200 protein-coding genes, 22 pseudogenes and 1 riboswitch (2 of these 223 only partly in view) are annotated in these 230,686 nt (G+C 69.6%); of the genes and pseudogenes, 128 read left to right on the forward strand and 94 right to left on the reverse strand.

Annotated elements, in window-relative coordinates; genetic code table 11:
* Both ABT009_RS21760 and ABT009_RS21765 read right to left on the reverse strand, forming a co-directional pair.
* Positions 1-497: the 5' portion of a carbohydrate ABC transporter permease gene (locus ABT009_RS21760; protein ID WP_351297241.1), read on the reverse strand. It extends 325 nt beyond the left edge of the window; only the first 497 of its 822 coding nucleotides appear in the window; the start codon lies at positions 495-497; the stop codon falls past the left edge of the window.
* Positions 494-1,441 (reverse strand): carbohydrate ABC transporter permease, encoded by a 948-nt coding sequence (locus ABT009_RS21765; RefSeq protein ID WP_351297244.1) that lies wholly within the window; start codon positions 1,439-1,441, stop codon positions 494-496. Before ABT009_RS21765 ends, ABT009_RS21760 begins: the two co-directional genes overlap by 4 nt.
* Before the next feature lie 310 nt (positions 1,442-1,751).
* Here ABT009_RS21765 and ABT009_RS21770 point away from each other — a divergent pair, with 310 nt between their 5' ends.
* The gene (locus tag ABT009_RS21770; RefSeq protein WP_351297247.1) at positions 1,752-2,789 is read left to right on the forward strand and encodes a LacI family DNA-binding transcriptional regulator; all 1,038 of its coding nucleotides are present in this window, start codon (positions 1,752-1,754) and stop codon (positions 2,787-2,789) included.
* Between the two features lie 315 nt (positions 2,790-3,104).
* On the opposite strand, the gene ABT009_RS21775 is transcribed toward ABT009_RS21770, so the two are convergent.
* Complete coding sequence (locus ABT009_RS21775; protein WP_351297250.1) at positions 3,105-4,073, reverse strand: alpha/beta hydrolase fold domain-containing protein; 969 nt, start codon at positions 4,071-4,073, stop codon at positions 3,105-3,107.
* Between the two features lie 421 nt (positions 4,074-4,494).
* The gene (locus ABT009_RS21780; RefSeq protein WP_351297253.1) at positions 4,495-5,502 is read right to left on the reverse strand and encodes a LacI family DNA-binding transcriptional regulator; all 1,008 of its coding nucleotides are present in this window, start codon (positions 5,500-5,502) and stop codon (positions 4,495-4,497) included.
* Between the two features lie 215 nt (positions 5,503-5,717).
* Here ABT009_RS21780 and ABT009_RS21785 point away from each other — a divergent pair, with 215 nt between their 5' ends.
* From ABT009_RS21785 to ABT009_RS21805, 5 genes and pseudogenes are all read left to right on the forward strand, one after another.
* Positions 5,718-7,025, forward strand: coding sequence for an MFS transporter (locus ABT009_RS21785; RefSeq protein WP_351297256.1), 1,308 nt, complete (start codon positions 5,718-5,720; stop codon positions 7,023-7,025).
* Entirely contained in the window at positions 7,022-7,795 is a 774-nt protein-coding gene (locus ABT009_RS21790) for an alpha/beta hydrolase (protein WP_351297259.1), read from the forward strand. Before ABT009_RS21785 ends, ABT009_RS21790 begins: the two co-directional genes overlap by 4 nt.
* Positions 7,795-10,437: a family 78 glycoside hydrolase catalytic domain gene (locus ABT009_RS21795; RefSeq protein ID WP_351297262.1), complete on the forward strand. Its 2,643-nt coding sequence runs from the start codon at positions 7,795-7,797 to the stop codon at positions 10,435-10,437. Before ABT009_RS21790 ends, ABT009_RS21795 begins: the two co-directional genes overlap by 1 nt.
* A 99-nt stretch (positions 10,438-10,536) precedes the next feature.
* The gene (locus ABT009_RS21800) at positions 10,537-12,804 is read left to right on the forward strand and encodes a glycoside hydrolase family 3 C-terminal domain-containing protein (RefSeq protein ID WP_351297265.1); all 2,268 of its coding nucleotides are present in this window, start codon (positions 10,537-10,539) and stop codon (positions 12,802-12,804) included.
* Between the two features lie 244 nt (positions 12,805-13,048).
* Positions 13,049-13,701: pseudogene (locus ABT009_RS21805) on the forward strand (integrase); the annotation flags it as partial.
* On the opposite strand, the gene ABT009_RS21810 reads toward ABT009_RS21805, so the two are convergent.
* Positions 13,691-14,629, reverse strand: coding sequence for a helix-turn-helix transcriptional regulator (locus ABT009_RS21810; protein WP_351297268.1), 939 nt, complete (start codon positions 14,627-14,629; stop codon positions 13,691-13,693). The pseudogene ABT009_RS21805 and the gene ABT009_RS21810 sit on opposite strands and share 11 nt — an antisense overlap.
* Positions 14,630-14,834: 205 nt before the next feature.
* Between ABT009_RS21810 and ABT009_RS21815 the strand changes: the two genes are divergently transcribed.
* Positions 14,835-15,788: an FAD:protein FMN transferase gene (locus ABT009_RS21815; RefSeq protein WP_351297270.1), complete on the forward strand. Its 954-nt coding sequence runs from the start codon at positions 14,835-14,837 to the stop codon at positions 15,786-15,788.
* Here the strand turns inward: ABT009_RS21815 and ABT009_RS21820 are convergent.
* Positions 15,781-15,948, reverse strand: coding sequence for a hypothetical protein (locus ABT009_RS21820; RefSeq protein WP_351297273.1), 168 nt, complete (start codon positions 15,946-15,948; stop codon positions 15,781-15,783). The genes ABT009_RS21815 and ABT009_RS21820 overlap by 8 nt on opposite strands.
* Positions 15,949-16,048: 100 nt before the next feature.
* On the opposite strand from ABT009_RS21820, the gene ABT009_RS21825 reads away from it, so the two are divergent.
* The 5 genes from ABT009_RS21825 to ABT009_RS21845 all read left to right on the forward strand — a co-directional run bounded on the left by ABT009_RS21825 (position 16,049) and on the right by ABT009_RS21845 (position 19,235).
* Entirely contained in the window at positions 16,049-16,276 is a 228-nt protein-coding gene (locus tag ABT009_RS21825) for a hypothetical protein (RefSeq protein ID WP_351297276.1), read from the forward strand.
* Positions 16,277-16,537: 261 nt separating this feature from the next.
* Positions 16,538-17,908 (forward strand): metallophosphoesterase, encoded by a 1,371-nt coding sequence (locus tag ABT009_RS21830; protein WP_351297279.1) that lies wholly within the window; start codon positions 16,538-16,540, stop codon positions 17,906-17,908.
* Positions 17,909-18,311: 403 nt separating this feature from the next.
* Positions 18,312-18,638 (forward strand): carboxymuconolactone decarboxylase family protein, encoded by a 327-nt coding sequence (locus ABT009_RS21835; protein WP_351297282.1) that lies wholly within the window; start codon positions 18,312-18,314, stop codon positions 18,636-18,638.
* A 19-nt stretch (positions 18,639-18,657) separates the two neighbouring features.
* Positions 18,658-19,065, forward strand: a complete 408-nt coding sequence (locus tag ABT009_RS21840) for a (R)-mandelonitrile lyase (RefSeq protein ID WP_351297285.1) — start codon at positions 18,658-18,660, stop codon at positions 19,063-19,065.
* On the forward strand, positions 19,062-19,235 hold the full coding sequence (locus tag ABT009_RS21845) for an SDR family oxidoreductase (protein WP_351297288.1): 174 nt from the start codon (positions 19,062-19,064) through the stop codon (positions 19,233-19,235). Before ABT009_RS21840 ends, ABT009_RS21845 begins: the two co-directional genes overlap by 4 nt.
* Positions 19,236-19,333: 98 nt before the next feature.
* On the opposite strand, the gene ABT009_RS21850 is transcribed toward ABT009_RS21845, so the two are convergent.
* On the reverse strand, positions 19,334-20,251 hold the full coding sequence (locus tag ABT009_RS21850) for a helix-turn-helix transcriptional regulator (protein ID WP_351297291.1): 918 nt from the start codon (positions 20,249-20,251) through the stop codon (positions 19,334-19,336).
* Between the two features lie 165 nt (positions 20,252-20,416).
* Here ABT009_RS21850 and ABT009_RS21855 point away from each other — a divergent pair, with 165 nt between their 5' ends.
* The 8 genes from ABT009_RS21855 (at position 20,417) to ABT009_RS21890 (ending at position 29,653) form a co-directional block, all read left to right on the forward strand.
* The gene (locus tag ABT009_RS21855; protein WP_351297294.1) at positions 20,417-21,865 is read left to right on the forward strand and encodes an MFS transporter; all 1,449 of its coding nucleotides are present in this window, start codon (positions 20,417-20,419) and stop codon (positions 21,863-21,865) included.
* 43 nt (positions 21,866-21,908) lie between these two features.
* Complete coding sequence (locus ABT009_RS21860; RefSeq protein WP_351297297.1) at positions 21,909-22,760, forward strand: aldo/keto reductase; 852 nt, start codon at positions 21,909-21,911, stop codon at positions 22,758-22,760.
* 136 nt (positions 22,761-22,896) lie between these two features.
* Positions 22,897-23,670, forward strand: a complete 774-nt coding sequence (locus ABT009_RS21865) for an SDR family oxidoreductase (protein ID WP_351297300.1) — start codon at positions 22,897-22,899, stop codon at positions 23,668-23,670.
* A gap of 92 nt (positions 23,671-23,762) precedes the next feature.
* Positions 23,763-24,383 (forward strand): flavodoxin, encoded by a 621-nt coding sequence (locus ABT009_RS21870; RefSeq protein ID WP_351297303.1) that lies wholly within the window; start codon positions 23,763-23,765, stop codon positions 24,381-24,383.
* A 232-nt stretch (positions 24,384-24,615) separates the two neighbouring features.
* A complete protein-coding gene (locus tag ABT009_RS21875) occupies positions 24,616-25,254 on the forward strand; it encodes a (2Fe-2S)-binding protein (protein WP_351297306.1) in 639 nt (212 codons plus the stop codon).
* Positions 25,255-25,260: 6 nt separating this feature from the next.
* The gene (locus ABT009_RS21880) at positions 25,261-26,241 is read left to right on the forward strand and encodes an FAD binding domain-containing protein (RefSeq protein ID WP_351297309.1); all 981 of its coding nucleotides are present in this window, start codon (positions 25,261-25,263) and stop codon (positions 26,239-26,241) included.
* Positions 26,238-28,433 (forward strand): xanthine dehydrogenase family protein molybdopterin-binding subunit, encoded by a 2,196-nt coding sequence (locus tag ABT009_RS21885; protein ID WP_351297312.1) that lies wholly within the window; start codon positions 26,238-26,240, stop codon positions 28,431-28,433. Before ABT009_RS21880 ends, ABT009_RS21885 begins: the two co-directional genes overlap by 4 nt.
* An 80-nt stretch (positions 28,434-28,513) precedes the next feature.
* Entirely contained in the window at positions 28,514-29,653 is a 1,140-nt protein-coding gene (locus tag ABT009_RS21890) for an XdhC family protein (protein WP_351297315.1), read from the forward strand.
* Positions 29,654-29,836: 183 nt separating this feature from the next.
* Here the strand turns inward: ABT009_RS21890 and ABT009_RS21895 are convergent, their stop codons facing one another.
* On the reverse strand, positions 29,837-30,799 hold the full coding sequence (locus ABT009_RS21895) for an NADP-dependent oxidoreductase (protein WP_351297318.1): 963 nt from the start codon (positions 30,797-30,799) through the stop codon (positions 29,837-29,839).
* Between the two features lie 103 nt (positions 30,800-30,902).
* On the opposite strand from ABT009_RS21895, the gene ABT009_RS21900 reads away from it, so the two are divergent.
* The 6 genes and pseudogenes from ABT009_RS21900 to ABT009_RS21925 all read left to right on the forward strand — a co-directional run.
* Positions 30,903-31,358 carry a winged helix-turn-helix transcriptional regulator gene (locus ABT009_RS21900; RefSeq protein WP_351297321.1) on the forward strand — a complete coding sequence of 152 codons (456 nt, stop codon included), beginning with the start codon at positions 30,903-30,905 and terminating at the stop codon, positions 31,356-31,358.
* 414 nt (positions 31,359-31,772) lie between these two features.
* Complete coding sequence (locus ABT009_RS21905) at positions 31,773-32,915, forward strand: ABC transporter substrate-binding protein (protein WP_351297324.1); 1,143 nt, start codon at positions 31,773-31,775, stop codon at positions 32,913-32,915.
* Positions 32,916-33,020: 105 nt separating this feature from the next.
* Entirely contained in the window at positions 33,021-34,307 is a 1,287-nt protein-coding gene (locus ABT009_RS21910; protein WP_351297327.1) for a sensor histidine kinase, read from the forward strand.
* The gene (locus ABT009_RS21915) at positions 34,304-34,954 is read left to right on the forward strand and encodes a response regulator (RefSeq protein ID WP_351297330.1); all 651 of its coding nucleotides are present in this window, start codon (positions 34,304-34,306) and stop codon (positions 34,952-34,954) included. Before ABT009_RS21910 ends, ABT009_RS21915 begins: the two co-directional genes overlap by 4 nt.
* 194 nt (positions 34,955-35,148) lie before the next feature.
* Positions 35,149-35,529 (forward strand): annotated as a pseudogene (locus ABT009_RS21920) (Tn3 family transposase); the annotation flags it as partial.
* Between the two features lie 371 nt (positions 35,530-35,900).
* Positions 35,901-36,077, forward strand: a pseudogene (locus ABT009_RS21925) (SUMF1/EgtB/PvdO family nonheme iron enzyme); the annotation flags it as partial.
* Positions 36,078-36,137: 60 nt separating this feature from the next.
* Here ABT009_RS21925 and ABT009_RS21930 read toward each other — a convergent pair.
* Together ABT009_RS21930 and ygiD are read right to left on the reverse strand one after the other, a co-directional pair.
* Positions 36,138-36,911, reverse strand: a pseudogene (locus ABT009_RS21930) (glutamate-cysteine ligase family protein); the annotation flags it as partial.
* A gap of 177 nt (positions 36,912-37,088) precedes the next feature.
* Entirely contained in the window at positions 37,089-37,970 is an 882-nt protein-coding gene (ygiD, locus tag ABT009_RS21935; RefSeq protein ID WP_351297333.1) for a 4,5-DOPA-extradiol-dioxygenase, read from the reverse strand.
* Positions 37,971-38,409: 439 nt separating this feature from the next.
* Between ygiD and ABT009_RS21940 the strand changes: the two genes are divergently transcribed.
* On the forward strand, positions 38,410-39,171 hold the full coding sequence (locus tag ABT009_RS21940) for an isochorismatase family protein (RefSeq protein ID WP_351297336.1): 762 nt from the start codon (positions 38,410-38,412) through the stop codon (positions 39,169-39,171).
* Here ABT009_RS21940 and ABT009_RS21945 read toward each other — a convergent pair.
* On the reverse strand, positions 39,164-39,865 hold the full coding sequence (locus ABT009_RS21945; protein ID WP_351297339.1) for a TMEM175 family protein: 702 nt from the start codon (positions 39,863-39,865) through the stop codon (positions 39,164-39,166). The genes ABT009_RS21940 and ABT009_RS21945 overlap by 8 nt on opposite strands.
* A gap of 292 nt (positions 39,866-40,157) precedes the next feature.
* Here ABT009_RS21945 and ABT009_RS21950 point away from each other — a divergent pair, with 292 nt between their 5' ends.
* The 4 genes from ABT009_RS21950 to ABT009_RS21965 all read left to right on the forward strand — a co-directional run bounded on the left by ABT009_RS21950 (position 40,158) and on the right by ABT009_RS21965 (position 44,144).
* Positions 40,158-40,745 carry an antibiotic biosynthesis monooxygenase gene (locus ABT009_RS21950; protein WP_351297342.1) on the forward strand — a complete coding sequence of 196 codons (588 nt, stop codon included), beginning with the start codon at positions 40,158-40,160 and terminating at the stop codon, positions 40,743-40,745.
* A 127-nt stretch (positions 40,746-40,872) separates the two neighbouring features.
* Positions 40,873-42,474 carry an MFS transporter gene (locus ABT009_RS21955; RefSeq protein ID WP_351297345.1) on the forward strand — a complete coding sequence of 534 codons (1,602 nt, stop codon included), beginning with the start codon at positions 40,873-40,875 and terminating at the stop codon, positions 42,472-42,474.
* A 355-nt stretch (positions 42,475-42,829) separates the two neighbouring features.
* The gene (locus ABT009_RS21960) at positions 42,830-43,831 is read left to right on the forward strand and encodes an ABC transporter substrate-binding protein (RefSeq protein ID WP_351297348.1); all 1,002 of its coding nucleotides are present in this window, start codon (positions 42,830-42,832) and stop codon (positions 43,829-43,831) included.
* On the forward strand, positions 43,824-44,144 hold the full coding sequence (locus ABT009_RS21965; protein WP_351297351.1) for a hypothetical protein: 321 nt from the start codon (positions 43,824-43,826) through the stop codon (positions 44,142-44,144). Before ABT009_RS21960 ends, ABT009_RS21965 begins: the two co-directional genes overlap by 8 nt.
* Positions 44,145-44,631: 487 nt before the next feature.
* Here ABT009_RS21965 and hpaD read toward each other — a convergent pair whose 3' ends face one another.
* The 8 genes from hpaD to ABT009_RS22005 form a co-directional block, all read right to left on the reverse strand.
* The gene (gene hpaD, locus ABT009_RS21970) at positions 44,632-45,633 is read right to left on the reverse strand and encodes a 3,4-dihydroxyphenylacetate 2,3-dioxygenase (RefSeq protein ID WP_351297354.1); all 1,002 of its coding nucleotides are present in this window, start codon (positions 45,631-45,633) and stop codon (positions 44,632-44,634) included.
* Positions 45,630-47,111, reverse strand: a complete 1,482-nt coding sequence (gene hpaE / locus ABT009_RS21975; RefSeq protein ID WP_351297357.1) for a 5-carboxymethyl-2-hydroxymuconate semialdehyde dehydrogenase — start codon at positions 47,109-47,111, stop codon at positions 45,630-45,632. The genes hpaD and hpaE overlap by 4 nt, the downstream gene beginning before the upstream one ends.
* Entirely contained in the window at positions 47,108-48,040 is a 933-nt protein-coding gene (gene dapA / locus ABT009_RS21980; protein WP_351297360.1) for a 4-hydroxy-tetrahydrodipicolinate synthase, read from the reverse strand. Before dapA ends, hpaE begins: the two co-directional genes overlap by 4 nt.
* On the reverse strand, positions 48,037-49,464 hold the full coding sequence (locus tag ABT009_RS21985; protein ID WP_351297363.1) for a fumarylacetoacetate hydrolase family protein: 1,428 nt from the start codon (positions 49,462-49,464) through the stop codon (positions 48,037-48,039). Before ABT009_RS21985 ends, dapA begins: the two co-directional genes overlap by 4 nt.
* Before the next feature lie 19 nt (positions 49,465-49,483).
* The gene (locus tag ABT009_RS21990; RefSeq protein WP_351297366.1) at positions 49,484-50,719 is read right to left on the reverse strand and encodes an NAD(P)/FAD-dependent oxidoreductase; all 1,236 of its coding nucleotides are present in this window, start codon (positions 50,717-50,719) and stop codon (positions 49,484-49,486) included.
* Positions 50,716-51,045 (reverse strand): 2Fe-2S iron-sulfur cluster-binding protein, encoded by a 330-nt coding sequence (locus tag ABT009_RS21995; protein WP_351297369.1) that lies wholly within the window; start codon positions 51,043-51,045, stop codon positions 50,716-50,718. Before ABT009_RS21995 ends, ABT009_RS21990 begins: the two co-directional genes overlap by 4 nt.
* Positions 51,046-51,112: 67 nt before the next feature.
* Positions 51,113-52,324, reverse strand: a complete 1,212-nt coding sequence (locus tag ABT009_RS22000) for a cytochrome P450 (protein ID WP_351297372.1) — start codon at positions 52,322-52,324, stop codon at positions 51,113-51,115.
* Between the two features lie 130 nt (positions 52,325-52,454).
* Positions 52,455-53,405: a LysR substrate-binding domain-containing protein gene (locus ABT009_RS22005; RefSeq protein WP_351297375.1), complete on the reverse strand. Its 951-nt coding sequence runs from the start codon at positions 53,403-53,405 to the stop codon at positions 52,455-52,457.
* 800 nt (positions 53,406-54,205) lie between these two features.
* On the opposite strand from ABT009_RS22005, the gene ABT009_RS22010 reads away from it, so the two are divergent.
* The 3 genes from ABT009_RS22010 (at position 54,206) to ABT009_RS22020 (ending at position 58,923) form a co-directional block, all read left to right on the forward strand.
* Entirely contained in the window at positions 54,206-55,636 is a 1,431-nt protein-coding gene (locus tag ABT009_RS22010) for an MFS transporter (RefSeq protein ID WP_351297378.1), read from the forward strand.
* Positions 55,637-55,783: 147 nt separating this feature from the next.
* Complete coding sequence (locus ABT009_RS22015; RefSeq protein WP_351297381.1) at positions 55,784-57,436, forward strand: GMC family oxidoreductase; 1,653 nt, start codon at positions 55,784-55,786, stop codon at positions 57,434-57,436.
* Positions 57,433-58,923: an aldehyde dehydrogenase gene (locus ABT009_RS22020; protein ID WP_351297384.1), complete on the forward strand. Its 1,491-nt coding sequence runs from the start codon at positions 57,433-57,435 to the stop codon at positions 58,921-58,923. The genes ABT009_RS22015 and ABT009_RS22020 overlap by 4 nt, the downstream gene beginning before the upstream one ends.
* A gap of 26 nt (positions 58,924-58,949) precedes the next feature.
* Here ABT009_RS22020 and ABT009_RS22025 read toward each other — a convergent pair whose 3' ends face one another.
* Entirely contained in the window at positions 58,950-59,894 is a 945-nt protein-coding gene (locus tag ABT009_RS22025; RefSeq protein ID WP_351297387.1) for a LysR family transcriptional regulator, read from the reverse strand.
* Between the two features lie 26 nt (positions 59,895-59,920).
* Here ABT009_RS22025 and ABT009_RS22030 point away from each other — a divergent pair, with 26 nt between their 5' ends.
* From ABT009_RS22030 to ABT009_RS22050, 5 genes are all read left to right on the forward strand, one after another.
* Positions 59,921-60,583 carry a nuclear transport factor 2 family protein gene (locus ABT009_RS22030; protein WP_351297389.1) on the forward strand — a complete coding sequence of 221 codons (663 nt, stop codon included), beginning with the start codon at positions 59,921-59,923 and terminating at the stop codon, positions 60,581-60,583.
* A gap of 50 nt (positions 60,584-60,633) precedes the next feature.
* Positions 60,634-61,191: a 2,4'-dihydroxyacetophenone dioxygenase family protein gene (locus ABT009_RS22035; RefSeq protein WP_351297392.1), complete on the forward strand. Its 558-nt coding sequence runs from the start codon at positions 60,634-60,636 to the stop codon at positions 61,189-61,191.
* A 147-nt stretch (positions 61,192-61,338) separates the two neighbouring features.
* Positions 61,339-62,256, forward strand: a complete 918-nt coding sequence (locus ABT009_RS22040) for an SDR family oxidoreductase (RefSeq protein WP_351297395.1) — start codon at positions 61,339-61,341, stop codon at positions 62,254-62,256.
* Positions 62,257-62,459: 203 nt separating this feature from the next.
* Entirely contained in the window at positions 62,460-63,428 is a 969-nt protein-coding gene (locus ABT009_RS22045; RefSeq protein WP_351298018.1) for an alpha/beta hydrolase, read from the forward strand.
* 1,130 nt (positions 63,429-64,558) lie between these two features.
* Positions 64,559-64,891 (forward strand): hypothetical protein, encoded by a 333-nt coding sequence (locus tag ABT009_RS22050; protein WP_351298070.1) that lies wholly within the window; start codon positions 64,559-64,561, stop codon positions 64,889-64,891.
* Positions 64,892-65,164: 273 nt separating this feature from the next.
* Here the strand turns inward: ABT009_RS22050 and ABT009_RS22055 are convergent, their stop codons facing one another.
* Positions 65,165-66,124 (reverse strand): helix-turn-helix domain-containing protein, encoded by a 960-nt coding sequence (locus ABT009_RS22055; RefSeq protein ID WP_351297398.1) that lies wholly within the window; start codon positions 66,122-66,124, stop codon positions 65,165-65,167.
* Between the two features lie 217 nt (positions 66,125-66,341).
* On the opposite strand from ABT009_RS22055, the gene ABT009_RS22060 reads away from it, so the two are divergent.
* The 11 genes and pseudogenes from ABT009_RS22060 to ABT009_RS22110 all read left to right on the forward strand — a co-directional run bounded on the left by ABT009_RS22060 (position 66,342) and on the right by ABT009_RS22110 (position 76,861).
* Positions 66,342-66,905: an ester cyclase gene (locus tag ABT009_RS22060; protein WP_351297401.1), complete on the forward strand. Its 564-nt coding sequence runs from the start codon at positions 66,342-66,344 to the stop codon at positions 66,903-66,905.
* A gap of 195 nt (positions 66,906-67,100) precedes the next feature.
* The gene (locus ABT009_RS22065) at positions 67,101-67,865 is read left to right on the forward strand and encodes an SDR family NAD(P)-dependent oxidoreductase (protein ID WP_351297404.1); all 765 of its coding nucleotides are present in this window, start codon (positions 67,101-67,103) and stop codon (positions 67,863-67,865) included.
* A 160-nt stretch (positions 67,866-68,025) separates the two neighbouring features.
* Entirely contained in the window at positions 68,026-68,871 is an 846-nt protein-coding gene (locus ABT009_RS22070) for an SDR family oxidoreductase (protein WP_351297407.1), read from the forward strand.
* Between the two features lie 197 nt (positions 68,872-69,068).
* Positions 69,069-69,707 carry a (2Fe-2S)-binding protein gene (locus ABT009_RS22075; RefSeq protein WP_351297409.1) on the forward strand — a complete coding sequence of 213 codons (639 nt, stop codon included), beginning with the start codon at positions 69,069-69,071 and terminating at the stop codon, positions 69,705-69,707.
* Between the two features lie 11 nt (positions 69,708-69,718).
* Complete coding sequence (locus ABT009_RS22080) at positions 69,719-70,699, forward strand: FAD binding domain-containing protein (protein WP_351297412.1); 981 nt, start codon at positions 69,719-69,721, stop codon at positions 70,697-70,699.
* On the forward strand, positions 70,696-72,888 hold the full coding sequence (locus tag ABT009_RS22085) for a xanthine dehydrogenase family protein molybdopterin-binding subunit (protein WP_351297415.1): 2,193 nt from the start codon (positions 70,696-70,698) through the stop codon (positions 72,886-72,888). The genes ABT009_RS22080 and ABT009_RS22085 overlap by 4 nt, the downstream gene beginning before the upstream one ends.
* Positions 72,889-73,064: 176 nt before the next feature.
* The gene (locus ABT009_RS22090; protein WP_351297418.1) at positions 73,065-74,258 is read left to right on the forward strand and encodes an XdhC family protein; all 1,194 of its coding nucleotides are present in this window, start codon (positions 73,065-73,067) and stop codon (positions 74,256-74,258) included.
* Positions 74,259-74,335: 77 nt separating this feature from the next.
* Positions 74,336-74,526 (forward strand): annotated as a pseudogene (locus tag ABT009_RS22095) (transposase family protein); the annotation flags it as partial.
* 232 nt (positions 74,527-74,758) lie between these two features.
* Positions 74,759-76,000, forward strand: a complete 1,242-nt coding sequence (locus ABT009_RS22100; RefSeq protein ID WP_351297420.1) for an IS110 family RNA-guided transposase — start codon at positions 74,759-74,761, stop codon at positions 75,998-76,000.
* A gap of 56 nt (positions 76,001-76,056) precedes the next feature.
* Positions 76,057-76,139: pseudogene (locus ABT009_RS22105) on the forward strand (IS5/IS1182 family transposase); the annotation flags it as partial.
* A 137-nt stretch (positions 76,140-76,276) separates the two neighbouring features.
* Positions 76,277-76,861, forward strand: coding sequence for an enoyl-CoA hydratase-related protein (locus ABT009_RS22110; protein ID WP_351297423.1), 585 nt, complete (start codon positions 76,277-76,279; stop codon positions 76,859-76,861).
* A gap of 61 nt (positions 76,862-76,922) precedes the next feature.
* Here the strand turns inward: ABT009_RS22110 and ABT009_RS22115 are convergent.
* From ABT009_RS22115 to ABT009_RS22130, 4 genes and pseudogenes are all read right to left on the reverse strand, one after another.
* Positions 76,923-77,066: pseudogene (locus ABT009_RS22115) on the reverse strand (IS3-like element ISRhosp1 family transposase); the annotation flags it as partial.
* A 175-nt stretch (positions 77,067-77,241) separates the two neighbouring features.
* A pseudogene (locus tag ABT009_RS22120) lies at positions 77,242-77,574 on the reverse strand (hypothetical protein); the annotation flags it as partial.
* Between the two features lie 101 nt (positions 77,575-77,675).
* Positions 77,676-78,482, reverse strand: a complete 807-nt coding sequence (locus ABT009_RS22125; protein ID WP_351297426.1) for an alpha/beta fold hydrolase — start codon at positions 78,480-78,482, stop codon at positions 77,676-77,678.
* Positions 78,483-78,543: 61 nt separating this feature from the next.
* Positions 78,544-79,818, reverse strand: coding sequence for an MFS transporter (locus tag ABT009_RS22130; protein WP_351297429.1), 1,275 nt, complete (start codon positions 79,816-79,818; stop codon positions 78,544-78,546).
* A gap of 242 nt (positions 79,819-80,060) precedes the next feature.
* Between ABT009_RS22130 and ABT009_RS22135 the strand changes: the two genes are divergently transcribed.
* Positions 80,061-80,639 (forward strand): PadR family transcriptional regulator, encoded by a 579-nt coding sequence (locus ABT009_RS22135; protein WP_351297432.1) that lies wholly within the window; start codon positions 80,061-80,063, stop codon positions 80,637-80,639.
* 21 nt (positions 80,640-80,660) lie between these two features.
* Positions 80,661-81,641 carry an NADPH:quinone reductase gene (locus ABT009_RS22140; protein WP_351297435.1) on the forward strand — a complete coding sequence of 327 codons (981 nt, stop codon included), beginning with the start codon at positions 80,661-80,663 and terminating at the stop codon, positions 81,639-81,641.
* 83 nt (positions 81,642-81,724) lie between these two features.
* Here ABT009_RS22140 and ABT009_RS22145 read toward each other — a convergent pair.
* Together ABT009_RS22145 and ABT009_RS22150 are read right to left on the reverse strand one after the other, a co-directional pair.
* Positions 81,725-81,868 (reverse strand): annotated as a pseudogene (locus ABT009_RS22145) (SpoIIE family protein phosphatase); the annotation flags it as partial.
* Positions 81,869-81,872: 4 nt separating this feature from the next.
* Positions 81,873-82,220: pseudogene (locus ABT009_RS22150) on the reverse strand (MBL fold metallo-hydrolase); the annotation flags it as partial.
* Between the two features lie 86 nt (positions 82,221-82,306).
* Between ABT009_RS22150 and ABT009_RS22155 the strand changes: the two are divergent.
* The 15 genes and pseudogenes from ABT009_RS22155 to ABT009_RS22225 form a co-directional block, all read left to right on the forward strand.
* Positions 82,307-82,590: pseudogene (locus ABT009_RS22155) on the forward strand (recombinase family protein); the annotation flags it as partial.
* A gap of 191 nt (positions 82,591-82,781) precedes the next feature.
* Positions 82,782-82,925: a hypothetical protein gene (locus ABT009_RS22160; RefSeq protein WP_351298073.1), complete on the forward strand. Its 144-nt coding sequence runs from the start codon at positions 82,782-82,784 to the stop codon at positions 82,923-82,925.
* Positions 82,922-83,149 (forward strand): nuclear transport factor 2 family protein, encoded by a 228-nt coding sequence (locus ABT009_RS22165; RefSeq protein WP_351298020.1) that lies wholly within the window; start codon positions 82,922-82,924, stop codon positions 83,147-83,149. The genes ABT009_RS22160 and ABT009_RS22165 overlap by 4 nt, the downstream gene beginning before the upstream one ends.
* A gap of 319 nt (positions 83,150-83,468) precedes the next feature.
* Positions 83,469-84,428, forward strand: a complete 960-nt coding sequence (locus ABT009_RS22170) for a nuclear transport factor 2 family protein (protein WP_351297438.1) — start codon at positions 83,469-83,471, stop codon at positions 84,426-84,428.
* A gap of 247 nt (positions 84,429-84,675) precedes the next feature.
* Entirely contained in the window at positions 84,676-87,045 is a 2,370-nt protein-coding gene (locus ABT009_RS22175; RefSeq protein ID WP_351297441.1) for an ATP-binding SpoIIE family protein phosphatase, read from the forward strand.
* 680 nt (positions 87,046-87,725) lie between these two features.
* Entirely contained in the window at positions 87,726-87,917 is a 192-nt protein-coding gene (locus ABT009_RS22180; protein WP_351297444.1) for a ferredoxin, read from the forward strand.
* Positions 87,914-89,092 carry a cytochrome P450 gene (locus ABT009_RS22185; RefSeq protein ID WP_351297447.1) on the forward strand — a complete coding sequence of 393 codons (1,179 nt, stop codon included), beginning with the start codon at positions 87,914-87,916 and terminating at the stop codon, positions 89,090-89,092. The genes ABT009_RS22180 and ABT009_RS22185 overlap by 4 nt, the downstream gene beginning before the upstream one ends.
* 113 nt (positions 89,093-89,205) lie before the next feature.
* Positions 89,206-89,556 (forward strand): annotated as a pseudogene (locus ABT009_RS22190) (MmgE/PrpD family protein); the annotation flags it as partial.
* Positions 89,557-89,662: 106 nt separating this feature from the next.
* Positions 89,663-89,728 (forward strand): annotated as a pseudogene (locus ABT009_RS22195) (hypothetical protein); the annotation flags it as partial.
* A 25-nt stretch (positions 89,729-89,753) separates the two neighbouring features.
* Positions 89,754-90,488: an MmgE/PrpD family protein gene (locus ABT009_RS22200; RefSeq protein ID WP_351297450.1), complete on the forward strand. Its 735-nt coding sequence runs from the start codon at positions 89,754-89,756 to the stop codon at positions 90,486-90,488.
* Positions 90,489-90,492: 4 nt separating this feature from the next.
* Positions 90,493-91,311, forward strand: coding sequence for an HTD2 family dehydratase (locus tag ABT009_RS22205; RefSeq protein WP_351297453.1), 819 nt, complete (start codon positions 90,493-90,495; stop codon positions 91,309-91,311).
* A 4-nt stretch (positions 91,312-91,315) separates the two neighbouring features.
* Positions 91,316-92,515, forward strand: coding sequence for an NAD(P)/FAD-dependent oxidoreductase (locus ABT009_RS22210; RefSeq protein ID WP_351297456.1), 1,200 nt, complete (start codon positions 91,316-91,318; stop codon positions 92,513-92,515).
* 68 nt (positions 92,516-92,583) lie between these two features.
* Positions 92,584-93,378 (forward strand): SDR family NAD(P)-dependent oxidoreductase, encoded by a 795-nt coding sequence (locus ABT009_RS22215; RefSeq protein WP_351297459.1) that lies wholly within the window; start codon positions 92,584-92,586, stop codon positions 93,376-93,378.
* 59 nt (positions 93,379-93,437) lie between these two features.
* Positions 93,438-94,157: an alpha/beta fold hydrolase gene (locus ABT009_RS22220; RefSeq protein ID WP_351297462.1), complete on the forward strand. Its 720-nt coding sequence runs from the start codon at positions 93,438-93,440 to the stop codon at positions 94,155-94,157.
* A 169-nt stretch (positions 94,158-94,326) separates the two neighbouring features.
* Positions 94,327-94,953, forward strand: coding sequence for an iron-containing alcohol dehydrogenase (locus ABT009_RS22225; protein ID WP_351297465.1), 627 nt, complete (start codon positions 94,327-94,329; stop codon positions 94,951-94,953).
* Between the two features lie 263 nt (positions 94,954-95,216).
* On the opposite strand, the gene ABT009_RS22230 is transcribed toward ABT009_RS22225, so the two are convergent.
* The 11 genes from ABT009_RS22230 to ABT009_RS22280 form a co-directional block, all read right to left on the reverse strand.
* Entirely contained in the window at positions 95,217-96,083 is an 867-nt protein-coding gene (locus tag ABT009_RS22230; RefSeq protein ID WP_351297468.1) for a bifunctional 5,10-methylenetetrahydrofolate dehydrogenase/5,10-methenyltetrahydrofolate cyclohydrolase, read from the reverse strand.
* A 46-nt stretch (positions 96,084-96,129) separates the two neighbouring features.
* Positions 96,130-97,002 (reverse strand): formyltetrahydrofolate deformylase, encoded by an 873-nt coding sequence (gene purU / locus ABT009_RS22235; RefSeq protein WP_351297471.1) that lies wholly within the window; start codon positions 97,000-97,002, stop codon positions 96,130-96,132.
* A gap of 27 nt (positions 97,003-97,029) precedes the next feature.
* Entirely contained in the window at positions 97,030-98,415 is a 1,386-nt protein-coding gene (locus ABT009_RS22240; RefSeq protein WP_351297474.1) for an aminomethyl transferase family protein, read from the reverse strand.
* 84 nt (positions 98,416-98,499) lie between these two features.
* Entirely contained in the window at positions 98,500-99,441 is a 942-nt protein-coding gene (locus ABT009_RS22245; protein ID WP_351297475.1) for an SDR family oxidoreductase, read from the reverse strand.
* A gap of 36 nt (positions 99,442-99,477) precedes the next feature.
* Positions 99,478-100,683 (reverse strand): VOC family protein, encoded by a 1,206-nt coding sequence (locus tag ABT009_RS22250; protein WP_351297478.1) that lies wholly within the window; start codon positions 100,681-100,683, stop codon positions 99,478-99,480.
* Positions 100,684-100,694: 11 nt separating this feature from the next.
* Complete coding sequence (locus ABT009_RS22255; protein WP_351297481.1) at positions 100,695-101,705, reverse strand: fumarylacetoacetate hydrolase family protein; 1,011 nt, start codon at positions 101,703-101,705, stop codon at positions 100,695-100,697.
* Positions 101,706-101,761: 56 nt separating this feature from the next.
* The gene (locus ABT009_RS22260) at positions 101,762-102,139 is read right to left on the reverse strand and encodes a nuclear transport factor 2 family protein (protein ID WP_351297484.1); all 378 of its coding nucleotides are present in this window, start codon (positions 102,137-102,139) and stop codon (positions 101,762-101,764) included.
* Positions 102,140-102,185: 46 nt separating this feature from the next.
* Positions 102,186-103,664, reverse strand: coding sequence for an aldehyde dehydrogenase (locus ABT009_RS22265; protein WP_351297487.1), 1,479 nt, complete (start codon positions 103,662-103,664; stop codon positions 102,186-102,188).
* 59 nt (positions 103,665-103,723) lie between these two features.
* Positions 103,724-104,656, reverse strand: coding sequence for an HpcH/HpaI aldolase/citrate lyase family protein (locus tag ABT009_RS22270; RefSeq protein WP_351297490.1), 933 nt, complete (start codon positions 104,654-104,656; stop codon positions 103,724-103,726).
* The gene (locus ABT009_RS22275; RefSeq protein ID WP_351297493.1) at positions 104,653-105,828 is read right to left on the reverse strand and encodes a CaiB/BaiF CoA transferase family protein; all 1,176 of its coding nucleotides are present in this window, start codon (positions 105,826-105,828) and stop codon (positions 104,653-104,655) included. The genes ABT009_RS22270 and ABT009_RS22275 overlap by 4 nt, the downstream gene beginning before the upstream one ends.
* 31 nt (positions 105,829-105,859) lie before the next feature.
* Entirely contained in the window at positions 105,860-107,065 is a 1,206-nt protein-coding gene (locus ABT009_RS22280) for an FAD-dependent oxidoreductase (protein ID WP_351297496.1), read from the reverse strand.
* Between the two features lie 117 nt (positions 107,066-107,182).
* Between ABT009_RS22280 and ABT009_RS22285 the strand changes: the two genes are divergently transcribed.
* The 5 genes and pseudogenes from ABT009_RS22285 to ABT009_RS22305 all read left to right on the forward strand — a co-directional run.
* Positions 107,183-108,103, forward strand: a complete 921-nt coding sequence (locus ABT009_RS22285) for a LysR family transcriptional regulator (protein WP_351297499.1) — start codon at positions 107,183-107,185, stop codon at positions 108,101-108,103.
* Positions 108,104-108,437: 334 nt separating this feature from the next.
* On the forward strand, positions 108,438-108,605 hold the full coding sequence (locus ABT009_RS22290) for a hypothetical protein (protein WP_351297502.1): 168 nt from the start codon (positions 108,438-108,440) through the stop codon (positions 108,603-108,605).
* On the forward strand, positions 108,598-109,890 hold the full coding sequence (locus ABT009_RS22295) for an NAD(P)/FAD-dependent oxidoreductase (protein WP_351297505.1): 1,293 nt from the start codon (positions 108,598-108,600) through the stop codon (positions 109,888-109,890). Before ABT009_RS22290 ends, ABT009_RS22295 begins: the two co-directional genes overlap by 8 nt.
* Positions 109,887-110,780, forward strand: a pseudogene (locus ABT009_RS22300) (hydroxyquinol 1,2-dioxygenase). Before ABT009_RS22295 ends, ABT009_RS22300 begins: the two are co-directional and overlap by 4 nt.
* Before the next feature lie 44 nt (positions 110,781-110,824).
* A pseudogene (locus ABT009_RS22305) lies at positions 110,825-111,040 on the forward strand (3-oxoadipate CoA-transferase); the annotation flags it as partial.
* A gap of 110 nt (positions 111,041-111,150) precedes the next feature.
* On the opposite strand, the gene ABT009_RS22310 reads toward ABT009_RS22305, so the two are convergent.
* On the reverse strand, positions 111,151-113,472 hold the full coding sequence (locus ABT009_RS22310; RefSeq protein WP_351297508.1) for an ATP-binding protein: 2,322 nt from the start codon (positions 113,470-113,472) through the stop codon (positions 111,151-111,153).
* Between the two features lie 209 nt (positions 113,473-113,681).
* On the reverse strand, positions 113,682-114,626 hold the full coding sequence (locus tag ABT009_RS22315) for a LysR family transcriptional regulator (RefSeq protein WP_351297511.1): 945 nt from the start codon (positions 114,624-114,626) through the stop codon (positions 113,682-113,684).
* Between the two features lie 1,320 nt (positions 114,627-115,946).
* On the opposite strand from ABT009_RS22315, the gene ABT009_RS22320 reads away from it, so the two are divergent.
* Positions 115,947-116,150, forward strand: a complete 204-nt coding sequence (locus ABT009_RS22320; RefSeq protein ID WP_351297514.1) for a hypothetical protein — start codon at positions 115,947-115,949, stop codon at positions 116,148-116,150.
* A gap of 544 nt (positions 116,151-116,694) precedes the next feature.
* A complete protein-coding gene (locus ABT009_RS22325) occupies positions 116,695-117,510 on the forward strand; it encodes an NAD(P)-dependent oxidoreductase (RefSeq protein WP_351297517.1) in 816 nt (271 codons plus the stop codon).
* Between the two features lie 89 nt (positions 117,511-117,599).
* On the opposite strand, the pseudogene ABT009_RS22330 reads toward ABT009_RS22325, so the two are convergent.
* A pseudogene (locus ABT009_RS22330) lies at positions 117,600-117,883 on the reverse strand (IS630 family transposase); the annotation flags it as partial.
* Positions 117,884-117,944: 61 nt separating this feature from the next.
* Here ABT009_RS22330 and ABT009_RS22335 point away from each other — a divergent pair.
* The 3 genes from ABT009_RS22335 to ABT009_RS22345 are packed head-to-tail and all read left to right on the forward strand — an operon-like array spanning position 117,945 to position 119,894.
* Positions 117,945-118,166 (forward strand): hypothetical protein, encoded by a 222-nt coding sequence (locus tag ABT009_RS22335; protein ID WP_351297520.1) that lies wholly within the window; start codon positions 117,945-117,947, stop codon positions 118,164-118,166.
* Between the two features lie 13 nt (positions 118,167-118,179).
* Positions 118,180-119,265 (forward strand): S-(hydroxymethyl)mycothiol dehydrogenase, encoded by a 1,086-nt coding sequence (locus tag ABT009_RS22340; protein ID WP_351297523.1) that lies wholly within the window; start codon positions 118,180-118,182, stop codon positions 119,263-119,265.
* Positions 119,262-119,894 (forward strand): MBL fold metallo-hydrolase, encoded by a 633-nt coding sequence (locus ABT009_RS22345; RefSeq protein ID WP_351297526.1) that lies wholly within the window; start codon positions 119,262-119,264, stop codon positions 119,892-119,894. Before ABT009_RS22340 ends, ABT009_RS22345 begins: the two co-directional genes overlap by 4 nt.
* Before the next feature lie 373 nt (positions 119,895-120,267).
* Here ABT009_RS22345 and ABT009_RS22350 read toward each other — a convergent pair whose 3' ends face one another.
* Positions 120,268-122,088 (reverse strand): IS481 family transposase, encoded by a 1,821-nt coding sequence (locus tag ABT009_RS22350; protein ID WP_351297529.1) that lies wholly within the window; start codon positions 122,086-122,088, stop codon positions 120,268-120,270.
* Between the two features lie 72 nt (positions 122,089-122,160).
* Here ABT009_RS22350 and ABT009_RS22355 point away from each other — a divergent pair, with 72 nt between their 5' ends.
* The gene (locus tag ABT009_RS22355; protein ID WP_351297532.1) at positions 122,161-122,445 is read left to right on the forward strand and encodes a hypothetical protein; all 285 of its coding nucleotides are present in this window, start codon (positions 122,161-122,163) and stop codon (positions 122,443-122,445) included.
* Positions 122,406-122,498 (forward strand): annotated as a pseudogene (locus tag ABT009_RS47460) (DEAD/DEAH box helicase family protein); the annotation flags it as partial. The gene ABT009_RS22355 and the pseudogene ABT009_RS47460, both read left to right, overlap by 40 nt.
* 41 nt (positions 122,499-122,539) lie before the next feature.
* Here the strand turns inward: ABT009_RS47460 and ABT009_RS22360 are convergent.
* The 3 genes from ABT009_RS22360 to ABT009_RS22370 all read right to left on the reverse strand — a co-directional run bounded on the left by ABT009_RS22360 (position 122,540) and on the right by ABT009_RS22370 (position 125,613).
* Positions 122,540-123,475, reverse strand: a complete 936-nt coding sequence (locus ABT009_RS22360) for a LysR family transcriptional regulator (protein WP_351297534.1) — start codon at positions 123,473-123,475, stop codon at positions 122,540-122,542.
* Between the two features lie 400 nt (positions 123,476-123,875).
* Positions 123,876-124,400 (reverse strand): flavin reductase family protein, encoded by a 525-nt coding sequence (locus ABT009_RS22365; RefSeq protein WP_351297537.1) that lies wholly within the window; start codon positions 124,398-124,400, stop codon positions 123,876-123,878.
* A gap of 10 nt (positions 124,401-124,410) precedes the next feature.
* The gene (locus ABT009_RS22370) at positions 124,411-125,613 is read right to left on the reverse strand and encodes an acyl-CoA dehydrogenase family protein (protein WP_351297540.1); all 1,203 of its coding nucleotides are present in this window, start codon (positions 125,611-125,613) and stop codon (positions 124,411-124,413) included.
* 290 nt (positions 125,614-125,903) lie between these two features.
* Between ABT009_RS22370 and ABT009_RS22375 the strand changes: the two genes are divergently transcribed.
* From ABT009_RS22375 to ABT009_RS22430, 12 genes are all read left to right on the forward strand, one after another.
* Positions 125,904-126,701 (forward strand): SDR family NAD(P)-dependent oxidoreductase, encoded by a 798-nt coding sequence (locus ABT009_RS22375; protein ID WP_351297543.1) that lies wholly within the window; start codon positions 125,904-125,906, stop codon positions 126,699-126,701.
* Positions 126,702-126,717: 16 nt separating this feature from the next.
* Entirely contained in the window at positions 126,718-127,413 is a 696-nt protein-coding gene (locus ABT009_RS22380) for an alpha/beta fold hydrolase (RefSeq protein ID WP_351297546.1), read from the forward strand.
* Positions 127,414-127,420: 7 nt separating this feature from the next.
* Positions 127,421-128,476 (forward strand): maleylacetate reductase, encoded by a 1,056-nt coding sequence (locus tag ABT009_RS22385; protein ID WP_351297549.1) that lies wholly within the window; start codon positions 127,421-127,423, stop codon positions 128,474-128,476.
* Positions 128,473-129,384, forward strand: a complete 912-nt coding sequence (locus ABT009_RS22390) for a hydroxyquinol 1,2-dioxygenase (protein ID WP_351297552.1) — start codon at positions 128,473-128,475, stop codon at positions 129,382-129,384. Before ABT009_RS22385 ends, ABT009_RS22390 begins: the two co-directional genes overlap by 4 nt.
* Before the next feature lie 223 nt (positions 129,385-129,607).
* Positions 129,608-129,799 carry a ferredoxin gene (locus ABT009_RS22395; RefSeq protein WP_351297555.1) on the forward strand — a complete coding sequence of 64 codons (192 nt, stop codon included), beginning with the start codon at positions 129,608-129,610 and terminating at the stop codon, positions 129,797-129,799.
* Between the two features lie 5 nt (positions 129,800-129,804).
* Entirely contained in the window at positions 129,805-131,004 is a 1,200-nt protein-coding gene (locus ABT009_RS22400; RefSeq protein WP_351297557.1) for a cytochrome P450, read from the forward strand.
* Positions 130,994-132,373: an MmgE/PrpD family protein gene (locus tag ABT009_RS22405; RefSeq protein WP_351297560.1), complete on the forward strand. Its 1,380-nt coding sequence runs from the start codon at positions 130,994-130,996 to the stop codon at positions 132,371-132,373. Before ABT009_RS22400 ends, ABT009_RS22405 begins: the two co-directional genes overlap by 11 nt.
* Before the next feature lie 14 nt (positions 132,374-132,387).
* Entirely contained in the window at positions 132,388-133,200 is an 813-nt protein-coding gene (locus ABT009_RS22410; protein ID WP_351297563.1) for an HTD2 family dehydratase, read from the forward strand.
* Between the two features lie 4 nt (positions 133,201-133,204).
* Positions 133,205-134,425: an NAD(P)/FAD-dependent oxidoreductase gene (locus tag ABT009_RS22415; protein WP_351297566.1), complete on the forward strand. Its 1,221-nt coding sequence runs from the start codon at positions 133,205-133,207 to the stop codon at positions 134,423-134,425.
* Positions 134,426-134,680: 255 nt separating this feature from the next.
* Positions 134,681-135,886, forward strand: coding sequence for an FAD-dependent oxidoreductase (locus tag ABT009_RS22420; protein ID WP_351297569.1), 1,206 nt, complete (start codon positions 134,681-134,683; stop codon positions 135,884-135,886).
* A 28-nt stretch (positions 135,887-135,914) separates the two neighbouring features.
* Positions 135,915-137,078: a CaiB/BaiF CoA transferase family protein gene (locus ABT009_RS22425; protein WP_351297572.1), complete on the forward strand. Its 1,164-nt coding sequence runs from the start codon at positions 135,915-135,917 to the stop codon at positions 137,076-137,078.
* Positions 137,079-137,089: 11 nt separating this feature from the next.
* Positions 137,090-137,917 (forward strand): HpcH/HpaI aldolase/citrate lyase family protein, encoded by an 828-nt coding sequence (locus ABT009_RS22430; RefSeq protein WP_351297575.1) that lies wholly within the window; start codon positions 137,090-137,092, stop codon positions 137,915-137,917.
* 1 nt (position 137,918) lies between these two features.
* Here ABT009_RS22430 and ABT009_RS22435 read toward each other — a convergent pair whose 3' ends face one another.
* A complete protein-coding gene (locus ABT009_RS22435) occupies positions 137,919-138,077 on the reverse strand; it encodes a hypothetical protein (protein ID WP_351297578.1) in 159 nt (52 codons plus the stop codon).
* 293 nt (positions 138,078-138,370) lie between these two features.
* On the opposite strand from ABT009_RS22435, the gene ABT009_RS22440 reads away from it, so the two are divergent.
* From ABT009_RS22440 to ABT009_RS22450, 3 genes are read left to right on the forward strand one after another with little or no spacing between them, the layout of a single operon-like run.
* The gene (locus tag ABT009_RS22440) at positions 138,371-138,742 is read left to right on the forward strand and encodes a nuclear transport factor 2 family protein (RefSeq protein ID WP_351297581.1); all 372 of its coding nucleotides are present in this window, start codon (positions 138,371-138,373) and stop codon (positions 138,740-138,742) included.
* 43 nt (positions 138,743-138,785) lie between these two features.
* Positions 138,786-139,796 (forward strand): fumarylacetoacetate hydrolase family protein, encoded by a 1,011-nt coding sequence (locus ABT009_RS22445; RefSeq protein WP_351297584.1) that lies wholly within the window; start codon positions 138,786-138,788, stop codon positions 139,794-139,796.
* A 13-nt stretch (positions 139,797-139,809) separates the two neighbouring features.
* Complete coding sequence (locus ABT009_RS22450; protein WP_351297586.1) at positions 139,810-141,015, forward strand: VOC family protein; 1,206 nt, start codon at positions 139,810-139,812, stop codon at positions 141,013-141,015.
* Between the two features lie 148 nt (positions 141,016-141,163).
* On the opposite strand, the pseudogene ABT009_RS22455 reads toward ABT009_RS22450, so the two are convergent.
* Positions 141,164-141,730, reverse strand: a pseudogene (locus ABT009_RS22455) (aldehyde dehydrogenase family protein); the annotation flags it as partial.
* A gap of 857 nt (positions 141,731-142,587) precedes the next feature.
* On the opposite strand from ABT009_RS22455, the gene ABT009_RS22460 reads away from it, so the two are divergent.
* The 3 genes from ABT009_RS22460 to ABT009_RS22470 all read left to right on the forward strand — a co-directional run bounded on the left by ABT009_RS22460 (position 142,588) and on the right by ABT009_RS22470 (position 146,768).
* A complete protein-coding gene (locus ABT009_RS22460; RefSeq protein WP_351297589.1) occupies positions 142,588-144,195 on the forward strand; it encodes an MFS transporter in 1,608 nt (535 codons plus the stop codon).
* 279 nt (positions 144,196-144,474) lie between these two features.
* Entirely contained in the window at positions 144,475-145,830 is a 1,356-nt protein-coding gene (locus ABT009_RS22465; RefSeq protein ID WP_351297592.1) for an MFS transporter, read from the forward strand.
* Between the two features lie 467 nt (positions 145,831-146,297).
* Positions 146,298-146,768, forward strand: a complete 471-nt coding sequence (locus tag ABT009_RS22470; RefSeq protein ID WP_351297595.1) for a TetR family transcriptional regulator — start codon at positions 146,298-146,300, stop codon at positions 146,766-146,768.
* Here ABT009_RS22470 and ABT009_RS22475 read toward each other — a convergent pair.
* Both ABT009_RS22475 and ABT009_RS22480 read right to left on the reverse strand, forming a co-directional pair.
* Positions 146,759-147,664 carry a hydroxyquinol 1,2-dioxygenase gene (locus ABT009_RS22475; RefSeq protein ID WP_351298023.1) on the reverse strand — a complete coding sequence of 302 codons (906 nt, stop codon included), beginning with the start codon at positions 147,662-147,664 and terminating at the stop codon, positions 146,759-146,761. The two genes, ABT009_RS22470 and ABT009_RS22475, sit on opposite strands and share 10 nt — an antisense overlap.
* Positions 147,665-147,958: 294 nt before the next feature.
* Positions 147,959-148,270: pseudogene (locus tag ABT009_RS22480) on the reverse strand (hypothetical protein); the annotation flags it as partial.
* Between ABT009_RS22480 and ABT009_RS22485 the strand changes: the two are divergent.
* The 8 genes and pseudogenes from ABT009_RS22485 to ABT009_RS22520 all read left to right on the forward strand — a co-directional run.
* Positions 148,206-148,726, forward strand: a pseudogene (locus ABT009_RS22485) (thiolase family protein); the annotation flags it as partial. The pseudogenes ABT009_RS22480 and ABT009_RS22485 sit on opposite strands and share 65 nt — an antisense overlap.
* Entirely contained in the window at positions 148,723-149,391 is a 669-nt protein-coding gene (locus tag ABT009_RS22490; protein ID WP_351297598.1) for a 3-oxoacid CoA-transferase subunit A, read from the forward strand. The pseudogene ABT009_RS22485 and the gene ABT009_RS22490, both read left to right, overlap by 4 nt.
* Complete coding sequence (locus ABT009_RS22495; RefSeq protein ID WP_351297601.1) at positions 149,388-149,891, forward strand: sugar phosphate isomerase family; 504 nt, start codon at positions 149,388-149,390, stop codon at positions 149,889-149,891. Before ABT009_RS22490 ends, ABT009_RS22495 begins: the two co-directional genes overlap by 4 nt.
* Before the next feature lie 760 nt (positions 149,892-150,651).
* Positions 150,652-150,972, forward strand: coding sequence for a transcriptional regulator (locus ABT009_RS22500; RefSeq protein ID WP_351298026.1), 321 nt, complete (start codon positions 150,652-150,654; stop codon positions 150,970-150,972).
* Positions 150,973-151,148: 176 nt separating this feature from the next.
* On the forward strand, positions 151,149-151,625 hold the full coding sequence (locus ABT009_RS22505) for a MarR family winged helix-turn-helix transcriptional regulator (protein WP_351297604.1): 477 nt from the start codon (positions 151,149-151,151) through the stop codon (positions 151,623-151,625).
* A gap of 126 nt (positions 151,626-151,751) precedes the next feature.
* The gene (locus tag ABT009_RS22510; protein WP_351297607.1) at positions 151,752-153,479 is read left to right on the forward strand and encodes an MFS transporter; all 1,728 of its coding nucleotides are present in this window, start codon (positions 151,752-151,754) and stop codon (positions 153,477-153,479) included.
* Positions 153,480-153,875: 396 nt separating this feature from the next.
* Positions 153,876-154,001: a hypothetical protein gene (locus ABT009_RS22515; protein WP_502989936.1), complete on the forward strand. Its 126-nt coding sequence runs from the start codon at positions 153,876-153,878 to the stop codon at positions 153,999-154,001.
* A gap of 84 nt (positions 154,002-154,085) precedes the next feature.
* The gene (locus ABT009_RS22520) at positions 154,086-154,229 is read left to right on the forward strand and encodes an SDR family oxidoreductase (RefSeq protein ID WP_351297610.1); all 144 of its coding nucleotides are present in this window, start codon (positions 154,086-154,088) and stop codon (positions 154,227-154,229) included.
* A 95-nt stretch (positions 154,230-154,324) separates the two neighbouring features.
* Here the strand turns inward: ABT009_RS22520 and ABT009_RS22525 are convergent.
* Both ABT009_RS22525 and ABT009_RS22530 read right to left on the reverse strand, forming a co-directional pair.
* Positions 154,325-155,617 (reverse strand): annotated as a pseudogene (locus ABT009_RS22525) (ISKra4 family transposase); the annotation flags it as partial.
* A gap of 1,042 nt (positions 155,618-156,659) precedes the next feature.
* Complete coding sequence (locus ABT009_RS22530; protein ID WP_351297613.1) at positions 156,660-157,895, reverse strand: MBL fold metallo-hydrolase; 1,236 nt, start codon at positions 157,893-157,895, stop codon at positions 156,660-156,662.
* 326 nt (positions 157,896-158,221) lie between these two features.
* On the opposite strand from ABT009_RS22530, the gene ABT009_RS22535 reads away from it, so the two are divergent.
* From ABT009_RS22535 to ABT009_RS22545, 3 genes are all read left to right on the forward strand, one after another.
* Positions 158,222-158,809: a carboxymuconolactone decarboxylase family protein gene (locus ABT009_RS22535; protein ID WP_351297616.1), complete on the forward strand. Its 588-nt coding sequence runs from the start codon at positions 158,222-158,224 to the stop codon at positions 158,807-158,809.
* A 215-nt stretch (positions 158,810-159,024) separates the two neighbouring features.
* A complete protein-coding gene (locus ABT009_RS22540) occupies positions 159,025-160,257 on the forward strand; it encodes a glutamate dehydrogenase (protein ID WP_351297619.1) in 1,233 nt (410 codons plus the stop codon).
* Between the two features lie 91 nt (positions 160,258-160,348).
* Positions 160,349-160,969: a TetR/AcrR family transcriptional regulator gene (locus ABT009_RS22545; protein ID WP_351297622.1), complete on the forward strand. Its 621-nt coding sequence runs from the start codon at positions 160,349-160,351 to the stop codon at positions 160,967-160,969.
* 90 nt (positions 160,970-161,059) lie between these two features.
* Here the strand turns inward: ABT009_RS22545 and ABT009_RS22550 are convergent, their stop codons facing one another.
* The 3 genes from ABT009_RS22550 to ABT009_RS22560 form a co-directional block, all read right to left on the reverse strand.
* Positions 161,060-161,851: an SGNH/GDSL hydrolase family protein gene (locus ABT009_RS22550; RefSeq protein ID WP_351297625.1), complete on the reverse strand. Its 792-nt coding sequence runs from the start codon at positions 161,849-161,851 to the stop codon at positions 161,060-161,062.
* Positions 161,852-162,071: 220 nt separating this feature from the next.
* The gene (locus ABT009_RS22555) at positions 162,072-162,953 is read right to left on the reverse strand and encodes a peptidoglycan DD-metalloendopeptidase family protein (protein ID WP_351297628.1); all 882 of its coding nucleotides are present in this window, start codon (positions 162,951-162,953) and stop codon (positions 162,072-162,074) included.
* A gap of 4 nt (positions 162,954-162,957) precedes the next feature.
* Positions 162,958-163,135: riboswitch (cyclic di-AMP (ydaO/yuaA leader) on the reverse strand.
* Between the two features lie 286 nt (positions 163,136-163,421).
* Positions 163,422-165,515: an alpha-galactosidase gene (locus ABT009_RS22560; protein ID WP_351297630.1), complete on the reverse strand. Its 2,094-nt coding sequence runs from the start codon at positions 165,513-165,515 to the stop codon at positions 163,422-163,424.
* A gap of 268 nt (positions 165,516-165,783) precedes the next feature.
* On the opposite strand from ABT009_RS22560, the gene ABT009_RS22565 reads away from it, so the two are divergent.
* The gene (locus ABT009_RS22565; protein ID WP_351297633.1) at positions 165,784-166,581 is read left to right on the forward strand and encodes a tyrosine-protein phosphatase; all 798 of its coding nucleotides are present in this window, start codon (positions 165,784-165,786) and stop codon (positions 166,579-166,581) included.
* A gap of 50 nt (positions 166,582-166,631) precedes the next feature.
* Here the strand turns inward: ABT009_RS22565 and ABT009_RS22570 are convergent, their stop codons facing one another.
* The 20 genes from ABT009_RS22570 to ABT009_RS22665 form a co-directional block, all read right to left on the reverse strand.
* Positions 166,632-166,748, reverse strand: a complete 117-nt coding sequence (locus ABT009_RS22570; RefSeq protein WP_351298029.1) for a DUF6126 family protein — start codon at positions 166,746-166,748, stop codon at positions 166,632-166,634.
* Between the two features lie 71 nt (positions 166,749-166,819).
* Entirely contained in the window at positions 166,820-167,455 is a 636-nt protein-coding gene (locus ABT009_RS22575) for a helix-turn-helix domain-containing protein (RefSeq protein WP_351297636.1), read from the reverse strand.
* 75 nt (positions 167,456-167,530) lie between these two features.
* Positions 167,531-169,000 carry an aspartate aminotransferase family protein gene (locus ABT009_RS22580; protein WP_351297639.1) on the reverse strand — a complete coding sequence of 490 codons (1,470 nt, stop codon included), beginning with the start codon at positions 168,998-169,000 and terminating at the stop codon, positions 167,531-167,533.
* Positions 168,997-170,895 (reverse strand): 1-deoxy-D-xylulose-5-phosphate synthase, encoded by a 1,899-nt coding sequence (gene dxs, locus ABT009_RS22585; protein WP_351297642.1) that lies wholly within the window; start codon positions 170,893-170,895, stop codon positions 168,997-168,999. Before dxs ends, ABT009_RS22580 begins: the two co-directional genes overlap by 4 nt.
* A gap of 31 nt (positions 170,896-170,926) precedes the next feature.
* Positions 170,927-172,108 (reverse strand): flavodoxin-dependent (E)-4-hydroxy-3-methylbut-2-enyl-diphosphate synthase, encoded by a 1,182-nt coding sequence (ispG, locus tag ABT009_RS22590; protein WP_351298032.1) that lies wholly within the window; start codon positions 172,106-172,108, stop codon positions 170,927-170,929.
* A 5-nt stretch (positions 172,109-172,113) separates the two neighbouring features.
* Positions 172,114-173,148, reverse strand: a complete 1,035-nt coding sequence (hpnH, locus tag ABT009_RS22595; protein ID WP_351297644.1) for an adenosyl-hopene transferase HpnH — start codon at positions 173,146-173,148, stop codon at positions 172,114-172,116.
* A 5-nt stretch (positions 173,149-173,153) separates the two neighbouring features.
* Positions 173,154-173,828: a phosphorylase family protein gene (locus ABT009_RS22600; RefSeq protein WP_351297647.1), complete on the reverse strand. Its 675-nt coding sequence runs from the start codon at positions 173,826-173,828 to the stop codon at positions 173,154-173,156.
* Positions 173,828-175,825, reverse strand: coding sequence for a squalene--hopene cyclase (gene shc / locus ABT009_RS22605; protein ID WP_351297650.1), 1,998 nt, complete (start codon positions 175,823-175,825; stop codon positions 173,828-173,830). Before shc ends, ABT009_RS22600 begins: the two co-directional genes overlap by 1 nt.
* Before the next feature lie 127 nt (positions 175,826-175,952).
* Entirely contained in the window at positions 175,953-177,083 is a 1,131-nt protein-coding gene (locus ABT009_RS22610; RefSeq protein WP_351297652.1) for a polyprenyl synthetase family protein, read from the reverse strand.
* Positions 177,080-178,627, reverse strand: coding sequence for a hydroxysqualene dehydroxylase HpnE (gene hpnE, locus ABT009_RS22615; RefSeq protein WP_351298035.1), 1,548 nt, complete (start codon positions 178,625-178,627; stop codon positions 177,080-177,082). Before hpnE ends, ABT009_RS22610 begins: the two co-directional genes overlap by 4 nt.
* An 8-nt stretch (positions 178,628-178,635) precedes the next feature.
* On the reverse strand, positions 178,636-178,788 hold the full coding sequence (locus ABT009_RS22620) for a DUF6380 family protein (RefSeq protein ID WP_351297654.1): 153 nt from the start codon (positions 178,786-178,788) through the stop codon (positions 178,636-178,638).
* Complete coding sequence (hpnD, locus tag ABT009_RS22625; RefSeq protein ID WP_351297657.1) at positions 178,785-179,738, reverse strand: presqualene diphosphate synthase HpnD; 954 nt, start codon at positions 179,736-179,738, stop codon at positions 178,785-178,787. Before hpnD ends, ABT009_RS22620 begins: the two co-directional genes overlap by 4 nt.
* Positions 179,735-180,676, reverse strand: coding sequence for a squalene synthase HpnC (gene hpnC, locus ABT009_RS22630; RefSeq protein WP_351297660.1), 942 nt, complete (start codon positions 180,674-180,676; stop codon positions 179,735-179,737). Before hpnC ends, hpnD begins: the two co-directional genes overlap by 4 nt.
* Before the next feature lie 494 nt (positions 180,677-181,170).
* A complete protein-coding gene (locus ABT009_RS22635; protein ID WP_351297663.1) occupies positions 181,171-181,950 on the reverse strand; it encodes an ABC transporter ATP-binding protein in 780 nt (259 codons plus the stop codon).
* Complete coding sequence (locus ABT009_RS22640) at positions 181,943-182,872, reverse strand: ABC transporter permease (protein WP_351297666.1); 930 nt, start codon at positions 182,870-182,872, stop codon at positions 181,943-181,945. Before ABT009_RS22640 ends, ABT009_RS22635 begins: the two co-directional genes overlap by 8 nt.
* A 96-nt stretch (positions 182,873-182,968) precedes the next feature.
* Positions 182,969-183,853, reverse strand: a complete 885-nt coding sequence (locus ABT009_RS22645; RefSeq protein ID WP_351297669.1) for a glycosyltransferase family 2 protein — start codon at positions 183,851-183,853, stop codon at positions 182,969-182,971.
* Positions 183,850-184,629, reverse strand: a complete 780-nt coding sequence (locus tag ABT009_RS22650) for a CDP-alcohol phosphatidyltransferase family protein (RefSeq protein ID WP_351297672.1) — start codon at positions 184,627-184,629, stop codon at positions 183,850-183,852. Before ABT009_RS22650 ends, ABT009_RS22645 begins: the two co-directional genes overlap by 4 nt.
* Positions 184,607-185,671, reverse strand: a complete 1,065-nt coding sequence (locus ABT009_RS22655) for an iron-containing alcohol dehydrogenase family protein (RefSeq protein WP_351297675.1) — start codon at positions 185,669-185,671, stop codon at positions 184,607-184,609. Before ABT009_RS22655 ends, ABT009_RS22650 begins: the two co-directional genes overlap by 23 nt.
* Positions 185,659-186,411 (reverse strand): phosphocholine cytidylyltransferase family protein, encoded by a 753-nt coding sequence (locus tag ABT009_RS22660; protein WP_181660246.1) that lies wholly within the window; start codon positions 186,409-186,411, stop codon positions 185,659-185,661. Before ABT009_RS22660 ends, ABT009_RS22655 begins: the two co-directional genes overlap by 13 nt.
* Positions 186,408-188,207 (reverse strand): DUF5941 domain-containing protein, encoded by a 1,800-nt coding sequence (locus ABT009_RS22665; protein ID WP_351298038.1) that lies wholly within the window; start codon positions 188,205-188,207, stop codon positions 186,408-186,410. The genes ABT009_RS22660 and ABT009_RS22665 overlap by 4 nt, the downstream gene beginning before the upstream one ends.
* 340 nt (positions 188,208-188,547) lie before the next feature.
* Between ABT009_RS22665 and galE the strand changes: the two genes are divergently transcribed.
* The 5 genes and pseudogenes from galE (at position 188,548) to idi (ending at position 194,260) form a co-directional block, all read left to right on the forward strand.
* The gene (gene galE / locus ABT009_RS22670) at positions 188,548-189,528 is read left to right on the forward strand and encodes a UDP-glucose 4-epimerase GalE (RefSeq protein WP_351297678.1); all 981 of its coding nucleotides are present in this window, start codon (positions 188,548-188,550) and stop codon (positions 189,526-189,528) included.
* A 172-nt stretch (positions 189,529-189,700) separates the two neighbouring features.
* A complete protein-coding gene (locus ABT009_RS22675; RefSeq protein ID WP_351297681.1) occupies positions 189,701-190,639 on the forward strand; it encodes a cation diffusion facilitator family transporter in 939 nt (312 codons plus the stop codon).
* A 228-nt stretch (positions 190,640-190,867) separates the two neighbouring features.
* Positions 190,868-191,620: pseudogene (locus ABT009_RS22680) on the forward strand (class I SAM-dependent methyltransferase); the annotation flags it as partial.
* 385 nt (positions 191,621-192,005) lie between these two features.
* Positions 192,006-193,541: a nuclease/transposase family protein gene (locus ABT009_RS22685; RefSeq protein ID WP_502989937.1), complete on the forward strand. Its 1,536-nt coding sequence runs from the start codon at positions 192,006-192,008 to the stop codon at positions 193,539-193,541.
* Positions 193,542-193,633: 92 nt separating this feature from the next.
* Positions 193,634-194,260, forward strand: a complete 627-nt coding sequence (gene idi, locus ABT009_RS22690) for an isopentenyl-diphosphate Delta-isomerase (RefSeq protein WP_351297684.1) — start codon at positions 193,634-193,636, stop codon at positions 194,258-194,260.
* Positions 194,261-194,309: 49 nt separating this feature from the next.
* Here idi and ABT009_RS22695 read toward each other — a convergent pair whose 3' ends face one another.
* Complete coding sequence (locus ABT009_RS22695) at positions 194,310-194,837, reverse strand: ATP-binding protein (RefSeq protein WP_502989938.1); 528 nt, start codon at positions 194,835-194,837, stop codon at positions 194,310-194,312.
* A 292-nt stretch (positions 194,838-195,129) separates the two neighbouring features.
* On the opposite strand from ABT009_RS22695, the gene ABT009_RS22700 reads away from it, so the two are divergent.
* Positions 195,130-195,933 carry an enoyl-CoA hydratase/isomerase family protein gene (locus ABT009_RS22700; RefSeq protein ID WP_351297690.1) on the forward strand — a complete coding sequence of 268 codons (804 nt, stop codon included), beginning with the start codon at positions 195,130-195,132 and terminating at the stop codon, positions 195,931-195,933.
* Here the strand turns inward: ABT009_RS22700 and ABT009_RS22705 are convergent.
* Together ABT009_RS22705 and ABT009_RS22710 are read right to left on the reverse strand one after the other, a co-directional pair.
* A complete protein-coding gene (locus tag ABT009_RS22705; RefSeq protein ID WP_351297693.1) occupies positions 195,920-196,555 on the reverse strand; it encodes a DJ-1/PfpI family protein in 636 nt (211 codons plus the stop codon). The genes ABT009_RS22700 and ABT009_RS22705 overlap by 14 nt on opposite strands.
* A 27-nt stretch (positions 196,556-196,582) precedes the next feature.
* Complete coding sequence (locus ABT009_RS22710; RefSeq protein WP_351297696.1) at positions 196,583-197,551, reverse strand: GlxA family transcriptional regulator; 969 nt, start codon at positions 197,549-197,551, stop codon at positions 196,583-196,585.
* Positions 197,552-197,677: 126 nt separating this feature from the next.
* On the opposite strand from ABT009_RS22710, the gene ABT009_RS22715 reads away from it, so the two are divergent.
* The 3 genes from ABT009_RS22715 to ABT009_RS22725 all read left to right on the forward strand — a co-directional run bounded on the left by ABT009_RS22715 (position 197,678) and on the right by ABT009_RS22725 (position 201,456).
* Complete coding sequence (locus tag ABT009_RS22715; protein WP_351297699.1) at positions 197,678-198,544, forward strand: SCO6745 family protein; 867 nt, start codon at positions 197,678-197,680, stop codon at positions 198,542-198,544.
* A gap of 197 nt (positions 198,545-198,741) precedes the next feature.
* On the forward strand, positions 198,742-198,885 hold the full coding sequence (locus ABT009_RS22720) for an LPFR motif small protein (protein ID WP_351297702.1): 144 nt from the start codon (positions 198,742-198,744) through the stop codon (positions 198,883-198,885).
* A gap of 192 nt (positions 198,886-199,077) precedes the next feature.
* A complete protein-coding gene (locus ABT009_RS22725; protein ID WP_351297705.1) occupies positions 199,078-201,456 on the forward strand; it encodes a Tex family protein in 2,379 nt (792 codons plus the stop codon).
* Positions 201,457-201,615: 159 nt separating this feature from the next.
* Here ABT009_RS22725 and ABT009_RS22730 read toward each other — a convergent pair whose 3' ends face one another.
* The 3 genes from ABT009_RS22730 to ABT009_RS22740 all read right to left on the reverse strand — a co-directional run bounded on the left by ABT009_RS22730 (position 201,616) and on the right by ABT009_RS22740 (position 205,006).
* Positions 201,616-203,256: an ABC-F family ATP-binding cassette domain-containing protein gene (locus ABT009_RS22730; protein WP_351297708.1), complete on the reverse strand. Its 1,641-nt coding sequence runs from the start codon at positions 203,254-203,256 to the stop codon at positions 201,616-201,618.
* 100 nt (positions 203,257-203,356) lie between these two features.
* Complete coding sequence (locus ABT009_RS22735; protein ID WP_351297711.1) at positions 203,357-203,890, reverse strand: TrmH family RNA methyltransferase; 534 nt, start codon at positions 203,888-203,890, stop codon at positions 203,357-203,359.
* 87 nt (positions 203,891-203,977) lie between these two features.
* A complete protein-coding gene (locus tag ABT009_RS22740) occupies positions 203,978-205,006 on the reverse strand; it encodes an oxidoreductase (protein ID WP_351297714.1) in 1,029 nt (342 codons plus the stop codon).
* A gap of 66 nt (positions 205,007-205,072) precedes the next feature.
* Here ABT009_RS22740 and ABT009_RS22745 point away from each other — a divergent pair, with 66 nt between their 5' ends.
* A complete protein-coding gene (locus tag ABT009_RS22745) occupies positions 205,073-206,035 on the forward strand; it encodes an FAD-dependent oxidoreductase (protein WP_351297717.1) in 963 nt (320 codons plus the stop codon).
* 126 nt (positions 206,036-206,161) lie between these two features.
* On the opposite strand, the gene ABT009_RS22750 is transcribed toward ABT009_RS22745, so the two are convergent.
* The 5 genes from ABT009_RS22750 to ABT009_RS22770 all read right to left on the reverse strand — a co-directional run bounded on the left by ABT009_RS22750 (position 206,162) and on the right by ABT009_RS22770 (position 211,405).
* Positions 206,162-207,445 (reverse strand): M14 family metallopeptidase, encoded by a 1,284-nt coding sequence (locus tag ABT009_RS22750; protein WP_351298040.1) that lies wholly within the window; start codon positions 207,443-207,445, stop codon positions 206,162-206,164.
* A 53-nt stretch (positions 207,446-207,498) separates the two neighbouring features.
* On the reverse strand, positions 207,499-207,759 hold the full coding sequence (locus ABT009_RS22755; RefSeq protein ID WP_351297720.1) for a hypothetical protein: 261 nt from the start codon (positions 207,757-207,759) through the stop codon (positions 207,499-207,501).
* A gap of 298 nt (positions 207,760-208,057) precedes the next feature.
* The gene (locus ABT009_RS22760) at positions 208,058-209,047 is read right to left on the reverse strand and encodes an oxygenase MpaB family protein (RefSeq protein WP_351297723.1); all 990 of its coding nucleotides are present in this window, start codon (positions 209,045-209,047) and stop codon (positions 208,058-208,060) included.
* 274 nt (positions 209,048-209,321) lie between these two features.
* A complete protein-coding gene (locus ABT009_RS22765) occupies positions 209,322-209,804 on the reverse strand; it encodes a F0F1 ATP synthase subunit B family protein (protein WP_351297726.1) in 483 nt (160 codons plus the stop codon).
* Between the two features lie 134 nt (positions 209,805-209,938).
* Complete coding sequence (locus tag ABT009_RS22770; RefSeq protein WP_351297729.1) at positions 209,939-211,405, reverse strand: amino acid permease; 1,467 nt, start codon at positions 211,403-211,405, stop codon at positions 209,939-209,941.
* Positions 211,406-211,839: 434 nt separating this feature from the next.
* Between ABT009_RS22770 and ABT009_RS22775 the strand changes: the two genes are divergently transcribed.
* A complete protein-coding gene (locus tag ABT009_RS22775) occupies positions 211,840-212,661 on the forward strand; it encodes a MerR family transcriptional regulator (RefSeq protein ID WP_351297732.1) in 822 nt (273 codons plus the stop codon).
* Positions 212,662-213,039: 378 nt separating this feature from the next.
* Positions 213,040-213,450, forward strand: coding sequence for an ester cyclase (locus ABT009_RS22780; protein ID WP_351297735.1), 411 nt, complete (start codon positions 213,040-213,042; stop codon positions 213,448-213,450).
* A gap of 85 nt (positions 213,451-213,535) precedes the next feature.
* On the opposite strand, the gene ABT009_RS22785 is transcribed toward ABT009_RS22780, so the two are convergent.
* Entirely contained in the window at positions 213,536-214,261 is a 726-nt protein-coding gene (locus ABT009_RS22785) for an SDR family NAD(P)-dependent oxidoreductase (RefSeq protein ID WP_351297738.1), read from the reverse strand.
* Between the two features lie 133 nt (positions 214,262-214,394).
* Here ABT009_RS22785 and ABT009_RS22790 point away from each other — a divergent pair, with 133 nt between their 5' ends.
* From ABT009_RS22790 to ABT009_RS22800, 3 genes are all read left to right on the forward strand, one after another.
* Positions 214,395-215,414, forward strand: coding sequence for an ABC transporter permease (locus ABT009_RS22790; RefSeq protein ID WP_351297741.1), 1,020 nt, complete (start codon positions 214,395-214,397; stop codon positions 215,412-215,414).
* A 121-nt stretch (positions 215,415-215,535) separates the two neighbouring features.
* The gene (locus ABT009_RS22795) at positions 215,536-216,600 is read left to right on the forward strand and encodes a sugar ABC transporter substrate-binding protein (RefSeq protein ID WP_351297744.1); all 1,065 of its coding nucleotides are present in this window, start codon (positions 215,536-215,538) and stop codon (positions 216,598-216,600) included.
* Position 216,601: 1 nt separating this feature from the next.
* On the forward strand, positions 216,602-218,182 hold the full coding sequence (locus ABT009_RS22800) for a sugar ABC transporter ATP-binding protein (protein ID WP_351297747.1): 1,581 nt from the start codon (positions 216,602-216,604) through the stop codon (positions 218,180-218,182).
* A 20-nt stretch (positions 218,183-218,202) separates the two neighbouring features.
* Here the strand turns inward: ABT009_RS22800 and ABT009_RS22805 are convergent, their stop codons facing one another.
* The 5 genes from ABT009_RS22805 to ABT009_RS22825 form a co-directional block, all read right to left on the reverse strand.
* On the reverse strand, positions 218,203-218,940 hold the full coding sequence (locus ABT009_RS22805; RefSeq protein WP_351297749.1) for an IclR family transcriptional regulator: 738 nt from the start codon (positions 218,938-218,940) through the stop codon (positions 218,203-218,205).
* A 127-nt stretch (positions 218,941-219,067) separates the two neighbouring features.
* The gene (locus tag ABT009_RS22810) at positions 219,068-220,687 is read right to left on the reverse strand and encodes a thiamine pyrophosphate-binding protein (protein WP_351297752.1); all 1,620 of its coding nucleotides are present in this window, start codon (positions 220,685-220,687) and stop codon (positions 219,068-219,070) included.
* Positions 220,688-220,838: 151 nt separating this feature from the next.
* On the reverse strand, positions 220,839-223,013 hold the full coding sequence (locus ABT009_RS22815; RefSeq protein ID WP_351297755.1) for a 3-hydroxyacyl-CoA dehydrogenase NAD-binding domain-containing protein: 2,175 nt from the start codon (positions 223,011-223,013) through the stop codon (positions 220,839-220,841).
* Between the two features lie 53 nt (positions 223,014-223,066).
* The gene (locus tag ABT009_RS22820; protein WP_351297758.1) at positions 223,067-224,281 is read right to left on the reverse strand and encodes an acetyl-CoA C-acetyltransferase; all 1,215 of its coding nucleotides are present in this window, start codon (positions 224,279-224,281) and stop codon (positions 223,067-223,069) included.
* A gap of 3 nt (positions 224,282-224,284) precedes the next feature.
* Positions 224,285-225,481: a CaiB/BaiF CoA transferase family protein gene (locus ABT009_RS22825; RefSeq protein WP_351297761.1), complete on the reverse strand. Its 1,197-nt coding sequence runs from the start codon at positions 225,479-225,481 to the stop codon at positions 224,285-224,287.
* 196 nt (positions 225,482-225,677) lie between these two features.
* On the opposite strand from ABT009_RS22825, the gene ABT009_RS22830 reads away from it, so the two are divergent.
* Complete coding sequence (locus ABT009_RS22830) at positions 225,678-226,868, forward strand: saccharopine dehydrogenase family protein (protein ID WP_351297764.1); 1,191 nt, start codon at positions 225,678-225,680, stop codon at positions 226,866-226,868.
* A gap of 61 nt (positions 226,869-226,929) precedes the next feature.
* Here ABT009_RS22830 and mmpA read toward each other — a convergent pair whose 3' ends face one another.
* Entirely contained in the window at positions 226,930-227,070 is a 141-nt protein-coding gene (mmpA, locus tag ABT009_RS22835; RefSeq protein ID WP_351297767.1) for a morphogenic membrane protein MmpA, read from the reverse strand.
* 71 nt (positions 227,071-227,141) lie between these two features.
* Entirely contained in the window at positions 227,142-227,846 is a 705-nt protein-coding gene (locus ABT009_RS22840; RefSeq protein ID WP_351297770.1) for an endonuclease V, read from the reverse strand.
* Positions 227,847-227,888: 42 nt separating this feature from the next.
* Here ABT009_RS22840 and ABT009_RS22845 point away from each other — a divergent pair, with 42 nt between their 5' ends.
* Positions 227,889-228,188 carry a YciI family protein gene (locus tag ABT009_RS22845; protein WP_351297773.1) on the forward strand — a complete coding sequence of 100 codons (300 nt, stop codon included), beginning with the start codon at positions 227,889-227,891 and terminating at the stop codon, positions 228,186-228,188.
* A 49-nt stretch (positions 228,189-228,237) separates the two neighbouring features.
* Here the strand turns inward: ABT009_RS22845 and ABT009_RS22850 are convergent, their stop codons facing one another.
* On the reverse strand, positions 228,238-228,561 hold the full coding sequence (locus ABT009_RS22850) for a plasmid stabilization protein (RefSeq protein ID WP_351297776.1): 324 nt from the start codon (positions 228,559-228,561) through the stop codon (positions 228,238-228,240).
* 372 nt (positions 228,562-228,933) lie between these two features.
* On the opposite strand from ABT009_RS22850, the gene ssgD reads away from it, so the two are divergent.
* Together ssgD and ABT009_RS22860 are read left to right on the forward strand one after the other, a co-directional pair.
* Positions 228,934-229,350 (forward strand): spore wall synthesis regulator SsgD, encoded by a 417-nt coding sequence (gene ssgD, locus ABT009_RS22855; protein WP_351297779.1) that lies wholly within the window; start codon positions 228,934-228,936, stop codon positions 229,348-229,350.
* A gap of 481 nt (positions 229,351-229,831) precedes the next feature.
* Positions 229,832-230,686 carry the 5' portion of an ABC-F family ATP-binding cassette domain-containing protein gene (locus ABT009_RS22860; protein WP_351298043.1) on the forward strand. It continues 816 nt past the right edge of the window, so 855 of the gene's 1,671 nt are visible here — the first part of the coding sequence; the start codon lies at positions 229,832-229,834; the stop codon falls past the right edge of the window.

Raw genomic sequence — 230,686 nt, forward strand, 5'->3', positions numbered from 1 at the left:
AAGTCGCGGGGCAGGGCGCGCAGGAAGCCGACATAGAGGAAGACCGTGAACGGCACCTGCAGGCCTGAGTAGAAGAGGACCAGCGCCCACGGGGTGCCGAGCAGGCCCATGTCGCGCATGGTCTGGTACAGCGGCAGCGAGGCGAGCTGGAAGGGGAGGACGAGGCCGAGGAGGAAGGTCAGGTACGTTCCCCGGGACCAGCGAGCCGTGACACGGGCCAGCGGGTAGGCCGCGAGCGACGACACGGCCAGCACGATGACGACGCTGCACACCGTCACCAGCACGCTGTTGGTCAACGCCCCGCCCAGCGCGCCCTGCTGCCACGCCTGCGTGAAGTTGTCGAAGGTGGGCGAGGTGGTCGGGCTGATCGGCGACGAGGTGTCCGACGTCGGCCGCACGGCCAGGTTGACCAGGACGTACACCGGGAAGCCGACGAACAGAGCGGCGGCGACCATCACCAGCTCCAGCGCGAGGGTGCGGCGGCGGTAGCGGTTCACGACGTGGCCCTCTCGTTGCGGGACAGCACGACGTACTGTCCGGTCGAGACGACCGCCACGATGATCGTGAGGACGACCGCGAGCGCGATGCTGTAGCCGAACTCGCCGAGCGTGAAGGCGTCTTTGTAGATCAGCGTCGAGATGGTGTCGGTCGCGTGCCCCGGGCCCCCGCCCGTCAACGCGTACACCTGGTCGAAGAGTTTGATGCCGCCGATGATCGACAGCATCAGGTTGATGGTGAACGCCGGGGCCAGCAGCGGCCGGGTCACCGACCAGAAGCGCCGTATGGGACCTGCGCCGTCGATGGCTGCCGCCTCATGGACCTCTCTGGGCACCGACTGCAGCCCGGCGAGGAAGATGACCATGGAGTAGCCCGCGAACTGCCACACGATCACTCCGACGATCGCCCACAGCGCGAGGCGCGGACTGCCCAGCCAGTCCTGCTGCCAGCCGTCCAGACCCACCGCGCCCAGCAGACTGTTGACCGCGCCTTCCGGGCCGAGCAGGTTACGCCAGAGGTAGGCGGTCACGATCGGGGTGATCACAGCCGGGGCGAACAGAAAGACCCTGAGGACGTTGCGGGACTTGATGGCCGTATTGACCCCGAGGGCCAGCAACAGGCCCACCGCGTTCTGCACGACCGTGATCGACACGGCGATCAGCAGCGTGTGCCCGATGGCCTGCACGGCATCCGGATCGCTGACCATCTCGGAGAAATTGTCCAGGCCCACGAAGGAGAAGTGGGGATCCAGGCCGTCCCAGTCGGTGAAGGCGTAGTACACACCGCGGGCACTCGGCACCAGGACGACGAAGGCGAAAAACAGCAGTGCGGGCAGCGCGAACCACCACGGCGGGGCGGTGCGCGCCCGCCGGACTCCCGGAACCGGTGCCGCGTCGGGAGGCCGGTCATGGTCCGAAAGTTGCTCGTGCGGGGCGAGAGTCACCGGCGAACCTCCTTTCTTGAATCGTTTCAAAGCCCTGCGCTCAGGCCCCCAGGTCGGCGTGACGTGGGAGGCTCCTGCCGTCTTCTTCGTCTTGGGGCGGTGCGGTCCGATGCCGGGCCTGCGGCCCGCGATGGATTTGTGGGTAACGTTTCCCAAACCGTGTGGCCAGACCCTAGAGAGCACCCCGCGTGACGTCAAGATGCCGCGCACGCTGCGTCCTTGTTACGACAACGGCGCTGCGAGGCACCCCCTGAGCTGCGGGATCCGCTCTACACTCGGCGGCAACGTTTCCCGGAAAGGCAAGGACCGGATGGAGCCGCCAGCACCACGTCGCAGGGTCACGATCGTCGACGTCGCGCGTCACGCCCAGGTGTCCACCACCGCTGTATCGAAGGTGCTGCGCAACGCCTACGGGGCCAGCCCGGAGATGCGTGCCAAGGTGCGCCGCGCGATCGACGAGCTGGGCTACCGGCCGCACGCGGGCGCCAGAGGCCTCCGTGGGCAGACGTACACCATCGGCGTGATGCTGCCCGACATCCGCAACCCGTTCTTCCCCGAGATCCTCGACGGCATCACCGATTCGCTGGAGGACACCGAGTACCAGGTGTTCCTGGGTCCGGGCTGCAACGGAGAGAAGGCGGAGGCCCGCGTCACCGAGGCGATGATCGACCGCGGCATGGACGGCATCATCCTGGTCGCGCCTGTGTCGTCGCGAGCCCGCCTCGAACACGTCGCCTCCGCCGTGCCGACCGTCGTCGTCGGCCGGCACGGCTCCTCGCCGGTGTACGACTCGGTGGCCGACGACGACATCGAGGGCGCGGCCTTGATCGTCAGCCACCTCGCCGGCCTCGGGCATCACCGGATCGCCCACATCGAGCATCACGAAACCGACCCGACGCGCCTCGCGGAGATGCCCAACGCCCGGCGTGCCGACGGATATCGGCAGGCCATGCGGGCGCACGGCCTGGAGGAGTGGATCGACGTGGTCTCCACCAGCTACACCCAGGAAGGCGGCTACAAGGGCGCGAAGGAACTGCTGGCTCTTCCTCGCCGGCCCACGGCCGTCTTCGCCGGAGCGGACATCGTTGCCATGGGCGTACTCGAAGCTGTCACCGAAGCCGGGTTGTCCGTTCCCGGCGACGTCTCGGTGGCCGGATACGACAACACCACGTTCGCCGCGTTCGGTCCGATCTCGCTGACCAGCGTCGACCAGGCAGGCCACGAGATGGGCAGAAACGCTGTTCGTCTCCTCCTGGAACGGATCGCCGATCGTCACCGGCCATCGGTTCAGGTCACACTCTCCCCCACTCTCGTGCCGCGCCGGACCACGGCACGACCGCCGGCGTAGGAGGTCAACACCGGGCTGTACAGAGGGGGTTCAACCCACCGGTTGAACGCGGATTCAACCTTCAGCCCGCACTGTCCGTCCGTGCGGACGACGCGAGGCGCGAGGAAGCCGAACGACAATGACCGTGCCCAGGCGCCGGGCTCCGGTATGCCCCCATCAGAGAGGTCTCCTCAGCGTTTCCAGCATCAGCAGACGACATGTCCTGACCACCGGCGCCGCCCTGGGTATCGGTGCGCTCGACGCCGCGACGAGTCCGGCCGTGGCCTCCCCGGCAGGTTCCCGCAGTGCAGGCGGGCCCGAGGAGAAGAAGCCCCGTCAACCACCCAGCAGCCGACGCAGCCAGCGCAGCCGGGCGGCGCGGGCATCCACGGAAAGTGCGGCCTGCGGCACGAGACCGTCGAACCCGTGATAGCCGCCCGGCCATACGTGCAGTTCGGCGATGCCGCCCGCCTGCCATATCCGGGAGGCGTAGGCGACGTCCTCGTCGCGGAAGGTCTCCGCGGAGCCGACGTCGATGAAGGCCGGGGGCAGCCCGGAGAGGTCGTCCGCACGGGCCGGAGCAGCGTACGGCGGGACGTCGCCGGTGCCGCGCGCCTCACCCAGCAGGGCGTTCCAGCCGGTTTCGTTGGCGGTGCGGTCCCATACGCCCAGCCCGGCCATCTGGTGGGCGGACGGTGTGTCGTTGCGGTCGTCGAGCATCGGGCACATCAGCAGCTGGCCGATGGCGCGCGGACCCTGGCGGTCGCGTGCGAGGAGTGCGAGCGCCGCGGCGAGCCCGCCGCCCGCGCTGCCGCCCGCCAGGATGATGCGGTCCGGGTCACCGCCGATCTCCTTGGCGTGTTCCGCCGTCCACAGCAGTCCCGCGTAGCAGTCCTCCACCAGAGCCGGGTGCGGATGCTCCGGGGCGAGCCGGTACTCCACCGACACCACGACCAGGCCCAGTTCCTCGGCCCAGTCGAGGGGGAGTCCCAGCCGGTTGGTGCCCACGACCATGCCTCCGGGATGCGTGAAGTAGACGACCGGGCGTGGGTCCGGCGCGTCGGTGGGCCGGCAGATCAGCAGCGACACGTCCGGTGCACCCGGCGGGCCGGGCACCGACCGTTCCTGTACCTCGAAGAGCCCGCCGCGGCTCAGTTCTTCGTCCGTCATGAGCGCAAGCAGGCCATTGATCCGCTCTCGCGCTGCAGGGATGCCGTCCGGGGTCGCCGTGGTCGGCGCCTGGTCGCCGAGTTCCACGAGTGCGGCGGCCAACTCCGGGTCGAAGGGCGGAGGGGGCGTGGTCATCGGGACCTCCTTGCAGATCGGTCGTCGCACGTGCGCGCGGCCCGCTCACCAAACGCGGCGGCATCGCGGAACCGTGCAGCTGGGGACAGCTGCTCGTCGAGCACCGACCCCGGGAGGAGCACGGCGCCCGCCAAGACGAAGAGGGCTGGGAATGTGGATCGGGGCAGCGCTCCCGCGTACCCGCCGGACAGGCCACAACCTGAAGCGCCCGTGACACCACCGACCGTGGGTCCGCGTTTCCTCCGGCCGAGCAGCAGGATGCGCTTCTCGTTCACGCAGGCGCTCCCGGACGCCGTACCGAGGAAGCGAGCGGGACACTAGCCAGAGGCTCCGCTCGCCGTCCAGACTTCTCACGTATCGCCGAGGATTCCCGGAACGGTCCTCCGTGGGGCCCGCCTTGCGCGCGGCGGAAGAGAGCCGGTCAGGCGGACTCCCTGACGTGGACCCGAAGCAGGTCCTCGATGGGGTCGGCGGGGACCTCCTTCCCATCCAGCGTGTCGACGATGCGGCGGGCCAGGCCCCGCGCGATGGCGTCGGTGTCGCGGACGACCGTGGTCAGCGGTGGCTGGGCCAGAGCCGCGCCGGGAATGTCGTCGACGCCGATCACCGCGAGGTCCTGTGGGGCGCGCAGCCCGAGGGACCGCAGGGCGGCCAGCACGGCCATCGCGAGCTCGTCGTTGAACGCGCAGATGCCGGTGACCGGTGGGTCGGCGGCGAGCCATGCCTTCACCGCTGCCGCGGCACCGTTCGGCTCCAGGGGGACGGTTCGGACATCCGGCTCCGGAAGGCCGAGTTCGGTGCAGACCTTGCGGACCCCGTCCAGTCGTGGCTGGGCCAGGGCACCTAGTCTCGTCAGGTCCGGGTAGGCATAGCCGAGCCGTCGGTGCGAGGCGACGAGGTGGCGGGCCTGCACCGCGCCGATCGGTTCCTCGGACACCAAGGGTGACCGAAGCTCTCCCTGTACCGAGCCGTGCACCGCCATGACGACCTCGATGCCCACCGCCCGCATGGCGTCGGCCTCGGACTCGGGGAACTCGTCCAGGGCCAGCACCGCCGCGGGTGTCATGGCCTTCCAGATTTCCCGCAGAGGCCGAGCGGGAGGAGCCGACGAGTGCACGAGGAAAGTGAGCTCGTGCTCGGCGAAGGCGCTGGTCAACCGCTGGATGAGGCGTCCGAGGACGTGCTCGATGGGCCAGTCCGGCAGCAGGCCGAGCACGATGCTCGAGCGCCCCGTCCGCAACGTGCGCGCCGCGGCCGACGGCGCGTAGCCGAGCTTGGCGGCCGCCTCCCACACCCGACGGCGCGTACCCTCGGCGATCTTCTGGTGCGGGGACTCGTTGAGGACGTAACTCACGGTCGCGCGGGAGACTCCGGCCTCCCGCGCGACATCCCCGCTAGTCACCCGCCTACCGCTGGCCTTCCCGGTCATGCACCCCACCCTCTGACAGACCTCTTGTCAAAGCCCACGCAGACCTCTTGTCAAAGCCCACGACTGCGGGCTAGCTTACGCGCTCAGTCAACCTACACGTTTAAGTGGCGCGATTAAGTAACTATCCGTGACCAGGAGCCCGACGGCTCCGGCGGAGCGCCACCCCATCAGGTCCCCCCACCGTCCCCATCCCCGGTACTCGACGAAGAGGACCCATGTCAGACCTGAAAACCACCACGAGCAGTCCCTGGAAGACCGCGATCCTCGCCGGTATGGCCTCCTACCTGGACGCCGGAGCCCTGGTGACGTCCGGAATCGCCATCGGCGGTTACTACGCCGCTCCGCTCCAGCTCAGCGCCGGGACCATTGGATCCCTACTGGGGCTGCAGACCCTGGCGTTCGCAGCCGGTGCGCTGTTCGGTGGCCGGCTGGGCGACCGGTTCGGCCGCCGGATGATCTTCACCTTCTCGCTCATGCTCTACGCGGTCGGCATCGTTCTGCTCCTCGTGGCGGCGGGCCCCGCTCTGCTGTACGCCGGTGTCGTGGCGACCGGACTGGCCATCGGCGCGGACCTTCCTGTGTCGCTCGCGCTCGTCAACGAGGAAGCACCGGACGGCAAGAAGGGCACCATGGTGGTGTTCTCCGGCATGCTCTGGCTCGCCGGCATCGTGGCCGTGCTGGTGCTGAGCTCCTTCATGGGAGTGCAGGGCATACTCGGCGGCCGGATCCTCTTCGCCCATCTGCTGGTCGTGGCGGTCATCGTGCTGCTCCTGCGCCTCACCCTCAGCGAGTCGGCCGAATGGGCAGCCGCCCGCCGGGCCGCCGAAGCGCGCACGACCGCGGGCTTCGAGACCATCGAGTTCAGCCGCATCCGGGATCTCTTCCGGGCGCCGACCGTCTACGCCCTGATCGCGACGGGCCTGTACTACGCCACCTGGAACCTCGGCGCGAACACCATGGGCCAGTTCGGCACCTTCCTGTGGACCACTCTGGGCAAGGGAGAGGTCGCGCAGTTCTCGCAGCTGGCCCTCCTCGGACTGCCGGTCGGTTTCCTCGCCGGCCTGGTGTTCATGCGGGTGGTCGACCGGCCGGCCAGGCATGCCTGGTTCGCCGCCGGCACGGCGCTGATCGTCATCGCCTGGGCTCTGCCGGCGTTGCTGGGGCCGAGCAAGTTCACCCTGGTCGCCGCCTTGCTCCTCTCCGGTCTCGGCAACTCCTTCGCCGGCGAGTCCATCTACAAGGTTTGGTCCCAGGAACTGTTCCCCACTCTGCTGCGGGCCACCGCCGGCGGTGTGACCATGGCCTTCACCCGGGCCGTCGCCGGACTGGCCGCACTGGGCACGCCGGCCTTCGCCCTGGGCCACACCCGGCTGTTCTTCGGCCTGCTCTTCGGCTTCATGGTGGTCGCGGCGGTCATCGGCCTGGTCTGGGTGCCGCGACTGCCCAAAGCCTCCCAGCCCGAAGAGCCTGCCGACCTGAGCGGCGCTCCCGCCGCGGAGACGACCGGAAAGGCGGCCCTGTGATCCGCCATCACAACTTCCAGCACAACGGCGTGACGCTGCGCTCCACGCTGCACATCCCCGAAGGGCCGACCGGAACCCGCTGGCCGACCGCGGTGTTCGTCCACGGCTTCACCTCCAACCGGCTCGAACTGCCGAACTTCGTCGCCATGTCGAGGCTGCTGGAGGCCCACGGAATCGCCTCGGTCCGGTTCGATCTCTCGGGCCACGGCGAGAGCGACGGCGACTTCTTCGACGTGACCATCACCGGCGAGATCGCCGAAACCCGCGCCGTCGTCCAGGCGGTCCGGACCCTCGACTTCGTCGATCCAGACCGTATCGGCCTGGTCGGTATGAGCATGGGGGGTGTGGTCGCGGGCATCGTGGCCGCCGAGGAGCCCGGGATCGGCGCCCTGTGCCTGTGGTCACCGGCCGCCGTCGCCCCCTTCGAGATCGGCAGCGGTTACCTCAAGGGCCGCAGACTCGCACCGGAGATCGCGGAGAAGGGCTACGTCGACGCCGACGGGCACCGGATGAGCTCCGCTCTCGTCGCGGACATCGCCGGTCTCGACGTCTACGGACGGTCGAGCGGGTACGCGGGCCCGGTCCACATCCTGCACGGTGACAAGGACGACATCGCTCCCCTCGAGTACGTACGCCGCTACCTGGACTACTACGACGGCAACGCGCACCTCGAGATCGTCGAGGGCGCGGACCACGCCTGGGGATCCGTGCCGCACCGCACCGCGCTGCACCAGTCCACACTGCGATTCCTCCGGAGGCACCTCCGGTGATGAAGACGTCGAGCATCGAGGCACTCCACACGATGGACACCACAACAAGGGTCGTCGGGCTGCGCACCGCGGACGACTCCGGTCTCGTGGCCACCCCGTATCCCGAACCCCGTCTGTCGTGGTCACTGGCGAGCGAGAGGCCGGGCGTCCTACAGCACGCCTACGAGATCCAGGTGTCAGCCGACCGGTCCTTCGGCGACGCGGCGTCCACCGGAGAGGTCGAGTCCGACCTGGTGACCGATCACCCCTGGCCGACCCCACCGCTGCGCAGCCGCGAGGTCCGATACTGGCGCGTCCGTGTCCGCACGGACCTCGGGTGGACGGAATTCAGCGGACCCGCCCGCGTTGAGGCAGCGCTGCTCGACGACAGGGACTGGACGGCCCGTCCCGTCCATGTGCCCAGTGACCGGGGCCGCACCTCCCCCGGCCCGGTGCCGCTGCTCCGCCGGGAGTTCGACCTCCCGGCGGAGCCGGTATCCGCACGCCTGTACGCGACCTCGCTGGGCGTCCACCGCACCGCGATCAACGGCCGGCCCGTCTCCGACGAACTGCTGGAACCAGGCTGGACCAGCTACCCCAACCGACTCCTCTACGCCACCTACGACGTCACCGGACTGCTCGTCCCCGGCCGCAACGCCGTCTCCGCCGCGGTCGGCGACGGCTGGTACCGGGGCCATCTCACCTGGCACAAGAACCGGAACGTCTACGGCGACACAACGGCGCTGCTCGCCCAACTCGAAGTCACCCTGGCCGACGGCACCACCGTCACGGTCGCCACCGACGACCACTGGCGGGGCGGTTACGGCGGCCTGCTGGCGGCGGACCTGTACGACGGCTGCGAGCGCGACCTCCGCCTCGAGCCGCACGGCTGGCAGCTGCCGGGCTTCGACGACCGAGGCTGGGAGCAGGCCGCCACACTCCCCTTGCCTACCGGGCTGACTCAGCGGGCCCACCCACCCGTACGCGTCGTACAGATCATCCAGCCCGAGCGACGAACACTGCCCGACGGCACGATCGCCGTCGACGCGGGCGAGAACATCACCGGCTGGCTCAGGCTCCGCGCCGACGGCCCGCCAGGAAGCACGGTCACCGTCCGGCACGCCGAGGTCCTCGACGGCGACGGCCGCCTGCTGACCAGCATCCTGCGCGGCGCCCGCGCCACCGACCAGTACACCTTGGCCGGGGGCACCGTCGAACTGGAGCCGGAGTTCACCTTCCACGGCTTCCGGTACGCCGAGATCGACGCCTCCCCCGGCGTCACCATCGAGGCGGTGGAAGTCGACATCGTGGCCAGCGACCTGCGCCGCATCGGCGAGTTCCACTGCTCCGACGAGCGCGTGAACACGCTGTACGACAACGTCGTACGCTCCCAGCGCGGCAACTTCCTCGCCGTCCCCACCGACTGCCCGCAACGCGACGAACGGCTCGGCTGGACCGGCGACATCATGGCCTTCGCCCCCACGGCCTGCGCCACGTTCGACAGCCGTACCTTCCTCGACAGCTGGCTCACCGACCTCCGCATCGAGCAGCGACCGGACGGCGCGGTACCGATGGTGATTCCGGATGTGCCGCTCGGCGACCTGCCGCCGAGCGACCTGCCGTTCGCCGGCACCGCCGCGGGCTGGGGAGATGCCGCCACCGTCGTACCGGCCGCCCTCTTCGACGCCTACGGCCGGCGCAGCCTGCTGGGCCGCCACTATGCGGCGATGCGCGCGTGGGTCGAGTTCACCGTCGATCACCTGGACGACGACGGGACGTGGAGCGGAAACGCGCAGCTCGGTGACTGGCTCGACCCGGCCGCGCCACCGGAGGACCCGGCGCGCGCCACTACCGACTCCGCCTATGTCGCCACCGCCTTCGTCGCGCACAGCGCCCGCCTGCTCGCCGAAGCGGCCCGGGAATTGGGCCACGTCGACGACGCCGACCGGTACGCGGCCCTGCACCGGCGCACCGCCGAAGCCGCCTGGCGGAAGTGGGGCGACCACGCCCGTACCACCCAGACCGGATGCGCGCTCGCCCTCCAATTCGGCATCGCGCCCGCTGCCGAGCGCGCCGCGGTGGGCGAGGCCCTCGCCGCCCTGGTGCGCGCCAACGGCGGACGCATCGCAACCGGCTTCCTCGGCACGCCCTTCGTGCTGCCCGGCCTCACCAGCACCGGCCATGTGGCCGAGGCGTACCAACTCCTGCTCAACACCGAGTGTCCGGGCTGGCTCTATCAGGTAGCCCGCGGCGCCACCACCATGTGGGAGCGGTGGGACGCCATACGTCCCGACGGCACCATCGACGTCGAGAAGGCCGGGACGATGCTGTCGTTCAACCACTACGCCTACGGCGCCGTCGCCGCCTGGCTCTACCAGGCCGTCGCCGGACTGCGGGCCACCGCTCCGGGTTACCGCACCATCGAGATCGCTCCCCGCCCCGGAGGCACGCTCACCTCCGCCGGCGCGTCGATCGCCACCCCGTACGGCACGGCATCCGTCGCCTGGTCGATCAGCGGCACCACCCTCACGGTGGACGCCGTACTCCCACCCGGCACGACCGGACGGTTCCTGCCACCCGAGGGTTGGCGCTCCACGCAGGCCACCAGCCGGCTCGGGTCCGGAAGCCACCACATGGTCCTGCATCCGGGCACCAGTTCCTGAACTCACCGCGGCCGTCGCTCCCTGCCGGACGGCCTGAGCATCCGTCCGGTGCGCAGTAGCCGCTGCCCTTCACCCCTTACCCACCCAAGGATCCGCACCATGGCGACCAGCCACGATCACGGCGCAGCCGAGCTGGGCCTCGACGAGAAGACCGCACTGCTCTCGGGCCGGGACATGTGGACAAGCAAGCCCGCCGAAGGGGCAGGGATTCCCTCACTCGTACTGAGCGACGGTCCGCACGGCGTCCGGCGCCAGCGCCTGGACTCCGGGCTCGGCCTTTATGACAGTCATCCGGCGACCTGTTTCCCGCCCGCGGTCGCGCTGGCCTCCAGCTGGGACCCGGAACTGATCGGCCGTGTGGGAGAGGCGCTGGGCCGCGAGGCCCGGGCGCTCGGTGTGGACGTACTGCTGGGCCCCGGCGTCAACATCAAGCGCTCGCCGCTGTGCGGCCGCAACTTCGAGTACTTCTCCGAGGACCCGTTGCTCAGCGGCGTGCTGGGGACGGCGCATGTGGCCGGCGTGCAGAGCCGGGGCGTGGGCGCATCGGTCAAGCACTTCGCGGCCAACAACCAGGAAACCGAACGGATGCGGGTCAGCGCCGACGTGGACGCACGCACCCTGCGGGAGATCTACCTCCCGGCCTTCGAGCGGATCGTGTTCCAGGCCCGCCCTACGACCGTCATGTGCGCCTACAACAAGATCAACGGCACCTACGCCTCCGAGAGCCGATGGCTGCTCACCCAGGTGCTCCGCGAGGAATGGGGCTTCGACGGCCTGGTCGTCTCCGACTGGGGCGCCGTCAACAACCGCGTCGCCGCGCTGCTTGCCGGCACCGACCTGGAGATGCCCGGCACTCATCGCGGCACCGACGCGGAGGTCGCCACCGCGGTCCGCTCCAGCGAGCTGGACGAGACCGTCGTCGACACCGCCGTCGCCCGGCTGCGCGGTCTGGCCGAGCGGGTCCGCACCCAGGCAGACCCCGTGACGGTGGACTTCGACGCGCACCACCGGCTGGCCCGCGAGGTCGCCGCCGACTGCCTGGTGCTGCTGAAGAACCGCCACCAGGCTCTGCCGCTCGCTCCCACTGGCCGCATCGTCGCCATCGGCGAGTTCGCCGCGGCCCTGCGCTACCAGGGCGGCGGCAGCTCCCACGTCAACGCCACCCGCGTCGACAGCCCGCTGGAGGAGCTGCGTGCCCTGCTGCCCGAGGCCCACGTCGACTTCGCGCAAGGTTATGACACCAAGGGGGATGCGGACGCCGGGCAGCTCCGCGAGGAGGCTGTCGCCCTCGCGGACCGGGCAGACACCGCCGTACTCGTGATCGGCCTGCGCGAGGCCGACGAGTCCGAGGGATTCGATCGCGACCACATCCAACTTCCCACTGACCAGGTGGAGTTGGTGCGAGCTGTGGCTCAGGTGGCCCCACGTACGGTCGTCGTGCTCCTCAACGGTGGCGTGGTGAGCCTGGAGGGCTGGCACGACGAGGTGGACGCCGTGGTGGAGGCGTGGCTGCCCGGGCAGGCGGGCGGCGGCGCGATCGCCGACGTGCTGACCGGCCGGGTCAACCCGTCAGGGCGACTCGCCGAGACCATCCCGTTCCGGCTCAACGACACCCCTTCCTTCCTGAACTTCCCCGGCGAACAGGGCCACGTCCGTTACGGCGAGGGCGTCATGGTCGGCTACCGCTACTACGAGACCGCCGACGTCGCCGTCCGCTACCCCTTCGGCCACGGCCTGAGCTACACCTCTTTCGAGAAGACCGACTTCCAGGTCACCCCCACCGGCCGGGACACCGCCACGGCGAGCGTCACGGTCACCAACACCGGCGACCGCTCCGGCAAGCACGTGGTGCAGGTCTACGTCGCCGCGCCCAAGCGCCCGGTCAGCAGCCCGGCCCGGGAACTGCGCGGCTTCGCCAAGGTGGCGCTCGCCCCGGGCGAGAGCACCACCGTCGAGATCGACCTCGACCGCCGTGCCTTCGCCTACTGGGACAGCACCCGCGACGACTGGACCGTCGCCGCCGGGCTGTACGAGGTACAGCTCGCCGACAACGCCCACGACGTCGTCGCCACCGCCACCCTCGACCTGGCGGGCGACAACCTGCTGCAGCCGCTCACCCTCGACTCCACCGTCAGCGAGTGGTTCGGCCACCCGATCGTCGGCCCTGCGCTGACGGCGGCGATGACATCCGGGCTCCCCCAGGAGCAGGCCGACGCAGCCGTGGAGGGGAACGCTGACGCACTGCTCATCCTGTCGTCCATGGCGATGCGTCAGTTCGTCGGGTTCCTTCCCCGACCGATTCCGGATGAGGTGCTGGAGCGGCTCATGAAGATGAGCGAGGCGTCCCCAGAGTCTGTCGGCACCTGATCCCCTGCGCCCGGTCCTGGTAACCGTGCGGGTGCCGATAAATCATCCGGCCCGGTCACAACCTTGATCACTATCTAAGGCCGCCCACCGCTCGCCCCGCGATCTTCACGTGGACAGGGGTGCCTTTGCTACCTCGTCCGCGCTGGTGGGAGCGGGTGCGCCGGGGGTTTCGCGGATGGCGGCCACGGTCGCTGAAGTCGGCGCTCTCGCACGGCTGTCGCTCCACGCCGCAACATGATCGACTGTGTTGCTGCGACTGGCCTACCTGGGTGTCACGAACGCGTTCGCGCTGCTGCGCTTGCTACCGGTGAGCGATCGGGAGAAGGACGCAGAGATCCTCGCCCTGCGCCATCAGATCACGGTGCTGGAACGCCAACTCGGCAAGGAAAGGGTGCGGTTCACCCGGAGCGATCGGGCATTCCTGGCGGCGCTGCTGCACCGGCTGCCACGGAACGTACTGCGCAGACTGCGGCTGGTGGTGCAACCCGACACGGTGCTGCGCTGGCACCGCGACCTGCTCGCACGCCGGCATGCTGCCGCGTCCAGGCCGAAGCGCCCGGGCCAGCCGCGCACCGTCCGCTCCGTCCGCACCCTGGTGCTGCGCCTGGCACGAGAAAATACGTCTGGGAGATCCTCAAGGAGGCCGGCATCGACCTCGCGCCCGCACGCGCCTCCAGCACCTGGGCCAGCTTCCTGCGCTCCCAGGCAGAGGCCCTTCTGGCCTGCGACTTCTTCGAGACGGTCACCCTGTCCGCGGCGCGGATGTACGTATTCGCCGTCATCGAGCACGCCAACCGAAGGATCCGAATCCTGGGCGCGACAGCACACCCGACCGCATCCTGGGTGGCCGCAGGTCGCAAAGGCGTCTGTCGTTCGATGGTCCGCCTCAGGCCGAGGACGAGGATGCCTCCTCCGGCGTGATCGTGGAGGGGCTGCTCCGGCGCGCCGTGCCCTTCGAAGAGGGCTCGCGCGCGGTCATGTCGAGGAGCACCACTGCGTCGTGGTCGGGGGTGCCCGGTTCCGCGTAGTACGTGATCAGGCGGTGTCCGGGCGTGCCCTCCAACTGCATCCCCTGGTAGCCGAGGGTGAAGGTGCCGACCTCCGGATGGTGGTAGGTCTTGCGGCCGTAGGTGCGGGCCTTCACGTCGTAGCGCTCCCACAGGCGCGCGAACTCGGGGCTCTTCAGGAGGAGTTCGCCGACGAGGGGGCCCAGGTCGGGCGCGTCCGGTTCGGTTCCGGCAACGGCACGCAGCCGGGCCACGCAGCCGCGCAGCGAGTTCTCCCAGTCGGCGAAGACCTCACGAGCGGCGGGATGCAGGAATGTGTAGCGTGCGATGTTGCGCTGCTTGGCAGGCCATTCTTCGATCCCGGCGAACAGGCGCAGTCCGGCCGGATTCCATGCAAGGAGATCCTGCGTGCGACTGGCCACGTAGGACGGATTGGGGCGCAGGCTCTCCAACAGGATTTTGACGCCCGGCCGCACGGTCCGCGAGGGCGCTGCCGGAGGCTCCGGAGCAGTACGGGCGGCTAGGGCAGCGAGACTGCGCAGGTGCTCGTGCTCCGGTTCCTCCAGCAGCAGGGCGCGGGCCAGTGCGTCGACCACGGACGGGCTTGGCCGGGTCTCCTTGCCCCTCTCCAGGCGGGTGTAGTAGTCGATGCTGATCCCAGCAAGGGTCGCCAGTTCCTCACGGCGCAGCCCGGGCGTGCGGCGCAGCCCGGAGCCGACCGTGAGACCGGCCTGGGCGGGAGTCACCTGAGCGCGACGGGCACGTAGAAAGTGCCCGAGCTCGGTACCTCCGCCGGTGGTCTGATGCTCACGAGTCATACCACCCAGTCTGACTATTGCGTGACCTGCGCGGGAGGCCTGCGGGGGGCCCTGTCACACCCCTGAACACTGCTCCCCGGCACAGCACGGCCTGCCACGCAGCGCCCGAAGGCATGAAGCTGGGTGTTCGCAGAGGATCCCGCCGAGCCGACAAGCCACCTGCCGCAGCCCAGAGAGCTTGTCGACGAGCAGAAAAGCACCAGCCGTGAACCACATCAAGCCAGCCGCGAACGAGGCCTCGAGGCCCGCCGTCCTGAACGACCCGAAGGCCGAGAGGAGCCGTTTCGCCTTCGACGCCATCGGCACCCGCTGGCAGATCGAGACCGAAGAGCCGCTGCGTCGGCACGTACGCGAACAGATCCTCGCGCGGATCGAGCGTTTCGACGCCACGTACTCCCGCTTCCGTATGGACTCGCTGGTGTCCCGCTTGGCCGCCGCTCCCGAGGGGGGCCGAATCGAGTTCCCCGCCGACTCTCTCGCGCTCTTCGGCCTCTACGACCGCCTGGTCACGGCCACAGAAGGCGCTGTGGACCCGCTCGTCGGCCGTGAGCTGGAACTGCTCGGTTACGACGCGACATACTCGCTCACGCCCGCGCCCGACACGGTGCGAACCAAGGAGCGAGCCCTGGGGCGCGCGACCTGGGCGGCGGACGTCGTCCGGGACGGTACGACGCTCGTCACGCGGCGCCCACTGGTGATCGACGTCGGAGCAGTTGGAAAGGGTTACCTCGTCGACATCGTCTCGGCGATGCTCCAGGAGGCCGGCCTGTCCCGATTCGTGGTCGACGCCAGCGGCGACCTCCGTCATGCGGGCGAACGGATCATCCGGGTCGGCCTCGAGCACCCATTCGACCCCCGGCAGGTGATCGGTGTGGCGAACCTGCAAGGACGAGCGCTGTGTGCGTCCGGAGTCACCCGACGCGCCTGGGGCGACGGCCTGCACCATGTGCTCGACGCCAGGACCGGAGTGCCGGTGGGAGGCGTGGTCGCCACATGGGTCGTGGCCGACGAGGCCGCTGTCGCCGACGGGCTGGCGACGGCGCTCTTCTTCACCGAGGCACACCGGCTCGAGGAGACGTTCCAGTTCACCTACGTACGCATGCGCGCCGACGGCCGCGTCGAGTTCTCGCCGAATTTCTCGGGCGAGCTCTTCACCTGACGGCTTGTTGCCCAGATCCCAAAGGAAAGGCACGCAGACGCATGACACCCCTGACCAAAAAGATCACGACGGCACTGGTGGGGATATCCGTGTCCGCCACCATCGCCGGATGCACCGCTGCGGATACCGACAGCGCAAACTCACGGTCCGCCTCGACCACCAGCGCAGCCCCTTCCGGGTCATCTTCGAACCAGGGCCCCTACACGGATGGCGAGTACAACGCAGATGGCGAGTACGGAACTCGGGGCTCGAGCATCGGGGTGTCCATCACTCTGGACGACGACGCGATCACCGCCGTCGAGGTCACCCCCCACGCAACGGACGAGACCTCACTCGCGTTGCAGCGGCGGTTCGCCGAAGCTGTGCCGGCAGTCGTGGTCGGCAGGGACATCGACGACGTGGACCTTGACCACGTAGCGGGCAACAGCCACACCCCCGACGGGTTCAACGACGCACTGGAAAAGATCAAGGCCGAAGCCTCCCAGTGACGAGCTCCCAGACACCCGGACGCTCTTCCGCACAGAAGCGTCGACGGCGTTGTGGCGATGCCCGAACCGGATGCACCCGACTTGGCGTCGGGGTTCACAGCAGAGATGACGGGTGCGGACGGTTGTCACCCAATCCCATGACTCCGCGCCCTTCGAACACCGCGGAGCGGCGCAGGCATCCGCAGTGCGCAGCACAGCAGGTACGGGTCGTCGGGGCTCATTGGCCCCGGATACATCACACAGGAAGGACTGCGCTGGGCCGTGGCCATCATTTTTGTAGTCGTCATGGTCTCCGTGCTGGCCGTGTTCGGCGCGCTCCACTGGTACGCATGGCGCCGTCTCATACGCGACACCACGCCCCGGGGCTCGGTCCTTCGGCGAGCCGGAAGCTTCGTCTTCGCGGCTGGGCCCCTCCTCTCAGTGGGCGCCCTGGCGGCCGAGGTCACGGGCGCCCCGTTCCGACTCCAACAGATCGTGGCCTGGCCCGGATATCTGTGGATGGTCCTGTTCATGTACCTGCTGCTCGCGCTGCTGGCAGGCGAGGGAGTCCGTCCCCTGCTGAGGCGGTGGCTCACGCGGCAGAGTGCCGGAACTGAAACTGAACAGCGCATCCAGCGCCCGACGGAGTACGCGCCACCCCCCAGTGAGCTCCGTGAGAAGCGGGCTGAGGACGCCATCGCGGTCGGCGGCACCCGGTCCGTGACTGCGAATCGCCGCGATCCCGGCGCCGCGGGAACCACACGCGAGCTTGCCCCTGTGCTGGAGTTTCCGCACGCACCTGAGCCCGTGCGATCGCCTGACACTGGCCCCTCACGCCGCCTCTTCGTCTCCCGCGTCGTGGGCGGGGCCGCAGCGGCTGTGGCCGTCGGTACCGTTGGTCACGGCATGTACGGCGTACTCCGCGGCCCTCAGGTGAAACGCCTCACCATTCCGCTGGCCAAACTGCCTCGCAGCGCGCACGGGTTCCGAATCACCGTCGTCAGCGACATCCACCTCGGCCCGACCCTGGGCCGTGGCTTCTCCCAGCGAGTGGTCGACACCATCAACGCGACACAGCCCGACCTGATCGCGGTCGTCGGCGATCTGGTGGACGGCAGCGTCGAGGACCTCGGTCCCGCCGTCGAACCACTCGCCCAGCTGAGGGCACGCCACGGAGCGTTCTTCGTCACCGGCAACCACGAGTACATTTCCGGTGCCGAGGAGTGGGTCGAGAAGGTACGCGACCTGGGGATGCACCCGCTGGAGAACGCTCGCACCGAGATGCCCGGCTTCGACCTGGCGGGTGTCAACGACGTACGAGGCGAAAACGAGGGCCAAGGCCCCGACTTCGGCACGGCGCTCGGCGACCGCGATCGTTCTCGCGCCGCCGTCCTCCTCGCCCATCAACCCATCGTCATCCACGACGCCGTCCGCCACGGCGTCGACCTCCAGCTCTCCGGCCACACCCACGGCGGCCAGCTCTGGCCCGGCAACCTCATCGCCGAACTGGCCAACCCCACCGTCGCCGGACTGGAACGCTACGGCGACACCCAGCTGTTCGTGAGCCGCGGCGCCGGCGCCTGGGGCCCGCCAGTCCGCGTGGGCGCGCCATCCGACATCACCGTCGTCGAACTCGCCTCGAAACAGGCATAGCCGCCAGGACCCGCAATCGTGCGCCAGAGGCTTCCAGGGGTGGCGGCGTCCCTGCGCTGCTCGACCTCGCCCACAAGCCCCCTCACTGCGGCGGCCGGCGCTGCCATGCTGGCTGCGACGTCCGGCAACGCACGTACCGATTTTCGTCATGAACGCGCCAATAGCCTTTCAACAACCCTCTGACCTGCAGATCTGTCACCAAAGGGGCCCTGTCATACCCCGGAACAACACTCCCCGGCATAACACGGTCTGCCAGAGGTGCGAGTGGGGCCAGCAGGCTTAGCGGAGATGAAAATCCCGGCACAGCCGAGCGGGCAGCGCATTTAGAAAACCGGACATGTCACATTCTGCCGATACGCCATGCCACCGCGGCATGGAATCGACAACCGAGAAAGGCGCACACATGGCAAAAGAACCGACCCGAGCCCAACAGCTGCTCGGGGACTTCGCTCCGAAGCTTGTTGAGCTGACCGATGAGGTGCTGTTCGGCGACGTGTGGCAGCGCCCTGGCCTGTCCCCGCGCGACCGCAGCCTAGTAACCGTTGCCGCCCTGGTCGCCCTGCACCGTCCCGAGCAGTTGGAGAGCCACCTACGTCTGGCGCTCAATAACGGACTGAGCCAGGAAGAACTCGTCGAGGCCATCACCCATCTGGCCTTCTATGCCGGGTGGCCCAGCGGAATGGGCGCACTCACCCGATTCCGAGCAATCGTCGAGAACGACGCCAACTAGTTCGAACAAGGAGTCGCACGTGGAGGCCCTACCGAAGAAGCCCTCGACCAGAGGGCCGGCGGAACGGTTCACCGGTGATGTCTGGGTGGACATGATCGCGGTGGGTGAGGCGCCCTCGCGGCTCCGGGTCGGTGTCGTTCGCTTCGCGCCCTGCGCCCGAACGGCCTGGCACCGGCACGCGGTCGGCCAGACCCTGCACGTCACCGAGGGCATCGGCTTGGTCCAGGCCCGCGGCGGCGCGGTCATCGTGATGCGCCCGGGCGACACCGTCTACACCCCTCCTGGTGTGTGGCACTGGCACGGCGCCGCACCTGACCACTTCATGACCCATCTCGCCATGTCGGACAGCACCGGCGATCCCGCCGTACCCGACGTCGAGTGGGGCGAGCACGTCTCCGATAACGAGTACGAAGGAAACGGCAAGTGAAGCGCAGAGGCGTTGTGATAGGGCTCGCCGCGGCCGCCGCGGCACCAGCCGGCCGCCTGCTGGAACCGTCCGAGGTAGCCACGGCCGTCGCCTACCTCGCCTCACCGCTGGCGGCCAGCATGTCCGGCACAGACCTGCTGATCGACGGTGGATCCGTCAAGACTGCCTGACACGACGTTTAGGACGCAGCCCGGCCCGCGGCTTCCCAGCTCAAGCAGGTCCCTTCAGGAGGGCTACACCCACCTGAATTGGCCAGGAGGATCGTCGGTCAGGACTGTGTGCGCTGTTGCTGTTCGGCCTTCGTATCCCGGTGGCCGGCGGGCCGGGGCTCCGTCATGTCGAGAAGGAGCATGGCGTCGTGGTCAGGGGTGCCGGGTTCCGCGGTGTAGACGCCGAGGCGCTGGCTCGGGGTCCCCTCGAGCTGCATGCTCTGACCGCTGAGGGTGAGGATGCCGACCTGCGGATGGTGGAAGGTCTTCTCGATCTTCTTGCGCCCGATGACGTCGTAGCGCTCCCACAGCTTGGCGAAGTCGGGGCTCTTGAGCAGGAGCTCTCCCACCAGGCTCGTGAGATCGGGGGCGTCCGGGTCGGTACCGGCCAAGGCGCGCAGCCGGGCGACGCAGCCGCGGACCTGGTTGTCCCAGTCCGGGAAGAGAGTGCGCGCCGTGGGGTGGAGGAACAGGTAGCGGGCGAGGTTGCGCTGGGTGGCAGGCCAGTCGGCGAGCCCCGCGTACAGGGCGAGGCCGCAGGAGTTCCAAGCGAGCAGGTCCATGCTGCGGCTGACGATGTAGGCCGGGCTCGGCCGCATCGTCTCCAGGACCAGCTTCAGGTGCGGGCGCACGGTTCGACTGAGCGGCGGCGAGGTTTCGGGAGCATACCTAGCGGCCCGGGCAGCGAGCTCGCGCAGGTGCTGGTGCTCGGCGTCGTCGAGGTGCAGGGCGCGGGCGAGGGCGTCGAGCACGGAGGGACTGGGACGGGTCTCCTTGCCGCGCTCCAGGCGGACGTAGTAATCGATGCTGATGCCGGCGAGCGTGGCCAGCTCCTCACGGCGCAGGCCGGGGGTGCGGCGCATGCCTGCGCCCACGGTGAGGCCGACCTGGTCGGGGCTGGTCTGGGTGCGGCGCGCGCGCAGGAACCGGCCCAGTTCCATGTCGGCGCTCCTGCTGGTGCTCTGCTCGGATGCCATGTCGACAGTGTCACACCGCGCTGACCTGCGTGGCAGGCGTGTGGGGGGCCCTGTCACACCCCTGAACGTCGCTCCCCGGCACAGCCCGGCCTGCCACCTGGGCCGGAAAGGCGCGAGGCTCGATTTCTGTCAGCGCCCGACCTTCCCCGTGCAGGAGATCGTCCCTTGTCCACGTCCGCGTCGCCCACACCGCTCCAAGTAGGCGCGGCCGGTCCGCCGCCGCAGAGCAGGTCCGGCGCCCGTTCGGCGCTGGCCGCCGTACTGCTGGGCTTCTTCACGATCATGGTCGATGCGATGATCGTGAACGTGGCCCTGCCCGCGATCGGACGCGGCTTCGACAGCGGGATGGCCGGGCTGCAGTGGGTGGTAGACGGCTACACCCTCGCCTTCGCCGCGTTCCTGTTGTCCGCGGGCGCGGTCAGTGACCGTATCGGGGCCCGCCAGGCGTTCGCCGTCGGCCTGGGCCTGTTCCTGGCAGCGTCCGCAGTCTGCGCGATGGCCCCGAATCTGGGCGTTCTGGTGGCGGCGCGGCTGGTGCAGGGAGCCGGGGCCGCGGTCGCCGTTCCATCCTCCCTCGCCCTGCTGCGCGAGACCTTCCCCGACCCGGCGGCACGAGCGAAGGCGATCGCCCTGTGGGGCGTGGGCGGCTCTGTCGGCGCCGCTGCCGGGCCCGTGGCCGGCGGGCTGCTCACCCTCATCGACTGGCGGATGATCTTCTTCGTCAATCTGCCCGTCGGCGCGGTGGCCCTGGCGCTCCTCAAGCGCGCCCAGCCCTCCCCACGCCAGGAGATGCCCTTCGACTGGACCGGCCAGGTGGCCGCCGTCGCCTCCATGGGCGCGCTGACATACGCGGTCATCGAGGCCGGTGCCGACGGCTTCGGCACCGCGCGGGTCCTGATCGGCTTCGCCCTGGCGATCGTGGCGGCCGGCGTCTACCTGGTCGCCCAGGCCCGTGGACGGCATCCGATGACGCCGCTGCCATTGCTCCGCTCCCGCACGATGTCACTCTCGGTCGCCATCGGGTTCGCCCTGAACGTAGGCTTCTACGGGATGATCTTCCTGCTGGGGCTGTATCTCCAGCAAGTGCACGGGCTGAGCGCGCTCGCCACCGGCGTGGCCTTCCTGCCGATGACCGTGCTCACCTCCTTCATGGCCCCCGTCGCCGCGCGCCTGGCAACCCGGTTCGGTGCCCGGATGCCCGTGATCACCGGCCAGTGCCTGATGGCCGCGGGTCTGCTGGCGATGGTGGCCCTGCCCGCCGGCGTGCCGGTGTGGCTGTCGGTGGTGCTGATGGTGCCCGTCGGCGCCGGTGGCGCGATGGCCGTGACTGCGCTGACTGCTCTGCTGCTGGAGAACGTGCCCGCCAAACGGGCCGGCGTCGCCAGTGGCGTTCTGAACGCCGCCCGCCAGCTCGGCGGCGCCCTGGCCGTCGCCGTCTTCGGTGCGCTGGTCGCCGACCGGGCCGGGTTCGTCTCCGGTCTGCACACCAGTCTCCTGATCGCCGCGGCAACCGTGGCGGTGAGCGTCGTAGCCACCGTGCTGCTGCGTGCTCAAGTCCCTCATCAGATTCCGGCCACCGCCACCGACGCGGGCCCGCGCCTGCTCGAACGCTGACCGGTCGCCTGCCCCACCCCGTCCCGCACAGAAGGAAAATCCCATGCAGACCATCACCCTCAACAACGGCGTCGAGATGCCGATCCTCGGTTTCGGCGTCTACCAGATCCCGCCGGAGCAGACCGAGCAGGCCGTCACCGAAGCGCTCGCCGCCGGCTACCGGCTGCTCGACACCGCCGCCGCGTACCTGAACGAGGAGGCCGTCGGCCGCGCCATCAAGAACAGCGGCATCCCGCGTGAGGAGCTGTTCGTCACCACCAAGCTGTGGGTCCAGGACGCGCCCGCGCAGGAGAACACCAAGCGCGCCTTCGAGACGTCGCTGAACAAGCTCGGCCTGGACTACCTCGACCTGTACCTGATGCACCAGCCCTACGGCGACGTGTACGGCCAGTGGCGCGCCATGGAGAACTTGCACCGCGAGGGCCGCATCAAGGCGATCGGCGTCGCCAACTTCTACCCCGACCGGCTTCTCGACCTCGTCATCAACAACGAGGTCACGCCCGCGGTCAACCAGATCGAGACCCACCCGTTCTTCCAACGCACCGTCGACCAGGAGCTCATGCGCGAGCACGGGGTCCAGATCCAGTCGTGGGGCGGCTTCGCCGAAGGCAAGAACAACATCTTCTCTCACCCGGTCCTGAGCGAGATCGGTGAGAAGCACGGCAAGTCGGTGGCGCAGGTCGTGCTCCGCTGGCTGACCCAGCGCGGCGTCGTCGCGATCCCCAAGTCCGTGCGCCCCGAGCGCATGGCGGAGAACATCGACGTCTTCGACTTCGAGCTCACCGACGACCAGATGGCGGCCATCGCCACCCTGGACACCGGTGCCTCGCTGTTCTTCGACCATCACGACCCGAAGATGGTCAGCTGGCTCAGCGCCCGGCGTCTGGACGGCTGACCTGGCAGACGGCGACAGCCGCTCCAGAACTCTCGCGCGCGGGTGCCTTCACCCGCCCGGACCGAGGCACCCGCGCGAGAGACCTCCACCTCGCCGTCCTCACGGCGCCACCCACCTCACGGACCAGGGCCTGATCATGTCCCAGAACATCACCGACGTACTCATGGTCGGCGCGACCGGCAGCATCGGACGGCTCGCCGTGCGCGCCGCGCAGCGACACGGCCTGCGCCCGCGGGCACTCGTCCGCGACGTGCGGCGAGCCGAACAACTGCTCCCCGGCGTCGAACTGGTACAGGGCGACCTCGAGGATCCTGCCTCCCTGCGGCGCGCGGTCAGTGGAGCCGACGCGATCGTCCTCACCCACGGATCCGGTGGCGACCCCCGACCGGACGCCCGTGCGCACGTCGACTACGGCGGCGTACGCAACATCCTGCGAGCCCTAGACGGCGCCCAGCCGCGCGTGGCACTGATGACCTCCGTCTACGCCACGCGCAGCGACATCCCCGGCGCCACCCCATGGAAGCGGCGCTCCGAACGCCTCCTGCGAGCCAGCGGCCTGCCCTACACGATCGTCCGGCCCGGCTGGTTCGACCACGCCGGCCCTACCCAGCGGCGGCTCGTGCTGGAACAGGGCGGTACGGCCGACGGCGGGATCGCCCGCGACCAGATCGCCGAGACTCTGGTACGCAGCCTGCTGACCGGCACCGCACTGGGTAAGACGTTCGAGCTCATCGCCGCCGAGGGCGAAGAGCCGTCCGACTGGGCAGAGCTCTTCGGCGCCTTGAAGAGCGACGAGTCCGGCTCCGTGGACGGTGTGTTGGACCCGGCCGACCTTCCTGTCGAAGCCGAGCCGCAGGCAGTGCGCGCGGATCTTGATGCCGTCCGTTCCCTTCGTGGAATCAGCGGATGACAGCCGGCGGACTCGGCGCCAGGAAAGTCAGACCCGCCGCGCTGGGGCGACGTGCGCTCCTTCGTGGCGTACTTCTGGGAGGAGCCACCGTCATGACCGGTGTCGAGGTCACCGGCTGTTCCCCGTCGCCGTCAGGCGGGGCGGCGCCGGAGTCCACTGAGCGACCTGCCGCCACGGCCTCGCCCGGGAAGCGGGTCCTGCTGGCCTACTTCTCCCGGCCGGGCGAGAACTACTACTACGGCGGGCGTACCGACCTCAAGATCGGAAATACCGAAGTCCTCGCCCGAATGATCAGCGAGCGCGTCGAGTGCGACGTGCACCGCATCGAAGCCGTCGACCCCTACTCCGACGACTACGACGAGACGGTAGCGCGCAATGTCCGCGAACAGGACGCCGATGCGCGGCCGGCCATCGTCAACCCCCCGTCCTCGATCGACCGTTACGACGTGGTGCTGCTGGGCAGCCCCATCTGGAACGTCCGAGCACCCATGATCATGTCGACCTTCACCGAGAGGTACGACTTCCGCGGCAAGACGGTCCATCCGGTCACGACGTATGCGATGAGTGGACTGGGCACCACCGAGCGCGACTACGCGGCGTCCTGCCCGGGCGCGACCATCGGGGAAGGGCTCGCGGTGCGCGGCGAGGAAGTCCGGAAAGCCGATACCGAAGTGCAGTCGTGGCTGCAGCGCATCGGCGTTCTCACGGACTGATCCCATTCTCAAATGGCCCAGTCTGACAGTGCCGTGCCCTGTGAGACAGGTGGGAGAGGGGCCCTCTTACACCCTGGCTGGCCGCACCCCGGAACAACACGGCCTGCCACACGCCCAGTCGGCCCCGCAGGCTGGGGCGGAAGCCAAAGAGCCATGAGAGGCAAGGTGACCATCCGTCGAGGGCTCACACCGTTCAGGAAAACCCCCCTTAACCCGTGCTGAGAGAGTGGACATGTCTGCCCAACCTTCCGAGCCAGCTGTGTCTCCCCCTACCCCCCTGTCCGCACCGTCGCGTCGTACCTTCATCGCGACGACCTCCGCGGCCGGTGGTGTCATCGCAGCCAGCGGTCTGGTCGCAGGTCAGTCGCTGCTCGGCGTCGAGGAGGCCACTGCCGCTGAGGCGTCGCCCAGCAGCCGAGTCTCCCTGACCGTCAACGGCAAGCGGCACACCATCACGGTCGACAACCGCACCTCGCTGCTGGACCTGCTGCGCGAGCACCTGGGCCTGATCGGCTCGAAGAAGGGCTGCAACGCCGGTGCCTGCGGGGCGTGCACGGTCCTGGTCGACGGCCGCCGCGTCAACTCCTGCCTCACCTTGGCGGTGCGCCTGGACGGCGCCGAGGTCACCACCGTCGAGGGCTTGGCCAAAGGCGACGAACTCCACCCGTTGCAGCAGGCGTTCATAGACCAGGACGCCTTCCAGTGCGGTTACTGCACGCCGGGCCAGATCGTGTCCGGCGTCGGCTGCATCCAGGAGGGCCACACCGGATCGGCGGACGAGATCCGGGAGTGGATGAGCGGCAACATCTGCCGGTGCGGGTGTTACGTGAAGATCGTCCGCGCGGTCGAGCAGGCCTCGGGCCGGAAGTGAGTGCCGATGTATCCCTTCTCCTTCACCAAGGCGCCCGGCACGCGTGAGGCTCTCGAGGCCGGTCGGCGCGGCGGCCGTTACATCGCCGGCGGCACCACCCTCGTCGACCTGATGCGTGAGACCGTCGAACGCCCCGAAACCCTGGTCGACATCAGCGGCCTGCCGCTGAGAGAGGTCACCGTCACCGAGCGGGGCGGGCTGCGGATCGGCGCGCTGGTGACCATGACCGAGGCCGCCGCCCACCGCAAGGTGTGCACCACGTATCCGGTCATCTCGCAGGCGCTGGAGCTGAGCGCGTCCGCCCAGCTACGGAACATGGCCACCCTCGGCGGCAACATCATGCAACGCACCCGGTGCACATACTTCCGCGATGTGACTGCCACCTGCAACAAGCGTGAGCCCGGCTCCGGTTGTGCCGCGCGGGAGGGCTACAACCGCACCCACGCGATCCTGGGCACCTCCGACGCCTGCGTGGCCACCCACCCCTCCGACGTGGCCGTCGCCTTCGCCGCCCTGGAGGCACGGGTGCACCTGCTGGGCCCGGACGGGCAGCGCACCGTCCCCTTCGCCGACTTCCTGCTCCAGCCCGGCCGTACCCCGAACCACGAACAAGCCCTGAAGAAGGGCGAGTTGATTACCGCCGTGGAGATCCCGGCCTACCCGCGCCCGCTGAAGTCCGGCTACCTGAAGGTCCGGGACCGCCAGTCCTACGAGTTCGCCCTCACCTCCGCAGCCGTCGCCCTGCACGTCCGCGGCGGTCTGATCCGCGAGGCCAAGGTGGCCGCCGGTGGCGTGGGGACGGTGCCGTGGAAGCTGCCCGCCGTCGAGCAAGCACTCATCGGCGAACGCCCCTCGGAACGACTCTGGGCCGAGGCCGCCGCACACGCGGCAGACGGCGCCCGCCCGCTTCAGCACAACCGGTTCAAGGTCGAGCTGCTCAAACGCACCGTCGAACGCCAGCTGCGCATCGTAGGAGACAACGCATGAGCCCCCAGCCGCAGGCAGCCGTCGGCGCACCGCTCTCCCGGGTGGACGGGCGCCTGAAGGTGACTGGGCAGGCGAAGTACGCCGCCGATCACGAGCCCGAGGGGGTCGTGCACGCCGTCGTGGTCGACAGCAGCATCGGCCGGGGCCGGATCACCGGCATCGACACCCGCGCCGCCGAAGCCCAGCCGGGCGTCCTGAAGGTGATCCACCACCGCAACGCCCCCAAGCTCCCGTACGGGCCAAACCCCGGGTCGCTCAACCTCCCGGGTGAGCGGCTGCGCGTCTTCCAGGACGACCAGGTCCGCTTCCACGGCCAGCCGGTCGCCGTCGTCGTGGCCACCACCCTGGAGGCCGCCCAGCACGCGGCGAGCCTGGTGGAGATCGACTACGACACCGAGCGGCCCGCCACCGATCTGACCGATGCCCCGGCGGCGGGCGAACCGGTGACCTATGCGCGCGGCGACGCGGAGGCGGCCCTGCAATCCGCCCCCGTACGGCTGGAGATGACCTACCGGCCGGCCCGCAACCACCACAACGCGATGGAACTCCACGCCACCGTCGCCCAATGGGACGGCGACCGGCTCACACTGTGGGACAAGACCCAGTGGGTACAGAGCCCGCGGGACGAAATCGCCGCCAACTTCGGCATTCCGGCGGAGTCCATCCGCGTCATCTCCCCGTTCGTCGGCGGCGCGTTCGGCAACGCCGCGCGGGCCTGGCCGCACATCACCATCGCGGCCCTCGCCGCCCGCGAGACAGGCCGCCCGGTCAAGCTCGTCCTGACGCGCCGGCAGCTCTACTTCGGGGTGGGCTACCGGCCGGCATACGAGTACAAGGTGCGCCTGGGCAGCGACCGGCGCGGGCGGCTGACCGCGATGACCCACGACCTGCGCGCCGAGACGTCGAGGTACGAGACGTTCGCCGAGCGCGGCGTACTCGCCCCGGGGCAGATGCTCTACACCACCCCCAACGTCGCCCAGACGTACCGGACGGTGCCGCTGGACCTGAACACCCCGACCCCGATGCGCGGCCCGGGCTACTCCACCGCCGCCTTCCCCATCGAGAGCGCACTGGACGAACTCGCCCACGAGCTCGGCATCGACCCCATCGAGCTGCGGCGGCGCAACGAACCCGAGAACGACCAGTCCAGCGGGCGGCCGTTCTCCACCAGGCGGCTGCGCGAGTGCTACACCGTCGGCGCCCGTGAGTTCGGCTGGCACCGCCGCAACCCGCGGCCGCGCTCCACCCGCGACGGCGACTGGCTGATCGGCACCGGCATGGCGACCGCGGTCTACGACACCCTGCGAGCCCCGGGCCAGGCCCGGGTACAGCTGGACGCCGACGGCACCGCCCTGGTCGAGTCCTCGACCAGCGACATGGGCCCCGGCACCTACACGTCCATGACCCAGGTTGCCGCCGATGCCCTGGGCCTTGCGGTCCGCAACGTGACCTTCCGGCTCGGCGACACGAACATGCCCACGGCACCGCTCCACGGCGGCTCGCTGACCATGGCCAGCGTGGGTTCCACGGTCCAGGACGGCTGCGACAAACTACGACAGCAGGCGATCGAACTCGCCGTCAGGGACGAGGGCTCACCGCTGTACGGCGCCGACGCCGACGACATCGTCGTACGGGGCGGCCGGCTGCACGTGAGGAACAACCCGGCGCGCGGGGAGACGTACCGGCAACTCCTCACCCGCAACAACCGCACGCACCTCGAAGCACTCGGCTCCTGGACCCCGGGGCAGTCCCGGTCCTCGATGTACGCGTACGGGGCAGTCTTCGCCGAGGTCGGCGTGGACGCCCGCCTGGGCCTGGTCCGGGTGCGGCGGATGCTCGGCGTCTTCGACGCGGGCCGCATCATCAGCCCCAAGCTGGCGGACAGCCAGGCCATCGGCGCCATGGTCGGCGGTATCGGTATGGCCCTGCTGGAGCACACGGTCACCGACCACCGCGACGGCCGGATCGTCAACGCCAACCTGGCCGACTACCTGGTCCCGGTCAACGCCGACGCCCCCGACCTGAAGGCGATCTACGTCGACGGCAGGGACGACGAGGCCGACCCCCTCGGCGTCAAGGGCCTCGGTGAGGTCGTCCTGGTGGGCGTGGCACCCGCCATCGCCAACGCCGTCTTCCACGCCACGGGCCGACGAGTGCGCGATCTTCCCATCACCGCCGAGGCGCTGCTCTGAGCCTCGCCCTGGGCAGCGGTGAATACGCGCCGCTGCCCAGGCCATCCCTGCAGCCGCTGCCCTTCCTGGAGATCCCGCCCATGCTGAACATCGCGGACACGTTGCACACATGGTGCCGCGAGGCCCGACCCTTCGCCCTCGCCACCGTGATCCAGGTCAGCGGCAGTGCACCGCTGCCCGTCGGCACCGCGCTGGCCGCGGATGCCGACGGCAACGTGGTCGGCAGTGTGTCCGGAGGCTGCGTGGAGGGGGCCGTCTACGAGCTGTGCCAACAGGTACTCAAGTCAGGCGAACCACCGACTCGGGCACGGTTCGGCTACTCCGACGACGACGCCTTCGCCATCGGCCTGACCTGCGGCGGCGAACTGGACGTCCTGGTGCAGCGGATCGCCCCCACCGACCATCGCCACCTCACCGCGGCCCTCAACGAGGTGACGTCCGGCCGGCCCGCCGCAGTGGCCCAGATCATCGACGGTCCCGAAGAGCTCCTCGGCCGCATGCTGAGCGTCACCGGCGACGGCAGCACGCACGACGCAACCGTGGGCGGCGAGGAGTGGGAAGGTGCGGTGGCAGCACAGGCTCGCGCACTGCTGCGCGCGGGCCGCAGCGACCGGGTCGAGGTCGGCGGAGATGCGACGACCTGCCCGGAGAGGCTGACCATCCTCGTCCACACCCATGCGTCCCGCCCTCGGATGCTGATCTTCGGCGCCGTCGACTTCGCCGGCGCGCTGAGCGAAATCGGCCGCTTCCTCGGCTACCGGGTCACGGTGTGCGACGCCCGCCCCGTGTTCGCCACGCCCGCTCGCTTCCCGCACGCCGACGAAGTCGTGGTCGACTGGCCACACCGCTACCTGGCCGCCACGGAAGTGGACGCCCGTACCGCCGTCGGCGTCCTCACCCACGACGCCAAGTTCGACATCCCACTGCTACGCCTGGCACTGAGCCTCCGAGTGGGCTACGTGGGCGCGATGGGCTCACGCCGCACACACGAGCACCGCCTGGAACTACTTCGGGAGGCCGACGTCCCGGAAGAGCACCTCGCCCGCCTGCACTCCCCGATCGGCCTCGACCTCGGCGCCCGCACTCCCGAAGAGACGGCCATCTCCATCGCGGCGGAGATCGTCGCCCACACGCATCAGGGCTCGGGTACGCCCTTGATTTGGAGCACAGGGCCCATCCACCACAAGACGACACCGCCAATGGCTTCTTCTCAAGCATGAACTGCCAGTCGCCAAAGCAGGCGACCAGTCGGCCGCCACGCACGCAAGCCAGGGCGAATCCGGCGGCACCGTCCGCACGTTCTGCGCCCTACGCGCCCGGTGGCGTGCCGTCAGCCAGCCCGCAACGCCCGACCGCGGGCTCGCAACTGGTTACCCCGTCGGTCTGGAGCCGCCCGAGCCTGGTCAGAAGATGAGAACAAGACGGCCGCGGACGCCGCCGGCTTCCAGACGGCGGTGCGCTTCAGCGGCCTGAGCAGCGGGATATTCCGCAGCGACCCGCATGGTGAGCTCTCCCTTCTCGGCACGCACGCGGAGGGCTTCGAGCTTGTTCCGCTCGTAGACGTAATCCGGTACGAAGACCTCGTGAACCGTGATGTCCCCGTGATCACCCAGGGGAGTGACTCCAGGCATATCGGACCTCCGGCCCATGACCAGCTGCCCGCCCGCGCGGATCGCGGGAAGAACCTCGGGCCCCATGAGTGCGCCGTCCACCAGGCTGGACACACCGCCCGGGACGGCTTCGAGAATGCGCTCGGCCACGCCCGCCCCGCGGGCGACGACACGATCGGCGCCCAGGGACCGCACCAGTTCCTCATCGGCGGGAGCCGCGTCGGCCACCACCTGCAAACCGGCGGCCTTGGCCAATTGGATGGTGTAGCCGCCCACCGCGCCGGCGGCACCGGTGACGGCCAGCCAGTCCCCCGCAGTCGGCGACAAAAGATCCATGGCCTGCTGCACGGTCAGCCCATTCGCCGGAATGGTGGCGGCCTCGGCGTGACTACTACCGGCCGGCGCGATGGCCACCTGCCGCGGGTCCAGGACGAGGTACTGCGCGTAAGCGCCCCCGGAGGACATGAAGGGCACAACAAACGCCATCACACGGTCCCCGATCTTCAGATCGGTCTCGGCGCCCGGCCCGATTTCGTCCACAACCCCTGCTGCCTCATTGCCCGGCCTGAACGGCGGGACGAGGCGCCCGTCAAACATCGACGCCGCCTCCCCCCTCCGCACCACGGCGTCGGACGGATTCACCGTTGCGGCATGCACGCGCATCCGGATCTGGCCGGGACCTGCATGCGGATCGGGAAGGTCCACCAACCGCAGAACCTCCGGTCCGCCAAATTCCGCAACCACGACTGCCTTCACGCCACTCCCATCAGGTGCTGTCCAGCTGTACACGAACGCGGCTGCAGACAACCCGCTCAAGGTACCTAGTCAACACGTAGGTATACGAGGAATACTAACCCCCATGATCATCGACCCGGGTGCCGTACAACAGCAAGAAGGCAGTTCGAAGTGCGCTGGTTCCTCCGAGGGAACCGCTCAAGACCAGCCAGTGCCGGCGCACTCGGGCAACGAGGAGCGGGCAGCGCTCGTGCGCGGCATCCTGTCCCGGATCGGCGACAAGTGGACCGTGATAGTCATCTGCTCTCTCGGAGAGCGGTCACGGCGGTTCAACGAGCTGCGCCGCGACGTCAACGGCATCACGCAGCGCATGCTCACCTCCACGCTCAGGGCATTGGAACGGGACGGCATCGTGTCGCGCACGGTCTTCCCCACAACTCCCCCAGCCGTCGAGTACGCGCTCACCGAGGTCGGCCACGACCTGCAGCATGTCTTGCACACCCTCGCCACGTGGGCCGACGACCATGCCGACACGATCCGCACAGCCCGCGTTCTCTACGACGGGCAGACACAGGTCTGAACAGGGGCGTGCTCTGGCAGCCACCGCCGAGGCGGCTTCCAGCAGTTCGGGCCGGCCTCTCATCGGAGGGCGTTGCCGATCGACGCCTGCGTCCGCGGTACCCGGGTGACACCGCGGACGCGTCGCTTGTCCTTTCAGTACCTGCCCGTCACCGGAGCTTGGCGGTCATGCCGTATCGACCGGACATCAACCGGCAAACGTAAACACCATCGCTATAACCGAGGAAGCACGCGCCGGCCATTCCGGGGTCGGCAGCAGCGGCATTCAACCGTTCGGTTGAACGCCGTTTCCACCTCCAGCAGGACTCATCGCTCCGTACGGACGACGCGAAGATACTCTCGACCGCGCCAGAATGACGATCGCCCATGGCGCCTGGGCCCTGTAAGCCACCCCCCTGAGAGAGGTCTCCTCCGCATGCCCAGCTTCCCCAGCAGACGACGTGTCCTTGCCGTCGGTGCCGGTGCCGCCCTCGGTGCCGGTGCGTTCGGTGCCTCAGCGGTTCCGGCGTCGGCCTCTCCCGCCGCGTCACAGCGCTCGACCGGGCGCGAGGAGACCAGGACGCTCGACGAGCTCTACAAGGCCGCCCTCGCGGAGGGCGGGAAGCTCGTCGTCTACGCCGGTGGTGACACACCGACCCAGCAGGACGGCACCAAGGCCGCCTTCAAGGACCGCTTCCCGGACATCGACCTGACGCTGATCGTGGACTACAGCAAGTACCACGACGTGCGTGTCGACAACCAGTTCGCCACCGACACCCTCGTTCCCGACGTCGTGCAGTTCCAGACTCTTCAGGACTTCGACCGCTGGAAGCAGCTGGGGCGCCTGCTGCACTACAAGCCCGCCGGGTTCTCGAAGGTCTACGACAACTTCAAGGATCCCCAGGGCGCCTGGGTTGCCACGGGAGCGATCGCTTTCAGCTTCATGTACAGCACGGCAGCGGTCGGTTCGGGGCTGCAACTGACCCCGCGCGACCTGGTCGACCCGAAGTGGAAGGGCAAGATCGCCTCGTCCTACCCACACGACGACGACGCGGTCCTCTACCTCTACACGCTGTACGCCCGAAAGTACGGCTGGGACTGGGTGGCCAAGCTCGCCGCCCAGGACGTGCAGTTCGGGCGGGGCAGCAACTCCCCGGGCGACGCCGTCTTCGGCGGGCAGAAGACGATCGGCATCGGCACCGCGGGCTCGGCAGCCAGCGCGTCTCCTGTGACGTTCACGATCGACGCACGGCACCCGTTCATGGCCTGGGGCCAGCGCACTGCCATCCTCAAGCAGGCCAAGAACTCCACGGCCGCCAAGCTCTTCCTCAACTGGCAGCTGTCCACCGAGCACCAGCAGCAGTCCTTCAACGGCTGGTCGGTACGCACCGACGTCACTCCCCCGGCCGGCCTGAAGCAGATCTGGGAGTACCCCAACGCCCACGTGGACGGCTTCCCCCGCTTCATGGCCGACCGCGCCGAGGTGGAGCGCTGGAAGCAGACCTTCGCCCTGTACTTCGGCGAGGTCAAGGGCGACCCCACGCCGGGCTGGCTCGGACTGCACCCGGGCGCCTACTAGCCGTCGAGGGAGCTGCCGCTCCGCGCTCCCCCGCCCGCGGGAACGGCAGCACCGCTCTTCACATCAGTCATACAGGCGGCGGATAGACTCGGACACCCTGTCCCAGTGGATCATTCATCCAGGGGGTTCGTCGTGTCCGACCCCGGCCTCGCCCACGCCCCGGCGTCGGGCAACCGCAGCCGGTTCGGCCCGAGGCAGATACCACACCTGGTGTTCTTCCTCGTCGTCGGTGCCGCGCTGGTCCGTCTCGCCCGTCTGAACGTCTCGCTGTGCTGGGACGTAGTGACCGTCAGCGGGCTACTCGCCGTGACCTACGCGGCTGGACTGGCGCTGTGGAGCAGGCTCGGCCCGCTCGCCCGGCACCTGTGGGTCGCGGTCCTCCTCCTGCAGTGGGCGATCCTCGTCCTCCTGACCCCGCCGCCCCTGACCGGCTCCTACGTCTGGTGCGCCGTACCGCTGGCATGCGTGGCGCTGGGCGTGCTCGGGCACCGTGCCGCCATGGTGGCGGTGGCCGCAATCACCCTCCTGCTGGTCGGTCAACTCACCCGGACCGCGGGCGGATTCGACGCCGAGATGGTGCTGATCCCTGTGACGGCGGTGTGGAGCACCGTGGCCCTGTATCGGGCGCAGCAGCGGAACGTCGCCGAGCGCCAGCGCCTGGTCGAGGACCTGCGCAGCACGCGCGATGTACTGGCGGACGAGCGGCACCGGACCGGTGTGCTCGAGGAACGCGCGCGCCTCGCCCGTGACCTGCACGACACCCTCGCCCAGGAACTGTCCGGCAGCCTGATGCTGCTGCAGGCGGCCGAGCGGGACTGGGAGGAGCGGCCCGACGTGGCTCGTACCCGGGTGCGCGCGGTCACCGACGGACTGTCCGCGGGGCTCACCGAGACCCGGCGCATCATCCAGGACCTCGCGCCGTCCACCGTCGCCGAAGCCGGGTTGGAGGGTTCCCTCCGACTGCTGTGCGACCAGGCGCAGCAGGCCGAAGCCGCGGCGCGCGTACAGTTCCGCTCGGTCGGAACCCATCGCCCCGACCTGGACGAACACGCCGCCACCACCTTGTTCCGGGTGGCGCAGGGCATGCTGGCGAACGTCCGCGAACACGCGTACGCCACGAACCTGTTGGTGACGCTGCACCATCACACGGACCGCGTCGAACTGGACGTGCACGATGACGGTGTCGGCTTCGACCCCTCCCGTATCGGCTGGGCAGTCCAGTCGGGCCGGGGGTTCGGTCTGCCCTCGGCCCGGTCGCGGCTTCGTGAGGACGGTGGTGACCTGGATGTCGACAGCGTGCCGGGACGGGGCACGCGGATTCGGGCCACCGTTCCCGCCCGCGCGTGGAGGCCCGGTCCGGTGGTGCCCATGGCCTCGGCGACGGTCCGATGACGGCCTCAGCGCTGCGCCTGCTGATCGCCGATGACCACGCGGTCGTACGAGCCGGGCTGCGGGCCCTCCTGGAGGGCGCGGCGGATCTCGACGTGATCGCGGAGGCAGGCAGCGGCGAAGAGGCCGTTCGCCTCGCCGTCGAGCTGGCACCCGACGTCGCGTTGATGGACCTGCGGTTCGCCGGCACCGACCGTGGCATCGACGGTGTCGAAGCGGTCCGTCGGCTGACCGCCGAGGCTCCGGGCACGCCCGTGGTGATGCTGACCAGCTATGCCGGACGCGCCGACGTCGTGCGCGCGCTGGAGGCCGGCGCACGCGGCTACGTACTCAAGGCGGGACCGCCCGAGGATCTCTTCCGGGCCGTGCGCAGTGCCGCTGCCGGGGGCATGGGCCTGGCGCCGGAGATCGTCGGCGACCTTGTCGGTCAAGTGGTCCATCCGCGCAGCGAATTGACGCAACGGGAGAGAGACGTGGTCCGGTTGATGGCCGACGGGCACAGCAATCGCTCCATCGCCGAGTCCCTCTTCCTGAGCGAAGCGACGATCAAATCGCATCTGGTGCGCATCTACCGGAAACTCGGCGTCGACAACAGGGCCGCAGCCGTCTCCGAGGCCGCCCGCAGGGGCCTGCTCGATCTCACACCGTAAGGCTGGGCCGGCTGTATCCACTGCCACCAGGGCTTGAGGAACAGCGGCGCGAAGACCGGCGCTGAGCCCTCCCGGCGCTCGATGGGCGAGCGTGCGCTACGTGGGGAGTCTCCCGGACAACCCCACAGGCGGGCCGTGAGGGTCGTGGACTACCTCGCCGATGAGCTCGACATCGCGAATGCGTCTGTGGTGAAGGCGTACATCGGCTCAGTGTGATCACCGACCAGGCGGCGGGGCTCGGCGGCAAGGCGAAAGCCAGCAGCCCTGGCCTCTCGCTAGGGCGACATCGTGTTCGGGCGGCTCACCCGCGCTGGGTTCGCATACGCGCCGCAGTCGGCGGACCTGCCGGACATGCGGCCGACCCACCGCACCGCCGACTACGACACCCCGAGGACGCGGCCCGCGGCCGGATCTACCTGGACCGCGTCGAATAACAGGGAGGACGCCTGCGAATCGTCGGCTCCGTCCGCGCCGTCGCCGTTCGCGCCTACGACGTCATCCGCATGCTCTCGCGCGCGGACCGATCCACCCCGCTGGGCGACGCGATCGCCCCCTACGGCCGGATCGCCAAGACTCGCTGAGCTGAGGGACTCGAACCGTCAATGTAGCGGGCATTGAACAGAGCCAGGCGCTCAGGGCGAGGCCGAGGGCACCGATCCGGTCCCCCATGCCGTCCTGGGGGAACTGTCCGGCGCGGCCCTGGAAGATTTACCGGGCAAGCGCGTGACGGTCCTCGTGGAGGCTGGCTTGCACCTTGATATGGCGTGCCGGCCGCTGGCCACACTGCTCTCCTGGCAGGACATCGAGGCCGTTCAGGAGCGCGGAGTTCCAAGTCCGTTCCGGGTAGTCGCACTGAGCGTCGGCTCAGCTGTGGGAGCAGCGTTCGACGGCCGGGATGTCAGCCATTGTCACTGGTTCGCACTGCCTCGACATCGCGCTGAATCCGTTCGGTGTCACCGAGGAGGTCCCCGCCGACGAGCCCGTGTTGCACGTGTGCTGGTACGAGGCGGACGCGTACGCCCGCTGGGCGGGACAGCGGCTGCCGACCGAGGCCGAGTGGGAGAAGGCGGCACGGCATGACCCCGCGACGGGCCGCTCCCGACGCTACCCCTGGGGAGGAGACGGTGCGGGCCGCCCGCCACCAGATGTCGTCCGAGGGGACGGGCCGTGCGTTCTGGTAGAGCGGCTGGGTTGCCGCGTAGGCGGCGTCGGCGGCAGCGGGGTCGTTCAGCAGGGTCGCGGCCAGCACGGTCGGCACGATCCAGTCGTCGCCGTTCTGTGCGTCGGTCATCCGCAGTTCGAGCCAGCCGCGCGGTCTGACCGGTGGGAACAGGGTGCTGAGGTGGTAGTCCAGGTCGGCCAGCATGGGTGGCCGCAGTCCTGGTGTGCCGCGCAGCCAGTCGCGGAAGGGGAGGTCCGGGGGCGCGGGCCAGTCGCTGTTGTCGTCGCCCTGTATGCACATCACCTTCGCGTCGAGCGCGTAGCGCGTCCAGGAGACGCGGGGGTCGGCGTGGTAGCGGGGCTGATGGGTACGGTCGGCGTCCATCCGGGACCAGACGGCCTCCCGGGTCGACAGCCATCCGGTGGGCCGGCCGGCCTGTATCGGGGAGTTGGCGAAGGCGGCGACGAGGACGGGGCCGATACGGTGGGCGAGTTCCCAGCGGTAGCGATAGCCGGAGACACCGTTGGACTCATCCCCGCCATCCACGTTGACCTGCACGGACGCGGTACGTCGCATCATGACGCGGCCCCAAGGGCCCTCGCGGCCGAAGAAGCTCTCCATGGCCCGGTAACGGGGATGGTCGAGCACGCGGGGCGGTTCGCGGTACGGGGCGAGACCCTGGCCGACGAGTGTCAGGCCGGCCCGTCCGACGGCCTCGCGCAGTACGGCGAGATCCGCGGCCATCGCCTCGATGCACGCGGTAGGGGGCAGGGCCGGAGGGGAGCTCAGCTCCACCTGCCCACCCGGCTCACGGGGGATCCTGCTGCCCCCGGGAAGGGCGACCGCGACTTCGACCGGCGCGAGGGCCGCGTTCAACCGGTCGACGGCTCTTGGCAGCGGTCCGTGAAGATCGCCCCTGCCGCCACCGCGCGCCCATGGCAACCATGGTGGCCGTCCTGTCGCACCGCCGCCTCAGATGTTCGTGCCGTCTGCCGGCACACCTTCGGGAAGTTCGGCGGCCGACCCGGTGCCCTGCCCCGCACCGGGGCACTCGATGTCCAGCGTGTAGGAGGTCATCGAGAGCGAGCCATAGGAGTAACCGTCGACCAACAGCTCCGCGCCGCGCCCGGACGCGGCGGCCAGTCCGGCGAGATAGAGCAGCGGGATGAAGTGGTCAGGGGTCGGCGCGGCCGTGCGGTAGTCCCGGTGGCCCTGCAGTCGCACCGATGCGGCGGGCTCGTGGAGCATCACGCCCTGGGCGCTCTCGTCGAAGCGCTGGGCCCAGTCGAAGCCCCCGTCCCGGTACTGCGGGTCGACGCCGCGCAGGTTGTGCACCACGTTTCCGCTGCCCAGCACGAGCACTCCGCTCTCCCTCAGCGCCGCCAGCTTCGCCCCCAGAGCGAAGTGGTACTCCAGGTCCTGGTCCGCGTTGATGCTCAGCTGCACGACGGGGATATCTGCTTGGGGAAACGCGTGCCGCAGGACCGACCAGGAGCCGTGGTCGATGCCCCAGCTGTCGGCGTCGGCACCCACCCAGGTCGGCTTCACCGCTTCGCTGACCTCCTCCACCAGTTCGGGCATGCCGGGCGCCGGGTACTGCACCTCGAACAGCTCGCGCGGGAAGCCGTAGAAGTCGTGGATGGTCCGCGGGCGCGGCATCACGGTCACGGCGGTGGCATTGATGAACCAGTGCGCCGACACCACGAGGATCGCCCGCGGCCGGGGCACGGCCTGGCCGAAGGCGCGCCATGCGGCCGTGTAGCGGTTGTCCTCCAGGGCGTTCATGGGACTGCCATGGCCGATGAACGCCGCCGGCATCAGCCGGGTCCCGCTGGGTTCCGCGGTCGCCGTCATCTTGGTCTCCCGTGTCGTGGGGCGGAGCCTGTCCACGCTTTCCCGGGGTTGGCACAGGGCCTACGTAGGCGGGCCGGTCTCGCCGTGAGTTTCACCCGGCTGCCGCAATGCAAGCCGTCGGGCCGGTTCGGAAACCCCGCGTTGTCGCGAACCAGGACTTCATACTCCCTACCCGGGTCACAGCGCCCTGGGCATGGTCGTCCTTCCGCCGCTCCGTCGCCAAGAAGCGAGCGACCCGAACCGGGGAACAGGCTGCGGTACCACCCCCGGTCCCGGCCAGTGGGTCAGCCGTTGGCGGCACATGGCAGTAATGCGAAGGGGCCAAGTGTGTCGGATTGTCCTAACTTCTGCGTGAGGGTCGACACCAGTGGCCCCCGCCCCGCTCCGTGCCGGGCGGCACCAGGGCCGCCCTTGACCGCACTACCCAGGAGGAACCGCAATGCCCGACCGCATCGACGATATCGTCAGCCCGATCACCGACAGCGTCCTGCCGCTGCGCAGCACGGCGGAAGAGGCTCGCGCTGCTGGGCGCGTCCCCTACGTGAAGCCGACCCCGGAGAACTCCGTCGTCCTGCTGATCGACCACCAGATCGGCCTGATGGACAGCACTCGCGACTTCGCCTCGCTGGCGACTTTGAAGGCCAACGTCCTCGGTCTGGGGCAGATCGCCAAGGCGGCAGGCATCCCGGTGATGCTCTCCACCTCCAACGCCCAGTGGCAGAACGGCGACACCCTGCCCGAGCTCAAGGAGCTCTTCCCGGACGTGCCCATCCACCGGCGCACCGGCATCATCAACTGCTACGAGGACCCGACCTTCCGGACCGCGTTCGAGGAGCTGATGACCTCCACCGGCCGCACCCACGTAATCATCGCCGGGGTCACCATCGGGACCTGCACCGCCATGCCGACACTGGCGATGCTCCACGATGGCTACCAGGTCCTGCCGGTGGTCGACGCCTGCGGCGCGTGGAACCCCTACGAGGCCGACGCCGCGATCGCGCGCATGGTCCGCGCCGGGGCCGAACCTGTCAGCGTCTTCGCCCTCGGATGCGAACTCCAGGCTGACTGGAAGCTCCCCATCGGGGACGCCATGTTCGGCCCTTTCACCGACCAACTGCCCGAGTACGGCTTCGTCATCCAGAACTTCTGGAACAACGCGAACCAGCACGTCGTCCCCGACCCTTTCGGAAACGTCAAGTAGAACCCGGTGGCAGCCCCGCCTGTCCCAGCCGCCCGTCTCCGCGCTGAGCAGGGTGGGACGGGCCGAAGCCCTCGCTCGTCACCAGGTAGAAGGCGGGCAGTGCGAGGAAGATACCGAGCGCGACCAGCGGACTGAGGACCGTCCCGAGGACACCGGCCACGGCGTAGGCGCCGACACCGATCCAGGAGCGCAGGGTGCCGTGACGAAGGTAGCTCGGCTCCACCCCCTGCGCGAGGAGTTCGGTCCTGCGCCGCAGGTGGTGGTAGAGAGCCACCCAGCTCAGACACATCGCGGCGGCCACACATGCGTAGAGCGCGGCCGCGGTGCGCGCGTCCGCCCCGTCAGCGTCCTCGCGCAGCGCGTCGGAGACCACCCCCGTGGGGAAGGGCAGCGCCGCCGTCGTGAACAGCACCAGCAGGTTCGCGATCTGCAGTCCGCGGTCCATCGACCGGACGCGGGCGAAGGCCTGGTGGTGGTTCAGCCAGATCACCGCGACATAGCTGAAGGACGCGAGATAGCCGAGGTAGGCGGGCCACTGCTCGAGCAGGGCGTGTGCCAGGCCCCCGGGCCGGTGCGGCGGATCGGTCAGCTCCAGCACGAGGATGGTGACCGCGATGGCGAAGACGCCGTCGCTGAACGCCTCGGCACGTGTGGTGTCCGAACGCGTGAACCGCCGGCCGCGGCTGTCGCTCATACGGTCGCTCCTTCGAGACGGGGCGCACTGCGCGCGTCACCGCCACCAGCCGACCACAGCCGCCACAGGCGAGCGAACCGGAACACGGCCGCCCCCGGTGCCGTTGCCTGCGCCCGCCCCACGGCGGACACGCCTTCATCAGCGATCAGCTGGTGCCGCCAGGACCCGCGGCCGCACCCCCGGACCATCAACGGGAGGAACACCGTCCTACCGGCCCTGAAGGCCACAAGATTCGCCCTCCTACGGACCCGTTCAGCCAGCAGGTGTCGGCGATCCAGAGACGAGGTTCTCCATGTCCGCTCCAACGACCGAGGCTGTCACCTCCGTCATCACGCACGTGGTCAAGCCAGGGCGTCACGACGCGTACGAGGCGTGGCTGCGCCAGGTGATCCCGGCTGCCGCCGCCTACGACGGCCACCAGGGTGTCAACGTCCTGCGGCCGGCCCATGGCAGTCACCACTACACCGTCGCGCTGCGCTTCGACAGCGCCGACCACCTTATTGCCTGGTTGGAGTCCGGCACCCGCGGCCGCCTCATGGAGGCGGTCTCGCACCTGCTGGCCGAGGCCGAGAGCGTGGACGTGCACCGCGGCCTCGACTTCTGGTTCCCCGCCCCGGGCGCCCCGGCGGCCCCGCGCTGGAAGCAGTGGCTGGCCACCGTCGTCGCCCTGTACCCGCTGACGTTGGTGGTCCCCGATGTGGTGGCCCACCTCTGCGGCTGGCTCTCCGTCCCCGCCTGGCCGTCCCTGCGGGGCCTGCTCGTCGTGGCGGCCAACGTGGCCCTGCTGACCTTCGTCGTGATGCCGTACTGGACCCGCCTGCTTCGCCGCTGGCTCTACCGGCCCACGCACAGAACAGCCCCGGCCCCAGGACGGCGATGAGCGGAACCCCTCCGACGGGCCACCGTGCCACCGCTCTCGCCATGCCGGGGCGACGGCGGGATGGCAGGCTGCCGTCGGCAGGCCCAACCGATCCGCCTACTCCAGCGCGTCTCTCGGAGACCCCCGTATGACGACCACCGCCGCAACCGCAGCGCCGCGCAGTCCGCTGGCGCTGCCGCTGTTCCGTTCGCTGTGGCTGGCGCAGCTGGCCTCGGGGATCGGGGGGTGGATGCAGACCGTCGGCGGGCAGTGGATGCTGGTCAGCCGTCCCGGTGCGGCCACCTGGGTGTCCCTGGTGCAGGCCGCGAGTCTGCTGCCGGTGCTGTTCGTGTCGCTGCCCGCCGGCGTGCTCGCGGACGTGCTGGACCGGCGGCGGCTCCTGGTCGCGGTGCACGCGTCGATGGCCCTCGGGGCCGGTGTGCTCGCCGCGCTGACCGCGGCCGGGCTGACCACGCCCGCGCTGCTGATCGCGCTGACGTTCCTGCTGGGCTGTGGCCAGGCCGTGGGCAACCCCGCCTGGCAGGCGATCCAGCCGGAACTGGTGCCCCGCGAGCAGATCCCGGCGGCGGCCGCCCTCGGCAGTATGGGCGTCAACGTGGCCCGCGCGATCGGCCCAGCCCTGGCCGGAGTGCTGCTGACGGCGACCAGCACCTGGGTGCTGTTCACCCTCAACGCGGTCTCCTACCTCGCGGTGGTCGCGGCTCTGCTGGCATGGCGGCGCGAAGAGCCCGCCGACGCGCAGGCCGAAGCCGTCGCTCCCGCGCTGCACGCCGGCGCGCGCTACGTGCGCAACGCCCCCGGCGTGCGGCGGATCTTGCTGCGGGCCGCCCTGTTCGTCCTCCCCGCGGCGGCCCTGTGGGCCCTGCTGCCCGTCGTCGCCTCCGACCGCCTGCACCAGGGCTCCGGCGGCTACGGCCTGCTACTGGCCGCCCTCGGCCTCGGCGCGGTGCTCGGCGCCGCCCTGATGGGGCCCGTGCGGCAGATACTGACGCCAAGTCACCTGGTGGCGACGGCAAGCGTGCTGTTCGCGCTGGGCACGCTGGCCGCAGGACTCGTGGACAGCCTCGCCGCGGTCACCGTGCTGATGGTCCCCACCGGCCTGGGCTGGCTCCTGGCGCTGTCCGCGCTGAACACCACGATGCAACTGAGCCTGCCGGCCTGGGTCCGCGCGCGCGGCCTCGCGGTCTACCTGATGGTCTTCATGGGCGGCCAGGGAATCGGTTCCCTGCTGTGGGGACTGCTCGCCCGCCCGCTCACCACCACCGGCGCCCTGGTCCTGTCCGCCGCCCTGCTGCTGCTCACCGCCCTCGCCATGCCCGTGCTGCCGCTGCTGCCGCAGTCCGGCACCCTGGACCGCACTCTCGCCGCTGCCTGGCCGGAACCCGTGCTGTCCTTCACCCCCGACCCCGAGGGCGGACCGGTCCTCGTCGAGATCGAGTACCACGTCGGCAAGGCCGACGCCCCCGCGTTCCTGGCGGCGGCCCGCCGCCTGGGCACCTCCCGCCTCCGCACCGGAGCTACCCGGTGGGGGATGTTCCGCGATGCGGCCAGCCCGGGACACTACGTGGAGGTATTCGAACTCCCCAGCTGGGACGAGCATCTGAGACAGCATCACGGCCGGACAACCGGCTACGACCAGGAACTCCTGGACGCGATACGGGCACACGCCACCGGTGAGCCAGAGGTCCGCCACCTGCTGCCCGCCAACCCCAGCTCCCCCTCTCCGTGACCGGCAGCGCCGGCCCCCAGCCCCCACACCTCCCCTTGGATTGGAACCCCCGCCATGTCGCAATCCCTCCAGCCCGTGGTCCGCTGGCCCGCCGTCCCCCAGGAACGGGCAGGGACACCGCCGGTCGTCGCGCTCCACGGGCGGTGCGCTGATGAGAGCTCGTTTGCGGGCCTGGCCAGACGGTGAACAGCACGCGGTGGCTGCGCTGGCGGGAACGGCGGTGTCGTGCGAACAATCGGTTTCGACAGGGAGGGGTGGTCGCGTCCTTTCCGGCCGCGCCGTGAGAGACCGGCCGCGCCTCGTTTTCGACACGGCAACGCAGCTGCACTGCCAGCCTCCGAGAGGAACCGCACGCATGGTGGACGAAGAAGCCAGGACCCTGTCCGAGCTGTACGAGGAGGCTCGTACCGAGGGCGGCAGGCTGACCGTGTATGCCGGCGGGGACACACCCACCCAGCAGGACGGCGTGGTGGAGGCGTTCAGCGCCGCGTTCCCCGATGTCCGGCTCGACATGATCGTTGACTACAGCAAGTACCACGACGTGCGCATCGACCGGCAGATCGCCACCGGCACTCTCGTCCCCGACGTCACCCAGCTGCAGACCAGCTTCGACTTCACCCGCTGGAAAGAACGAGGCGTTCTCACGGACTACAAGCCCGCCGGCTTCGCCCAGGTCCATGACGGGTTCAAGGACCCGGACGGCTCGTGGGTGGCGGTGGCGGTGTACGCGTTCAGCTACATGACCGGGTCCGAGGGCGGTCCGGGCACTCCCGAGGAGCTGGTGGACCCGCAATGGCAGGGGAAGATCGCCTCCTCGCATCCGGGGGACGACGACGCGACGCTGTTTCTGTTCAAGAAGTACGTCGACGTCTACGGCTGGGACTGGCTCACGGCTCTCGCAGGCCAGGGCCTCGACTTCCACCGGGGCACGAACTCCCCGGGCGAGGCTGTCGCCGCCAAGGCCAGGCCGATCGGCCTGGCCGGCGCGGACGCCGGCCTCCCAGGGGTCACCTGGCACCTGCCCACAGGACACCACCCCTTCCTGGCCTGGGGCCAGCGCGCGGCCATCCTGCGCGACGCTCCCCACCCCGCGGCCGCCAGGCTTTACCTGAACTGGATGCTCTCCACCGACGTGCAGCGCACGGGCTTCCTCGGTTGGGGAGTGCGCACCGACGTCATCCCCGACGGCGGACCGGTCTGGGCCCACGCAAACGCGCACGTGGCTGAGTTCTACACGTTCATGGAGGACCGCGCCTCCGTCGAATGGTGGCGCCAGACCATGGTCCTGCTGTTCGGCGAGGTCCGAGGCGAGCCGACGCCCGGCTGGCTGGGCCTGCACCCCACCCGGCATGCTTGACGGCGCCTGCCAGCGAGCCACCGGCCACACCGCCAGGACCTCCTCGAACCGCTGGTACTGGGCGTCGAAGCCACCCAGGCGCTCGACCACCGTGGCGGCGCCGCCGATCCCGGCTGCCTGCACCATCAAGCCCTCGGCCAGCACCAGGAAGGGCACCGAGACCCGGCCGCCCAGCAGCTCGTCCTTGGCCGAGCACCACCGCATCGGGAACTTCATCGCCGGGATACTCCTCCCGCACCAGAACAAGACCCTAGGCGACCCCTACATCCGCACCGTTATGGCGCAGATGGGTGCGATCGAATCCACCCTTTAGCTCCTGGCCAACCTGGAATGACCCGAAGCAGGAGGAGGCGCAACGCGCTGCGACGGCATCGCAGTTGACCCCCTCACCCGGTAGTGGCCCGACGGTGTCGCCCTTCTCGACGCGGACGGTGTGGGCAGCGCCCCTTGATGTCGAACGCCCCCACGTCCGCGCGAACTCTGGGATCCCGAGCAGGAGTCCGCCGACGAGCTGGGTCAGGTCGGGGACGTCCAGATCGGTGCGTGCGCAGTCTCGCCACGCGCACCGCCCGGAGCGCACGCGAACCTCCGACGGTGCCCAGCCGCGCCGTGCGGCCCGGGGTAAAACTGCTGCTGGACACCGTGCGCCCCTCCCGCCTGCGTGATCAGTCGCACCAACGACCTGCTCGCGGCCGACCCCGCGGGGCTGAGACTGCTCGCCGGGATGGAGGACAGGCCGGTCAAGCAGCGCAACGCGTCGGCCCCGCCCGTACGGGCCGTACGCCCCGCCGCCCGCTGGTTCAGCCCAGACCGTCGGCGCCGACCTGTACGGCGGACTCGTCGAGCAGGGAGTCGGTGACGGGCTGCGGACGCCCGTCGAGGTCGAGGACTGGGGTGGCCTCCTTGTACCAGGACTCGATGACCGCGTTGCCCCAGAAGTCGCGGCGGCGGTCGTCGTGGACGTTCCAGCGGTACGTCTCGTGGTCGGGGTCCCCGGTGTAGTAGTCGCTGGTGTAGATCTCCACCCGGTGGCCGTCGGGATCGCGCAGGTACAGGTAGAAGGCGTTGGAGACGCCGTGACGGCCGGGGCCACGTTCGATGTGGTGTTCCTTGCGCAGGGAGCCGAAGATGTCGGCGCAGCGCAGGACCTGGTGGGATTCGTGGGTGGCAACCCCGAGGTGGTGCAGGCGCGGCCCTGCGCCGCCGGTGAAGGCGACGTCGTGGACGGTCTGCTTGCGGTACATCCAGGCCGCGTACAGCTCGTGCTCATCGCCCTCGATGGTCTCCGAGCAGCCGAAGCCGAGGGACTTGTAGTGGGCGTAGGCAGCCGGGATGTCCGGGGTGCAGATGTTGAAGTGGTCCAGGCGGGCGATCTCGGCGCCGTGGCGGATGTCGTAGCGCTGGATGAGGCGCTCCGCGCGCTCGATCTCGTGGAAGAACTCGACGGGGAAGCCGAGCGGGTCGATGACGCGCACGGCGTCGCCGACGCCGTGCGTGCCCTCGCCCTTCTTCAACCGCTTGACGGGGCGGCCGAGGTCGGTGAAGAACTTCTCCGCCTTGTCGACGTCCCCGGGGGTGCGGACGCGGTAGGAGATGTGGTCGAGGGCCGCGATCTCGCCCTTGCGCAGTACCAGGGAGTGGTGGGTGAGCTCGTCGGTGCCGCGCAGGTAGAGGGAGTCGGCGTCCTCGTGCTGCACGTAGAAGCCGAGCATGTCGACCCAGAACCAGCGGGCCGCGCCGAGGTCGGTGACGGCTAGCTGGGCGTAGGCGGACCGGATGACGTCGGGTGCCGGGGTATTCATGAGGTGGCTCCGAAGCGGGGGGTGTGGACGTCGCCGAGGGCGACGTGGACGATCTTCGCTTCGGTGTAGAAGTCGATGGAGTGGGCGCCGCCCTCGCGGCCGACGCCGGAGGCCTTCACCCCGCCGAAGGGGGTTCGCAGGTCACGGACGTTGTGGGAGTTGATCCAGATCATCCCGGACTCGACGGCGTGCGCGATGCGGTGGCCGCGCTTGAGGTTCGAGGTCCAGATGTAGGCGGCCAGGCCGAACTGGGTGGCGTTGGCCAGCTCGATCGCCTCTTCCTCGTTGTCGAAGGGGGCGACGGCGACGACCGGGCCGAAGATCTCCTCCTGGAAGATGCGGGCGTCGCGTTCGACGTCGGCGAAGACGGTCGGCTGGAGGTAGTTGCCCTCGGTCAGGTGCGCGGGCCGTTCGCCGCCGGCGACGAGGCGGGCTTCCTTCTTGCCGATCTCGACGTAGTTCAGGACGCGTTCGTAGTGCTCGGGGTGGACCAGAGCGCCGACCTCCGTGGCCGGGTCGGAAGGGAGACCGACGCGGACGTTGGCGGCGCGTTCAGCCAGGCGGCGCGTGAACTCCTCGTACAGCGGACGCTCGACCAGCACCCGCGAACCGGCCGTGCAGCGCTCGCCGTTGAGGGAGAACACGCCGAACACGACCGAGTCCAGGGCCGCTTCCAGGTCGGCGTCCGCGAAGACGACAACCGGGGACTTTCCACCCAACTCCATCGAGGTGGTCTTCAGGTGCTGCGCCGAAGAACGGATGATGTGGCGGCCGGTGTCGGTGGAGCCGGTGAAGGAGATCAGCGGTACGTCCGGGTGGTCGACGAGTGCCTGTCCGGCTTCCTCGCCGATGCCGTGGACGATGTTCACGACTCCGGCAGGAACCCCGGCCTCCGCGAAGATCTCCGGCCAAAGCGAGGCGGACAGCGGAGTCCACTCCGCGGGCTTCAATATGAGCGTGCAGCCAGAAGCGAGGGCCGGTCCGAGCTTCCAGCTCTCCAGCATGAACGGCGTGTTCCAGGGGGTGATCAGCCCGGCGACCCCGACCGGCTGCCGGACGACGTACGAGAACTGCTCCTCGCCCTGCCGGAACGCCTCCTCGCCGAGTGCGACGACGACGTCCGCGAAGTAGCGGAAGTTCTCGGCCGCGCGCCGGGCCTGGCCGCGTGCCTGGGTGATCGGCAGTCCGGAGTCGTACGACTCGAAGGCGGCGAGCCGGTCGTGGCGGGCCTCGACGGCGTCGGCGATGCGGTAGAGGACGTTCGCGCGTGCCCGGTTGGACAGGCCGGCCCACTCCGGGAAGGCGGCGCTGGCCACGGCCACCGCCCGGTCGACGTCGGCCGCCGCACCGCGCGCGGCCTGCGCGTACGTGGTGTTGGAGACCGGGTCGGAGACATCGAACGTACGCCCGTCGGCGGCGTCGACGAGCTCACCGCCGATCCAGTGCCGGATGGTCGAAGGCAGGTTCTCAGGGGTCACTTGTCGGCTCCGATTTGTGCGGTGAGGTCGCCGCCCTCGGCCAGCAGCGCTCGGATCTTCGTCAGGCCCTGGTCGGTGGGGGACACCAGCGGCGGGCGTACGAAGTCCGAGGCGATGCGGCCCTGTTGGGCGAGAACCCACTTGGCGGGGGCGGGGTTGGTCTCGACGAACAACAGGTCGACCAGCGGGTGCAGGCGGTAGTGCAGATCGCGGGCCGCGTCGAAGTCGCCCGCCTCCCACAGCTCGTACATCCGGGCCACAGCGCCCGGCGCCAGATTCGCCACCGCGCTGACGAACCCGGCTCCTCCCAGCGCCAGCAGCGGCAGACACAGCAGCTCGATGCCCGACCACACCAGCAGCGAACGCCCGCACGCGTGCAGCACGCGCGAGAAGTGCTCGAAGTCCTTCGTCGTCTCCTTCACCCCGACGAAGTTGTCGAAGTCGGAGAACAGCCGCTTCACCGTCTCCGGAGCGATGTCGACCGCCGTGCGCGAGGGCACGTTGTAGGCGACGATCGGCAGGTCCGGGAACTCCCGGGCCACCGTCGCGTACCACTGATACAGCGCCTCCTGGGTGGGCCGCGCGTAGTACGGGGTGATGACCAGCGCCGCGTCCGCGCCCAGCTCCTGGGCGGCAGCTGTGATTTCAAGGGTCTCGTCCAGCTTGTGGGAGCCGGTACCGGGCAGGAACGGCACCCGGTCGCCGATCTCCTCAACCGCCGTGCGCATGGCCACGATCCGCTCGGCGACGCTCTGCGCGCTGGGCTCGCCGGTCGAGCCGCCCAGCGAGATGCCGTGCGATCCGGACTCGATCTGGAAGCGGACCAGGCCGCGCAGGCTGTCGTGGTCGACGGCGCCGTCCGCGGTGAACGGTGTGACGACCGGGGCGATGGACCCGCGGATCGCCGACGGGTCGCTGCGGAACTTCACTGTGTCTCTCCCTTGCACCAGTTCTCGTACGCGTCCCGCCAGGCCGGACCCAGCGGATACAGACCGTCGACGCTCTCCCCCGCCGCGACCCTCTCGGTGATGAAGCGCTCCTGCCGCTCCTGCTCGCGGCAGTCGGCGACCAGCTCTTCGGCGAGGTCCGGCGGGACGACCAGCACGCCGTCGCCGTCTCCGACGATCAGGTCCCCGGGCTGCACCGTGGCCCCGCCGCAGGCGATCGGCACCCCGGTGTCCCAGGGCACGTGGCGCCGGCCGAGGACGGAGGGGTGGCTGCCCGCCGCGTACACCGGCAGTCCCAGATCCGCGATGGCGGCGCTGTCACGGACCGCGCCGTCGGTGACCACCCCGGCCGCGCCCCGCCGCTGGGCCCGCAGCGCGAGAATGTCGCCGAGCGTGCCGGCAGTGGGGTCCCGCCGGGCGTCCATCACCAGGACGTGGCCGGGGCGCAGTTCCTCGATGGCCCGCTTCTGGGCGTTCATGCCGGTGCCGTACCGCTTGAACAAGTCCTCGCGCAGCGGCAGATAGCGCAGCGTGTGCGCGACGCCCACCAGCGCTCCGCCGCTCACCGGCCGTACGCCGTCGATCGACATGTGCGGCAGACCGCGTGAGCGCAACTGGGAGCTCAGCGTCGCCACGGCGACCGAGCGCAGCCCGTCCGCCAACAGCGCATCGAGCACCGGCTCGGGTTCGTACGCCACCCCGTACGCGGCCTCACGTTCAGCCGAATCCGTCCTGGGCATCGCCCCGTACGGCGCGAGGGGATCACCTTCTGCGATCGGATTGCGCAGCCGCCCGGTGGACAGCTCACCGGCGGTGACCTCGACCTCGACGAGGTCACCGGGGCGCGCCACCGAGGCGCCCGCCGGGGTGCCGGTGAGGATCACGTCCCCAGGCTCCAGCGTGACCAGACGCGACAGGTCGGCGACCAACTGCCCGAAGGGGAACAGCAGGGTGTCGGTGGTGTCGTCCTGCGCCGGCTCGCCGTTCACCCAGGTGCGGAGCCGCAGTGCCGTCGGGTCGAGTCGGCGCGCGTCCAACAGCCGCGGGCCGACCGGGGTGAAGCCGTCCGCGCCCTTGGAACGGAGGTTGGAACCGCGGTCGGCGTACCGCAGGTCGTACACGCCCGCGTCGTTGGCAGCCGTCACCCAGCGGACGTACGACCAGCCGTCCTCGGGCGCCACGCGCTGCGCGCGCGAGCCGATGACGAGCGCGATTTCGCCCTCGTAGCCGAGGAGTTCACAGCCCTCGGGTCGGACGATGGCCTCGTCCGTCCCTGCAAGCGACGACGGCGGCTTGAGGAAGTACGACGGCTCGGACGGCGTACGGCCCCGCTCGCGAGCCCGGCTGCGGTAGTTGAGGTGGACCGCGATCACCTTGCCGGGCGTCCTGCCGAGTGGGTGTGACATGGTGTGATCGCTCCTTGGCTCAGGCGGTCAGACCGGCCGTGTCGGCGGTGAAGGTCTTGAGGTCGAAGTCCGGCGCGGCGGCCCGGACGGGGGTCAGCTCGCGGCCGGAGGACAGCAGGCGCCGGGCAGCCATGTGTTCGGCGGGGCGCCCCACGGACTCCACCGCCACCAGCCGTCCGGACCGGAACGCGAGGGTGGAGAACCGGCCGCCGGCGGGATCGCCGAGCAGTTGCACATGGTCGTAGCCGGTCGACAGTCCGGCGATCTGGAGCTTGATGCCTTTCTGGTCGCTCCAGAAACAGGGCAGTTCGCGGTAGGGGCGGGCCTCACCGGTGGCGATCCGGCGGCCGGCGTGGCCCGCCTGGTCCACGGCGTTCTGCACGGACTCGAGGCGCACGGGCACGGTCAGATGGGCGCTGAGGAATCGTGCGCAGTCCCCGATGGCGTGTATGCGCGGATCGGCGGTGCGCAGGCTCGTGTCGACCAGGATTCCATTGTTCACCGCCAGTCCGGCCTGGTCGGCGAGTTCACTGTTCGGAACGACGCCGACACCGGTCACCACCAGGTCGGCGGCATGGGTCTGCCCGTCAGTGGCTCGGACTCCCGTCACATCGCCTCGGCGTCCGAGGAATTCGACCACGCCGGTGCCGAGCCGTACCCGTACACCTCTGTCCACGTGGGCGTCGGCGAAGTACCTGGACACCTGCTCGGTGACCGAACGGCCCATGAGCCGCTCACCAACTTCCAGCAGCGTCACCTCCCGGCCTTCGGCGGCGGCGACGGCCGCGAACTCCAGCCCGATGAACCCGCCGCCGACGATGACGACGGACCGGGCGGACGCCATGCGTTCGCGCAGTTCCCGTGCGTCGGCCAGGCTGCGCAGCGGCAGGACACCGTCGAAGTCGGCACCCGGCACCGCGAGAGGACGGGGGCGGGCGCCCGTGGCGAGTACGAGATGCTCGTAGGCCAGGGTTGCGCCGACGAGCCGCACCTCCTTCGCGGAGCGGTCGATGCCGGTGACCCACGTGCCGAGTCTCAGCTCGATCGCGTTGTCCCGGTAGAACGACTCGTCACGCAGGTGCAGCGCTGTTTCGCCGGCCGAGCCAAGGAGGAACGCCTTCGACAACGGGGGCCGATGATAGGGCGGTTCGGGCTCGTTGCCGATCAGTGTGATCGGCTTGTCGTAGCCGTCCTTGCGCAGGGTGGCCGCCACCTGTGCGCCCGCCTGGCCGGCCCCGACGACGACGGTGCTCATCGCTGGTGCTCCGGCAGGCGGACGACGAGGCCGTCCAGGGCGGCGGTGACCACGAGCTGACAGCTCAGCCGGGAGCCCGGTTCGCGCGGGCAGGCGGTGCAGTCGAGCATCTCGTCCTCGTCCGCGCCGACCGGCGGCAGGTGCTGGGCGTGCGACGGTTCCGCATCGACGTACACGTGGCAGGTGGCACACATCGCCGAGCCGCCGCACTCGCCCGTGATGCCGTCGATGCCCCGGGCCACGGCGGCCTGCATGACGCTGGTGCCCTCGGGCACGTAGAGGAGGTCACGGGATCCGTCCGGGTGGACGTAGGCGACTTTCGGCATGGGGAGACTCCGTTCTCCGTTCGGTGAACCGGTGAGTGAGGGGGGCGGGGACGGGAACGGGAACGGTCTACGGTTCCCAGCGGACCGGAAGGTTGAGGGTCCCCCGGAAGACCCAGCCGCCGAGGCGGACGGGCTCGGCGTCGGCAAGCCGGAGGCCCTTCAGACGGCGGAAGAGCGTGGGCAGGGACACCTGGCCGACCTGGGCACGGGCCGCCCAGGAGCCGAGGCAGAAGTGCGGGCCGCCACCGAAGGCGACATGACCGCGTTCCCTGCGGTCGATGTCGAAGGCGTCGGGGTCGGCGAAGACGTCCTCGTCGCGGTTGGCCGAGCCGAGCACCACTCCCAGCCGGGCGCCGGCGGGCAGCAGGGTGCCGCCCAGTTCTACCTCTGTGGTGGTCTGCCGTGGGTACATGCCGATGGGCGCCACCCACCGGGCCGCCTCCTCGAAGACGTCCCTGAACCGCGCCGGGTCCGCCTCCGCGAGCGCGCGCTGCCCGGGATGGGACAGGAGGGCGTACGTCGCGACGCCGGTGACGTCTCGCGGTTCGTTGAGACCGCCGCCGATGAACATCTTGAGGTTGCTCCGGATCTCCTCCGGGGTCAGCGGGTCGGCCGCGTGCAGCATCGCGGAGATCACGGAGGCGTCGGGGTGGGCCTGCAGACGGCCGATCGCCGTGTCCACGGCCTCGTCGATGGCGCGGGCGGCGGCCTCGGAGCGCTGCCAGACGACGGGGTCGTCGGCGTAGTTGCCAGTGCCGTCCATCAGCGCCTGGGACCAGGTCTGAAGGTCCGCCGGGTCCACGTCCGGCAGGCCGAGCACCAGGGCCAGACAGCGGGCGGCCATCGGGCCGGCGAACTCGCTGAACAGATCCGCTTCACCGCGCTCGTGGAAACCGTCGATGAGTTCGTCGGCGATCCTCTGAAAGGCCGGCATCCAGTGCTGCTTGACGATCCTGGGGCGCAGCGCGGGCTCGGCCGCCTTGCGTTCCCGCTGGTGGGCGGGGCCGTCCTTGCGAAGCATGGTCAGGCCCATCACCCGGATCATCAACGACTCCTCTTCGGCGGCGCTGAAGATCTCCGGGTGCTGCTCCAGGTGGACGACGTCCCTGTGCCTGGTGACCAGGTACCGGTTCGCGGCGGGCACCCAGGCGACCGGCTGGTGACGGCGCAGCCGTCGGTAGATCGGGTACGGGTCCTCCCAGAGGTCCCGCAGCTGGATGCCGCTCGCGTAGTCCTCGGCGGCCTCGGCTGTGTCCGCGGTCTCGGCGGTCCGGGTCATGGCGGTGATCTGCCTTCCGTGGGGTGGTGCACGGTTGGCAATGACTGTGACGCGCGGCGCATCCCGTGAAAAGCACAGGTTGCCGCTGTATTACCGCAGGGAAACTCATAATCCCAGCCGGAGGGCACTTTCAGAGGGCGGGAGGCTCGCTGGTGGTCGGGCTTTGCAGGCAGAACCGTACGAACTCCGACGCCCGCCGGGTCCGGGCCACCTGGCGTGGCCAGCACAGCAGGACCGACACGGTGGCCTCGGGAAGCTCGGCGATCTCCTTGTGCACGACGGGCAAGCCCTCGTACGTACGGTCGTTGGCCGGCCGCTGGACCAGGATCGCGTAGCCGAGACCTCGCCCCACCAGGGCACGCGCCATCTCGAAGTTCCTGGTGCGGTGCCGCACGACCGGGGTGACGCCGGCGCTCTGGCAGAGCAGCAGGGTGTGGTGCGAGCTGGGCGGGGCGTCGAGCAGCACCATCGGCTCGGCGGCCAGATCGTGCAGGGCGACGACGGGCTCGTCCGCCAGCGGGTGCCCGGCCGGCAGCAGGATGTGCGGCCGCATGGTGGAGAGCAGCGCGCGGTCCATCTCCGGCAGCACGTCCGTGTCGTACAGCACGGCCACGTCGAGGTCGCCGTCGAGCAGCCTGCGCTGGAGGTGGTCCCCGGTGCCCTCCTCGAAGTCGATGGTCAGGGCAGGGTGCAGCGCGGAGAACCCTTGGAGTAGCGGTGGCAGCACGGTCGGCGCGAGCGTGACGTAGCAGCCGACCGACAACCGGCCGGACAGACCCTCTTGCGTCCCGGACACGTCCGCCGCCAGATCCTCGGCCTGCCGTAGCAGCGCCCTCATCTCGCGCAGCGCTTGCTTGCCGGCCGGGGTCAGCGTGATGCCGTGCGCCTTGCGCCGTACGCAGAGCTGCACTTTCAGCGCCCGTTCCAGCTCGCTGATCGCCAACGACACCGCCGATTGAGAGATGTGCAGCCGGGCGGCAGCCTCGCTCAGCGTGCCGCTCTCGGCAGCGGTGACGAAGTACAGCAGTTGCCGCAGCGAGTAACCGGGAAGTCTGGGCGGCCCGTCCAGTGGTTCGTCCATGTGCTCCCCGCAGGTGGTGGCATCGGTCCGGCCACTGTAGACGCGGACGTCGAAGGGCCTTCCCACGTCGGAGCGCCTACCAGGCGGAGCGGGGCGGGTGCCGAGGAAGCCGGGTGTAAGGCAAGGCCCTAACACCCATAAACCCAGCGCTTGCTTCCGTGCCCCAGGTCACCGGCCGTACGTTTCCGACGGACCGGTCGCAGGCAGTTTCCCTGCCTGTTACCGAAAGGCGCCTCGGTGTTGTCGAAGGCCGACTGGTCGGCTGCTTCCTCCCAGCCACCTGAGCCTCGGTGCCGGGCCCGCTCCCGCAGACGAAGGAGTCTGATTCATGGATACGACCATGAGGCACTTCAACGAACAGGCAACCCTGCCCCGGACCAGCAGCCTGCGACATCGCGCCGCGCCGGGATTGGGCGGCGGCTCAGCGTCTCGACGCCGGCTGTCCCGCTGAGCTCCTGTAGCACACCGCCCCTTCGTTGTGATGACGCGTCCATCTCCGCGTCGCTTCACTGAGATCCCCGAGGACGCGATGGACCTCCGCGGGGTGCGCACCCCAGGCAAATCCGGCTTACGTCTCTGACAGAGCGGGGCGGGAATTCCCCGGCTTTCCCTGGCGCCACTTCCCCATCGATCGAAAGCAACCCCCTCACCGCGCGAATTCATTCGCCAGTTGCTTTCCCTCATCGCTTCTCGTGCGCCAAAAACCGGTCTCTATCCCACCAGACAAGGGAGTCTGACTCATGGATACGACAATTCGGCCTGCCATCGCACAGAAACCCAGCGTATGGACACACGGCCGAATGAACGCGGCCGCCGCTCTGTTCGTGTGCACGGCACTGGCCTACGCGATCGCAACGAACATGCTCACCCCTCTGCTGCCGAGTCTCCAGCAGCAGTACGGGATCGGGCCGGTTGCCGCGCTCTGGCTGACTCTGAGCACACTGCTCGGCGGTGCCCTCTTCGTTCCCTCCCTGTGCCGACTCGGCGACCTGATGGGCTGGCGCAAGCAGATCATCGTGGTCGCACTGGGATGCCTGACGATCGGCGGCGCGCTCGCGGCGGTCAGCGACAGCCTGGAACTGCTGATCGTCGCCCGGGTGATCACGGGAGTGGGCGCGGCGTCCACACCGATGATGACCGGCATCTCTGCCCAGTACTTCACCGAGACACGTCGTAAGGCGTCGGTCGCGCTGATCTCGTCCGGGGTCTTCCTGGGCGCGGGCTTCGGCGGGACGCTCGCGAGTCTGCTGATCACCCGGCCGGACGGCTTCCGGATCCTGTTCTGGCTCACGGCGGCAGTCCCGTTCGCCGCCATGATCGCCGCGCTGCTGGTCGTCCCCAAGGACCCGCCCGCATCGGCCGAGACGGGCGGGGGCCGACGGCCCCGGGCACTCGATCTGCCGGGAGCCATCGGGTTCATCGTTCCGGTCGCCGCCCTGGTGGTCGCGTTCAGCTTCTCGGCCAGGTGGGGCTGGACCTCACTGCCCTTCTTCACGCTGGTCGTCGGCGGCCTGGTGGTATTCATGGTGTGGACGCGAGTCGAGCGGCGCACCCGTGACCCACTCGTGGACATCTCGGTGTTCTTCTCCCGGCCCGTGCTGATCGCGAACTCGGCATCCGTCCTCGGTGGATTCCTCATCTTCGCTTCCATCGCGTCCACCAGCACGATCATGCAACTCCCGCCGCTGCCGGGCGTGGGCGGCCTGGGCACGAGCGCGGTGAAGGCCACCATGCTGGTGCTGCCCGCCGAGCTGATGATCGTGTGGATGGCGCCGGTCGTGGCGATCCTCACCCGCCGCTACGGCAAGGGGATATTCCTCACCGTGGGCCCGCTCGTGCAAGCCGCCGGATATCTGCTGCTGCTCGTCGACCACAGCGGTGTCGGCGCGTTGTTCCTCGGCATCGTGGTCATCGGTGCCGGTACCGGCATCAGCTGCTCCGCCTGGGTGCTGGTGTACGTCGACGACATCGCACCCGAGCATGTCGGCCGGGTGTCGGCGATCGCCCCGATCCTTTCCCAGGGCGTGGGTGGCAGTATCTCGGGCGCCATCTTCGGGGCGATCGTGACGTCTTTCGCGATGCCGAAGACAGGTCTGCCGTCGGCCGAGGCATTCGAGGTGTTCTGGTGGGTTGCCGTCGGCGTGGGCATTGCGGGCTCCGCCGTCGGTCTCACCTACCTGCGCTCCTTCGGTCGCCGCTCTACGGCTCGCCCGGAACCGGTCCCCGCGTAACAGTTCCCGGCGACGGCGACCGGATGCCGGAATCGCCGTCCAGCTCTACCACTTTCCTCTCTCCGTGCCACGGCGTGTTCGGGAATTCCGTGCTCCGCAGAATTCCCGCCCGCCGACCATCAGCACACGTAATTCAGGAGAACCTCGATGGAGATGTTCGATTTCGTTGTCGTCGGCGGCGGCGCAGCCGGCTGCATAGTCGCCGCCCGGCTGTCCGAGGACCCGGCGCACCGGGTGCTACTGCTGGAAGCCGGCGGCGAGGCCAACCGCCCACTCGTCCGTATCCCCCTGGCCTGGCACAAGGTGTCCGAGACCGCCCGCTACGACTGGGGCTACCGTGCCGAACCCGAGGAGGCCACCGGCGGCCGGATCCTGCACCAGGCCCGCGGGCGGCTGCTCGGCGGCAGTTCCTCCGTCAACGGACTGATGTACGCCCGGGGAAACCGCGGCGACTACGACGGGTGGGCGGCCCTCGGTCTGCCGGGCTGGGGATACGACGACGTCCTTCCGTACTTCCGGGCGCTGGAGTCGAACTGGCGCGGCGAGGGCCCCTACCACGGTGCGGACGGTCCGGTCGCGGTCGTTGCCAACCCTAAGCACCCGGTGCTCTACCCCCGGATGATCGAGGCCGCCCGCGAACTCGGGTACGAAGAGGTACCGGACTTCAACGGGGAGGGCTGGCCGGGCTTCGGCATGCCTGACTTCACCGTGCGCGACGGCCGCCGGGAGAGCTCGGCGACCTCCCACCTCACCGCCGCCCGGCGCCGTCCCAACCTGCACGTACGAACCGGAGCACTGGCACTGCGGGTTCTGCTGCGCGACGGCGCCGCGGCCGGCGTGGAGTACCAGCACGCCGGGCGCACCGAACGCGTCTCAGCAGGCGAGGTGGTTCTCTGCGGCGGTGCGTACAACTCGCCACAGTTGCTTCAGCTGTCCGGGATCGGGCCTGCTGCCGCCCTGCGCGCCGTCGGGATTCCCGTCCGGTACGAGGCCCCGGCGGTCGGGGCGAACCTCCAGGACCATCCGCTGCTGCCGGCCGCCGTCCGGGTCGCCGACGAGCTCGCGTTGGACGGGCCGCTGCGCGCCGACCGGGTGGCGCTGTCCTACCTGGGCTGGCTGAGGAACGGCGGCGGGCCGCTGGGACAGGCGGCGCTCGCGGTGCAGGGCTTCGTACACACCCACTCCGACGACGACTGGCCGGACACCCAGTTCCAGATCAGCTACCGGGCGGTTTTCGACCGTCCCTGGATCCGCCCCTCGCGACGCCCGGGCAACCGCCTCACGGCCGCCGGAATGCGGCTGAGGCCCCTCTCTCGCGGCACGGTGACGCTGCGCTCGGCCGACCCCTCAGCCCCGCCACGGATCCAACTGAACCTGCTCACCGAGGAGGACGACCGCCGGGCTGCCCGCGAGATCCTGCGGTTCATGCGCCGGTTCTTCGCGGCTCCGGCACTGTCCGGGCTGGTCACCGGCGAACTCCTGCCCGGCCCGGACGTGGACGACAGCGATGCCGCCCTCGACGCCTGCATCCGCGACAACGTCATGACCGGCATGCATCCGGCGGGCACCTGTGCGATGGGCTCGGACCCGGCCACCTCGGTGGTCGACGGATCGTTGCGGGTGCACGGCGTCGGCGGCCTGCGCGTGGTCGACGCCTCCGTCATGCCCCGCCTGGTCAGCGGAAACACCGACGCCCCGACCCGCATGATCGCCGAGAAGGCCGCCGACCTCATCCTCGGGCGCGCACCCCTCGGCCTGCGCAACGCCCGTTCCCAGGAAGCAGAAGGAGTCCGCCAGTGAGCACCAGCACCGTTCCTCGTACCGTGGCCGTGGCCCCGGTACGGCTCGGCCACCCCGACGAGGTCTATCTCGGCGGTGAATGGGTCACCCCGACCGGTCCGAGTCGGATCGAGGTGGTATCCCCGAGCACCGAAGACGTGCTGATCACCGTTGCCGAGGCCACCGAGCCCGACATGGACGCCGCCGTCGCCGCTGCTCGCGCGGCTTTCGACCATGGCCCGTGGCCGAGGCTCAGCTACCCGGAACGCGCAGGGTACCTGCGGCGGCTCGCCGCCGCCCTGCGCGAGCGCGAGCCGCGGCTCGCCCGCGCATGGGTCGACCAGACCGGCGCCCTGGCCGTCGCAGCTCCGCTCGTCATCGGCGGAGGCACCGCGTGGTTCGACTACTACGCGGATCTCGCCGCGACCTTCCCCGCCGAGGAACCTGTCCACCCGGGCGCTACTGTCTTCCGCGAGCCGGTGGGTGTGGTGGCCGCGATCGCACCGTGGAACAACCCGTACGGCATCATGACCGGCAAGATCGCCCCGGCCCTGCTCGCCGGATGCACCGTGGTGATGAAACCCGCACCCGAAACCCCCATCGAGGCGCACCTGATCGCCGAGGCCGCCGACGAAATCGGTCTGCCGCCCGGCGTCCTCAACCTCGTCCCCGCGCACCGCGACGCCTCCGACCACCTGGTGCGCAACCCCGGTGTGGACAAGGTGAGTTTCACCGGCTCAGTGGCGGCAGGGCAGCACATCGCCTCGGTGTGCGGGGACCGGCTGGCCCGCTACACCCTGGAGCTCGGCGGTAAGTCCGCAGCCATCGTCCTGGACGACTACGACGTCGAGGACGCCGCCGACACCCTCGTCCGGACGATCATCGCGTCGACCGGGCAGGTCTGCGCCACGCTCAGTCGGGTCGTGGTCTCGAAGCACCGGCGAGACGCACTGGCCGACGCGGTGAGGGAGCGGTTCGCGGCGCTACGGGTCGGCGACCCCTTCGACCCGGCCACCGACATGGGTCCGCTGTCGATGGCCCGTCAGCGCGACCGCGTCGAGTCGTACATCGAGGCCGGCCGCGCCGAGGGCGCCACGCTCGCCTACGGCGGGGGGCGGCCGACGGACCTGGAGCGCGGCTTCTACGTCGAGCCGACGCTGTTCACCGATGTCGAGCCGGGGATGCGGATCGCCCAGGAGGAGATTTTCGGGCCGGTGCTGTCGATGCTGACCTGCACGAGCGTGGACGAGGCCGTCGAGATCGCCAACGACTCGGCGTACGGACTCTACGGCGCGGTGTTCACCCACGACGAGGCCCTCGCCCGCAGTGTCGCCCGGCGCGTACGAGCCGGAACCATCGCGCACAACGGCTTCCGCTTCGATCCGTCGGTGCCGTTCGGCGGGTTCAAGCACTCTGGCGTGGGCCGGGAGGGCGGCCCGGAGGGCCTTCTGGCGTACACCGAGGCCAAGTCGTTCCTCACCGCGGGCGAGACGGGCGGGTCAAGGTGACCACGCCGACCGGGGAGCCGGTGCTCTCACGCACTGACCGCCGGAGGCCCGGCGGCACCCGGCAGGTCCGGGGCGTCGAGCACGTCGAGCAGACCGCGCAGCGACGGATGGCGCCGTCCGGCGGGCGCGTACAGGCGCCTGACATCCAGCGACGGCAGCGGCACCTCCAGCGCCAGCCGGGCCAGACCGTAGGTCATCGGATCGGCCGGATGCCTGATGCCTTCCGTGCCACTGACGTCCTGCTGTGGGGCGAACATGCAAATGAACCCCCGTCCGCGGTGCACGGTGGCGAGCAGCAGCCCGAATTCGTCGGACTCGATCTCGACATCCGTGTCGCCGAGCCCGACCGACGCCAGCGCCCCGTCGACCAGGGTCCGCAGCGACCGCCCGCGCGTCAGGTGGATCGCCGGGAACTGCCGCAGCTCGCGCACGGTCACCCGGCTGCGTCCCGCCAGCGGATGCGTCGGTCCCACAACGATGGCCAGCGGCTCGCGGCCCACCCGCTCGCCCACCGCTCCCGTCACGCCCGAGGCACAGAACGCGTAGCCGGCGTCGAGGTCGCCGGCGTCCACGGCGCCCCGGACCTCTTCGAGGGTCCGGTCGGCCGTGTCTATGTGCACCTCGACCTCGGGTCGGGCCGCCTGGAACCCCTCCAGCCGCTTTTCAAGCCGGAACAGGACGAACGGCGGCACGGCAAGCGTCATCGACTGCCGCCCGGTGAGGCCGTCGGCCAAGCCCCGAACGCCGGCGAGGATCCCGGCGATCCGCCGGTTTGCCTCCTCCCCCGCATCGGTGAGCATCACCGCGGCACCGGCCCGACGTGTGAACAGCGCGGTACCCAGAGACTTCTCCAGGGCCCGCACGTGTTCGCTGACCGCGACCTGCGAGATGCCCAGCACCTCGGCAGTGCGGCGGAGACTGCCGTACCGGACGACCTCCGTGAAGATCTCCATCTGCCGGATCGTGATCATGAAGTGCCTCGTGGAAGGACGAGCCGATGACGAAACCGGGCTCACTGGACAGTACGGTTCGCATACTGGAGCGTCGGCTCGCCGCTGTCGAGGCCCGTGACGCGGTCGAACGCCTTCAGTACCAGTACGGCTTCTACCTCGACAACCGGATGTGGGACGAGGTGGCGGAGCTGTTCTGCGACGACGCGCACGGTCCGCCATCGATCGAAATCGGACGGCGTGGCTCGTACACGGGCCGCGAACGGGTCCGGGACTTCCTGGTCGAGATCCTCGGCGAGGGGCGCTGGGGACTGGTCACCGATGAGGTGATCGACCACATCCAGCTCCAACCGTTGATCACCGTGTCGGAGGACGGCCGGACCGCGCGTTGCCGGTCCCGGGCGCTGATCCTCGGCAACTCCCCGCCCGGCACCGGCCGCCTCCTGCTCGCCGAAGGCGTCTACGAGAACCGCTACGTCAAGCAGGGCGAACAGTGGCGGATCGAGCGGCTGCACTGGGTGCCGACCTTCTACACCACCGTCGGCGATTTCGACCGGGCCGTATTCGAGAGCGCCCCGCCGAGCGAACTCAACCCGCCGGATGTGGCATCCGCCCCTGCCGACAAACGGCTGGGACGCCAGTTCCTGCCCTTCCACTACCCCCACCCGGTCACCGGAGCCGAGTCACCGGTGCCAGCGGCCGACGCCTGAAGACCCTCACCAACCCCGTCAACCCCGTCACCAATGACTGGAGCAGATCAATGACGATCTCCGAAGCACCTCTCCCGGTTCCGACTTCCACAGCTCCCGTATCTCTTGCCGAGGCCCCCGAGGCCCTGCACGTCTCCGAGCCCGAAGTGCCCTGGGCCGAGGACTGGGGCGGGGAGGGCTCCGGCGTGCGGCTGAAGCTGCTGATGGCCGATGTCGAAGGCGCCGTGTTCACCGTCCGCATCCAGATGCGGCCGGGCACCCAGCTTCCGCCCCACCTGCACACCGGTGCGGTGCACGCCTTCACCCACGCCGGCGAGTGGTGCTACCTGGAATACCCCGACTCGCCGCACAGCCGGGCCGGCTCCTACCTCTACGAGCCCGCCGGATCCACCCACACCCTCAAGGTGAGCGACACCTGTCCCGAGGTGATGGACGCGACGTTCACCGTCCACGGCGCGATGATCCACTACGCCGAGGACGGCAGTGTCGCCGCGGTCGGTGACGCCGCGACGCACCTGCGCGACTACTTCGCCGCGCTGCGCGCCCTGGGCACCCCGTTGCCGAAGCTCATCCGGGGCGGTACGTCCGGCTACACCGACGAGGCGTAGCACCCCCCGTCCGACGCGGACCGGACGGCAACCGTCCGGTCCTCCCGGAGTACAGCCACCGACCTCTTGCCGCCGCCCGGTCAGGGTTAGTCCACTTGTCGACCAACCGACGTGGCGCGACGGGACACAGACGAAAAGAGCCGAGACATGGCCATCCTCCTCACCGGCGCATCGGGCGGATTCGGTCGCCGCGCCGTCGACCTGCTGCTCGAGCGCCTCCCGGCGAACGAACTCATCCTCATGACACGCACACCCGAGAAGCTCGCCGACTACGCGGCACGCGGAGCCGAAATCCGCTACGGCGACTTCGACGACTACGAGTCGCTGAAAAGCGCCTTCGCCGGCGCGGACAAGGTACTGCTGATCAGCGCCAGCAAAGTGGGCAGCCGCATCCCGCAGCACACCAATGCCATCAACGCGGCACGCGCCGCAGATGTCAGGCACGTCGTCTACACGTCCTACATCGGCAAGGGGCCGGACAACCCCTCGCTCGCCGTCGGAGATCACCGAGCCACCGAGGACCAACTGCGCGAATCGGGTATGACCTGGACCGTGTTGCGCAACGCCCAGTACACGGACGCGCTCGTCGAAGCCGGCGCACGCATGCCGCTGCGCACCGGACGCTGGCTCTCCAGCACGGGCTCGGGCCGTATGCCGCTGGTCACCCGCGACGACTGTGTCGACTCGGCGGTCGAGGTCCTGAGCACCCCCGGCCACGAAGACGTCGTCTACGAGATCACCGGGCCGGAACTCCTCACTTACCGCGAGGTCGCCGAGACCATTGCCGAAGTCGCCGAGCGGCCGATCGAATACCTCGACGTGGACGAGGAAGCGATGTACGCCCACTTCGACAGCATGGGAATTCCGCGGGTCGCCGTCGCCGATCAGTCGGTCGACGCCGTGCCGTGGTCGAGCGAGGACATGGTCACGGTGGAACGAGCGATCCGCCTGGGCTTCATGAAGGTCGAATCGCAGGACGTGGAGAAGCTCACCGGGAAGCGGCCGAAGTCGCTCCGCGAGTTCGCCCGGGAGCGCGAAGAGTATCTGAAGTCCCTCCGCGGCTGACCCTTGTGCCGGCGTCGGCGGTCGGCCCGACGGACCGACCGCCACTCCTTGCGCGGCACGCATCAATCTCGCCGGAACCGCTGGTTCCCTCTCCAACCCCGTTGCCGGGGTTGCGGGTACCGGAGCTGCCCATCACCCAGATCATCGAGCGGACCCGTCACCGCTACGAGGACATCCACCCCCAACGCACGATGGGAGACGCCATGACTCTGGTCCCACCCCCGTTCGACCCCGAGCTCGCCACCGTCCTCGCGGCGGTCGGCGAGGCACTGCCCTCGTCCTTCACCATCGCCGACATCCCCGAGATGCGCCGGGCCCTGGACGTCCTGGACCTCAGCGACGAAGAGCTGAGCCAGGGCGGGGCCTTCGAGATCCAGGAGCGGGCGGTGCCGGGTCCGCAGGGCGCCCCCGACATCTCGCTGCTGATCTGCCGTCCGCGTGCGTCCACCGGTGGACGACCCGTCATCTACCACACCCACGGCGGCGGGATGATCCTCGGCAACAACCGGTTCGCCGTGGCCATGGCCCTGGACTGGGCGCGGGAGCTGGACGCCGTCGTCGTGTCCGTGGAGTACCGGCTGGCGCCGGAGCACCCGCACCCTGCGCCGGTGGAGGACGTCTACGCCGGTCTGCTGTGGACGGCAGAACACGCCAAGGAGATCGGCGGGGATCCCGAGCGGATCGTCATCGAGGGAGTCAGCTCGGGCGGTGGTCTGACGGCCGCGCTGGCCCTGCTGACCCGCGACCGCGAGGGTCCGCAGCCGATCGGGCAGATGCTGCTGTGCCCGATGCTGGACGACCGCAACGACACCCCGTCCGCGCACCAGATGGCGGGCCTCGGCATCTGGGACCGCACGTCCAACGAGACGGGGTGGACCGCGCTGCTGGGCGACCGACGCGGCGGCCCGGACGTGCCCCCGTACGCGGCTCCGGCCCGCGCCGAGGACCTGTCCGGGCTGCCCCCGGCCTTCCTCGATGTCGGCTCCGCGGAGACGTTCCGGGACGAGACCGTCGCCTATGCCTCGCGGATCTGGCAGGCCGGCGGGGTGGCCGAACTGCACGTGTGGCCCGGGGGCTTCCACGGCTACGAGGGCTTCGCCCCGCAGGCCGCGCTCTCCCAGGCCACCGTGGCCGCCCGTTTGGCATGGCTGCGCAGGCTCCTCGGCGGGTGACGTCGCGCACCACGCCGGCATCGGGCGGACGACGGGAGGAGCCGCCGGACCAGGCACGTGGCCCGGTGGCTCACCCTCCGGCCATGCGGCTCGGTGTCGTCCGGCCGACCGCGGTTGCGCAGGCGTGCCACCACGACGAGTCTCACCTCCGTGCAGCTATCAGCCGCGCATGTCCGGTGCGTGTGACGGCGGAGCCTGAGAATCGGCATCCCCGCTTCAAGTCGCCAAGTGGCCGCATGACGGCCCTGGACGTCCCGAGGCCTGGCGGTCGGCATCTCGCATACTCAAGGACACCGGCAACGACCAGCACCACGTTAACCATCGTTAACATGCCCTGTCCAGCACCGATCGCCCGCGAGGGACGCCACCGGCTCAGCGTTGGAATCGAGGCGCGCGACACCCTCGCATTCCCGAATGAGAGCGCTGACGCGGCTGTCGTCGACATCAACCAGGCGGGAGCAGAGGAGACGTCTGACCCTCAAGGCCGGGGAACGCACCATCATCGTGCAGGTCGTCACATTCGTGACGAGGGAAAGTGAGGGCGGTCGCGGCATCCAACCGCTCGCCGCCTGCCGGCTCGTAGGGCAAGGTGCGGGGCTGAAGCCGCCAGTGCCTCCATTTCGCTGGCTGCACGGCGCTTCGCATCGCTGTGAGGTCGCGCATGTCAGGTGTCGTTCGTCACCACTCCGCCTGCTCTGGCGGGTGGCCGAGATCCTGCGCGCCCTGCCAGCGGCCTCGTACCTCCAGTCGGAGGGCTCCCGACAGAGGTCTCCACTTGGAGGTAGCGCTGGAGCTCGAGCAGGAATGACGATGAGCTGTAGAGCCGTGCTCGCGGTCTGAGCCGCAGAACTGTGATCACGGGCTTCAGCCCTGGTGGCTTGGCGGAAGGCCTCCTACCACAACTCCTGTGGCACTAAAGCGGCAAAGCCGCCGCAGCCAAACCTGCTGTCCGAACTCACCGAGGATTACAGCCAGATCCTGGCCCTTCTCGACGGTTCCGCAGCAATGCGACGGATCGTGGACGACGTCCCGGCCTCGAGCCGTGTCGATGTGGCGTGGCTCTGCGAACCGGATAGCAGCGGCCAGATCGGGCTGCGACACGGTGAACACCAGCGATAGGCGGAGTCGTCGTGTCCACGGACCGCGGGCTCGACGGGCAGGTAATCGAGCGCCACCGCCAGATTTGGGTAAGCGACTACCAGCGCGCCGAGAACATCACACCCCACTTCAAGTGGAAGGTGGAGTGGGAGGGGCTGGGCGGCGTAATCGCGGTTCCCCTCTTTCACCGCCGAGTCGTGCGGGCGTGCCGCGTCGGCAATCTCGCGCATTACAAGATCCCGCGCTATGTGCCCCTCACGGACGAGTTCCCGATGACCGTGACGGGCAAGATCCGGAAGGTCGCCATGCGTACAGCATCCCTCGATCTGCCTGGTCTCCAGCAGGATGCCGACACGGCGAAATAGCCGGATTCCTGGAGCGACGGCTCCGGCATCACGTCTGGGGGCGCTGGGCAGCATGACCCCGCGCCCCGCGGGCGACTTCGTCGATGCAGCCGCCCGGGCGGGCTTCAACGGCGTGTTTGCGGACCAGCTACGCCCGGTTGCCTGCACTGTGGGTGAGGGCTCGGGCCGAGGAAGTCACGGACCGACTCATTCGGAGGCGACGGATCGGGCGGCGACGCAGGAGACATTGACGACGCCCGCGAATCGACACGCTGTCACGCTATGGCCCGTCGATCAGTCGGACGTCTCGGCCGACGCGGCCTGTTCGGAGTCGTCAGTCGACGCGGACTGCTCGATAGCGCCGGTAGTCGCCGCCCAGCTGGCCAGCAGGTTCAAGGCGTCCTGCGAGGGTGATGCGGGCTCGGCGGTGTAGGTGAGGAGGAACTGGCTGGGATCGGCGCCCAGCGGGAAGGTCTCGAACGGCAGGTCGAGGTCTCCGACGACCGGGTGGTGGAGTCGCTTCATGCCGGTGGTGTGGATCCGGACGTTGTGGGCGGCCCAGCGGCGACGGAACTCCTCGCTGCGGGTGGACAGTTCTCCGATCATGTCCGTCAGCCGCCGGTCGTAGGGATCGCGTCCGGCCTCGGCGCGCAACATGGCGACCGTGTCGTTGGCCACCTCGTCCCAGTCACGGAAGAACTCGGCCGCATGAGGGTCGAGGAAGACGAATCGGGCGTTGCTGGGCGGCCTCAACGGGTCAGCGTAGAGCGGCGAGAACAGGGCGCGCCCAAGGTGGTTGGCGGCCAGGATGTCCAGGCGCCCGCTCAGTACGAACGCTGGCGTGCCCACCATCGAGTCGAGGACGCGCCACACCGCGGGCCGGACGCGCTGCTGTGCCGGTCGGCGTCGCGGCGGACGGGTCGTGCCGGCGCCGCGCAGAAGGTCGAGCAGGTGGGTTCGCTCGGCCTCGTCGAGTTGCAGCGCTTGAGCGATTCCGTCGATGACGCTCTCGGAGACGCCGGTGGCGTTGCCGCGCTCCAGCCGGGTGTAGTACTCGCTCGAGATGCCGGCGAGAAGGGCCACCTCCTCGCGGCGCAGCCCTGTGACCTTTCGGCGGTCTCCGCCGTACAGGGGCAGTCCGGCCTGCTCGGGGGTGACCCTGGCCCGTCGCGTGCCCAGGAATTCCCGGATCTCCGCACGGAAATCACCAGGCACATCACGGTTGGTGTCGTATGGGTCGTTTCTACCTGTCATGTCCTCCACTCTACGAGCGGTTCCGCAGGGCTGGGGGTCCCTGTCAGTGACCCCCTCATCAGGGTCTCCCGCCCGCTCGCGCCAACCGGTTCTCTAGGGGATGCACCGCCGATGGTGGTGTGAATGGCCCGACGGCGGCGGCGCACCTGGCGCCCGTCTCCAGTGCCTCTCCGCGGCGCCGTCGGCGCTGCGAATTTCTGAAGCAGAAGGAATAACCATGCGTCGATCCAACAAGGCTGCCCTCGTGGTCACAGCTGTGGCAGCACTCAGCGCCTCGGCCTACGGAGTGAGTGCTGCGGACATGGGCACGGCCACCGTCAACACGGGCTCCACCGTGGCCGCGGATTCCGTCTCGTGGAACCACGGGACCGCCCAGGCGAACAAGCGCATCATGGAGCGCTTCACCAGCGAGTTCCTCCCCACCGGCGACCCCGCGCTGGCGAAGCAGTTCCTCAGCCCGGACATCGTCATTCACTTCGCCGGAACGACACAGCAGGGCCGGGACACCTACCTCGGCATCGTCGCTGCGAACCAGAAGGCATTCCCCGACCTCAAGTGGACGGTGGAGGACATGCGCGCCGAAGGCGACACCGTGGCCATCCGCTACACCATGACCGGCACCCACGAGGGGCCCTTCGCCGGGTACGAGGGCACCGGCAAGAAGGTCCACGCGGAGAGCATGGCCTTCTACCGCCTCGCCCACGGCAAGATCGTCGAAGAGCGCGCCCAGCTCGACATGCTCACCATCCTCCAGCAGATCGGCGCCATACCGACCGCCTAGCAGCCGCTCTGCCTCACCCATAGTGACCGGTTCACCCCTGTGGCCAGCCCAGGTCGAGTGTCACACCGCTGGCCACAGGGCCCCGGCAACCCTCGCTTCCTGACCCGGGCTCTACGCATCCCGTCGGCCCAGGCGCCTGATGTGACACCCCGCCGTCTGCCCCCCATGTCGTACGTCCAGAAAGAGAACCACCCCATGGCAACGAATCTGACCGGTACCGTCGCGCTCGTCACCGGCGCGAGCAGCGGTATCGGCGCCGCCACCGCCCGCCAACTCGCCGAGGACGGCGCCTCCGTAGCGCTCGTGGCCCGCCGCAAGGACCGTCTGGAAGAGCTGGCCGCCGAGATCGAGAAGGCCGGCGGCACCGCCCTGGTGGTGGAGGCGGACATCACCGACCGCGCCCAGGCCGAGGTGACCGTGCAGCAGACCGTCGAGCACTTCGGACGACTGGACATCCTGGTCAACAACGCCGGTCTCATGCTCCTCGGGCCCGTCGTCGGCGCGGACGTCGAGGAGTGGGAGCGCATGCTCGCCGTCAACGTCCAGGGCCTCCTCTACACCACCCGCGCCGCCCTGCCGCACCTGCTCAAGGCCGCCGAGGACGGTCCGCGCCGGGTCGCCGACATCGTCAACATCAGCTCCATCGCCGGCCGCGTCGCCTGGAACGGATACGGCGTCTACAACCTCACCAAGTTCGGCGTGAACGGCTTCACCGAGTCCCTGCGCCAGGAAGTCACCCAGCGCCACGTACGCGTCGGCGTGCTCGAACCGGGCGGCGTCGACACCGAACTCGGCTCCCACAACAAGCCCGAGATCCGCGGCGAGATGATCGACCCCTTCTACGAGGCGACCGAGGTCCTCTCACCCGAGGACATCGCCGACGGCGTCGCCTACATGGTCACCCGCCCTCGCCACGCCTCCATCGGCGAACTGTGGATCATGCCCACCGACCAAGCCTGACCGCACCTGTCGCCCGGCCATCCGCAGGGGACCGCCACGGCGCGCCTCGGTAAGGGACGAGCGCGCGGTGGGCCGGGGCACTCGGCAACCTCCCGCGACTCGGAACATCATCACCCCATCACACACGGGTGCCGGATACGGCGCCTGAAAGGACCCCCTCATGAGCAAGGTCATTCTCGTCACCGGCGCCGGACGCGGTCTGGGCACCGACATCGCCCGCGAAGCCCTCGCCGCCGGCCACCAGGTCGTCGCCACCGGCCGCCGCCCCGAACAGGTCGAAAAGACCCTCGGCGGACCCCACGACAACCTGCTCGTCACCCGGCTCGACGTCACCAGCCTGGACGACGCCCAGGCCGCCGCGCAGGCCGCCGTCGACCGCTTCGGCCGCATCGACGTCCTCATCAACAACGCCGGAAACTTCTACGCCGGCTACTTCGAAGAGATCACACCCGACCAGATGCGCCAGCAGATCGAGACCAACCTCTTCGGCCCCATGAACGTCACCCGCGCCGTCCTGCCCATCATGCGCAAGCAGCGCGCCGGCCACATCATCACCCTCTCCTCCTCCGCCGGCATCATCGGCCAGGAGTTCTGCGTCGCCTACGCCGCCTCCAAGTTCGGCGTGGAGGGCTGGATGGAGTCGCTGCGCTACGACGTCGAGCCGTACAACATCCACACCACGGTCGTGGAGCCCGGTTTCTTCCGCACCGAGCTGCTCGTGGACGGCTCCACCATCTGGCCCGAGCCGACCATCGACGACTACGCCGAGCGCACCACCGCGACCATCGCGGCCTGGAAGAGCATGAACGGCCAGCAGACCGGCGACCCCGCCAAGCTCGCCCGCGCCCTGCTCACCATCGCCAACCAGGACAAGCCCCCGCAGCGCTTCATCGCCGGCGCCGACGCCATCGAAGGCGTCAAGGCCAAGGCCAACGAACTCCTCGCACAAGCCGAAGCCTCCCGCGAACTCGGCGCCAACCTCGCATACGACGACACCAACGCCTGAGCATCCCTGAAGCCGAGCCTCGAGCTCACACCGCAGAGGTGAGTTCGGGCCGCGCCGCAGCCAATCGCCGCGTCCGTCACCAGAACGGCCCAGTACAGCACCGCTGTTCGCCCCAGTGGTGACGGACGACGCGGATCTGCCTCCGGGCACACCGACGAGTAAGGCCATTGACCTTCCGCCGATCCGAAAGCGTACGCATGTCAATTGAACTCACCGAGTCAGCTGTTCCTCCCCCCACCGAGCCCACCTCCGCGCCGTCCCGGCGCACGTTCATCGCGACGACCACCGCTGTCGGGGGTGCCGTCGTGGCCGGCGGCCTGATTGCGGGTCCGGCCGCGCTCGGCACGGAGACGGGGGCCGCCGAGGCTCCGCCGAGCAGCGACGTCTCGCTGACGGTCAACGGGAAGCGTCACACCGTCACGGTCGACAACCGGACCTCGCTGCTGGACCTGCTGCGCGAACACCTGGCCCTGACCGGCTCGAAGAAGGGCTGCAACGCCGGTGCCTGCGGGGCCTGCACGGTCCTGGTCGACGGCCGCCGGGTCAACTCCTGCCTGACGCTGGCGGTGCGGCTGGAGGGTGCGGAGGTCACCACCATCGAGGGCCTGGCCGACGGCGACGAACTGCACCCGTTGCAGAAGGCGTTCGTCGAGCAGGACGCCTTCCAGTGCGGCTACTGCACCCCGGGGCAGATCATGTCCGGCGTCGGCTGCATCCAAGAAGGCCACACCGGATCGGCGGACGAGATCCGGGAATGGATGAGCGGCAACATCTGCCGCTGCGGCTGCTACGTCAAGATCGTGCGCGCGGTCGAACAGACCGCCCACAGGAAATGAGGCCCAGCCCCATGTATCCCTTCACCTTCACCAAAGCCTCCAACACCGCCGAGGCACTCAACGCAGGCCGCCGCGGCGGACGCTACATCGCCGGCGGCACCACCCTCGTCGACCTCATGCGCGAGACCGTCGAACGCCCCAAAACCCTCGTCGACATCAGCGACCTGCCGCTGCGCGAAGTCACCGTCACCGAACGCGGCGGCCTGCGGATCGGCGCGCTGGTGCGGATGGCGGAGGCAGCTGCCCACACCAAAGTGCGCACCACCTACCCGGTCATCTCCCAGGCACTGGAACTGAGCGCATCAGCCCAACTGCGGAACATGGCCACCATCGGCGGCAACATTATGCAGCGCACCCGCTGCACCTACTTCCGTGACGTGACTGCTGCCTGCAACAAACGCGATCCCGGATCCGGCTGCGCCGCGCTGGAGGGCGTCAACCGCACCCACGCGATCCTGGGCACCTCCGACGCCTGCGTGGCCACGCATCCCTCCGATGTTGCCGTGGCGTTCGCCTCACTGGAGGCGAACGTGCACCTGCTGGGCCCGGACGGCGAGCGCACCGTTCCGTTCGCTGACTTCCTGCTGCGGCCGGGCGGCACCCCGAACCGCGAACAGTCCCTCAGGCAGGGTGAGTTGATCATCGCGGTGGAGATCCCCGCCCTTCCGCGCCCGCTGAAGTCGGGCTATCTGAAGGTGCGCGACCGGCAGTCCTACGAGTTCGCCCTCACCTCGGCTGCCGTCGCCCTGCACATCCGCGGCGGAGTGATCCGCGAGGCGAAGGTCGCCGCCGGAGGCGTGGGCACCGTGCCCTGGAAGCTCCCCGCCGTCGAGGAACACCTGATCGGCGAGCGGCCGTCGCAGGCGCTGTGGGCCGAGGCGGCAGAACGGGCGGCGGACGGGGCCCGCCCGCTGGAGCACAACCGCTTCAAGGTCGAACTGCTCAAACGCACCGTCGAACGCCAGCTGCGCACCGTTGGAGGTACCAAGTGAGCCCGCAGCCCCAGGCAGCCGTCGGAGCGCCGCTCTCCCGGGTCGACGGCCGGCTCAAGGTCACCGGCAAGGCGACGTACGCCGCCGAGCACGACATCGAAGGCGTCGTCCACGCGGTCGTCGTGGACAGCAGCATCGGCCGCGGCCGGATCACCGGTATCGACACCCGGGCCGCCCTCGCTCAGCCCGGCGTCCTGAAGGTGATCAGTCACCTCAACGCGCCCAACCTGGCCTACCGCGGCAACCCGGAGTCGTACGATCCGCCGGGCAAGCAGCTGCGGGTCTTCCAGGACGACCGGGTCCTCTTCCACGGCCAGCCCATCGCCGTCGTGGTTGCCACCACGCTGGAGGTCGCCCAGCACGCCGCGGACCTGGTGAAGGTCCGCTACGCCGCCGAGCAGTCGTCGACCGACATGGCCTCCGCTCCGGCCGGCCCGCCTGTGGCCTATTCGCGGGGCGACGCGGACAAGGCGCTCGCCTCCGCCCCCGTCCGGCTGGACGCGACCTACCAACAAGCCCGCGCCCATCACAACGCGATGGAGTTGCACGCCACCATCGCCCGCTGGGACGGCGACAAGCTCACCCTGTGGGACAAGTCCCAGTGGCCGAAGGGTACGCAGAAGGACCTCGCCGCCGTGTTCGGCATCCCGCAGGACTCGGTGCACGTCATCTCACCGTTCGTCGGCGGCGCGTTCGGCAACGCGATGCGCGCCTGGCCGCACATCACCATCTCCGCCCTCGCCGCCCGCGAGACGGGCCGCCCGGTCAAGCTCATGCTGACCCGCAGGCAGCTGTACTTCGGGACCGGCTTCCGGCCCTCGTACGAGTACCGGGTGCGGCTGGGCAGCGACCGGCGCGGCCGGGTGAGCGCCATGGTCCAGAACCTGAAGGCCGAGACCTCCAGCTACGAGAACTTCACCGAGGGCGTCCAGCACGCCGGGCAGATGCTCTACAACGCGCCCAACGTCCGTCAGGATTACCGGACCGTGCCGCTGGACGTGAACACGCCGGTGTGGATGCGCGGTCCCGGCTTCGCCACCGCCGCCTTCGCCCTGGAGTCGGCGATGGACGAACTCGCCGACAAGCTGGGCATCGACCCGGTCGAGCTGCGCCTGCGCAATGAACCGGAGGAGGACCCGTCCAACGGACTGCCGTTCTCCACCCGGCGGCTGCGTGAGTGCTTGACCGTCGGTGCCCGCGAGTTCGGCTGGCACCGGCGCAACCCCAGGCCCCGCTCCACCCGTGACGGCGACTGGCTGATCGGCACCGGCATGGCGACCGGCACCTACGACGTCCTGCGCAGCCCCGCCCAGGCCCGGGTCAGGCTGGACGCCGACGGCACCGCCCTCGTCGAGGCCGCGACCAGCGACATGGGTCCCGGCACCTACACCTCCCAAACCCAGCTCGCCGCGGACGCCCTCGGCCTGACCATGCGCAACGTGACCTTCCGGCTCGGCGACTCGACCATGCCGCCGACCCCGCCGCACGGCGGCTCGCAGACCATGGCCAACGTCGGCTCCGCCGTCCTGGACGGCTGCGACAAACTCCGCACGCAGGCGATCAAGCTCGCCGTCGAGGACGAACGCTCGCCCCTGTACGGCGCCGACGCCGCCAACATCGTGGTCCGCGCCGGACGGCTGCACGTAAGAGACAACCCGACCCGAGGGGAGACCTACCGGCAGCTCCTGACCCGCAACAACCGCACCCACCTCGAAGTCCTCGGCTCCTTCACTCCCGGCGAGTCCCGGTTCTCCATGTACACCTACAGCGCGACGTTCGCCGAGGTCGCCGTCGACGCCCGCCTGGGCCTCGTACGGGTGCGGCGTATGCTCGGCGTCTACGACGTGGGCCGGATCATCAGCCCCAAGCTCGCCGACAGCCAGGCCCTCGGCGGCATGGTCGGCGGCATCGGCCAGGCTCTGCTGGAACACACGACCACGGACCACCGCGACGGCCGGATCGTCAACGCCGACCTCGCCAACTACCTCGTCCCCGTCAACGCCGACATCCCCGAACTGCGGGGGATCTACCTCGACGGCGGCGAGGACCTCAAGGCCGACCCCATCGGCGTCAAGGGTCTCGGCGAGGTCGTCTACATCGGCGTGGCTCCCGCCATCGCCAACGCGGTCTTCAACGCCACCGGCCGCCGCGTCCGCGAACTGCCCATCACCGTCGAAGCCCTGCTCTGAGGCACACGGGCGCTCACCCAGCCCGAGTCCCCGGATGCTCGCCCGACCGTCCGGCGGCCGACCATGCCCGGCCGCCGGACTCCCCAGGGCCGCCGCCATGTCGCTCCCCCCGACGACACGGCGGCGGCCCGCCACCCAAGTCGTCGTCCCACGTTGTCTCACCCGGAGACCCGCCCATGCTCAACATCGCGGACACGCTCTACAACTGGTGCCGCGAGGCGCGCCCCTTCGCCCTCGCCACCGTCATCCAGGTCAGCGGCAGCGCACCCCTGCCACCCGGCACCGCCCTCGCCGTCGACACCGACGGCCAGGTGGTCGGCAGCATCTCCGGCGGCTGCGTGGAAGGTGCCGTCTACGAGCTGTGCCAACAGGTGCTGGTAGACCACGGCACCCCCGCACGGGCCCGATTCGGCTACTCCGACGACGACGCCTTCGCCGTCGGCCTCACCTGCGGCGGCGAGATCGACGTCCTCGTACAGCGCGTAGAACCCACGGCCCAACCCCACCTCACCATGGCCCTGGAAGAGGCGGTGTCGGGACGGCCCATCGCCCTGGCCCAGATCGTCGACGGCCCCGAGCACCTCCTCGGCCGCACCCTCTCCTTGCTCGGCGACGGCAGCGCATACGACGGAACCCTGGGCGGCGAGAACGAGGACCGGGCGGTGGCGGCCCAGGCCCGCGCCCTGCTGCGAGCGGGGCGAACCGCCCGCGTCGAGGTCGGCGGGGACGCCGACACCTGCCCCGAGAAACTTTCCGTTCTCGTCCACACCCACGCGACCCGCCCCCGCATGCTGATCTTCGGCGCCATCGACTTCGCCGCCGCACTCAGCCAGGCCGGCCACTTCCTCGGCTACCGGGTCACCGTCTGCGACGCCCGCCCCGTCTTCGCCACCCCCGCCCGCTTCCCGCACGCCGACGAGATCGTCGTCGACTGGCCACACCGCTACCTGGAGCACACCGAAGTCGACGCCCGCACTGCGCTCTGCGTCCTCACGCACGACGCCAAGTTCGACATCCCGCTCCTGCGCCTGGCCCTCGGCCTCCCCCTCGGCTACATCGGCGCAATGGGCTCGCGCCGCACCCACGACCACCGCCTGGACGCGCTACGCGAGACCGGCGTACCGGAGGACCAACTGGCCCGCCTGCACTCCCCGATCGGACTCGACCTCGGCGCCCACACCCCCGAAGAAACAGCCCTCTCCATCACCGCCGAGATCATCGCCCACGCCAATCACGGCACCAGCCTGCCCCTGTCCCGCGGCACCGGCCCCATCCACCACCCCGCCCCCGACTCCCACACATCAGCCACACGAACAGCCGTGCAACGGCCGCCTGGCTCGCCGGACCAGCGACACCCTGGCTATCCTTGACTCCTGGTTCCGGCATGAAAGCGGTGTTGCCGATGGGGCAGCACGCGGCGGACGGGCTGTGTAACACAGACGCCGTAGGCGCAAAGGCCATGGTCGGCCGGGTAACCACCATCGCCGACGGCCGCTACCGGGGCACCGGACTCGTCATCCGCACCGGCATGAGCCAGGCGAGGAGCTCGCCGCATGGAAGCAGCAGCACAACGCCTCGCACCGCCGTGTCCGCGCTCGCATCGAGCACGCCTTCGCGCGGATGAAGAACTGGAAGCTGTCCGGGCCGCTTTGCGGCGTCCTTGACTGGGGAAAATTCTGACGGCGGCTCCGGCTTGGGTGACGTCGAAGGATCTTGGTGCGGTTGAGTCCGTGTGGAAGCTTGGCGCGAGGGCTGGGGAAGGCGCCCTGGACTGTTGCCTCTGAGCACGCGAGTCAGATTCTTAAGTTGGCTGTGCCCTCACCAGGCCGGGGCCGTTTGGCGATGACGGTCTCCGAGGTGGTGGTTCGCTATGGATGTGCTGGTCGAGAGAGTCGCTGGACTCGACGTTTCCAAGGGTGATGTGAAGGCCTGCGTCCGCGGGCCGGTCTCCCAGGGTTCACGACGCTACCGGGATGAGGTCCGCACCTTCTCCACGATGACCAGGTCACTGCTGTTGTTGTCGGACTGGCTGGCCGAGCAGGACGTTCAGCTGGTGGTCATGGAGGCAACAGCGGACTACTGGAAACCGGTGTTCTACCTGCTCGAGGAACGGTTTGAGGTCTGGCTGGTCAATGCCCGCGACATCAAGCGGGTGCCAGGCCACAAGACCGAAGTCTCCGACGCCCGTTGGATCGCCCAGGTGGCCCAGCACGGGCTGGTCTCCCCGTCTTTCGTGCCACCCCAGCGCATCCGACGGCTCCGTGACCTCACCCGGCAACGCACCAGCCTGGTCCGAGAGCGTTCCCGCGCGCTGAACCGGCTGGAGAAAGTGCTCGAGGACGCGGGCATCAAGACCTCGCTCGTACTGGCCAAGACGCTGAGTATGTCTTCCCGCGCCATGATCGAAGCACTCATCGCCGGTGAGCGTGACCCGGTAGTGCTGGCCGATCTGGCCGTCGGGAAGGCCCGCTCGAAGATGACGGATCTCCGCGAGGCCCTGACCGGCCGCTTCGAAGACCACCACGCCTTCTTGACATCCCAGGCCCTGGCCCACATAGATTCCATCGACTCGCAGATCGCCGCGTTCGATCAGCGCATCGATGCCGAGACCGCGCCCTTACGCCGGCAGCACGATCTCCTGGTCACCATCCCCGGCGTCTCAACCCGCCTTGCGCAGGTCGTGATCGCCGAGACGGGCGCCGACATGACGCGCTTCTCCACCGCGGCCGCTCTGGCAAGCTGGAGTGGCGTGGCTCCTGGGAACAACCAGTCAGCGGGCCGAAGTTACTCAGGCGCCACGACACACGGCAACGTCTGGCTGAAGGGCGCCCTCGGCGATGCGGCCGCCGCCGCGGCACGCACCAAGGGCACCTACCTCAACGCTCACTACCGACGGTTAATCAGACGCATGGGCAAGAAGCGCGCACTCGTCGCAATCATGCACAAGATCGTGATCGCCACCTGGCACATGCTCACCAACGACACCGACTACCGGGACCTTGGACCCAGCCACTGGCAACAGCAGCCGCACCAGGTCAAGCGACGGCAGCAACGGCTCATCGCCGAACTGAGCGCCCTCGGGGTCGACACCTCCGGCCTCGCACCCGCCTGATCTCCCACACCCCAGCCCTACAGCCGGGGCAATCAACCATGCCCTCGCGCGGCCACCGCGACTGCCGACTGAAGGCGATGGCGTTCACCACGCGATGCTCGGCATCGCCCATCTGCACAACCTCGCGCTCAGCACCTGACCGCACTCAACTGAAGCGACTGCCCGTTCAAGCATCGGCGGGCAGGATCTGGACCAAGCCGACCCAGTTTTCCTCGTTCGCCTTGGTATGGGTGGCTCGGACCCTCCAACGGCCGGCGGGCACCGGGACCGGTGCGTGTGCGGGCACCCCGCCACCGGGATACTCCACGTCTGCAGCAGGGCGCCGAGACGCTGCTGGGGCTGCTGCGGCGGATCGTCGAGACCCCGGTCCCCGTCATAGCCCATCTGCACGGCAATGCCCGGGCTGGCGGACTGGGCATTGTCGCGGCCGCCGACATCGCGGTGGCCCCCGCCGACACGACCTTCTCCTTCTCCGAGGTCCGGCTCGGTCTGGCCCCCGCGATCATCTCCCTCACCGTCCTGCCCCGCATCGACGAACGGGCAGCCGGCCGCTACTTCCTGACGGGCGAGGCGTTCGACGGCACCACGGCGCAGAGCGTGGGCCTGCTGACCGAGGCAACGCGCGACGCATCGGCTGCCGAGGACAGCGTCCGGCAACTCGTCAGCGCCCCGCGGCTGTGCTCCCGACAGGGTCTAACCGAGTCCAAGAAACTGACCACGGCGCGAGTGCGCCATGTGCTCACGCAGCAGGGTGACGCGATGGTCAAGCTCTCCGCCGACCTGTTCGCGTCCGAGGAGGCCGCGGAAGGCATGCGCGCCTTCCGCGAACACCGCCCGCCACGCTGGGCGCCTTCTCGCTGACCCGCGTGCGGCTGTCTCTCGACGCCCCACGACTTGCGAGGCATCGAGAGACAGTCGCGACTATGTACGTAATGTCGCCGCACCACTTCGCGTTCAGCGTTCTCACGGTGAAGTCCCTGTTCACCAGGTCCGGCGCGGGCGGCGCCGTCTTGTCGGTGATCGTGGTGCGCTTCCTGCACCGCAGGTGTCGGCCGATATCGGGGTGGCAGGTTGCCGGGTGGTGTGGTGGCGGCGCCAGCCGACACGGGCCTGGGGCAGGTAGCGGGCGTCGTGCGGGAGGAGGGCCCGCCAGGATGCGTATCAGGCGGCGGAAGACCGCGAAGCCCGCAGCATCGCGTGTGGTCCACGTCAGGCACATGCGGTCCCGGATGAGGGGGCAGCGTCGCGGCGGCTACCCAGACTTGGAGGCGGCCGAGTCGGCGGCCGACCGGCCCGCAGAGGCGGTCTGGCAGCCAACGTAGCGGGGAAGGCGTGTCGACCAGCAGGGAACGGATGGCCTGCGTGCCTGCTTCGACATGTGTGAGGCCCTCGTCGACGACACGTTTCAGGTAAGCGCTGAACTCGGTCCAGTCTTTTGGGACTTCACACAACCCCATGCCGTAGCGGCAGAACCAGCCCAACGACATCATGTCGAGCAAACTGTTGCCGATGCACACGCTTTCGCCGCAGAGGTCGCTACTCAGACCGAGGAGCGGCGAGGCTGTACCAGCCATTGGCCGTGTCAGCGAAGTCGACGAAGTGATTCATGACGTCTTGGAATGATTCAAGCAACATATCCCTATGCCTCTCTCCTGTTGACCGACCAGCGGGCTGATCACGTGCCGACGCTGGCAACGAAGGGGAGGATCTCCTCGGCCAGTGTTTCGGGGGCGGTCAGGTATGCCTCGTGCGCATGACCGGGGATCTGGACGAGACGGCTGATCGGCAGGACTTCCTGGAGGCGCCGGGAGATGTCGAGCAGAACAGGCGGGCTGAGCTCCCCAGTGACAAGGAGCGTAGGAATGGTGAGGCGGGCGAACCGGTCGAGGTCGTCGCCGAAGGTGTCGATGGCCCGGACTTCCCGCGCCCAGGTGGGCGTCATGGACGCCCGGGTGGCCCATACGGGGCTGCGCCGGAACTCCTCGATCGCCTCCTCCGGCATCCGAAGGAAGTTCCGCGTGCCGAAGGCAAGGGCATGCTCCAGGTCGCCTTCCGCCACGGCCTCTTCGAAGGGCGCGATGGCGTCGCCTCCGACGGGTCCGTGCAGCGGGACCGGGGGCTCGTAGAGGATGAAGGCGGCGGGAGGCCGCTGCAGCGCCAGGCCCAGCGCCACGATGCCGCCGTAGGAGTGGCCCAGCAGGACCGCGTCGGGGCCCGCGAGATCCAGGACGGCGGCGATGTCCTCCTGTTCGCGCTCGAGGCTGTGATCGGGGCTGTCTCCGCTGGCGCCGTGGCCGCGGCGGTCGACCGCGTAGGTGGTCAAGTGTGGAGCGAGGGCGTCGGCCAGCAGCTGCCAGTCCTGGGCTGCGTTCAGAGCGCCGGGGGAGATCACGAGCGGACGTCCCTGGCCGGTGACGGCGACGGCGATCTTCGTGCCGTCGGCAGAGGTGACGAAGGTCTGCCGGGACAGTGTGTTGGTCATGGTCATTTCCCTTCGGTGATGTGACGGGTGGGGTGCTGTCGGACGACGGCCTCGTGGCGGATCAGGCGGTGGACTCGGTCGTGGACGCCTCCGGTGTCCGACTGGCGAGGACGGGGAGGGGGGCGGTTTCCGGAAGGCGCCACAGGACCGGCACGGCGACGAGCGCGACGATGGCGACCATGAGGCCGGGGACGAGACTCCAGCCGGTGGTGTCGATCAGACCTTGGGACAGGTACGGCGTCAAGCCGCCGAAAAGGGTGGTGGCCACCGTCGCCACGGCCAGCCCGCTGAGCCGCGCCTCGACCGGAAACTGCTCCGGAGCGGCGGAGGCGCCCACCGCACTGACGCCGCCCGCGACCAGGGCCAGCACCACCGCGCCGACCAGAGCCTGGGTGTGGTGGCCGTCGACCATGAACGCGAACATCGCCACCGGCAAAACCAGAGACAGCCCGCCGAACAACAACAGCGTGGGCCGCCGTCCAATCCGGTCCGCCAGAAGACCGGCGACGGGCGTGACGGCGATGACCGCGGCGGAGGCGAGAGTTGCCAGCCACAGCGCGTCACCTTCGGCGGAACCGCCGACCGAGGTCAGATAGGTAGGGAGGTAGGTGATGCCGACGTAGTACGTGATTGAGCCGAGCGCGGAGATGGTGAACGTTCGATACAGGGCCGGACGTTGGGTTCGCAGCGTCTCGTGGAGCGGTCCGTGCTTCGTCGCGTGGGCCCTCTGGACCTGCTCGAAGGCCGGGGATTCGCGCATGGTCGAGCGAGCGATCAGGGTGCCCGCAGCAAGGAGGGCGCCGATGAAGAACGGAAGGCGCCAACCCCATGCCTCCAGCGACCGACTGCTCATCGTCGCTGTGGTCAGCGCGGCCACGCCGACGGCGAGCAAGGCGCCGACCTCGCTGGCGGCCGAGGCGAGGGACGCCACGAGGCCACGGCGCCGGGGCGGGGCTCCTTCGACCAGGTAGGTCATGACGCCGGTGTACTCGCCGCCCACCGAGAAGCCCATCACGCACCGCAGCAGCAACAGCAACGCTCCGGCCGTCGGACCGATCTGTTCCCGGGTGGGCAGCAGGGCCGTGACCACCATGGCGGCGGTCATCACCGTCATCGAGGCGAGCAGGACTTTGCGTCGGCCGAACCGGTCTCCGACGTGGCCGAAGACGAGGGCACCGAGTGGACGCATCAAGTAGGCGATGGCGAAGACGGCGAGCGTGGTGAGCACGGAGTCGGCGCCGGAGCCGAAGAAGACCCGGGATAGCACGGTGGTCATGAACAGATAGAGCGTGAAGTCGTACCACTCGACCACCGTGGAGAACGCTGCGACGACCATAGAGGATTGCGGCAGTACGTCGGTCGGGGCGCCTGCCGCAGCTGCGACCGGACCGAGGGGGACACCAGAGGTGCGGGGAAGGTTCATATCGCCACTCGCGGGAGATCTGCCGGGCCCGGGGACTGGCCAGTCGGCGTGGGGACGGGAGCGGAAGCGGGCCTCGACAGTGAGGCGGCCTGCAACAACCGTAACATCGAAACGATGTAAACATCGGTTCGATGTGAGTATGTGATGATGGAGAGATGCTGGAACTAGCGATCCTGGGCTTCCTCACGGAGGGCCCCCTGCCGGGACACGAGCTGCGCCGCCGCGTCGCCCAGCTGACCGGCTACACGCGGCCGGTCAGTGACGGCAGCCTGTACCCGGCGATCAACCGTCTCGCCAAGGCGGGCCTGCTGGAGCGGCGCGCGGACCCGGCCGCGGGTGCCGCGAGGTATGTGCTGCGCCTGACCGAGGCCGGGCGCACGGAGCTGCGCAAACGCCTGCGCAAGCCCGCCGACCACGAGATCACCGATTTCACCCGGTTCTTCACCATCCTGGCCTTCCTCTCCCACCTGCCCGACCTGGCCGAGCAGCACGCGGTGCTTCGCAGGCGGCTGGAGTTCCTGGAAGAGCCGGCGAGCTTCTTCTACGACGGCGAACGGCCGCTGCGCGCCGAGGAGGTCACCGATCCCTACCGGCGTGGCATGCTGCTCACCGCCCGCGCCATCAGCACCGCTGAACGCACCTGGCTGCGCGAGGTCCTCGGCAAGGAGCCGCCCGCGCCCGTCACCGCGCGCACCGAAAACGATCCCCCTCGGCTCGAAGAACCCGCGAGCTGACCGGCCCGGAGATACCCGCCCATGCTTGCTTCCTGGTACGACGAACAGGGCCCCGCCACCGACGTCCTGCACGTCGGCGAACTCCCCGACCCCACGCCCGGCCCCGGCGAGGTCCGCGTCCGCGTCACCGTCTCCGGCGTCAACCCCGGCGACACCAAGAAGCGGCGCGGCTGGCTCGGCTCATCCATGCCCTACCCGCAGGTGATCCCGCACAGCGACGCCGCCGGCGTCATCGACGCAGTCGGCGACGGGGGCGACGCCCGCCGACTGGGGCAGCGGGTCTGGGTGTACGGCGCCCAGTCGTACCGCCCCTTCGGCACCGCTGCCCAGTACACCGTCGTACCCGACCACCAGGCCGTCCCCCTGCCCGACCACCTCAGCGACGACCTCGGCGCGAGCCTCGGCATCCCCGGGATCACCGCCCACCGCACCGTCTTCGCCGACGGTCCCGTCGACGGAAAGCTCGTCCTCGTGCAGGGCGTCCTCGGTGGGGTCGGCTCCCTGGCCGCCCAACTCGCCTGCTGGGGCGGGGCCACCGTGCTCGCCACCGTCCGCCGCAGCTCGGACCTCAACCAGGTCGCCCCGGCCGTCGTCTCCCACGCCATCGCCCTGGACCAGGAGGATCCGGCGGCGGCGATCCGCTCGTACGCACCCCAGGGCGTCGACCGAATCATCGAGGTGGCCCTGTCCGACAACGCCGACCTCGACAACGCCGTCGCCGCCAACAACGCCGTCATCGCGGCCTACGCCACCCGCGCCGACCGCACCGAGATCCCCTTCTGGCCCCTGCTGTTCAACAACGTCACCCTGCGGCTGCTCGGCAGCGACGACTTCCCGGCCGAGGCCAGGAGGCAGGCCACCCGCGACCTGACCGCCGCAGCAGCCGTCGGCGCCCTCACCATCGACGTCGGTGACCGCTACCCGCTCGAAGACATCGCCGAGGCCCACGACCGCGTCGACGCCGGAGGCCATGGCCGCGTACTGCTCACCGTCCCTCAATAGCGCAGACTCGGAACACTGCCTCTTCACCAGCAGCTCTGGGAGGGAAGTGGGGGCCCTGGAGCGTTCGTATGGGCAACACGGGCGGCCTCTTCGGTGAGCTTCTGCACAAGATCGTCGGTGTGGGTGAGGAGTTCGTCGGGTGCCAATTCGAGGTCGGCGAGCGTCTGCGCCGCGGTACGCAGCTGTCCCATGGTCGCGGTGGCGAGCAGGCCGTGTCCGCCATCGCCGGCGTCACCGCTCGCCGGCAAAGTCGACATCGGCCCGCGTGACCTCCGGTGTGAAGTGTGGCCCCTTAGGGCGGCGCCACGGATGTGCGATGGGGACAGACACGGCCCGCCACCAAGGGTCGGTGGGGAGTGTCCCCGCAGGCTCGAAGGGCTCGCCAGGCCGCGGAGACGCAACCGCCTGCCCGGCCTCCTCAGCAGCGTCCTTCGTCCACTCCCCCGGCTCCGCCCACGGGTGCAGGGACAGGTTGAAGGTGCCCCAGTGGATCGGCAGCAGCACACCATGCGGCTTGTGTCCTTGCAGGTCAAGGTGTGCTTGGACTCCCTGAGCGGGCGACATGTGGATGTCCGGCCACGCCCCAGGCAGGGGCGTATGTTGTAGCCGCTGGTGCGGCCTGCGCCCAAAACCGTCAATCGGCAATCGACGGTTAGGTTCGGCCAGTGCACGACATAGAGTGGTCAGCTGCGGAACTGCGGGAGCTCGCGGATCTCCAAGTCAGAGAAGCAGACCTCCCGGCAAATGCGCCTCGTGCTCTCCTCTCCATCCGCCTCTCCGGCTCACGGAAGAGACCACCTCCCCCGTCCGTCAGGAGCTCGACCTCCGCCGCTTCGCGGTCAACCGGGGATGCCGCGTGGTCGGAGTCGCGCGCGACCTCAACGTCTCCGCGACCAAGGTGCCGCCTTGGAAGCGGGAACAGCTCGGCGACTGGATCAACAACCGTGCCGAGGCCAGCCGCTGGAGCGGCATACAGACCGCCGGCGAAATCCGCTGATCGCCACCCTCGGCCCACACGACTGAGCACGGCCACCAGGCGCGACCACACGCCATCCCCGGCATGCCGACGGAGACTGACGGCCCCCTGTTCGAGCAGTGCCTTTGAGCCATCACGACAAGCAGACGACACGAGGAGGACTCATGACGCACACGGAACGCAACAAGCAGGCGGTGGCGAGGGTTTTCGCCGCACTCCGGGCGAGAGACGTGAACGCCTTCGACGACCTGATGGTCGAAGACTACGTGCAGCACAACTCCCAGACCCCGACGGACGCCAGGCACTGAGGGCGCTCTTCGGCGAACTCGGCCCGGTCGGGGTCGAGGTCCACCGGGTCATCGCGGAGGGCGACTTCGTCGTAGCCCACTCGTACTACAAGCCGCTGAACTCGGCGGTCGTCGACATCTGGCGCTTCAACAGCGAAGGCAAGATCGTCGAGCACTGGGACGTGCTCCAGGAGGTCCCCGAGACGACTGCCAGCGGCCACGACATGTTCTCGCAACTGACGTAGCCCCCGGCTCGGGGCCTGACAGCACCGCCCGGTCGACGTGCGGGCGAGTCCTGCCGGCCCTGCGCAGGGCTGGGACCCGTGGCCCACCGGCACCCCAGCAGGAGGTCTGCGTACGGGTCCGCCGAACGTCCACCACCTCCCCGCCCCACCCCTCGCGATGCGATCAGGGGCGAGGGATCCCCGGAGCAGTCCGGACTGAAACATCACCCCCTCAAGAACTTGAACCTTCAACCATCTGGTGCTTACATAGAGGTCGAAGGTTCAAATTTGAACTTCCAGCGACTATGCCCTCCTCACCAGGTTCGGAGATTCGAGCGTCATGACTACCACCGCATCCGCCCGCAGGACTCTCGCCGCCACGCTCGTGGCCGCAGCCCTCACCGGCCTCACCGCCGTCGCCGCCGTGCCCGCCACCGCTGCCACCCCGTCGGCCGCCACCGCCTGGCACGCCAGTCACCACGTCGCCGCCGGCCACGGCGAGAGCGCCCGCCTCGCCTACCAGAAGTCCGTTGCCGTCGCGGTCCTCAAGGGGCTGTTCGAGCGCGGAGACACCGAGGTCGTCGACCGCTACGTGCTCCCGAACTACATCCAGCACAACCCGACGCTCCCCGACGGCACCGAGGCGTTCAAGAAGCTCGGCATCGCCATCCACCAGCAGTTCCCCGACGCCAAGGTCAACGTCAAGCGGGTCATCTCCGAGGGCGACCTGGTGGTCGTGCACTCCAACGTCATCGCGACGCCGGGTACCCTCGGCAGCGCCCAGTTCGACATCTACCGCTTCCAGGGCGGGAAGATCGCCGAGCACTGGGACAGCATCCAGGACGTGCCCGCGACCACGGCCAGCGGCAACGACATGTTCTCCATGAACAGCCAGCCCCCGACCCAGCAGCTCGGACCGCAGTCGCTCACCGCCTACAACAAGAAGCTGGTGACCGCGTTCTTCGACCAGCTAATGGTGCGCGAGGACCTGTCCGCCATCGACAAGTACGACTCTCCCAACTACATCCAGCACAACCCGATCACCCCCGACGGCCCTGACGGGCTGAAGGCCACGCTGAGCCCCTACTTCGAGGCGTTCCCGCAGTCGACGGCCCTCCCCAAGCGGATCATCGCCCAGGGAGACCTGGTCGCCGTCCACAGCAACTTCATCACCGGCCCCGGCGACCGCGGCCAGTCGGTTGTCGACCTCTTCCGCGTGCAGAACGGGAAGATCGTCGAGCACTGGGACGTAATGCAGGCCGTGCCGGCGACATCGGCGAACGACAACACGATCTTCTGAAGCGCACCCCGGCCCGGCCCGGACGGACACGCCACACGTCCGCCCGGGCCGGGCCTCGTTGGTGGCCGCGAACATCGTCACACCCCTGCGACTGGCCTACTGACCACACATCGGACGGCGGCATGCCGCAAGGGGCCGTCGGCGTCCTCGCCTCACTGTCCGACCACCGCCCGCCTTGCCATTCGTCACCTGCCAGACGATCGTGGAGCGTGCCTGTTCATGAGGCAGAAGGGCCAGGAACGCCACCATGGAGCACTTCGGCGAGCTGCCCGACCGTCGCACTCGCCAACCGGATGGGACAAGCCTCGACGCCTCCGTCACCGTCGCCGTGACGGACAGCCGCGGACTTGTGGCGTATTGGAGCCGCGAAGCACAGGACCTTCTGGGATATGCCCCAACAGAGATCATCGGCAGTCCCCTGGCCCGTCTCCTCTCCCCCGACGGCTCCACGTTCCGCCACCGTGACGGGCGCCTGCTGGACACCCGGGCCCACCTGTTCCCCCTGCTGGACGCGCGACAAGAGCAGGCCGCCCTGGTGACGGCCCTGCCGGCGTCGGAAGCACTGACGCCGAGGGACAACACGCTCAAACAGTGGATGTTCGAACTACAGCCCCGAGTCCTCACGATCTTTGATCCCAACGGGCGGACGCTCTCAGCGAACGCAGCCGCCGAGCGGGTGGCGGGCTTCCCCGATCACGAGGTCCGCGGCCAACGCGTCACCGAATTCTTCCTTGGGCCCCCCTTCGAGGAAGTCGAGCGGCGGATCCTACGGGTGGGCAAAACCGGCAACCCCGAGTCCACCGAACTGTTCGTACGGCTTCCAGAGGAGACCAGAGCACATGCCTGGGGCCTCGACATCTTCCCTCTCAAGGACGTGGACGGCCGTGTGTGCGCAGTGGGCCTGGCCGCAGAGGACTACTCCACGCAGTACAACACCCGCGAGCGACTCGCCCTGTTGAGCGAGGCCCGGACCCGCATCGGCATGACCCTCGACGTGGCGGGCACCGCGCAGGAGCTCGCGGACGTCGTGGTACCCCGGTTCGCCGACTTCGTCAGCGTCGATCTGCTGGACGTCGTCCTTCGCGGTGTGCTGCCTGCGCCCGGCCTTGCAGTACTGCGTCGGGCGGCACAAAGCTGCTCCCGCCCCCTTCCGCGCAGCGCCGTACTCGACTCCGGCGACGTCCACACACCACCACCTTCGTCCCCCCTCGCTCGCTGCCTGGCCGGCGGCCCTGCGGAACTGCATGATCTCAAGGCTCCCGACATCATCCGATGGCTGGCCGAGGACCCTCTCCACGCGGCCCACGCCGACGCCTTCGGGGCGCACTCCCTGATCGCGCTGCCCATCCGGGCCCACGGCGTGGTCCTCGGGACGGTCCTTCTCCTCAGGTACGCGACTTCACCGGATCCCTTCGGCCCCGACGACCTGACCATCACCGAGGACCTGGTCTCCAGAGCCGCGGTCTGTCTGGACAACGCCCGCCGCTTCACACACGAGCGTGGCATCGCACTGGCGCTCCAGCGCTCCCTGCTTCCCCGGGGGCCGACGGTCCATCCGGCCGTGGAAACGGCCTCCCGCTACGTGCCGGCAGGCGGCAGCGCCGGCACCGGCGGTGACTGGTTCGACGTGATCCCCCTGCCCGGAGCGCGGGTCGGCCTCGTCGTCGGCGATGTCGTGGGCCACGGCATCGGCGCCTCGGCCGCCATGGGCCGCCTCCGCATGGCGGTGCGCACCCTCGCCGACATCGACCTGCCGCCCGACGAACTCCTCACCCACCTCGACGACATCGTGACCCACTCCGTGCCTCCAGACGACGTCGCCGACGACGTCATCCCCGGTGACGTGGGCGCCACCTGCCTCTACGCCGTCTACAACCCCGTCTCCAGATCCTGCGCCCTGGCCCGGGCCGGCCATCCAGCTCCGATCCTGGTCCACCCGGACGGCACCACCCAGGTCGTCGACCTGCCCGCCGGCCCTCCCCTCGGACTGGGCAGCCTGCCCTTCGAGACGGCCGAGCCGCAGATAACTGAAGGCAGCCTGCTCGCCCTGTTCACCGACGGCCTGTGCAAGAGCCGCGACCACGACATCGACGAAGGGATCCGCGCCCTGCGCCAGGCACTCGCCAGGCCTGCGCCCTCACTCGAAGCCCTCTGCGACACCGTCCTGAACACGCTGCACCCGCAACCAGACGCCGACGACGTCGCCCTTCTCCTGATCCGCGCCCGGGGCCTCGGCCAGGACAATCTGGCCTCGTGGGACCTGCCCAGCGATCCCGCGATAGTGGCCGAGGCCCGTCGGCGCGTCTGTGACCGCCTCGCCGCCTGGGGACTGGAGGACGACGCTGCGTTCATCACCGAACTCGTCGTCAGCGAGCTGGTCACCAACGCCATCCGCTACGCCACCGGGCCGATCCGGCTGCGTCTGATCAAGGAGCAGACGCTCACCTGCGAAGTGTCCGACGGCAGCAGCATCAGCCCACATCTGCGCCGAGCCCGGCTGAGCGACGAGGGCGGCCGCGGGCTGCTGCTCGTCGCCCAGCTCACCGAGCGGTGGGGCACTCGCTACACCCGCACGGGCAAGACGATCTGGGCCGAGCAACTCATACACGCGGCCTGACCGAATGTGTTGCCGACGGGGGCCCGTCCCGCTGCAATTGTCCGGGGGCAGCTCGATGTCATGGGCGGAACCCGTCGGGGCGGTTGTCGCTCCAAGACAGGCCTCATATCGGGTCGGTGGCAGGTTCGCGTGACAGCCACGTAGGCGCGGCGAGCCTCGGCGTCGCCGATAGGCCTGGAGTCACGCTTCCGTTGGCGTTTGGCTCTCGGCTGCCGCTTCCAGATCTGGCAGGTCCTGGGGCACGTCGGGGGCGAGCGCCCGGCCGACGTCGGCCCGGGCGGCGGTGAGCGCGGCGAGCGCCCAGCAGCGCGTGCCAACTTCGAAGTTGCTGGTCGCCCGATGCCAGAGGGGCACGAACGCCGGGCCCCGGCGGATCGGACCTGAAGTGCCGGTCGCGTCGGGCAACCACTTGCGGCCGGCACGCAGGGCTCGACGTGGGAACCGAGGCTGAGCGTGCGTGCGCTCGACCGTCCGGCGCCAACGGGGCCTCCCCCGGCTGCCGTCAGCCACGGCCGCTCTCATCCCGGCAGCAAGTCATCTATTTTCCATATCCGAGATGCATACTTTTTATATTTGTGAGATGGCACCGACCGGCGCAGTGTTGAGGCAGCAGGAGCCCCCGACCGCTTGGCTCGACGCGCATCCACCGGGGAGGGCTCCGCAAGGAAGGAGTTCTCAAGATGGTCGAGGTCAAAGTGGATTTCGCCCGGTGCGATGCCAACGGCACCTGTGCGGCACTGATGCCGGACGTGTTCCGGATCGGCGGGGACGGGCTGCTGGAGCAGTTGAAGACCGACGTCGAAGACGATCGAGCGGATGAGCTTGAGGAAGCCATCCTCTGCTGTCCTCTGGGGGCGATCTCCCGGTCATGACCACCACACTGCCGCACTTCGAACCGTTTTCGCCCGATGCCGTCGCGCACCCGGGCGGTGCCCTGGCCGAGGGCGCTCTCGCACTGGGCTCCGACGGCTACACGGTCCTGAGCTACGAGCTCGCGACCGCCGTACTGCGTGACGGCCGGTTCAAGAACGCCGCCCTCACGCTGATGGAGGAATTCGGCATCACGGACGGCCCGGTGCACGAGTTCCGCGCGAACAGCATGCTCAGGGCCGAAGGCCCGCGCCATCTCAAGCTGCGTATGCCGCTGGCGCGCTTCATGGGGCCGGCGACCGTCGAGAACATCCGCGGCGTCCTGCGCGAGATCATCCAGGACCTCGCCGCCGACCTCGACCCGTCGGCGCCGGTCGACTTCCACGGTGCCGTCGACCAGCGCCTCCCCGCGCGGGTGTACTGCCACCTCGCCGGCGCGCCGGCCGAGGACGCCCCCAAGGTCGCGAGTCTCTCCGAGCGGACGCTGTCGCTGCTGAACCGCGACCCGAGCCAGACGCCGACCATCATCAGCGCGTACGCCGAACTGTTCGCCTATCTGAAAGCCCTCGTCGCAAGCAAGCGCGCACAGGGGCTGGGCGAGGACATGTTGTCGTTCCTCATCGGGCAGCACGACGCGGGCAAGCTCACCGAGGACGAGCTCTTCAACGAAGCCGCCGCCATGCTGGAGGCGAGCTCGGTCAACACCACCCACCAGACGGGTCTGGTGGTGTGGACGCTGCTGAGCGACCGCGAGATCTGGCAGCGACTCGTCAAGGATCCCTCGCTCATCCCGGATGCCGTCGTCGAGGTGCTCCGGCTCTATCCCCGGCCCGGGATCGTGAGCAAGATCGCGGGCGAGGACATCGAGCTGAACGGAACCGTCGTCCCGGCCGGCTCGGACGTGCACGTGGCGGTCTGGTCGGCCAACCGCGACCCGGCGCGCTTCGAGAACCCCTCGGAGTTCGTGCTCGGGCGTGAGCGCAACCAGCCGCTGACCTTCAGCACGGGCAGTCACAACTGCCTCGGGCAGGGTCTCGCGCGGGTCGAGATGGAAGAGGTCGTCGCGTACCTGGTCAAGCGCTTCCCGAACGCCGTCGTCCACGAGGACGACACCGAGATCGGGCAGCTCGGCGGCCGGTGGCTCGTGCAGTCACTCGCCGTCGACCTCAGGCCGTAGGCGGGGCGTGATGACCGACACGAAGAGTTCACTGACGGAACGTCTGCCTCGCACTGGCCGACCTGTCGTTCGACGAGATCCCGGCCGAAGAGGTCGAGCGGGTCAAGGACAACATCCTGGACACGCTGGCAGTGGCGCTCGCCGGGGTGAACACCGACGAGGCGCAGCAGGTCAGGACCGCTCTGACCAGCGTGCAGCAGACCACTTCAGGGAGCACCGTCTGGGGGACGCCGTTCCTGCTCCCGCCGTCCCACGCGGCACTCGCGAACGAGACGTCGGCCCACGCGCGCGACTTCGACGACGGAGGCGGGCCGGGGCACGCGGGGTCCACCGTGCTGCCGACAGCCATAGCCGTCGCCGAGGCGACCGGGGCCGACGGACGGGCGCTGATCGCCGCGACGATCGCCGGGTACGACATCGGCTATCGCGCCCTGCAGGCGCTCGGCGGCTTCGCCGCGCACACCGACCGGGGCTGGCACTCCAGCGGCACCATGGGCAGCCTCGCCGCTGCCGCCGCCGGCGCGAAAGGCCCTGGGACTGGACGCCGAACGCTTCGCCGACGCCCTGGGCATCGCAGGTTCCTTCACGGGCGGCGTCTGGGCGTTCATCGAGGACGGTGCGTGGACCAAGGGGATCCATCCCGGAAAAGCCGGGGAGACCGGTGTCGACGCCGCGCTGCTCGCGCGCCGGGGTCACCGGCCCACGGCGGATCTTCGAGGCCGAGTGGGGCGGCCTGTTCTCCCTCTACAACGGCGGACAGGGATTCCCGGAGAAGGCGCTGCACGAACTCGGCGTCGACTTCAACGTCGCGACCGCGTACCTCAAGCCCTACGCGTGCTGCCGGGGAAGCCACTCCACGATCGACACGTTGCTCTCGCTCATCCATACACGGGATCTCAAGCCCGAGGACGTACGTCGTATCGCGATCACGGCCGGGGAGACAGCGGTCAACATGCTGTCGGTCGACCCCATCGAGACGGTTTTCGACGCCCAGTTCAGCCTTCCGTACGCCGTGGCGGTCGCGCTGAACAACAGGAGCGTCGGGCTGGAGCAGTTCGACCCGCCGCGCGTCGACGATCCCGGCATCCGGGCGACGCTCCAGAAGATCTCGATGCACATCGACAGCGACATCCAGCTGGAGGACGGGCCGCGACTGGACGTGGAGCTCACGGACGGCGAGACGGTGACGCTCTTCGCCGGCAACCCCACCACCGCCAAGAGATCGGCGCAGAAGCCGCTTTCGCACGCGGAGGTCGTGGACAAGGCGCAGGCACTGCTCGCGCCCTACGGGCCCGGGGTCGCGCGCAACCTGGTGCGGGCGGTCGAGAACCTGGACACCGCTCCGGACCTGTCGGAGCTGCTGCGCGCTCTTCGCGCAGGAAGACGAGAGGAGTGACGTGGTGACGAGCGAGGTGACACAGACCGTCGAGCGGACCGAGGTCATCGCGTCCGAGCCGGCGGAGTCTCTGGCGGCCGCGCTGGACATCGAGATCCCGCACGCCGCGGGAGACCCCGTGCCCCCGCTGTGGCACTGGACGTATCTGCTGGAGCGCAGCCTGGGGCAGGACTTCGGCGAGGACGGGCACCCCGTGACGGGAATCCCCGCTCCTCCCGGCCCGGGACGCCGGCGGATGTTCGGCGGCGGGCGGGTGACGACGCTGGGCGGCCAGGTGATCGGGGAACCCGCGACAAAGGTGACCTCGATCAAGAGTTCCGTCGACAAGGTGGGCCGGACCGGGCCGCTGACGCTGACGACCGTGCTGCAGGAGATCTTCCAGGGCGGCGAACTGGTGATCCGGGAGGAGCAGGACATCGTCTACCGTGCGCCCGGCTCCGGGGCGCTGCCGACCCCGTCGGCGCCGCCGCCGGCGCCGGCCGGGCCGACGTTGGACCTCGCGGTCGACGAGCGGCTGCTGTTCCGGTTCTCGGCGTTGACCTACAACGGGCACCGCATCCACTACGACCTGGACTGGTGCAAGCAGGAGGGGTACGACGGTCTCGTCATCCACGGACCCCTGCTGGCGCTCATGGCGGGCGAGCATCTCCGCCGCCAGGGCATCGGCCTGCAGGGCAGGATCTTCGCCTACCGCTTCGTCTCACCGTTGACCAAGCCGCAGACCATCACCGTCGTCCCCGGCGCGGACGGGCTGGGGCGCGGCGCCGAGGCTCGCGGCACGGACGGCACCATCGCCGCCGTGTGCACTCTCACGGAGGCCTAAGACCGTGACCACATCCACTACCGACGTCGCTGTCGTCGGCGGGTCGACCGCCGGTCTTCGGGCCGCGGAGGCCGTCGCCCGACACGCCCCGGAGCTCAGCGTCACGGTCATCAGCGACGAGCCTCATCTGCCTTACGAGCTCCCGCCGCTGTCCAAGGTCGCTCTGGACGACCGACTCGACGTGGACGCGCTGGTCTATCCGTTCGCGGCGGGCCTGCGCGACAGCGGTGTCGACTTCAGGCTCAACACGCGTGCCCTGTCGCTCGACACGAAGTCGAACACCGTTGTCCTGCCCGACGGGACACTGACCTATCGCGCGCTCGTCATCGCGACCGGGTGCGAAGCGATCGTCCCGCCGTTGTTCGCCGGTCGTCCCCGTGTGCACGCGCTGCGCCGTTTCGAGGACGCGACCGCCCTGCGCGCGGCGGTCGCCGACCCGGAGGCCTCCGTCGCCGTCGTCGGAGCCGGCTTCATCGGCGGCGAGTTCGCCTCGACGCTCGTGAAGGCGAAGCGCACCGTCTCGCTCATCGACCTGGCGGCGAAGCCCCTGGACCGGTTCGGCGAACGGGTCGCCGACGCCTACGCGGCGCTGCACCGGGACGCGGGCGTCGGTCTGTTCCTCGGCAACGGCGTCGTCGACATCACCGAGGAGGACGGGCGCCGCCGGCTGGTGCTCGGCGACGGGACACTGGTTCCCGCCGACGTGATCGTCGTCGGCGTCGGCGTCCGTCCATCGATCGACTGGCTCCGGGGCTCCGGGCTGACGTTCGACAACGGGATCCTGGCCGACGCCACCCTCCGGGCGGCGGACAACGTGTTCGTCGCCGGCGACATCGTCCGCTGGCCCAACGCGCGGTTCGACACCGCGATGCGGATCGAGCACTGGACGAGCGCCGCCGAACAGGGGCGCGCCGCGGGAATGAACGCCGCGAAACTCATCTCCGGGGCCAAGGGCGACGACTTCGCGAACGTGCCCTACTTCTGGTCGGACCAGCACGGCGTCCGCATCCAGTTCGCCGGCCATCTGACCGGTGACGAGGAGATCGTGGAGAGCAGCACCGACGACGGCCTGCTCATCCTCTACCGCAGGGGCGAGGTGGTGGCCGGCGTGCTGGCCTTCGAACGGCGCGCTCAGTTCGTCAGGCTGCGGGCGCTGCTGCGACGGGAACTGCGCTGGCAGGCCGTCGACGAGTTCATGCGCTGAAGAACCCTCGCCGTGTCTCAGCGGCGAGGGACGAGTGGTGGTTGTGCGATCAACGAGGAGTGTCAGTAGTGAGTGACGTGGCGAACCGGCGGAGTGCCGTCATTACGGGTGCGGCCCAGGGGCTGGGGGCGGAGATCGCGTTCCGCCTGGCCGGTGAGGGATTCGCGATCGCCCTTCTCGACCTGCAGAAAGAAGGACTGGACCGCACCAAGGAGAAGATCGAGAGCCGCTTCGCCGAGACCCCGGTCAAGGCGATCCCGGTGGATCTCTCCGGTGAGGAACTCGTCGCGGACGCGTTCAGGGAGATTGACGCGGAGTTCGGGCGCGTCGACGTTCTCGTAAACACCGCGGGCGGCAGCGGGACGGTGCAGGTCCGGGACATCGAAGACCTGTCATCGCAGACATGGCAGACGGTGCTGGGCAACAACGTCACGAGCATGTTCCTGTGCTGCAAGTACGCCGTTCCGATCATGCGCCGGAACGGCCACGGCCGGATCGTCAACTTCTCGTCCGCGGTGTCGGGCGGTCTCTCCGGCCCGTCAGGGACGGTCGGCGCACTGCTTCCCTACGCGACGTCCAAGGCGGCGATCAACGGCTTCACCAAGCAGCTCGCCAAGGACCTCACCCGCAGCGGAATCACCGTGAACGCGGTCTCCCCCGGGCTCATTCTCCCCGAGCAGGGCCGGGTGAGGACGGTGTTCGAGTCTCTCCGCGAAACCGACCAGGCCGCCATTCGGGCGGCGATTCCGGCCGGACGGACCGGTACGGCGCACGAAATCGCGGCGTCCGTCGCGTACCTGGTCTCCGAGGACGCGGGCTTCACCTCCGGCACCATCCTGAGCGTCGACGGCGCCGCCTCCTAGTCCAAGCCCCGCACCCGCCGTATCCGGTGCCGCAGAGCGACAAGAAAGGGAGCCGGCCGTTGCTCCAGTATCCATTGGTCCTTGTGCGCGCGTTGGGTTCCGACGCCCGGCTGTGGCAGCCGGTCGTCGACCACGTCCACGAGCGCATCGCAGTCGAATGTGTGGTCGTTCGGGCCACCGGGGACTCGATCGAGTCCATGGCGGACGACGTGCTCGCCCAGGCACCGGACCGGTTCTACCTGGCCGGGATCTCGATGGGTGGCTACGTCTCCCTTGACGTCGTGCTCCGGGGGACCGGACGAGTCGCGGGGCTGGCGCTGCTGAACACGTCCGCGATCGCCGCACCGCCCGACCGCAGGAAAAGCTCCGTCGGTCTCATCGCGCTGGCCGAGTCCGGTCGGTTCGACGAGGCGGTGGACCGGATCAGTGGCACCGTCGCGCCGAACCGGCCCGATGTGACCGCCCTCGCGGCCTCCATGGCCCGTGACCTGGGGACCGAGGTCTTCAAGGCCCAGCAGCTCGCAGTGCTGGGCCGTCGTGACCGCACATCGGAGACTTCGAAGATCGCGGTGCCGACGTTGATCGTCGCTGGCGACGCGGACGCGATCACACCTCTCGGGCTGAGCGAGGAGATGGCGGGCTCGATCCCGGACGCGGAGCTGCACGTCCTGGAGGGGATCGGCCACCTCTCGCCCCTCGAAGCACCCGCCGCGGTCGCGTCGCACCTGGTGGACTGGCTGCTGCGCATCGACGGCCACGACTCAAGGACAACCACATGACGATCACCTTCGACCACACGACATAGGGCCAGCGGGTGCTCTTCGGCACCGGCGCCGCGGTCGCCAACACGGTCGAGGCGGTCGAAGGCCTCGGCGCGAAGCGGGTCCTCCTCATCGCGGACGTGTTCGCGTCGGCGCTGTCCGACGCGATCGCCGAACGGACCCCGTCGTGGCGCGAGTCCACGAGATCGTCCAGCACGTGCCGATCGAGAACGCGGCGCGGACCGTCGCACTCGCGCGGGCACAGGAGGCCGACGCGGTCATCACCATCGGCGGCGGGTCCTCCATCGGCCTGGCCAAGATCGTCGCCCGCGACGCCGGCCTGCCGATCGACGCGGTGCCGACCACCTTCGCGGGCTCCGAGGCGACGAGCGTGTGGGGCATCACCGAGGCCGGGCGCAAGACCACCGGCGTCGACGACAAGGTGCTGCCGAAGGTCGTCGTCTACGACGCGTCCCTGATGGCGAGCCTGCCCGGCCAACTGGCCGTCTCCAGCGGGCTCAACGCGGTGGCGCACGCCGTCGACGGGTTCTGGGCCCCCGGAGGAACCCGATCAACCAGGCGATGGGCACGGAGGGGCTGCGAGCCCTCTTCCCCGGTCTGCGTGCCCTGCACACGGCCTTCCTCCTGGCCCGAGCGGAGCTTGTCGTCTCCGGCGCCCACGCCGGCCCGGTCCGCTCGACAGGGGCGGACGACGAGACCGTCCTGCCCACCGAGTTCGCCGCGCGGCCGCCCGACAAAATCACCGCACGGCCCTCGTACACCACTCACGCGGACGTCGCCTTGGTCAACGTGACGGGCCACCACGCCCCACCCACTACGGAATCTCGGCACCCCGGCACTCGGCGAGGCTGCGCATGCCCGGGCCCTCGCACCCCGGACTCACGAACCGGCCTGGGGCCTGTTCTGAGTCGCCCCGTGGGAGAAGGAGCGGTGTTCGGTGCGTGCGATCGGCGTGCCGGCCGAATGACCTGGTAGCGGAGCCACTCGGACATTCGGCCGGTGCGGCGAGCGTGCGTGCCGGGCGTCGCGACACCGCGGGGCAACTCGGAACAGGCCCTAGACGTGCTGGCGGGCCGGTACGGCGGCGGCTGTCCGCCGCTGGGCTCCGCGAACGGTCTGTACGAGAAGGGTCGCGATCGTCATCGGCCCCACGCCGCCGGGGACCGGGGTGATGAAGGAAGCACGCTCCGCGGCCGTGTCGAACTCGACGTCGCCCCGGTTGTCGGCGTACCCCGCGTCGACCACCACCGCGCCCGGCTTGATCCACTCGCCCTTGATGAGTTCCGGCACTCCGACCGCCGCCACGACGATGTCGGCGCGCTCGACGTGCTCGCGCAGGTCCGCCGTCCGCGAATGGCAGTACGTCACTGTCGCGTCACGCCCCAGCAGGAGCATCCCCATGGGTTTGCCCAGGATGGCGCTACGGCCGACCACCACCGCGTGGCGGCCTGCGAGTGGCACGTCGTAGGCGTCCAGCAGCGCCAGGATCCCGCCCGGCGTCGCGGACGCGAACCCCTCCTCGGTGAAGGCCATGGCCGCGAACGACGTCCGGGTCACCCCGTCGACGTCCTTGGCGGGGTCGATCGCCTCGAACGCGGCGCGCTCGTCGATGTGGTCGGGCACCGGATGCTGCAGCAGGATGCCGTCGACCTCGGGATCGGCCGACAGGTCGCTGATGACACGGCGCAGTTCCTCGGTGTCGATGCCGGCGTCGAGATCGAGCCGGCGCGACTGGATCCCGACCTGACCACAGCGGTTGACCTTCATCCGTACATACGTGTGTGAGGCCGGGTCATCGCCCACGAGCACCGTCGCCAGTGCCGGCCGTCGGCCGTGCACCCGGCCGAACTCCACCACTTCCGCCCTCAGTTCGGCCAGTATCGCCGACGACACCGAACGGCCGTCCAGAAGTTGTGCCGCCACTTCCGCATCCTCGTTTCTTTCGAGCCTGAGACCGCGCACGGCCCGGTCAGAACACCACCGTCTGGTTGCCGTCCCGGATCACCCGGTCCTCGCAGTGCCAGGCCACGGCCCGGGACAGCACCTGACGCTCGACATCGGCGCCTCGCCGCTGGAGCTGCGCCGTCGTCTGCACATGGGAGACGCGCACGACGTCCTGCTCGATGATCGGGCCCTCGTCGAGGTCCTCGGTCACGTAGTGAGCGGTCGCTCCGATCAGCTTCACGCCGCGGTCCTTGGCCTTCTGGTAAGGCCCGGCGCCGATGAAGGCCGGCAGGAAGGAGTGGTGGATGTTGATGATCGGCACATCCAGCTCCTCGATGAACTCCCCCGAGATGATCTGCATGTACCGGGCCAGCACCAGCAGGTCGATGTTGCCCTTGAGCAGTTTCAGATGCTCCTGTTCCGCGACCGCCTTTCCGTCCTTGGCGACAGGCACGTGGAAGAACGGGATGCCGAAGCCGCGCACATCGTCGCCCAGGTCCGGGTGGTTGGAGATCACCATGGATATGTTCATGGGGATCTCGCCGTGGCGTTGCCGCCACAGCAGGTCGAGCAGGCAGTGGTCCGTCTTCGACACCATGATCGCGACACGCTTGGGTTTGCGCGCCTCCACCAGTCGGTAGCTCAGCCCCAGCGCGGACAGGTCTTTGTCCAGCTCCTCCTCCAGCTCGGTCAGCCGACCTGGCAGACCGTCGAGGTGGAACATGGTGCGCTGGAAGAAGCGGCCGCCGGCCGGATCGGTCGAGTGCTGATCGAGCGAAATGATGTTCGCGCCGACCCGCGCCAGCACAGACGAAACCGAAGCCACGATCCCGGGTCCGTCGGCGCCCTGGACGATCAGTCGTCCACGGTCAGCGGCGTCTTGAGCAGGCAGATTCATGAAAGTGGTTCCTTTACTGAGCCGCGCCTACTGGGGTGCTACTCCGGAGGGGATGGAGTTCAGGTCGATGTCCTTGTTGCTGGCCAGGTCCAGGTACGGGAACCGCTCGACCGTGGCGCGGATCGGCTTGATCCGTGAACCGTGGTCTCCCCAGTGAATGACCACCTCGGTGCCGATCTCGGCCAGGTCCACGTCGATCGTGCAGTGCGAGATCATCTCCCGGTAGTAGTAGGAGTAGGCCACCACGGAGGAGATCCCGACCTGCTTGCCGTCCTTGGTGACCAGATCGGCGTGACCCGCGGCCGGGGCCGCCGGCGTGAGGGGGAACTCGAAGTTCCTGTACTCCTCGCCCGGCTCGAACTGCGAGGCGAACACGTCGAGCACGTCCTCCTTGTTCCAGCGCAGCACGACCGTCTTGCGGCGCGGGTTCGCGGCCTCGGCCTCCAGTGCCTCGCGGCCGATGAAGTCGTGGTCGAACTTCGCCATCCAGCCCCAGTTCACCTCGAACGGAGTCCGCAGCCGGGCGCGCACGTCGCCCGGTTCGGCACTGCCCGTCAGCGGACTGCTCACGTGCGACGGCGGAAGGTTGGCCCCGAACACCGGGTGGTTGACGAACTCGGGGTCGGTGAACGCGGCCGGCAGGAAGGTGTTTCCCTGCTGCGGGAACCCTCCCTCGGTGTGGTTGACCACGTAGGTGCGCCATCCGAGCCGCTTGATGTCGTACTCCTTGCCGGCCTGGAACACCAGGTCGAACACGGCGGGTCCGTACTCCAGGGGCCCGCGCAGCTCGTAGGCCAGAGTGTTGGACATACCGATCCGGGACAGCTCGATGTCCGCCGCCGGGTCGATCCCCGGAACCTTGACCTTCTGGATGCCCAGGAACTTCAGATCGCGCAGCGGCTCACCGAGGAGCCGCTCCAGGACCTGCAGCGAGCTCGGACCCGCGACCTGGAACAGGAAGATGTCCCGCAGCGTGATCTCCACGTCCAGGCCCAGCGCCGGGGCCTTGAAGATCGGCCACGGCATCGCGGCGAGATGGCGGAAGGAGTCCTCGCTGTCACGCACCGCCAGACCGTGGTTGGCGATGTACCCGCGCTCGTCGAGCATCACCAGATGCTTCGAGCTGCCCACCGGCCACTTGTGGACGTTGTTGATGCTCACCCGCGACAGGAGCTCCTGCGCGTGCGGACCGCTGAACGTCATCTCGGGCAGCCCGCTCAGGTTCGACGCCAGGTAGACACCCGTCTTCCAGGCCATCGACTCCTGCTTCCAGCCGTCGCCCTCCCAGATGTGCAGACTGCCCAGGATGTTCCCGTAGGTCAGGATCTCCGGGTACACAGGAACGTCCTGGATGGTCACCGGCCCGGTCCCGCCCGGACCAACGGGTGCGGCAGCGCTTTCGTTAGCGTTCATGAACAAAGCTCCTTCTCTGACACTCAAAACTCTTCGGAACACCAAGTCCGCGCGGCACTGGAGGCACGGCGGACGGATCGGTTGTCACGCCGCCTCGTCGATCTGGTCGTAGCGCAGGGACTTGACGCGCTCCATCACCGTTCGCAGCGGCTCGGCCTCACGACCTGTGATCAGCTTCACGTTCTGGGACTGGAGCGCCTGATAGCCCTCGGCGACCGCGAGATCGGCCGAGACCAGCTCGTCGCTGGCCCACATGTGGCCTTCGGGGCTGGGGGGCATGTCGGGGTCGTAGGTGCGGGGCAGGCCGACGGAGTCGAAGTAGGCCAGCCGCTCCTCCTCGGTCACCGGTGCGTAGGTGATCGGCACCCCGTGCACCTCGGAGCCGATGCGGACGATGTCGTGCATGCTCAGCAGTTCGGGGCCGGAGATCTCGTAGACGGCACCCGCGTGCCGCTCGGGGTCGCGCAGCACCGCGGCAGCGCTCCGGGCCACGTCAGCCTTGGCCACCGGGGACAGGGAGCCCTGCCCCGTCGCCATCTCCAGCCGGCCGCTCGCCGCGGCGGGGGCGATCCAGATGTTGCTGACGATCTCGGCGTAGAGGTGATTGCGCAGGAACGTGAACGGGATCCCGGAGGCCCGCAGGTCGTGCTCGCTCCGGTAGTGGTCCTTGGCCGACATGGCGGGGTTCGTCGGGTGCTCACCACCGCCGACCGAGGTGTAGACGATGTGGCGGATGCCCGCTCGCTGAGCGGCGGCGATGGCGTTGCGGTGCTCTGCCACCCGCCGGCCGAGGTTGAGCCCGCTGATCAGGAAGAGCGTCCCGGCCCCGCGGTACGCCGCGTCCAGCGACTCCGGCTGCGTGTAGTCGCCCTTCAGGACGGAGATGGCTGCGGACGCGCGGTCGGCGAGCTTCTCCGGTGTGCGGGTCACCAGGGTCAGTTCCGAGCTCGGGTCCTGGTCGAGCAGCAACTTCGTGACGCGGCGCCCGAGGTCTCCCGAGGCTCCGCTGATGACTATTCGGCTCATGGTGCTTCTTCGCTTCCTCATAGATGGGACGGGACGTCAGCCGAGCGGTCCCCAGAAGGTCTCACCGTGATAGGTGTCGGAGAGTGGCGTCAGCGACTCGGGCCACACACCGGCCTGGACCTTCCGGCGCTCCTCCTTCGGCCGCACGCGACCGTCCCAGCCGACCTGCTCCATGTAGTAGTACAACTGGATCAACAGACCGTCGGGGGCGACCGCGTGGACCACGTAGTCGATCCCCGGGTGGATCTCCTGCGGCAGGTCGACGAGCTTGACGCCCTTCTCCTCCAGGAACTCCTTCGCCGCGCGGAGCTGCTCGTAGGAACCGACCTGCACGCCGAAGGCGAGCATGGTGCTGTCCTCCCGGACACCGAGCACACCGCGCAGTTCCAGGGGGAGCAGCGTCACGCTGTGGTGCTCGGTGTTCACTCGCAGGAAGAGGACGCGATGGCCGGCGATCTCGGCCTCCTCGCTCTTCTCCATGCCGAGACGCTCGGTGTAGAAACGCTCCGCTTCGTCGAGGTTCTCGACGAAGATGCTCACCGGTCCGATCCGCACCGGCCTGAACGGCCGGGCCAGCAGCACGCCTCCGACGTCGTACGTCTTCGGCAGCTCGTCCAGCCACTGGTGACCCGACGTCAGATCGATGCCCTTGGCGCGGGCTTCGGCGAGCTCGGTCGACTCCGCCTTGTACGGCAGTTCAGGGTGTTCGTTGAGCCACGGCCACAGCGCCTCCGGCTTGCTCAGGCCGTCCCAGCCGACCTGCTCGATGCCGTACTCCAGCTCGTTGATGTGGCCGGTCGGGTCCGGGAAGTAGGTGTGCCAGTTCGACCCGGGGTCTCGGCCGTAGCGCTCGATCTTCTGCCCGAGCTCGGCGAGCCAGATCCGCGCCTCGACGACCTCTCGGAGTGTGCCCACCTGCCAGGTGATCTGGTTGACCGTGATGTCGGCACGGGCCGACGGCTCCCTGTGCTCGATCCACGGGCGCGGCATGATCACGAAGGTGTGGTGGTCGCTGTTGTGCCGGAGGAAGAACAGGCGCGTGTCGGGGACGCCGTCGAGCCAGGGGCCCGGGTCGGTCTTCTGAACATCCACCACGTCTGCCACCGAGAACCCGAGCACGTCCCGGTAGAACGCGGCGGACTCGCCGGTGTTGTCGACGCTGATGCCGAAGTGGTTGAGGCGCCGGATCTTGAAGGGACGGTCGTAGAGGACACCGCCGACCGGGAACTGCTTCTTGGTCATGTGTTCTTTCCTCAGTCGGTCGGCTTGACGACTTCGTTGCGGATGGTGCCGATCAGGGCGGAGGAGACTTCCACGATGTCGCCGGGCTTGAGGAACAACGTGTCCGCGTGGGAACCGTCCGCCTCCTGTCGGGTCGAGTCGACAGCGGTGCCCTTGGGCGTGCCGCTGGCGATCAGATCGCCGGGCAGCAGGGTCGTGTCCCTGGAGAGGTGCTCGCCGAGCGCGGCGAAGCTGTGCACCATGGACCTCGTGTTGCCGCTCTGGCGCACTTCGCCGTTGACCCGGCATTCGATGGGGATGTCCTGCAGATCGGTTCCCTCGTTCACGATGATCCAGGGGCCGACCGTCGCGGAGGAGTCGAAGTTCTTCGCGTACGCGAAATCGGGACCGAAGGACACGTTGTCCCGGATCGACCAGTCGTTGAACAACGTGAAGCCCCACACGTGCGAAGCGAAATCATCGCTCTTGATGTCGCGACCGGCCTTGCCGATGACGACGGCGATCTCCGCCTCGTAGTCCAACCGCTCGGTACGTGCCGGATAGCGCAGCGGATCGCCACTTGCGGACACGGCGCGGTGGTCCTTGATGAAGAACTTCGGCCCGCCGGCGAGAAGACGGTTGATGGTGGCCTCGTTGTCCTCGCCGTGAGAGTTCTCAGCCGCGCTGAGCATGTGGTCGGCGAAGTTGGCGAGCGCGCAGAGGATCCGGGACTGACCTTCGACCGGGGCGTGCAGCCTGACCTCGTCGAGTCCGAACCGGAGCTGCTCCCCCGCCACCCCACGGTCGTCCTGCGCGTTGTCCGTCAAGTACGCCAGCGCTGCTCGGGCTCCGTCGAGGGCCCGCGCCCCCTCCTCGATGAACGCGTTGAGCCGAGCGGGGACGGCCACGGCTGCCTCGGCGAGGGGCCGGGCGGTATCCGTCGTTTCGGCCAGGTACTTCGCGTACGCGGCGTTGATGTCGACGACGGTGTCCTCGTGCACCACACCGACCCGACGATCCGGGCCGAAGACTGCGACCTTCATGGTTCTCCTTGTGAACTGGTGGGGGGCGGCGCGAAGTGACGCGACGGATCGCCGCGTCACTTCGCGTCGGGGTCGACGCCGACCTTGTCGAAAAGGCGTCCGTCGGTGGGGGTGAGGCTGTAGATGGCGAGACGCTCGATCTTCCCGTTGCGGATCGTGAAGAAGTCAGCGAGTGCCACGGCATTCCCGTTGGCGATCAGGTCGATCTCCACGGCGACGTGCTCGTCGTCCACGACGAACCGCTTGGGGGTCGGCTTCATCGCACCGGGCGTGAGGCCGTTCTCGTACATCCGCCTGATCGCGTGGGCACCGGTCAGTGTGCCCGCGGCGTTCTGGAGTACCGCGTCCGGCGCGAACAGGTCGGCCACGGCCTCCGGATCGGCCGCGGTGACGCCGTCGAAGTAGGCGGTGACGACCTCGACAGGGCTCGTCATGTCCCTTGTCCTTTCTCGTTGTTCCTCGTGATTCCTCGCGTTCGGATCACGCCGGGAGGTACTTCGTCGAGGCGTAGACCGACTTGTACTCGAGGTATGCGTTGATCCCCTCCGGCCCGAGTTCACGGCCGATGCCCGAGTCCTTGTATCCGCCGAACGGCGCGCCGAGGTCGAGGGTGTAGTAGTTGAGCCCGATCGTGCCGGTACGGACCCGACGTGCCACGGCGAGCGCCCGGTCCTCGTCGGCGCTCCAGACGGAGCCGCCGAGACCGTAGTTGCTGTCGTTGGCGATGCGGACCGCGTCATCGTCGTCGTCGAACGGGATGAGCGCCAGGACGGGGCCGAACACCTCCTCGCTGGCGAGCGGGTCGGCGTTGTCGACATCCGCGAAGACGGTGGGCTGGACGAACCATCCCCGGTCCAGGTGGTCCGGACGGCCCCCGCCGGTGATGAGCCGGGCGTTCGAGTTCTTGGCTGTCTCGATGTGGCCGAGGACGCGCTCCAGGTGGCCGCGGGTGGCCATCGGGCCCATCGTCACCGTCGGGTCGAGGGGGTCACCGAGCCGGTAGGCGTTCGCGAAGCCCGCGACGGCGTCGACGACCTCGTCGTAGCGGGAGCGGGCGATGAGGATGCGCGACTGTGTCGTACAGGTCTGGCTGTTGTTGAGGAAGGACGCGTTGTCCAGTCCCGCGAGCAGTGTCTCGACGTTCCCGTCGTCGAGGAAGATCGCGGCCGACTTCCCGCCCAGTTCGAGGGTGACGCGGCGAACCAGCCGGCCGCACTCCTGGCCGATGGCGCGGCCGGCCGCGGTGGACCCGGTGAAGGCGATCTTGTCGACCAGGGGGTGCGACACGAGCGCGGCGCCAGCGTCGCGGTCACCGAGCACGATGTTCAGCACGCCGTCGGGCAGCCCGGCCTCCTGTGCGGCATCGGCGAAGACGTACGAGTCGAGCGCGGTCTCCGGCGAGGGCTTCAGCACCACCGTGCAGCCGGCGGCGAGCGCGGGCGCGATCTTGAACATGGCGAGCGCCTGCGGGAAGTTCCACGGAGTGATCGCGCCGACCACGCCGACCGGTTCGCGGCGGACGATCGTCGACCCGGCCTGGCTGGGGCGCACCTCTTCCAGCGGGAGGTTCTCGATGACGTCGGCGTAGATCCGCAGGAGGACGGCAGGCGCCCCGCCGTTCAGCATCTGCGAGAGCCCGATCGGCATGCCGTTCTCACGGCTGACCAGGGTGGCGGTGTCCCCGGCGCGCTTTTCGAGCGCGTCCGCGAACCCGCGCAGCACCACGGCACGTTCGGCCGCGGTGGTACGACCCCAGGGGCCCTCGTCCAGCGCACGTCGGGCCGCGCGGACCGCGACGTCGATGTCCGCTTCCGTGCCGAGCGCGGCGACGCCGATGCGCTCTCCCGTGGCCGCCTCGATCTGGTCCTGCAGGCGGTCGCTGCTCGGGTCGACCCATGCGCCGTCGATGAAGAAGCGCTTCCGGTCGAGGTCACTGTGCCACTCGGCGGTGAGGGACATGTTTTCTCCTGCCTGTCATATGGCGGATATCACCCGTAAACAAAGGGTGTTACTTTGAGTCAGAATTGGCGAGGCCGGAAATGTTGGCCCAGCGATTCATCTGAAGCATGAGGGTGCGCGAAGACCGCGCGGCAGAAAGAGCAGCTCGCCTGTTGGTACGCCGGCCAAAGCGTCAGCCCGCGTTCCACAGAATCGCCCTCGCCCGGGCGACCACCGGCGCGTCGACCATTTCTCCGTCCACACGGGGGGGCATTGCTCCCGGTGACGGATTCGACAACGCGGCGGGCCCAGCGGACCGCCTCCTCGTCGGGCCGGAACGCGGCGTGGGTGAAGGGCACCTGCCTGGGATGTATGAGGAGTTTTGCCGTGAAGCCGATCTCCTTGGCCCGTCTCAGGTCCCGGCGAAGTACCTGGGCGTCGTCCCACGCCGTCGTGACACCGTCGACGGGGCCTGGCAGTCCAGCCGCCCTCGATGCGAGCACCAGTGACGAGCGGGCATGGAGCATCGCGCTCCAGCCGGTGTCGGCGCCCAGGTCGAGTGCGTAGTCGAGGTGCCCGAAGGCCAGGCGGGCGACTCCGGGAGTGGAGGCGATGTCATGGACTCGAACCATGCCGGTCGCCGACTCGATCAAGGCGATCACCGGCACGCCGGCGCGCTTGACGGCAACCGTCAACGACTCCGGCGAGTCGGCCTTCGGAAGCATCACTGCCATCAACCCGGGGGCGTCGGCCAGGGCGTCCAGATCCGCGCCGCACAGCGGGCTCGACGGGTCGTTGATCCGGACGCAGGCGCGACCACCACGCGACAGCCACTCGACGGCTGACGCGCGCGCGGTGTCCTTCCGGTTTTCCGCGACCGCGTCCTCAAGGTCGATCACGACCAGATCGGCGCCGGAGTCGACCGCCTTGTCGAAGCGCTCCGGGCGATCGCCGGGTACGAAGAGAAGCGACTTCGCCGTCTGTACGGTGTTCTCCCGATGCGGGTGCGTCATGCTCGTCGCCCCCACCTGACCGTGGCTGTCGGTGGCTCTGCCAACGGCACTGCTCCGAACTCGGCAAGCACGGCATCGGTATGCTCGCCGACTTCCGGAACCCGGCCCATGACCGGCTTGGCGCCCACGAAGGTTGCCGGCGGAATGAGCGCGCGCAGTGTCCCGGCCGGCGATTCGTAGTCCAGCCATCGGCCTCGGGCCTCCAGCTGCGGATGATCCTCCAAACCGGCCATGTCCCTCAGAAGGGCGTTCGCGATGCCCGCTGCCTCAAGCCGTTCCGCGACTTCCTCGGCCGTGCTTTCGCGGAACGCCCGCTCGATCTCGACCTGCAATTGCGCGCTGTGCTCCACTCGCGACGAGTTCCGTATGAATCTCGGGTCGAAGGCGAGCGTCGGCTCGCCGAGAATCCGCTCGCAGAACGTGACCCACTCGCGCTCGTTCTGGAGACCGAGGAAGACCTGTCGGCCGTCACCGCAGTGGAACGGCCCGTACGGAGCGATCGCCGCATGTCGCGCACCCGTCCGCGCCGGCGGTGTCCCGCCGTACATGGCGTAGTTGAGCGGATAGCCCATCCATTCTGCGAGAGCCTCCAGCATCGAGATCTCGATCTCGACCCCCTCACCGGTCCGGCCTCGCTGGATCAGTGCGGAGAGGATGCCGCTGTAGGCGTCGATGTCCGCTATGGATATGCCGACCTTCGAAGGCTCGTCCGGGGTCCCGGTGATGGAGACCAGGCCGGCCTCGCACTGAACGAGCAGGTCGTATGCCTTCTTGCCGGCATAGGGTCCGTCGCCGCCGTAGCCGGAGATCGAGACGTGGATGAGGCGGGGGTTCACCGCCCGGAGCGCTTCGGCGCCGAGGCCGAGCCGCTCGGCCGCACCCGGTGCGAGGTTCTGGACGAAGACGTCGGCCCGGCTCACCAGAGCCGCGACGGCCGACCTGCCGTGGTCACTTGTCAGGTCGAGCGCCACCGACTCCTTCGATCTGTTCAGCCAGACGAAGTGGCTCGCGAGCCCGCGGACCGTTTCGTCGTAGCCGCGGGCGAAGTCGCCGACACCGGGGCGCTCGATCTTGATCACGCGAGCTCCGAGATCAGCCAGTTGACGCGTCGCGAACGGCGCGGCGACGGCCTGGTCGAGGGAGACAACGACGAGTCCGTCGAGGGGGTTCATGCCGAATCCTTCGTTCATCGCCACACCGGGTTCAGACGGCGAGCAGGGACGGGGTCTCCAACGTCTTCGTGAAGTACAGGCGCTCCGCGGCGAACTCGCGGTCGCGGGACATGCGCCGGAAGACCTCGAGGTCCTGGTCGAGCTTGACCGGATCGGAGGAGTGGAAGAGCAATCGCTTGTTCGCGGCAGCCCGCGGACTCGCCTTTTCCAGAAAGGCGCGGCGGCGGGCCTCCGCGTAGACGTCGAGAACGGTCTCGTCGGCACGTCCCTGAACCACCGCGCCGAGGGCCTCGTTCAGGACGTACGAGTCGAACAGACCCATCGTCAGTCCGAGCCCGCCGGCCGGATTGGTGGCGTGCGCCGCGTCGCCGGCGAGCAGCACCCGCCCCGCGCGGTAGGAGGACGCACTGCGCTGATGCATCCGGTAGGGCGAGATCGCGACGAGTTCCGTGCCTTTCCCGGCGTCCTCCCCGAACACGTTGGCGAGGAATCCCGGAAGACGCTCGGCCGCGGACTCCGCGGGCAGCGCGTCGTCCTCCATGTAGGTGTAGCGCCAGAGCCCGTGTTCGCCCGACTCGTCGATCTTGGCGATGATCGCACCGTAGACGTCGTCGACGTAGAACGTCGACTGCGCCCAGCCCGGGCGGTTGTCGGGGAAGCGCACGTTCGTCGCGACGAACCGTTCGGGCCATGTCATGCCGTCGAAACCGAGCCTGGTTTCACCACGTATCTTGGACCCGGCACCATCCGCACCGACGAGCCACTCGGCACGCAGAACCTTGTCGCCGCCTGCCGCGCGGACCGTGACCACGACCCCTTCGGAGTCCTGGGCGACCGCGGTGACCTCGTGGTCCCAGAGGACGCGGACGTTCTCGAACGTCTCCAGCCGCCGCAGGATCACCTGGGCCAGCGCGCCCTGTCCGAGGTGCAGGTTGTAGGGATGCCGCACCTTGCCGTCAAGCGCCTTGAGCCCGTACTCGATGATCTCGCCGGTCTTGTGCACTCGGTAGGCGTAGTCCTGTTTCAGGAACCCTGCCCGGCTCGCGTCGTCGAGGAGGTCCAGCCGAGCCAGGCCATCGAGTGTCGCCCAGTGGTAGACGATCGCCCGCGGGGAGTCCTGCAGGCCCGGCGCCCGCTCGATCACGGTGACGACGACGCCCTGCTGAGCCAGCCCGAGTGCGTTGAGGAGCCCGGTGGGCCCCGCTCCCACCACGATCACCTGTTGTTCTTCTCCCACCAGTCCTCCAGCCTCGGAAACCGTCGGTCGACGCGGACCGCGAGCCTCAGGTCACGATGCTGGAGAGTGAGCCATTGGTCCAATGTTGTTGATTTGGCGCTCCTATACACTGGATGCATGGATCTCCGCAGCATCAGGTACTTCCTCGCCGTGGCGGACGCCGGGTCCATTACGGAGGCGGCGAAGATCCTGCATCTCTCCCAGCCGCCGCTCAGCATGTCCATGGCGAAGCTGGAGTCGGAGCTCGGCGTCACCCTGCTGAACCGGATGCCTCGCGGCGTCACCCTGACACCGGCCGGCCGCTATCTGCAGGTCGCCGGCCAGCGCCTCATCGCCGAGGAGCAGCGGCTGTCGGCGACCTTGCGGGCGATAGGCCAAGGGCTCGAGGGGGAGCTGCGCGTCGGAGCCGAGCCCATGGGGCTGTGGCAGGTCGTGAGCACACGGGTCGCATCGTTCCTGGCCGAGCATCCCCGGGTGTCCCTCGAACTGATGGACGCGACGCCACAGGTTCAGCTCGAGAACCTTGCCAATGGCTACCTGGACCTCGCCGTGGTTCCCGTTCTGCCCCAGGAGCCGTTGCCGCCCGTCAACGACGTCGCTTTCACGGTGGAGATCGTTGCCACGCTGCCCTTGACCCTGATCGTGCCGCAGAGCTGGAATCTCAGCGTCTCAGAGCCTCTTCCCCTCGCGTCCTTGAGGGACAGGACGTGGATCCTGCCCGGAAGGCTGCCAGGTGCGAGAAGCCTCTCCAGGCTCATCGACGACCTCTTCACCGCCGCGGGCGGAAGTCCCACGAAGATCATCCCCGTCCCCACGGTGCAGACCGCTGCCACGTTGGTCGCCGCTGGTCTGGGCGTATCGGTGATGAGCGACGAGATGGCCGCGCACCACCCCGGAGTGGACCGGGTCCCCGTCGCCGGCGGCTGGCCCGAACTGCCACTGGGCCTCGTGCGGAGGCAGGACGGGATCGTGACCCCCATCGCCGAGCGGTTTGCCGCGCTCTTCGCGGCGGACGGGGTCGGCGAGCCGACCGGCTGAGCCGTTCATGCCGCCTCGAACAGGCTGCGCCGACCAGGGCCGAGTCACGCCGGCAGGAACGCAGGTGGCCCCCCTCGACCGGGAAACGGGCACGGGCCGCGACGCTCTGTGATCGCTGAGAAGACCTGTGCCCGGTACGGAACCTCCGCTTCGCCTGACCATCCGCCACGAAGCGCCGGACCTCCGCCATCAGCGCCTTCGCCGACGCCGCCACACCTCTCCGCGCCATCTCCTATGCACCTGACGCATGAAGCGGCGGAAGATCCCGGCGGTTCACACCATGCGGTCGGCACCGCACGATGGACGCACCCGGATCACGCACCGGAGGAGACCCGTGCCCAACTCCCGCACCGCCGATGACGACCACCTCGACGATGTCGTCGTAGGCCCGTTCCGACCGGGCGCCGCCTCCAGGACAGCGATCGCGACGGGGCAGCCCGGGGAGGCGTCCACCCGGACCGGACTCCTCCCCACGCTGCGGGAGCGTGGGACGCATGGCTGAGGTGCGCGGGGCGCTGTCCCGGGACGTCGTCATCATCGGCGCCTCGGTGGCCGGGCTGCACGCGGCTCAAACCGTAGCGAAGGTCGCACGAGAGCTCTCGGTCATGGTGATCGGCGAAGAGGTGCGGCCGCGGTACGACCGGCCGCCATCGCCGTGGACGGCTCTCACCCGGCCGACGGACCTCGACGCGACGACCCTGCGCTCGTTCGGGAGGCTTCGGGACGAAGGCGTGGACCTGCGCCTGGGCACCCGAGCGGTCGGCCTCGACGTCGATCGCCGGGAACTTCACCTGGGGAAGGGCACCGTCTCGTACGGGGCGCTCGTTCTCGCCTGCGGCAGCGAGCCCGCTGTTCCGGCGCTCCTGGCCGGTCGGCCGAAAGTCGTCACACTCGGGCGGCGGGAGGACCTTCTGTCGCTTCGTGCCGCGCTGGCCGACACCTCGGCATCCGTCGCCGTCGTCGGAGCGGGCTTCGCCGGTGGTGAGGTGACGTCGGCTCTCGCACGGAGCGGCCGCGCCGTCTCACTGATCGATGTCTCTCCTCAGCCGCTGGGCCGGTTCGGTGCGTTCGTGGCGGAGTCGTACACCGCCCTGCACGAGGAGGCGGGGGTGGCACAGTACTTCGGCGACGGGGTCGTCGACGTCCTGGAGGCCGGGCGTAACCGGTTCCTGCGGCTGAGCAGCGGAGCGCTGGTGCCGGCCGACGTGATCGTCGTCGGTGACGGGGGCCGGCCCTCGACCGGATGGCTGACGTCGTCCGGGCTCACCCTCCGCAACGGCATCGTCTGCGACGCGGAGTTGAGGGCGCACGAAGGCGTCTTCGCGGCCGGCGACGTCGCCCGTTGGTCCAATCCGCGCTACGGCACCCACATGCGTGGGGAGCACTGGACGAACGCCGCCGAACAGGGCCGCATTGCCGGGCTGAACGCGGCGAGATCCGTCGGCGGTGGGAGCACCGAGAGCTGCGCCACCGTTCCCTACCTCTGCTCCGATCAACACGGTGTGCGGATACAGTTCGCCGGTTTCCTCAGCGGGGACGAGAGGACTCTCACCCGACGGACCGCCGACGGCTCGATCGTCCTTTACGGCCGCGAGGACCAACTGGTGGGTGTACTCGCGTTCGAGCACCGCTCCCTGTTCGTCGAGTTGCGCACGCTGCTGACGGACACGGTGACGTGGGACACGGCCATGGAACTCGTCGGAGCCGCGATCAGCACCAGCCAGGACGAACCACGCGACCCGCGTCTTCGACACACCTCGCCCACGCAAGGAAGCGAGAGCCGATGACGTTCACCCATGAGCTCCCCGTCGAGCAGCGCGCCCGCGAGGACGCCCTCGTCCAGCGCGTGCTGAGCTCCTTCGACAACTGCGAGAACCCCCGGCTCGACCAGATCATGCGCTCGCTCGTCGGGCATCTGCACGCCTTCGTGCGCGAGGTCCGGCTCACCGAAGCGGAGTGGTCGGCGGCCATCGAGTTCCTCAACGCCGCGGGCCACATCACCACCGACACACGCCAGGAGTTCATCCTGCTCTCCAACGTGCTGGGCGCCTCGATGCAGACCATCGCCATCAACAACGAGGCGTACGGCGACGCCACGGAGGCCATCGTCTTCGGACCCTTCTTCGTCTAGGACTCGCCGCGCATCGACAACGGCGGCGACATCGCGTTCGGTGCCAAGGGGCAGCCGTGCTGGGTCGAGGGAACCGTCACCGATTCCGAGGGCAATCCCTTGCCTCACGCGCGCGTCGAAGTGTGGGAGGCCGACGACGGCTTCTACGACGTGCAGTACGACGACGACCGCGTGGCCGGGCGTGCCCATCTGTTCACCGACGAGGACGGCGGCTACCGCTTCTGGGCGGTCACGCCCACGCCGTACCCGATCCCGCACGACGGGCCCGTCGGCCGGATGCTCGCCGCCGTCGGCCGGTCGCCCATGCGCGCCTCGCACCTGCACTTCATGGTGACCGCGCCGGGCACTCGCCGGCTGGTGACGCACATCTTCGTACGCGGTGACGAGCTGCTCGGATCGGACAGTGTCTTCGGGGTGAAGGAGTCGCTGGTCAAGGACTTCGTGCGGCAGCCCGCGGGCACCCCGACCCCTGACGGCCGTCCGATGGACGGCTACTGGACGCGGGTCAGGTTCGACATCGCCCTCGCCCCCGCCGACGCGTCATGAGCGCGTTCGTCTACTCGGCCGTGCGGACGCCCTTCGGGCGGCGGATGACGCCCTTCACGACGTCCGGCGCGCCGAAGCTGGTGCCCGCGTGCACCTACCCGCTCACCGGTGTCGGCTGCGTCAGCCGGGTCTACACCGACCTCGCCGTCTTCGAACTCGGCCCCTCCGGCGCCAGGGTGCGGGAGACGTACGGCATCACCACCGCCGAACTTCGCACCCGACTCGACCTACCGCTGATGCTGGACCAGCCCGACACTTGAGGGCGCCCTCGCCGTCTGATCGTACGAATCCAGTGACGGTCCAGGACCGATGGTCATCGGTGACAATCCAGACGGCCGACGCTGTCCTGAACGAACTCACGCCGGCGGCTTCACTTCTTGCCCTCGAGCGCCTGGGCCGCCCATACGCCCGCCTCGGTTCGCGAGCGGAATCCGAGCTTGGTCAGGATGTGTTGGACATGGACCTCGACTGTTCTCGGGGAGAGCACGAGCTTGGTGGCGATGGAACGATTGCTGAGGCCCTCCGCGAGGAGCGACGCGACCTCCCTCTCCCTCGGAGTAAGTAGATCGGACGCCGGCACCGCGCCCTCCTGATCACTGCAAGTGGCGGCAGCACCACCGAGTGCGAGGCTCCTACGCCGGCCGGGTTCCAGACGCCGCCCGCTCTCGTGCAGACGTTGGAACGTGCTCTCCCCGAGCCGGTCCTGGGCGGCGCGTGTGATCGCCTCGTAGCGCGCGCCCAGCAGAGGCCCGAGAGCCTCGGTCTCGAGCGAGGTCCACAGCGCGGAGGCGACTCCCAGCAGTTGAGCCGCCTTCTTGGGGTCGCCGTTGTCGAGGGCTATGGCGGCCATCAGGTTGACGACGAGTGCCGTGCCGAGGTCGTCCCGGAAGCCGAGTTTGAGTTCGAGGCTCTGCTCGGCCAACTCACCGGCGACGGCCAGGTCCTGACGTGTCCATGCGTCGAAGGCCAGCACCCACAAAGCGTAGGAGCGGCCCCACGTCTCGCCCAGGCTCTCACTCCGTACGACGGCTTCCAGACAGGCCTCCGACGTCCCCTGGTGGTCTCCCAGCGCGCTCCTGAGGAACCCGAGCAGGAACAGCGTCATCATCAGCCCCTCCGCGTCCGACAGAGCCGTATGCCCTGCGCGGGCCACGTCGAAGGCTTCCCGGGCAGCCTGGATATCCCCCGACGTCATGGCGTACTGGCCGGTCCACGTGGCAACGTGCGCGGCCAGTCTCGGGTCCCCGGTCTTGCGCGCGATCTCGTCGGCCTTCTTCAGGAAGCCCTCGGCACTGGGCAGTTCACCGAGGAGCGATGCAACGGACGCCGCGGCCCAGAGTGCGTTGCCGAGTTCGACGGAATCGGTCGGGTCCGTCGCCAGTGCCCTTTCCAGCCACTGTCGGCCTTCGCGGAGATGGCCGGTGATCCAGTAGAAGCGAAGGCTTGACGCGAGCTCCAGCGCGTCACGGGAGCGGTCGGGGTCCCGGAGGAGCCCGTTGAATGCCAGTTCGAGGTTCGTGAAATCGGACTCCAACCGCTGCAGGGAATCGGCCTGGCCGAGGCCGAAGAAGTTCTTCGCCGTCTGCGTCGCCCATGCCCGGTAGTGCTCCACATGCGCGTTTCGAGCGTGGACGTAGTCCTCGCTCCCGCGGGCGCGCTCCAGGGCGAACTCCCTCAGCGTCTCAAGGAGCCGGTAGCGCATTTCTCCCCGGGTGAGCTCAGGGAGGAGGACCGATTTGGACACCAGGCCGTCGAGCGCGTCGAGGAGTTCGGTGCCCTCCAGGGGCGGAAACCCGCACACGGCTTGGATCCCCGCGAGATCGGGGCTGCCGCTGAACGCGGCCAGCCTCGCCCAGAGCAGCTGCTCCTCCGGGGAGCAGAGGTCGTAGCTCCACCGCACCAGCGCGTCGAGCGAGTGGTGGTGTGGTGTCGCGGTCGGGTCGCCACGATTCAGGAGCGCGAATCGATCGTTGACGCGGTCCAGGAGCTCGTTGACCGGCAGGGACCTCAGTCTCGCCGCGGCCAGCTCGATGGCCAGCGGCATCCCGTCCAGGCGGGCGACCAGTTCCGCGACCGACGACATCTCGTGCTCGGTGATCTCGAACTGGTCGTTGACGGCCTTGGCTCGCGCTTCGAGCATGGCCACGGCCGGATAGTCACGCAGCTCGTCCACGGTGATGTCCCGGTCCTTCGGAGGTACCGGAAGAGGACGGACCACGATCACCCGCTCACCCCTGATCCCCAGCGGCTCTCTGCTGGTGGTCAGCACACGCAGCTCGCCGGAGGCGGTGAGCAATGCGGAGACGAGTCGTTGGCATCCGGGGAGTACGTGCTCGCAGTTGTCCAGGACCAGGAGCATCGAGCGGCCGGCCGTATGACGGCGGAGTTGTTCCTCGGCGTCCATGGTCGGTGCGGCACTTAGCCCGAGGTTCGTCGCCACCGTTTCCGCGATGGTGTCCGGGCTCCGCTGGGCGCCCAGCTCGACGAACCACACCCCGTCTCGGAACGCCCGTTCGAGGTTGGTCGCCATCGCGGCAGCCAACGAGGTCTTGCCCACACCACCGGGACCGGTGAGCGTCACGAGACGGCTGGAAGAGAACAGGTCACGGGCAGTGGCGAGCTCACGCTCGCGCCCGAACAGATCGGTTGGAGGGGACGCCGACGGTCGAGAGGGGACTGCGTGCCTGCTCATGGAGGCCATTCTCCGCCGACACGCCACGCGGGCAAACCCGTCTGCGCCTACCGGTGACCGCCGCCCTGCACCCCACCGGTCGCGCAGGACGCCGGCGCGCCGCCGATCACTCGCTTCGGCGGCGTCCGGCCCGACCGGATCAGGAGGCGAACCACCCCGGAGTCTCGCTCCGAACGGTGGATCCCAAGCTGATTTGCACGGATCAGGGGTTACCCGCTTGCTGCAAGCACTCCCCCCAGAGCTCGCTCGCCCGACGGCAGCCCCGCCTGCGGCGCATGCTGCGAGCCCTTTGCGACGAACCTCAGGAAGCGTCGCGCGGCCTGCCCGCTCGGGCCGCCCCGCCGGGTGACCGCCCCGTAGTACCGGAAGGCGGGGTCACTGAACGGAATGCTGGGGAGCGGGGATCCCGGGCTGTGCCCTGGCCTTGATGCGGGCACGACAGCCACGCCCATTCCCGCCGCCACCAGAGCGCGGAGGGTGGAGAGCTCTGTCACCTCGATCGCGACACGGGGACTGAACCCTGTCTCTCTGCACAGGCGGTCCGTTACTTGGCGCAGGCCGAACCCGGCCCCGAGTGCGACCATCGGCTCGTGCGCCAGGTCGGCGAGCGCCACATGGTCGCGGCCCTCGAACGCATGCCCCGGAGGAACATCGAGGCACAGTTGCTCACGCCCGAGCGGAATCCAGTCCAGATCGTCCGCGGCCGGCTCGGGAGCGACGAAGCCGATGTCGATGTTCCCTTGGCGTACGTCGTCGACGACGGTCTCACAGGCGCCGCCGCGCAGCTCGAAGGACGTACTGGGCGCACGCTTGCGGTAGCGGCTCAGGAGGTCAGGTATCAGCCAACCACCGAATGAGTGTATGAATCCGAGCGACACCGAGCCTCGCTCCGGATCGACCAGTGCGGCGATCCGCTCCTCGCCTCTGTCGATCTCGTTCATGGCCCGTAGAGCGTGGGCCCGAAAGATCTCCCCGTACTTGTTGAGCCGCAGCCCGTTCCGGTGGCGGTCGAAGAGTTTCACGCCCAGCTTGCGCTCAAGCCGGGCCAACGCTCGTGACAGCGTCGGCTGGCTGATGTTCAAACGCAATGAGGCTTCCGTCATGTGCTCCGCCTCGGCCAGGGTGGTGAACCATTCGAGTTCGCGCAGTTGCATGGTTACCCTCCATAACCAGACGTGGCGGCACCAGACATGACACTGCGCCCCTGCATGACCGCGAACGCGGTCTCGGCGGCCCGTCGGACTGCCCACGGCAGTCCCTCTCCACGGCTTTCGGAGTCCCAGCCGATCATCGTGGTCACATCATTTCCGCATGAGTGCTTGTAGATGCGCTCCACGCTCCGCCTTCCCGTCGACTTCCACATTCGGATGAACACGTATCCACTACGTAGTTCGAGGACCTACGTACTCCGGTCCGGTCCCGGGGTGCGAACCACCGATTACCGCTGGTGATCTCCGTGTCCAGCCCGCCTGCCACCTCGGTGAGGGCCAGGAGCACCTGCGGGCCAGGCCGGCAGCGCCGCCGTCGGCACCGCGAGGGAAGGCGGACACCACGACAGCCTGCCGGGAGTGCGTCGTCGCGCTGGTCGACCAGCAGGCACGGCTTCCTGCCGGCTCCGCCCCACGGGGCGGTGGGCGGATCGGTTCGGCGCGTATCGCGCCGGGCGCCCGCTGTCATGTCGACAGGGCCGGACGTGCCACGCGGCGCGGGGCCACGAGTTTCGGCGGCACTCCTGTCAGACCGCTGCCGTCGGCCCACGGGCGTGCCACCAGCGAAACCGCGGTGCCTCGGTTTCCGGCGCCCGCGCCGGCAGGAGCGGTCCACCTGTGGCTTCCGACCCGGTGTCCCAGGGGCATCGCCGACGGGGGTGTGAGGTGCACCGGTCCGGAAGGCTGTGTCAGCGCCAGGTGCGGGCTTCGGCCGGCACGTCACCGACGGTGAGCGGTCGATGACCGCTGCCCTCCACGCCCCGCGTTCGCCGCTAGGGGCTGCTGCTGCGGTGCGCAGTTCACCGTGCCCTGGACACTGCGGCACCAGTCGGCTGAGCGTCGACGAGGTTCGTCGATGAGCGCAGCAGCTCTGTCCACGCTCCGCCCTGCGGGGTCTGCAACGGGAAAGGGCGGGGCGAACTCCACCGGGGCCGTAGCCGCGCGACCGGGAAGCCCCTCCTCCGGTCGCGCGATGCAACGACTACTGGAACGGCTCCTTGAACGCCTCCAAATCATGGACGACTTCCGGCACGTGCGGGGCGGGAACACGTTCGGCGGGGCCACCGCGAATCCGATCCTCGACCCTGTCGGGAACGGGTTATGCGTTTACTGCATCACCGGCATGAAGTTCCTGGTGAAGTTCCTGGTCTTTACACGTCACCAGAGTAATCCGCATGCTGGCGTGGTTTGCATCGCTGGGCGATGTCGGGGACGACATTCATCGAGCCCCGAGGCGGTGATGGGAGAGGCATTATGACAAAGTCGATGAGCGCCGTAACGTCGGATATCGACAACCCGGATGCCGAGTTGGTGGGCCGTGCCACGAGTTTGGTTCCGCTGATCCGCGAGCACGCGGCGCAGGGATCCGAGGCCCGTCGAGTGGCGCCGGAGGTGGTCAAGGCTCTGGAGAATGCGGACCTGTTCCACCTGCTGCTGCCCAAGCGATACGGCGGCCATGAGACAACGTGAGCGGTTCGGCAGCACCCGGCGAAACAAGCCCCATGATCCACGAGCGCCCCGAACCCCACATGCTCCGGGGACCGGGACCCGACTCGAGACCCACTTCGCAGACGTCCGACACCTCCCGCCCGGGACACCCGACTGCCGGTCCGCCTGACGGACCCCCGGCGTCGAAGACCCCGGCGCCTGCCGGCTCCGCGCCGGCCGGGAACGACTCGAAAACCCCACCGAGATCATCCCCCTCCCCGGCCGGACACCACGGGCCAAAGCGCTCAGCGAAACGCACGCGCCGCACGCGCACCGCACCGCCGAGCCACAGGTCCTCCGTGGACCAGAACAGCGGCCACCGCCGCCAGCCTCCCCCGTCCCGGGCCGGCAGAGACTCGAACCCAGGACCAACGCAGAGCCGCCACACACTCCAGTTCTGCCCGCGGCACCAGCCTTGCCTGATGACGCAGGAGACGGGCGACGCCTCCTTGCGTCGATCCCGAAGCAGATGCGACCCGCAACTGCTGATTGCCCACCGCAAGATGACTGACTCTGAAGGAGCCGCATGAAAATCGCAGTGCTCGGCCACACCGGAATGGGCGGCAAAGCCATATCCGACGCCCTCGTCGAACGCGGCCATGAGGTGGTCGGGCTCTCCACCCACGGCGAAAAGATCGCGTCGCGCCCCGGCCTCACCAGCCGCACGCTCGACATCTGGGACACCGAGGCCTTGACCGAGGCGCTCCGAGGACAGGATGTCGTGGTGTCCGCGTTTGCCGGGGGCCACACGATGGACCCGGCTGTCTTCTACCGTCACACGGAAGGGACCCGTCGCGTCATCAAGGCGTTCAAGAACGCGGGGGCCGGCTACCTCCTGTACGTCGGCGGGGCGGCCAGCCTGTACGTCAAACCCGACGTGCAGATGTTCGACGACGAGCGTTTCCCACACTGGTATTTCGGCACGGCACCCGCGGTCTTCCTCCACTGGCTCGGGGACATCACCGGGCAGGAGTTCTTCCACGAGGCCGCGGCCCGACGTGAGCGAGGCGAACTCGGAGAGTACGAGCTCGACCCCGTCGTCGAGGAGTACGTAAAGGCCTGGGACAAGGTGCCACTTCTGGAGGCGTGCCGCATCTCCCTGGATCTGTTCGTGGGACGCACCGACTTCACGTGGAGCTTCCTGTCGCCGCCGTGGCTCTACCGCCCCGGAAAGGGCAGTGGCACCTACCGTCTCGGTGTCGACTACATGATCTTCCACGACGGCGGCAGGCCCGCGGGCATCAACGTGCCCGACCTGGCACTGGCAGTTGCCGACGAAGCCGAGAGCCGCGTACTCGTACACAAGCACTGGACTGTGGCCGGCGATCAGCACGACAGCTGAGCCCTGACCACTGTGTACCACTTCTCGATCAAGTGCTCGAGGCCGCCCGCGTAGCGGGCGGCCTGACACCCGAAAGAACTGCGTAGCGCCTACTGAGCTCTACGGGGTGTTGTCGGTCGGCGTGTGAGTGTGAGTCCGGTGCCGCCAAGACAGCCATCGATGAGGTCCGGGCGGAGCTGGATGTGGCGCAGGCCCCGGCGAACGACGCGTTCGAGGTGTTCATCATCGATGAAGGCGGTGTTGGCCGGCGGTCCACGCCGTAACAGCGATCAGACACCCTCCATCGGATTCAAGTCCGGTACGTAGGAGGGAAGTTGACGATGGTGAGCCAGTCGTGTTCGGCGGCATACTCGCGCATCCCGGCGGCCCGGTGGTTGGCACGACCCAGACCGCTTCGACCTCACCCGTGACCCCTCGGTTACGTCGGCTTCGGCATGGGTCTGCACCAGTGCATCGGCCGGCACGTGGCCCGTCTGGAGGCCGAGGCACTGCTGACCGCCCTGGCCCGCCGCGTCGAGCGGATAGAACTCACGGGCACACCGCACCGCCACCCAACAACACCCTGCGCTCGTGGGCGTCCCTACCCTGCGCGTCCAGCCGACTCCCTGACCGGCCGTCGACATCAGCTCCGTCGCAGTCATCTCCGCGGAAAGTGAGAGGAACCCAGCAATGTCCCAGCAGGTACGAGGCGTCGTCGCGCGGGCGAAGGGCGAGCCGGTCAGCATCGAGACGATCGTCATCCCCGACCCGGGGCCGGGGGAGGCGGTGGTACGGATCCAGGCGTGCGGGGTGTGTCACACCGATCTCCACTACCGCGAGGGCGGCATCAACGACGAGTTCCCCTTCTTGCTCGGCCATGAGGCGGCCGGCGTCGTGGAGTCGGTCGGCGAGGGCGTCACCGACGTCGAGCCCGGCGACTTCGTGATCCTCAACTGGCGTGCGGTGTGCGGCCAGTGCCGGGCGTGTCTGCGCGGCCGGCCCTGGTACTGCTTCAACACCCACAACGCACGGCAGAAGATGACCCTCACCGACGGCACCGAGCTGTCCCCGGCCCTGGGCATCGGCGCCTTCGCCGAGAAGACCCTGGTCGCAGCCGGGCAGTGCACGAAGGTCGACCCGGCCGCGTCACCGGCCGCCGCGGGCCTACTGGGCTGTGGCGTGATGGCGGGCATAGGTGCCGCGATCAACACGGGCAACGTCGGCCGCGGCGACTCGGTCGCCGTCATCGGCTGCGGCGGTGTGGGCGACGCGGCCATCGCCGGGTCCCATCTGGCCGGCGCGGCGAAGATCATCGCCGTGGACATCGACGACCGCAAGCTGGAGACCGCCCGCGGCCTGGGCGCCACGCACACGGTCAACTCACGCGAGACCGACCCCGTCGATGCGATCCGCGAGCTGACCGGCGGCTTCGGCGCCGATGTCGTCATCGAGGCGGTCGGCCGCCCGGAGACGTACAAGCAGGCCTTCTACGCCCGTGACCTGGCCGGGACGGTCGTCCTCGTCGGTGTGCCCACGCCCGAGTTGAAGCTCGAACTGCCGCTGCTCGACGTCTTCGGCCGCGGCGGCGCGCTCAAGTCGTCCTGGTACGGCGACTGCCTGCCCTCGCGCGACTTCCCCCTGCTGATCGACCTGTACCTCCAGGGCCGTCTGGGCCTCGACGCGTTCGTCAGCGAGACGATCGCCCTGGACGGGGTCGAGGACGCCTTCGCCCGGATGCACAAGGGCGAGGTGCTCCGCTCCGTGGTCGAACTGTGACGGCCGCCCGTATCGAGCACCTGGTCACGTCCGGCACCTTCAGCCTGGACGACGGCACCTGGGACGTCGACAACAACGTGTGGATCGTAGGCGACGACGAAGAGGTGATCGTCATCGACGCCCCCCACGACGCCGAGGCCATCGTGGCTGCCGTAGGCGATCGGCAGGTCAGGGCCATCGTGTGCACCCACGGCCACGACGACCACATAGACGCCGCACCCGCGCTCGCCGACGCGACCGGTGCACCGATCCTGATCCACCTCGACGACCGGCTGCTGTGGAGACACACCCACCCGGACCGGAACCCGGACGGGTACCTCTCCGACATGCGCCGGATCAGCGTGGCCGGTATCGAACTGATCGTGCTGCACACTCCCGGGCACGCGCCGGGAGCGATCTCCCTGCATGCCCCGGCCCTGGGCACCGTCTTCACGGGCGACACCCTGTTCGCCGGCGGAGCGGGGGCCACCGGGCGGTCGTACTCCGACTTCCCGACGATCATCCGTTCCATCCGCGGCCGCCTGCTCGTCCTACCGCCCGAGACGGTGGTCCGCACCGGCCACGGAGAGCCGACCACCATCGGCGCCGAGGCCCCGCATCTCGACGAGTGGATCGGCCGGGGGTACTGAGACCGGTGCACTGCTGATCTCCGCCCCGAACGCCCAACGAAGGCTCCGACCCCGCTGGCCTGGCCACATGTCCTGTTATGCGGCGTCGAAGAACTGCACTTACGGCGCGCGAACGCGTTCGGGGCGCCTGGCAGCCGCAACGTGGGGGAAGCCACGCGCAACAGTGTTGCCACCCGACGAACACCAGGAAGCGAGAGCGTCATGAAATGAGACAAGAGTGTGGTCCGGCATCGGGCGCGCACTGAGCCGCTTCATGGCATCGCGTGGCGCACAGGTCCTGGTCGTCGGCCAACGGACCTTTGCCGCGATCACGCTCGGCAGCGGCACGAGACGCCCATCGCCACTCTCGCGCCACTTCTGTCGGTGTGGGGTCTCAGGACTTCCTTGACGGTTTGTCGTCAGGAGATCCTTGACGCTCCTTCTCGGTGCCCATGCCTTTGACGTAGAGCCTGGTGATCGGTCCGAGGCTCTTGCGGGGCCTGACCGCAAGTTCGTCCTCCCCGTGCAGGATCCGGTAGTGGGTGTCCTCGATGACGACGGTGACGATCTTTCCGGCATGCCGCGGGCCGAGCTTGATGAACTGCCCGTTGATCATGAAGCGGCCGCTTGCGTGCACCTTGCGCTGGGCTCGGATGGCCCCGGCCGGCAGGGGCGGTGGCGGCAGCGGGGATGTCGCTGTCCGTGCCCCGGGGATCTGCCCCAGACGGTCAGCGGGAACGGGGCAGGGCCACGTGCCCGTCAGTGCCTTGTCGGCGATGGCGTGCATGAGGTGGCCATCGAGGCGGAGGGTGATCGTGCGGCCGGCGAGGGCGAATCCGACTGGGTAGCGGCCCCCGGCCAGGCAGACGATCCCGTCGCGTAGGACCTTGCGGTCAACCTCGACCGGTTCGCCGGCCGCGAGGATGGCCGTGCCGCTGCGGGCCCTGGGCAGGGCTGCCGGTGCGGGCTCGAGACCAGCCGGGCGGGCGCCGTAGCGCATGGTCAGGTAGGCGATGTCCTCGGGCCGCAACCGGGACGGGACGGTGGTGACCAGGTGCCCGTCGAGGAGGAAGTGGACGCTGCGGTGGTTGGCCCAGACCGTCAGCGTCCGGCCGGCCAGTGCCTGGTGGATGCCGACTCGCTGCCTGCCCGTCACCAGGGTGATCTCGCCGCTGGGAGGCACCCGCACTTCGAACTCGACGGCGGTCCCCTGCGACGGCTGAACCGGCGGCTCCACGACCTCGATGGACAACTCTGGCTCAGCCACTGCCTGTTCAGGGGGCCCGTCACCGCTGCGGACCGGAGAATGGGGGCGGAAAAGGCTGATGGGGGTGGCCATATTCAGGGCCTGGTGCGGGCGCTGGTGGTTGTAGGCGTGCACCCAGCCGTCGATCGCTTCCTGGGCCGCGGCCAGCGACTCGAACGGCATCACGTGATCAAGGAACTCCTCGCGCAGTGTGCGGTGAAGACGCTCGATCTTGCCCGTGGTGGTGGGCGAGCGCGGCTTGGTCAGCCGCTGCGTGATGCCGTTCTCCCGGCAGATGCGCTCGAAGAGCACCTCCACCGGCTGGGGGCGGGTGTGACGGCCGGTGAACTGCTTGCCGTTGTCGGTCAGAACCTCGAAGGGCACCCCGTAGCGGCGCATCGCGGCGGTGAAGGCCGAGCACACCGCGCGGGCGCTGGGCACGGCCACGACGGAGGCGATCACGACGAACCGGGAGTGGTCGTCGATGCCGGTGACCATCTTGCACTCCCGCCCGTCGGCCAGCGGAACCCCGCCGACCAGGTCCATCTGCCACAGGTGCATGGGCGCCTCGCGCTGCCACCGGCGGTACTTGCGCGGATGCTGCTGTTCCTGCGTGCGGACCAGGCCGTTGCGGGACAGCACCCGGTGCACCGTGGCCCGCGACGGCGCCGCCTGCAGCCCGCGGCCGGCCAGCTCGTGGGCGATCCGGCGGGCACCCCACCGGGGATGCCGGCGGCGCAGTTCGCAGATCTCGGCTTCCACCTCGGCAGACAGGCGGGTGGGGCTGTTCCGCGGGCGCCGGGAGCGGTCCAGTAGGCCGGGCATGCCTTCCTGCTCGAACCGCTTCCGCCAGTTGTGCAGGGTCTGACGCGAGGTGCCGTATCGGGCCGCGACCTCACCGATCGGAGACCCACCGAGCACCTCGCGGACCGCCCGGTAGCGGTACTCGGCCAACTGCTGTACATCCACGGCTACTTACGCAAGCACCCCTACCCCACCAAGGGACGCGAGATCACGAACGTTCAGCCGAACGTGTCAACCATGTCCAGAGCACAAACGGTCAAGCATCTCCTGAGACCTCACACCGAGAACTTCAGGTGCCGGATCCGATGCATCCGGCCCCGCCCCTTCACCGCAGCACCCCGATGTCTTCCCGACCTGGCCGTCTCGGCCGCACCGTCCTGCGTGATCTGCCGGTCCACGAGCGGCGGCCACCGGCGCATCCAAGCCCAGCTGCACCGCTGGGGCGTCACTGCCGGCCTGGAACTGGTCCGCCAGCTCATGCTCGCGAGCTGGACCGTCTTCGGCCGGACCACTTCGACGTGATCGTGATCGACGAGTTCCACCACGGGACTTCACCGGCGTATCGGCACGCGGTGACCCGCCCCTCGGGCATCTGCTCGATCGCCCGGTCGGCCGGTCAGCCGGCCTCCGTCGCGACAGCGGCGACCTGCGGGACGGCCTCCCGCGCGAGCCCCACGTCCTTCCACCGCGCCGTCACGAACCCGAGGAAGCGCCGCGCGGCCTGCCCGCCCGGCCCTCCCCTGCGCGTCAGCATTCCGTACGGCCGGACCGCGGAGGGGTCGTCGATGGGGATGACAGGGGTCGGTGTCTGCTGCCCCGGCTGCGGTTCGGGAACGACAGCGACGCCCCAGCCCGCCGAGACGAACGGCGGAAGGGTGTACAGCTCCGTGGCCTCGATGACGATCCGGGGTGTGAAGCCCGCCTGCCGGCACAGGCGTTCTGTGACATACCGCAGGCCGTATCCGACCTTGAGCGCCACCATCGGCTCATCCTCCAGGTCGGCGATCGTGACGTGGTCGCGCTCCGCGAACCGGTGGCCTTCCGGAACCCCGAGACACAGTCTCTGGCTGCCGAGCGGGACCCAGTCGAGATCCTCCGCGGTCGGTTCCGGGGCCACGAAGCCGATGTCGATGCGGCCCTGTCGTACGTCGTCCGTCACCGCGTCGGAGGCCCCGCCGCGCAACTCGAAAGAGGTACGGGGGGTCAGCTCACGGTAGGGGTTCACCAGGTCCGGGATCAGCCACTCCCCAAAGGAGTTCAGGAAACCGAGTGACACCTGGCCCTGGTCCGGGTCGACGAGCGTGGCGATCCGCTCCTCCCCCTTGGACAGTTCGTTCATGGCCCGCATGGCGTGTGCCTGGAAGATCGCACCGTACCGGTTGAGCCACAGACGGTTCTGACGGCGGTCGAAGAGTTTCACCCCCAGCTTGCGCTCGAGCCGGGCCAGGGCCCGTGACAGGGTCGGCTGGCTGATGTTCAGCCGTGCGGAGGCGGCCGTCATGTTCTCGGTCTCGGCAAGGGTGTTGAACCACTCCAGTTCGCGCAGCTCCATGGTTCCTCCAGGTCTTGCGGCTCCATGGTCGGGACCATACATGTGCTGCATAGTTCCCTCAACAAGCGCGTCACGCCGGATTCGGGAAATTACCGCAACACCCTGCTGAAACCGAAGGGGCCGGTCGAACGTCCACGGAATCCCGGCGCTCCACCATGCGTTCAGCGCATCGCCGGAGCGAAGTTTCTGAGCCTTTGCTCCCGCTCGGACGCATCCGCGTGTCGGCGGCGACCAAGCACTCGTCCGTCCTGCGAACACCCACCCTCCACCGCACCGGCGGGGAGAAGGACACGTCCGGACTCTCCCCAAAGCCGCTGATCCGGACCCTGGAACGCCAGAACCCCGCGAGGGGCTGCCGCCCGATCGGGCGGCAGCCCCTCGCGGGGTGGAGCGCCCCTCTTCAGGAGGCGGTGTGGTCGTCCATGTCCACGAACCCGCCTTGCAGGAAGATCAGCGGTGGGTTGGAGGCGCGCAGCTCCATCGACTCGACGCGGCCGACGACCTGGTAGTGATCGCCGATGAGGTCGATCTTGGCGCGGGTGCACTCCAGGGTCACGATGGCATCCGACAGCAGCGGGACACCCAGGTCGGACATGTTCCAGTCCACACCCTCGAAGCGGTCCTCGGAGCGGCGGGAGAAGGCCCGGCACAGCTCGCTCTGGGCATGCCCCAGGATGCTCACGCCGAAGTGGTCGGCCGCGTACAGGTGAGGCCAGGTCGACGATGCCTGATCGACGAAGAAGGCGACCAGCGGTGGGTCCAGGGAGACCGAGGTGAACGATCCGACGGTCATGCCCACCGGCCGTCCCGAGCGGCCGGTGGCGGTCACCACGGCCACGCTCGTGGGGACGTGCCCGAGGACACGCCGGTAGGCCGCCCCGTCGCTGATCGCTACGCGGCCCTCGGTGGGAGAAGTCTCAGTCATGGTTGGCATGTCACAGCTCGATCAGGTGGTCGTTGTTGCCCAGCAGTATGCGGCCGTAGGCCTCGCGGCCGATGCCCGAGGTGACGTGCGCGTGCCGGTTCGCGATCTCCGAGTCGCGCCAGATCTGGCTGATGACGTTGCTCTCCGCGAACGAGCCGGAGCCGTTGGCCGTCAGCAGGAGGCTGATGGCCTCCTTGCACAGGTCTGCCATGACGCCTGTGTTGTTGCGGATCCGGGCGCGGGTCTCCACATCCGGTCGCCGGCCCTCGGCGCTCGCCGTGTCGATGTCGTGCGCGACACGCTGCATGGCCAGTTCGGCGAGGTGGAGTTTCGTCGCGGCGTCGGCCACGTTGAGCTGGTGGGTGGGGGACAGGCGGGCCTGGCGGTAGGCCGTGTTCGTCACCGGCTTGTCACCCAGCTTGGCGCGGGTGATCTCGAGCGCGTGGCGGGCCATCCCGAGCTGAGGAGCAGCGAGGATGACTGACGCCACAGAGCTGAAGGGCCAGGTGGCAACCCGGTCCTCCTTGTGGGAGGTCAGCCACTCGCCGCCGAACATGTTGTGCATGGGCTGGATCCGGTGGTCAGGGACGAACTGGTTGTCGACGACCACGGTGTCGCTGCCCGTGCCCTTGAGGCCGGTGACGAACCAGGAGGGCTCGATCCGGCAGGCGTCATGCGGGAAGAGCGCCATGGAGACCGGGTTCTCGTTGGGATCCTCGCGCGGGATGAGGAGGCCCAGGGTGATCCAGTCCGCGGCGAAGGAACCCGAGGAGTATGGCCAGCGGCCGCTGACCAGGTAGCCGCCCTCCACACGCTCGACCTGCGTGGTGGGGGAAAACGTGCCCGAGACGCGAGCGCGCGGGTTCGCACCGAAGACGTCCTGCTGGGCCTGGTCGGAGAAGGTGGACGCATAGCCGGCAGCCGACGAGAGGAGAGTGGTCACCCAGCCGGTGGAACCGTCTCCGCGCGACACCTCGGCCAGCGTCTCGAAGATCGTCGCAGCCGAAGCCTCCAGACCGCCCAGGCGCGCCGACACGAACAGCCGGAAGAGATCGGCCTTGTCCAGCTCCTTGATCACCTCCGGCGCGATCCTTCGGCTCTCGGCGCCCTGGCCGGCGTACTCGCGGATCATCGGCACCAGCGCCGTAGCGCGGGAGACGACCTCCGGATCCGGCCCAGTGGTCGTACACGATCCGAGAATTGACTGTGTCACGGCTTCCTCCACAGTGTGTCCAGGTAATACCGGTCACCCAGCAGCATGCGGAATTACGGCGAGCCGGAAAATGGCCAGGAAGTTCGTGATGGCCATGCGATACGCGCATGGTGTGGTCCACCACCCGTAAATGCGGGGGGCATGGATGCCATACGGGAAACGCATTGCCGGGCGAATTTTTTCGTCATTGATGTGTGCGATCACCGTGCGACACGCTGTGTGCTGCGGGTCGCAAGGACCTGTGCGGCTGCTCATGGTTCGCAGCCGGTGGAACGTCCTGGAGGAGTCCGGTGCTGTCAGCGCAGGGGACGGAAAAGAAAGTAGCCGTGGTGACCGGCGGCGCCGAGGGCCTCGGCGCGGAGATCGCGCACCGTCTCGCGAGGGAGGGCTTCGAGATCGCGCTGCTCGACCTCAACGGCGAGGGCCTGGAGTCGACGGCCGCCGCGATCCGTGGCGCGTTCCCCGAGCTCCGGGTGCTGACCATCAAGGCGGACCTGGCGGACGCCGCACTCGTCTCGGACGCGTTCGCCGAGGTCGAGAGTCACTTCGGCCGGGTCGACGCGCTGATCAACACGGCGGGCGGCAGCGGAACCGAGCCCGTCCACGACATCGAGGACCTCGCGCCCGAGATGTGGTCGCAGGTCCTGAACGCCAACGTGACCAGCGCGTTCCTGTGCAGCAGGATGGCGGTGCCGCTGATGCGCCGAAACGGCTTCGGACGCATCGTCAACTTCTCCTCGGCGGTGGCCGACGGACTTGCCGGGCCGTCCGGCACGGTCGGCGCGCGCCTGCCGTACGCGGCGTCGAAGGCTGCGGTCATCGGGCTGACGAAGCAGCTCGCGAAGGATCTGGGCAGCAGCGGTATCACGGTCAACGCGGTCTCGCCCGGATTGATCCTGCCGGAGCACGGCCGCGTGCGACGCGTGTTCGAAGCGCTTCCGGAGGAGGCCCAGGCGGCCACCTGCGCGGCGATCCCGGCGGGGCGTACGGGCACCGGTGCCGAGATCGCCGCCGCCGTCGCCTACCTCGTTTCTCCGGAGGCGGGGTTCACCTCAGGTTGCGTTCTCAATGTCGACGGCGCTGCGTGAGCCGGGAGGAGAGGAGATGCTGACCCATCCGCTGGTACTGATCCCCGCGCTCGGAGCGGACGAGCGCCTGTGGCAGCCTGTCGTCGAGCGTCTGTCCGGACACGTCGAATGCCGGGTGATCCGGGGCGAAGGCGCCTCGATCAAGGCGATGGCCGACAGTGTGCTGGAGAAGGCGCCGGAGAAGTTCCACCTCGCCGGTATTTCGATGGGCGGGTACGTCTCGCTCGATGTCGTACTGCGCAACACCGGCCGGGTCCAGGGCCTCGCCCTGCTCAACTCCTCCGCGATCGCCGCGGAGCCGAAGCGTCGGGACAACTCATTGAAGGCCATCGCGCTGGCGGAGTCCGGCGGGTTCGAGAAGGCCGCCGACCTGATTGCGGGTGCTGTGGCGCCCGACCGGCCCGACATCACCACGCTGGCAGGGAAGATGGTTCGCTCCCTGGGCGTGGAGGTCTTCAAGGACCAGCAGCTGGCGGTTGCCGAGCGGCGCGACCGGCGTCAGGAGCTGTCGACGATCGCGGTGCCGACGATGGTTCTGGTGGGCGACAGTGACCCGATCACACCGCCGCACCTGGGCCAGGAGGTCGCCTCCGGGATTCCTGGCACACAGTTGGTGACGCTCGAGGGCGTGGGGCACTTCTCCGCCCTCGAGGATCCCGATGGGGTCGCCTCCGCGCTGCTCAGGTGGCTGCTGCGGATCGAGGGAGAGTGAGCCACTGATGAAGTTCATCCACGAGACGCTGCCGCAGCGCGTGGTCTTCGCCTCCGGCGAAGCCTCGTCGGCCGTGGCGGCCGAGGTCGAAGCGCTCGGTGGCGCGAAGGTGATGCTGATCGCCTCGGAGCGGGAGGCGGCCCTGGCCGACCCGATCGCCGCGGCGGTTCCGGTCGCGCTGCGCCACGAAGAGGTCGTGATGCATGTGCCGGTCGAGGTGGCCGCCCGCGCCCGTGAGGCCGCTGCCTCCTGTGGGGCGGATGTGATCGTCACGGTAGGGGGCGGCTCGACCACCGGATTGGGCAAGGCGGTCGCGCTGACCACGGGGCTGCGGATCATCGCCGTGCCGACGACGTACGCCGGCAGCGAGGCGACCGATGTGTGGGGTCTGACCGAGGGCGAGACCAAGCGCACCGGGGCCGATCCGAAGGTGCTGCCGCGCTCGATCGTCTACGACGCCGGCCTGCTGACGACGCTGCCCGGCGAGATGACCGTGTCCAGCGGCCTGAACGCGCTGGCCCATTGTGTGGACTCGATGTGGGGGCCGCGCGCGGATCCCATCGACCGGGCGCTGGCGCAGGAGGGCATCCACGGTTTGGCTGCGGGGCTGCCGCAGGTGGCGGGCGACTCGGCCTCGATCGAGGGGATTGAGAAGACGCTGTACGGCGCCTACCTGGCGGCGGTTGCGTTCGCCTCCGCCGGCTCGGGCATGCACCACAAGATCTGCCATGTGCTCGGCGGCATGTTCAACCTGCCGCACGCACAGACCCATGCGGTCGTGATTCCGTACGTACTGGCCTTCAACGCTCCCCACGCGCCCGAGGCCGAGGCCCGGATCGCGCAGGCGTTCGGCTCGGCAACGGCGTCGCAGGGGCTGGCCGCACTGCGCGACGCCCTAGGCGCGCCACGGGCGTTGAGGGACTACGGCATGCCCGCCGACGGCATCGCCAAGGCCGTCGACCCCATTCTGAAGGCCATCCCGGCCAACAACCCCGCGCCGGTGACTCCGGCGAACATCACCGCCCTGCTGCAGGCAGCATGGTCCGGAGAGGAGCCAGCATGACCGGCACCGGCGAGGCCTCGGCCACCGAGGGTGTCAGCGTGGAGCAGAGCCAGCGCGAGGAGGAGCTGATCCAGCGCGTGGTGCACTCCTTCGACACCTGTGCCGATCCGCGGCTCAAGGAACTCATGACCGCGCTCGTCGAACACGTCCACGCCTTCATCCGGGAGACGCGTCTGACCGAGGCCGAATGGAACAAGGCGATCGAGTTCCTCACCGCCACCGGCCACATCACCGACGACAAACGGCAGGAGTTCATCCTGCTCTCCGACGTGCTGGGCGCGTCGATGCAGACCATCGCGGTCAGCAACGAGGCCTACCGGAACGCCACCGAGGCGACGGTGTGGGGCCCGTTCTTCGTCGAGGGCTCACCGGAGATTCCGCTGGGGGGCGACATGTCCTTCGGCGCGGTCGGGCAGCCGTGCTGGGTCGAGGGCACCGTCACCGACACCGACGGCAAGCCGCTTCCCGGCGCGCTGGTCGAGGTGTGGGAGGCCGACGAGGACGGCCTGTACGACGTGCAGTACGGGGACGACCGCACTGCCGCACGCGCCCACTTCCACACCGACGATCAGGGCTCCTACCGTTTCTGGGGCATCACGCCGACCCCGTACCCGATCCCGCACGACGGCCCGGTCGGACGTCTGCTGCAGGCCGTCGGCCGATCCCCGATGCGTGCCTCCCACCTGCACTTCCTGGTGCGCGTACCCGGCTGCCGGCAGCTGGTCACGCATATCTTCGTGCGCGGTGACGAACTCCTCGACAAGGACAGCGTCTTCGGCGTGAAGGAGTCGCTGGTCAAGGATTTCGAGGAGCAGCCGGCCGGGACGCCCACACCGGACGGCCGGGTCGTCGACGGAGTTTGGTCGAAGGTGCGCTTCGACATCGTGCTCGCGCCGACGGAGGCCTGAGTTCTCCGGGCGTGCCCGGCGGACCGACAGGAGCAGGCCGGAGGCCTCCGGTTGCGGGAGCAGCGAGCCCGGAGATCCGCCCTGTGCGAAATGCATTGGTCAGCCGGAATTTTTTTCTTGTTTCTTCTATCGCTTGATTTCGAATCAGATTCGAAACAAGCAAGTGATCCGCCCGAGGACCACCATCCCGGGCGCGAACGCAGTGACAAAGGAGTCCCTTGCAATGATCAAAGTGACAGTTGATTTCGACCGGTGCGATGCCAACGGGACGTGTGCCGCACTGATGCCGGATGTGTTCCGCATCGGGGACGACGGCCGGCTCGAGCAGCTGACGACCGACGTGGACCCGGGGCGTGAGGCCGAGCTCGAAGAGGTCATCGTGTGTTGCCCGGTCGGCGCGATCGCCCGCGGATGACTGCCATGACTGCCAAGACGACGTTTGACCCGTTCTCGCCCGACGCAGGCACGCACCAGGGCGGCGCGCTCGACGGACGCGCCCTCCTCCAGGGGGCCTACGGCACCGCCGTGCTGGGCTACGACCTGGCCTCCAAGGTGTTGCGCGACAAGCGCTTCCAGAACTCCTCGCTGCGGCTGATGGAGGAGTTCGGCATCACTTCCGGCCCGATCCACGACTTCCGTGCACGCAGCATCATCATGCAGGAGGGCGACCCGCACCTTCGCCTGCGCATGCCGCTCGCCCGCTTCATGAGCCCGGTGACGGTCAAGAAGACGCGCGACGTGCTCCGCCGGATCGTGGAATCGATCAACGCCGATCTCGACGACTCCGCGCCCGTCGACTTCTACGGGGGCGTCACCCAGCGGATCCCGTCGCTGGTCTACTGCCATCTCGCGGGCGCGCCCGCGAGCGACGCCCCCCAGGTGCAGAGCCTGTCCGAGCGCACACTGTCGCTGCTCACCCGGGATCGCAGCATGACACCGGTGATCGTGGAGGCCTACGACGAGCTCTTCGCCTACCTCGCCGACCTCGTTGCCAGGAAGCGCGCCGAAGGGCTGGGCGACGACATGTTGTCGTACCTCATCCAGCTCGGCGACGAGGGCAAGCTGACCGAGCAGGAAGTCCTGGTCGAGGCGACCTCGATGCTCGAGGCGAGTTCCGTCAACACCGCGCACCAGCTAGGCCTGGTCGTCTGGACCCTGCTGCGCAACCGGGAGGCCTGGCAGCGGATCGTCGTCGACCCGACGCTGATCCCCGCGGCGGTCGTCGAGTGCCTGCGGCTCTTTCCGCGCACCGGCGTGGTGAGCAAGATCGCCGTCGAGGACGTCGAGATGGAGGGCACCGTCATCCCTGAGGGGAGCGACGTGCACGTAGCCGTCTGGTCCGCCAACCGCGACCCGGAGAAGTTCGAGCGCCCCGACGAGTTCGACCTCGACCGGGAGCGCAACCAGCCGCTCACCTTCAGCACTGGTTCCCACAACTGCTTGGGGCAGGGGCTGGCCAAGGCCGAGATGGAAGAGGTGGTGCGCCACCTGGCCGAGCACTACCCGGATGCCCGAGTGGTCGAGGACGCCACACGTATCGACCAGGCGGGCGGCCGGTGGCTCATCGACAAGCTCACCGTCGACCTGAAGTCGTCAGGAGGCCAGGCAAATGACCGGTGACACACCCTCGTTGACGGAGACGCTCGCCGCTCACTGGGCGGGCATCGCCTTCCACGAGCTTCCGGACGACGTGGTCGCGGGAGTCAAGGACCACATCCTCGACACGCTCGCCGTCGCGATGCTCGGCGCGACCACCGCCGAGGCGACAAGCGTGATCGACGCGCTGGCGGGGATCCAGGACACCACTTCGGGCTCTCTCGTGTGGGGCACCGGCATCAGGCTCACCCCTGCCCAGGCCGCCCTGGCCAACGGCACGTCGGCGCACGCCCGCGACTTCGACGACGGAGGCGGCCCCGGACACGCCGGCTCGACCGTGCTGCCGGCCGCGATCGCCACGGCCGCGGCGGCAGGCGCATCCGGGCGCGACCTCATCACGGCCACCGTCGCCGGGTACGACATCGGCTACCGGGCCCTGGGGGCCCTGGGCGGCTTCGCCGCGCACACCGACCGCGGCTGGCACTCCAGCGGCACGATGGGCAGTATCGCCGCGGCCGCCGCGGCCGCGAAGTCCCTCGGGCTGGACGCGCAACGGTTCGCCAATGCGCTCGGCATCGCCGGCTCCTTCACGGGCGGCGTGTGGGCCTTCAAGGACGACGGCGCGATGACCAAGCGCCTCCACCCCGGGAAGGCCGGCGAGACGGGCGTCGACGCGGCCGTCCTCGCACGTGCGGGGATCACTGGTCCGCGCCGACTCTTCGAGGCGGAGTGGGGCGGGCTGTTCGCCACGTACAACGGCGGGCAGGGGTTCGCCGAGGCGGCGCTGAAGGATCTCGGTGTCGACTTCAATGTCGCGAGCTCCTACCTCAAGCCCTACGCGTGCTGCCGAGGTTGCCACTCGGCCATCGACACGGTGATGGCCCTGCTCGCCTCGCGACCGATCCAGGCCGAAGACGTGCGGAGCCTGCGCATCACCGCTGGGGAGACGGCGATCAACATGCTCTCGGTCGACCCCGTGGAGACCGTGTTCGACGCCCAGTTCAGCCTCCCGTACTCGGTCGCCCTGGCGCTGTGCGGTGGCCGGCTGAGCCTGGACGAGTACGAGCCGCCCCGGGTCGATGAGCCGCGCGTCAAGGAGACGATGGGCAAGATCTCCATGCACGTCGACGCGCGTATCGAGCTCGAGGACGGTCCCCGCTTCGACATCGAGTTCATGGACGGCGAGGTGCTCACGCTCGAGGCGGGTAACCCGACCACGGCCAAGGGCTCGGCGCAGAACCCGATGTCGCACGAGGAAGTCGTCACCAAGGCGCGGGCCTTGGTCGAGCCGCTCGGCGCCAGGGCGGCCGCGGAACTCATCGACGCGGTGGAGCACCTCGAGGACGCGCCCGATCTCTCGCAGCTCCTGCACGCCCTGCGCGGACGGGCATGAACGGAATGGACGGTATGACGAATCAGGAAACGGTCGAGCGCGCCGAGGTGATCGCCGCCGAGCCGGCCGAGGCGCTGGCAGCGATGCTCGATCTCGACATTCCCCACAAGGCCGGGGACCGGGTGCCACCGCTGTGGCACTGGGTCTATCTGCTCGAGCGCAGCCGGGAGAGCGAGCTGGGAGAGGACGGGCACCCGGTCGTGAGTATCCCGGCGCCCCCGGGCCCGGGCCGTCGGCGCATGTTCGGCGGCGGACGGGTCACGACGCATGGGCTCCTCGAGATCGGCAAGCCGGCGACCAAGGTGACCTCCATCGCGCGGTCCGTCGACAAGCAGGGACGCACGGGCCCGCTGACTCTCACGACGGTCCTCCAGGAGATCTACCAGGACGGGCAGCTGGTGATCCGCGAGGAACAGGACATCGTCTACCGCGCCCCGGGCTCGAGCGCCCTGCCGACGCCCCCCGCGCCGCCCGAGCCCCCGGCCGGCCCGCAGCTGCGGCTCGCCGTCGACGAGCGGATGCTGTTCCGCTTCTCGGCACTGACATACAACGCCCACCGGATCCACTACGACCTGGACTGGTGCCTCAAGGAGGGCTACGACGGCCTGGTCATCCACGGCCCGCTCCTCGCCTTCATGATGGGCGAGCACATGCGGCGCGAGGGCATCGACCTGATCGGTAAGACCTTCGGCTACCGCCTGGTCTCGCCGATGACCAAGGCGCAGACCTTCTCGGTCGTGCCGGGTCCGGACGGCCTCGACAAGGGCGCCGAGGCACGCAGCGCCGCCGGGACGGTGTGCGCCGTGAGCACTGTGACGGAGGTGTGACGCCATGACCGCGCGTGCATTCGACGTCGTGGTCGTCGGCGGCTCCGTCGCGGCGGTCCGCGCCGCGGGGACCATCGCCCGCCAGGCACCGCACCTCAGTCTGACGGTGGTCAGTGACGAGGCCCATCCGCCGCACGAGCGTCCGCCGCTGTCGAAGGCGCGGCTCGAGGAGTCCTTCGACAGGGAGGCGCTGACCTACCCGTCCGCGGCGCGCCTGCGCGAGCAGGGCGTCGTCTTCTCGCTCAACACCCGGGCCGAAGGCCTCGATGTGGACAACCGCCGGCTGCTGACGACGGCCGGGTCCCTGGAATACGGCGCCCTCGTGGCGGCCACGGGGTGCGAGCCGTTCGTGCCGCCGGTGTTCGCCGGACAGCCCGACGTGTTCACACTGCGACGCTACGAAGATGCCGTAGGGCTGCGCGCGGCGGTGTCGAGGCCGGGTGTGTCCGTCGCTGTCGTCGGTGCGGGATTCATCGGCGGAGAGTTCGCAGCCACCTTGGCCAAGGCGGGCCGCCAGGTCGCCGTGATCGACCTGGCAAAGCAGCCACTGGGCCGGTTCGGCGATGCGGTCGCGCAGGAGTACCAGGCCCTGCACCGTGCCGCCGGCGTCCAGCTGCATTTCGGCGCGGCCGTGACCGGTCTCGGCGAGGCCGAGGGCCGGCGGTTTCTTCTGCTCGACGACGGTACGCAGGTACCGGCGGACGTCATCCTGGTCGGGGTCGGCGTACGGCCGTCGACGGCCTGGTTGGAGAACTCCGGGGTGCTTCTGGACAACGGCATCGTCTGCGATGCGACGCTCAAGGCCGCCGACCGGGTCTTCGCCGCCGGTGACGCCGTACGCTGGCCCAATCCGCGGTGGGGCGCCTCGATGCGGATCGAGCACTGGACCAACGCGGCCGAACAGGGGCGCGTGGCGGGCATCAACGCCGTCAACTCCCTCTTGGGCGAGGCCCCCGTCGTCTGTAGCAGTGTGCCCTACTTCTGGTCGGACCAGCACGGTGTCCGGATCCAGTTCGCCGGCTACCGCACCGGTGCGGAGGAGATCGCCGAAGACCGGAACACCGACGGGCTTCTCGTCGTCTACCGCACGGGCGATCTCGTCACGGGTGTGCTCGCCTTCGAACGCCGCCCTCAGTTCGTGAAGCTCCGCGCCATGCTCCGCAACGCGCTGCCGTGGCACCAGGCGCAGCAGATCCTGTCACCAGATCCGGCTCCGGTGGGCTGAGGAGGCTTCGACCGGACGCCCCCATCCGATGATCCTGGCTGTCAGATGAAGGTGGGGGCGTCCTCGGCGCCGACCTGGAACAGAATTCGATCCGGCATTTTTGGCGCCCACGAAATACCCGAGGCTCCGGATATCCATGCATGGAATGCATGGAAAGGGCGATTGAGCAGTATTGGCGCTCGATCAATTTCTCGTTCATCGTGATGTGCGGGCTTCCGAAGCCGAAGCCCCGAGGAATTCATGTGGAGGGTGACAGTGAGCGAAGAGCAACAAGTGGTGGTCGTCGGCGCGGGGCCGACGGGGCTCTTGACAGCACTCGGCCTCGCCCAGCAGGGAATCGAGGTCACTGTCGTCGAACGTGCCCCCGGTCTTCAGGACGCGCCCCGGGCGATCGTCTACCACTGGTCGACCCTGGACGGTCTCGAGCGACTCGGCCTCTTCGAGGCGGCCCGAGCGGCCGGCTTCCTCAAGCAGGACTACGCCTACCGCGTGCGCAAGACCGGCGAGATCATCGAGTACGGACTCCAGCCCCTCGCGGGCCGGGTCAAGCACCCGTACAACCTCCACCTCGGCCAGGGCGCACTCGCCCGCATCATCCTCGACGAGGTGGAGACCTTCGCCAACGTCCGTATCCTGTGGGGCCACGAGCTGGTCGGCATCTCCCAGGACGAGTCGGGCGCCGACCTGCGCCTGAGCTCGGACGCCGGCGAGACCTCGCTCCGCGCCGCCTGGGTGGTCGGCGCGGACGGCGCTCGCTCGACGGTCCGCGGTGCGGTGGAGCTCGGATTCGACGGCATGACATGGCCGGAGCGGTTCGTGGCCGCCAACATCCGCTTCCCCGACGACCGGGAGGGCTGGGCCCAGTCGACGTTCTACGTCGATGACGAGTACAGCGCCATCGTCGTCAAGATCGACGAGTCCGGTGAGCACGGCCTGTGGCGCTACACATACATGGAGGACGCCGCGCTCCCCGCCGAGACGGTGACCGAGCGCCTGCCGGGGTTCCTGGCGAAGGTCTTCGGCGAGGACATCGCGGACAAGGTCGAGCTGGACGCCATCTCGCCCTACCGGATGCACCAGCGCAGCGCGTCGGAGTACCGCGCCGGCCGGGTGCTGCTCGCCGGGGATGCGGCGCACGCCACGAACCCGTGCGGCGGACTGGGCCTCACCATGGGTCTCTTCGACGCGTATGCGCTGATCGAGACGCTCGGCGCGGTCGTCGTCCAGGGCGTCGACGACACCGTCCTCACCAGCTACGCCGATGCCCGTCGCACGGCCTTTGTCGACAAGGCGAGTCCGCGCGCCGCTGCCAACAAGCGGCTGATCTTCCACTCCGGCGATCCGGCCAAGCTCGACCAGGACCTGGAGGTCTTCCGCCGGATGGCCCGCGAGCCCGAACTCGCCGCCGATGCCCTGTACTTCACCAAGACGTTGGAAAGCCCCTCCCTCCTCGCCCGCTGAGCCCGCCCTCTTCTCCAGGAGCACACGCATGCATCCCCTCCAAGGCCTGACCGTCGTCGCGCTCGAGCAGGCGGTGGCCGCCCCGTTCGCCACGCGGCAGCTTGCCGATCTGGGCGCCCGGGTCATCAAGATCGAGCGGCCGGGAGTCGGTGACTTCGCCCGGGGCTACGACGAGACAGTGCGCGGTCTCGCCAGCCACTTCGTCTGGCTCAACCGCTCGAAGGAGTCGGTCTGCCTCGACCTCAAGAGCGAGGACGGCCAGGCGGCCATCCGCGAACTGGTCCGACAGGCCGACGTGTTCATCCAGAACCTCGCGCCTGGCGCGGCAGAGCGGCTGGGCCTGGGCGCCGACGAACTACGTGCCGAGAACCCGGGGCTCATTCACGTGTCGATCTCCGGATACGGCGCAGGGGGCCCGTACTCCAGCAAGAAGGCCTACGACCTCCTCGTGCAGTGCGAGGCGGGACTGGTCTCGATCACGGGCACCGAGGAGGAACCTTCGAAGGTCGGCATCTCCATCGCCGACATCGCGTCAGGCATGTACGCCTACACGGGGATCCTCACCTCGGTCATCCGCCGCCAGCAGACCGGGGAGGGCACGACCATCGAGATCTCCATGCTCGAGGCGCTCGCCGAATGGATGGGCTACCCGCTCAACTACGCCACCTACGGCGGCACGGCGCCTGCCCGTACCGGTGCCCGCCATGCCGCCATCTACCCGTACGGCCCGTTCCGCTGCGGGGACGGCAGCCTGATCTTCCTCGGTCTCCAGAACGAACGCGAATGGCGCGTGTTCTGCGAGGAGATCCTCGACAAGCCCGAGCTGGCCGAGGACCGGCGGTTCCTCCGTAACTCCCTGCGCGTGGAGAACGCGAGCGACCTGCGCGGCGAGATCGAGCGGGCCTTCCTCGGCAGCACGGCGGGCGACGTCGCCGTGAAGCTCGAGCAGGCGGGCATAGCCAACGCCCTGCTGCGGGACATGCACGGGCTCGCCGCCCACCCGCAGTTGGAGGCCCGCGACCGGTGGAAGACGTACGAGTCGCCGAAGGGAACCCTGCGGGCGCTGGTGCCGCCCGTCACCATGGACGGCCTCGACGCGGTCATGGGGCCCGTTCCCGACGTCGGTGAGCACACCACTGCCGTGCTGGCCGAGTTCGGGATCACGGCCGCCGTCGAGCCGGTCCAGGCGTGAGGAGGAGCGACATGACTGGACTGACGGCGCCGGAAGCGAGCGATGTGCTGCGATCGGCCGTCTCCTTCCTCTTCGTGCCGGGCGACCGCCCGGAGCGGTTCGCCAAGGCGGCCGCGGCCGGGGCAGACATCGTCGTCGTCGACCTGGAGGACGCCGTCGCCGAGGAACGCAGGGACAGCGCCCGCGAAGCCATCGCGGCGTACCTTGCGGCCGGCGGCCGCGCCTGCGTCCGGGTCAACGCGGTCACCAGCCCGCACCACCACCGCGACCTGGATGCGCTCACAGACCTGCCCGGCCTGCTCGCGGTGATGCTCGCCAAGGCGGACACCCGCTCCTCGGTGGCGTCGGTCGCGAGCCTCACGGACGTCCCCGTCATCCCGCTCATCGAGTCGGCGGAGGGAGTGGCGCATGCGTACGAGCTGGCGGCCACCGCCGGTGTCGCCCGGCTGGCCTTCGGACACCTCGACTACGCGCACGACATCGGAGCGGAGCCGACCTGGTCGGCGATGCTCCACGCCCGGTCGACGCTGGTGCACGCCTCACGGCTGGCGGGTCTCCCAGGGCCGGTCGACGGCGTGACCACCGCATTGGACGACGAGCTGGTCCTGGCCGACGACCTGAAGCGAGCGCAGGAAGTCGGCCTCGCGGGCAAGCTGTTGATCCACCCCTGCCAGGTGGCGCAGACCTACGCTGCGTTCCGGCCGAGCGCGGAGGCCGTCAGCTGGGCCCGGAGCGTGCTGGCGGCCGCTGGCGGGGGTGAGGCGGTTCGCGTCGACGGGCACATGGTCGACGCGCCGGTCCTCGCCCGTGCCGAGGCGATCCTGCGCAGGATCGAATGAGTCAGTAGGCCATGAGCAGTATCTGCTCGCGGTCGTACGTCAAGTGGGGGTGGGCCGCGCACAGGTGAGCCTGCACTGCGGCCACCAGGGTGTCGTCGTCGGTGCCCTCGAGCAGCTCGCCGCAGGGGCACTCGAGGTACTTTTTCCGCTGCTTTTCCATGGCATTCGACAGTAGCGGCGGAAGGACGTGCGCGGGTGGGCCCCGGACATGTTTTTCCATGCGTGTTCTGCATCGGTGTACGCAAATTCCCGGCATTGTGCGGGCCGCCGCCGGACAGCACGCTGAAGGCAGCGATGTGTTTTTCACGCGACCCCCGCATTCAGGAATTTTCCTGTCGTCACCACCAGGTCCCGGGAACAGGAATGCCCCCTCGAGGGCAGCGCCGCCAAGCCTCGGCGGAGTACCTCTCGGCCTGACCGGACAACCGTCGATCCCAGTACGGAGACAAGACCATGACCGATGCATCAGCCGTCGTCGACGCCTATTTCGCCGCCGTCACCGCGGGCGACCCGGAGGGTGTCGTGGACTTGTTCGCGCCTGATGCGGTCCTCCGGAACGCCGCCGGCACCCTTAACGGGAGGGAGGCGATCGCAGCGATGTACCGCGCTGGCGTCGCTCCGGGAGCGATGAAGCCGAGCCCTCGTCCGTACGTCGTCGACGGAGACACCGTGGCAGTGGAGATCGACCTCTCCGCCAACGGCAATGCCGTCACTCTGGCCGACTTCTTCACCGTCCGCGAGAGCAAGATCCAGCGCTTGGCCATCTACAGCCTGACGCCGGCGAACGCGCGCTTCTTCGACGACAAGACCGGCGAGCAGTCCTGACCGACATCACCCGAGACCACCCACACAACGACAAGGCGCAGACATGAAGGTTGCAGTTTTCGGGCCGGCCCACCGGGTCGGTGTAGTGCGAGACGACCACGTGGTCGACATCAGCGCCGCCTACGCGAAGTACCTGGCCGAGACCTCCGACAGCCCTCGGCCGAAGGCCAGGGCCGCGGCCGAGGTGCCGTCCGAGCTGGGCACGTTCATCGAGGAAGGCGACGGCGCCCTCGCGGGCGCCCGGGCCGCGCTCGACCACCTCCGCGACAACACCGTGGACCCGCGTGGTGTGGACGGCGAGCAGATCGTCTTCCTTCTGGAGGAGGTGCGACTGCACGCCCCCGTGACCGACCGCGCGCGTATCTTCTGCGCCCTCGCGAACTTCGCCGACCACATGCAGAGCGCGGCGCAGAACACCCAGGACGCCGACCGCGAGGCCACGATCCAGCGACTTGTGGCCGGCGGGCCGAAGTACTTCCTCAAGGACTCGCGCGCCGTATCCGCCCACGGCGAGAAGGTGCGCCATCCGGCTCGCACCCAGCGGCTCGACTACGAGGCCGAGATCGTCGCGGTCGTCGGCAAGCGCGGCCGTGACATCGCCGCCGGCGACTTCGAGCCGTACATCTGGGGCTACACCCTCTTCAACGACTGGTCCGTGCGCGACAACATCTCCTTCGGGCCGGACTTCGCCTACTCCAAGAACTTCGACACTTCCGCGACCGTCGGTCCGTGGATCGTCGTGGACGAGGGCCTCGAGCCGCAGGACATCCCGGTGGAGTGCCGCGTCAACGGAGAGGTGCGCCAGAGCGGCAACACCGGCTCGATGATCCACACCTTCGCGGCCCTGGGGGAGTACCTCTCACGCGACACCACTCTGTGGCCCGGTGACCTGATCGCCAGCGGCACGCCCAAGGGCACCGCCGTCGACTCCTCGAAGGAGCAGGCCGACGGCTCGCACCCCGACGCGCTGTTCATCAAGCCGGGTGACGTCGTCGAGGTGTCCTCCAGCGCGATCGGTGCGATCCGTAACGAAGTCGTCAAGCCGGAAAACTGAGCACAACGGGACCATGACCATGCAGAGATACAACGTCGGCGGCATCCTCTACGACCGCCCGTTCAAGATCCGCCGGCTCAACCACTTCGGCATCAGTGTCCAGGACACCGGCGCCGCCGTGACCTTCTACCGCGATCTGCTCGGCTTCAAGGTGTCGGACGTCATCGACCTCCAGGAGAGCGATCCCGGACCGTGGCTCGACGGACTTCCCGACACACGGGTGTACTTCCTGCGCCACAACAGCGACCACCACACGTTCGTCCTGATGCCCCGGCCCTGGGTCGACAAGAACGACAATCCGGCCCGCGACGACATCACGATCAATCAGATCACGTGGCAGGTCGGCACGTTGCGCGAGGTCGTCGAGGCACGCCTGTGGCTGGAGGAGCAGGGCAAGAAGATCAACCGGTACGGCCGCGACCCGGGTTCCAACTGGCACACCTACTTCCCAGACCCGACCGGCCACACCAACGAGCTGGAGTACGGCATCGAGCAGGTCGGCTGGGACGGCCTGAGCAAGCCGGCCGCGCTGTGGCCCTGGGTCCAGGAGCACCCGGAGCTCCCGGCCAAGGCGGAGGCCGACGAACTCATCGAGGCGGTCGCACAGGGGATCGACCTGAAATCCGGCCACCGGTGGCTCGACGACGCGGAGAAGACCTACGACCTCGGCGGCGTGCGCATGGCCCGGCCGTTCGCGCCGGTGCGCCTAGGTCCCGTCAGCCTCTTCGTCGAGGATGTGGTGGCCGCGGAGGCCTTCTACACCGGGACGCTCGGCCTGGTGAAGAGTGAGGAGACCGTGGTCGCGGGGCATCGTGCGGTGTTCCTGCGGGTCAACACCGAGCACCACAGCCTCGGCCTCTTCCCCCTGGAACTGCGCGAGACGCTCGGCCTCGGCGACCACAGCACGCTGCTCTCCTTCGGCATCCAGCTGGGCTCCTACGAGCAGCTGCGCGCGGCGAAGGCCTATCTGGAGGAGCACGGCGTCACGCTCACCGACCTGCCCCGGGAGATCCACCCGGGCATCGACTACGTCGTGCACGCCGTGGACCCCGAGGGCCATGTGATGCAGCTGTACTACTCCATGGAGCAGATCGGCTGGGACGGCGCCGTCCGGCCCGCCGCCGAACGGCGCCCCGTCGAGCCGGGGGTGTGGCCCGAGACGCTCGAGCCGCTCTCCGACACCTATCACGGAGAGACGTTCTGGGGGCCGATCGGCTGACCGGAACGAGCCCGGAACCGAAGCCGGGGCCCACCGACGCGGAACCGTCGATGGGCCCCGGCTTCTTCCTGTCCGGGCGCGCCACCCCACCGTCCGGCAGCCCCGCCTCCAGTGCGGCCTCGGCGAACACGTACGAGTCCAGTGCCGTCTCCGGCGAGGGCTTCAGCACCACCGTGCAGCCGGCCGCCAGCGCTGGGGCGATCTTGAACATGGCCAGGGCCTGCGGGAAGTTCCACGGAGTGATCGCGCCGACCACTCCGACCGGCTCCCGGCGCACGATGGTCGACCCTGCCGGGCTCGGCCGTACTTCCTCCAGTTCGAGGTTCTCCACCAAGTCCGCGTACATGCGCAGCAGGCCGGCCGGAGCACCGCCGTTGAGCATGTGGGACAGCCCGATGGGCATGCCGTTCTCCCTGCTGACCAGCACGGCGGTCGACTCGGCCCGCTTCTCCAGGGCGTCGGCCATACGACGCATGACCGCGGCGCGCTCGCCGGCGGTGGTACGTCCCCAGGGACCGTCGTCAAGGGCGTTGCGGGCGGCGCGCACGGCCGCGTCGACGTCCTGCTCGTCCGCCAGGGCAGCGCCGGCGAGAAGCTCGCCCGTGGCGGCCTCCAGGGCCTGGTGGGTGCGGGCACCGTGCGGGGTGGCCCACTGCCCGTCGATGAAGAACTGCTGACGGTCCTCGGGTGCTTCGGGTGCGGCGACAGAAGGCACAAGTCCTCCAACACGGACGACGATGGGAAGGGGAATACGACGAAGGCCGCCAGGGGCCTCGGGTTAGCCAGCATGCGGAGGGCCTCCGCTCGAGGTAAAGACTCAGAAACTTGCATCCGACCATGCGTGAGGCGGATGGTGATTCGACCGGCAGGAACCCCAGCACGCCCTGCCGCCGTTCGCGACCGCGGGCCGGGGAGTGACGGTCGTGCCAACGGGCATCTCGGCCGCGGAGCACAGAAGCACCGGGCCCGCTGCACATGCGGACGCGGCCGGCCGGGTCGGGTCCGCCGACCGGTCTGGCCACGCCGGTTGACACTGCGTCCGGGACCAGGCACGACCGCGGGCTGCCCCGGGCGCCATGCGCCACGCGCATCACGACCCCGAACATCGTGTGTGTATACAGGCGCCGGCTCCACGGTCAACATGAGCCCACAGCACATGAGATGACCGGACAAGGACGTTCGCCGCACTCCCGTCAGCCCTGCGCCGGCGCCGCGGAAAGGTTCGTGGCTGTGAACGCCCTTGCAACCCAAGGAGCTCACGCCGTGTCCGATGCCGTCAGCCACGTCCCCATGGGCCGCGAGCCGTGACACCGGACGCATCGCCGCCCCGGACGCCGTCCGCCTGGACCGTCCACGTTCCGCACTGCCTCCGGATGCCTCCGGCACAGGCCGGCACGCATCGCTGCTGACGACCGCGAAGTCGACCGGGGCATCCGCCCGCCGAGCGGAACGTTCGCAGCCTGATCGCCGACCCGCACGGTGACAACAACCACCGGCCGAACCGCCTGGAGACCTGGGCGGTCCGGTGGTAAGGCACCGCCACCCCATCCACCCCGCGACAGGGACACGCCTATGTCTGTTTCCCCAACTGCAACCGCTCACGACCGTGACAGCTCCGGCAAGGGCACACGTACTCGTAGTCTCCTCGGCACACTGATCGCCGGTTGCCTGGCCGTCTACGTGGCCCAGCTCGGCACCGCCATACCCGCCACCCTCAACGGCCTGTTCCAGTCCGACCTGCACCCTCTGGGATCCCAGCTCACCTGGATCACCGCGGCGTTCCTGCTCCCGATCTGCGTCCTGGAACTCACCTTCGGCGTTCTCGGCGACCTCTTCGGACGCCGCAGACTCCTGGTCGGCGGCGCAGTGGTCTTGGCCGCCGGCGAGGTCGTCGCCGCCTCCGCACCCGGCGTGTACGTCCTGTGCATCGGACAGGCCCTGTCCGGAATCGGCGCCGCCGCCGTCATCCCGACTTCGCTGACCGCGATCGCTGTTCGCACCGACAGCACCCCCCAGCGGGCACGCATCATCGCGATCTGGGTCACCAGCCTGGCCGTCGGTAACACGACCGCTCCCCTGCTCGGTGGTATCACCGCCAACTTCGGCAGCTGGCGCTGGTCGTTCATCGTCGTCGCCGCCCTCGCCGTTCTCAGCGCACTCGTCAGCGCACTGTTCTGCGCCGAGTCCAATGCTCCGGAGCACCGGAAACTGGACGTACGCGGTCAGATCACCGTCGCCGTCGCGCTCGTCGCGCTGCTCTACGCCGTCGTCCAGGGACCGGCCGACGGCTGGGGCTCGCCCGCCGTCGTCGTCGCGTTCGTGATCGCCGCCGTGTTCCTCGTGCTGTTCGTCCGGGCCGAGCGCACGGCCACGGCGCCGCTGCTGCGACTCGACATCTTCCGCAACCGCTCCTTCGCCATCGCTGCGATCGTCGCCGTCGTCGGCATGTTCGCGTTCCTCGGCGCCGGCTACGCCACGAGCATGCGCATGGGCCCCGTCCAGCACCAGGGCCCGATGCGCATCGCGGTCGCGTTCCTCGTGTCGAACTGTTGGGTGGCCGTGCTGACTCCGCTGACCGAACGCATGTTGACGCGACTGGCACCACGCTGGGTCCTCGGTTTCGGCTTCGCTCTCATCTCCGCCGGCAGCTTCTGGGCGGCCGCCCTGCCCATCGAAGACACCTCGCTGGTGTCGATCACGCTGCCGCTCGGGCTGATCGGCATCGGTTTCGGCTTCGCGGCCTCCTCCATCACCGCCACGGCCGTGAACACGGTGCCCGTGCACCTGGCAGGAATGGCCAGCGCCACCACCAGCCTCCTGCGTGACCTCGGATTCGCCCTCGGCCCCGCCGTCGTCGGCGCCATCGCGCTCAGCCGTGCCGACTCGCTCTTCCAGACAGGCCTCGCGCACGCCACGGACCTGAGCCCCGAGGCGCAGGCTGCCGCTGGGCAGGTCGCCGCATCGGGAGGTCCGCTGGCCGTCAACTCGGCTCCGGCCGGCTCGCCGCCTGCCCAGGCGGCGGACCTCGCCCTCCAGTCCCTCGGCAGCGGCTACGCCACCGGCTACGCCGTGTGCGGCATCGCTGCCCTTCTGTGCTGCCTTCTCGCCATCGGCGCGCTGCGCGGCAAGGGCCAGGACGATGAGGCAACCAGCGTCCCGGCCGAACCGGTGGCCGTCTGACCAGTCGTCCCGGCACGCCGGGACGACTGCGGGGTCTTGAACGACCCCTGGGCCGTTCCGGCGTCGGGGCCGGGCTCCTTCTCCCGCCCCGCACGCGGAGCGCTGCTCGCTGCTCACGCAGGAGCGGGCCTGGCCGGTCGGGAACAGCGCGAGCACGGCCCGAGTGGCTCTGACGCCTGACGCGGGCCGCGCGCCAAACCGACGCCGGGGAAGGCTCCCCGGCTCTTCAGCGCGCTCGCTCTCAACTCCCCTGTATCGATTCGAAAAGGAGTAACCAGCATGCCGGACAACGACGTCCGCCAGACACGACGCGTCGCCTTCTCCAGCTTCCTGGGCAGCGCGGTGGAGTTCTACGACTTCCTGCTGTACGGGGCGGCCGCCTCACTGGTGTTCAACCAGCTGTTCTTCACCCGCCTGACCCCCCTGGCGGGGACTCTGGCCTCCTTCGCCACACTGGCGATCGGGTATCTCGCCCGGCCGCTGGGCGGCATCGTCTTCGGCCACTTCGGCGACCGGCTGGGCCGGAAATCGATGTTGATGATCACTATGTCGCTGATGGGCCTGGCCAGCTTCTGCATCGGTCTGCTGCCCACCTACGACACCATTGGCCTCTGGGCGCCCACGCTGCTCGTCGTGCTGCGGCTGATCCAGGGTGTGGCGGTCGGCGGTGAGTGGGGCGGCGCCGCGCTGATGGCCTTCGAGCACGCTCCCGCACGCCGGCGCGGGCTCGCGGCGAGCTTCGCCAACATGGGCGGGCCCGCGGGCTCCGTCCTCGCCACCACCATGCTGGCGGCGTTCTCCGCGCTGCCGGAGGACGCGTTCCTTTCGTGGGGCTGGCGGGTGCCGTTCCTGTTCAGTGTCGTGCTTCTGGCGATCGGCCTGTTCGTACGCCTCCGGGTGGCCGAGAGCCCGGCCTTCCAGGAGGCCGCACGCAGGGCCGCCACGGCTCCCGAGAAGGAAGAGGTCCCACTGCTGGCGGTATTGCGGAGACACCCGAAGAACATCACGCTGGCGGCGCTGGGCGGTTCCGCACCGATTCTGGTGCAGTCGCTGCTGGCGACGTTCATGCTGACGTACGCCATGGATGCCGGATACGACCGCTCCACGGTGCTCGCCGCGCAGACCGCTTCGGCCGCCCTCCACATCCTGACCATCCCGGCCTACGCGGCCCTGTCGGACCGGGTCGGCCGCAAGCCCGTGATGATCGGTGGCGCGATCGGCTCGGCGATTGCCGCCTACCCGTTGTTCGCACTGGTCGACAGCGGATCGGTCACCGCGCTCTATGTCGCCTACGTGATCGGGAATCCGTTGCTCCAAGCCGCCATGTACGGGCCGATGGCCGCGTTCGTGAGCGAGATGTTCGGCACCCGCGCGCGATACACCGGCGCGTCCCTGGGGTACCAGCTCGCCACCACACTGGGTGGCGGCCTGGCGCCCCTGGCGGCGACCGCGCTCCTGGCAGGCGCGGGCGACGGCAAGGACGCCACTCCGGTTGTCCTCTTCCTCGCGGGTGCCTGCCTCCTCAGCGCCGTCGCTGTCGCGCTGACCCGGGAGACGAACCGGTCCGACCTTGAGGACGCCACGTTCCCGGCCCCGGTCGCGAGCGCCGAAGCCTCGCGAAGGCGAACGTCGTGAACCACCCCGGGATCGGTGGAGGGGCCATCGGGTTCGCACGGTCGCTACTGGCCCAGCCTCCGCGCCCTGCAGCCTTGAAGCCATTCCTGGCATCGACGGCGTCCACACCGTCGCCCTCGTCATCGACGAGGAGCAGCAGCGGAGACGGGCTGGCATGCGGTCCACGCTCCCGCCGCCTCGATCGCGGCGACCGCTGTGTGCACCGGTGCCCGGCAGCCAGGGGTCGGGTTCGTCGGTCTTGGCCAGGATCACCGCGTTGGCGCCCTGGCGGGCCGCCGCGGTGAGAATGGCGAGCCCGATGCCGCGGCTGCCGTCGGACATCACGATGGCCCGATCCTTCAGTGGTGTCCCATGCTGATGCTCCTGTCGCCGATCCGGCGTGTGTCGCGACGGCCGGTGAGCCATGGAGGCCGCCTCTCGTACGGACGCGAACGCGATGACCCGGTCCAGCGCTGCGCCCTTGCAGGTTGGCCGCTGGTCAGGATCGTCGGCTGAGGTCATCCCTGTGGGAGCGGAGGAGACCTCGTCCGGCGAGCCGACGCCGCGGGGCGATCCTGGAGGCGGCGGGCGAGGAGTCAGCGGTCCACGGTTTCGACGGGGCACGTGTGGTCCGTATCGCCTCCGCCGCGGGTGTGAGCCCCCAGCTGATCACGTACTACTTCGGAAGCAAGCAAGGGTCTACGAGCCCTCACCGAGCGGGGATGGACTGGATGACCACGTCGTCGAAGAGGCCGACGCCGGCGCACCAGGCCTCAACGGGGCGGGGACCGGTGGGGTTGCTGACGCCGCCTATTCGGTCCCCGCCGGTTCCGCCCGTGTGGATTCCTCCCGCACGCGGCTTTCGACATCGCTCACCGACGGGCGTGTGTACCGGCCGTGGGCCGGCAACTCTCTCCGACGGGAGTCCAGGCGGTATGAAGGCAGGAACTCACGACTGACGCTCCGGAACAAGGACGATGTCGAACTTCGTACGCGACCAGGGCCCTTCGAGGGCATGCCCGTCGGGTGTCGGCGTGCCGGCCTTCTGCGGCTCGAATCGCTTGACGAGGGATTCCTTGACGCCGAAGACCGAGTCGCCGGTCTCCAGCTGTGGGTCGCCCTCGACGAAGAGGTGCGTCACCAGTGTGCGATGTCCTGGGCGGGTGACCATGAAGTGCAGGTGGGCGGCGCGCATCGGACTGCGGCCCACCGCGGCAAGCAGGGCTCCGACCGGGCCGTCGTGCGGGATGGGGTACGGGGTCGGCTGCAGGGCCCAGAACCGGAACCGGGCCTGGTCGTCGGAGTAGAGGTGGGCCCGGCCGTAGACACGTCCGTCACTGTGCTGGACGTCGTAGAGGCCCTCGTCGTCGGCTTCCCATACCTCGATGCGCGCGCCGGGGAGCGGTGTGCCCATGGTGTCGCGGACCGTGCCTTCGACCCAGCAGGGTGTGCCGGGCGCGCCGCCGCCAATGTCGCCGCCCTGCTCGATGTGTGGGGCATCCTCGACGAAGAAGGGGCCGAAGACGGTTGCTTCGGTGGCGTCACCGACGGCTTCGTTGCTCACGGCGATGGTCTGCATGGAGATGCCGAGGACGTCGGAGAGGAGGATGAATTCCTGGCGCTTGTCGTCGGTGATGTGACCGGCGTCGGTGAGGAACCGGATCGCGGTCTCCCACTCATCCTGTGTGAGGCAGACTTCGCGGACGTAGGCGTGCAGGTGGCGGACGAGCGACTGGAGCAATTGCTTGAGGCGCGGGTTGGCGGCCTTCTCGAAGCTGGCGGCAACCTCGTCGACCAGGGCCTGCTCGCGGGCAGTCTGCTCGGCGGTGATCTCCGTGGATGTTCCGGTAGTCACAGGGCGGTTCCTTCCCACGCGGCGTGGAGCAGTGCCGTGAGGTTGTTCTTGTCTACGGGGGTGGGGTTGGTGGAGGGGACCGCCGGGAGGATTGTCTCGGCGGCCGAGGGGATGTCCTCTTCGCGGAAGCCGTAGTCGCGCAGGGCCCGGGGGCGTCGATTCGTTTGCGGAGCTGGTCGAGGCCCTGGACCGCGGTCGGTGCGCCGAAGACGCGGGCCAGCCGCCGCTCGGCCTCGGGGCATGGGAGGCGTTGAGGGCGAGGACATGGGGCAGCACGGTGGCATGGGTTTCGGCGTGCGGGAGGTCGAAGCGGCCGCCGAGAACATGGCAGATCTTGTGGTGCAGGCCCGAGCCGGCGGAGGCGAAGGCGACCGCGGCCAAGTAGCAGCCGTAGAGGGCTCGTTCCCGAGCCGCCAGGTCCGTGGGGTCGTCGACGATGCCGACCAGTGCCTCGGCCAGGGCGGTGGCGCCCTCGGTGGCGAGGGCCCGGTTGATGGGGTCCGCACGGGGAGCCCACAAGGAGTCGCTCTCGGCTGGCGCGCCCGGATCGACGGCCGACAAGCTCGCCGCGCTCAAGCCGGCGTTCCGCCCCGACGGTGTGATCACGGCGGGCAACGCCTCGCCGCTGAGCGACGGCGCCTCGGCCGTGCTCGGCTCGCAAGCCGCCGCGGCACCGACCCGCTGGCCCGCATCGCGGGGCGCGGCACATACGCCCTCGATCCGCAGATGTTCGGCTTCGCGCCGGTCGAGGCGGCGAACCGAGCCCTGAAGAGCGCGGGCATCACCTGGTCCGACGTCTCCGCGGTCGAGCTCAACGAGGCGTTCGCCGTGCAGTCACTGGCCTGTATGGACGCCTGGAAGATCGACCCGGAGACCGTCAACACCAAGGGCGGGGCCATCGCGCTCGGCCACCCGCTGGGCGCCTCCGACGGCAGGCTCCTCGGCACGCTCGCCCATCGGCTGAAGGAGTCCGGCGAGCGCTGGGGCGTCGCCGCGATCTGCATCGGCGTCGGCCAGGCACTCGCCGTCGTCCTGCAGAACGCCACGGAGGCGAAGCGATGACCACGCGGCTGTGTGCCGACGCCGACGAGGCGGTCGCCGGGATCGAGGACGGCTCCAGGGTCCTCGTCGGCGGCTTCGGGATGGCCGGTATGCCGGTCCAGTTGATCGACGCGCTCATCCGCCAGGGCGCCAAGAACCTGACCGTCGTGTCCAACAACGCCGGCAACGGCGCCACGGGCCTGGCAGCACTGCTGGCGAAGGGAAGGGTCCGCAAGGTCGTCTGCTCCTTCCCCCGGCAGGCCGACTCCTACGTCTTCGACGACCTGTACCGGTCCGGCAGGATCGAGCTGGAAGTGGTGCCGCAGGGCAACCTCGCCGAGCGGATGCGGGCGGCCGGAGCCGGTATCGGGGCCTTCTTCTGCCCCACCGGAGTCGGGACCTTGCTGGCCGAGGGCAAGGAGACCCGTGTCATCGACGGCCGAACCTATGTGCTGGAGTACCCGATCAAGGGAGATGTCGCGCTGATCGGCGCCCACCGGGCCGACCGCATGGGCAACCTCGTCTACCGCAAGACCGCCCGCAACTTCGGACCGGTCATGGCCACCGCCGCGACCAACGTGATCGCACAGGTCCGCGAGATCGTCGGCACCGGAGAAATCGATCCCGAGACCGTGGTCACACCGAGCATCTATGTCGACCGCGTGGTGCAGGAGACAACCACATGAACCCCGACCGGAACGCCGCCGACAGCGAGCGCGGCCCCTTGGACAAGCACGACATCGCCGCCCTCGTGGCGCGGGACATCCCCCACGGCGCCTTCGTCAACCTCGGCATCGGGCAGCCGACCCTTGTCGCGGATCACCTCCCGGCCGACTCCGGCGTGGTGCTCCACACCGAGAACGCCATGCTCAACATGGGCCCCGCCGCCCAGGGCGACGAAATCGACTGCGATCTCACCAACGCCGGCAAGGTCCCCATGGACCTGGCGATCGGAACCAAGAAGGTCTTCGTCGTGATGACGCTGTTCACCAAGACCGGCGCTCCCAAGCTGGTCCCCCGGTGCACCTACCCACTGACCGGGCTGGGCTGCGTCGACCGCATATACACCGACCTCGCGGTGTTCGACATCACCCCGCAAGGCGTCTCGGTCAGGCAGACCTGCGGCACCACCGTCGACGAACTCGCGGCCCGCCTGGACCTGCCGCTCCTGCCCGTCCCAACCTGACACCTGCATTCCGCGTAATTCGCTTCGCCTGATGGTCCAACAGGAATTCGCCCAGGCCGTCACCAACGGCATGCCGGCGAGGGCCGGTACGTCGGCATGCTTCCAGGTAGGCACGCGTAAAGGCCTCAGAGCCTGACGGACCATCAGTTTTAATAGGTCCTTGGGGCGGCCGATGCCCTGCGCAAACACAGAAGTCCGGCTGGAGTGCTAACCAAGATCCGGACCGTACCCGGACCAACCCATGCCGCAGGAACGCTGAACCGCACGTTTCCACTGGTCATCAGGGATGTCACCTGTGTACCACCAGCAGAGGGAGAACCTGCTGGGCGCTCCGCGCAAGTGGCTGAGCATGACCGCTTGTATCGCCCGTAACGCCCACACCGCACATAGTGCGCAGGCATAAAACCGCAGGTCATGAGCCCTTCGAGGCCCGTTCGAGGATCGCCACGCACTCCACATGGTGCGCCATCGGAAAGATGTCGGCCTGAGCGAGTCACGGAAAAGCCCAGGTCAGAGCCGCTTTCTCGGCTCATCACCCTGCGTGCGGGCGCCCAGAGCGTCAAACGAGCGCCATGACCAACAGTCCATTGTCCTGCTCGGGGCGGAACAGGCTGCCACGACCAGCTCCGCCTGCACGAGTCCGCCCCGCTCACTCCGGACGCCGGCTCGCGCAACATGACCCGCACCACTTCTCCGGCCGCCCACAGCACCCCGGACCGCGCCAAGGGACCTCTCGGGCGCGGACGCCGAGGACCTCGCGCTGCACCGGGAGAAGTTCCGGCGGCGCCTGCCGGAGTCGCTGGACGAGTTGGGCGGCCCTACCCAGGGGATCGCGGAGCTGCCGCTACATACGGCCTGGTCCGGGATGACCTCGTACGACATGGGCAAGCCTCGCCAGCGCATGGGCCTGTATCGCACCGTCCTACACGAGGGCCTGCGCGACGACCTGCCCCGCTACCTCGACCAGGACCAGCTCCTCCAGATGTGGCCGGTGCTGCGCACCCTCGCCGGACGCACCGTGCGCACCGTGCGGGAAGACGCCTTCCCCCAGCTCGCCTCCCGCACCCGGGCAGCCGCGTGACAAACATGCCGGAGCTGCACGCACGGCTCCTGGCGGATGTGATCGCGCTCGGCTCCCCATATCCCCTGGTCCTCACCGCCGGGCATGCCGTGCGGGCGCACCGCCTCGTGAACCGCCCCAGCCAGGACCTAAAAGGTACCTTGACATAGGTACCTTGTCATATATAACTTGGTGGCATGTCCGGAACCAGCGAGGCTCGCCAGAGCCAGAGCATCGACCACGTGGCCGTGGGCCTCGCGGCGTGCCTGCCCGCGCTGAATCAGTACCTCAAACAGGGCATCGCCCAACTGCCGTACCCCAAGCTCCCCGAGCGGCAGCTGGCGCTGCTTCAGTACGTCGCCGAGCACGACGGCGCCACCGTCCACAAGGCGGCCGGCGCGCTGCGGATGATGCCGAACAACGTCAGCGCCCTGGTCACCCACCTCACCGAAGCGGGCCTGCTCGAGCGGCGCCAGGACGACACCGACAAGCGCGTGGCGCACCTGTACGTCACCGCCAAGGCCCGTCAGCGCATCGGCGAGGCCGAGAGCATCACGGCGGGGCAGCTCGCGTCCGCGCTGCGCACCCTCACCGACGGCGACCTCGACGCCCTCGGCTCGGCGCTCGGGGCCCTCGAAGCTCTCGCCCGGCATCTGCACGACCACGTCGCCTGACCGGTCCCCGACTCCAGTACGCCTCCTGCCCTCGCCGCTGCTGCGGCGGGGCTGGGTGTGCTGCTCGCCCACGCATGTCCACGCGCCCCCAACTGCGCGCCACACGTCCCGAGGACACCTCAACCCATGTCTGTCACCGCTGTCTCCACAGCGCCCACTCCCGTATCCGACCCGCACCGCCGCGGTGTCCGCGCCAACCCGTGGCTGACGCTGGTCGCTGTCGCGTTCGGCCTGTTCATGGTCGGCCTCGACGGCTCCGTCGTCTCGATCGCCAACGCCGAGATCGCCCGCGACCTGAACGCCACCACCGCCGAACTGCAGTGGGTCACCAACTCCTACCTGCTCGCCCTCGCCGCCACCCTCATCCTCGGCGGCAAGCTCGGCGACCGCTTCGGACGCCGTACCCTCTTCCTCGTCGGCGTCGTCGGATTCACCGCCGCGTCCGTCGCGATCGGCCTCGCCGGCTCGATCGAGGGTGTCATCGCCTTCCGCGCCGTACAGGGCGCCTTCGGTGCGATGCTCATGCCCAACACCCTCGCGCTGCTGCGTGCCGTCTTCCCGCCGAAGAAGTTCGGCATGGCGGTCGGCATCTGGGCGATGATCTCGTCCGTCTCGACCGCACTCGGCCCGATCGTCGGCGGACTGCTCGTCGAGCACGTCAACTGGGAGTCCGTCTTCTACATCAACGCCCCCATCGGCGTCATCGCCCTCGTCTTCGGCCTCGTGGTTCTGCCGCAGTCCAGGAACGAGGCGGCCGCGAGCGAGAAGTTCGACGTGCCCGGCGTCGTGCTGCTCGCGTTCGGACTGCTCGCCGTCGTCTTCGGCGTCGTCAAGGGCGAGACGTGGGGCTGGACTTCGGCCGGCACGCTCGGCGCGATCGCCGGGGGCGTCGTCGTCCTGGTCCTCTTCGGCTGGTACGAGACCCGCGTCGCGCACCCGCTCCTCCCCATGCGGCTGTTCCGCAACCCGGCCCTGACCATCGGTACGATCGTCACCGCGCTGAACTTCTTCGTCCTGCTCGGCGTGATCTTCTTCGTGATGCTGTACCTGCAGAACGTACGAGGCTTCACGCCTGTCGAGGCCGGTGTGCGCACCCTGCCGCTCAGCCTGGCCTCCATGGTGGCCTCGCCGCTCGGCGCGAAGCTCACCGAGAAGTTCGGCCCGCGCCTGACCATGCCGCTGGGGATGGTGCTGCAGGCCGCAGCCGCGTTGACGATGCTCGCGTGGAGCGCCGACTCGTCGTACAACATCCTGTGGCCGCCGTTCGTGGCCCTCGGCCTCGGCGTCGGCATGGTGATGTCCGCATCCTCCGACGCGATCGTCGGCAACGCCCCCGTCCAGGACAGTGGCGTCGCGGGTGGCCTCCAGTCCACCTCGCTACAGGTTGGCGGAGCGCTCGGCACGTCGGTGCTCGTCTCCCTCATCAGCAGCCGCGTCGGCTCCACACTCACGGACTCACTGACCGACGCGGGTGTGCCCCACTCGGTCGCCGCTCGCCTCGAGGAGGCGAAGGACGCGGTCGCCATGGGCGTCGCCCCGGTCTCCGACGCGATGCCGGCACAGCTCAGGGCGGCCGTGGCGGAGGGCAGCCACACCGCCTTCATGAACGGCGTCCACACCGCCGTCCTGGTCACCGGCATCCTCGCCCTCGTCGGCGCCGCCCTCGCGGCGCTCGGCCTCCGCGGCCGGAAGGAAGAAAAGGCGCCGAGCCTGGTTGCCGCCTCGGCTCCGGCCGCCACTCCGAGCCAGCCGCTCACCACGGCCGTCCCGACGGCGACCGCGAGCGCCGCGGCCGAGGTCCCGTCCTCCGGCGGCATCCCGGTCAGCGGCCACGAGGGGATCCAGCGAGGCTGACCCGCCCGTACGCATCCGGCCCTCCGCCCTTCCGGGCGGGGGCCGTTTCCGTACAGTCGCCCAGTCTTGTCTGACCGTGCGTGCCGATAACCCATGTCACCCGTGCTGAGCAGCAGTTATCGTCACGATGTGATCACGTCGACGGTCTCCACGGCCGTCACGGTGCACGCTCGGATCCCGTGGCAGTACGTCTGATCTACCAGTTCTGCTGCCTGCTCCTAGGCTGGCTGCGCCTGCTGGCCCGCTCCTCCGCGGCGAAAGACGTCGAGATCTTGGTGCTGCGCCATCAGCTGAGCGTCCTGGAACGCGGCAGGCCAAAGCCCGCCTTCACCCTCGTCGACCGGGGCCACCGGCACCCCGTCCGGTGTCGGCTACGCCCGCACACCGCCCTGGCTGTTGCGGCCGGGCGACGTGGTGGAGGTCGAGGCCAAGCGTCTCGGGGTCCTGCGCAACACGATCGTCGGCGACGGGCACCGCCGGAATTCCGCGTTCGCGGGAACTGGACGGAAGGAACGTGCGTGAGCGGCCGTCGGACGCGGTCGACACGAGTGTCGGGATTCCAGGTTGTTGGCGTGGTGAAGAGGTGAGTACTCCAGGGAGGTGCCGTTGGCGCCGAAGTGGATGCCGAAGCGGGCCTCGTTCGGGCAGATGGCAGTCGCCTACGCGGGGCTGTACCTGGCCTCCGACGAGGCCGCATGGGTCACGGGGACGAACATCGTGGTCGACGGCGGGGCAAGCGCGATCATGTAGCGGTCGCATTGCTCACGCGCCGGCGGCTACCAATGCGCCTCGCCAAGTCCTGCGCAAGAAAGAAGCGTGCGGCTCTTCTTGAGGGAAGTTCCTGATCAGGCGGTGAGCTGGTAGCGGTGTTGGTCGGGTGTGGGGTAGAGACGCTGGTGCTCGCGTTCGAGGTGGTAGGCCCAGTAGGCGTCGAAGTCGCCGTTGTCGATGAGGGCGCGGAGCTTGAAGACGGCTTCGGCCCCGTCGAGGCCCCAGTGGGCGCCGGTGATGTCGAGACGGTCGCCGATCAAGTGCCGGCACGCTCCTTCGATCGCTCCGGTGGCGATCGGCCAGCCGGCTTCGAGAGCGGTGTCGTAGCGGAGGTGGTCGAGGTGGCCGGTGAGGTAGCGGACACAGACGTCGACGCCGGTGCGCTTGTTCTTCGACAGCTGTTGCCGGTCGGCCTGGGCGGCCATCTCGATGGCGGCGCAGGCGGCCTGACCATGCAGGATCGTGGTGAGGTGGCTGGCGACCCACGCCACGTCGGCCGTGCCGGGCTTGTGGAAGCAGTGCGCCGCGCCCCAGCAGTACTTCGCCACGTGCACGATATCGAGGAGCACGTGCGGGCTGATGCCGCGGTCGGCGGCCTACCGCTCGAGAAGGTCGAGTTGGTGGCGGGCGCCATCGACGAGTGCCAGCCGGGTGCGATAGTGAGCTGGGTCGCGGGCCCCTGCCTGGTCGAAGGCGTCGGTGATCACGTCTTCGGGCTGGTGGACCACAGAGGCGTTCAACCACTTCCGCTCGGCCTTCGGCCCTTTGCGTGGCGTGCGGTCCCCGCTGCGGCCCTCGGGCGGGGCGATCACATCGTGGGGGCGGCGCAGGGCCAGCTTCGCATCGTAGACACAGGCCAGGGTGGCCATCCGCTTGCGGTGGGGCATCTCGCCCGGAGCGAGCCGGCCGCGCGGTGAGTTCTTCTTGGCCAGATGGGCCTTGAGCGTGTCGGATCGGAGGGCTTCGGGGCGCATGACCACGCCCTTGGCATCGACCTGGAGGACAAGCAGCATCTCGGCGGTGGAGGGGGCGGGGATCTTCCACTCACGGTAGAAGCCGTCGATGTCCCGGGCGGCGGCGATCACGAGCTGTCCGAGCTGCCGCTTGCCGAGCACTCTTCCGCAGCGCCGCTCGACGGCGGGCTTGGCCTGGTCGAACGAGCCGCGTACTGCTTCCTCGACCGCAAGGCGCCGCAGCCCCATCGAGTGCCGTCCGGCAGACAGGGCGAGCCGTGCGTCGGCGACGTAGACGTTGTGCAGCCCCTTCTGCCGGAAGGCCACCCGCCTCACGCGCACCAGACCGAACTTGCAAGCCAGCCGCCTGGCGTGCGCGTACTCGCGGTACGGGCGAAGGTGTCCGTCCGCCCCACCGCCTTCGCCTTGGTGCGGCGGGCCTGCTCCTCCTCTCGTGACTAGCGTAAATACCTGCACATCGGGAGGGAACTGCCTTGATCTCCGCGCTAGCCAGGACGGCGTCAAAGGCATCGGAGAACTTCCCGTCCCGGTCCCGCAGGAAGAACCCGAACCGGTGCACCCGGCCCTCGATGTCCAGGCCCCACCAGTCCCTGCAACAGCGCCCTCCGCAGGCCGTGGAGACCGACCAGCCAGCCCAGGTCGTCCCCCTGACTGGCTCGATCCGCCGTACCCAACGGCTCGGCGGACTGATCAACGAATACCGGCAGACAGCGTGACCGCGCCGAACTCACGGCCAGAACCGGGAATTTCACGCGGTACAGGACTTCTACAACGGGCATCGACCTCACCGGACGCTCAGTCACGCCGCGCCGCTGCGCGCACTACCTGCACCGATCAATGATCAGGGCCGGATCACTCGCCTCGACGTCCGTCGACACGATCGACTCGGCGGAGTCCTCCATGAGTACCGCTATGCCGCATGACCAGCACGGATGCTTTATCGGCACCGCAGTGACGAGGGTTCTCGGTACCCACACGGTTACAGGCCGGGCCAGGACGGGACCGCCGGGGACGGGAACTAACAGGAACTGATGGAGAAAGCCGAGCCGATGGACGTCGACGACCGTGAACCCGGCACGTTCCCGAACCCCTTACGCATCGTGCTCGTGACCCTGATGGCGTGGCCCCGCTCGCCCTGAGCGGCCTGAACAATCGACAGCGCACCGGCCGCCAGGAGCAATCCCGTGCCGCGCCCGGCGGCCACAGCCGACACCCCGCCACCGACGTGCAGTTCCCCGACGCCCCGGGCAGACAGCGAAGTCAGCGAGGGCCATCAGGAATTGCTTCCGAAACGGGCAAGGGCCGGAATTGCTGCGGCATCGCCCGGCCTCTGTGCGAGGCGGCCCGTCAATAGTCTTCAGCATGCGCTCCCGCTCCTGCCGCGGCATGTCGCCCGGCATCCGCACCATCTCAGTGAGATCGTCCATCGCCGGCGTCACCGCTCGCTGGCAAAATCGACATCAGTCCGAGTGGCCTCCGGCGTGATCTGCGGCCTGTCAGGACGGCGCCAGGGATGCGCGATGGGCGCAGACACAGCCCGCCACCAGGGGTCGGTCGGGAGCGTGCCTGCAGGTTCGAAGGGCTCGCCGGGCCGCGGAGACGCAACCGCCTGCCCGACCTCCTCAGCAGCGTCCTTCGTCCACTCCCCCGGCTCCGCCCACGGGTGCAGGGACAGGTTGAAGGTGCCCCAGTGGATCGGCAGCAGCACACCATGCGGCTTGTGTCCTTGCAGGTCAAGGTGTGCTTGGACTCCCTGAGCGGGCGACATGTGGATGTCCGGCCACGCCCCAGGCAGGGGGGTATAGTCCTTGTGGTTCTTGGGCCAGTAGTCGCTGTACGCGCCGATCTGGATCATCGTGGCGTCGAAGGGGCCGTGCTCGGCGCCGATGTCCTTGAAGCCGGGGAAATACCCGGTGTCCCCGCTGTGGTAGATCCGGTGTTCGTCGCCCGCCACGGCCCAGGACGCCCAGAGTGTGTGCTGCTGGTTGCGCAGGCCGCGGCCGCAGAAGTGGCGGGCGGGGGTGGCGGTCAGGGAGAGGCCGGAGACCTTGGTGGACTCGTTCCAGTCGAGCTCGCGGAGCCGGTCTGCCGATATGCCCCAGCGCTCCAGATGGGCGCCGACGCCGAGCGGCACGGCGAACACGGTGTCCGTGCCGGCCAGCTCCTTGATCGTGGGCAGGTCGAGGTGGTCGTAGTGGTCGTGCGAGATGACGATCACGTCGACCGGGCCCAGCTCGGCCAGCGGCACGGGTACGGGGTGCAGCCGCTTGGGGCCCGCGAAGTCGAAGGGGGAACACCGCTCGCCCCAGACCGGGTCGAACAGCACGCGGCGGCCGTCGATCTCGGCGAGCACGCTCGAGTGCCCCATCCAGGTGAGCCGCAGCCCGCTCGCCGGGGGCCTGGCCAGGTCGGCGAGGGTCGTGGCGTGCACCGGCACCGGTTCGGCGGGCGCGCGCCTGGCGCGCTCCTCCTTGCGGAAATACATCTTCGCCAGCTCGAACGCTGAGCCTGAGGAAGGGCGGGTCCGGGCGCCCACCGGGTTCTGGAACGAACCGTTGGCGAAGTTCGGCGATCTGTGGATCCGCGCCAGCCGCTCGCCCTCCGGTTCCGCGCCGAAGGCGGCGGGCCGCAGCGAGCGCAGCCCCGAGCTCAGAGAACGGGAACCGGTCACGGCACCTCCTGTGGTCGTAGGTCATCCATTATGTGGGGCCCCTCTGACAGGACCGGGTCGGCGAGATGACGGCGCGATGACCGCGGCCGTTCGCTCTCCTCCGGCCTCCGGAGCCTCCAGGGATCTCCGGGGACTCCGGGTGGCCCTCGCCCTCCGGCGCCCCTCGTAAGGACGCCGCAATCGGCTCCGGGGATGCCTCGTCCTCGACGGGCGTGGTACTCGGGCTGTGGCACTCGGAAAAGTCAGCCCGCATGTCACATCCGCGGCGCCCCGGTCCGTCGTACCGGTGACAGCACACCGCATGCATCAGGACGGAAGGTGGCCCCATGGCCCGCATCTCTCTCGACCCGCCCCGGACTCTGTTCTTCCGCATCGTGGAGTGGTACTCGAAGCGCACGTACGGCAAGGTCTTGGACCCCGCGAAGGCGCTCGCCCACCATCCGCGAGTGCTGTGGGGCGATCTCCGCTTCGAGCAGTCCGTGGCGAAGTGGGACAGGCTCAACCCGGATCTTAAGGCGCTCGCGGAGATGGCCACGGCCGCGTCGATCGGCTGCTCGTGGTGCATGGACTTCGGGTACTGGAAGGAGCACGGCCGAGGCATGACGGAGCAGAAGCTGCGCGACGTCCCGGCCTGGCGCGACAGCGACGCGTACACACCCCTGGAGCGCGACGTCCTCGCCTACGCGGAGGCGATGACCGCGACTCCGCCGACCGTCGATGACGACCTGGCCGGCCGCCTGCGCAGGCGCCTGGGCGACGCAGCCTTCGTCGAGCTGACGGCCATGGTCGCGGTCGAGAACCTGCGCTCGCGCATGAACTCGGCGCTGGGCCTGACCAGCCAGGGATTCAAGGACTCGTGCGATCTCCGGGACGGCCCGGCGACGCGGGGTGCGGCGGCATCGTCGGGTGCCTGACCAGTCGCTTCCTGGCCAAGGGCGCTGTCCGGTCCGGGGACAGCGCCGCGGCGCCCTGATCTCGGGCGCTGCCCCCCACGCTCAGGGCACCCGCGTTGACAGCGATCTCGAGAGATCTCGATACTGACCGGCGATTCAGTAACGATGCGGCAAGCGCGTCAACGATGCAGTAAGCGCGTCGATGCGCAGATCGAGACCCGAGACCCTGGAGACCCATGTCCGGCACACCCGCCGAATCCGGCCCGCGACACACCGCGGAACGCAACGCCGCGGAGCCCCCGCTGGTATCGCTGACCTGGACCGATCACGTCACCGGCCGCCGCGGGTTCCTCGTCGTGGACCGGCTGGTGCGCGGTGTGTCCAGCGGCGGGCTGCGGATGCGCGCGGGCTGCACGCTCGACGAGGTCACCGGTCTCGCGCGCGGAATGACGATGAAGGAGGCCCTGCACTACAACCCGGAGGGCCGCTACATCCCGCTGGGTGGCGCCAAGGGCGGTATCGACTGCGATCCGCAGGATCCGGAGGCGTACGACGTCCTGGTGCGCTACCTGCGCGCCATGCGCCCGTACATCGAGGACTTCTGGACCACCGGGGAGGATCTCGGCCTCACCCAGGACCTGGTCGACAGGGCGGCCGCCGAGGCGGGGCTCGTCTCGTCCATCCAGGCCGTATACCCGCTGCTGGACGACGAGACGGCGGCCCGGCAGCGGCTCGCCGACGCGTTCGCGGTCGAGGTGGACGGCATCGGGCTCGACGAGCTCGTCGGAGGGTGCGGGGTCGCGGAGTCGGTGCTGGCCGCGCTGGACCGGGCGGGTGTGCCGCATGCGGGCGCCCGCGTCAGTGTGCAGGGCCTGGGGACCATGGGCGGCGCGACGGCCCGCTTCCTCGCGCGCGCCGGACTCACGGTCGTCTCCGTCGCCGACGTCAAGGGGACAATCGCCAACCCGGCCGGGCTCGAAGTCGAGGCGCTGCTCGCGGCCAGAGACGCGTACGGCACGGTGGATCGCGCCGCCCTGCGCGACGACGACCTGGAACTGCCGGGCGATGCCTGGCTGTCCGTCGACGCGGACGTCCTCGTACCCGCGGCGGTGTCGTATGCAATCGATGCCGGGAACCAGCGGCGGATCACGGCCCGCTGGGTTGTCGAGGCGGCGAACATGCCGGTGGTGCCGGAGGCGGAGACGCTGCTGACCGCGCGGGGGATCACCGTCCTGCCGGACGTCGTCGTCAACTCCGGTACGAATGCCTGGTGGTGGTGGACGCTGTTCGGCGACATCGGCGCGGACGCGGACGAGGCCTTCGCCCACACCCGCCGCTCCATGCGCGCCCTGGTCGACCAGATACTCACGCGTGCGGAGACCGACGGTTCGACGCCGCGGGCGGCCGCGCACGCCATCGTGTCGGACCGGCTGCCGGTGATCGCGGAACGGTTCGGGTGGTACAGGTGACTGTTCCGGCGCATGCCCACGCGCGCGTGCCGCACACGGTCGGACTGCACACCGTCGGGCTGCTGGTGTGCGGCGTGGACGGGGTTTCCGGATGACGCGGGTGCGGCTGGGCGTGGCCGAGCGGCGCGAAGAGCTGTTGCGGGCCGCCGTCGAGCAGATCGAGGCGCGAGGCGTCGCGGCCGTGCGCATCGCCGATGTGGCCTCCGCGCTGGGGGTCAGCAACGCTCTGGTGCTCTATCACTTCTCGACCAAGGAGCAGCTGGTCGCCGCCGCGTTCGCGCATGCCGCCGAGGGCGATCTCGCGCATCTGCGCAAGCTGCTGGGCAGGCGCACGACGGCGGTACGGCGCCTGCGTGCCGCGGTCCGCTGGTATGCGCCGACCGGGCAGGCCAAGGGATGGCGGCTGTGGATCGAGGGCTGGGCGGTGGCCCTGCGCGATCCGGCGCTGCGGGAGGTGACCCGCGGCCTCGACCAGCAGTGGAAGGCGGCGCTCGCCCAGGTGATCGCGGAGGGCGCGGCGGCCGGTGAGTTCCGCTGCCCGGACCCCATGGCCGCCGCACTGCGCCTGACCGCGCTGCTGGACGGGCTCGCGGTCCAGATGACGGCCTACGACGGCGCGTTGTCCCGTGCGCGGATGACTGAGTGGGTCGACGACGCGCTCGCCCGTGAACTGGGTCTGGAGCGGGAGGCGTTGACGGCGACGGCACGGTGAATCGGCGGGCGGGGCCCGGGTTCCGGACGGGCCCCCGGTCCCACCCGCAGACCGGCAAGCCCGGGTCCCGGACGCCCGCCCCAGACGCGCCTACAGCGGCAGCAGATCCGGCCTCTTCGCCTCCACGTTGTCCCCGGAGGACTCCCCCCGCAGCCGCCGTCCGATCCACGGCACGAGGTACTCGCGGGCCCAGTGGATCGTGTCGCGGCGCACCTCCAGGGAGCCGCGCGGCGGTTCCGGGGGCCAGGGCTGGTCAGGGTCGGCCGGTACCTCGAGTCCGAGTACCTGTGCGGCGCGCAGGGCGACGCGGGTGTGGCCCTCGGGCGACAGGTGAAGCCGGTCGGGGTCCCAGGCCCTGCGGTCCTGGATGGTCTTGAGGGACCACAGGTCGAGGACGGGGCAGTTGTACCGGTCGGCGATGGACCGCAGGTGCAGGTTGTACGTGGCGATCTTGCCGCGCAGGTGTTTGAGCACGGGTACGTCGCGGGTGTCGAAGCCCGTGGCGATCAGGACGGTGCCCGCGGCCGACGTGAGGTCGGCGACGGCCCGCTCGAAGCGCTCCGCGAGGTCGTCGGGGTCGGTGCCGGGCCGGATGACGTCGTTGCCGCCGGCGCAGAACGTCACCAGGTCGGGCGCGAGTCCCCTGGCCCGCGGTATCTGGTCCGCGACGATCTGGTCGAGGAGTTTGCCGCGTACGGCCAGGTTGGCGTAGCGGAAGGTGTGTTCAGGGACCCGGTCGTCGAGGAGGACGGCCAGCCGGTCGGCCCAGCCGACGAAGTGCCCACCGGGCCCGGGGTCTCCGACGCCTTCGGTGAAGCTGTCGCCGACCGCTGCGTAGGACCTGATCACGTCATTGGTGAGGAATCTCGACTCTGCTGCCACGTCGGCATATCTTTCACCTCCCTAAGTGACCTACGCCACCGTAGGAAGGGGTTGACGGCGGGTGAGAAATGCCACTCGTCAAGATTGGCCCAAGCCAGGAATAGAGGAAGTGCCTTGCGCGGCTCGCAGGCAGAACGACGTGAGCCCGGTCAGGCCGCACCACGCATGGGTACGGCCTGACCGGGCCTGGCCCCCGACTGTCGCCGGATGCGAACCGGCGTCAGATCGAGACGCCGTGCAGGCGCAGGTAGGCCAGCGGGTCGACGTCCGAGCCGTAGTTCGGCGTGGTGCGGATCTCGAAGTGCAGGTGCGGGCCGGTCACGTTGCCGGTGGCGCCGGAGAGACCGATCTGCTGGCCGGCCGTCACGGTCTGGCCGGCCGAGACGGAGAGGGCGGACAGGTGGGCGTACTGGGCGTACATGCCGTCGCTGAGCTTGATGACGACCTGGTTGCCGTACGCGCCGCCCCAGCCCGCAGAGACGACGGTGCCCGCACCGACGGCCTTGAGGCTGGTGCCGGTCGGGGCGACGAAGTCCACACCGGTGTGGTAGCCGCTCGACCACATGCTGCCCGACTGGTGATAGGGGGTGCCGACGGTCGCGCCGGTGATCGGCGCGGTGAAGGCGGAGGCAGTCGTGGCCGCCGAATCCGTGGCCGCGGTGTTGGTGGCCGTGGCGGCCGCCTTGGGGGCAGCGGTGGTCGCCGTGGAGGTCTTGGTGTCCTCGGTCTTGGAGGCGGAAGCCTTGGCATCGATGACGAGCTTGAGGCCCGCGCTGATCTTCGCGGGATCGGCGCCGATGGCCTTGCGGTTGTCCTGGTAGAGCTTCTTCCAGCCCCCGGCGACCTTCTGGTCCCTGGCGATGCCGGCGAGGCAGTCACCCTGCTTCACCGTGTAGGTCTTCGTCGCGGCCGACTTGGCGGCGGCAGCGGTGGCGGCCTTACCGGAAACGGACTGGACGGCGGAGGACGGCGCGGGGGCGGCGAATGCGCCGGTGGCGCCGATGAGCGGCAGTGCGAGTGCGGCACTGCCGGTGCCGAAAGCGGCTATGGAGCGGGTGAAGCGCTGGGACTTGCTGCGGCGGGGCTTACCGGTCGCGGGCATGGCGAATTCCTCTCCGGCGCCTGCGAGGTGAGCTGTCGGGTTCGGACTGGAGATGTCCGGCCGCGTTTTGGCGCGACTTCACCCCAAGCCGGTCCCGGGACCCGGAACCGGCGTACTACCTGTGGGGTCCCCCGCTCCTGCCATTCACGGGTGTGAGTGGGGATTCCGGGCGATGGCAGGATTCGGCGTCCGCCCGGATCGACCGCGACCGTAAGCGAGCCGGAATGGCGGAAACAAGCGACGAGTTAAGGGTCGGATTCCGGTTCTTGATCCTTCTTCGGAAATACCGGTCACCCTCCGTGGATTAACGATCTCCGCATTCCGGGCAACGCCCAGGAATTTCCCGGGAAGCCACGAAAGGGAGATCGCCACCCACCGTCACCAATATGATCCTGCTCACGGCATGCCAGTCATGCCGCCTTAATACAGGGCCAGTTGGGACGTAACCGCTAATAATGCACAAATCGGTCAGATGCGACGCAGACGGAAAACTGCCGCATCCAGGTCACCGTGCAGCCCGGTGCGCAGACCGTGGTGCAGCAGCACCGCACCCCGGTGCACCGCGCCGGTCTCGAGGCACTCGTACGACGCGGAGGAGTCCAGCCCGCGCAGCCTGACGGCCGGCGGCGCCTGGCCGTAGTGCTGGGCCTGCAGCCACGCCAGGACGACGGTCTCGTCGCCGAGGACGTACTGCACGGCGCTCAGGCCGCCCTCCGGCGGCCGCAGCCGGTAGAGGTCGCCGCGCTGCACGACGGGCCGGATCTCCTTGTAGAGATCCACCCACCGGCGGGCCTCGGCGAGCTCCTCGTCGCTCCATTCGGTGAGATCGCCGCCGACGCCGAGCACCCCGGCCATCGCGCTGATGAAGCGGAAGCGCAGCGAGCTCACCCGGTCGTTGAGCTGCACGTTCGGACTGTCGGTGACCCAGGCGGCCATGACCCGGGCGGGATGCACCTGGCTGAAGCCGTGCTGGATGGCCAGCCGGTCCAGCGGGTCGGTGTTGTCCGAGGTCCACACCTGGTCGGTGCGCGCCATGATCCCGAGGTCGATGCGGCCACCGCCGCCCGAGCAGGACTCGAAGGCCACCCCCGGGTGGGCGGCGCGCAGCCGGTCCAACAGCCCGTACAGCGCGTGCACATGGCCGTTCCAGAGCCTCTGCGGGTACGGCTCGCCCGGCCACCCGGCATCGGTGAAGCAGCGGTTGAAGTCCCACTTCACGTAGTCGATGGGGGCGCTGCCGAGCAGGGTGTCCAGCTGCTCCCACAGGTACTGCTGGACGTCCTCGCGCGCGAGGTTGAGGACCAGCTGGTTGCGGAACTCGGTCCGCGTACGACCGGGGAAGTGCTGGACCCAGTCGGGGTGGGCGCGGTACAGGTCGCTGTCCGGGTTGACCATCTCCGGCTCGACCCAGATGCCGAACTGCATGCCCAGGGCGTGCACGTCGTCGGCGAGCGGCTTCAGACCGTGCGGGAAGCGGTCCGGGTTGGGCGTCCAGTCGCCGAGGCCGGCCCGGTCGCTGGTCCGTGCCCCGAACCAGCCGTCGTCGACGACGAACAGCTCGACGCCCATGTCGGCGGCGCGCCGGGCGAGCGCCCGCTGCTGGTCCTCGGAGATGCCGAAGTTGGTGGCCTCCCAGGAGTTGTAGAGCACGGGCCGGTCCTGCTCGGCGTCCGGAATGACGTATTCGCGCTGATATGCGTGCCATGTCCGGCTCGCTCCGCCGAAGCCGCCGTCGCTCCAGAGCCCCGCGAAGACGGGTGTGACGATCGCCGTGCCGGGCTCGAGCAGCTCCTGCCCCGAATCGTCGTGCCCCGTCCCTCCGGTGATCTGCACGATGCCGTCCGGCAGCTGCTGCACGGCGATCCGCCAGGATCCCGACCAGGCGAGCGCGCAGCTGTAGACCTCGCCGGACTCCTCGGTCGCGGCGCCGTCCGCGTCAAGCGCGACCCACGGCAGGTGCTGGTGCCCGGTGTGACCGCGCCGGCTGCCGATGATCTTCTCGCCGTAGGTCAGCTCGGACCGTACGAGCCGGGACTCGGCCGCCCACCGGCCGTGCAGCTGTGACAGCCGCCAGCGGTCACGCACCGGCAGCGTCCAGGTCGCGGAATCGGCGCGCAGCACCTCCAGGGCGCGGGCGTCGGCCGGACCCTGGTGGATCAGGATGGCGTCGCGCTCGACGACGTCGCCGCGCATGCGGTACCGGAGGGTGAGCTGGAGGTGGTGCACCTCGTCGAAGAAGTGCAGCTGCAGCTCGTCGTCGTCCGCGGCCGCGTTCCGGTATCGCCACTCGGTCCCGCGCACCTCGTCGGTGCGCACGGACAGCGCGGGACGTACGAAACGGGGGCCGCCCTCGACCGGGTACTCCTCGTGTCCGTCGTGCGGCGACTCGAAGGGCCAGTAGGGCGCGGGAGGTTCGGCGGCGAGCGCCTCGGCGTCGGCAAGGGTGATCCGCGGTCCCCAGTGAAGGTGCAGCAACTCGTCGCGGTCCGTCAGCCGCAGCGCATAGCTGCTGCCGGGCCCGGAAAGGAGCCACGTCCGGCCGTCGCCACCGATCTCGATCATCAAGCCCCCACACATTCGCTCAACCACGCTCAGGTACCAACATCATCGGTGGTGGAAGGCGCTCTCGGCAATGACCTCATACCGGGCAGGCCGGACGCCGGGGCCGCGGGGCAAGGCACCAAATACGGCCGTATGTGACGGCCGTACGGGTTCACGAAGAGACCGAAATCCGCCGCGACAGCAGATGATTGGCCGTGACACCCATGTCGTATGGTCGACAGAGCGCCCTCCGGCGAGCAGCGTCGGTGGCGGACTGGGAGGAGCCCACGTGACGCAGCAGGTCCCGTCGACAGAACCTGAGCTGGCCCGTGTGCGCAACTTCCGCGACGTCGGGGGTCTGCCGACGGAGGACGGCCGGCGGACCCGGTGGGGGCAGCTGTTCCGGAGCGGGCACCTGGCGCACGCCACCGAGTCGGACGCGGCGTTCCTCGCCTCGCTGGGCCTGCACACGATCTTCGACTTCCGCAACTCCGCGGACCAGCGGCTCGAGGGCCCCGACGTGGAGCTGCCCGGCGTACGCAATGTGAACATCCCGATGAACGACCCGGCCGACGGGGCCGAGTTCTGGAGGATGGTCCGTGACGGCAGCGTGGACCAGCTGCGCACCATCCTCGCCGACGGCAAGGCCGCGGGCCGGATGATCGCCTCGTACCGCACGATCATCAAGCGGCGCACCGCCGAGCACAGCCGTGTGCTGCACTCCCTGGCGGACGACACTGTGCCCGCGCTGATGCACTGCGCCGCGGGCAAGGACCGCGCCGGCCTGTCGATTGCGATCACGCTGCTGGCGGTCGGTGTCGAGCGCGACGCCATCGAGACGGATTACCTTCAGTCGAACGCCGCGCACCGCCGCTACAAGGTGCGCCGGTCCGACACCTCCTCGAAGGGCATGTCGCCCGAGATCATGGAGCTGCTGAGCCCGCTCTTCGACGCCCGCGCCGAGTACCTCCACGCGGCCTTCGACACGATCGAGGAGACCTGGGGCACCACCGAGAACTACTTCGCCGAGGGCCTCAAGCTGACCCCCGAGGTACGGGAGCGGCTCCGCGCGCGGCTGCTCGACTAGAGAGCTGCTCGGCAAGAGAGCCGCCCGGCTCGGACGGCGCCCGTACCGGCTTACTGGCTCTTCGCACCGAGCTCGAAGAGCAGGAATATGAACGCCGCCAGGAGATGCCCCACGGCGATGTAGACGATGAGCCGCACCCAGAGCGCGCGCGGGAACCTGTCCTCGATCGAGCGGCGGGACGCGGCCGGCTCGGACGCCGCAGGCTGGGGCGTTATCGGTTCGGGCGTCGTCGGTTCGGTCATCGCGGGTCTCCCATGGTCCGGTGGCCGGCCGCCGGGCCGAGGCACGGCACGGCGGCGGGGCTCTGCAGCAGAGTGTGTACGAAGAGCAGCTCGGCCCTTTCACGGCCCTCGGCCGCGAGCCGGTGCGGGGTCAGCGAATCGAAGTGCGCACTGTCGCCGGGCCCGAGGGTGTGGGTTGCGTCTGCGAGCCGCAGCCGCAGCCGCCCCTCGAGCACGTACAGCCACTCCTCGCCCGGGTGCACGCGCACGATGTCGCCCTGCGTCCCGGGCGCCACGTGGACCCGCAGGGCCTGCATGGCGCGGCCGGGGGAGCCCGCCTGCCGGTAGGTCCAGCCGCCCGCCTCGGTGGGCTCCGTGTCCGCGCCGCGGAGTACGGCGTCGCGGCCGGCCACGGTCTCGCCGAGCAGCTCCGACACCGTCGTACCGTAGACACGCGCGAGCGTGAGCAGCATCGGCAGCGAGGGCTGGCGGCGTCCGGTCTCGAGGCGTGAGAGGTGGGCGGGCGAGAGCCCTGCGGCGCGGGCGGCGGCCTCGAGGGTCAGGGAGGCGCGTCGCCGCAGCTCGCGCAGGTGGGGTGCGACGGCGGGCAGCTCATCGGCCGCCGCCGGCCGCTCCGGCTCGGAAGGGCTCATGCCTCCGATTCAGCCAGACATCATGCCTCTCGGGCAAATTTATTGCCCGAGAGGCAAAACAGCCTGGGCAGCCGGCTACCGGTTGGCCACCGCCTGCTTCACCAGCGTCTTCCCGAAGTCCCACATGAGTCCGCCACCACTGTGCGCATCGTCCATGACGGCCGTGAAGGCCTCCACGAAGCGGTCCACGTCCCGCTCCCCCACCACCAGCGGCGGGATCAGCTTGATCACTTCGAGGTGGTCGCCGGAGACCTGGGTGAGGATGCGGTGCCTCTGCAGCAGCGGCACCACCACCATCTGCGCGAAGAGTCCCTTGCGGGCGGCCTGCAGCATCGTCCAGCGGCTGCGCAGCTTCAGCGAACGCGGCCTGCCGAACTCGATGCCGATCATCAGCCCACGGCCCCGTACGTCGCTCAGCAGCTCATAGCGGTCGACGAGCGCCGCCAGCCGGCTCTTCAGCAGCTCACCGGTCGCGCGCGCGTTCGCGACGATCTGCTCGTCCTCCATGACGGAGAGCACGGCGAGCCCGGCCGCCATGGCCTGCGCGTTGGAGCCGAAGCTCGCCGAGTGGACGAGCACGCGGTCGATCGACGAGTAGACCTTCTTGAAGATCCAGTCCTTGCCGATCGTGGCGCCGACCGGGACGTAGCCTCCTGAGAGCGCTTTCGCCACGCACACCAGGTCCGGTTCGACGCCCTCCTCGTGCTGATACGCGTAGAAGTCGCCGGTGCGGCCGAGACCGGTCTGCACCTCGTCGGCGATGAGCAGCGCCTTGTGCCGGTGCAGCAGGTCCTGGGCGGCGCGCAGATAGCCGGGCGGCGCCTCGTGCACGCCCTTGCCCTGGATCGGCTCGACGATCAGCGCGGCGACGTCGCCCTTCTTGAGCTCCTTGGCGAGTACGTCGAGGTCGCCGAGGGGAATCGCGGTGTCGGGCAGCAGCGGTGCGAAGCCGTCCCGGAAGCCCGACTCGCCGTTCACGGACAGCGAGCCGGTGGTCAGCCCGTGGAAAGCGTGCTCGCAATACAAGACGCGCGGCTTCCCCGTCGCGTACCGGGCGAACTTCAGCGCCGTCTCCACGGCCTCCGTGCCGCTGTTGCCGAAGAACACCCGGTCCAGATGCGGGCTGTGGGCCAGCAGCTTCTCGGCGAGCAGCCCCGGCAGAGGCTGGCAGTCGAAGCGCGTCAGATCGGCGAGCGAGGCGTCGAGGACGTCGTGCAGCGCCTTGCGTACGACGGGGTGGTGCCGGCCCAGGCCCATGACGCCGAACCCGGCGAGCATGTCCAGGTAGTCGTTGCCTTCCTCATCCCAGAAGTGCGCGCCCTCGGCCCGCTCGTAGACCTTGTCGAAGCCGATGGTGTGCAGCATGCGCGGCAACTGGTGGTTGAGGTATCTGGAGTGCAGGTCGTAGCGCTCGGCGCCGCGCTCCGCGAGGAGCCTGACCAGGTCGAATTCCTTGCGCCCGCCGGGCTGCGCACCTTCGCGCGTGCCCTGTTCCAAGGGGCCCTGCGCGCCTTCCTCGAACTCCTTGGGATCGGAGGTGGTCATTCCGGTTTCTCCTTGGCTGCCAGGGCGGCACCGATCCGTCCGGCGATCTCGACGGGCGTGAGCCCGATGTCGGCCAGTACCTCACCACGCTTGGCGTGCGCCAGGAACTGCTCCGGGATGCCGAACCGCCGTACGGGTACGTCGACTTCGGCATCGTTGAGCGCCAGCGCGACCGCCGCTCCGACGCCGGCCGCCCGGCTGTTGTCCTCGACGACCGCCACCAGGTCGTGCGCTGCGGCCAGCGGCGGCAGCGCGGGGTCGACGGGCTTGACCCAGCGCGGGTCGACGACGGTGCACCGGATGCCGCGCGCCTCGAGCAGCTCGGCGGCCTGGAGGCACACCGGCGCCATCACGCCGACGGCGACGAACAGCACCTGCCCGTCCGCGGGACCCCGCGCCGACGCCGTCCGATGCAGCACGTCCAGGCCGCCCATCCGGTCCACCGCAGGGATCGCGGGCCCCACCGACTCCTTGGGGAACCGCAGCAGCGTCGGCGCGTCATCGACGGCGACCGCCTCGCGCAGCTGTGCCCGCAGCTGGTCGGCGTCCCGCGGCGCGGCGATCCTGAGGCCCGGTACGACCTGCAGGATCGACATGTCCCACATGCCATTGTGCGAGGCCCCGTCGACCCCGGTCACACCCGCCCGGTCCAGCACGAACGTCACCCCGCACCGGTGCAGGGCGACATCCATCAGCAGCTGGTCGAAGGCGCGGTTGAGGAAGGTGGCGTAGACGGCGACCACCGGATGCACCCCGCCCGTCGCGAGGCCGGCCGCGGACACCGCGGCGTGCTGCTCGGCGATCCCCACGTCCCACACCCGGTCGGGGAACCGCTCGGCGAACTTGGTCAGACCCACCGGGTGCAGCATCGCCGCCGTGATCGCCACGACGTCCTCGCGCTCGGCCCCGATACGGGCGATCTCGTCGCCGAAAACTTCCGTCCACGAAGGCCCGTTGGAGGGTGTGAGCGGTTCACAGGTCAGCGGGTCCATGACGCCGACGGTGTGGAAACGGTCGGCCTCGTCCGCGAGAGCGGGCTCGTAGCCGCGCCCCTTCTCGGTGAGGCAGTGCACGAGCACCGGGCCGTGGAAGCGCTTCGCGCGGCGCAGCGCCGACTCGACGGCACGGGTGTCGTGCCCGTCGATCGGCCCCAGGTACTTCAGCCCCAGGTCCTCGAACATGCCCTGCGGTGCGAAGGCGTCCTTGAAGCCCTTCTTGGCGCCGTGCAGCGACTCGTACAGCGGCTGCCCGATGACGGGTGTGCGCTGCAGTACGTCCTTGCCCCAGGCCAGCATCTTCTCGTAGCCGTCGGTCGTGCGCAGCGTCGCCAGGTGGTTGGCGAGGCCGCCTATCGTCGGCGCGTAGGAGCGTTCGTTGTCGTTGACGACGATGATGAGCGGCCGGTCCTTGGCGGCCGCGATGTTGTTGAGCGCCTCCCACGCCATGCCGCCGGTGAGCGCGCCGTCCCCGATGACGGCGACGACATGGCCCTGCTCCCCCAGTACCTGCCGCGCCTTGGCGAGACCGTCCGCCCAGCCGAGGGCGGTGGAGGCGTGGCTGTTCTCGATGACGTCGTGCTCGGACTCCTCGCGCGACGGATAGCCGGACAGGCCTCCCTTGCCGCGCAGCTTGGAGAAGTCCTGACGTCCCGTCAGGAGCTTGTGTACGTAACTCTGGTGACCGGTGTCCCACAGGATGCGGTCGACGGGCGACTCGAAGACCCGGTGCAGGGCGATGGTGAGCTCCACCACCCCGAGGTTGGGCCCGAGGTGACCGCCGGTCCGGGCGACCGCATGCACCAGGAACTCGCGGATCTCCTCGGCCAGTACGCCGAGTTCGTCCTCGGACAGCGCCTTCAGATCACGCGGTCCCCGAACCGTTTCCAGAATCGTCACGCTCGGGCCTCCCCTCTTTGTTGGAGCGCGTTCAGCTCACGGCGACGCCGGACGCTCCCGGCGTGGTGACGGTCGGGGTGCCGGAGGCGACACCGTCGTTCTCCGTCTGCTCGGCCAGCTTCATGGCCTCCTCGATGAGGGTCTCCACGATCTTCGACTCGGGCACCGTCTTGATGACCTCGCCCTTCACGAAGATCTGCCCCTTGCCGTTGCCGGAAGCCACACCCAGATCCGCCTCGCGGGCCTCCCCCGGGCCGTTGACCACACAACCCATGACCGCCACCCGCAGCGGCACCTCCATGCCCGTCAGACCCGCCGTGACCTCCTCGGCCAGCTTGTACACATCCACCTGCGCACGCCCGCACGACGGACACGACACGATCTCCAGACCCCGCTGCCGCAGATTCAGCGACTCCAGGATCTGGATGCCGACCTTCACCTCCTCCACGGGCGGCGCGCTCAGCGAGACCCGGATGGTGTCGCCGATGCCCTGCGACAGCAGCGCACCGAACGCCACGGCCGACTTGATGGTGCCCTGGAAGGCCGGACCGGCCTCCGTCACACCGAGGTGCAGCGGGTAGTCGCACTGGGCGGCCAACTGCCGGTACGCCTCGATCATCACGACCGGGTCGTTGTGCTTCACCGAGATCTTGATGTCCCGGAAGTCGTGCTCCTCGAAGAGCGACGCCTCCCAGAGCGCCGACTCGACCAACGCCTCGGGCGTCGCCTTGCCGTACTTCTGCAGCAACCGACGGTCCAGAGAACCGGCGTTCACACCGATACGGATCGGCGTACCCGCGTCCTTCGCCGCCCTGGCGATCTCCCTGACCTTGTCGTCGAACTGCTTGATGTTCCCCGGGTTCACGCGCACCGCCGCACAGCCCGCCTCGATCGCAGCGAACACGTACTTCGGCTGGAAGTGGATGTCCGCGATTACCGGGATCTGCGACTTGCGCGCGATGGTCGCCAGCGCGTCAGCGTCGTCCTGCGTCGGGCACGCCACGCGCACGATCTGGCACCCGGACGCCGTCAGCTCCGCGATCTGCTGCAGCGTCGCACCGATGTCCGAGGTCCGCGTCGTCGTCATCGACTGCACCGACACCGGCGCGCCACCGCCCACCGCCACCGACCCGACCTGGATCCGCCTCGAGAGGCGGGGTTCGGCGATCGGCCGGGCCGGCATTGCCGGAAGCCCCAGTGGGACAGGCTCCACAGTCGTCACGGCGTCACCTGCGGCTTTCCATTGCCCAGGGTCTCGCGGGCCGCGCGCAGCGACTCCTTGAGCGAGCCCATGGTGGCCATGACGGCGGTGGGCTCGTAGCCGCAGTGCGCCATGCAGTTGGCACACCGCGGGTCCTTGCCGCGGCCGTACGCGTCCCAGTCGGTCTCCTCCAGGAGCTGCTGGTACGTCTGGACGTACCCGTCACTCATCAGATAGCAGGGCTTCTGCCAGCCGAAGAGCGAGTAGCTCGGAATGGCCCACGCGGTGCACGGGAAGTCGACCTTGCCCTCCAGGAAGTCCAGGAAGAGCGGGCTCTGATTGAGCCGCCAGTGCCTTCGGTTGCCGCCCGCGAAGGCCTTCTTGAACAGCTCGCGGGTCTGCTGGACGCCCAGGAAGTGCTCCTGGTCGGGTGCCTTCTCGTAGGCGTAAGCGGGCGAGAGCATCATCTCGTCCACATTCAGGTCGTCGTTGAGGTAGTTGAGAACCTCGATGACGGTCTGCGGGGTGTCGGTGTTGAAGAACGTCGAGTTGGTGGTGACCCGGAAGCCGCGGCGCTTGGCCTCCTTGATGGCCTCCACCGCCTCGTCGAAGACGCCTTCCTTGGCGACCGACTCGTCGTGCCGCTCCCGCAGGCCGTCGATGTGCACGGCCCAGGCGAAGTAAGGGGACGGCTTGAACTTGTCCATCTTCTTGCGCATCAGCAGCGCGTTGGTGCAGAGGAAGACGAACTTCTTCTTCGCCACCAACTGCCTTACGATCTCGTCGATCTGCGGATGCATCAGCGGCTCGCCGCCGGCGATCGACACCATCGGCGCGCCGGACTCGAGCACGGCGCCCACGGCCTGGGCCACCGGCATGCGCTGCTTGAGCACTCCAGCCGGGTGCTGGATCTTGCCGCAGCCCTCGCATTTGAGGTTGCAGGCGAAGAGCGGTTCCAGTTCCACGAGCAGAGCGAACTTGTCCCGCCTGCGCAGCTTCTGCTCAAACAGATACCTAGCGACCTTGATGGTCTGACGGAGCGGCATGGCCATCTTGCTCACCTCCTGGGGAGCAGCAAATTACGGTGCCATTCGAAGAACACAGGCAGCACGGAGCGAAGAACATGGAAAGCTGATATTCCACCGCGGACCGTGCCGATTCGGACGAGCTCATGCTCTGGAGCGTCCACGACCACCCGGACGGCCGCAACCGGGCGCGGACCCACCCGAACGGCCGAGCGGAGCGTCGCCGCGGACTCCATGTCCACGGCGATCGCGCCTTTGGCGAGCAGCTCGGAACGCTCTTGACCTCGGACGACGTGGTCGGAGCCGGTGAGCGGCCCGATGTGGACCGTCCGCCCGGGAACGGCCCGGACCAGCTCCCGTACGAGCAGTTCCGTGCCCACACACGGCGTAGTGCCGTCCGGGTCGCGGGTCTCCTCGGCGACCACCAGGTCGCCGGGGTGCATTCCCGGTGCGAGTCCGGCGCAGAAGCCGGTGGCCACGACGGCCGCTTCGCGCAACGCCTCATCGGCGAGGGCGCGCGTGACGGCGCGTTCGGCGGCCTTGGGGCCCATGCCCGTACGCAGTACGGTCACGGGTCCCGCGGCGCCGGTGCGCTCACCGGTACGCAGGGCGAAGCGCTCGATGCCGAGCGCGCAGGCGACCAGCAGGGGTGGGCTCTCCTTGGAGCCATCCGGGGAGTCCTCCGGGGACTCCGGGTCGCCGGCCATCAGCTCGCCTTGCCGAAGGAGGGTTCCCCGTGGACGTACCGGCCGAGCGCGGTGAGCGGGAAGACCTGCCGGTAGAGGTGGTAGTTGATGGAGAAGTCCCAGGGGAACCCGGTGCCGGTGAAGTACGGCTCGTCCCAGGAGCCGTCGTCTCCTTGCGTCTCGGCGAGCCAGGCGACGCCCCGCTCCACGGCCTTGGACTCCTGTTCGCCTGCCGCGAGCAGTGCAAGCAGCGCCCAGGCGGTCTGCGAGGCGGTGGAGGCGCCCCGGCCGCTCCACCCCGCGACGTCGCGGTAGGAGCGCAGGTCCTCGCCCCAGCCGCCGTCGTCGTTCTGCACGGACTCCAGCCAGGCGACGGCGCGGCGGATCGCGGGGTGCGAGCCGGGCAGTCCGGCGGCCGTCAGCGCGGGCACCACGGATCCGGTGCCGTAGACGTAGTTGACGCCCCAGCGGCCGAACCAGGAGCCGTTCGCCTCCTGCTCCGCGAGCAGCCACTCGATGCCGCGGCGCGTGGCCGGGTGGTGGGACTTTCCGTCGGCCGCCATCATCTCCACGACGTGCGCGGTGACGTCGGCGGACGGCGGGTCGATGACCTCGCCGAAGTCGCAGAACGGCAGCCGGTTGGGGAAGCTGCTGGTGTTGTCGACATCGAAGGCCCCCCAGGCGCCGTTCCTGGACTGCATGCCGACGTTCCAGTGCACGCCGCGGTCGACGGCCTTCTCGACGCGGTCGGGGTCCGGGTGCTTCACGCGCCGCAGGGCCAGGACGACCTCGGCGGTGTCGTCGATGTCCGGGTAGTTGTCGTTGTGGAACTCGAACGCCCATCCGCCCGGGGTGAGGTGCGGCCTGCGGACCGACCAGTCACCGGGACGCACGATCTGCTCGCCCAGCATCCAGTCGGCGGCCTTGACGAGCTGCGGGTGGTCGGCGGGCAGGCCCGCGTCGGCGAGCGCGATGGTCGCGAGGCAGGTGTCCCACACGGGCGACTGGCAGGCCTCGATCATCCGGGCCCCGTCCCCCCGCCATACGGCGTAACGGTCGAGCGACTCGAGGCCTGCGCGCATCACCGGGTGCTCGAGGTCGTATCCGAGCAGATGCAGCGCGATCAGCGAGTACACGGCGGGCGGCTGGATGCCTCCCCAGCAGCCGTCGTTCTCCTGGCGCTCGATGATCCAGCGGGCCGCGGAGTTCATCGCCGCCCTGCGCAGCCCCCGCGGCGCGACCTTGTGGTACGCGTGCAGGGCCTTGTCGAGGCGCTGGAAGACGCCGTCCCAGCTGGCCGCGGGCGCGAGAGGCCTGGGGGGACTGGGGTTGCCCGGGTCGGTGTGCAGCTCCTCGAGCGGGAACGGTGCGGGCCGCACCGGCCGCTTCGCGGAGACGACGGTGAGCGGCACGATGGTCTGCCGGGCCCAGCAGCCGAAGTCGTAGATGTTGAGCGGGAACCACTTCGGGAAGTAGATGAGCTCGGGCGGGAGTTCGGGCAGGTCGTCCCACTTCCACCAGCCGAAGAGGGCGAGCCAGATGCGGGTGAAGACCCGGCTTGCGGCGATGCCGCCCTGCTCGCGGACCCATTCCGCGGCCTTGGCCATGTGCGGGTCGTCGGGGCTGTCCCCGGCGAGGCGCAGCGCGACGTACGCCTCGATGGTGGCGGAGAGCTCGCCGGGCCCGCCGTAGAAGGTGGCCCAGGTGCCGTCGTCGCGCTGCTCGCCGCGGATGAAGAGGGCGGCGGCGTTGGTGGTCGCGTCGTCGCGGATGCCCAGGAACTGCCTCAGCAGCAGGTCTTCGGCGTCCATCGTGACGTTGGTCTCGAGGTCGCCCTTCCACCAGCCCTGGGCGTCCTGGCGGGTGAGAAGGAAGTCTGTGGCGCGCTGGAGGGCGCGGGTGGCGGCTTCGTGCGTCCCGGCCGCCGCGGGCGTCGATTCACTTGTTCCAGTTGTTCCGCTGGCCGAGGCAGCGCGGGGCGGAACCGCCCCGGTGCTTCCATCGGTCGTCGCTGTCATGGCTTCCCCTTCGTGCAGTGGTCGTTCTGCTGGGTCCGCCGTCGGCCGGTGCCTGGTGAGCACCGGCCGGCGACTGCGCTGGAGATCCGGGGACCACCCCGGAAGCACACCTATGGGCCGATAGTGATCATCTCTTCCGTACGACGACGAAGTCGGCGAGCGCAACGAGCTGCGCCCGCACCTGATCGGGCATGTCGACGGCGGCCAGCGCCTCGACGGCGATGGCGTGCTGCCGCCTGGCCTCCTCGGCGGTCCACTGGCGGCCGCCCGCCTCCTCGATGAGGCCGGCACGTGCGGCGAACTCCTCCTCGGAGAAGCTGTCGAAGTCGGTGCTCTTGGCGTCGGCGGCGAGCAGCTCGCCGAGACGCTCCGATGCCGGGCCGCCCGCCGCGAGCGCGGCCACGACCGGCAGGGACTTCTTGCGCTGGCGCAGATCGCTCCAGGTCTGCTTGCCGGTGGCCTCCGGGTCGCCCCAGATGCCCAGCAGATCGTCGACGGCCTGGAAGGCGAGGCCCAGGTGGTAGCCGTACTTCTCGAGGATGTCGGCGGTACGGTCGTCGGCGCCGCCGAGCACCGCGCCGATGGAGCAGGCGCAGGCGAGGAGGGCGCCCGTCTTGTTGCCCTCCATCTCCAGGCACTCCTCGACGGTGACGCGCTCGCGGTGCTCGTAGGCGATGTCCTGGGCCTGGCCGTCGATGAGGGCGCGGGTCGCGGCGGTGAGGCGGCGCGTGGCGCGGCCCGCCTCGACGGTGCCGATCTCGAGGAGGATCTCGTTGGCGAGGGCGAAGAGGGCGTCGCCGACGAGGATGGCCTGCGCCGGGCCGTGCACCTTCCACACCGTGTCGCGGTGGCGGCGCTGTTCGTCGCCGTCCATCAGGTCGTCGTGCAGCAGCGAGAAGTTGTGCACGAGCTCGACCGCGACCGCGCCGGGGATGCCGACCTCCGGGGCGGCACCGGCGGCCTGCGCGGACAGCAGAGCCAGCGCCGGGCGTACGGCCTTGCCGCCGTCGCCGTCGGAGGGGTTGCCCTCGGCGTCGATCCAGCCGAAGTGGTAGGCGGCGACGGTGTCCATGGGGGCTGCGAGACGCTCCACGGCGGCCCTCAGCACCGGTGTGGCCAGGGTCCGGCCGCGCTCGAGCAGCGCGGTCACGTCCACCGCGTCGGCAGCCGATTCGGCCGGGGGCACAGTGGGCACAGTCTCTCCTCTTGTTGCGGTACCGGGGGTGCGGGGACTCGCCCCGTGCAGTGCGGACTTCACCGGATGCCACCTCGCAGTGATGCGCCGGTTCCCTCGGGTGTTCGGCCGGGGGTCCGGCCCGCGGCGGAGCCGCTGCCGGTTGCCGCGTCCCCCGGGAGTACGCGGTGTTCTGCCTCCTCGACGAGGTCGAAGAGGTGGTCGCGCGGCCGGCCGAGAGCGCTCAGCGCAGAGCCCGCCGCACTGACGCCGCTACGGACCGCGCTCTCCATCGTCGCGGGCCACCCTGTGGCGGTCCACGCTCCGGCCAGATAGAGGCCGGGGGCCTTGGTACGGGCGCCGGGCCGCAGCCTGCCGACGCCGGGGGTGGGGGCGAACGTCGCGGTGCGCTCGCGGGTGACGAAGAAGTCGCGGACCTCGGCGCCGCGCGCGGCGGGCAGCAGCCGCTCGAGCTCCGGCAGATAGCGCTCGCGCAGGGTGGCGACGGGATCGTCGATCTCGTCCTGGGCGACAGACTGCGACAGCGCCAGGTACTGACCACTCGTCAGACCCGAGGCGTCGGTGCGGTCGAAGACCCACTGCACCGGGGAGCCGAGCGCCGCGAAGAACGGCCGCCTGAGGACCTTGCGGTCGTACACCACATGGATGTTGAGGATCGGCGCGGTGCCGATGGAGAGCAGCCGCTCGGGCTCGTCGAGGGCGCCGTCCGGGAGCAGGTCGTGCGCCTCGCGCTGCGGTACGGCGAGCACGACGGTGTCGGCCTCGATCCGCTCCCCGGGAACCTCCACGTGCCAACGCCCGTTTCCTGCACGGGAGATGGAGGTGACGCGTGTACGGAGTTCGGTGCGGACGCCCGCGGTGTCGAGCGCCTTGCGGGCGAGCGTGTCGTGGAGTTCACCGAGGGGCACCCGTGCCCAGCCGATGTCGGCGGCGCCCGGGTCGGACAGCAGTCCCGTCTTGAAGACCATCGCGGCCAGGCCCAGCGAGGCGTCGCCCGCGACGGCGTTCAGCGTGGCGACACCGACCAGGTCCCACAGCGCCTCGACGGCGCGCGGCGACTGGCCGTGCCGGGCCAGCCAGCTGCCGAAGTCCTGTGCGTCCAGCGCGGGATCGGCCGGGTCGAGCTTCTTCAGGGCCAGCGCGGCCCGCCCCACCTTGGCGCGTTCGGCGAGCGACAGGTGCGGATAGGTGGCGAGGCTGGACGCGAGATGCAGCGGTACGGGCAGGGCGGTGCGGCGAAGCCTGCCGAGCCGGAGGCCGTTGCCGGACCCGTTGGTGCCAGTGCTGCGGCCCGCGTCGAGTACGGGCACGTCGAGCCGTTCCTGCAGAGGCGCGAGCTGTGTGCCGTCGATGCGGTCCAGGAACCAGCGGTAGGCGGTGCAGCAGCGCAGATACACGTGCTGGCCGTTGTCGACGGTCAGGTCGCCCCGCTGGAAGGAGAAGGCGAGCCCGCCCAGGCGCGGACGCCCCTCGAGCAGGGTCACCTGCACTCCGGCGTCGGCGAGCGCCAGGGCAGCGGTGATGCCGGCGAGTCCCCCGCCGACCACCACGGCGGCGGCCGTCTCAGGGCCGCCCGCGGTGTGCGCATCCAGCTCGTCCGGCTGCATGTCGCCGCTCATCGCGTGCCCTCCCCACGGGCCCCGCCGTCGATGTCGGCGAAGTGCTCGACGATCGCACGAGGGGCCACCGCAGTGAGGGACGCCACGCCGAGGCGGAGGGTTGCGCACCGTTTGCCGCGAGTTGTCCCACGGCGGCCATGGAGGTTCACCGGGCGCGCCTCCTGACGGTCCCCCGGGAGACCTGCCGGGCGTCGAGACCTGACAGTCCGCGGACGGCGACATAGGCCTTCTCACGGCCGGGCAGGGAGACGCGCCCGCGCAGCACGGCCTCCGGGTCGCGCTCGATACGGTCGAGCAGGCGCCGGTAGATGCCGGCCATCGCGGCGACGCAGGCGCCGCTGCGCCGGTCCAGCATGGGCAGCAGCCGGTAGCCCTCGGCGAACAGTGCGCGGGCCCGGCGCACCTCGAAGTGCACCAGGCCGGGGAAGTCGGATCCGGCGGGCGGTCTGGGACCGCTGAACCCGGCCGAACAGCCGAACTTGGCGAGGTCGTCGGCGGGCAGATAGGTGCGGCCGCCCTCCGCGTCCTCGCGGATGTCCCGGAGGATGTTGGTGAGTTGCAGCGCGAGCCCCAGCGTGTCCGCGTACTCGGGGGCGCGGTCGGCGTTGCGCGCACCCGGCTCGGTGCCGAACACGCCGAGGGAGAGCCGCCCGATGGCGCCGGCAACGCAACGGCAATAGACCTTCAGGTCCTCCCAGGTCTCATAGGTCTCGCCGCGTACGTCCATGACGACGCCGTCGATCAGTTCGTCGAGCCCGCCGAGCGGGATCGGGAACTGCTGCGCGGCATGCCCGAGGGCCACGGCCACCGGGTCGGTGTCGTCCTCGGCGACCTTGCCTTCGCGGATCCTGTCCAGCACGGCGCGCGTCTCGTCCAGCCGGGCCGTCTTGACGTCCGGCGCGAGGTCGCCGTCGCCGATGTCGTCGACGCGCCGCGAAAACGCGTACAGCGCCGACATCGCACGCCGCTTGGGCACTGGCAGCAGTCTGATGCCGTAGGCGAAGTTACGGGCCTGCTGACCGGTGACGGCCTCGCAGTAGCTGTAGGCGGCGAGCACCGGTGCGGACACGTGCTGATCTTCCTCCACGGTCCGGATCACCCCTCTCCTCGCAGAGTCGCTCCCACCTCGCGCAGCAGCCGGAGCTTGGCGGGTCTCGGCGGTCCGGGAAGTACGTCGTATTCGGCGGCGGCAATCGCGTGGATCGCCGCCCTCCCCCCGGCCACGAACCCGGCGAGCAGCAGCTTCAGCCTGCCGTGGACGCTACCCACCAGGGGGGTGCCTTCATTCAGCAGGCTACGGGCGCGTTCTGCTTCGTATGCAACCAGAGCGCGCACCGATGCGCCTGCGGTCGGTGCGCGTAGGTCCTGCTCCTGGACATGGAATCTCTTCATGTCCTCGGCGGGCAGGTAGATGCGGTCCCGGCCGAGGTCCTCGGTGACGTCCTGGAGGTGTTCGACGATCTGCAGGGCCGTGCACACCGCGTCGGAGCGGCGGATCCGCTCCGGTGTCGCGGTGCCGGTGATGGCGAGGACGAGGCGTCCGACGGGGTTGGCCGACAGCTCGCAGTACGCGAGGAGGTCGTCGTAGGTCTCGTAGCGCGTGACGAGCTGGTCCTGGCGGTTGGCGGCGATCAGGCCGAGGAAGGGCTCGGGGGTGAGGCCGTGCCGGCGGACGGTGGGCTGGAGCCGCCGCAGCAGGGGGTGGCGAGGGGTCGAATCGAACACCTTGCGGAGGTCGGCCTCGAAGGCGTCGAGTACGGCGAGCCTGTCTCCCCCACTCTCGGCTGCGCTCGAGCGGGAGGTACCCCCATCCGCGTCCGGTGCGACACCCAGCAGGCGGGCGTCGGCGCCGCCGGGTGCGAGGTCTCCGTCGCCGATGTCGTCCACGAGGCGCGCGAAGCCGTACACGGCCATCAGGTCGTCACGCCACGCGCGCGGCAGGAAGAACGGCGCCACGGGAAAGTTCTCGTCCGCGGCCTTGTCGAGCGTGGCGCGGGCCGGGGATGCCTCGGACTTCGCCCGGGAGACGGCCTCCATACGCGCCCCTTCGGTTCCCGTCACCGCCGGCTGCCCGGCGCGTGGACGGCGGAAGCATCGCGGAGCCGGAGACCTTCCGTAGACATTGCCGTCACATCTCCCGTTCTACACTGCCGACCCAATACATCCTATTTCGGACACGCCGCCCAGCAGCCCACCGAGGAGTCCCCCCGGACCGGCCCGGGAGACACCCCGTCGGAGCCGGACGCTGCGCGTATCGCCCTACTTGCGGCGAATCAGCAACCGGTACAGCTTACGTTGTACAACGCGCCACGCTTCGGCGGGGTGTCCTGCGCATCACAACAACACACCGATTGCCGTCAAGATTCCCTGGCAGCAAGGGAATTGAGATCCAGAAGCGCGTCAGGGCCCCTCCGGCATCTGTGGCGGGGGCCCTGGCGGCTGGTCATGACAGCTGGTCACGGCGTTGGTCAGGGCCGAAGGTCCTCACTGACCGACGGTCCCGAGACGGCGATCCGGATACGGCGGCCGCGCTATTTGCCCGTGAACTTCTCGTACTCCTTGAGTACCTCTTCTGTCGGTCCATCCATGCGCAGCTCGCCGCGCTCCAGCCACAGCACGCGGTCGCAGGTGTCGCGGATGGACTTGTTGTTGTGGCTGACGAGGAAGACCGTGCCGGCGTGCTTGCGCAGCTCGCGGATGCGGGCCTCGGAGCGCTTCTGGAACTTGCGGTCGCCGGTGGCCAGCGCCTCGTCGATCATGAGTACGTCATGGTCCTTGGCGGCCGCGATGGAGAACCGGAGGCGGGCAGCCATACCCGAGGAGTACGTGCGCATGGGCAGCGTGATGAAGTCGCCCTTCTCGTTGATGCCCGAGAAGTCGACGATCTCCTGGTAGCGGTCCTTGATCTGCTCGCGGGACATGCCCATCGCGAGGCCGCCGAGGATGACGTTGCGCTCGCCGGTCAGGTCGTTCATCAGGGCCGCGTTCACGCCGAGCAGCGAGGGCTGGCCGTCCGTGTAGACCTTGCCCTTCTCGGCGGGCAGCAGGCCGGCGATGGCACGCAGCAGGGTGGACTTGCCGGAGCCGTTGGAGCCGATGAGGCCGATGGCCTCGCCGCGGTAGGCGGTGAAGCTGACGCCGCGCACCGCGTGCACCTTGCGCACGCCGCGCTCCTCGCCGCGCTTGACGATGCGGCTGAGGGCGGCGGTGGCGCTGCCCTTGCCGGTCTTGGCGCCGTTGACGCGGTAGACGATGTGCAGCTCGTCCGCGATGACGGTGGGGATGTGCGCCCCGGTGTTCTGCTCAGCCACGGCCGTACCGCTCCTCCGACTTCCAGAAGTACACGAAGCCACCGAGCGCGACGAGCACCGCCCAGCCCGCGGCGACGGCCCAGACGTGCGGCGGCAGGTTCTCGGACCCGTAGCCGTCGATGAGCGCGAAGCGCATCAGGTCCATGTAGACGGCCGCCGGGTTCCACTGCAGCACGTCCGCGATCCACGACGGCTTGCCCTCGAGCATGATCGGGATGGAGAACATGACACCCGACGCGTACATCCAGGTACGCATGATGAAGGGCATCAGCTGCGCGAGGTCGGGGATCTTGCTGCCCAGGCGCGCCATGATCAGCGCGAGACCGGCGTTGAACAGGTACTGCAGCGCGAGGACCGGGATGATCAGAACCCAGGACAGGCCCGGATAGCTGCCGAAGGCGACTGCCACGATGAACAGCACGACCATCGAGAACAGCAGCTGCTGGAACTGCTGCAGCGCGAAGGAGATGGGCAGCGAGGCGCGCGGGAAGTGCAGCGCGCGGACCAGTCCGAGGTTGCCGGAGATCGCGCGTACGCCCGCCATGACCGAGTTCTGCGTGAAGGTGAAGACGAACACGCCCGTGACCAGGAACGGGATGTACACGTCGTGTGACATGCCCCGGCTGGCGTTCAGGATCAGCCCGAAGATCAGGTAGTAGACGAGCGCGTTCAGCAGGGGGGTCACCACCTGCCACAGCTGGCCGAGCTTGGCCTGGCTGTACTGGGCGGTCAGCTTCGCCTGCGAGAAGGCAAGGATGAAGTGGCGCCGTCCCCAGAGCTGACGGACGTACTCGAAGAGGCCGGGCCTGGCGCCGCTGACGGCGAGGCCGTACTTGGCGGCCAGCTCGGCCGGAGAGAGCCCGTCGTCGGGGGACGGAGGGGCGCTCACCGCGACTCCGCCGTCATGCGTTGTCTCACTCACAAATGGAAACTTTCGTCCTCAAGATGCGCAGCCTGGTCGGGCATAGGCAGGAGCCAGGGACCGGGGTACGGCCCGAATGCTCTCAGACCGAGCTTGTCAGATGACAGGAGGGCGGCCCAGTCGGGTCAGCCGCCACACGGTACGCCACTTCATGGGCCGCCGGGGGCCGCACGCGGTGGTCCAGCCCTCTCTGAAGCCGCCGAACCACGCCTTCAGGGCGGGGCTCGAAGGGCGGCGCGCCAGGGTCAGCAGCAGCCAGACACCCAGGTAGACCGGGACCAGCAGGGCGGGCAGATTGCGGCGGGCGAGCCAGACGCGGTTGCGGGCCACCATCCGGTGGTAGACCGCGTGCCGGGACGGGGCGGTCGTCGGGTGGTACAGCACCATGTCGGAGCGGTAGTCGATCATCCAGCCCGCGTTCAGGGCCCGCCAGGCGAGATCCGTCTCCTCGTGCGCGTAGAAGAACTCGTCGGGCAGGCCGCCGACCTCGGCGAACACGCGCGTACGGACCGCGTTGGCACCGCCGAGGAAGGTGGTGACGCGCGAGGAGCGCATCGGGTCGGAGGCGCGCAGACGCGGCACGTGGCGGCGCTGGGTCTCGCCGGTGTCGGGGTCGGCGATACGGAAGCTGACGATGCCGAGCTTCGGGTCGGCCGCGAAGGCCTCGCGGCACAGCTCCGCCGTGTCGTGGTGGGCGAGCAGTCCGTCGTCGTCGAGGAACAGCAGGACGTCTACCTCGGAGCCGGACGGGCCGAACGCCTCGATGCCGACGTTGCGGCCGCCCGGGATGCCGAGGTTCTCCGGCAGTTCGACGGTGCGTACGCCCTCGGGGACGTCCGGCACCGGCGAGCCGTTGCCGACCACGACCACCTCGACCGGGTCGCCGTCCTGCTTGGCGACCGAGTCGAGGAGGGCACGGAGCTCGTCGGGGCGGTTGCCCATGGTGATGATGACCGCGCCGACCTTCATGCCGGTACTCACTTCAGCCTGCTCGAGGCGAGGATGGACACGAGGTGCAGCAGGGTCTGCAGGATCGCGATGCCGGCCAGCACGGCGACACCGAGCCGCGAGAAGAACAGGTCACCCCTGATCGTGTCCGCGATCGCGAGGACCAGGATCAGCAGGGACGCCTCGACGCCGAGCACGAGCCGGTGGAACTTCAGCGCAGCGGCGGCCCTGCGGGCCAGCGCCATACCGGATGACCGCGGCTCGGACGCCGCCTCCTTGACCGGCGGCAGCCCGCCCTGGTGACGGGCGACGCCGACGAGGTCGGTCTCGGCCTTGATCAGGATGGCGCCGAGGGCGGCGAGGGTGCCGAGGAACGCCCACAGCCAGTCGATCCGCCCGGAGCCCCACAGGTCGGCGGCGCGCAGGCCGAAGCCGACCAGCACCGCGGCGTCGCACAGGTAGGCGCCGACCCGGTCCAGGTACACCCCGCCGAGCGAGAACTGCTTCTTCCAGCGAGCGATCTCGCCGTCCACGCAGTCCAGGAGCAGGTAGAGCTGGACCATCAGCACGCCGAGCACGGCGCCCGGGATCCCCGGCACCAGCAGGGCCGGGGCGGCGAGGACGCCGAACACGGTCATCAGGTAGGTCAGCTGGTTGGGCGTGACCCGCGTGTTCACCAGGTGCCGGTCGATGCGCAGCGAGATCTCGCGCATGTAGAGCCGGCCGGCCCAGTGCTCACCGCTCCGCCGGTCCTTCACACCCGGGGGATGAACGACGGGGCGGAGTTCAGCTACCGATGGCCTTGGCATAGTCGGCGTATGCGTCCTTGATCTGGTCGGTGGTCAGGTCGAGGTGTTCCAGAATCGTGTAACGACCGGGGCGGGTTTTCGGAGCGAACTCCACGACCTGGACGAACTCGTCCACCGTGAAGCCGATCTCCTCCGGGAGGACGGGGAGTCCGTGCCGGTACAGGACGTCGGCCATCTGTCCGGCCATGTCCCGGTCACCACGCAGGTACGTGGCGAACGCACCGCCCAGGCCGCACTGCTCTCCGTGGAGGGCGTTGCGCTTGGGGAACTGCAGGTCGAACGCGTGGCTGATCTCGTGGCAGGCACCGGACGCGGGGCGGCTGTCACCGGCCACGGACATCGAGATGCCGCACAGGACCAAGGACTCCGACAGCGTCGTCAGGAAGTCGTCGGCGCCGATGCCGCTCGGATGACGCAGCACGGCCTCGGCAGCCTGGCGGGCCATTGCGGCGGCAAGGCCGTCGACCTGCTCGCCGGTCTCCCGGTGCGACAGCTCCCAGTCGGCCACGGCAGAGATCTTGCAGATCACGTCGCCGATGCCGGCCCGCACGAAACGCACCGGCGCCTCACGGATGACATCCAGGTCGATGACGATCGCGATCGGGTTGGGCACACCGTACGAGCCGCGGCCCGCGTCGTTGTCAAGCGTGGCCACCGGGGAGCACAGACCGTCGTTGGCGAGGTTCGTGGCCACCGCGACCAGAGGCAGGCCCACACGCGCGGCGGCGTACTTCGCGCAGTCGATGACCTTGCCGCCGCCGAGGCCGATCACCGCGTCGTAGTGGCCGCCCTTCTTGATCGAGTCGGCAAGGCGGACCGCGCCGTCGATGGTGCCGTCGGCGTCGTCGAACCAGTCCGCCTGGGGCAGCGTCGGCGCGAAGCGCTCGCGCAGCGCCTGGCCGGAGCCCCCGCTGATGGCGAAGGCCATCCGGCCGGACGGAGCGATGCGCTGGTCGGACAGAATCGTCGCCAGATCATCGAGCGCACCCGGCCGGATGTCGACGACGACCGGCGACGGAATGAGCCGCGTCAGTACTGGCACGCGATTTCACGTCCCTTGGCGAGGTCGTCGTGGTTGTCGATCTCGACCCACTTGACGTCGCCGATGGGCGCGACGTCGATCCGGAAGCCGCGGTTGACGAGCTCCTGGTAGCCGTGCTCGTAGAACTGCTGCGGGTCCGTCTCGAAAACAGTCTTCAGCGCGTCGGCGAGCTCGTCGGCCGCCTCGCCCTCGATGAGGGTGACGCCGATGTACTCACCGGTGGCCTCGGCCGGGTCCATCAGCTTGGTGATCTTCGTCATGCCCTTCTCGGGGTCGACGACGACCTTCATCTCCTCGTCGGCGAGGGACTTCACCGTGTCGAGGGCAAGGATGATCTTCTTGTCGCCACCGCGGGCGGCGAGCAGGGTCTTCTCGACGGAGACCGGGTGCACGGTGTCGCCGTTGGCGAGGATCACGCTGTGCTTGATCGCGTCACGGCCGCACCACAGGGAGTAGGCGTTGTTCCACTCCTCGGCCTTGTCGTTGTCGATCAGGGTGATCTTGAGGCCGTACTTGGCCTCCAGCGCCTCGCGGCGCTCGTACACGGCCTCCTTGCGGTACCCGACGATGATCGCGACCTCCGTCAGACCGATCTCGGCGAAGTTGCCGAGGGTCAGGTCCAGGACGGTGAGGCTGTCCTCGTTGCCTTCGGGGCCCACCGGCACCAGAGCCTTGGGCAGGGTGTCGGTGTAGGGGCGCAGACGCCGTCCGGCGCCGGCCGCCAGCACGAGGCCGATCATGCGGGTTCTCCTTCATCGTGTACGGCGGGTGCTCCGGAGGACACCCAGAAGCGGATGCTCTCGACGAGCACCACGAGTGCCACGGCCACGGCGAGGGCCGTGAGCGCGACGGTGAAATCTGTGTTGTTGAGCAGAGCCGCGACCACGGTGACCACCAGGACTCTGCCTTCGTGTCCGCCGATCGCCCGCACAAGCCAGTGCGGGGGCGCGCCGGTGTTGCCGCGGATGCGGTACACCGTGTCGTAGTGATGGTAGGCGACTGCGGCCACCAGTCCGAAAGCTGCGGGCAAGGCCCCGTTCACACCGGAGTTGGCCGCAAGGACCAGGAACGTGCCGTACTCGGCGGCCCGGAAGAACGGCGGAACAAGCCAGTCCAGGGCGCCTTTCAGGGGTCGGGAGACCGCGATCCCGGATGTGACGCAGTACACGAGCGCGGCGACGACGGGCCACGGTCCGCCGAAGTCCGTGAGAGCGCTCACAGTGACGACGACCACGCCGCCGACGAACGCGTAGACGGGCGGCGGCAGAAGCCGCGCGGCGCTCTTCAGCGCCCGGGCGAACACCTGCGCGAGCGGGCCGGAGTCGGTGAGATCGGCCAGCGCCTGAGCGGCCCGGTCGGTCCTGTGCGCCTTGCGGGTAAGGGACCTCAGTACGCGGCCTGCTGTGGTGTACGTCGCAGCTATCGCGCACCCGATGAGCAGCACGTAGAAGGTGATACGAGGGGTGGTCACCGCCGTGAGCACGGCGATCATCGCCCAGCGTTCGCCGATCGGCAGGACGATCATCCGGCGTACCCAGACCGTCCAGCCGACGCTGTCGAGCTTGTCGGAAAGGGCCGCAGTGGGGCTGGTGTTGGCGGTCGCGTCGTGGTTCGCCTCGTTGAAGGAGAAGTCCACGACGTGGCGGCAGGTCTGCAGCACCATCGCGCCGAGGGCCAGCGCCCAGACGTCGTCGCCGCCGCGGGCCGCACCGAGCGCGAGGCCCGCGTAGTAGGCGTACTCCTTGGCCCGGTCGAAGGTGGCATCCAGCCAGGCCCCGAGCGTCGAGTACTGCAGCGAGTACCGGGCGAGCTGCCCGTCGGTGCAGTCCAGGACGAAGGAGAAGAGGAGCAGCGCACCGGCTGCGACGAAGCCGCCGCGCGTGCCGGTGGCGGCGCAGCCGGCCGCGATCAGCGCGGTGAACAGCGAGGCAGTGGTGACCTGATTGGGCGTCAGGCCGCGACGGGCACACCAGCGGGCGATGTAGCGCGAGTACGGGCTGATGCAGAACGTCGTGAAGAAGCCGTCCCGGGACTTCACGGCGCTCCGCAGGCGTATGGCCTCTTCGTCGACGGCCGCGACGGCCTGCCGGGCTTCGTTGCCCGCCTGGGGATCGGCGGGGACGGCGGCGACGAGGGAGCCGAGCTCGGGCCGGTGCACCGCGACGTCGGTGTCCTCGAGGACCGCGGCCACGGTGTCGGCGACGCTGCCGACGGCGACGGCGCCGCGTGCGGTGCTCTCGGCGGCTCTGCGTACGGCGAGCGCCAGTGCCGGGCGGGCCGGCGGGCGGGCCGATACGGCGCCGGAAACGGCGGAGGCGTCGAAGCGGGGGTCGGTGAGGCCGAGGCGGAGGGCGTGGACGTGGCCCACGAACCGGGCGTCGACGATCGCGACCCGGTCATCGCCCGGGATCACAGCGAGCAGCGACCCGGCGTCGGCGGCGTCGGTAGCGATCCGCACGTCGAAGCCCAGCGACCGCAGATCGCCCTCGAGGGTCGATCCGGGGGCCGGCTGGCCGATGAGGATTGCGGTCGACAGACGAACTCACTCCTTGGTTGCCGGTGCGTCGCGGCGCCGGGCATGCGCATGGTGGGACGCCCCTGGCCCAGGCGGCCGGGCGGCGCATCGGCTGAGGTTATCGGATGAACGGAAGCAGGTGTTCATCACCCGTTTACGGCCCGATAAGCGCGGTCTGCGCGACCGCAGCCGTGACGATCATCATCGGGGATCGGCACCCCGGCCCACAAACCGTGGCCCCAGATGCCCACAAACCGTGGTCCCGGATGCCCGCATACATGGCCTCAGATCCCCGTATGAGCGGCATCGGGTCCGGCGCAGGGCATGCCCGTGCCGCCGGTCCAGCTTAGGGTTGGCCTTCATGACATGGCTGATCACAGGTGGAGCTGGATATATAGGGGCACACGTGGCGCGGGCCATGGCGGATGCCGGGGAGCGCCTGGTCGTGCTGGACGACATCTCGGCCGGTGTCCCCGACCGGCTGCCGCCTCAGATCCCGCTCGTCGAAGGCTCGGCGCACGATGCCGCGCTGCTGAAGCGGGTGCTCACCGAGCATGCGGTGACGGGTGTGGTGCATCTCGCAGCCCTCAAGCAGGTGGGCGAGTCCGTCGACCAGCCGACGCGCTACTACCGCGAAAACGTGGGCGGCCTGGCGGTGCTCCTCGAGGCGGTCGCCGAGGCCGGGATCAAACGGTTCCTCTTCTCCTCGTCCGCGGCCGTGTACGGCAACCCGGATGTGACCCTGATCACCGAGGACACGCCCTGCGTACCGCTCAGTCCGTACGGCGAGACGAAGCTCACCGGGGAGTGGCTGGTCCGGGCGGCGGGCCGGGCGCACGGCATCGCGACGGTGTGCCTGCGCTACTTCAACGTGGCGGGCGCCGCGGCGCCGGAGCTCGCGGACACGGGCGTGTTCAACGTCATCCCCATGGTCTTCGACCGGCTCACCCGTGACGAGGCCCCGCGGATCTTCGGCGACGACTATCCGACGCCGGACGGCACCTGCATCCGCGACTACATCCACGTCGCCGACCTGGCCGAGGCCCATCTCGCGGCCGCACGCCGGCTCTCGGCCGCCGACGTATCGGGCGATCTGACGGTGAACATCGGCCGCGGCGAGGGCGTCTCCGTACGGGAACTCATCACGACGATCGCCGAGGTGACCGGCGACCACCGGCCGCCCCTCATGGAGGCGCGCCGCCCCGGCGACGCTCCGCGCGCGGTCGCATCCGCCGGGCGGGCGGCCGAGGAACTGGGCTGGACGGCCCGGTACGGGGTCCGCGAGATGGTCGAGTCGGCGTGGCAGGGCTGGTGTCTGCGACACCCCGAGGCAGCCCGGTAAGCGATCTTGTCACCGCTCTGACCTGCACATCGTTTCCGCAGGTCAGAGCATATGACAACGGTGTTCAGTGCCGTGTTGCCCGATACCCCCCACCCGTAGTTCACTGGGCCGCGAGACGGTCGGCACGGCGGATACGCCGGACGGGGGCACGGCGATACGGAAGGCGGCTTCCATGGGAGCTGGGCACCACCACGGGCATACGCACGGCGCACCCGCGACGGGCACCGCGTCGGGCGCGTACCGCGGGCGGCTGCGCATCGCACTGATGATCACGCTCACGGTCATGGCGGTCGAGATCGTGGGAGGCATCGCCGCGGACTCGCTGGCCCTGATCGCGGACGCGACGCACATGGCCACGGACGCCCTCGGGCTCGGCATGGCGCTGCTGGCGATCCACTTCGCGAACCGTCCCGCGACCGCCAACCGCACCTTCGGGTTCGCACGCGCCGAGATCCTCGCCGCGCTCGCCAACTGTCTGCTGCTGCTGGGGGTGGGCGGCTATGTGCTGTTCGAGGCGATCGACCGGTTCATCACTCCGGCCGACACCCGGGGCGGGCTGACCATCGTCTTCGGCCTCGTCGGCCTGGTGGCCAACACGGTCTCGCTGGTCCTGCTGATGCGCGGCCAGAAAGAGAGCCTCAATGTGCGCGGCGCCTTCCTCGAGGTGATGGCGGACGCGCTGGGCTCGCTGGCCGTGCTGGTGTCGGCGGTCGTCGTCCTGACCACGGGCTGGCAGGCGGCCGACCCGATCGCCTCGCTCGTCATCGCTCTCATGATCGTGCCGCGGACGGTGAAGCTGCTGCGCGAGACGCTGAACGTCCTGCTGGAGGCGGCCCCGAAGAACGTCGACATGGCCGAGGTGCGGGCGCACATGCTGGCTCTGCCGAGCGTCGAGGACGTGCACGACCTGCACGCCTGGACGATCACGTCGGGCCTGCCGGTGCTCTCCGCGCACGTGGTCGTGAGCTCCGACGTCCTCAACACGATCGGGAACGAGAAGGTGCTGCACGAGTTGCAGGCGTGCCTGGGCGATCACTTCGACGTCGAGCACTGCACGTTCCAGCTGGAGCCGGGAGGCCACGCGGAGCACGAGGCGAGGCTCTGCCACTGAGACCGACGGCACCGGCAGGGGCGGCGCGGACCGGGGCGGCCGAAAAACCGCCCGCGCCATCACCGCCCGCTGCTAGCCTGCTCAGCGTCCCTTGAGGAGGTGGGTTGATGACCGTCGTCGCGGCGAGCGCTGCCTTGCGCAGCGACAGGTGCATCCCCATCTCCCGGGCTCACGGCTGAGCTGCCTCGCGCGCATCGGCCGGGCCCCTTCACTCTAGGGTTTCTCACGGTGACCGACCACGACACCGGCGCGTACAGCGCCTTCTTCGAGCTGCACCACGGCCTGCCCCGGCAGGGGCCTGGCTCCGACGCCACCACCCGACACCTCCTCTCCCTCGCCGGCCCGCTCCCGGACCGACCGCGCGCCCTCGACCTCGGCTGCGGCCCGGGCCGGTCCGCGCTGCTCCTCGCGGCGGAGGCAGGCGCGGAAGTGACCGCCGTCGATCTGCACGAACCGTTCCTGGACGAGCTGCGCGCGGCCGTCGAGGCGCGTGGGCTCACGCACCTGATCCATCCCGTCAACGGCGACATGGGAGAGCTCCCCTACCCGGACGGTTCCTTCGACCTCGTCTGGGCGGAGAGCTCGGCGTACAGCATCGGTTTCGACACGGCGCTGCGCGACTGGCGCCGGCTGCTCGCGCCGGGTGGTGCGCTCGTGCTCACCGAGTGCGTGTGGACCACCGACACGCCCAGTGCGGAGGCCCGCACCTACTGGGACAACGCGTACCGGCTGCGCACGGTCGAGGAGAACACGCTGGCGGCCATGGCCGCCGGATACACGGTGACCGGCGTGTACGTGCAGCCCGAGTCCGACTGGGACGAGTACTACGTACCGCTCGCCGCACACGCCGACGCAGCCGATCCGGCGGCGCCCGGAATGGCCGAAGCCGTCGCCGCGACGCGCACGGAGCTGGCGATGCGGCGCGAACACGGCAGCGAGTACGGCTACGCGGGCTTTGTGCTGCGCCCGGCGGAAATCCGCTGATCACATGTGCGATGTATGTCCCGCTGCCCTGCGGGGGTTGCCAACTGCTGCCGAGTGCCTGAGTTGTAGTGGGTCCTGGCGAGTACAAGTGAGCACCCGGCCGGGATGGGCTGGTCGTGTCAGTGCACTGGAGGTTGCCTTCCGTGGTGCGTGTCCCGCGGGCCTTCTGGAGGGGGAACAGAGTTTCTTGGGTCGAATGGGTGACCTTTGTGGGTGGTGGTCGTTGAGTTCCGTGATGGGATCTTCGGGTCGGGGGGTGAAGGAGTGGGCGGAGTCCGGGCGCTGGCGTCGCCCTTCGTGGTGCCGGGGCCTGCGGGGGTGGCCATCCGGGACCGCCTGCGCCTGTCCGGCAGGGATGCGGCTGTCCGGCAGGGATGCGGCTGTGCTGGGCGAGGTCGGCGCTTTCCTCGGCTCGCTCGCTGCCGGTGATCTCGCCGACCGCTGTCGTCAGGGCCTGGAACACGATGCCGCCGGCTGGGCGGTGCGCAAGCGGAAACTGACGGACCGGTCGTCATCGCGGTGGGCGGGCAGTATCACCAAGGCGACGCAGGACCAGTGGGCGCTGGCCCGGCGCGCACAGACCACGTATGTCTCCTGGCTGCGCGGGCAGATCGCACAGATCGAGGCCCGGCTGGCCAGGCCGCTGGGGGCCAAGGCCAACAAGCGTGAAGGGCTGCCACGCGGCTACGCCACCCGCGGCGAGTGGCACGCCAAGTCCCGCCGCCTGCACACCCTCCGAGACCGGCTGGCGGGGGTGGAGGCGGACTGGAGTGCGGGCCGGGTGCGTGTGGTGCGCGGTGGCCGTCGGCTCGCCACTACCCGTCACCACCTGGACGATGCCAGGCTGAGCAAGGAGGCGTGGCGGGAGCGGTGGGAGGCCGCGCGGATGTTTCTGGCCGCGGACGGGGAGTCGGGCAAGCGGTTAGGCAACGAGACCATCCGCATCACCGATACCGGACACATCTCCATCAAACTCCCAGCTGAGCTCGGCCACTTGGCCAATGCGGCGCACGACCGGTATGTGCTGGACGCGGTGGTGGCCTTCAAGTATCGGGGCGAGGAGTGGCGCGACCGGATCACCGCGAACCGTGCGGTGGCCTACCGGATCCACCACGACCCGGTACGGGGGCGCTGGTATGTGACGGCGTCCTGGCAGCGCGCCGCCGTGCCCGCCCTGCCGCTTCAGACGGCGCTGGCCCGGGGCACGGTCGGGGTGGACATGAACGACGACCACCTTGCGGCCTGGCGCCTCGATCGGCACGGCAACCCGATGGGTGAGCCGCAGCGCTTCTTCTACGATCTGTCGGGCAGCGCCGCTCACCGGGATGCGCAGATCCGGCATGCGCTGACCCGGCTACTGCACTACACGCGCCGCTGCGGGGTCACCGCGATCGCCGTCGAGGACCTCGACTTCGCCGACAGTAAAAGCCGGGAGAAGCACGGCCGCAACAAGCGGTTCCGACGGTTGATCTCCCGCTTTCCGACCGCGAAGCTCACGGCCCGGCTGGTGTCCATGGCCGCCGAGCAGGATGTGGCGATCGTCGCGGTCGACCCGGCCTACACCAGCCGGTGGGGTGCCCAGCACTGGCAGAAGCCGCTGGCCACCCCACGACGTGAGACGACCCGGCACGATGCCGCGAGCATCGCGATCGGGCGACGCGCCCTCGGGCACCCGATCAGGCGACGGGCGGCACCGCCCCACCGCGACCAGAGTGATCGCTGTGGGCATCGGACCGTCCAGGCCCGACCGGAGGCCCCGGGGTGTGAGGGAACCCGCCCCCACCTGCCCGGACCGCGCACAAGATGCGCGTCGCCGGTGATGGAGCGAAAGCGGGGGACCAGCCTGCCCAACACCGTTCGGGGCAGCGCCGCTGAGCAGCAGTCCTGGCAACAGGACTCACTCCCGCTCAGTGTCTAGGAACGGTAGCGGGACATGCGGGGCGCCGGGTCCCGGGGCTGTCGGACTCGTACGGCAGACTTGAGGTTCGAAGACCGATACGAAGGATGAGTATGCCGATCACACCTGCCACCACGGGGCACGGTTCATCATGGGGGCACCTCCCAGACCCTTCAGGCTCTGGGGGAGGCACCACAGAAGCGATCTTGCTGGAACTGGTCGACGAGGACGGCAACACGATCGGCACGGCGGAGAAGCTGGCCGCCCACCAGCCGCCGGGGCAGCTCCACAGGGCCTTCTCGGTCTTCCTCTTCGACGAGCAGGGACGGCTGCTGCTGCAGCAGCGCGCGCTCGGCAAGTACCACTCCCCCGGCGTGTGGTCGAACACATGCTGCGGGCACCCCTATCCGAGTGAGGCGCCGTTCGCCGCCGCGGCCCGCCGGACGTACGAGGAGCTGGGCGTCTCGCCCTCGCTGCTCGCCGAGGCCGGCACCGTCCGATACAACCACCCGGACCCGCACTCGGGCCTGGTGGAACAGGAGTACAACCACCTCTTCGTCGGGATGGTGCAGGCGCCGTTGCGGCCGGACCCGACGGAGGTCGGCCGGACCGCGTTCGTGACCCCCGCCGAGCTGGTGGAGCGGCACGCGAAGGATCCGTTCTCGGCCTGGTTCATGACGGTGCTGGATGCGGCGCGGCCCGCGATCAGGGAGCTCACGGGGGCTGCGGCAGGCTGGTGACGGCGCCGGGCGGGGGGCCTGGGGCTCCGCCCCTGACCCCGGCCGGCGGCTACACCAGACCCGGCTTGAGGGGCAGGGCCGCCCAGATGACCTTGCCCCCACTGGCGGTGTGCTCGACGTTGCACACCCCGCCCGCCTCCCGGGTGATCTCACGCACGAGAAGCAGACCGCGGCCGCCGGTCTGGCCGTAGTCGGCCTCCAGCGCCGTCGGGCGGTAGGGATGGTTGTCCTCGACGGAGACCCGGACCCATTCGGATCCGACGGCCACCTCCACCGCGAGCATGGGCGAGAGCAGGGCGGCATGCCGTACCGCGTTGGTGACCAGCTCGGAGACGATCACCAGCAGCCCCTGGAGCAGCTCGTCCGGTGCGGGCACGCCCTGCCGGGCGATCAGATCGCGGACCGCGTGCCGCGCCTGGGGCACGGATACGTCAACAGCGGCGGCGGTGAACCGCCAGACACCCTCGTACGACTGAGGGACCCCCTGGACTGAGTCCGGAGGAGCTACTGCGGGACTTCGCTCGGTACCCCCGCCAACCGGTGGGTGAAGGCCGGACCCCCACCCGCTGTCGTCCATGGTCCGGTCGCCACCCTTACGCTCGATTGTCGCCACGCAAAGAGTGTTGGGAATGTCCTGGTCCATGCCGGACCACTGACGCAAAGTCAGCAATTATCGACGGTTTCTGATCGTTGGCGTATGACAGCGTCAGTTGTGTGACTGCTCCTGCCCTTGTTGTGCTGCCTTCCGAGGGTCTTCGGTTTGTATGGGTCAGGTCGGTAAATTGCCCGGCTTGTTCCACCAGTGCACACGGGATTCATCCGCCCCCTTCTTGATCGTACGTTCGGGGCCTGCGGATAGCATCCGCCTCATGGAGCCGCAGCTGCTGCACAGCGTCGCCGACGGCGTCGCCACCGTCGTCATCCACCACCCGGCGAAACGAAACGCCATGACCGCGGACATGTGGCGGGCGCTGCCTCCGCTGCTGGACAGGCTGGCGACGGATCCGGCCGTACGGGCTCTCGTGCTGACCGGTGAGGGCGGGACGTTCTGTGCGGGCGCGGACATCTCGTCGTTGCGGGAGCCTTCGGAGGGCTCGGGAGCTGGGTCCGGAGGTTCCGCCGGGGCGCAGGTCCTGGCCGTGGAGGCCGAGGATGCGCTGGCGGCGTTCCCCAAGCCGACGCTCGCGGCGGTGCGGGGGCACTGCGTAGGCGGCGGATGCCAGCTCGCCGCCGCCTGCGATCTGCGCTTCGCCGACGAGGAGGCCCTGTTCGGGGTGACGCCGGCGAAGCTCGGGATCGTCTATCCGGCCTCGTCCACGCAGCGCCTGGTGTCGCTGGTGGGACCGGCCGCGGCGAAGTACCTGCTGTTCTCCGGCGAGTTGATCGACGCGGGCCGTGCGCTGCGCACCGGGCTGGTGGACGAGGTGCTGCCTGCCGGCGAACTCGGCAAGCGTGTCGCGGAGTTCGCACGCGTGCTGGTCTCGCGCTCGCAGCTGACGCAGGCGGCGGCCAAGGAGTTCGCCGATGGCCGCCTGGACCGGGCCGCGTACTGGGCGGAGCAGGCGCGCGGAAGTGGTGACAGGGCGGAGGGGGTGGCCGCGTTTCTGGAGGGCAGGCGGCCGCAGTTCGAGTGGACCTTCGATGGCGCTGCTGACGGGCCTACTGCAGGATGAACCGGCTCTTCGAGCGCCACTCCTCCACCAGGTCGGCCGGGGCCTTGTGCGGGGAGCCCGCGTCGTAGGGCGGCTGCGGGTCGTACTCGGTGAGCAGCTGCACGGACTGAGCGTGGCGGTCGCCCGCGATCATGCCGACGAGGGTGAGCCCCATGTCGATGCCCGATGAGACGCCGGCCGCGGTGACGTACTTGCCGTCGACCACCACACGCTCGCCGGTCGGCTCGACGCCGAACCGCTTGATGTAGTCGAGGGCCAGCCAGTGGGAGGTGGCCCGGCGGCCCTCGAGCAGGCCCGCGGCCGCCAGCAGCAGCGAGCCGGTGCACACGGACGTCGTCCAGGTGCTGGTCGCGTCGGCGGCGCGCAGCCAGTCGAGCAGCGTGTCGTTCTCCATCTGCGGGGTCTGGCCGGGGCCGCCCGGGACCACGACGATGTCGGGGCGGGTGACCTCGGCGAGGGTCTTGTCCGCGGTGATCGCGAGTGTTCCAAGGTCGGTGCGGACGGGGCCCGTCTGTTCGGCGACGAACACCAGCTCGGCGTCAGGGAGGCGGCCGAGGGTCTCGTACGGGCCGACTGCGTCGAGGGCGGTGAAGCGGTCGAAGAGCACGATGGCGATCTGCATGGTCCTGCCTTTCTCGGATGTGTGTTCTCAGCGGGGCACGGGTGCGTGGAAGCGGCGGCGGTACTCGGCGGGTGCCGAGCCGAGTGCCTTGAGGAAGGCGCGGCGCATCGCTTCGGGGGTGCCGTAGCCGCAGGCGTGTGAGATCTCCTCGATCCCGTCGGAGGTCTCCTCCAGGAGCCGGCGCGCGTTTTCGATGCGTACGTGCTCGACGTACCGGCCGGGTGTCACGCCGGTCTCGGCCTGGAAGGCGCGGGCGAAATGGCGCGGTGAGAGCCTGGCGCGCGCGGCGAGCGACTCGACGGAGAGGTCGCCGTCGGGGTGTTCGGTGATCCACTGCTGGACGTCGCGCAGCGGTTCGCGTTGCGCGGTCTGCGCGGCGAGCTGGGCGCTGAACTGGGCCTGGTTGCCGGGGCGGCGGAGGAAGACGACGAGGTGCCGAGCGACGGTGAGCGCCGCCTCGCGGCCCAGATCCTCCTCGACGAGCGCGAGGGCCAGGTCGATGCCGGAGGTGACGCCGGCGGATGTCGCCACGTTTCCGTCGCGTACGAAGATCGGGTCCGGGTCGACATCGACGGCCGGGTGGTCGCGGGCGAGCCTGTCGCACACGTTCCAGTGGGTGGTGGCCCGGCGGCCGTCCAGCAGCCCGGCCGCGGCCAGCAGCAGCGCCCCGCTGCACACGGAGACCAGGCGCTCGGCTCCCGGGGCCCTCTCGCGCAGCCAGTAGATCAGCCGCGGGTCGGGCCGCCTGGTGCCCCGGCCTCCGGGGACGACGAGGGTGTGCGGGTCGGCTGAGTCGTGAAGGGCGCCGTCGGGGACGAGGGTGAGTCCGCTGGAGGTGCGGACGGGCCCGCCGTCGAGCGACGCGGTGCGGATCCGGTACGTGTCCGGGTCTCCGGAGTATGTGGCGGCTCCCGCGAACACCTCCACGGGGCCGGTGACGTCGAGGCTCTGGACGTCGTCGAAGAGGACGACGAGGACGGTTCGGTGCTGCGCCATGACACCGATTCTTGAATCCTGGGGCGATGACCGCAATGACGAATTTCCCACCTATCCTGCCATCGCGGTCCGTCAGTGACTGGTTTCGCCTTCACGGCATACCAACCAGTCGGTAATCTGCGCGGCATGAACTCACCCCTGCCGGAGCGCGCCGCGCGCCGATGCCACAACGCGATCAATCCGCTGCACTCGGCCCACTACTTCTCGCCGGACCTCGGAACGGAGATGGCGGGGATCGGCATCGAGGACCGCAACGCCGCGTACTTCGGCGCCCGGGCGGCCGCCATGGGCGCGGTCGGTGCGGGCACGGTGACGGCCACGTTCTACAACTTCAATCACGAGCTCGTGGCGCGGCACGTCCCCGCGGTGTGGCGGATCGCCCCTCCGGAGACGGTCCTTGCGGCACGCGCGCGTGCCGTCGACGCGACGCTGCACCGGCTGCTCGGAAAGGAGGCGCTCGCCTCGAAGGAGATGACCGAGGCGGCGAGCCTCGCCCTACGCGCGACCGAGGCCTGCAGCAGGACGGCACGCCCGCTGTACGCCGCACACGCCGACCTGCCCGTACCGGAGGAGCCGCACCTCGCGTACTGGCATGCCGCGACCCTCCTGCGCGAACACCGCGGCGACGGGCACCTGGCTGTTCTGCTGAACGCGGAACTCGATCCGCTGGAGGCCCTGGTGACCCACACCGCCACCGGAAAGGGCATGTCACCGAGGTGGGTCCTGGGCACCCGCGGATGGTCCCGGCAGGACTGGGACGCGGCGACGGAGCGACTGCGCTCGCGCGGACTGCTCGACGGTGAGGGCGAGTTGACGGATGCCGGAACTGCGCTTCGGCGCGATCTCGAGACGGAGACGGACCGGCTCGACCGGGCGCCGTACGAGCACCTCGGCGCGGCGGGCGTCGAACGGCTCACCGAACTCGCGGCGGGCTTTCTCGGGGCGGCTGTGGCGGCGGGGGCGTTCCCCGCCGGAATGATCGGCAAGAACTGACTCCAGCGGATCGCGTCTCCTTGCAGCCGAGGTCGGCTGGTTGCAGCAGACCGCATGACCGCGGGCGCAGTTGACGTCAGCTGATCGCCGCCGGCTGCTTGGTCTGCGCGAGCCGAGGTACCCGTGTGTCTCCGGCCGATCCGGGCCGATCCGGGCCGTTCCGGGTCGTTCGCGGCCGGAAGACGAAAGGGGAAGACGTGTTCCGTGCCATTGCAGATGTGCTGCGCCAGATCGGGGCCGCTGGCGCCACCGTGGTGACGCTGCCCTTCCGGGCCCTGGCCCGGCTGTTCGGCGGCGCCGCGCACTCGACACGCCGCACGGGGCGGGCTCGCCGGGTGTGACCCGGTGGGCGCCGGCCCTGCGCGAGCGATGCGCCGTACCGACCGGCCGCGTCGGGCACCGGCGCCTCCTCCTTCCTCCCCTACCTTCTCGCTTTGACTGTCACCCTCGCCTCGTCGCGCCCACGTGCCCGCTTGTCGGTGGGGCCTGCCACAATTGCGGCGCAACCTCAGTGGAGAAGGCGGTACGGGATCGTGACGACACCCCTCGTAGGGTCCATCGAAGGCAGGATCGCCGAGGAGCTCGGCGTACGGGAGCGGCAGGTCAAGGCTGCCGTGGAGCTGCTCGACGGCGGTTCGACGGTGCCCTTCATCGCCCGCTACCGCAAGGAAGCGACCGAGATGCTCGACGACGCGCAGCTGCGCACGATCGAGGAGCGGCTGCGCTATCTGCGTGAGCTGGAGGAGCGGCGGACGGCGATCCTCGACTCGGTGCGCGAGCAGGGCAAGCTCACTGACGAGCTGGAGGCGCAGATCCGCGGCGCGGAGACCAAGGCCCGGCTCGAGGACATCTACCTGCCGTTCAAGCCGAAGCGCCGCACGAAGGCGCAGATCGCGCGCGAGGCCGGTCTGGAGCCGCTCGCCGAGGGGCTGCTCGGCGATCCGTCGGTCGATCCGCTGGCCGCCGCGGCGGCCTTCGTGGACGCCGACAAGGGCGTCGCCGACCCACAGGCAGCGCTGGACGGCGCCCGCGCCATCCTCACCGAGCGCTTCTCGGAGGACGCCGACCTCATCGGCGAGCTACGCGAGCGCATGTGGACGCGCGGGCGGCTGGCCGCCAAGGTGCGGGACGGCAAGGAGGAGGCGGGCGCCAAGTTCGCCGATTACTTCGACTTCGCCGAACCCTTCACCGAGCTGCCCTCGCACCGGATCCTCGCGATGCTGCGCGGCGAGAAGGAGGAGGTCCTCGACCTCGTCCTGGAGCCGGAGGAGCCCACGGACGAGCCCGGCCCCTCCTCGTACGAGGCGATCATCGCCTCGCGCTTCGGGCTGGCCGAGCGCGGCCGTCCCGCCGACAAGTGGCTGGTGGACACGGTGCGCTGGGCCTGGCGCACGCGCATCCTGGTGCACCTCGGCATCGACCTGAGGCTACGGCTGCGTACGGCAGCCGAGGACGAGGCCGTGCAGGTCTTCGCCGCGAACCTGCGCGACCTGCTGCTGGCCGCCCCGGCGGGCACGCGCGCGACGCTGGGGCTGGACCCCGGTTTCCGTACGGGCGTGAAGGTGGCCGTGGTCGACGCGACCGGCAAGGTCGTCGCGACGGACGTGATCTACCCGCACGTCCCGCAGAACAAGTGGGACGAGGCCATCGCCAAGCTCGCGCGGCTCGCCAAGGAGCACGCGGTCGAGCTGGTCGCCATCGGCAACGGCACGGCGTCGCGCGAGACGGACAAGCTGGCCGGTGAACTGATCACCAAGCACCCCGAGTTGAAGCTGACCAAGGTGATGGTGTCCGAGGCGGGCGCCTCGGTGTATTCGGCCTCGGCCTTCGCGTCGCAGGAGCTGCCCGAGATGGACGTGTCGCTGCGCGGCGCCGTCTCCATCGCCCGCCGCCTGCAGGACCCGCTCGCCGAGCTGGTCAAGATCGACCCGAAGTCGATCGGTGTCGGCCAGTACCAGCACGACCTCTCCGAGGTGAAGCTGTCGCGCTCGCTCGACGCGGTCGTCGAGGACTGTGTGAACGGCGTGGGCGTGGACGTCAACACGGCTTCCGCACCGCTCCTCGCCCGGGTCTCCGGCATCGGCGGCGGCCTCGCCGAGAACATCGTCGCCCACCGGGACTCCAACGGCCCGTTCCGGTCGCGGCAGGCGCTCAAGGACGTGGCACGCCTTGGCCCGAAGGCGTACGAGCAGTGCGCGGGCTTCCTGCGGATCCGCGGCGGCGACGACCCGCTGGACGCCTCCAGCGTGCACCCCGAGTCGTACCCGGTGGTGCGCCGCATGGTGAAGACCACGAGCAGCGACGTGGCCTCGCTGATCGGCAACACGGCGGTGCTGCGCTCGCTCCGCGCCGACAACTTCGTGGACGAGACCTTCGGTCTGCCGACCGTCACGGACATCCTGCGCGAGCTGGAGAAGCCCGGGCGGGACCCGCGTCCGGCGTTCAAGACGGCCACGTTCAAGGAAGGCGTCGAGAAGATCTCCGACCTGTCGTCCGGGATGGTGCTGGAGGGCGTCGTCACGAATGTCGCCGCGTTCGGCGCGTTCGTGGACGTCGGCGTCCACCAGGACGGGCTGGTGCACGTGTCCGCGATGTCCAAGACGTTCGTCAAGGACCCGCGTGATGTGGTGAAGCCGGGCGACATCGTCAAGGTGAAGGTGCTGGACGTCGACATTCCGCGTAAGCGGATCTCGCTGACGCTGCGGCTCGACGACGAGGCTGCGCCTGCCTCTTCCGGCGGGGGTGGGCGGGCCCAGCGAGGGGGGCGGCCGCCTCAGCAGCGGGGGCAGCAGCGGCAGGGCCGCGGAGGCGGGGGCGGTGCTGCTCGGCAGGCGCCGCCGCCTGCCAACAGTGCGATGGCAGATGCGCTTCGGCGGGCCGGGTTGGTTGACCCCAAGGGGGGTCGGAGCTGAGGTTGACCCCCGGCGTCGGGAGCGAGGCAGCACGCCAGGTGACCGCCGCCGGGGGCTGTGCCCACCCATTGCCTTAAAGACATGGGAGGCACCCCCATCGCCCTGCGGAACGATTGCCCACAACGGTCCAGGACGACTGCCCTTTGGCAGCCGTCCCGCTCAGCGCTCCGTCACCTTGCCCTCCGTCACCTCCAGCCGCCGCGTCGTGTGTACCGCGTCCAGCATGCGGCGGTCGTGGGTAACGAGGAGCAGGGTGCCCTTGTAGGAGTCGAGGGCGGACTCGAGTTGTTCGATGGCGGGCAGATCGAGGTGGTTGGTCGGCTCGTCGAGTACGAGGAGATTGACGCCGCGGCCCTGGAGGAGCGCCAAGGCCGCACGGGTGCGTTCGCCCGGGGAGAGGCTCGCCGCAGGGCGCAGGACATGGTCGGACTTCAGCCCGAACTTGGCCAGCAGAGTGCGGACCTCGACGGGCTCGGTGTCGGGGACGGCCGCGCAGAACGCGCCCAGCAGTGCCTCCGAGCCATGGAACAGCGCCCGGGCCTGGTCCACCTCGCCGACGACGACCCCCGACCCGAGCGCCGCGTGGCCCGCGTCGAGCGGTGCGCGGCCCAGGAGTGCGGCGAGGAGCGTGGACTTGCCCGCGCCGTTGGCACCGGTGACGGCGACCCGGTCGGCCCAGTCGATCTGCAGCGTCACCGGCCCCAGTACGAAGCCGTCGCGCCTTACCTCGGCGTCGCGCAGGGACGCGACGACCGCGCCGGAGCGCGGTGCCGCGGCGATCTCCATCCGCAGCTCCCACTCCTTGCGCGGCTCCTCGACGACATCGAGCCGCTCGATCATGCGCTGGGTCTGCCGGGCCTTCGCGGCCTGCTTCTCACTCGCCTCGCTTCGGAACTTGCGGCCGATCTTGTCGTTGTCGTTGCCCGCCTTGCGCCGGGCGTTCTTCACGCCCTTGTCCATCCACGACCGCTGCATCTGCGCGCGGTCCTGGAGGGCGGCCTTCTTGTCGGCGTACTCCTCGTAGTCGTCGCGGGCATGCCGGCGCGCGGTCTCGCGCTCCTCCAGGTACGCCTCGTATCCACCGCCGTAGAGATTGATCTCCCGCTGGGCGAGGTCGAGCTCGAGGACCTTGGTCACGGTGCGGGCGAGGAACTCCCGGTCGTGGCTGACGACGACGGTCCCGGCGCGCAGACCGGTGACGAACCGCTCCAGGCGTTCGAGTCCGTCGAGGTCCAGGTCGTTCGTCGGCTCGTCCAGCAGGAACACGTCGTAGCGGGACAGCAGCAGCGAGGCGAGCCCGGCACGTGCGGCCTGCCCGCCCGACAGCGACGTCATGGGCTGGTCGAGCCCGATGCGCAGCCCGAGCGACTCGGCGACCTCCTCGGCACGCTCGTCCAGGTCGGCACCGCCGAGGCCGAGCCACCTCTCCAGGCTGTTCGCATAGGCGTCGTCGGCGCCCGGCGCCCCGTCGACCAGCGCCTGGGTGGCCGCGTCCATGGCCCGCTGCGCCTCGGCCACCCCGGTGCGCCGGGCGAGGAACTCCCGTACGGTCTCGCCGGGGCGCCGTTCGGGCTCCTGCGGCAGATGCCCCACGGTCGCGGAGGGCGGCGAGAGGCGCAGTTCGCCCTGCTCGGGGGCGTCGAGCCCGGCGAGCAGGCGCAGCAGCGTGGACTTCCCGGCGCCGTTGGCACCGACGAGCCCGATCACGTCCCCCGGTGCGACGACGAGGTCGAGCCCGGAGAAGAGCGAGCGGTCGCCGTGGCCGGCGGCGAGGTTCTTGGCGACGAGAGTGGCAGTCATCAGGCCGTAGATCCTAACGAGGGACTCGAGGGGCGACAGGGAGGGGCTCCGAGCAGAGGGGCGTCAGTCGATGCGGCCCGGAATCAGCGCATCAGAGCCGTCACAGCAGACCCGCCAGCTTGTACAGCACCAGTGATCCCGCGACGGCCACGTTCAGGCTCGCACCCGTCCCGATCATCGGGATCTCCACGCACACGTCCAGCAGGTCCAGTGCCTCGGGCGGTATGCCCTGCTGCTCGTGTCCGAGCAGGATCACCGTCCGCTCCCGGGCGGGCGGGAGGTCGGCGAGCCGGATCGCCTCGTCGGCCAGTTCCACGCCGACGATGCGGGTCCCGCGCTCGCGCTGCCGCTCCAGCCAGCCCACCGGATCGCCCGTCCAGTGCACGCACGGGGGCTTGCGGAGGGTGTTCCCGCGGGCCAGCGCCTCCGGCACCCACGGGAAGCGCGGCACGGTCAGGCAAGCCCCGGTCGCGTCGCAGGTGCGGGCGAGAGTGCCGAGGTTCGCCCCGTGCAGCGGCCACAGGGGTGCCACGTAGAGATGGTCCCAGCAGGAGTGGGTACGCGGACGGCGCGCGCGGCGCAGTTCGCCGGGGGTACGCGTACGGACCGACGGTCCGCTCTTCCGGGCGCTCACCGCGCCACGGAGGCGTACCTCCAGCTCTTCGCAGAAGTCATCGTCTTCAAGGGGCGACGTACGGCTCGCCCAGGGCCGGTCGGTAGGTCATCGCGCCATCGGCACGACCAGCACGCTGTCCGTCGTGCGCGCCACGATGAAGGATTCCCCCTTGGTCGCCTTCGCGTCCAGTGCAATTCGATGCTTGCCGGCTTCGAGGATGTCGTCGAACACCTCGTGCGTGTGGGTGCGGTACAGCCGGTCCAGGCGGTACGCGGTGAGCCGGACCCGGCAGGTGGAGCTGACCTCGACACCGGCCTCGCCGTCGGCGGCGACGAGCCGCGTGAGCCGGCGCTGCTCCACTGGGCCCCGGTCCAGGGCGTGCTCTATCTGGGCGACGAGCAGCGGGATGATCGGCGCCAGCCCGTCGACGTACGAGACGTCCACACCGGCGCGCTCGAACGCGTCCCGTACGACTGCGCGTTGCTCTTCGCTGACGGCGCGACCGAAGGCGACCGCTCCGTATGTACGCAGTTCGTCCGCCGGGACGTCCGCCGCGTCCGTCGTGATCTCGGCACCGATACCGATCGTGCGCAGGGCCGCGGCGAGTTTGGCGAGGACGGCGACGCGGGCGCCGATCAGCAGGACACGGCGCGGCGCCGACTCCTGCCGGTCGAGCAGACTCTGCAACGCACTGCGGTACTCGGCGCCACGGAAGCGGAACGGCCCTATGCCGTGGTACCCGTTGAGTTCGAGATCCGCGTGTTCGTCTGTCTGCCAGGCGAAGTCCCGCCAGACGAAGTCGTCGCTGCCGTCCTCGGCCTTGTCGATGGCCGCGGTGACCGCGCCGCACTCGATGCCCTCGCACTCGGGGCAGCCGTAGATGACGTACCGCCCTCCGGGCAGCGGAGCCTCCGCCTCCAGCAGCAGCGAACGCACCTGGGCAGTGAAGATCGCGGGCGGGATGTCGGAAGCGAGCGGCGACACCGCGTCGAGATCGGAGAGCTGGAAGAGCAGCGGTCTGCCGTCGACGATGAAGTCGACGAAATCCCGGTGCAATTGGTAGTCACCATTGGCAAGGACCCCTCCGGCACGCACAGCCGGGGCCAGACCGAAGGTCGCGTACTCGGCACACATGTCCTGAGTATCCCCACCTTGAACCTGATGTGAGCACGGCATCGCCCATTCCGCTACGGTCCCGGCATGAACGACAACGTGATCGTGGTGGGCGGCGGCGTCATAGGTCTGACAACGGCCATCGTGCTGGCCGAGCAGGGACGCAGTGTGCGGGTCTGGACCCGGGAGCCCGCAGGGCGCACCACTTCGGCGGTTGCTGGTGGTCTGTGGTGGCCGTACCGCATCGAGCCGGAGGCTCAGGTCGGTGACTGGTCGCTGCGGTCGTTGCGGATTTACGAGGAGTTGGCGGCGCGGTCCGGCGAGACGGGCGTACGCATGGTGGAGGGCGTGCAGGCCGGGACGCAGCTGGACGAACTGGGCGACTGGGCCGCGCAGGTGCCAGGACTGCGGGCCGCCCGGGCCGGGGAGGCCGGCGCCTACGCCGGCGAGGGGCTGTGGGCGCGGCTGCCGTTGATCGACATGCCCACGTATCTGGGATGGCTGGGCGAGCGGCTGCTGGCGGCGGGCGGCTCCGTCGAAGAACGCGCTCTCGGGCAGCTTTCCGAGGCGGTCGACGAGGCATCCGTGGTGGTCAACTGCTCGGGTCTCGGCGCCCGGGAGCTCGTGGCGGATCCTGCCGTGCGTCCTGTACGGGGCCAGTTGGTCGTCGTGGAGAACCCGGGGATCACGACGTGGTTCACGGCCGCGGACCCGGCGTCGCACGCCACGACGTACTTCCTTCCGCAGCCGTACGGGCTCCTCCTCGGTGGCACCGCTGATGAGGACGACTGGTCTCTGGAGCCCGATCCGGCGGTGGCCGAGGAGATCGTGAAGCGGTGTGCGCAGATACGTCCCGAGATCGCCGGGGCGCGGGTGCTGGAGCACCGGGTGGGGCTGCGGCCGGCACGGGACGCTGTGCGCCTGGATCGGGAGATCCTGCCGGGAGGCGGAGTGCTGGTGCACAACTACGGACACGGCGGCGCGGGTGTCACCGTGGCGTGGGGATGCGCGGAGGAGGCGGCCCGGCTGGTAGGCGGGGCCGCCGCCTGACGGTCCTTGACGACGCATGGCCGGTCCCACGCCGGCCATGCGTCGTTGCGCTTCCTCGCTACGACACCTCGTCTGCCGTCTGCCGTCTGCTGCCTGCCGCCTGCCGCCTGCCGCCTGAGAACGCTCTCAGCAGGCCGTGTCCGGCTCGCCCACCGTCAGGTGGTACGGCGCGCGCTCGTCGAGCAGCAGGGGGACGAGTGCTCGCAGGGACTGCCGGAGCGGGACGTACGCCCCCTCGTCCGACTCCCGTCGAACCCGCACGCCGTGGAGGGCGAGTTCGTCCCCGACGTCCGCGTACTGGGCGGCCGTGAGCCGGTAGCCGCAGGGCGGGTCCTGGATGATCTCCGGCGGCTCCACGGGGTCGTTGTCCGCGCCGCCGAGGTAGACCGGCCCGCCGTCGCGGTATCCGGCGGCCCGGGCCGCGTCCGTGGCGGCCTCGATCCGGCCGAGCCGTTCTCCGGTGAACGTGAACAGGCCACCGAGCGCGCCGAGTTGGGACGAGACGCGGCGCCTGTTGTTCAGCGCTTCGTCGGCCTTCTCCGCGTCGGTCAGCGGATCGACACGGCTCTCGATGAGCAGCCCGACCGCGTGCTTGACGCCGGAGGCGTTGCGCAGGATGCGTTCCTGCCCGTCACCTGCCGTCTGTTTGATCGGCTCGCCGGTGACGGGATCAGTCCAGATACCGTACGTCCCGGTCGAGTACCCGGCGGCGCCGGCAGCGGGCCGGACATAGGACTGCGACAGGGTCTGCGCCTCGTCGTGCACCGCGCCGTACGTGTTGAGGTTGCGCGGCCACAGGTCGAACAGGTCCTTGTCGTAGTACCTCGGTGTCGCTCCGTACTCGTGCAGGTCGTAGATGACGTCGGGCTTGCGGTCGCGGATCACGGCGGCCATGGCCCGTGCCTCCGCGGTCTTGAGAGCGATGTGGTCGCGGTTGATGTCGATGCCGTCGGAGTTGCCTCGCGTGTCGGCGGCCCGGCCGTCGGGGTTGGCTGTGGGCACGACGAGCAGAGTCGTACGCGACAGGAAGCGCTGGGCGCGCGCGTCCTTCGCGTATGCGAGATCGCGGATCGTCGTCAGGCAGGCCTCGCGCCCCGACGGCTCGTCACCGTGCTGACTGCAGACCAGCAGCACGGTGTTGGCGGTGGAGTGCTCGCCGATGCGGACGAGTTGGAGCGGGCGGCCCTGCTTGGTGGTGCCGATCCGGGCCACGGACACCCGGTCGGAAGCGGCGTCGACCGCGGCGAGGAAGTCCTGCTCCTCGTCCTGGCCGGTCCAGCGTGCACCGTCGGTCTGCTCGAATCCGGTACGCGGCGGAGCGCTCGCCGCCTGCGCGGGTGCCGTCGTCAGGGTCCCGGTCACGGCGGCGGCGGTCACGGCCAGGGCAAGGACGCGCTTGCGAGGCCTCATCGGGCTGCGGGGGTTCAACGGGCTGGTGAGGTTCAACGGATTGCTGGGCTTCATCAGTCGGTGCCTCCCGGGATGCGGTGTGCGCCCGCCCGCGGCGGAGCCACGCGGGTGAGAGCGCTCTCGGACGAAGCGCTCGCGGACGTACGGGCCAGGTCGAGCGTCAGCGTCGGCGTACTGGTCGGAGGGGCGATGAGGCTCTCCCGGGGTACGGCCTGTGCGCTGGCCGGGCGGAGCAGTACTGCCGTCGGGGCAGCGGTAGCCGCCGTCGCGAGCGTTCTCCAGATGAGGTTCGTGCGTCTCGCAGTTATCGGCATGGGGCGGAAGCTACACGGGTCAACTCCCGTGCAAAAGTGGGCAGTAGGGATCGGCAAAAGGTCCGTGAGGCTGATTGGCTCATGTCGGCCGAATGGCGATCGTGTGACACGTGCGGCTGTCGACACCACCGGGAGAGAGGGCCTGAACAGGGTTAAACGACCTTATGTCCCCCACGACTTGGAGTTCCCGTGCGAGTCTCCGCACGCATTCCCGTGCACCGCCGAGACCGCCGTCGTCGCTGTGGAGTCCGGCGGCTGCGGCCTCCGGACTCTGTCCCACCTAACCGCCCTGGGTTGCTCACCGCCCTGTTCCAGTGGCGGCAGAAGCGGCCCGCTGGGCGGCTCGGGCCCGTCGGGCCAGGGGGAAGTAGCGGAGTCGTTCCGGCAGGAGCGGGACGACCGTACGGACCACACGGCCGAAGCGGCGCAGGCGGCGCTCCTGAACCGGCGTCCAGGGCAGGCCGATCGCCTCGCGGGCGCCCGGCGGCATCAGCCCGATGGTGACGAAGCGCCGGAAGCGGACGAACTGCGGCAGAAGTACGGGCCACAGCACGCGCAGGGTGAGGCGTATCGTGAGCGGGCCGCGGTCGGGGGGCGGGATGGGACGGTCCACCGCGACCAGTTCCTCCGCCACCGTCGTCAGCTCCAGTTCCTCGGCGAGCATCGCGCGGTAGTACGGCCAGAACTCCTCGACGGTCCGCGGCATGTCATGGTCGCGGATGCCCAGGATACGGCCTACCTGGAGCCACTCGGCGTACAGCTGCCGCTCCTCGGCGTCGGTGTACGGCCGCCGGTCGAGGTACTGCCGGGCATGTCGCATGACCGGGAAGCCTGTGGCGTGGACCCATGTGTAGGCCTCGGGCATGAGGGCGTGATACGGGCGGCCGTGCGCGTCCGTCCCCTGGATGGTGCGGTGCAGCCGCCGCAGCCGTCGTCCTTCTTCGGCGGCTGCCTGCCCTCCGTAGACCCACAGTTGCAGGGACCGCAGCGACCGCTCGCCGCGTCCCCACGGATCGGTACGGAACACCGAGTAGTCGTCGACGCCTGCGGCGACGGCGGGGTGCGCCACCTGCAGGGTGAGTGCGGGCGGGAGGGTGAGGAGGGTGCGGATCTCTCCGGTGATGTCCCACAGGAGGCCGCCGGGCGGGGGCGGCAGGGGGGCGCTGGGCGGGGGCTGCTGGATGCTGTCCGATGGGGGCGGTTCGGGGTTCTCCGCCGTACCGGCCCCGTGGGCCGCACGTGGCCGGTCCGCTCTCCCCCGGTTCCCGGGCCGAAGGTCTTCGGCCATGCGATGCGCTCCTCTGCCGGGCCCTGCGGTGCAGGGCTGGCAAGGCGGCCGGAGAGGTGGGGGACGGAGGGCTGCCGGGCACTCTCGCGACGCGGCTTCCGCCCGAGCTTCCGCCCGAGTCGGAGGTCCCCGGACCCGGATCCCGTATCCGGCCGGCTCCTACGCATCCAGTATGCGATCACCGCACGTCGACAGCGCGCCGTGGCAGGAAGGTCGAAGCCTCGGCCTCACGCCGGGAACGGGCGCACGCCGCCCGGGCAACCGGAGAGCGTTTTCAACTGCGGGGATCCGCCACCGTCCGGACAGGAAGCGGCTCCCCCACGATGCGGCTCGCCAGGTTGGACGCGAGCTCGGAGACGCTGATACGGAGTTCCGCCTCGGCCGCGGCGCGCTGGGCCTCGATCCTGGCGTGCCCGGTCTCGATGATCGCGTCGCGTTCGCGCATCCCGTCCTGGCGGGCGGCGGCGATCAGCGCGGCGCCTTCCTCGGCGGCCCGCTGCCGGGTGCGTGCCGCGTCATGCCGCGCCTCGGCCAGCACCTTCTCCGTCTTGGCGCGCTCGCTCTCCGCCCGGAGCCGCACCGCCTCCGCACGCTCGGCGGCACCGTCGATCGCGTCCTCACGCTCGGCGACGACGCGGTTGATCCGCGGCAGCACACGCGCGATGAGGAAGAACACCGCGGCGAACAGCGGGAGCGCGACCGCGAGTTCCTCGATCTTCGGATTGAGCGGGCCTATGTCCGTGGGAACGAGATACATAACCACGGCCTACCCGCTCATCCGTACGAAACAACGCGCGTCTACGCCAGAGTTGGCCGAAACGTACCGTTCTCAGGACATAAGGAGAGGGGCGAGCGTGCTCGTGCGCGCCCGCCCCTCGCCCGGCCAGGCGGCTATTCGGTGAGCTCGCCCATCTCCTGGTCCACCGTCCGGGAGATCCGCCGCCGCACCCCGTACCAGCCCGCGACGAGTGCGACTGCGACGATCGGGATGAGGTAGAGAGTCTTGCGGCCGATCTCGGGGTCCTTCCACATCAGGCCGAGCACGGCCAACAGGAAGACGATGGTGACGATCTCGGTGACCGGGCTGCCGGGGAGGCGGAACTTCGGACGCGTGAGCAGGCCTTCCTTGGCGCGGCGGACGAACGCCAGGTGGCAGATCATGATGATCACCCAGGTGCTGATGATGCCGAGCGACGCGACGTTGAGAACGATCTCAAAGGCCTGGCCGGGCAGCAGGAAGTTCAGGCCGACGCCGAGCACGCACACCGCGCCGGTGAGCATGATGCCGCCGTACGGGACCTGGCTGCGGTTCATCTTCGCGGTGAACCGGGGCGCGGAACCGGCCATCGCCATGGAGCGCAGGATGCGGCCCGTCGAGTAGAGGCCCGAGTTGAGGCTGGACATGGCGGCGGTCAGCACGACCAGGTTCATCACGTCGCCGGCCGCCGGGACGCCGATCTTGGACAGCACCGTCACGAACGGGCTCTGGTCCGCCGAGTACATGGCGCCGGGCAGCAGCAGCGCCAGCAGGACGACCGAGCCGACATAGAAGAGGCCGACGCGCCACATGATCGAGTTCACCGCGCGCGGCACGACCTTGTGGGGCTCGGCGGTCTCGCCTGCGGCAACGCCGACCAGCTCCAGGGAGGCGTACGCGAAGACGACACCCTGCATGACGATCACGACGGGCATCAGACCGTGCGGCATGAAGCCGCCGTTGTCGGTGATGACGCTCAGGCCCGGGGTCTGGCCGCCCACGTCGTGCTGCGTGACCAGCAGGGAGATGCCGACGAACATGAAGGCGACCAGCGCCGCGACCTTGATGATCGCGAACCAGAACTCCATCTCGCCGAAGATCTTCACGGAGATCAGGTTCACGACGAGGACGACAGCGAGCGCTATCAGCGCCAGCACCCACTGCGGGATGTCGGTGAAGAAGCTCCAGTAGTGCGTGTAGAGCGCGATCGCGGTGATGTCGGCGATACCGGTCGTCGACCAGTTGAGGAAATACATCCAGCCGGCGACGTAGGCGCCCTTCTCACCGAGGAACTCACGCGCATACGACACGAAGGATCCGGACGAGGGCCGGTAGAGGACGAGCTCGCCGAGAGCGCGTACGACGAAGAAGGCGAAGATGCCGCACACCAGGTAGGCGAGGGCAAGTGCGGGACCCGCGGACTGGAGGCGGCCTCCGGCACCGAGGAAGAGTCCGGTTCCGATCGCGCCGCCGATGGCGATCATGTTGACGTGGCGCGCCTTGAGGTCCTTGCTGTATCCGGCGTCGCCCGCGTCCGCGGGGGTCCGGGCCGCATCCGCGGGGGATGCCACCGCGGCCGTGTCTACGGCGTCCTTGCTCACAGGTGTTCTGCCTTCTGGTGCCCCGGATGTGGTCCGGTGTCGTCTTCGAGCTCCGGATGGTGTTCCGGTGTGGTTCTGGTCGTGCTCCGGATGGTGTCCGGTGTGGATGTGCTGCGGGCCCCGCCGTTCCCTGTAGGGCGGCTCGGGCCGACTCGACACCTTCCCGCACGGATCGGCGTCCACGCGGTGGCATAGATCACAGAGCGGCACTTCTCACATGCTGGTCAGGGGCTGTACAAGGCGACGCAGACGTGTAGTCGACCCACTGCCGGGTGCCCGGGAGTCGCGGATACGAGGAGCCGCGAAAGCGCTCTCAGCAGCACTTTCACAGGAGCGGTGAGACAGCAATACTGTTGCACCGAAGTGCTGCGTCAGAAGCCGCACCAGCAGCTGCCTGCACCATCCGCGCCGCTCCGTGGAAGCGAGGGGATCCCATGCCGACGGACACCGCCGAGCCGGCGCTGACGGTCGACGAGTTGGCCGCCCGCGCGGGCGTCACCGTTCGCACGATCCGCTTCTACGGCTCCAAGGGCCTGCTGCCGCCCCCGGTGCTCGGCCCGCGCCGGGTGGGACACTACGGACCGGAGCACCTGTCCCGGCTGGGGCTCATCGAAGAGCTGCAGCAGCAGGGGATGACGCTGGCGGCGATCGAGCGCTATCTCGAGCAGCTGCCGGCCGGACTGAGCGCCCAGGAGCTCGCCATCCACCGGGCCGTCGTGGCCACCTGGGCACCCGGTCCGGCGGATCAGGCCGACCGCGCCGACCTGGAGCGCCGAGCCGGGCGGAGGCTGTCCGACGAGGACGTGGACCGGCTGGCGGCGATGGGCGTGATCTCCCGGACCGGCTCCCCCACGACCGACTCCCCCGCGACCGGCTCCGGCTCCCCCGACGGCACCGCATCAGGCACCGACGCCCCCGACGCGGCCGTCGGCGCCGATGGTGCGCCGGGCACCTACCGCGTCGACCCGAGCCTGCTGCGGCTCGGCGTCCAGTTGCTGGACGTACCGATCGCGCAGGAGACGATCCTCGCCGCCCGGACGGTCCTGCTGGAGCATGCCCGTGCTGTGGCGCACGAGCTGGCACAGCTGTTCCGCGACGAGGTGTGGGACCCGGACCGCGAGCGGCGGTCGGACCCCGACCATGTCGCGGCGATGAAATCGCTCTCAGCCGATATGCAGCCGATCGTGGTGCAGGCGCTGGTGACGGCTTTCCAGCGGTCGCTCCGGGAGGAGCTGAGGGACGCGTTCCAGGACTAGGGCCTGTTCTCAGTTGTGATCAGTGGGGTGGTAGGAGGCTGGCGCTCCAGATCGTCGCGGCCCGGAGGTGGACTCTGGCGAGGTAGCTCTCGGGGGTCTTGTCCGTATGGAGCCACGATCATGCACGGCGGCAATGCCCCAAGCATCCCGCCGGCCGCGGCCCGACCGTTACACAGCGAGCGGGGGCGTAAGATGAAAAGTAGTGCAAATAGTGCCATTTAGGATCTCCATGCGACGGCGGGTCACGCCGCGCGCTGTACCCAGCTGACTGCACGACACCTGACGATGCGACCACTGTCCGTCGACCACGGATTGATCGATGCCTGGAGTGGCAGCGCCCCATGGGCGGCCCCATCCGCTTCCGATCCGAGGAGAACCATGTCCCGAGAGACCAATATCGCCGCCCAGACCGCGTTCGCTGAGGCCGTGGGTAAGGGAGATCTGGGCGCCTTCGAGCACTTCGTGGCACTCGACTCCGTCGACCACGACCCCGCTCCCGGTCAGGTCCCCGGCCCCGAGGGCTACAAGGCCATGTTCGCGCAGGTCAGGAGCGCCTTCCCGGATCTGCACGTAGAAGTCGAACATCTAGTGGCGACAGATGACGAGTTGGCCTTCGCCTACACCATCAGGGGGACGCATCTCGGTGAGCTCATGGGGCATGCGCCGACCGGCAAGGAAGTGAGCTACCGGGGAATGCAGATCAGCCGGTTCGTCGACGGGAAAATCGTCGAGCGTTGGGGCAGCAGCGACGAACTGGGCATGCTCCGTCAGCTGGGGTTCGTCGACTAGGGGCGCGCCTTACGAGGCCCCGTACCAGGCACGCCTTACGAGGCCCCGTCTCAAGGTTCTCCAAGGGCCCTGCCAGGTGCGCCCGCTAGATGTACGCCGACCCCCCGCCCACGTTCAGCGTCTGCCCCGTGAGGAACCCGCTCCCCTCGTCGACCACATAGAGCAGCGTGGACACCAGGTCGCGCGGCTCCTCGGTCCGCGGGACGATCTGCCGCGCCCGCACCCGCTCGAAGCCGCCGTCCGCGCCGACGGTGCGTTCGGCGGTGTCCGTGCGCGTCATGCCGGGTGCGATGGCGTTGACGGTGATGTCGTACGGGCCGAGCGCCGCGGCCAAGGCCCGCGTGAGGCCGATGAGCCCAGACTTGGACGCGGTGTACGCGACCATGGTGGGCGGCGCCGTGAAGACGGCGGCCGAAGCGATGTTGACGATCCGGCCCCAGCCCGCGGCCTTGAGATGGGGAAGGGCGGCGCGCGTGACCAGGAACGGCCCCTCCAGGTTGATGCGCATGACCCGCCGCCACTCCTCGACCGTGGTGTCCTCGAAGGCGCACGCCGGGTAGACGCCGGCGTTGTTGACCAGGATGTGCAGCGCCCCGAACCGGTCGATCACCCCCTCGACCGCGTCCGCGACCTGCGCCTCGTCCGTGACGTCGGCGACCAGTTCCAGATAGTCGGCGATGTGCCCGGCGGTCTCCGGCTGCTTCCGGGCATCGAGCCCGGCGACTCGGCACCCGCGCGCCGCGAGCGCTCTCGCGAACTCCTGGCCGAGTCCCTGGGCGGCCCCGGTCACCAGGGCGGTACGGGTCTCCATGTGCAGGGAGTGTGAGCAGTCAACGGCCCCTGGGCAAGGTGCTGTTCCACTCGCTGGAACTACCGCCTTGCCGTAGTCGACGGGCGGCCCGACGCTGCGGGGCAACCGCCGAGCCGTACTGGAGCCGCGCCCCATGACCGACACCGATCGCGCCCTGGACGCCCCGAGCGCCCGCGAACCGGCCGACCGCGGGCGGCGGTTCCGGCCGCGCCGGCTGCTGCGTGACGAGTTCGGCGTCCTGCTGGTGCTCGCTCTGCTGCTCGCCGTCATCGGCATTCCGTATCCGGACTTCCTCGGCAGCGACAACCTTCTCTCCACGGCGCAGAACTCCGTCTACATCTCGCTGATGGCGTGCGGCATGGTCTTCGCGCTGGCCATGCGCGAGGTCGACCTGTCGGTCGGCGGCAGCTACGCCATGTGCCTGGTCGCGGGGGCTCTGCTGATCCGTGAGGGCGCGGCGCCCTGGCTTGCGCTGCCCGCCGTGCTGCTCACGGGGATCGTTCTCGGTGTCTTCAACGGCGTCGTCACGACCCTTCTCGCCCTCCCGTCGTTCATCGTCACGCTGGGCACGCTGATGCTCTATCGCGGCGTCGGGCTCGCGATCGCCGACGGCAAGCAGATCACCGATCTGCCGCTGGACGACTCCTACTTCACTCTCGCGGGCGGTGATCTCGCGGGCGTGCCGTTCGCCCTGTGGGTACTGGCCGCGGTCGTCGCCGTCCTGGCCGTGGTGCTGACGCGCACACGGTTCGGGGCGCGGGTGCGGGCGATCGGTTCCAACCCCGACGCCGCCGCGTTCAGCGGACTGCCGATCGCCCGTACGCGGATCCAGGCACTGGCCCTGTCCGGGCTGACCACGGCCTGCGCGGCGGCTCTCGCCCTCGCCTTCTACGGGGCCGGGGACCCGACGCTCGGCCAGGGCTACGAACTGCAGGCCATCGCCGCCTGCATCATCGGCGGCACCCCGCTGGCCGGCGGGCGCGGTTCGGTGGTCGGCGCGGTCGCGGGAGCGATGATCCTCAGCGTGGTCGCCTCCGGCCTCGTGTTCTTCGAAGTACCCATCAACTGGACGTCGTTCGCAACCGGCGGGGTGATCCTCCTCGCGGTCGCGGCGGACAGCGCCCTGCGCCGCACCGGACGCCGACGCCGCTGAGCCGCAGATGCCACGGACCCGACGACGCCCCGCGGGTGCCGTCGCCCGAGACACCGTCACCGCACACCGCCCCGGACGCCGTCACCGCCAGGACGACGTCACCGCTGACATGGAGGCCGCGATGCACAGCCGAATCCGTACGGTGTCCGCCGCCCTCGGCGCCCTGATGCTGCTGACCGCCGGGTGCGGCAGCGGCGAGGGCCCGGGGGGCAAGAGCGGAAACCTCGACATGGGCATCGCCGTCGCCAACATCAGCCTCAACTTCGCCCATGAGATGGTGCTGGGCGCCGAAAGCGCCGCCGAGCACGCCGGAAACGTCGACTTCAAGGCGGTCGGGCCGCCCAACACCGACGGCCCGGCCGAGGTCCAGCTGTTCCAGAACCTCACCACCACCGCCAAGGACGGCATCGTCCTGGAGAACCTCGATCCGCCGATCTTCACCCGTCCCGCGGCCCGCGCCGTCGACAAGGGCATCCCGATCGTGGCCCTGGACACCTCCCCCACCGACGGCTCGAAGGTCACCTTCTACGTCGGCAACGACAACTACGCACTCGGCGAACTGATGGCCGAGGAGGCGCTGAAACGGCTGGGCGACGACCCCGAAGGCGAGATCGTCATCGGCGTACCCAACCCGGGTACGCCGGTGCTCGACAACCGGGCCAAGGGCATCGCGGACACGTTCAAGAAGAAGGCACCGAAGGTCGAGGTCCTGGGCCCCTTCCAGACGTACAGCGACCCCGGGCAGAACCACAACTCGTGGTCGGCGCAGGTCAGCGCGCACCCGGACGCGCTCGCGTTCCTGGGCGTCGGGGACGCCGACAGCTACAACCTCGCCAAGATCAAGAAGCAGCGGAAGGGCAAGTGGCTCACGGCCGGCTTCGACGTCGACCCCAAGACCCTGGAGGCGGTGAAGGACGGCTCCAACTTCGTCGCCATCGACCCGCAGCACTTCCTCAAGGGCTACCTGTCGACGTCGATCCTCATCGAGTCGGTGCGCGACAACGACGGCAAGCTGCCGGAGGGCTGGTTCCTCTCCCCGGGTGGCGTCGTCGACTCGTCCAACATCGACGAGATCATCACCCGCCAGAAGTCGGCGAAGGCGGCGTACGACTGGTACAAGCCGGTGATCGACAAGCTGCTCGGTGACCAGGAGGCGCAGCTCAAGCCACTGAAGGATGCACGCTGAGATGACCGACGAGACGGCACGGCCCGGCACGGAAGGCTCACCCGGAGCGGAAGGCGCCCCCGCCGGGGACGACGAGGCGGCCGCCATGCTGACCGCCCGCGGCCTGGCCAAGTCGTACGGCGGTGTGACCGCGCTCGACGGAGCCGGCATCGTGCTCCGCGCCGGCGAGGTGCATGCGCTGGTGGGCGAGAACGGGGCGGGCAAGTCGACCCTGGTCAGGATCCTCTCCGGGGTGACCACCGCCGACGCGGGGACGGTGACACCGGTCCTGGAGGCGAAGACGGGCGGGATCGCCGTCGTCTCCCAGGAACTGAGCCTCTTCCCCGATCTCTCGGTACGGGAGAACCTCTTTCCGCACCGTCAACCGCGCCGCTTCGGACTGCTGGACCGGGACGCCATGGACCGCGCGGCGCGGCCGGTCCTGGCGGAGCTCGGGCTTGACGTCGCCCCCGGCACCCTGGTGGGCGAACTCCCACTCGCTGACCAGCAGTTGACGGAGATCGCCCGCGCCCTGCTGCTGCGCCCCCGCGTCCTCGTCCTCGACGAGCCGACGTCCGCCCTGCCCGCCGCCGCTGTGGAGCGCCTGGAAGGCATCCTGCGGACGCTCACGCGGCGGGGCATCGCCGTCCTGTACGTCACCCACTTCCTGGAGGAGGTGATGCGCTTCGCGCAGCGCGTGACCGTACTGCGGGACGGGCGGGTGGCGCTGGCGGGCGTGGACCGCGAGCAGGTGAGCGTCGAGACTCTGGTGACGGCGATGCTCGGCGGGGCGCCGCCCGCTCCCCAGCGAGCCGGGGGCGGTGCAGCGGAACGGGACCCGGCACGCCGCCCGCCCGTCGTCCTGGCCAGAGTGTGCGTGCCGGGACGGCTCGCCGATGTGACGCTCACCGTGCGCGCGGGCGAGGTGGTGGGGCTCGCCGGGCTCCAGGGCGCGGGCCATCTCGACGTGCTGAAGGTGGTGTGCGGCCGGGCGGCGGTCTCGGCGGGCCGGGTGGACATCGCGGGCCGGGGCCGACCCCGGTCGCTGCGCGAGGCGGTGCGCTCAGGCGTGGCGTTCGTACCGAGCGACCGCAAGCGGTACGGGCTGATGACCGAGCGCACCGTGTGGGAGAACACCACGGCTGTCAGCTGGCTGGCGCTCGGTCGCGGCGGGCTGATGCCGTCGCGTACGGATCTGGTGCGTCGTACGACGGAGCTGACCCAACGGCTGCGGCTGCGCGGGGGCCCGTACGACGTGGTGGGGCGGCTGTCGGGTGGCAACCAGCAGAAGGTCGTCTTCGCGAAGTGGCTGGCCACCGACCCGGAGATCGTCGTCCTGGACGATCCGACGCGGGGTGTCGACGTCGGCGTGCGAGCCGAGATGCACCGCATCGTCGGCGAGTTGGCGGCAGGGGGCGCGGCGGTGCTGATCGCCTCGACGGACCTCGCCGAACTGACGGAGGTGTGCGACCGGGTCCTGGTCCTGTCCCACGGCCGCATGGCGGACGAGCTGACCGGTCCGGCCCTGACGGAACACGGGCTGGCGGTGGCGATCCAGTCGGCGGGGCAGACCGGGGACGCTGGCCGACCGTCGGGACCCTGACAGGGCCCGGCCAGGAAGCGTCACCTGGAGAGCGCTCTCGTCAGGGCACGTGCCGCCGCGCACACGGCCGCCCCGACACGGTCCACGTCGAGCCGCCGCGTACCTCCGGTCACGGAGATCGCCGCCACGGGGCGGGAGCCGGGCCCGCCCGCGTACACGGGCGCCGCGACGGCGGAGATACCGACCTCCGCCTCCTCGCGGTTGACGCCGTACCCGCGCGCCCGGGTGCGGGCGAGATCGCGGGCGAGCTGCCCGGGCAGGATCATCGTGCGCGGGGTGAGCCGCGCCAGCGTGCCGGGCGGCGGGAGCGGTTCGTGGGCGAGGAACACCTTGCCGGTGGCCGTGCAGTGCGCGGGTAGCCGGCCGCCGGTGCGCGAGACGATCGGCGTGGCGCGGCGCCCGGTCAGCTTCTCCAGGAAGAGTGTGTCGTTGCCGTCGAGCACGGCGAGATGGACGTTCTCGTGCGTCGCCTCGTACAGGTCGGAGAGGTACGGCAGTGCCGCGTCGCGCAGCTCGCGGGCCCCGGGTGCCGACTGGCCGAGGACGAAGAGGGAGAGCCCGAGCCGGTAGCGGCCGTCGGACGCACGCTCCACGAGCCCGAGGCGCCCGAGCTCGCCGAGGAGCCGGTGCGCGGTCGGCTTGGGCAGAGCGGTGCGGTCGGCCAGTTCGGTGAGTGCCAGGCCGTCCTCGGCATCACCGCAGGCGCGCAGCAGCGCGACCCCGCGGGCGAGCACCGACTTGGGCGGCTGCTGGGTCATGGGGAGATGGTCGGGCCGCGGGCCGAGGTTGACAAGACTCGGGAAGCTGTGAGTTGACGTGCCCTCAGGGATCACTCAAGGAGCAGGCGTAGATCAGTCACGGATCACCGGAGTCCTTCACCAGATCTCACCGCAGGGGCACGTCGACGAGCATCGGCCCCTCCAACCCACCAGCGCCGGCGACGAGTTCACACAGCTGCGCGGCGCTGCCGGCCCGTACCGCGTCGATCCCGAAGAAGCGTGCGGCCTGGGTGAAGTCCAGCCGTCCCAGTTCGGTCCCGGGGCAGGCGCCGGGCAGGCCGAGCGCCGCGTAGGTGTCCTGGAGCGTGCGATAGGCGCCGTTGCTCATCACGACGAACAGCACGGGGACCTCGTAGCGGGCCGCGCTCCAAAGCCCCTGCAGGCCGAACATCGCGCAGCCGTCACCGAGTACGGCGACGACGGGCCGGCCCGGCTCGGCCAGTGCGCGCCCGATGGCGGCCCCGATGCCCCAGCCCAGGCCCCCGCCGACGGTGTGGGTGTAGCTGCCCGGCCGGTCGAGCCGTACGAGACGCCGCAGCAGCAGGCCCACGGTGATGGCCTCCTCGACGACCACCGCGCCGTCCGGCAGTCCGTCGGCCACGGCGTGCGCGGCGGCCCACGGGGCGAGCGGGGCGTCGGAGTACGCGGAGAGCGCTTCCGCCGCCACGCGGTCCAGCTCGGCGGTGTGCCGCTCCCCCGCCAGTTGGGCGCGGGTCTTCGCGGCATGGGCCGGGATCTGCCGGCGCAGCAGCTCGGCCAGGCGGTCGAGGGACGGGGCGAGACCGCCGACGAGCCCAGCATCGGCGGGGAAGTTGCGGCCGATCTCGTCGGGGTCGGAGTCGAGCTGGACGATGGTGATACCGGCCGGGAGCGGCGGTCCCGGCGAGTAGTGGTGCGGTGTGAACGCGTGGGCACCGGCGATCAGGACGGTGTCGTACGGGGCCAGGGCGGTGCGGATGGCGTCGTGCCTGGGCGGCAGCATCCCCGCGTAGAGGGGGTGCGTTGTCGGGAAGTCGAGGGCGTCGGCCATCGGCTGGTGGTGGACGGTCGCCCCACACGCCTCGGCGGTCCGTACCAGCGCGTCGAGAGCGCCCTCACGCGCCACCGCGTCCCCGGCCACGATCACCGGGCGGTCAGCCGCGGCGAGCAGCGCGGCCGCGCGGTCCAGGCCGGTGGCCGGACCCGCGAGTGGCGGCGGGGTACGGGCGGGAAGGGCGACCTCGGTGTCCTCCATGAGCAGGTCCATGGGGACGGAGAGGAAGACGGGCCCGGCGGGCGGCCTTACGGCGAGCGCGAAGGCGCGGCGCAGGGCGAGCGGCAGATCGCGGGCGTGCTGTACGTCGGACGTGGCCTTGACGGCCGGTGCGGCGATGGAGACGAGATCGCCGGAGAGCATGGGGTCCTGCTGGAGATGGCGGCGGTCCTGCTGGCCCGCCATGACGACGAGCGGGGTGCGCGAGCGGCGGGCGTTGAGCAGCCCGATGAGCCCGTTGGCGAGGCCCGCCGCGATGTGCAGGCTGACGAAGGCGGGGCGGCCGGTGGCGCGGGCGTATCCGTCGGCCATAGAGACGACTGCGCCCTCGTGGACACCGAGGACGTAGTCGAGTCCGTTGTCCACGAGGGCGCCGAGCAGCGGGAGTTCGGTGGTGCCGGGATTGCCGAAGACCCTGTCCACGCCCTCGCTGCGCAGGATGGCCGTCAGGGCCTGGGCAGGTCGTAAGGCCATGCTGGGCCTCCTCGGGCCGGGGACCGTTCGCTGGTCAGCGTCCGGTCCCCCGGCCGGGGCGGCAAGGGTGTCGTATCGGTGAGTGATACGGGTCCTCCAGGCCGCCGCCCGAGTACTGCGGTCCCCGGCTCAGGCCCCAAGTCGCCTGTGGTTAGGCGTCCGTGAACGTCTCGCCCTTGTCGGCCTTCTCGACGAGCAGGGCGGGCGGCTGGAACCGCTCTCCGTAGCGCTCGGCGAGTTCACGCGCGCGTGCCACGAAGCCGGGCAGGCCGCCCTCGTAGCCGTTGATGTACTGGAGGACGCCGCCGGTCCAGCCGGGGAAGCCGATGCCGAAGATGGAGCCGATGTTGGCGTCGGCGACGGAGGTCAGCACGCCTTCCTCGAGGAGCCGGACGGTGTCCAGCGCCTCGGAGAACAGCATGCGTTCCTGCATGTCGCGGAACGGGATCTCGTACCCCGGCTTGGTGAAGTGCTCCCGCAGGCCCTGCCACAGCCCGGCTCGCTTGCCGTCCGCGTACTCGTAGAAGCCCGCGCCGCCGCTCCTGCCGGTGCGGCCGAACTCGTCGACCATGCGGTCGATGACCGCGTCGGCGGGGTGCGGGGTCCAGGTGCCGCCCGCCTCCTCCACGGCGCGCTGCGTTTCGCGGCGGATCTTCCGCGGCAGCGTGAGGGTGAGCTCGTCCATCAGCGACAGGACCTTCGCCGGGTAACCGGCCTGGGCCGCCGCCTGCTCGACCGACGCGGGCTCGATGCCCTCGCCGACCATGGCGACGCCCTCGTTGATGAAGTGCCCGATGACGCGCGAGGTGAAGAAGCCGCGCGAGTCGTTGACGACGATCGGGGTCTTCCGGATCTGCCGGACCAGGTCGAAGGCGCGGGCGATGGTCTCGTCGCCGGTCCGCTCGCCCTTGATGATCTCGACGAGCGGCATCTTGTCGACGGGCGAGAAGAAGTGGAGCCCGATGAAGTCCTCGGGCCGCTCGACGCCCTCGGCCAGCACCGTGATGGGCAGGGTCGAGGTGTTGGAGCACAGCAGCGCGTCCGGCTCGACGATGTTCTGGATCTCCTGGAACACCTTGTGCTTGAGCGCGGGGTCCTCGAAGACGGCCTCGATCACCGCGTCACAGCCCGCCAGGTCGGCGGGGTCGGCGGTCGGCGTGATACGGGCGAGCAGCGCGTCCGCCTTCTCCTGGCTGGTACGCCCCTTGGTGACGGCCTTGGCGCAGAGCTTCTCGGAGTAGTTCTTGCCGCGCTCGGCGGCGTCCACCGAGACGTCCTTGAGGACGACGTCGATGCCCGCTCGGGCGCATGAGTACGCGATGCCCGCGCCCATCATCCCGGCGCCGAGGACCGCGACCCGGCGGACCTGGCGCGGCTCGATGCCCGTCGGCCGGTTCCTGCCTGCGTTCACGGCCTGGAGGTCGAAGAAGAACGCCTGGATCATGTTCTTCGCGGTCTGGCCGGTGACCAGCTCGGTGAAGTACCGGGCCTCGATGGTGAGAGCGGTCTCGAAGTCGACCTGGGAGCCCTCGACGGCCGCAGCGAGGATGTTGCGCGGCGCCGGGTAGGGCGCGCCGTTCAGCTGCTTCCTCAGATTGGCAGGGAACGCGGGGAGGTTGGCGGCGAACTTGGGGTTGGACGGGGTGCCGCCGGGGATCCGGTAGCCCGGCACGTCCCAGGGCTGCCGGGACTCGGGGTGGGCGTCGATGAACGCGCGGGCCTTGGCCATCATCTCCTCAGGCGATGAGGCCACTTCGTGGACGAGAGCGTTCTCGAGGGCGCGCTGCGGCGAGTACTGGGTGCCCTGGAGCAGCACCTTCAGCAGTGCGTCCGCGATGCCCATCAGCCGTACGGTGCGGGTCACGCCGCCGCCCCCGGGGAGCAGGCCCAGGGTGACCTCGGGCAGGCCGATCTTGGAGCCGGGCGCGTCCAGCGCGATCCGGTGGTGGCTGGCGAGCGCGATCTCGTAACCGCCGCCGAGCGCCGCGCCGTTGATGGCCGCGACGACCGGCTTGCCGAGGGTCTCGATGCGGCGCAGCGACTTCTTCATGTCGGTGCTCATGTCGAACACCTGCTGGGCCTGCTCGGGGCCGGCCTGGATCATGTCCTTGAGGTCGCCGCCCGCGAAGAAGGTCTTCTTGGCGGACGTGTAGATGATGCCGCGGATGGAGTCCTTCTCGGCCTCGGCGCGGTCGGCGATCGCGGCGATGGAGGCGCGGAAGGCCTGGTTCATGGTGTTCGCGGACTGGTTCGGGTCGTCGAGGACGAGGGTGACGACGCCGGTCTCGTCCTGTTCCCAGCGGATGGTGGTGGGCTCGGTGCTCATCTGCGGTGCTCCGTAAGAGTCGGAAAGACTGGGGCTGGGTGGGGACGGGACGGTCAGAGGCGCTCGACGATCGTGGCGATGCCCATGCCGCCGCCGACGCAGAGCGTGGCGAGGCCGTAGCGCTTGTCCTGGCGTTCCAGTTCGTCGACGAGGGTGCCGAGGATCATCGCGCCGGTGGCGCCGAGCGGGTGGCCGAGCGCGATGGCGCCGCCGTTGACGTTGACCTTGTCCAGGGACAGGCCCATGTCCTTCACGAAGCGCAGCACGACGGCCGCGAAGGCCTCGTTGATCTCGACGAGGTCGATGTCGTCGATGGTCAACCCCGCCTTGGCGAGGGCCTTGCGGGTGGCGGGAGCGGGCCCGGTCAGCATGATCGTGGGCTCGGAGCCGGAGACGGCGGCCGAGACGATACGGGCGCGCGGGCGCAGACCGTAGCGCTCGCCGGTCTCCTTCGAGCCGATGGCGACCAGCGACGCGCCGTCGACGATGCCGGACGAGTTGCCCGCGTGGTGCACGTGGTCGATCTTCTCCACCCAGTGATACTTCTGCAGCGCCACGGCGTCGAAGCCGCCCAGGTCGCCGATGTCGGCGAACGACGCCTTGAGCTTGGCCAGCGAGTCGGCGGTGGTGCCGGGGCGCAGGTGCTCGTCGTGGTCGAGGACGACGAGGCCGCTGAGGTCGCGGACGGGCACGACGGACCTGTCGAAGCGGCCGTCCTTCCAGGCGGCCGCGGCACGCTCCTGCGACAGCGCCGCGTACTCGTCGACGTCACGCCGCGAGAATCCCTCGATCGTGGCGATCAGGTCGGCGCCGATGCCCTGCGGCACGAAGTTGACGGCGAGGTTGGTCATCGGGTCGTTGAACCAGGCGCCGCCGTCCGAGGCCATCGGCACGCGCGACATCGACTCGACGCCGCCCGCGAGGACCAGGTCCTCCCAGCCCGAACGCACCTTGGCCGCCGCCAGGTTGACAGCCTCCAGGCCCGAGGCACAGAAGCGGTTCTCCTGGACGCCGGCGACGGTGTCGGACAGACCCGCGGCGATAGCGGCGGTGCGCGCGATGTCGGAGCCCTGGTCGCCGACCGGGCTGACGACACCGAGCACGATGTCGTCGATCGCGGCCGGGTCCAGGTCGGGGAAGCGGGCGCGGATCTCGTGGATCAGACCGACCACGAGGTCGATGGGCTTGGTGCCGTGCAGGGCGCCGCCCGCCTTGCCGCGCCCGCGCGGGGTGCGGATGGCCTCGTACACATACGCTTCGGTGGTCATCGGTCAGTCGCCGTCCTTCGGGGTGTGCTGTGTCGGGTTCGGGGCGCCCTGCGCCGGGGTGGAACTGGTCGGGGTCAGGTTCGGAACGTCCCAGTCGCGGGCCACGTCGGCGGTGTCCGCGCCCGGCTGCGCGGGACCGCTGCGCACGGTGGTGGGCGTCGCGGAGAAGCGGGGCGCGGGCGCGGGCTGGGTGATCCCGCTGTGGTCGGTGAACGTGCCGCGCGCGGCGAGATGAGGATGGGCCGGCGCCTCACGCAGCGAGAGGACAGGCGCGACGCAGGCGTCGGAGTCCTCGAAGACCGCGGCCCACTCGTCGCGCGTACGGGTCTTGAAGCGGGCGGCGACAGCCTCGCGCAGCTCGTCCCAGCGCGCCAGGTCCCAGCGGGCCGGAGCCTCATCGCGGATGCCGAGAAGCTCGCTGAACTCGTCGTAGAACTGCTGCTCGAGGGCGCCGACCGCCATGTACCCGCCGTCCGCGGTCTCGTAGCAGCCGTAGAAGGGGCAGCCGCCGTCCAGCAGGTTCGCGCCGCGGCGGTCCTGCCAGGTGCCCGCCGCCAGCATGGCGTGGATCATCGAGGCGAGATGCGAGGCGCCGTCGACGATCGCGGCGTCCACGACCTGTCCGGTGCCGGTCGCCCGGGCGTGGTGGAGCGCTGCCAGGACGCCGACGACGAGGTAGAGGGAGCCGCCCGCGAAGTCGCCCACCAGGTTCACGGGGACGGTGGGCGGTTCGCCCGGCTTGCCGATCATGCCGAGAGTGCCGGTGAGCGCGACGTACGCGATGTCGTGCCCGGCGCGGTCGGCGAGCGGCCCGTGCTGGCCCCAGCCCGTCATCCGTCCGTAGACGAGTCGCGGATTGCGGGCCCGGCAGACGTCCGGGCCGATGCCGAGCCGCTCGGCGACGCCCGGCCGGAAGCCCTCGATGAGGATGTCGGCGCGTTCGACGAGGTCGAGGACACGGGCGGGTCCGTTCTCCGCCTTGAGGTCGATCAGCACCGAGCGCTTGTTGCGGTTGGTGATGTCGTACTCCGGGTCGATGACGAGTCCGCCCCCGCCGGGGCGGTCGACGCGTACGACATCGGCGCCGAGGTCGGCGAGGAGCATCGCGGCGAAGGGCCCGGGACCGATGCCCGCCAGCTCCACGACGCGCACGCCGGCGAGCGGACCGCGGGCTCCCGGCCCGGTCTGTGCTTCTCCCATTGCGCCCCCAGCACTGTGACATGACTGCTGTAACACCAGCGATGTTAAGAACGCGTTCCATGCACCACAAGACCTGGGCAAGCAAGCGCTTAGCCAATTGTGGGGTCCAGGGGCGTGGGGCGCCGCTTCAACCCCGTGCAGCCCACGCTAGCCTCGGCCCCCGACAGCGGCCCGTAACGCACGGCTGAGGGGTGCCATGAGCAGGCAGAACAGGACCGATCGGGCGTATGACGTCGTACTCTTCGGCGCGACCGGGTTCGTGGGGCGGCTGACGGCGGAGTATCTGGCCGCCCATGCGCCCGAAGGGCTGCGCTGGGCGATCGCGGGCCGCACCACGACGAAACTGGAGGAGCTGCGCGAGCGGCTCGCCAAGCTTTCGCCGGGGCGCCCGGAACCCGCCGTGATCCGGGCCGACGTGGCCGACCCGGCGTCACTGCGCGAAATGGCGGCGCACGCGCGCGTGGTCGCCACGACGGTCGGCCCGTATCTCAGGTACGGGCAGGACCTGGTCGCCGCCTGCGCGGCCGCCGGCACCGACTACGCCGACCTGGCGGGCGAGCCCGAGTTCGTGGACCTCACCTACGTCAGGCACGACGCACGCGCGCGTGAGACCGGCGCCCGGCTGGTGCACGCCTGCGGATTCGACTCGGTACCGCACGACCTGGGCGCGTACTTCACGGTGCTGCAGCTGCCCGAGGGCGTACCGCTGCGCATCGACGGCTTCGTACGGTCCGACGCGATGTTCTCGGGCGGCACGTTCGCGTCCGCACTGAACCAGTTCTCGCGCGGTCCGCAGATGCTGGCGGCCGCGCGCGACCGGCGCCTGCACGAGCCGCGCCTGCTGGGCCGCCGCGCGTACGCGCCGGTGAGCGCGCCGCGGTACGCCAAGGAGGTCGCCGCCTGGGCGCTGCCGCTGCCGACGATCGATCCGCAGATCGTGCAGCGCTCGGCCCGGGCCCTCGAGCGGTACGGGCCGGACTTCCGCTACCGGCACTACGCGGCCGTCAAGCGGCTGCCGTTCGCCGTGGGCGGCGTGGCGGCCGCGGGCGCGCTCTTTGCGTCGGCCCAGCTGCCGCCCGCCCGGCGCTGGCTGTCGAACCGTCTCAGGCCCGGTGAGGGTCCGGACGAGCAGCGACGCGCGAGGAGCTGGTTCTCGGTGCGGTTCGTGGGCGAGGGCGGGGGTCGCCGGGTGTTCACCGAGGTCGCGGGCGGCGACCCGGGCTACGGCGAGACGGCGAAGATGTTCGCCGAGTCGGCGCTGTCGCTCGCGCTCGACGACCTGCCCGAGACGGCGGGCCAGGTGACGACCGCGGTCGCGATGGGCGACGCCCTGACGGACCGGCTGCGCGCGGCGGGGATCACCTTCCGGGTGGCAGCCGAGAGGTGAGCCTCCACGCGGCCCTGGGGGACGTCGCCGGATCACCCCGGCATGGCCGTGTCGGCGGGCGTCACCACGATATGAGCGTGTAGATCATCCCGCCGATCCAGGCGAGTCCGGCGATCACCGCGACGACCAGGGCGGCGGTCACGGTGCGCTCGAGCGGGTGAAGAGGTGCGGCGGCGGCCTTCGGGGCGCGGTGCGAAGTCATGCGGCCCAGCCTGCCGACCGCGTCGACCACGGAGATCCGCACACCTACACAACGGACATAAGTACGGGTACTCAGTCGGCGCGTCCCGAGGCGGCCGCCTCACGTAGTACCCGTCGACACAGGGCGTCCGCGCGCCGTGTGGACTCCGGAAGGCGGTAGCGCGGGGTCAGGCGGAGCGTGTGGGCGCATGCGGTGTCCAGGCTGACGCGGTGCCCGACGGAGACGAAGACGGGCTTGACGCCGTCCTGGGTGCGCAGCGCTCTGCCCACCTCCTCGTCCCCCTCGACGAGGGGCGAGAAGGAGCCGCGCGGTGTGCCCGGCTCCCCGTACGAGAAGGTGAACGGGTTCTTGGCGACGCCGATCGACGGCAGGCCGGTCAGGACGCCGAGGTGGCTTGCGAGCCCGAAACGGCGCGGATGGGCGCGGCCGTAACCGTCGCAGACGACCGTTCCGGGGTCGGCACGGAGTGAGTCGAGCGCGGCCAGCACGGTGGGGATCTCACGGAAGGCGAGCAGCCCCGGGACGTACGGAAAGGAGATCCGGCCGACGGCGGTCGCCTCCTCGACGACCTCCAGGGTCGCCGCATCGAGGGCCACGGCCGCGGCCGCGACCAGGTCCCGCTCATCGTCGTACGCGACGTCGACACCCGTGACATGCCCGGTGCCCGGCGCCGGCCCGGGCTCGTCGAGCACCACACGGGTCCGCAACTCGTCCTGGATCGCCCGGGCTTGCGCTTCAGTGGTGGGCCAGTCCCCGGGGATGCTCACTGTTCTCATCGTGCCGTCGAGAGTACGGGGCCCGCGAGTACGATCGCGATCATGTTCGTACTGGAACTGACCTACACTGCCCCTCTCGAGGCCGTCGACGCCGCCCTGCCGGCGCATGTCGAGTGGCTGGAGAAGCACTACGCGTCCGGTACTTTCCTCGCGTCGGGCCGCAAGAATCCTCGCGACGGCGGCGTCATCCTCGCCGTCGGCGACGACCGGGCGGAGATCGAAGAGATCACCGCGACCGACCCGCTCGCCGTGGCGGGTGTGTGCGCCTACCGGATCACGGAGTTCATCGCGACGAAGACGGCGCCTGAGCTGGCCGCCCACCGCCAGAAGCTGCCCGGCTGACGGGCGAGGGGCCGGGGCTGTGCACCGTCCCGGCCCCTCGTGGGCGCGGTCAACGGCCCAGGGCGCGGGACAGCTGGTCCTTGTTCATCTTCGAACGGCCTTCGATGTTACGGCTCTTGGCCTCTTGGTATAGCTGGTCGTACGTCGGACCCTGCGATCCCCGGCCGGAGCGAAGGCCGCCGCGGCGGCCGGACGAGATGTCCTCGGTCGAGGTGCGGCTCGCGGTCTTCGACTCGCCCTGCCGGGCCCGCTCCTTGTTCACCGTTCTCGCGGCGATCTCCTCGGCGCGCTTCGTGCTCTCACCGCGCTCGAGCTGGCCCTCCTTGATGTGCTCATACTGGCGTTCCCGTTTGGGGCTAGAGCCGCGTGGCATGGTCGTGCTCCTCACTCTGTGACAACGGCCCCCGCATCAGGCAAACATGACTTCCGCACCGCCGCACCGCAGATGGCACCGGCCCGGACGGAAGCCGTGGGGCCGTCCAGGTCAACCCTCGTCCGAAGGGGTACGCGCGCGTGGAGCGCCGCCCAGGGCCTGCCAGCGGTCCACCGACCCGGAGACGAGCCGGGCGAGCCGACGCCGGATGGGCCCCCCGTGACGTCTGTCACCGCGTCGGAGAGGGGAGATTGAAGTGGGTGACAGAGGTCACTCGGCCGGGGCATGCACGCATTCGCTCGTTCTGCCGTCTACTCAAGAGTCCGGCGCCATCAGCCCAGCCTTCGATCAGCCGTCACCAGGGAGCAGGCGTTGTCCACCGTCATCGAACAAGTCGTAGAGGCCCGTCTCGTCGCGGCCGTGCCGCGCATGCCGACCATCCCCGCGACGCTGCACTACGACCGTCGCGATCCCTTCGCCGTGCGGATCACCTTCCCGGCACCGGCGACCCTGGAAGGCGTCGAGGTCTGCTGGATGTTCGCTCGGGAGCTGCTCGACACCGGCATCGACCGACCCGCGGGCCAGGGCGACGTGACGTTGCGGCCGTACGGTTACGACCGCACGGTCCTCGAGTTCCACGCCCGTGAGGGCACCGCGGTCGTCCATGTCCGCACGGGAGAGCTGCGCCGCTTCCTTGCGCGCACCGTCGCGCTCGTTCCCACGGGTGACGAGCACCTGTATCTCGACCTGGACCACGATCTCGCCGAGCTGATGGGCGGCGCCTGCTGAGCGCCACCCGGGGCCGTCACCCGCGGCCCGCACTGAAGGCTCGCCCCGGCCGGCGGCCCGCCGAAAATACATTTGACGCCGATCCGGCGGCCTCGTAGCGTTCACCACGGTTCTGCTGCCGTCGATTGGAGAAGGACGTTGCTCGTCTGAGGTCCTGGGACACCGTGTCACACAGCCCAATGCTGCTGTGTGCACAGCGTGCGACCTCGGCGTACGAGCCGTCTTCCGGCGCGGGCCTCATTCCCCCGCGTCCTCCGGCTTCGAGCCCCCGGCTTCCGCCTGACGGACTGTGCCTGACGGCCTTCCGTTCTCCAGGTTGATCGCCCGCCGCTGTCGCCCCGCCCCCGCGGTGTCCCGAACGCGTTGCACCTGACCACTTCTGCCAGTGACCGGGAGCGCGTTCGCGACCGCCCGCCGTATGCGTCCGGTCCAGACGATCGCCCTGCCCGGCCACCGCTCTTCAGTCACCGCGGAGGCCCGTATGTCCACATCCCCCACATCCATCACCTGCACGTCCCTGACCTTCGGCTGGCCTGACGGAACCGGGGTCTTCGACGGTCTGCAGGTCGCCTTCGGCCCCGGCAGGACCGGCCTCATCGGGCTCAACGGATCCGGGAAATCAACCCTCCTGAAGCTGATCGCGGGCGAACTCACCCCGACGGACGGCACCGTCCGCGTGGCCGGCGAGGTCGGCTACCTCCCGCAGAACGTCACCCTCGACACCGGACTGCGCGTCGACGAGGCCCTGGGCATCGCCGGCACGCGCGCCGCGCTGCACGCCATCGAGGCGGGCGATGTAAGGGAGGAGCACTTCACGGCCGTCGGCGACGACTGGGACGTCGAGGAACGCGCCATCGCGACCCTCGACGGGCTCGGGCTCGGCCACATCGGCCTCGACCGCACCATCGGCGAGGTCTCCGGCGGCGAGTCCGTGCTCCTGCGGCTGGCCGCACTGCTGCTGCGCCGCCCCGACGTGCTGCTCCTGGACGAGCCCACCAACAATCTCGACCTGTGGGCGCGCAGACGGCTCCACGCCACGGTGGCGGCCTGGTCCGGCGTCATGATCGTGGTCAGCCACGACCGTGAACTCCTCGAACTGGTCGACCAGATCGCCGACCTGCATGCGGGCGAGATCACCTGGTACGGAGGGCCCTACTCCGCCTACGAGAGAGCGCTCTCCGGCGAGCAGGAGGCGGCCGAACGCATGGTGCGGGCCGCCGAGACCGATCTGCGCCGCCAGAAGCGCGAACTCGCCGATGCCCAGGTCAAATTGGCCCGCCGCAAACGGTACGGCCAGAAGATGTGGGACCAGAAACGCGAACCCAAGATCGTCATG

The organism is Streptomyces sp. NPDC002896 (assembly GCF_040295225.1).
Lineage (GTDB): Bacteria > Actinomycetota > Actinomycetes > Streptomycetales > Streptomycetaceae > Streptomyces.

Coding starts and splice junctions, on each gene's coding strand:
- ABT009_RS22830 (WP_351297764.1), top strand. CDS start 225,678: ATGAGCAGGCAGAACAGGACCGATCGGGCGTATGACGTCGTACTCTTC.
- ABT009_RS22795 (WP_351297744.1), top strand. CDS start 215,536: ATGCACAGCCGAATCCGTACGGTGTCCGCCGCCCTCGGCGCCCTGATG.
- ABT009_RS22000 (WP_351297372.1), bottom strand. CDS start 52,324: ATGACCCGGACCGCCGAGACCGCGGACACAGCCGAGGCCGCCGAGGAC.
- ABT009_RS22730 (WP_351297708.1), bottom strand. CDS start 203,256: ATGACTGCCACTCTCGTCGCCAAGAACCTCGCCGCCGGCCACGGCGAC.
- ABT009_RS22170 (WP_351297438.1), top strand. CDS start 83,469: ATGACTACCACCGCATCCGCCCGCAGGACTCTCGCCGCCACGCTCGTG.
- ABT009_RS22395 (WP_351297555.1), top strand. CDS start 129,608: ATGATCAAAGTGACAGTTGATTTCGACCGGTGCGATGCCAACGGGACG.
- ABT009_RS22410 (WP_351297563.1), top strand. CDS start 132,388: ATGACGAATCAGGAAACGGTCGAGCGCGCCGAGGTGATCGCCGCCGAG.
- ABT009_RS22650 (WP_351297672.1), bottom strand. CDS start 184,629: ATGCCAAGGCCATCGGTAGCTGAACTCCGCCCCGTCGTTCATCCCCCG.
- ABT009_RS22675 (WP_351297681.1), top strand. CDS start 189,701: ATGGGAGCTGGGCACCACCACGGGCATACGCACGGCGCACCCGCGACG.
- ABT009_RS22260 (WP_351297484.1), bottom strand. CDS start 102,139: ATGACGAGCCCTGTCGAGGTCGTCACCGCCTACTTCGACGGCGTCACC.
- ABT009_RS21900 (WP_351297321.1), top strand. CDS start 30,903: ATGATCATCGACCCGGGTGCCGTACAACAGCAAGAAGGCAGTTCGAAG.
- ABT009_RS22845 (WP_351297773.1), top strand. CDS start 227,889: ATGTTCGTACTGGAACTGACCTACACTGCCCCTCTCGAGGCCGTCGAC.
- ABT009_RS22490 (WP_351297598.1), top strand. CDS start 148,723: ATGACCACGCGGCTGTGTGCCGACGCCGACGAGGCGGTCGCCGGGATC.
- ABT009_RS22465 (WP_351297592.1), top strand. CDS start 144,475: ATGCCGGACAACGACGTCCGCCAGACACGACGCGTCGCCTTCTCCAGC.
- ABT009_RS22130 (WP_351297429.1), bottom strand. CDS start 79,818: ATGGTCGTCGCAGCGTTCTCCACGGTGGTCGAGTGGTACGACTTCACG.
- ABT009_RS22315 (WP_351297511.1), bottom strand. CDS start 114,626: ATGCAACTGCGCGAACTCGAATGGTTCACCACCCTGGCCGAGGCGGAG.
- ABT009_RS22055 (WP_351297398.1), bottom strand. CDS start 66,124: ATGACAGGTAGAAACGACCCATACGACACCAACCGTGATGTGCCTGGT.
- purU (WP_351297471.1), bottom strand. CDS start 97,002: ATGAATCTGCCTGCTCAAGACGCCGCTGACCGTGGACGACTGATCGTC.
- ABT009_RS22045 (WP_351298018.1), top strand. CDS start 62,460: ATGACTCTGGTCCCACCCCCGTTCGACCCCGAGCTCGCCACCGTCCTC.
- ABT009_RS22580 (WP_351297639.1), bottom strand. CDS start 169,000: ATGACCACCTCCGATCCCAAGGAGTTCGAGGAAGGCGCGCAGGGCCCC.
- ABT009_RS22700 (WP_351297690.1), top strand. CDS start 195,130: ATGGAGCCGCAGCTGCTGCACAGCGTCGCCGACGGCGTCGCCACCGTC.
- ABT009_RS21860 (WP_351297297.1), top strand. CDS start 21,909: ATGCAGACCATCACCCTCAACAACGGCGTCGAGATGCCGATCCTCGGT.
- ABT009_RS22460 (WP_351297589.1), top strand. CDS start 142,588: ATGTCTGTTTCCCCAACTGCAACCGCTCACGACCGTGACAGCTCCGGC.
- ABT009_RS21905 (WP_351297324.1), top strand. CDS start 31,773: ATGCCCAGCTTCCCCAGCAGACGACGTGTCCTTGCCGTCGGTGCCGGT.
- ABT009_RS22430 (WP_351297575.1), top strand. CDS start 137,090: ATGACTGGACTGACGGCGCCGGAAGCGAGCGATGTGCTGCGATCGGCC.
- ABT009_RS21915 (WP_351297330.1), top strand. CDS start 34,304: ATGACGGCCTCAGCGCTGCGCCTGCTGATCGCCGATGACCACGCGGTC.
- ABT009_RS22270 (WP_351297490.1), bottom strand. CDS start 104,656: ATGACGCACCCGCATCGGGAGAACACCGTACAGACGGCGAAGTCGCTT.
- ABT009_RS21810 (WP_351297268.1), bottom strand. CDS start 14,629: ATGACTCGTGAGCATCAGACCACCGGCGGAGGTACCGAGCTCGGGCAC.
- ABT009_RS22035 (WP_351297392.1), top strand. CDS start 60,634: ATGACGATCTCCGAAGCACCTCTCCCGGTTCCGACTTCCACAGCTCCC.
- ABT009_RS22695 (WP_502989938.1), bottom strand. CDS start 194,837: ATGGACGACAGCGGGTGGGGGTCCGGCCTTCACCCACCGGTTGGCGGG.
- ABT009_RS22070 (WP_351297407.1), top strand. CDS start 68,026: ATGAGCAAGGTCATTCTCGTCACCGGCGCCGGACGCGGTCTGGGCACC.
- ABT009_RS21865 (WP_351297300.1), top strand. CDS start 22,897: ATGTCCCAGAACATCACCGACGTACTCATGGTCGGCGCGACCGGCAGC.
- ABT009_RS22240 (WP_351297474.1), bottom strand. CDS start 98,415: ATGAACGCTAACGAAAGCGCTGCCGCACCCGTTGGTCCGGGCGGGACC.
- ABT009_RS22760 (WP_351297723.1), bottom strand. CDS start 209,047: ATGGCCGAAGACCTTCGGCCCGGGAACCGGGGGAGAGCGGACCGGCCA.
- ABT009_RS22780 (WP_351297735.1), top strand. CDS start 213,040: ATGTCCCGAGAGACCAATATCGCCGCCCAGACCGCGTTCGCTGAGGCC.
- ABT009_RS22445 (WP_351297584.1), top strand. CDS start 138,786: ATGAAGGTTGCAGTTTTCGGGCCGGCCCACCGGGTCGGTGTAGTGCGA.
- ABT009_RS22405 (WP_351297560.1), top strand. CDS start 130,994: ATGACCGGTGACACACCCTCGTTGACGGAGACGCTCGCCGCTCACTGG.
- ABT009_RS21950 (WP_351297342.1), top strand. CDS start 40,158: ATGTCCGCTCCAACGACCGAGGCTGTCACCTCCGTCATCACGCACGTG.
- ABT009_RS22100 (WP_351297420.1), top strand. CDS start 74,759: ATGGATGTGCTGGTCGAGAGAGTCGCTGGACTCGACGTTTCCAAGGGT.
- ABT009_RS22715 (WP_351297699.1), top strand. CDS start 197,678: ATGAACTCACCCCTGCCGGAGCGCGCCGCGCGCCGATGCCACAACGCG.
- ABT009_RS21985 (WP_351297363.1), bottom strand. CDS start 49,464: ATGTCACACCCACTCGGCAGGACGCCCGGCAAGGTGATCGCGGTCCAC.
- ABT009_RS22775 (WP_351297732.1), top strand. CDS start 211,840: ATGCCGACGGACACCGCCGAGCCGGCGCTGACGGTCGACGAGTTGGCC.
- galE (WP_351297678.1), top strand. CDS start 188,548: ATGACATGGCTGATCACAGGTGGAGCTGGATATATAGGGGCACACGTG.
- ABT009_RS22850 (WP_351297776.1), bottom strand. CDS start 228,561: ATGCCACGCGGCTCTAGCCCCAAACGGGAACGCCAGTATGAGCACATC.
- ABT009_RS22450 (WP_351297586.1), top strand. CDS start 139,810: ATGACCATGCAGAGATACAACGTCGGCGGCATCCTCTACGACCGCCCG.
- ABT009_RS22180 (WP_351297444.1), top strand. CDS start 87,726: ATGGTCGAGGTCAAAGTGGATTTCGCCCGGTGCGATGCCAACGGCACC.
- ABT009_RS22255 (WP_351297481.1), bottom strand. CDS start 101,705: ATGAAGGTCGCAGTCTTCGGCCCGGATCGTCGGGTCGGTGTGGTGCAC.
- ABT009_RS21795 (WP_351297262.1), top strand. CDS start 7,795: ATGAAGACGTCGAGCATCGAGGCACTCCACACGATGGACACCACAACA.
- ABT009_RS22790 (WP_351297741.1), top strand. CDS start 214,395: ATGACCGACACCGATCGCGCCCTGGACGCCCCGAGCGCCCGCGAACCG.
- ABT009_RS21995 (WP_351297369.1), bottom strand. CDS start 51,045: ATGCCGAAAGTCGCCTACGTCCACCCGGACGGATCCCGTGACCTCCTC.
- ABT009_RS22010 (WP_351297378.1), top strand. CDS start 54,206: ATGAACGCGGCCGCCGCTCTGTTCGTGTGCACGGCACTGGCCTACGCG.
- ABT009_RS22815 (WP_351297755.1), bottom strand. CDS start 223,013: ATGAGCACCGAGCCCACCACCATCCGCTGGGAACAGGACGAGACCGGC.
- ABT009_RS22810 (WP_351297752.1), bottom strand. CDS start 220,687: ATGGCCTTACGACCTGCCCAGGCCCTGACGGCCATCCTGCGCAGCGAG.
- ABT009_RS22400 (WP_351297557.1), top strand. CDS start 129,805: ATGACTGCCAAGACGACGTTTGACCCGTTCTCGCCCGACGCAGGCACG.
- ABT009_RS22185 (WP_351297447.1), top strand. CDS start 87,914: ATGACCACCACACTGCCGCACTTCGAACCGTTTTCGCCCGATGCCGTC.
- ABT009_RS22385 (WP_351297549.1), top strand. CDS start 127,421: ATGAAGTTCATCCACGAGACGCTGCCGCAGCGCGTGGTCTTCGCCTCC.
- ABT009_RS21800 (WP_351297265.1), top strand. CDS start 10,537: ATGGCGACCAGCCACGATCACGGCGCAGCCGAGCTGGGCCTCGACGAG.
- ABT009_RS22245 (WP_351297475.1), bottom strand. CDS start 99,441: ATGAGCCGAATAGTCATCAGCGGAGCCTCGGGAGACCTCGGGCGCCGC.
- ABT009_RS21890 (WP_351297315.1), top strand. CDS start 28,514: ATGCTGAACATCGCGGACACGTTGCACACATGGTGCCGCGAGGCCCGA.
- ABT009_RS22295 (WP_351297505.1), top strand. CDS start 108,598: ATGGCTGAGGTGCGCGGGGCGCTGTCCCGGGACGTCGTCATCATCGGC.
- ygiD (WP_351297333.1), bottom strand. CDS start 37,970: ATGACGGCGACCGCGGAACCCAGCGGGACCCGGCTGATGCCGGCGGCG.
- ABT009_RS21880 (WP_351297309.1), top strand. CDS start 25,261: ATGTATCCCTTCTCCTTCACCAAGGCGCCCGGCACGCGTGAGGCTCTC.
- ABT009_RS22820 (WP_351297758.1), bottom strand. CDS start 224,281: ATGACCACCGAAGCGTATGTGTACGAGGCCATCCGCACCCCGCGCGGG.
- ABT009_RS21775 (WP_351297250.1), bottom strand. CDS start 4,073: ATGACCACGCCCCCTCCGCCCTTCGACCCGGAGTTGGCCGCCGCACTC.
- ABT009_RS22320 (WP_351297514.1), top strand. CDS start 115,947: ATGAGCGCCGTAACGTCGGATATCGACAACCCGGATGCCGAGTTGGTG.
- ABT009_RS21780 (WP_351297253.1), bottom strand. CDS start 5,502: ATGACCGGGAAGGCCAGCGGTAGGCGGGTGACTAGCGGGGATGTCGCG.
- hpnC (WP_351297660.1), bottom strand. CDS start 180,676: ATGGAGGCCGTCTCCCGGGCGAAGTCCGAGGCATCCCCGGCCCGCGCC.
- ABT009_RS22800 (WP_351297747.1), top strand. CDS start 216,602: ATGACCGACGAGACGGCACGGCCCGGCACGGAAGGCTCACCCGGAGCG.
- ABT009_RS22160 (WP_351298073.1), top strand. CDS start 82,782: ATGACGCACACGGAACGCAACAAGCAGGCGGTGGCGAGGGTTTTCGCC.
- ABT009_RS22785 (WP_351297738.1), bottom strand. CDS start 214,261: ATGGAGACCCGTACCGCCCTGGTGACCGGGGCCGCCCAGGGACTCGGC.
- ABT009_RS22560 (WP_351297630.1), bottom strand. CDS start 165,515: ATGATCGAGATCGGTGGCGACGGCCGGACGTGGCTCCTTTCCGGGCCC.
- ABT009_RS22600 (WP_351297647.1), bottom strand. CDS start 173,828: ATGGCCGGCGACCCGGAGTCCCCGGAGGACTCCCCGGATGGCTCCAAG.
- ABT009_RS22540 (WP_351297619.1), top strand. CDS start 159,025: ATGTCCGGCACACCCGCCGAATCCGGCCCGCGACACACCGCGGAACGC.
- ABT009_RS21785 (WP_351297256.1), top strand. CDS start 5,718: ATGTCAGACCTGAAAACCACCACGAGCAGTCCCTGGAAGACCGCGATC.
- ABT009_RS22510 (WP_351297607.1), top strand. CDS start 151,752: ATGTCTGTCACCGCTGTCTCCACAGCGCCCACTCCCGTATCCGACCCG.
- ABT009_RS21990 (WP_351297366.1), bottom strand. CDS start 50,719: ATGAGCACCGTCGTCGTCGGGGCCGGCCAGGCGGGCGCACAGGTGGCG.
- ABT009_RS22025 (WP_351297387.1), bottom strand. CDS start 59,894: ATGATCACGATCCGGCAGATGGAGATCTTCACGGAGGTCGTCCGGTAC.
- ABT009_RS22285 (WP_351297499.1), top strand. CDS start 107,183: ATGGATCTCCGCAGCATCAGGTACTTCCTCGCCGTGGCGGACGCCGGG.
- ABT009_RS22825 (WP_351297761.1), bottom strand. CDS start 225,481: ATGGGAGAAGCACAGACCGGGCCGGGAGCCCGCGGTCCGCTCGCCGGC.
- ABT009_RS22360 (WP_351297534.1), bottom strand. CDS start 123,475: ATGGAGCTGCGCGAACTGGAGTGGTTCAACACCCTTGCCGAGACCGAG.
- ABT009_RS22390 (WP_351297552.1), top strand. CDS start 128,473: ATGACCGGCACCGGCGAGGCCTCGGCCACCGAGGGTGTCAGCGTGGAG.
- ABT009_RS22355 (WP_351297532.1), top strand. CDS start 122,161: ATGTCCAGAGCACAAACGGTCAAGCATCTCCTGAGACCTCACACCGAG.
- hpnH (WP_351297644.1), bottom strand. CDS start 173,148: ATGGCCATGCCGCTCCGTCAGACCATCAAGGTCGCTAGGTATCTGTTT.
- ABT009_RS22440 (WP_351297581.1), top strand. CDS start 138,371: ATGACCGATGCATCAGCCGTCGTCGACGCCTATTTCGCCGCCGTCACC.
- ABT009_RS22745 (WP_351297717.1), top strand. CDS start 205,073: ATGAACGACAACGTGATCGTGGTGGGCGGCGGCGTCATAGGTCTGACA.
- ABT009_RS22325 (WP_351297517.1), top strand. CDS start 116,695: ATGAAAATCGCAGTGCTCGGCCACACCGGAATGGGCGGCAAAGCCATA.
- hpaD (WP_351297354.1), bottom strand. CDS start 45,633: ATGAATACCCCGGCACCCGACGTCATCCGGTCCGCCTACGCCCAGCTA.
- ABT009_RS22065 (WP_351297404.1), top strand. CDS start 67,101: ATGGCAACGAATCTGACCGGTACCGTCGCGCTCGTCACCGGCGCGAGC.
- ABT009_RS22340 (WP_351297523.1), top strand. CDS start 118,180: ATGTCCCAGCAGGTACGAGGCGTCGTCGCGCGGGCGAAGGGCGAGCCG.
- ABT009_RS22755 (WP_351297720.1), bottom strand. CDS start 207,759: ATGCCGATAACTGCGAGACGCACGAACCTCATCTGGAGAACGCTCGCG.
- ABT009_RS22425 (WP_351297572.1), top strand. CDS start 135,915: ATGCATCCCCTCCAAGGCCTGACCGTCGTCGCGCTCGAGCAGGCGGTG.
- ABT009_RS22575 (WP_351297636.1), bottom strand. CDS start 167,455: ATGAGCCCTTCCGAGCCGGAGCGGCCGGCGGCGGCCGATGAGCTGCCC.
- hpnE (WP_351298035.1), bottom strand. CDS start 178,627: ATGCAGCCGGACGAGCTGGATGCGCACACCGCGGGCGGCCCTGAGACG.
- ABT009_RS22805 (WP_351297749.1), bottom strand. CDS start 218,940: ATGACCCAGCAGCCGCCCAAGTCGGTGCTCGCCCGCGGGGTCGCGCTG.
- ABT009_RS22335 (WP_351297520.1), top strand. CDS start 117,945: ATGGGTCTGCACCAGTGCATCGGCCGGCACGTGGCCCGTCTGGAGGCC.
- ABT009_RS22555 (WP_351297628.1), bottom strand. CDS start 162,953: ATGCCCGCGACCGGTAAGCCCCGCCGCAGCAAGTCCCAGCGCTTCACC.
- ABT009_RS22005 (WP_351297375.1), bottom strand. CDS start 53,405: ATGGACGAACCACTGGACGGGCCGCCCAGACTTCCCGGTTACTCGCTG.
- ABT009_RS22545 (WP_351297622.1), top strand. CDS start 160,349: ATGACGCGGGTGCGGCTGGGCGTGGCCGAGCGGCGCGAAGAGCTGTTG.
- ABT009_RS21885 (WP_351297312.1), top strand. CDS start 26,238: ATGAGCCCCCAGCCGCAGGCAGCCGTCGGCGCACCGCTCTCCCGGGTG.
- ABT009_RS22125 (WP_351297426.1), bottom strand. CDS start 78,482: ATGACCAACACACTGTCCCGGCAGACCTTCGTCACCTCTGCCGACGGC.
- ABT009_RS22080 (WP_351297412.1), top strand. CDS start 69,719: ATGTATCCCTTCACCTTCACCAAAGCCTCCAACACCGCCGAGGCACTC.
- ABT009_RS22040 (WP_351297395.1), top strand. CDS start 61,339: ATGGCCATCCTCCTCACCGGCGCATCGGGCGGATTCGGTCGCCGCGCC.
- ABT009_RS22365 (WP_351297537.1), bottom strand. CDS start 124,400: ATGACTGAGACTTCTCCCACCGAGGGCCGCGTAGCGATCAGCGACGGG.
- shc (WP_351297650.1), bottom strand. CDS start 175,825: ATGACAGCGACGACCGATGGAAGCACCGGGGCGGTTCCGCCCCGCGCT.
- ABT009_RS21940 (WP_351297336.1), top strand. CDS start 38,410: ATGCCCGACCGCATCGACGATATCGTCAGCCCGATCACCGACAGCGTC.
- ABT009_RS22495 (WP_351297601.1), top strand. CDS start 149,388: ATGAACCCCGACCGGAACGCCGCCGACAGCGAGCGCGGCCCCTTGGAC.
- ABT009_RS22435 (WP_351297578.1), bottom strand. CDS start 138,077: ATGGAAAAGCAGCGGAAAAAGTACCTCGAGTGCCCCTGCGGCGAGCTG.
- mmpA (WP_351297767.1), bottom strand. CDS start 227,070: ATGACTTCGCACCGCGCCCCGAAGGCCGCCGCCGCACCTCTTCACCCG.
- ABT009_RS22060 (WP_351297401.1), top strand. CDS start 66,342: ATGCGTCGATCCAACAAGGCTGCCCTCGTGGTCACAGCTGTGGCAGCA.
- ABT009_RS22030 (WP_351297389.1), top strand. CDS start 59,921: ATGACGAAACCGGGCTCACTGGACAGTACGGTTCGCATACTGGAGCGT.
- ABT009_RS22710 (WP_351297696.1), bottom strand. CDS start 197,551: ATGGCGCAGCACCGAACCGTCCTCGTCGTCCTCTTCGACGACGTCCAG.
- ABT009_RS22090 (WP_351297418.1), top strand. CDS start 73,065: ATGCTCAACATCGCGGACACGCTCTACAACTGGTGCCGCGAGGCGCGC.
- ABT009_RS22140 (WP_351297435.1), top strand. CDS start 80,661: ATGCTTGCTTCCTGGTACGACGAACAGGGCCCCGCCACCGACGTCCTG.
- ABT009_RS21835 (WP_351297282.1), top strand. CDS start 18,312: ATGGCAAAAGAACCGACCCGAGCCCAACAGCTGCTCGGGGACTTCGCT.
- ABT009_RS21960 (WP_351297348.1), top strand. CDS start 42,830: ATGGTGGACGAAGAAGCCAGGACCCTGTCCGAGCTGTACGAGGAGGCT.
- ABT009_RS22310 (WP_351297508.1), bottom strand. CDS start 113,472: ATGAGCAGGCACGCAGTCCCCTCTCGACCGTCGGCGTCCCCTCCAACC.
- ABT009_RS22505 (WP_351297604.1), top strand. CDS start 151,149: ATGTCCGGAACCAGCGAGGCTCGCCAGAGCCAGAGCATCGACCACGTG.
- ABT009_RS22275 (WP_351297493.1), bottom strand. CDS start 105,828: ATGAACCCCCTCGACGGACTCGTCGTTGTCTCCCTCGACCAGGCCGTC.
- ABT009_RS22660 (WP_181660246.1), bottom strand. CDS start 186,411: ATGATCGGCCTCGTGCTGGCGGCCGGCGCCGGACGGCGTCTGCGCCCC.
- ABT009_RS21870 (WP_351297303.1), top strand. CDS start 23,763: ATGACCGGTGTCGAGGTCACCGGCTGTTCCCCGTCGCCGTCAGGCGGG.
- ABT009_RS22250 (WP_351297478.1), bottom strand. CDS start 100,683: ATGACCAAGAAGCAGTTCCCGGTCGGCGGTGTCCTCTACGACCGTCCC.
- idi (WP_351297684.1), top strand. CDS start 193,634: ATGCCGATCACACCTGCCACCACGGGGCACGGTTCATCATGGGGGCAC.
- ABT009_RS22015 (WP_351297381.1), top strand. CDS start 55,784: ATGGAGATGTTCGATTTCGTTGTCGTCGGCGGCGGCGCAGCCGGCTGC.
- ABT009_RS22840 (WP_351297770.1), bottom strand. CDS start 227,846: ATGAGAACAGTGAGCATCCCCGGGGACTGGCCCACCACTGAAGCGCAA.
- ABT009_RS22380 (WP_351297546.1), top strand. CDS start 126,718: ATGCTGACCCATCCGCTGGTACTGATCCCCGCGCTCGGAGCGGACGAG.
- ABT009_RS22175 (WP_351297441.1), top strand. CDS start 84,676: ATGGAGCACTTCGGCGAGCTGCCCGACCGTCGCACTCGCCAACCGGAT.
- ABT009_RS22265 (WP_351297487.1), bottom strand. CDS start 103,664: ATGTCCCTCACCGCCGAGTGGCACAGTGACCTCGACCGGAAGCGCTTC.
- ABT009_RS22705 (WP_351297693.1), bottom strand. CDS start 196,555: ATGCAGATCGCCATCGTGCTCTTCGACCGCTTCACCGCCCTCGACGCA.
- ABT009_RS21945 (WP_351297339.1), bottom strand. CDS start 39,865: ATGAGCGACAGCCGCGGCCGGCGGTTCACGCGTTCGGACACCACACGT.
- ABT009_RS22415 (WP_351297566.1), top strand. CDS start 133,205: ATGACCGCGCGTGCATTCGACGTCGTGGTCGTCGGCGGCTCCGTCGCG.
- ABT009_RS22740 (WP_351297714.1), bottom strand. CDS start 205,006: ATGTGTGCCGAGTACGCGACCTTCGGTCTGGCCCCGGCTGTGCGTGCC.
- ABT009_RS21770 (WP_351297247.1), top strand. CDS start 1,752: ATGGAGCCGCCAGCACCACGTCGCAGGGTCACGATCGTCGACGTCGCG.
- ABT009_RS22535 (WP_351297616.1), top strand. CDS start 158,222: ATGGCCCGCATCTCTCTCGACCCGCCCCGGACTCTGTTCTTCCGCATC.
- ABT009_RS22075 (WP_351297409.1), top strand. CDS start 69,069: ATGTCAATTGAACTCACCGAGTCAGCTGTTCCTCCCCCCACCGAGCCC.
- ABT009_RS21875 (WP_351297306.1), top strand. CDS start 24,616: ATGTCTGCCCAACCTTCCGAGCCAGCTGTGTCTCCCCCTACCCCCCTG.
- ABT009_RS22135 (WP_351297432.1), top strand. CDS start 80,061: ATGCTGGAACTAGCGATCCTGGGCTTCCTCACGGAGGGCCCCCTGCCG.
- ABT009_RS22765 (WP_351297726.1), bottom strand. CDS start 209,804: ATGTATCTCGTTCCCACGGACATAGGCCCGCTCAATCCGAAGATCGAG.
- ABT009_RS21965 (WP_351297351.1), top strand. CDS start 43,824: ATGCTTGACGGCGCCTGCCAGCGAGCCACCGGCCACACCGCCAGGACC.
- ABT009_RS21955 (WP_351297345.1), top strand. CDS start 40,873: ATGACGACCACCGCCGCAACCGCAGCGCCGCGCAGTCCGCTGGCGCTG.
- ABT009_RS21850 (WP_351297291.1), bottom strand. CDS start 20,251: ATGGCATCCGAGCAGAGCACCAGCAGGAGCGCCGACATGGAACTGGGC.
- ABT009_RS22750 (WP_351298040.1), bottom strand. CDS start 207,445: ATGAGGCCTCGCAAGCGCGTCCTTGCCCTGGCCGTGACCGCCGCCGCC.